Genomic DNA, 222,762 nt, shown 5'->3' with positions numbered 1-222,762 from the left:
TCCTTGGCCAGGGTGTCCTTGACCTGGGTGGCCACGCCCGAGCCGTAGGTCTGCTTGTCGTGCAGCACGGCGACCTTCTTGGGCTTGAGGGTGTTGGCGATGTAGCGCGCGGCGTACGGACCCTGCTGGTCGTCGCGGCCGATGGTGCGGAAGAAGAAGTGCGGCTTGATGGTGTCGGTGACCAGGGGCGAGGTGGCGCCCGGGGTGATGCCGACGATGCCTTCCTGTTCGTAGACGTTGACGGCGGCCACGGTCACGCCCGAGCACGCATGGGCCACGGCGAACTTGGCGCCGGAATTGACCACGCGGTTGGCGGCCGGCACGGCCTGCTTCGGTTCGCAACCGTCGTCGATGAGGATCGGTTCGAGCTTCTTGCCCTTCACGCCGCCCTTGGCGTTGATGGTCTCGATGGCAGTCAGCGCGCCAGCCTGGATCTGGTCGCCGTACTGGGTGTTGGGGCCCGTCATGGGCTGCGGGATGCCGATCTTGATCGTATCGGCGGCGTGCACGGAACCTGCCAGGGCAAGCGCCCCGAATGCCATAGCTACCGGGGTAAGGCGATGCAGAAACTTCATGCGGAGTTCTCCAGCGAGGTTTTGAGCGGCTCTGTTCGATCCGGTTTATCGGGTGGATACCCCTAAACCCGCATCGCCCGTCGCCGGCTTCTTGGGCAAAAACACGGTGTGGGCGGTATTCTGGAAGCAAGCAGACATACTGTCACTGCGTGTAATCCCCAATATTTCTGGAGAAACCTTTAATCGTGACGGATTAGTACGACAAGTGCGTGAAATCGCAGGGGAAATCCGCGCCGCGCCTTGGATTGCCCATGGCGCGGCGCGCGAATCGATGGCAGGTGATTTATATGAATAATCATTAATACGCCGTTTGACCGCGCATTTTCATACAGTACTTACGCGAGTCTTACGGATAATGATTATCCCGTTAATTAATACCGACTGATTTTCGACAATCACACGCTGGCCGGCTTGGCCAGGTTCCACATCAGCGCGCGGAACGGCGCCAGCATGCTGATATTGACCGCCAGCTTGATCGCCAGGTCGCCCATCATCCAGGTGACCCACGGCGCGCCGCTGGCGGCGAAGGCCACGCTGAAGAACACCGCGGTGTCGAGGATCGCGCCCAGCACGCCGGAAACCAGCGGCGCGCGCCACCAGCGCTGGTCGCGCAGGCGATCGAACACCTGGATGTCGACCAGTTGCGCGCAGATATAGGCCAGCCCCGAGGCCAGCGCGATGCGCGGCGACGCCACCCACACCGACACCGCCAATGCCGCGGCGAAACCGAACCACACCACGCGGCGCGCGGCCGCGGGGCCGAAACGGCGATTGAGCACGTCGGTCACCAGGAACGCCACCGGATACGACAGGCCGCCCCAGGTCAGCCAGTCGTTCAGCGGCACCTGCACCAGGATGTTCGATCCCACCACCACCACCAGCATGCACAGCACGGCGATGCCGAACTGCGCCCGGCTCATGGGGGCAAAGCGCGCAACGGCGTGGCTCACTTGCCGAACTCCTCGGCCAGCTCGCGCGAACGCCGCGCGGCCGCGGCCATGGCGTCCTCGACGATGCCAGCGAAGCCGGCGGCATTGAACGCGGCCAGCGCCGCGGCGGTGGTGCCGCCCTTGGAGGTGACGCGCTCGCGCAGCACCGAGGGCGGTTCGGAGGATTCCGCCGCCAGCCTGGTGGCGCCCGCGAAGGTGCCCAGCGCCAGCTGGCGCGCCTGCTCGGCCGTCAGGCCGACCTTCTGGCCGCCGGCGATCAAGGCTTCCAGGAACAGGAAGACATAGGCCGGGCCGCTGCCCGACAGCGCCGTCACGGCGTCGAGCGCCGCGTCATCGGCCACCCACACCACCTCGCCGACGCTGGCCAGCATGGTGGCGGCCAGGTCGCGGTCGGCCTGCCCCACGCCATCCAGCGCCGCCAGGCCGGTGATGCCGGCGCCCACCAGCGCCGGCGTGTTGGGCATGCAGCGCACCAGGCGGCGCCACGGCGCCTCGGGCGTGCCCAGCCAGCCCGCCAGGGTGTCGGCGCGTATCCCGGCCGCCACGCTTATCACCAAAGTGTCGTCGCGCAACCACTGACGCGTGGAAGCCACAACGTCTTTCATGTTCTGTGGCTTGACCGCGAACACCCATACGCGGCAGCGCGCCAGGGCCTCGTCCGGGGCGGTCGCGGTGGTCATGCCGCGAGCCTGCCAGGCAGCGTGCGAATCCTGGTTAATGTCAATGACATGAATGCTGCCGGCGGGGCATACTTTGCCCGCAAGACCCGAGGCCAGCGCGGCGGCCATATTGCCGCCGCCGATGAACGCAATCGAAAGTTCGTTTTTCATAGGATGCGATTGTAAACCGGGCCGTCCCGGCGGGAAAAAAAAGAAAATGTTCGTTCGCGCCTGAAACGCGCAATTTGACAGGCGTTTTAAGTGATGTGAAAGTCACGGTTTTGTCACAAACAATTCATAAGGTGACGTGTTTTCCGCGCCGGGACAACCCCGGTCGCGACACGACCAACTGGAGGAAACCTCTCATGCGATCCCACCGAATTGCCCTTACCTTCGCCGCCGTGATGGCGGCCTTTGCCGGCGCCTCCGCGCACGCGGCCACCGAAATCACGTTCTGGCACTCGATGGAAGGCGCGCTGGGCGACCGCGTCAACGGTCTGGTCGACGAGTTCAACAAGAAGAACCCCGACTACCAGGTCAAGGCCGTCTACAAGGGCAACTACGGCGAATCGATGAACGCCGGCATCGCCGCGTTCCGCGCCGGCAACGCCCCGGACATCCTCCAGGTGTTCGAAGTCGGCACCGCCACCATGATGTACGCCAAGGGCGCCATCAAGCCGGTGCAGCAGATGTCGGAAGAAGCCGGCAACCCGATCGACCCGAAGGAATTCATCGGCGCCGTGGCCGGCTACTACTCGTCGGCCGACGGCAAGCTGGTGTCGATGCCCTTCAACAGCTCGACCGTGGTGTTCTACTACAACAAGGACGCCTTCAAGAAGGCCGGCCTGGACGCCGACAAGCCGCCCAAGACCTGGGAAGAACTGGCCGCCGCCGGCCAGAAGCTGAAGGCCGCCGGCCAGGAATGCGGCTACACCACCTCGTGGCCGTCGTGGGTCCAGCTGGAAACGTTCTCGGCCTGGCACAACGTGCCGTACGCCACCAAGGATAACGGTTTCGGCGGCCTGGACGCCCGCATCGCCATCAACACCCCGCTGCACGTGCGCCACCTGGAAAACCTGGCCAAGCTGGGCAAGGAAGGCATCTTCATGTACGGCGGTCGCGGCGACGAGCCGAACTCGCTGTTCATCAGCGGCAAGTGCGCCATGATCACCGGTTCGTCGGGCCTGCGCGCCAACATCGCCAAGAACGCCAAGTTCGAGTTCGGCACCTCGACCCTGCCCTACTACGGCGACGTGCAGGGCGCGCCGCAGAACACCATCATCGGCGGCGCTTCGCTGTGGGTCTTCGCCAACAAGAAGCCGGAAACCTACAAGGGCGTGACCGCGTTCTTCAAGTTCCTGGCCAGCCCGGAAATCGCCGCCCGTTGGCACCAGCAGACCGGCTACGTGCCCGTCACCAAGGCCGCCTACGAGCTGACCAAGAAGGAAGGCTTCTACGACAAGAACCCGGGCACCGAAGTCGGCGTCAAGCAGCTGAACGTCGAAACCACCGCGCAATCGCGCGGCCTGCGCCTGGGCTTCCTGCCGCAGATCCGTGAAATCGAGGACGCTGAAATCGAACGTATCGTGTCGGGCAAGGTCTCGGCCAAGGACGGCGCCGAGAACATCGTCAAGCGCGGCAACGAACTGCTGGAAAAGTTCGAGAAGAGTGTAAAGTAACGCCCGTTCCGTGGCTTGCCGGCAAGTCCCGCGATGCACGATTCCCGTTGTGCAACAAGGACTTGCCCCTGGCGAACAAGGCTTAAAGCCCTGGTTTTTTTAGGGCTTTAAGCCTATCGTGTTTTATGAGTACCGGCGCATCCCCGCGCCGCAGGCCGGCCGGCCCACCCCGGCGGCTGTTTCACCAGGCGGCGGTTAATCCAACCGCCGCTTTTCGTACCTTGGGTTCCCCCTATGGAAAAACGTGTCGTCTTCGGGCATAAGACCCTGCCCTATCTGCTGCTCCTGCCGCAGATCGTCATTACCGTGGTCTTCTTCTTCCTTCCCGCCGGCCAGGCCATGTGGCAGTCGATGCGGCTGGAAGATGCGTTCGGCCTGTCCTCCGAGTTCGTCGGCCTCGACAACTTCATGGAACTGTTCTCGCAGCAGGCCTACCTCGATTCCTTCCGTGTCACGGCGGTGTTCTCGATCCTGGTCGCGGTGGTCGGCCTGGGCGTGTCGCTGCTGCTGGCCGTCATGGCCGACCGCGTGATCCGCGGCGCCGGGCTCTACAAGACCCTGCTGATCTGGCCCTACGCCGTCGCGCCCGCCGTGGTCGGCGTGCTGTGGCTGTTCCTGTTCTCGCCCTCGGTCGGCATCCTGGCCGTGGCCCTGCGCCAGGCAGGCGTCGACTGGAACCCGCGCCTGGACGGCAACCAGGCCATGATCCTGGTGCTGATTGCCGCCGTCTGGAAGCAGGTCTCGTACAACTTCCTGTTCTTCCTGGCCGGCCTGCAATCGATCCCGCGCTCGCTCATCGAAGCCGCCGCCATCGACGGCGCCAGCCCGTCGCGCCGCTTCTGGAGCATCGTGTTCCCGCTGCTCTCGCCCACCACCTTCTTCCTGCTGGTGGTCAACATCATCTATGCCTTCTTCGACACCTTCGCGGTGGTGGACACCACCACGCAGGGCGGTCCGGGCACGTCGACCTCGATCCTGGTCTACAAGGTGTACAGCGATGGCTTCCGCGGCCTGGACCTCGGCTCGTCCGCGGCCCAGTCGGTGGTGCTGATGTTCATTGTGATTGCCCTGACGGTCGTGCAGTTCCGCTACGTCGACCGCAAAGTGCAGTATTGATTCTCGAGGCAGATAACAATGGTTGAACGCCGTCCCTGGCTGGATATTCTGGCCCACGTCATCCTGCTGTGCGGGGTGGCCATGGTGGCCTTTCCGCTCTACGTCACTTTCGTCGCGTCGACCCAGACCGCGCAGGAAGTGGCTTCCGCGCCGATGTCGCTGATCCCCGGTCCGCACTTCGTCGACAACTACATGCAGGCGCTCTTTGGCGGCTCGTCCGGCGGCTCGTCCGGCGCGCCGGTGGGCCGCATGATGTACGTCAGCCTGATCATGGCGCTGGCGATTTCCATCGGCAAGATCGCGATCTCGCTGCTGTCGGCCTTCGCGGTGGTGTATTTCCGCTTCCCCGGCCGCATGTTCTTTTTCTGGATGATCTTCGTCACGCTGATGCTGCCGGTCGAAGTGCGTATCGCGCCCACCTACAAGGTGGTGGCCGACCTGGGCCTGCTCAACAGCTACGCCGGCCTGACGCTGCCGCTGATCGCCTCGGCCACGGCCACGTTCCTGTTCCGCCAGTTCTTCCTGACGGTGCCGGACGAGCTGATCGAGGCCGCCCGCATCGACGGCGCCGGCCCGGTGCGCTTCTTCCGCGACGTGCTGCTGCCGCTGTCCAAGACCAGCATCGCCGCGCTGTTCGTGATCCAGTTCATCTACGGCTGGAACCAATACCTGTGGCCGCTGCTGGTGACCACGCAGGAAGACATGTACCCCGTCGTCATCGGCATCAAGCGGATGATCAGCGGCGGCGACAGCGTGACCGAATGGAACATCACCATGGCCACCGCCATGCTGGCGATGATCCCGCCGGCGCTGGTCGTCATCCTGATGCAGAAATGGTTCGTCAAGGGGCTGGTCGACACTGAAAAATGAGGCCCCCACGCCGCGCCTTCGGCCTGCTGCCCCCACGACAACGACTCCGATACGAATAACTCATGGCTACTCTCAGCTTTCGCAACGTAAAGAAAACCTACGCCGGCAACGTGCCGGTCATCCATGGCATCGACATGGATGTGAAGGACGGTGAATTCATCGTCATCGTCGGCCCCTCGGGCTGCGGCAAGTCCACGCTGATGCGCATGGTCGCGGGCCTGGAAACCGTGACCAGCGGCGAGATCGTGATCGACGACAAGGTCGTCAACAACCTCGAGCCGGCCGAACGCGACATCGCGATGGTGTTCCAGAACTACGCGCTCTATCCGCACATGACCGTGTTCGAGAACATGGCGTACGGCCTGAAGATCCGCAAGTTCTCCAAGGACGAGATCAAGAAGCGCGTCGACGTCGCCGCGCAGATCCTGGAGCTGACCCACCTGCTGGACCGCCGCCCGCGCGCCCTGTCGGGCGGCCAGCGCCAGCGCGTGGCCATGGGCCGCGCCATCGTGCGCGAACCCAAGGTGTTCCTGTTCGACGAACCGCTGTCGAACCTGGATGCCAAGCTGCGCGTGGCGATGCGCCTGGAAATCATGAAGCTGCACCGCCGCCTGGGCACCACCAGCCTGTACGTGACGCACGACCAGGTCGAGGCCATGACGCTGGCGCACCGCATGATCGTCATGTACCAAGGCGTGCCCGAGCAGATCGGCACGCCGATGGAAGTGTTCGAAAAACCCGCCTCGACCTTCGTCGCCGGCTTCATCGGCTCGCCGCCGATGAACCTGATGGAAGTCAACGTCGCGGGCGACGGCACGGTGCAGACCGTCGACGGCCTGGCGCTGGAAATCTCGCCGCTGCAGGTGCCGTCGCAGGTGCGTGGCCGCAAGGTGATCATGGGCATGCGCCCCGAGCACATGCTGCTGAACACGCAGGGCGTGCCGGCCGAAGTCGAGATGGTCGAAACGCTGGGCTCCGAACAGTTGGTCCACTGCCGCTGCGGCAAGTCGACGCTGGTGGTGCGCTGCACGACGCGCCAGTTGTCCGAGTCCTCGGCCAAGGTCGGCGACCGCGTCAACGTCGGCCCCGACGGCCGCCATCCGCTGCATTGGTTCGAGGCCGACACCGGCCGCCGCGTGCAGGGCCTGTAAGTCTCCTCCATGCGCGGGGCCGGCGGCAATCCGCCCGGCCGGCCCCGCCGTCACCCCTACCCGTCCGGGAAGGGACAAGCTCAATACGTGTACGTCACCATGGTGCCGATCGAGTACTGGTTGCGCTCCTTGACGATGGGGCTGTCGGCCGCATCGCCATACAGGCGGCGCGCCTCGGCGGCCACGGTCCACGACCACTCCTTGCTCAGCGGCAGCACCCAGCTCGCGCCCAGGCCCACGCTTTCCAGCCCGCCCTTGGGGTTGTAGCGGCGATAGCCCGAATTGGCCGACTGCCTGTCACTCACGCCGTACCAGGTGCGCATGTAGTTGCCGTCGCCGAAGGTGCCGTTCAGCGACAGCGAGATCGCGCCCGCGGAACCCTCGTACACGGTGGTGCTGGCGCCCAGGTCGAACAGGGTGTAGCCACTGCCCACGTCGCTGTGTTCACTGCTTTTCTTGAAGGCGTGCGCCACCGTGGCCGACAGGGTCACCGGACCCAGCGTGGTCTCGGCGTCCATGCCGATCTGCGCGCGGCTCTTGATCTCGCCCATGCCGCGCAGCTTGTTGGAGCCTTCGAAGCCCTTCTTGCGGTCCTTGCGCGAGGCGCTGGCGCCCAGGTAGAAGCGGAAGGTGCTGTCCAGCGCCTGGGTCTCCCAGCCCAGCCCACGCTCGGTATTCAGGAAAAAGCCGCCCGGGCTGCGGATGCCCAGGCCGACGATGGGCAGCGCCGAGCTTTCGTCGCTGCCGCTGTAGCGTGGCGCGTAGCCGACGCCCAGCGTGCCGTAGAACTTCCATTCATCGGCCGGCTTTTCGGTTCCAGTCGACACCTCGATGCCGCGCGAACTGGCGCCGCGCGAACCATAGACCGAGTTGTCGGCGACCTGCTGGCCGCCCGCGGCGAACGACCACGCTGGCAGGCTCGCCAGCAGACACGCCGCGCCGGCGCGGCGCTGCATCAGGGACATAGAGGAATATCGCTTCATAAATACATCCGGGAAACGAGGTTGTGGGGAAATCGAACGCGCGCCGCGGCCATCGCGGCGCGGACCTACTCTTGCGCCACGCCCTTGGCCTGGCGCATCAGGTTCATCGCCAGGCTGGAGACCGAGGTCACCAGCGGCTCGGCGCTATCGGCGTTGCTCATCACCAGCACCGCCAGCTTTTCACGCGGCGCCAGCACCCAGCGCGCATGGAAGGCTTCGGTCGCGCCGCTGTGTTGGCGCAGGGCGTCGCCGGCGATGTAGTCGCGGTCGCACGGCGCCGCCAGCCACGACAGCGCCAGGCGGCATTCCAGTTCCATGCCGCTGGCCACGGTCTCCAGGTTCAGCAGGGCCAGCGCGGATTCGTCCTTGAGGATGCGGCGGCCCTGGTAGGTGCCGCCGGCGAACAGCATGCTGGAGAACCGCGCCATCTCGGCCGAGCTGGCCCACAGGCCTTCGGCAGCCTCGTTGGACTGCGGTTGCTCGGTCCACGGCATGCCGCGGCGGTAGCCGGCGGCGCGCAATTCGCGCACCTCGTCGCCTTCGACCGCAAGCCGGAAACCGGCGCGGGAGATGTTCAACGGCCGCAGCAGCGTGCGCCGCACGTAGGCGTCGAACGGCTCGTCGGCCACGTGCGCGACCATGTCGCCGAGCAAGGCGTAGCCCATGTCGGCGCGGGCCCGGCCCATGGTGTCTTCCAGCGTATCGGGCCGCAGCGCCAGCAGGCGGCGCGCGGTGAACGGATAGGTGCCCATCCAGTGCATGGCGACCCGCCGCGGCTCGGCTTCCCAGTGCGGCAGCGCCTGGGCCGCGGGCACGTCGAGCGACAGGCGGCCGTCGTCGGCGGCACGCAGCACGCCGGCGGCGGTGACGATCTTGGAAATGGCGCCTACGCGGTACAGCGTGTCGCCGGTGGCATTGCGGTGGCGCGCCGCATCGGCGTAGCCGAAGCCGCCGCTCCAGACCGTGCGCTGGTCATCGACGATCGCGATCGACAGGCCCGGCACCCGCTGCGCATCCATGTCGTAGGCGATGCGCTGCTTCAGGTACGCCACCACCGCCGGATAGTCGCCCTTGGCAATGGCGGGCGGCGCGGCCGGGGCGACGCCCTGGCAACCGCCCGCGACGATCAGGAGCATGGCAACGGCGGCCAGGCGGGTAAGCGTGAACATGACGAGCGGACGCCCCTCTTTGGAGAACTGCCGTCATGCTAGTCAGGGATGCCGCGCCGATCTTTCCCGCTTTGTATGGAGTTTGTGAAGAATGCCGGGGCAGATTGTGAAGTTTGTTAAAGGCGTGCCGGATGCCCCGCGGGGCCGCTCAGGCCGCCTTCCAGCTCACGATGAAACGGGCCCCGCCGAGCGGGCTATCGGCCGCCTCGGCGCTGCCGTTGTGCCAGCGCGCCACCCGGCTGACGATGGCCAGCCCCAGGCCGGTGCCGCCGGTGCCGCGGTCGCGGCTTTCGTCCAGGCGGATGAACGGTTCGAAGATCCGCTTGCGATCCGCGGCCGGAATGCCGGGGCCGTCGTCGTCGACCATCAGCACATACTCGCGCGGGGCCGGCGACACCAGGCTGACCTGCACCCGGCCGCTGGCATAGCGGATGGCGTTCTGCAGCAGGTTCAGCAACGCCCGTGTCATGTAGCGCTGATGCAGGTGCACCTCGCGCACCTGGCACAGCACCACTTCGCAACGCACGCCGGACTGCTCGGCCTGGAACGCGGCGTGCTGCACAACCGAATCGAGCCAGCTGCGGGCGTCCTGCGGCTGCAGGGTGACGCCGTCGCCCTTGTGCTCCAGGCGGGCGTACATCAGCAGTTCGGAAGCCATGCTGTCCAGTTCGGCGACGTCGCTTTTCATGTCGTCGATCAGGCGCTTGCGCTCGAGCGGCTCTTCCGCCCGGCCGATCATGTCCAGTTCGAACGACAGGCGCGCGATCGGCGTGCGCAGCTCGTGCGAGACCGCGTTGGTCAGTTCGCGCTGGTTGTTGATCAGCGCGCCGATGCGCTCGGACATCTGGTTGAAGGTGTCGCCCAGGTTGCCGATGCTGGAATGTCGCGACAGGCGGGCCCGGGCCTGCAGATCGCCCTGCCCCATGCGCAACGCCGCCGTCTTGAGGGCTTCCAGGTCGCGCCAGATCGGCAGCGCCCACACCAGCATGAAGGCGCACAGCAGCAGGCCCAGCGCCGAATACACCGCGGCCACCACCCACGGGCCGAATGACGGCTCGGGCGGCAGCTTGACCTCCAGCCATTGGTTGCCCGGCCCCGGAATGGCGGCCACGAAGGTCTGCATCTTGTCGCGGATGAAGAAGTCGCCCTTGGCGGCGATGCGGCGTTCCTTGTCGCTGGCGTTGTAGTCCGCGGCGTTGAACACCCGCAGCCCCAGGCCGTAGTACGGCGCCAGTTGTTGCTCGATGTGGGCCGCGCGGGCGCCCGGCTCGACCTTCGACAGTTCCTGCACCAGGCTGTGGATCTGCCCCCGCACCGATTCGCGGGTGTAAGCGTCGCTGACCGGCTCGAACAGGTAGTTGGCGGAGCGGTCCACGACTTCGTTGGAAATCACGAAACCGATCGCCAGCACCACGAAGAGCCGCAGGACGAATTTAATCATCGCCGTCCTCGTGCGCCTTGGGCGAGAACAGATAGCCCTTGCCCCACACGGTCTTGATGCGCGCCGGATCGCGCGGGTCGTCGTCCAGCTTGCGGCGCAGCTTGCTGACGCAGACGTCGACGCTGCGGTCCAGGCCGTTGAACTCGATGCCGCGCACCGCATTGAGCAGGTCATCGCGCGTGAGCACCTGGCCGGCCTGGCTGGCCAGGGCCCACAGCATTTCGAATTCCATGGTGGTCAGGTCGACCTCGACCCCGCCGTGCACCACCGCCCGGGTGCGCCGGTCGATGACCAGCGGCCCGAACTCCAGGCGCTCCGGCGGTTCCTCCAGCTGGCTGTGGCGCCGCAGCAGCGCGCGGATGCGGGCCAGCAGCACGCGCGGCTCGACCGGCTTGATGACGTAGTCGTCCGCGCCCGACTCCAGGCCCAGGATCTGGTCCAGGTCGTCCTCGCGCGCGGTCAGCATCAGGATCGGCGCCGACGAAAACGCGCGCAGGTCGCGGCAGACCTGCAGGCCGTCGCGGCCGGGCAGCATGAGGTCGAGGATGGTGATGGCCGGGTCATGGCGGCGGAAAGCCTCCACCGCGTGGTCGCCGCGGTAGGCCTGGGCGACATTGAACCCGTGTTGCTCCAGGAACTGCGCGATCAGGCGCGACAGCTTCGGATCGTCTTCGACTAGCAAGGCCTTGGTCATGGGGTGTCCGGACAGGAAAAGAGAGTTCGATTTGGCCGCATTCTACGCAAAACCGCGCAAGCGGCGTTCGACCGGGGGACCGGCCGATCGGTTCCCGAAGGCAGCCGCCCACGCAAAAGCCGGGCGGGAAGACGCTGCTTCCGGCCCGGCCGAAGGGTCTGGCGCCCGGCGCGCGTCCGGGGCGGCAAGGCCGCCCGGCGCACGCCAGGTGCTTACTTGTAGACGGACTTGGAGCCGTCCTTGTGCCACACGAACACGTCGAACTGGAAGTTCGTCAGGTCGCCCTGCTTGTTCCAGCTGACCTTGCCGATCGGCGTGTCGAACGAATTGGCGTGCAGGTACTTGGCGACCTTGGTCGGGTCTTCGCTGCCGGCGCCCTTGATGCCGTCGGCGATGACCTGGGTGGCGGTGTAGGCCGTCATCTGGAACGCGCCGGCCGCATTGCGCTTCTTGGCGGCGAAGGCCTTGACGATCTCCGCGTTGGCGGCGTTCTGGGTGAAGTCGGCCGGCAGCGTCAGCAGCATGCCTTCGACAGCGTCGCCGGCAATGGCGTTGATGTCCGGGTTGCCCGTGCCTTCCGGCCCCATCCACTTGGCCTTCACGCCCTGCTCGGCCGCCTGGCGCAGCAGCAGGCCCATTTCGGGGTGGTAGCCGCCGTAGTAGACGAAGTCCACGCCCTGGCTCTTGAGCTTGGTGATGACGGCCGAGTAGTCGCTGTCGCCGGCGTTGATGCCTTCGAAGATCGCGACCGGCACGCCGCCCTTTTCGAGGTCGTTCTTGACCGCGGTGGCGATGCCCTGGCCATACGACTGCTTGTCGTGCAGCACGGCGGCCTTCTTGGGCTTGAGCTTTTCCAGGATGAACTTGGCGGCGGCGGGGCCTTGCTGGTCGTCGCGGCCGATGGTGCGGAAGATGAACTCGTAGTTCTTGCCGTCGGTCAGGGCCGGCGACGTGGCCGAGGGCGTGACCATGACCACGCCTTCGTTGTTGTAGACGTCGGCGGCGGCGATGGTGGCGCCCGAGCAGACGTGGCCGACGACGAAGCCGATCTTGCTGTTGACCACGCGGTTGGCGGCGACCGGACCCTGCTTGGGTTCGCAGCCGTCGTCGATGACCACGGTTTCCAGCTTCTTGCCATTGATGCCGCCGGCGGCGTTGATGCGCTCGACCGCCGTGTCGACGCCTTCACGCACCATGTCGCCGTACTGGGTGACCGCGCCGGTGGTGGGGCCCACCACGCCGATCTTGATGGTCTGCGCCTGCGCGCCGGCGCTGAACGCCAACCCCGCGGCGACGCCCAGCGCCGCGATGACCGGGGTCAGACGAAATGCTTGCTTCATGAGTGGACTCCTTTAATGGCTTGTAATCGTTGGTTTTCGCACGGGCGGACAGCCGGAAATGTGTTGGTCACGCCCCGTTACGTTGCATTAGCACGGCAAGCATACACTGAAAAATACCGGCATTTGCAGGGGGTTCCGGCCCGACTTGGGCGAGGTTTCGATATTGCGGTGCCGCATCGGCGGCCCCGGCGCCGCCCCTCTCCCCGGCCGATTTCCTTTATGCCCGCCGCCGTATATGCAAAAGCGCATTTATTCGTTTGCGTTACTAAGACGGCGCGGCATCATGGCCGCCATGAGACTCCAACCGATCATCGTCCCCGGATGGAAAGACTCCGGACCCGAACACTGGCAATCGCGCTGGGCGGCCCTGCTGCCGCACGCGGTCAGGGTACGGCAACGCGACTGGGAAAACCCGGTCAGCGCGGAATGGATTTCCACGCTGGCGGCGCAGGTCGACCAGGCCCGCAGCCCGGTGCTGCTGATCGCCCATAGCCTGGGCTGCCTGATCAGCGCGGCGCTGCCGGTGCCGCTGCGCGCCAAGGTCGCCGGCGCGTTGCTGGTGGCGCCGGCCGACGTCGAGCGCGCCGACGCCCCGGAATGCCTGCGCGGCTTCGCGCCGATCCCGCGGCACTCGCTGCCGTTCCAGAGCGTGGTGGTGGCCAGCGACAACGATCCCTATTGCCGGCTGGAACGGGCCCGCGCCTTCGCCGAGCACTGGGGCAGCCGCGTGGTGGTGATCCCGGGCGCCGGCCACATCAACGCCGACAGCGGCCTGGAAGACTGGCCGCAAGGCCTCAAGCTGTTCGGCGCGCTGCGCCGCCGCGCTTCGTGGCGCGTATCGCCGCCGCCCGAGCGCATCGCGCCGATTCCCGAGCGTCCCCTGTCGCACCAGGCCTGAGGCCGCCGGCTCTCTTGCCCGCCACGCGCGCGTCGGCCGCGGCAGGCGGGAAACCCATCGCCGCCCGTCACCCTGCGCAGTTCGTCCCGACCCGTGTTGCGGGCAGCGGGGTATCGCCGCTGGTGTTCCCCGCGTGCTTGCGGATCCGCTCCGCCAGCTCCGCCGAGGGCTTCTCATACCCATAGCAATAGGGCGGCGTCGGCGCGGCTTCCGGGCGATAGTCCTGCAGCACCGGCTTGGCGTCCCCCAGGTAGAGGTTGTCTTTCAGGCGCAGGAATGCCTTGAAGTCGCGCGTATAGCCGTGCACGGCCTTCAATTGCTGGTAGGCGCCCTCGTCGGAGGCGCCGTTGTCCAGCGCGCTGCGCTTGGCGGCCATGGGAATGTAGCGGCAGTAATTCACCTTGACGCCTTCCACCGTGGGGAAGAATTCCGGTTCCACGCATTGGCGCTTCGAATCGTTGTTGAAGATATTGCCTTCGACCAGCGCCTTGGCCTCCAGACTGAAACTCATGCCATAGAAATCCCAGTTCTCCAGCAGATTGTTGAACAGGTGGAAGGTGCCGAACTGGCCCCTGGGATTGCGCTGCACCGTGTTGAAGAAGTAATTGTGGTGCAGCGTCACGCGCGCGATGGAATCACGTTCGTAGTTCGCGAACAGGTCCTTCGAGGTGATGTTGTTCAGCAGCATGACCTTGTTCGAGTTGTGGAACTTGGTCCAGGAAATCGTCACGTCGGTCGAGCCGTTCTTCACGTTGAGCAGCCGGTCGGACATGCGTGACAGGTCCATGTGGTCCACCCAGACGTCGCGGCTGTCGTTGGCGATGTTCACCGCCTGCGTCAGGCGGTTCAGGCGGCCATCGATGGTCAGGTGCGTCAGGATCACGTTCCTGCTGCCATACACGCCCAGCCCGTCGTCGATCAGGGCCACATGCCTGCCGCGGCCATCGATGGTCGTGTTCGACGGCACGCGCAGTTGCGATTTCAGCACGATGGTCATGTCGGAGGCGAAGCGGATCCAGGTGGGTCCCTTCTTGGCCTGCGCCAACGCGGCGCGCAGCGTGCCCGGTCCGGCGTCCTGGTCGGACGTGACCTCGATGAACCGGCCGCCCAGGCCGCCCGTGGCGCGGGCGCCGTAGCCCTCTCGCTGCTGCAGCAGCGCGGACACGAATGGACAACGCTCGTCCGGACTGGCGCAGGACTCGTTGGCGGCCGCCGCGCCGCCGTATAGCATGGCCAGCGCCGGCAGCCAGGCCAGCGCGCGCGGCAGCCGCTTGGACCAGCGCCTGGCCCATTGCGGCGCCCTGCTTCTCATACTCTCTCTCGAATTCGTTCGCGGATTCATCGAAACTCGCTCCCCAACACTGCGCCGGCGGGCCGCGCGGATCGATCCGCGGGCTGCACGTGGCGCCAGATGCCGCCGCTCAGGCGCAGGTTTTCCGGCGGACCGGCCACATGCGCCCTCAGGTGTTTGAAATACGCCTCTTGCCAGCGCTGCGCGTACGCATCGGCGTCCTCGCCGGGTTCCACCGCGGGCAGCATCTCCAGCGTATAGGCGACGCGGCCGTTCTCCCAGCGCGGGGTGTAGAACACCGATGGCACGCCCTGGCGGTGCGCCAGGTGGGCGGCGAAACTGGAATAGGTCACCGCCTGCCCTTCGAACTGGGTGCGGGGCGCCGCCGGGTTGGCCGCGCCGTCCACCGCCAGGCACAGCACATTGCCCGCCGCCAGCGCGCGCATGCAGGCCTTGGCGACCTGCGCCTCGGTCTGGTCGGCGGTGGAGATCAGGGCGGCGGCATAGCTGCTCTGGGCGATGCTGGGCGCGGTGGCCAGCCAGCGGGAAGGAATGCCCAGCAGTTCCAGCGCCATCAGCCCGGCATACATGGGGCCGACGTGCGCCGTGGCCACCACCACGCCCCGGCCGGCCGCCAGCAGCGGCGCGAAGAAACGTTCGCCGGTGTCCAGTTCGCCCAGCATTTGCATGGCTTCCTCGACGCTGTCTTCGCGGCATTCGAGCCAATCGAACAGCAGGTGATCCACCAGGTGGCCCCAGCGCGCCCGCCGCTCCCATTGCGCGCGATCAGCCCCGGCATCGCCACGCAGCGACCAGGCCCAGTCCAGTCGCGCCTGCGGTATGGGCGCGGTATCCAGCTTCTGCTCCAGTTGTTCCAGCGCCTGCTGGAACGTTGGCGGCAGCGCCTGGCCGCGTTGCCCGACATAGCGCTCGAACAAGGCTTCGGCTTCCTGCTTGCGTCCCGCTTGCGAGAGCGCGCCGATGGCGGCGCGCTGCCAGAGTTGTTTGTCGGGCGATTTTTCGACCAGGTGCAGCAGTTGATCGGCGGCCTCCCCGTACTGCAGCGTGTAGCGCAGCGCGCGCGCATACAGGGCGCGTGTCTGCTCCAGTTCGGGGGCCAGTTCCATGGCCTGGCGCAGCGGCGCCACGGCGTCCTTGTAGCGGCCCGCGCGCAGCAGGGTTTCTCCGTGCAGCGTCAACAGCCGCACGTCGGTCGGGGCCGCTTCCAGGCCCGCCTCGAAGTGCGCCAGCGCATGCACTTTGCGGTCGTCGTCCGTGGCGCGCCGCAGGTGCGCCAGCCCCAGCGATGCGCGCAACGCCGGGGCATCGTGCCCCGCGTCCAGCGCCGCATTGCCCAGCAGGATCGCCGCCTCGACCCGGTCGTCGTCGAGCAGCGCGCGCACCGCCACCGTCGCCACGCGCGCATTCGGCAGGTCATCGGCCTGCAAGGCCATGGCAATGCCGGCCGCCTCGACCGCGTCGCCGTTGCGCGAAAACGCCAGCATCCACCAATGCGCGTCGCCCGGCGCGGCCGCCGCCAGGGCGGCGGTCTGGCGCGCGACGTCGGCCGCCTGCGCGATATGCCCGGCCTGCACCCGCAGTTGAATCCGCGCGGCCTGCAGCGCCGAGGAATCCGGCGCGATGGCGGCGGCGGCGTCCGCCTGGGCGATGGCGCGTTCCCACTGCTCGGTGCGGCCCAGCAGGCTGGCGAGCAGGCGGCGGTCGTCGGTGCGCGCCGGATAGGCCTGGACCAGCCGTTCCAGCGCGGCGATCGCCGGTTCCAGTCGCCCCACCCGCACGAACGGCGACACCAGCAGGCGGCGCGCATCGCGCCAGCCCTCTTCCACCCGCGCCAGCGCCGGCCCGAGCTCGGCCATGGCCTGCAAGGGGTCGTCCGCCTCCAGGATCCGCTTGATGACCGCGCGCAGGCGGCTGGTGGCATCGCTGGCGGCGGTGTTTGCGACGGCGGCGGGCGCCGCCGATGCCGGTGCCGCGGCGGTGCCGGGGCGTTCTATCGTCGTATCAACCATGGCGCAATCCTCTAAGCAAGGCCATCGCCGCGCGCAGGACGAACATGAGCACGAAGCCCAGCGCCAGCGCCTGCAACAGCAGCACGCCGGTGCGCGGACTGCTGGGCCGGTCCGTGGAGACCGGCTGCGCGATGATGGACAGGTAACGCTGCAGGCGCAGGGCGTCGGTCACGGCCTGCTGGTACGACTGCTGCGCCAGCGTCAGGTTCGAATCCGCAAAGGCCTGGGTGTTGCGCAGCGCCTCGTAGGATTTCAGTTGTTTCGCTTCCGTGTTGCCTTCGCCGCTCAGGCGCTGGCGCACGCTGGCGAGCCGTTTCTTCAGGGCCACGACCTGCGTTTCCGCGGGCTTGAGCATGAAGTGGTCCTTGTTGCCCAGCGCGCGGATCTTGTCCAGGTTGATCTGGGCGCTGCTCAGTTCCGCTTCGAGCTGGCTGGACAGGTTCAGCAGCATGGCCACCGTGGCGGTCGGGTCGATATTGCCGTGCGTGGTTCGCCACGAGGTCAGGGCTTCGCGCGCGGCCAGCGCCTTCTGCTCGGCCTGCCGGACCGATTCCTCGCTGACCTTCAGCTTGTCCGCCACGCCCTTTTCGTTCATGGAGCTGACGAAGTCCTCCGCCAGGCCGATCAAGGCCTTCGATAGCATTTCGGCGTCTTCGGGCGAATACGCGCGCACCCGCAGCACGTCGATCTGCTCCAGCGCATTGAAGGAAACCTGGACCGAGGCCCGGTAGGCGCGATACAGATCGTCCTCGCTCGAATCCTCGGACAGGTGGTTGGCCGGGTCCAGGCCGGCGTTGCGCAGGTACTGCCGCAACCCGACCTTCTTGTCCAGCTGCCGCATGCTGTCGCGCGACCGCAGGAAATCGCTGACGGCCCAGCCGTCGACGAAACCGCCGAGCATGCCGCCCGAATTCCCCGTGGTGAGCAGGCTGGCCGCCATTGCGCCGCCGCCCTGCTGGCCCGAGCCCGATTGCACGAAGAAGCGCGATTCCGCTTCGTAGCGCGGCGTGGCCACGAACAGCACGTAGACCAGCGCCAGGGCGACCGGGGCGACGACGATGAAGGCATTGACCCAGCGGCGCCGGCGACGTTCGTCCAGCGCGGCCTGCCGCTCGCGGCGCCGGCGCTCGATCTCGGAACCGCTCTCAGAAGCCGAGCTGGCCCTCGTCGAAGCCGCCGAAGACGTCGTCGCCTGTTCCGGATTCGCTGCGTGATCGTCGCGGGGGGAACTTACTGATGCACTGGTCGAGGTCGTCTTCGATGCGGAGTGCGCTTCGTTCATAAATCAGGCCCTTCAGGCAATAGTCCGCCAATTGATTCTGGCGGTAACTGGAAAGAATGAGCGTCCTGCCGACCAGGCGTTCTTCGAACAGCGCCAGCCAGAGACGGGTGAAACGGCAGGGTTCGAAGGGAATCGCCCCTTCGATCACGTAGATGTCGAACGCCGGCGCCAGCGCCAGCGCGAACGAAAACTCCTGCCTCGCATACAGCGGCCAATGTTCCATCGGCCGGCTCAGGCTCCTGGGATCGCTGATCAGGTCGGCCACCAGTTCGTACGTCGCATCGGCATCGATCTCGTACATCTGGCTCACCAGCTCGATCATGCTCAGGCCGTTGGCCTTGCCACGGATGAAGCCCTGCCGGCCGATGGCCCAGGACACGTTGCCCTCGTGCCGCACGAAGCCCTGGCGCGGCGGACGCAGGCCGCACAACAGGTCGATGATCTGGCGATGCAGCTCCGGCGCGGGCGAAAGCAAGGCGTAGCGGCCGACGGGAATGTCGAGATGGGCCCCGGCCAGCAGCGCCTGCCGGCTGCCGAAGGCCAGGGGTTCATCCGTCACGCCATTGAGATGAATCATCGTCGTTCCTCACATGGGCTGGATATTGGGACGGGCCAGCCGCTCGGCCGCCAGGGCGACCACCATCAGGAAAACCAGGCTGGTCAGGAAATATCCCAGGCTCGCGTCCTGCGACGTGTAGGCGTCGAAATAGGCCGATCGCAACAGCTGCATGCCATGCGAGAACGGCAGCCACAGCATCCAGGGCCGCAATTGCTCCGGCAGCTGCTCCGAGACGAAAAAGACGCCGGAGAATATCTGCAGGAAGCGCTCGATCACCGGCGCCAGCCGCAGGAAGAAGTGCCAGAAGGTCGCGATCGCGCCGAACAGCAGGCCCATCGCGGCGGCGCAGCACGCCATCAGCACCACGTACAGCATGAAGCCCGGCCAGCTCTTGGGCAGCGTGATAAGGTCCAGCGCATGGCCGGCGCCGATCAGCACCACGAACACCACCAGGTACACCGACACGTACAGCAGCGCCTGCACCAGTGCGCACATCAAGGGCGAAACGCCCTGGAAATTCAACAGGCCGCGGGCCGACACGTACGCCGTGCTGCTCCTGAAGATGATCTGCCGGAACATGATCCAGGTGGTCGCGCCCAGCAGCGAGAAGGTCTGCACGTCCATCCCCAGGATGTAGTGCGTGCCCATCAGGATGTACAGCGACGAAATCAGCGTCAGCAGCACCACCGGGCCCACCAGCGCCCACAACAGGGCGATGCGGCTCTCGCCGTGCATCACGTGCAGCTGGTAGACGAACAGCGCCAGCAACGTGCGTCCGCCTGGCCAGCCGCGGCCGGCCAGGCGCGGATGATGCCCGGCATGCAGCCCGCGCAGCCGCTCCCGCAGGATATCCAGGTCGCCGGCCTCCCCCGGGGGCAGCTCCATTTCCAGCGCGACGTCGTTGCGCGACGCCTCGCGGCGCGCCTCCCGCGCCTCCTCCTGCCTGCGCCGCTCCTCGCGCCGCGCGTGCGCCTCGGCCAGGCGCCGGTCCTCGGCCACCAGCCGGGCCGGCATATAGCCCGGCGCGAACACGTCGACGCCCGCGCGGATGTCCTGCTCCAGCAGGCGCACGATGATGCGCAGGCGCCGCCGGGAGAAGTCCGCCAGCGTCTCGTCGACCTTGGCGCGCGCAATCTCCGCGTCCAGCTCCTCCTGCACCGCCTCGTACACCGCCCGCCGGGCGGCCACGGAGTCATGCGGCTCGCCCTGCAGGCGCGCCAGCAAAGGCCTGAACAGCACGGCCGGCTCGGCCTTCGCCTCGAACAGCGCGGCGGGATCCAGGCGCCACGCGGCGACGCCCGAACCCACCGCGTAGCTGCTGTCCTTTCTCCGCGCGCGCCAACCCTTGATCCGATCCTCGTTGCTCATCGACACGCTACTGGCTGACGCCGCTGGAGGAACTCGAGCCGGAGTCGGAGTCGATGGCGCGCGTCGCGCTGAAGCCGGCGCTCATGGTCACGCGGAACGCCGAAAGCACTTTCTGCACCTGCGTGAACGGCGCGTCGGAGATATAGATCGCCTGGCCCTCGTGCACGCTGAATTCGCGCGCCAGCGCCACCTGCTCGGCGCGCGTGAGATCGAACTGGTACACCACCGGCAGCAAGTCCGGCTTGCCGTCCACGCCGGCCTGCGCGGGCGTGAACAGGAAGACCGAGCGCGGGTCCGCCGTCTTGTCGTCCAGGCCCCTGGCATCGGCCAGCGCGTCCAGCACGCTGTAGTTGCGCTTGCTGATCGCCACGCGGCCCTGGTTGCCGGCGGCGCCCAGCACCGTCAGGAACTCACGCGATTCATACGCGGTGATGACATCGCCCGGGCGCAGCAGGATGTCGTTGTTCTGGTTGCGGTAGATGTCCGACAGGCGCACCGAGGCGACCTGATTGTCGCGTCGCAGGCTGACGACCAGTTGCTCCGGATTGGTTTGCACCGGCGCGGCCTGCGCCAGCGCGCTGCTCAGGCGCTGGGCGGTCTGCGTGATGGGATACATGCCCGGCTTGGTCAGGTTGCCCTGCACCGTCACCATCTGTCCGCGGGCGTCGGCCACGCGCGTCACGCTGACGTCGGCGCCGGCCACCAGCCGGCTCAGGCGCCCGACGATGGCGTCGTGCAGTTGCGCCAGCGTCATGCCGCCGGCCTGGAATTTGCCGAGAATGGGAAACGCGACATTGCCGTTGCGGTCCAGTTCCTGGTTGCCCAGGTCGCTCACGCCGGACGGGTCCGCCGTGAACACGCCCAGCCCGCCGCGCTCCCACACTTTCACGTTGACGCCGTCGCCCGGCACCAGGCGGTCGAAACCGGCCTGGGTCAGGTCGCGGTAGCGCACGGGAAAATCCGAGACCTCGGCAACCCGGCTCGCGCGCGCGAGCTCGCGCGAGGCCTGCATCACGACCACGTCCTTGGCGTCGTGGGCGCCTGTCACCTCACTGAGCATGGGGCCGGAACGCGGCAACTGGCAGCCGCTGAGCGTAAGCACGGTAATCAGCAGCAGGGCCGGCGCCGCGAGGCGGCGCGGGCCCGCGGCCGGGACGTTCATTTGCATAGTTTCCTTTGTCTTCGAAACCAGGGGACCTGGAGGGGACCTGGGTAAGGCGGGCCTTCAGGCCTGCATCAGGCGCATCGGCGGCATATCCATGCTCTCGTCGTTCTCCGACTCGGGCATGGCCGGCATGCACAGGCTCAGGAACTTGGCCAGCATGGCCTCCAGCGAGAACAGGGTCTGCGCCCGATGGCGGCTTTGCGCCCTCAGGCTCGCGTCGGCGCGCACCCGATCCACGATCGAGGCGACCTTGTCGCAGGCCTCGTGCAGGTCCGGATGTTCGACATCGCCCAGCAGGTGGCCGGTCTGGTCCTCCTCGAAACACTCGCCCGCCCCGCCGGCCGGCGTCGAGACCACCGGCACGCCGAGCAATTGGGCTTCGATCAGCACGTTGGGCAGGCCCTCGTAGCGCGACAGCAGCACCTTGGCATCCATCTGCGAATACCAGTAACCCACGTGGTTCGACAAGCCGACCAGCAGCAACCGGTCCATCACGCACAATTCCTGCGCCAGCGCCACGATGTTCTCGTGCAGGCGGCCGTCGCCGACGATGACGAAGCGCGCCTGCGGACGCTGCTTCAGGTAGAGCGCCGCGAGCTTTATCCATAGTTGCGGCCGCTTGTCCGGCTCCAGGCGGAACACGCCGCCGATGGTCTCCGTCGCGTCGGCGGTGCTTTCCTGGAAGGCGCGCCACTTTTCCTGGTCCGTCGCCGCGGCATCGGTGGCCAGGTCCGGCACGCCGTTGTACAGCACGTGGAAGCGCACGATGGGAATGCCGAGCCACTCCGCGTAGGCCTCGGCGGCCTTGCGGCTGTTGCTGACGAAATGCACGCCGGGCACCTGCGCCAGCGCCTGGTACAGCTCGGGATACTCCTCGCGGAAGCGGTCCTTGCGGATGTTCGGCGGCAGGCCGCGGAACACCAGGTGGATGGTCGGCGCGCCGGCCAGCAGCGCCGCCAGGGCGCCGAACAGGCACGTGCCGTCCTGCCACAGGCTGACCACGTCGAAGGTGTTGGCGCGCAACACCGGCGCCAATCGCGTCACGCCGTAGTGGACCGGCGGCGGCAATTGTTCCAGCAGCCGGCTCAGGCTGCCGTCCGGCACCGACTGGTGGGCCACCGAGATCGCCGGCAGCTTGTTGATTTCCGTGACCGGAATCCGCGCCTTGACCAGCACCGACAGGAAGAAGTCCAGCCCCTGCTTTTTGGTGGAACCGGCCGGCTCGGTGTGCTGCTTGACCAGCACCTCGACTTTTTCCGGCTTCATCGGCACGTCGGCGGGCCGCGGGGCGGGCGTATCCGCCATGCGGGCCAGTTCCCCGGCCAGCCGCGTCAGCTGCCGTTCGGCGCCGCCGGGCCCCAGGCTGCCGGTCACCAGCGCGACCGAGACGGGCTTGTCGGGCGAGTATTCCGGAATCTGCCGATTGCGGAAATGCAGGATCGCATGCTTCATCGAGACGATCCTGATGTCCTTGCCGGCCAGCGCGGCTTCGGGCTCCAGGCGCTGATAGAAGGCGTAGTCGCTGGCCAGGCCGTCGGCCAGTTCCGCCGCCTTGCTGCCCGGCGCAAGATGCTTGGCCACGGGCGCGATGACGTCGAAGGCGTCCGCCAGCAGGCCGCGCTTGCGCAGGCGCTTGGCGAACTCGACGCGGATGTTGCGGTCCGTATGCTGCAGGATCAGCCGGCGGAACAGCTCGTCGGACTGCTCATGCGCGCGGATATCGCTCAGCAGCTTGGCGCGGGCGAACAGCCGCGATGGATTGTCCGTGGACTCGGGCAGGTGCCGCTCGACCAGCGCCAGCGCGTCGTCGACGCGGCGCTCCTTGACCAGCCGGGTCGCGCAATAACGCACGATCTCCAGGTCGTCCGGGCACTCCCGCAGCAGCGTGGCCCATTGCTCGGCCATGCCCTCGTTCAGGCCGGCCGCTTCCTTCAGCCGGAGCAGCAGGAAGCGCACCTTGGAGTCGGCCATGTGGCCGCGCGCCAAGGCTTGCGCGTCGACCAGGTTCGCCTGCGCCACCTGGACCCGTCCCGACGCCGCCACGATTTCCTCCAGCCGCGTCTTGACCTCCTGCAGGTCGGACGCGGTGTTCTTGCGTTCGGTAGTCAGTGGCGGATTCATGCGGCCTTCCTGCGGTTGGCCTTGTCGATCCACACCAGGCAGCGCTGGATGTAGTGGTCGTACTGGGCCGGATTGTCGGAACGTTCCTGGAGCGCGCGCCAGTAGGGCAAGGCCTGTTCGAAGCGGTGCAGCCGCATGGCGCCGACCGCGGCCAGGCGCAGGCCGATGGGATCGTCCGGCACCAGCTGCAGGATGCGCTCACCCAGCGCCAGGCGCTCGGTGGTGCTGGACGAGTCCAGCGCGCGCGATTCGGCGTACAGCACGGCCAGGATTCGCCGCTTCTCGTGGTCGACTTCCGTCATCTGCGGCCACGACTGCGCCACGCGCTCGAGCAGGTTCCAGGCCGCCTTGGGATCGCCCGCCGACAGGATTTCGCGGGCGCCGCGGATGGCGCGCGGTCCCAGCCTTCCCAGCTGGCGTTCGGCTTCCTCCTTGGCGCTCTGGTCGGCCGAGCCATGGGCCAGCACCATCTTGTAGGCGTCGATGGCCTCGCCGAACCAGCCGCCGTTGAACGCGACCCGCGCGAAATGCAGCTGCGTGCTGAAAGGCGCGGATTCGTTGGCGGCGGCCTGCTCCAGGTGCCGCATGGCGGTCTGCTTGTCGCCCAGCGCGTCGGCCGCGCGGCCGCGCATCGCATGCAGTTCCGGGAACTCGACGCCGGTGTCCAGCGCGATGTCGGTCAGGTCGATCACTTCCTTGTGGTTGCCCGCCACCAGCGCGGCCCGCACGCCCAGGCGCATGGCGCGCTCGAAGGCGCGCTGCGCGCGCACGCCTGCCAGGGCGTCGGGGTTGAGCAGGCGGTGCGCGCAGATGCGCTCGGCGGCATCGCGCAGGCGGCCTTCTTCCAGCGCCTGCGCGCCCTCTTCCGCCCAGGCTGTGGATTGCGCGCGCAGCCAGGCCGAAATGTCCTCCTGCTCGCTGTCGGCCAGTTTGCAGGACACGGCCAGCGCGGCGGCGGCCATGATGCATCCGCGCCAGGTCGCTTCCTTGACCAGTTCCAGCGCCTCCACGTCCTTGAGCGTGGGCGACTCGGACGCCAGCGCTCGCAGCCCCGTACGGTCCCCGGCGATCAACCGGTCGCGCCACAGCATGGCGAAGCTGCGGCCATGCGACGGAATCGCGGCGCGCACCTCATGGACCCAGCGCAGGGTGGCGTCCATATCGCTGCCCGCCTGCAGCAGCGAGAGCACGGTGTCGGCCGCCTCCGTGGCGGTCGCGTCCTGCGGCGCGGAAATGCGGAACAGCTGCTTCCAGTTGCCCAGGGCTTCGTCCACGAATCCCAGGTGACCGGCCGAAATCGCCGCGATACGCACGATTTCCGGCGTCTCGATCTCGTCGCCCAGCAGGCCGGCGGCCAGCGAGTGCGCCAGGTCATAGCGACCCAGCTTGAAGTGGTTGCGCATCAGGATCTGCTCGGCCTTGCTGCCGGTGGCCAGCGTGCCGTCCGCGCCGCCCAGCAGCGCCAGCGACCCTTCGTAGTCGCCCAGCTCTTCCTGGATGCGCGCGAACAGCAGCGTGTGGTCGGGCAGGCCCGGATGGCGGCGCAGCACGTCGCGCAGGCGGCGCGAGGCTTCGCGCAGCTCGCCCGCGTCCCAGATCTTCTCGATGCGCTCCGCGCTTTCTTCGGCGCCCAGCTTGGGCACGCTCAACTGCGGGGTGGAGGCGCTCAGGCGCGGACGCACGAAGGTCTTGAACCACTCGGTATACAGGCGTTCGGCGAACAGCGGGGTGTAGTGCGTCAGGTCCAGCCCGCCATCTTCCATCGCGTCGGCCTGCCCGATCTTGTTCATCAGCGGCGTCGGATCGTAGCAAGGCACGCCGATGCGCTGGGCGCTGGCGGTCACCGCGGCGATCAGCTGGGCGCGTTGTTCGATCGGCACGTTGTCGGGCGTCATGGCGTTGACGTGCGTGACGAACACCACCTTGTCCCGGCCCAGCAGGTCGACCAGTTGCTGCATCTGCTGCTCGATCTCGTCGTCCGTCTGCTCACGCTTGACGATGCGGGCAAGCAGGTCCCGATTGTCCGCCGACAGGCTCTTGAAGACGGGATCCTGGTCCAGCCATGCGCGCCGCTCGGCGAGCCGTTCGTCGCTGGCCTGCGCCCAGAACGCGCGGGTGCGCGCCCGGTCGGCGAAGAACTCGCTGAAGTAGCGCCCCAGGTAGTTGGACTGGATCGGATAGCCGCCGACGGTCAGCAGCTTGCGCGAGGACAGCTCGACCATATACAGGTCGGCCGGCTTGTGCACGCCGCGCCGGGCCTGCTCGCCGTTCGACGGACGGAAGATCACGCGCTGCACGTCGGTGGGAATCTCGGCCTGGCCGAACATGAAGCGGGCCTGCTGCAGCGCCTCGGCGCTGGTGTGCACGAAACCGTAGTTGCGCCCGAGCTGTTGCTTGATCGGGTAGCGCGCCACGGCATCGCGCAGCGGGGTATGGATGCGGCAGGTGCCGATCGGAGCGATGGTAAAGGCTGTCATTCCGGGCCTCTCCTGTGTTTGATGGGTTGCGGCGGGCCTGGACTCAGAGCGTCCAGTACAACAGGTCGGACTGAAGCCGGCGGCTGTCCAGCACCGACTTCAGGTCGCACACCATGCCGCCGGCCTTGACCAGTTGCGGCAGGTCTTCCCAGATGGTGTCCATGGTTTCGCGGTGCGGCACGGCCAGGATCAGCACGTCCATGTCGCGGAACTGGTCGCGCTCCACCAGGCTGATGCCGTACTCATGGCGCATCTGTTCCACGTCGACCATCGGGTCGCAGGCCACCGGCGTGATGCCGTAGTCGCCCAGCGCGCGATACAGATCGACCACCTTCGAATTGCGGATGTCCGGCACGTTTTCCTTGAACGTCATGCCGAGGATGCCGACCCGGGTCGAGGCGTTCAGGCGACCATTGCGCGCCAGGGTCTGCACCACGCGCGAGGCCACGTGGCCCGCCATGCCGTCGTTGATGCGGCGGCCCGACAGGATGACCTCGGGGTGGTAGCCCAGCTCCTGCGCCTTGGACGTCAGGTAGTAGGGATCCACGCCGATGCAGTGGCCGCCGACCAGGCCGGGCGTGAACTTGAGGAAGTTCCACTTGGTGCCCGCCGCTGCCAGCACCTCGGCGGTGCGGATGCCGACCAGGTCGCAGATCTTCGACATCTCGTTCATCAGCGCGATGTTGATGTCGCGCTGCGTGTTTTCGAGCACCTTGGCGGCCTCGGCCACCTTGATGGAAGAGGCGCGATGCACGCCCGCGTCGATGATCTGCTCGTAGACGCCCGCGATAATCTCCAGCGATTCCTCGTCCTGGCCGGACACGATCTTGACGATCTTCTCCAGCGGATGCTCGCGATCGCCCGGATTGATCCGTTCGGGGCTATAGCCGAGCTTGAAATCGACGCCGCAGCGCAGGCCCGATGCCTTTTCCAGCTCCGGACCGCAGATTTCCTCGGTCGCGCCGGGGTGCACGGTGGATTCGAAAACCACGATGCAGCCGGGACGCAGCACCGGGCCGATCGACCGGCAGGCGCGCACCAGCAGGGAAAAATCAGGATTGTTTTTCTCGTCGACCGGCGTCGGCACGGCCACGACGAAGAAATCGCACCCTTCCAATTCGCTCACCTGGTCGGTGAACTGCATGGGGGAAGCCAGCAATGCATCACGCTCGATCTCGCCGGTCCAGTCCTCACCCTCTTTCAGGCTCGTGATCCGCCGCTTGTCCACATCAAAGCCGACGACATCAAAACGCCTGGAAAATGCCACGGCCACGGGCAGGCCGACATATCCTAGACCGCACACTGCGATTCTCTTTACCACGGGGGACCTCACTGTTTTCGTCGTGTCGAAGACACTAGAAACCGACACCCGGGCATTACTGAATCGATGCGGAATCGCATCGCATTTGCCTGCCCGGGGTGGACGCGTTGCTCAAAATTGATTACATCTCGATACCCCGTCATACGGTCGGGTAGCGAGCCAACGAATCGTAGGCCGGGCAGACAGCAAATTTTTTTCTAAAAGTTTTCGATGCTATGGAAATAAGTCGCCGAGGTCGTAATAAACGTGGGGAAATCCCTGAAATAATCTCTTTTCCAACACAATTTGAAATGAATGAGATCGTTTGTCTTGTTAGCAAATATATAAAGTCGTTTTCTTATCTTGGCTTAATAAAACTGCAAGGAATGAGCATTCGTTCGGGAGCAGCAGTAAGCGCCCTGGGATAAATGTCTTTATTGCAACTTCAAGTCACGGATAGCGTCCGAATTTCCAAAAAATATCGTGCTAGAAGGGAATCGAAAATACTCACGCCGATTGACCATTTTCAAAGGCCGTGGCATATGCGCCCGCGAGTGGCGTACCCGGAAATCTGTCCTGATATTGAAATGACTTCCACCGATGACAGGCCGGTGGATTACACATTCGAACAAGTGCGCCAAAAGGGTGGCCGCCGATCCGCGCATATACCCGCCCCGCCTTCCGGATAATGCGCCCGGCGTCCCGGCGGGAAACCGGAGCGCGGCCGCATGAAAAAGCCCCCGGGAACCGCAAGGTCCCCGGGGGCTTGGCATGCCGCTGGCGCCGGCCAGGCGCCGCCCGGCCTATTGCAGCAGGCTGCGCAGCATCCAGGCGTTCTTTTCGTGCACGTCCAGGCGCTGGGTCAGCAGGTCGGCGGTGGGCTGGTCATTGGCGGCATCGGCCTTCTCGAAGGCGGCGCGGGCGGTCTTGGCGACCGATTCGTTGGCGTTGACCAGCAGGCGCACCATCTCCAGGGCTTCCGGCACGGACTCGGGCTCGGCGATGGACGACAGCTTGGCGTATTCGCGATACGTGCCCGGGGCGTAGTGGCCCAGCGCGCGGATGCGTTCGGCGATGCTGTCCAGCGCGTTCCACGACTCGGTGTACTGGGTCATGAACATCAAGTGCAGCGTGTTGAACATGGGCCCCGTGACGTTCCAGTGGAAGTTGTGCGTCATCAGGTACAAGGTGTACGAGTCGGCCAGCAGCTTGGACAGTTCACCGGCGACGGCGGCGCGGTCCTTGTCCGAAATGCCGATGTTGATGCGCGGAACGCTGGGGGTCTTCTTGGAGGACTTTGCCATTGCTAGCTCCCTGTGGGGTTGGTAGACAAAACGAGGATAACACCGCGATTGCGACAATCCGGCCCAAACGCCGGCCGGCGCGAGGCGGCTTGATCGAGCGCAAACGCGCTCGCAATTTCAATCCTGCACGGCCGCGGCTTCGTCCGACAGCATCCGCACGCCCGGCAGCTCGCATTCGTACACCGCCTGGGCCAGCGCCTCGATCGCCGCCAGCCTCGGGAAGCTGCGGCGCCAGGCCAGCACCACGCGGCGCTCGGGCACGTGGCCCTCGAACGGCAGGTAGCGCAGCAGGCTGTTGGAAGGCGGCTGCTCCGGCACCGCCGTCACCGGCAGCACCGTCACGCCGATGCCCGCGGCCACCATGTGGCGGATCGTCTCCAGCGAAGAGCCCTCGAAGGTGCGCTGGATGCCGTCGCTGGCGGCCGAGAAGCGCGACAGTTCCGGACACACCTCCAGCACCTGGTCGCGGAAACAGTGGCCGCTGCCCAGCAGCAGCATGGTCTGCTGCTTCAGGTCCTGCGCGTCGATCGATTCGCGCTGCGCCAGCTCGTGGTCTTGCGGCACCGCCACCACGAATGGCTCGTCGTACAGCGGCTGCATCACCAGCCCCGCTTCCGGCAGCGGCAACGCCATGATGGCGCAATCGATCTCGCCCTGGCGCAGCAGCTCCACCAGCCGCACGGTGAAGTTCTCCTGCAGCAGCAGCGGCATCTGCGGAGTGCGGCCGATCTGCACCGGCACCAGGCGCGGCAACAGATACGGGCCGATGGTATGGATCACTCCGACCCGCAACGGGCCGGCCAGCGGGTCGTGCCCCTGGCGCGCGATCTCCTTGATGCTGGCGCTCTCTTCCAGCACCTTCTGGGCCTGGGCGACGATGCGCTGGCCGATGGGCGTGACGCCCACTTCGGCGCCGCCGCGCTCGAACAGCGTCACGCCCAGTTCGTCCTCGAGCTTGCGGATCGCCACCGACAGCGTGGGCTGGCTGACGAAACAGGCCTCGGCCGCCCGGCCGAAATGGCGCTCGCGCGCCACGGCCACGATGTATTTCAGTTCGGTGAGAGTCATGGTGGACTACGCCCCCGGGAGTTGAGCGCGCGCCCGGCGGGCGGCGCTGGAAAATGGGAAGGTCATGGTGGCATTCATCCGCTGGGGCCTAGGTGCGCAGGAAGTCTTCCCGGCCCCGCATCCAGCGGGCCAGGTGCGCCTCGACGGCGGCAGGATGTTCGGCGCGCAGCCAGACCGCGGCATCGCGCGCCTGTTCGGCGATCTCGGCGTCGGTTTCCAGATCGGCAAAGCGCAGCAGCGCCATGCCCGACTGGCGCGTGCCCAGGAATTCGCCGGGGCCGCGCTGCTCCAGGTCGCGGCGCGCAATCTCGAAACCGTCCGAGGTTTCGAACATGGCGCGCAGGCGTTCGCGCGCCACCTGCGACAGCGGCGTCTGGTAGAGCAGCACGCAGACCGATTCGGCGGTGCCCCGCCCCACCCGGCCGCGCAACTGGTGCAGTTGCGCCAGGCCGAAGCGTTCGGCGTGCTCGATGACCATCAGCGAGGCATTGGGCACGTCCACCCCGACCTCGATCACGGTGGTGGCCACCAGCAGGTCGATCTCGCCCTCGCGGAACGCCTGCATCACCGCCGCCTTCTCGGCCTGCGGCAGGCGCCCATGCACCAGGCCGATGCGCAGGTCCGGCAGGTCCACCCGCATGCCTTCGTAGGTATCGACGGCGGTCTGCAGTTCCAGCGCTTCGCTTTCCTCGACCAGCGGACAGACCCAATACGCCTGCTGTCCGCCGCGCGCGGCCTGCGCGATGTGGGCGATGACTTCCTCGCGGCGCGCGTCCGACACCAGCTTGGTCAGCACCGGCGTGCGCCCCGGCGGCAGTTCGTCGATCACCGACACGTCCAGGTCGGCAAAAAAGGTCATGGCCAGCGTGCGCGGGATCGGCGTGGCGCTCATGTTGAGCTGATGCGGCACGATGCGGCCGCGCACCGTCTCGCCCTTGCGCGTCAGCGCCAGTCGCTGGCCGACGCCAAAGCGGTGCTGCTCGTCGACGATCGACAGGCCAAGGCGCTGGAATTCGACATGGTCCTGGATCAGCGCCTGCGTGCCCACCACCAGTTGCACGCTGCCGTCGGCCGCGGCGGCGGCGGCCTCGCGACGCGCCTTGGCGGTCAGGCTGCCGCTGAGCCAGGCGACGTTCACGCCCAGCGGCTGCAGCCACGACACCAGCTTGCGGAAATGCTGTTCGGCCAGGATCTCGGTAGGCGCCATCAACGCCACCTGCGCGCCGCCGGCGATGGCCTGGGCCGCGGCGATGGCGGCGACCACGGTCTTGCCGCTGCCGACGTCGCCCTGCAGCAGGCGGTGCATCGGGTACGGCCGCGCCAGATCCGCCGAAATCTCGGCCACCACGCGCTGCTGGGCGCCGGTCAGCTTGAACGGCAGCGCCTGGTACAGCCGGTCCACCAGGCCGCCCGGCTCGTCGCGCACGGGCAGCACCTCGGCTTCCTTGACCCGGCGCGCGGCGCGCGCCGCCGCCAGCGACAGCTGCTGGGCCAGCAACTCATCGAATTTGATGCGACGCCAGGCCGGATGCACCCGGTCCAGCAGCGCCGCTTCGGATTCGCCCTGCGCCGGCGTGTGCAGCGCGCGGATAGCCGGCGCGAACGGCGGCAGGTCGTAGCGCGCCAGCGCTTGCGGCGGCAGGGTATCGGACAGGTCGGCGCGGTCGAGCGCCTGGGCGATGGCGCGCCGCAGCGTCAGCTGCGGCAGGCCCTCGGTACTGGGATAGACCGGCGTCAGGGCGGTGGGCAGCGGCGCGTCGGCATTGGTCAGGCGCGGATGCACCATCTCGCGTCCGAACAGGCCGCCGCGCACTTCGCCGCGCGCGCGCAGCCGCTTGCCGACCGTGACCTGCTTTTGCTGGCTGGGATAGAAATTCAACCAGCGCAATTGCAGTTCGCCGCTGTCGTCCGCCAAGGTGGCGGTGAGCTGGCGACGCGGCCGGTAGAGCACTTCGGATTTGGTGATCTCGCCTTCGACCTGGCCGGCGAAGCCGGGGCGCAACTGGCTGATCGGGATCACCCGGGTCTCGTCCTCGTAGCGCAGCGGCAGGTGCAGCACGAAGTCCTCGGGCAGCACCAGACCCAGGTTACGCAGCTTGCGCTCCGTATCCGTCATGGCTTTGCCGGCGCCTTTGGTATCGGCGCCGGATCGCTTGGTAGCCACGGCCGCGGCCGGCATATCGGGATGAAACCCCTGGGAAAACGCGTGGTGGCGTTACAGGACCAGGATGGCCTCGACCTCGAACTGGGCGCCCTTGGGCAGGCTGGCCACGCCCACCGTCGAACGGGCCGGGAACGGCTGCGGAATCAGCTCGGCCATGATGGCGTTGGCGGCGGTGAACTTGCCCAGGTCGGTCAGGAACAGCGTCAGCTTGACCACCTGGTCCAGCGTGCCGCCGGCGGCCTCGACCACCGCGGTCATGTTGGCGAACGCCTGGCGCACCTGCGCATCAAAGTTCTCGGAGACCAGGTCGCCGGTGCCGGGTTCGAGGCCGATCTGGCCCGACAGGTAGACGGTCTTGGTGCCGCTGACGGCAACCGCTTGCGAGTAAGGGCCGACGGCGGCGGGCGCGGCGTCGGTATGGATGATTTGCTTGCTCATGGGCGGAATCCTTCTGGTGACGGATAGCTACAACTATCGGATTTTAATCGGCAATAGGGTTTTGCGAAAGGCTCATGCGAGCCGACCCGAGCCTTCCATGTTACCCACACTTCACGGCGCGCAAGGGCAATCCGTCATCGGAACGCCGCGCCAATCTCCGCCCGGCTGGCCCACAGCAGGTCGTACAGCGCCTGGGCCGCCAGCGGCAGGCTGCGCCCCTGGCGCCACACCAGGTACAGCGGCCGCAGCAGCGCCTTGCCCGCCAGCGGCACGATGCGCAGGTCCGGCCCGCCGAAATGGAACAGCGTCATCGCCGGCACCACCGCCACCCCCAGGCCGGCCCGCACCAGTCCCGTGACGGTCGCCAGGTGCTCGACCTCGAACACCGGCGGCGGCGCATCGGCGCCGAAGGCCGCATCCAGATGCTTGCGCACGCTGCTGTTGCGCGCCAGCTGGATCACCGCATGGCGCGCCACGTCGCGCAGCCGCACCCGCGCCATCGCCGCCAGCGGATGGTCGGCGCGGCACACCAGGAAATAGCGGTCGGCGTGCAGGAACTCGCTGTCCAGGTCGCTCATGTCCGGCCGCCTCGACGCCACCGCGAAATCCACCTGGCCGTCGCGCACCATGTCCAGGCACGGATCGAGCAAGGCGTCGCGCAGGTCCACCGCGATACCCGGATGCTGCTCGCGGAACCGCGCCAGCAGCGGCGGCAGCCAGCCCGCCGCCAGCGACGGCAGCGCGGCCAGCGCCACCCGGCCGCGGCGACGGGCCGCGTGGTCGCGCAGGTCTTCCATTACCAGGTCCATGTCGGCCAGCAGGCGGCGCGCCGAGGCATCCAGCACGCGCCCTTCCGCCGTCAATTCCACGTTGCGGGTATTGCGATCGAACAGGCGCAGGCCAGCGCTGTCTTCCAACTGGCGGATCAACGCGCTGAAGGCCGGCTGCGTCAGGTGGCAGCGCTGCGCGGCGCGGGTGAAGTGCCTTTCGTCGGCCAGGGCCACGAAAGCGCGTAATTGCCGGGCGGATAGATTCATGGCTTTTCTGGATTAATTGATCCGATATTTCTATTTTACGGATGAGCGGGCGCTGCCTATAGTGGGCTCCGGCTTCCCCTACGCGACTTTTATGCCTTCCTCTCCCCTGCTCATCGGCTGCGCCTCCGGCTTCTCGGGCGACCGCAGCGACGGCGCCGCCGCCGTGGTGCATACGCTGGCCGCCCGGGGCGGCGGCACGCTGATCTTCGAAACGCTGGCCGAGCGCACCCTGGCGCTGGCGCAACTGGCGCGCAATGCCGACCCCCGCCGCGGCTTCGAGCCGTTGCTGGACGAGCTGGTGGCGCCAGTGCTGGCCGACTGCCTGCGCCACGGCATCGCCATCGTCAGCAACTTCGGCGCCGCCAACCCGGTCGGCGCCGCGCGCCGCATCGCCGAGCTGGCCGCGCAACAGGGCTTGCCGGCGCCGCGCATCGCCGTGATCCATGGCGACGCCCTCGACACGCCAGACCAGCGCGACCTGCTGCGCCAGCGCCTGGGCGCGGCGCTGGACGGGGTCGAGGTGGTCAGCGCCACGGCCTACCTGGGCGCCACCGAGATCGCGCAGGCGCTGGCCGCCGGCGCACAGATCGTCGTCGCCGGTCGCGTCGCCGACCCGTCGCTGACACTGGGTCCGGCGCTGGCCCACTTCGGGTGGCGCCACGATGACTGGCCGCGCCTGGGCCGCGCCACCATGGCCGGCCACATGCTCGAATGCGGCTTGCAGGTCACCGGCGGCTACTTCTGCGTGCCGGGCCTGAAGGAAGTGCCGGACGTGCATGCCGCGGGCTTTCCCATCGCCGAGATCCACGCCGACGGCGAGTTCGTCATCGGCAAGGCCGCCGATACCGGCGGCATGGTGGACGCCCGCACGGTCAAGGAACAACTGCTGTACGAGGTGCACGATCCCGCGCGCTACCTGACCCCCGACGTGACCGCCGACCTGAGCCAGGCGCGCGTCGAGGAACTGGGCCGCGACCGTGTCGCCGTGCGCGGCATCACCGGCCACGCGCGCCCGGCCGAACTCAAGGTCAACGTCTGCCACCACGGCGGCTGGCTGGCCGAGGCCGAAATTTCATACGCCGGCGTGCAGGCCGAAGCGCGCGCGCGGCTGGCCGCCGACATCGTGCACAAGCGTCTCGGATCGGCGCTGCGCCTGCGCGCCGACCTCATCGGCGCCATCAGCATCCTGGACAACGACGCGGGCGCCCTGCGCCACGACCATCCCGGCGGCCAGGCGCGCGACGTGCGCCTGCGCATCGCCGGCGAGCACGCCGAGCGCGCCATCGCCGAACGCGTGCTGCGCGAGGTCACGGCGCTCTATACCTGCGGCCCGGCCGGCGGCGGCGGCGTGCGCACCGCGCTGCGCCCGCGCCTGAACATGGTGTCCTGCACCATTCCCCGCGAGGCCGTAACCAGCGGCTGGCGCTTCCTGGACGAGATCCCGCAATGAACCCAGCCCTGACCTCCGTGCCCCTGTACCGCCTGGGCCACAGCCGCTCCGGCGACAAGGGCGACACCTCCAACCTCAGCCTCATCGCCTGGGATCCCGAATGCTATGAGGTGCTGGCCGAGCAGGTCACCGAAGCGCGCGTGGCCGCCTGGTTCGGCTATCGCCGACCGGCCCGCGTCACCCGCTACCTGTTGCCGACCCTGCACGCCATGAACTTCGTGCTCGAAGGCGTGCTGGACGGCGGCGTGAACGACGCGCTCAACCTGGACGCGCACGGCAAAAGCCTTTCCTTCCGCCTGCTGGACATGACGGTCCAGGTCAGCCCCGCGCTGGCCGCCCGCCTGCCCGACATCGCGGGCGACCACCCCGCCCCCGCCTGACCCCGCAGTCCCTCACCACCACAACAACACACAACACACGACAGGAGACACACCATGCGCTTTACCCTCAAGGGCCGGCTGGCCCTGCTGCTGGCGGCCCTGCCGCTGACGGCCCTGGCCCAGGGCACGGCGGCGACGGGCTTTCCCGCCAAGCCGATCACCTTCATCGTGCCGTTCGCGGCCGGCAGCGCCACCGACCAGATCGGCCGCGCCATCGGCCAGGGCGTCACCGAGCAGACCGGCCAGGCCGTGGTGATCGAGAACAAGCCCGGCGCCAGCGCCATGATCGGCGCCGCCACCGCGGCCCGCGCTGCGCCCGACGGCTACACGGTGCTGATCACCACCAACACCACCCACGCCGCCAACGAGCATCTGTACAAGACGCTGACCTACCACCCGGTCAAGGACTACGCGCCGATCTCGCTGCTCGGCAAGGGCGGCCAGATCATGGTGGTCAACCCCAACTCGGCCGCCAAGTCGGTGGGCGACTTCCTGGCGCAGGCGCGCCAGTCGCCCGGCAAGCTGAGCTTCGGCAGCGGCAGCTCCAGCAGCCGCATCGCCGGCGAACTGCTGCAGCAAATGGCCGGCGTGCAGTTGCTGCACGTGCCCTACAAGAGCAACCCGCTGGCCGTCACCGACCTGCTGGGCGGGCAGATCGACATGATGATCACCGACACCGCCACGGGCCTGCCGCAGGTCAAGTCCGGCAAGCTGCGGGCCCTGGGCGTGACCGGCCAGGCGCGCTCGCCGCTGGCGCCGGACGTGCCCACCATCGCCGAGTCCGGCGTGCCGGGCTACGAGATGGGCTATTGGTTCGCGGCCTACGCGCCGGCCGGCACCCCGCCGGACGTGGTCAAGCGCCTGAACGAGCTGCTGGTCAAGGCCACGCAGAGCGCTCCGGCCAAGCAGTTCTATGCCCAGACCGGCACCGACCCGGCCAGTTCCACGCCCGAGGAACTGGCGCGGTTCCAGCAGGCCGAGTCGAAGAAGTGGGGCGACATCATCAAGAAGGCCGGCATCCAGCCCGAATGACGTCCCCGGGGCGGCGCGCCCGCGCTGCCGCCTTTATCGCAACGCCGGAAACAAAAAGCCCCGTCGCATGTGCAACGGGGCTTTTTTGCCACGAAGGAAGGACCGCGCCTTATTTGTCCACGAAGGCGCGCTCGACCACGTAGTCGCCCGGCTGGCCGACGCCCGGGGACACCACGAAACCGCGCTTGTCCAGCATGGCGCTGATGTCGGCCAGCATATGCGGGCTGCCGCAGATCATGGCGCGATCGGTTTCGGGGTTGATCTGGGGAATGCCGATGTCTTCACACAGCTTGCCGTTTTCCATCAGCTCGGTGATGCGGCCCTGGTTGCGGAACGGCTCGCGCGTGACGGTCGGGTAATAGACCAGCTTTTCGCGCACCACGTCGCCGAAGAACTCGTTGTTGGGCAGTTCGTTCTCGATGAAGTCGGCGTAGGCCAGCTCGCTGACCCAGCGCACGCCATGCACCAGAATGACCTTGTCGAAGCGTTCGTAGACGTCCGGATCCTTGATGATGCTCATGAAGGGCGCCAGGCCCGTTCCCGTGCCGAACAGGAACAGGTGCTTGCCGGGCTTGAGGTCGTCGACCACCAGCGTGCCGACCGGCTTGCGGCTGACCAGGATGGTGTCGCCTTCCTTCAGATGCTGCAGGCGCGAGGTCAGCGGACCGTTCTGCACCTTGATGCTGAGGAATTCGAGGTTCTCTTCGTAATTGGCGCTGGCGATGCTGTACGCCCGCAGCAGCGGCTTGCCTTCGACTTCCAGGCCGATCATGACGAAGTGGCCGTTGTGGAACCGCAGGGCCGCGTCACGCGTGGTGGTGAAGGAGAACAGGGTGTCGTTCCAGTGGTGCACGCTCAGCACGCGCTCGGTATTGAAAGCAGCCATGTCGTATCTAGTAAGGGCGGAACCAGGGGTCGACGGGAAACCGCAACGGCCTCGGCTCGTTCCGCGAGGGGTTCGCCATGGCGCACAAAAGACGCGCCCGGCATTAGGGTTGTCCCTATTCTACAGGGACTTGATGATAATTGCTCTCATTATTCCGTAATACCCTTATGCCGTATTGATGGGGATCAAGGGTCTTATGCACAGTCTTACATTGAGTTGAATACGATAAAACTTCCTGTTATCGTCCCGCTCTGACTTGATAATCATTTTCGTTAGCAGACCGCTTTGCCGGAGTCCCTATGTCCAAGCGTCCCCAAATGACCACCCTGCTGCGCGCCCTGGCCCTGGCCGGCGCCGCCGCCTTCGCCGTCCCGGCCCACGCGGCCGAGGAAGTCAGCCTCTACACCACCCGGGAACCGAAGCAGATCCAGCCGCTGCTGGACGCCTTCACCAAGGAAAGCGGCATCAAGGTCAACACCGTCTTCGTCAAGGACGGCCTGCTCGAACGCGTCAAGGCCGAGGGCGCCAAGTCGCCCGCCGACGTCCTCATGACCGTCGACATCGGCAACCTGCTCGACCTGGTGGACGGCGGCGTGACGCAGTCGATCAAGTCGCAGACGCTGGAATCGGTCATCCCCGCCAACCTGCGCGGCGCCGATGGCAAATGGTACGCCCTGTCGCTGCGCGACCGCGTGCTGTACGTCGAAAAGGACCTGAAGCTGGAATCCTTCCGCTACGAGGACCTGGCCGACCCGAAATGGAAGGGCAAGGTCTGCATCCGCTCGGGCCAGCATCCCTACAACACCGCCATGGTCGCCTCCATGATCGCCCATGACGGCGCCGAGGCCACCGAGAAGTGGCTGCGCGGCGTCAAGGCCAACCTGGCCCGCAAGGCCGCCGGCGGCGACCGCGACGTGGCCCGCGACATCCTGGGCGGCATCTGCGACATCGGCCTGGCCAACGCCTATTATGTCGGCCACATGAAGAACGCCGAACCCGGCACCGACGCGCGCAAGTGGGGCGACGCCATCAAGGTAGTCCGCCCGACCTTCGCCAACGAGAAGAGCGGTGGCACCCACGTGAACGTCAGCGGCGCCGCCGTGGCGGCCCATGCGCCCAACAAGGCCAACGCCATCAAGCTGCTCGACTTCCTGGTGTCCGAGCCGGCGCAGGCGCTGTACGCGCAGGCCAACTACGAGTACCCGGTGCGCAAGGGCGTCAAGCTCGACCCGGTCATCGCCAGCTTCGGCGAACTGAAGGTCGATCCCCTGCCCCTGACCGAGATCGCCAAGTACCGCAAGCAAGCCAGCGAGCTGGTGGACAAGGTCGGTTTCGACAACTAAACCGCAGCCAGGCGGCGCCCACGGGCGCCGTCTCGCGGCACTCAGGCCTGCCCTCGCTCGCCCGGAAAACACCCGGACGGGCGACGGCAGGCCTTGACGCTACTATAGGCGCCGCCCGCGCGGCGTCTTCCCCGCAGTAAACCTTCTGAAGCATGCATACAGATTCCCTGCCCCGGCCACTGCGTTTGCGCTGGGCTGAACGCGGCGCCGGCTGGCTGGCCGGCGCCGCCCTGATCGGCCTGGCGGTGCTGGCGCCGGTGCTCACCCTGGTCTGGTGGGCGCTGGGCGGCGATCTGTCGCACTGGCGGCACCTGGCCACCTACGTGCTACCGCAGGCGCTGGCCAACACCGCCGTGCTGCTGGCCGGCGTCGGCGTGCTGGTGACATTGCTGGGCACCGGTTCGGCCTGGCTTGTGACGGCCTACGAATTCCCCTCGCGGCGCGCCTTGACCTGGGCGCTGCTGTTGCCGCTGGCGGTGCCGACCTACATCATCGCCTTCGCCTATCTCGACCTGCTGCATCCGATCGGCCCGATCCAGAGCGGCATCCGCGCGCTGCTGGGCTACGACAGCCCGCGCCAGTTCCGGCTGCCGGACCTGCGCTCGATCTACGGCGCCATCTTCGTGCTGGGCTTCGTGCTGTATCCCTATGTCTACCTGAGCACCCGCGTCATGTTCATGACGCAGGCGGCCAGCCTGCTGGAAGCGGCCCGCACGCTGGGCGCCGGCCGCTACGCCGTGTTCTTCCGGGTGGCGCTGCCGCTGGCCCGGCCGGCCATCGTGGTGGGCGTCAGCCTGGCGCTGCTGGAAACCCTGAACGACATCGGCGCCTCGGAATTCCTGGGCGTGCAGACGCTGACCGTATCGGTCTATACCACCTGGGTCACGCGTTCCGATCTGGCCGGCGCGGCGCAGATCGCGCTGACCATGCTGGCCATCGTCATCGGCCTGATCCTGCTTGAGCGCCATGGCCGCAAGCGCCAGCGCTACGCCAATACGCAACGCATGCGGCCGATGCAGCCGCGGCGGCTGCGCGGCGCGGCCGCCGTGCTGGCGGCGGTGCTGGGCTGGATTCCCGTGGTGGTCGGCTTCGCCGCGCCGGCGCTGTATCTGGTCGTCGAGACCTACAAGCGGCTGCACCTGGTGGGCGGCGTTTCCAGCCAGTTGCTCAACGGACTGGGCAACACGCTGATCGTGGCGTTCAGCGCCACCCTCGTCACGCTGGTCTGCGGTCTGGTCGTGGCCTGGGCCGGCCGCACGCTGCGCGAAAGCGCCGGCTTCAATCCGGGCCGCGCCTGCGCCCGCGTCGCCAGCCTGGGCTACGCCGTGCCGGGCACCGTGCTGGCCATCGGCCTGCTCACGCCCTTCGTCTGGATCGACACCGCGGTGGCCAAGGTCTTCGGCGGCAGCGGCCTGTTCCTGATGGGTTCGATGGCGGCGCTGGTGTGCGCCTATGCCATCCGCTTCCTGGCCATCTCCACCGGCGCGCTCGAAGCCGGCCTGGCGCGCATTCCGCCGTCGCTGGAACAGGCCTCTCGGCTGCTGGGCGAAAGCTCGGCGGGCACCTTGCGCCGCGTCCACCTGCCGCTGCTGCGCCCGGCGCTGGCGGCCAGCGCGCTGCTGGTGTTCGTGGACGCCATGAAGGAATTGCCGGCCACGCTGCTGCTGCGGCCCATGAATTTCGACACGCTCGCCACCTGGCTCTATGCCGAAGCGGCCCGCGGCACCTACGAGGAAGGCGCGGTCGCCGCGCTGGCGATCGTGCTGGCCGGCCTGCTGCCCGTCATCCTGCTGGCCCGCACCAATCTGAAAATGGGACATTGAACATCGTGCCCGAACTGCTTGAACTCGATCACATCTCCCTGGCCTACGACACCCCCAAGGGCCTGCGGCCCGTGGTGCAGGACCTGACGCTGGGCCTGCCCGCCGGCCACATCGGCTGCCTGCTGGGCGAATCCGGCTGCGGCAAGACCACCGTGCTGCGCGCCATCGCCGGCTTCGAACCGGTGCGCGCCGGCCGCATCCTGCTCGATGGCGCTGTCATTTCCTCGCCCGCCGAACAGGTCGCCCCCGAAAAACGCCGCGTCGGCATGATGTTCCAGGACTACGCGCTGTTCCCGCACCTGTCGGTGGCGCAAAACGTTGCCTTCGGCCTGCGCCGCCTGGAACGCGCCGAGCGAGCGCGCCGCGTCGAAGAGATGCTGGCCCTGGTGGGCCTGGCGCACGCCGCCAACAGTTATCCGCACGAGATCTCCGGCGGCCAGCAGCAGCGCGTGGCGCTGGCGCGGGCCCTGGCGCCCTCGCCCGACCTGCTGCTGCTGGACGAGCCGTTCTCGAATCTGGACGTCGACACCCGCGAACGCCTCGCCTTCGAGGTGCGGGAGATCCTGAAGACCACGGGCCACACCGCCATCCTGGTGACGCACAACCAGGCCGAGGCCTTCGCCATCGCCGACCGCATCGGCGTCATGGCGGCCGGACGCATCGCGCAATGGGACACGCCCTACAACCTGCACCACCACCCGGCCGACGACTTCGTGCGCGACTTCATCCGCCGTGAAGCGCTGGTGGAACAGCGCGAGCAGGTGTTCGCCCGCGGCCGCTGATCTTCCAGCCGGTTCGCCGCGCCTGCGGCAAGGGCGCGACACGCGGTGATCGCGCCCGCAGTCAGCGCTTGCGACCGGTTCGGCCAACCGCGCGGCACGCGCCGACGACGTGCCGATCAGTCGGCCGACAGCTTGACCTTCTGCGACAGCGCCTTGAACGACTCGTATTGGCTGCGCGTCAGGCGCTCCACTTCCGCCGGCGTCGAGCCATAGGGCATGAAGCCGGCTTGCTCAAGCTTGTCCTTGACGTCCGGCATCGCCAGCGCGGCCTGGAAGGCTTCGCTCAACGCGTTGGTGATTTCCGCCGGCATCCTGGCCGGGCCATAGACCGCGAACCACGGGTCCACCACCGCCCCGCCGTAGCCCAGTTCGGCCAGCGTCGGCACGTCCGGCAGCGCCGGCGCGCGCTTGCTGCCGGTGACGGCCAGCGCGCGGACCTTGCCCGACTTGATGTGCGGCAGCGAAGCCGGCAGATTGTCGAACATGATCGGCAGATGGCCGCCCAGCAGGTCGTTCAGCGCCTGCGCGCTGCCCTTGTAGGGTATGTGCTGCATGCCGGCGCCGGTGAGCTGGTCGAACATGACGCCGGCCAGGTGCATCGAGGTGCCGGTGCCAGGCGTGCCGAAGGCGGTGCCAGGATGCTGCCTGGCGTAGGCCACCAGGTCCTTGACGCTGTCGGCCTTGAGCGACGGGCCGGTTTCCAGCACCACCGAGGACGCGCCCAGCATGCTGATGCCGGTGAAGTCCTTGGTCGGGTCGAACGGCATCGACGGATAGACGAAGGGATTGAGCGCATTGGTGGAGATGGCGCCGAAGCCGATGGTGTAGCCGTCCGGCGCGGCCTTGGCCACCGCATCCATGCCGATGTTGCCGCCCGCGCCGGGACGGTTCTCGACGATGACGGGCTGGCCCAGTTTCTCGGCCACCTTGGCGCCGGCGGCGCGCGCCACCAGGTCGGTGGTGCCGCCGGCGGTGTACGGCACGATGAACACGATGGGCTTGGCCGGATAGCCGGCGGCCTGCGCCACGGCGGCGCCGTGGACCAGCGCCAGCGCGGCCAGGCCGCGCAGCGCGTTCAGGGTAAAACGTTGCATGATGTCTCCATCCCGATTGTTATCACGTTAGGGATGCGCATCATACTGCCGCGCCGTCGGGGATGGCGGTCCGCGTTCCAGCCCGTGGACAGCGGACAGGCCGCCGACGTCAGGCCCGCGGCGGCGGCAGCGGGATGAACTCGGTCTCGTCGCCCGGCACGGTCTGGCCGAAGCGGTTGCGCTGCCAGTCTTGCTTGGCCTGCTCGATGCGGTCCTTGCTGCTGGAGACGAAGTTCCACCAGATGAAGCGCGGGCCTTCCAGCGGCTCGCCGCCGAGCACCGCGAAGCGCGCGTCGGTACAGGCGCGGATCTGTACCGGGCGGCCCGGCGCGAACACGATCAGGCGGCCGCTTTCGAACACCTGCCCATCCACCTCGACCGAACCGACCGCCAGGTAGGCGGCGCGTTCTTCATGTTCGGCGGGCAGCACCGTGACGGCGCCGGCCCGCAACTGCATGTCGCCATAGAACAGCGGCGAATGGGTCTTGACGGCCGAGGTCTTGCCGAACAGCGAGCCGGCCACGACCTGGGCGCGCACGCCCTCGCCTTCGACCACGGGCTGGGCGTCCAGGCCGTAGTGGGTGAAGCCGGGATCGGTTTCCTCGTGCGCCTTGGGCAGGCCGACCCAGATCTGCAATCCGGTCAGGCGCTGCGCGGCCTGCCGGCTTTCGGGCGAGGAACGTTCGGAATGGACGATGCCGCGGCCGGCCGTCATCCAGTTCACTTCGCCCGGCAGGATGGTCTGCGTGTTGCCGGCGCCATCGCGGTGCACCATCGAGCCTTCGTACAGGTAGGTCACGGTGGACAGGCCGATGTGCGGATGCGGGCGCACGTCAATGCCCGAGCCCGCGGCGAATTCGACCGGGCCCATGTGGTCCAGGAACACGAACGGGCCGACGGTGCGGCGCTGCGCCGAGGGCAGCGCGCGGCGGACTTCGAAGCCGCCGAGATCGCTGCTGCGCGGCACCACCACGGTTTCGATCTGGCTATCGCCGGGTTGGGACAAGGTGGACATGGAAATGCTCCTGTAGGTTGGCCGTCTTGGGACCATGTTAAGGCCCCGGGGGCCTTTGCTGAACCGCCTGCCGCGCCATCGCCCGACGGCGGACCGGCCACGCATCGAAAACAGGCCGGGCGGACCATTGGTCCGCCCGGCCGCCGGCCGTCAGGCCAGGTCGAACACCAGCACCTCGGCGTTGTCGCCGCCGGACAGCACCACCCGCGTTTCATCGCTGATGGCGACCGCGTCGCCGGCCGCCAGGGCGACGCCATTGACCGTCAGGCTGCCGCGCGCCACGTGCACCCAGGCACGACGGCCGGGGGCCAGTTCCAGCGTGGCCGACTCGTCGCCGTTGAACAGGCCGGCGTAGAGCCGCGCGTCCTGGTGGATGATCATCGAACCATCGACGCCGTCGCCCGACACCAGGGCTTGCAGGCGGCCGCGCTTTTGCGCGTCGCTGAACGCCTTTTCCTCGTACTCCGGCGCGATGCCGGTGACGTTCGGCTCGATCCAGATCTGCAGCATGTGCGTTTCCTTGTCGGCGCGCGGGTTGAACTCGGAGTGCATCACGCCGCGGCCGGCGCTCATCCGCTGCACGTTGCCGGGCTGGATGGTGGAACCGCTGCCCATGCTGTCCTTGTGCGCGATGGCGCCGTCCAGCACGTAGGTGATGATCTCCATGTCGCGGTGCCCGTGGGTGCCGAAGCCGCGGCCGGCGGCGATGCGGTCATCGTTGATCACGCGCAGCGCGCCGAAACCCATATGGGCCGGATCGTAGTAGTTGGCGAACGAGAAGGTGTGGAACGAATCGAGCCACCCGTGGTTGGCGTGACCGCGTTCGGCGCTACGGCGAATGGTAAGCATAGTGGACTCCCTGTTTCAAATAAGTGAATGGTTTCGCGGTGGCTGGCTTCCCTGCTTTCTGGTCGGGAAGACAGCGCTGCGCAACCGGCATGAATGACATTGTGCGCGTACTTGGCAGCCGGTTTGACGCTATGATTTGAAGAAACCATTCAAATTATTTGAATGACATTTTCCGGAGCCCGTCCCCATGCAACAGCCGATCACCCCCGAATTGCTGGTCCTGGTGGACGCGATCGCGCGCCACGGCAGCTTCGCCAAGGCGGCGCGCGAGCTGGACAAGGTGCCCTCCGCCGTGACCTACGCGATCCGCAAGCTGGAGGATGGGCTGGACGTGCTGCTGTTCGACCGATCCGGCCACCGCGCCGTGCTGACGCCAGCCGGCGAGACCCTGCTCAAGGATGGCCGCCACGTATTGCAGTCGCTGGACGATCTGGCCTGCAGGGTCAAGCGCATCGCGACCGGCTGGGAGGTGGAACTGCGCATCGCGGTCAGCGCGGTGCTGCCGTGGCGGCCGCTGTACGACCTGGTTGAAGAGTTCCAGGCGCTGGGCAGCGCGACCACGCTGCGCTTTTCGACCGAAGTGCTGAGCGGCAACTGGGACGCGCTGACCTCGAACCGCGCCGACCTCGTGATCGGCGCGGGCGCGGCGGGCGAGCCCACCGGCCCCTACCGCTCACAGACCATGGGCCAGGCCCAGTTCGGCTTCTGCGTGGCCGCGCATCACCCGCTGGCGTCGGCGCCGCAGCCCTTGAGCCGCGCCGACATCACGCGCTATTGCGCGGTGGTGGTGGCCGACACCTCGCGCAACCTGCCGCCTCAATCCCGCGGCATCCTGGCCGAGCAACCGACGCTGGTGATGCCGACGATGCAGGCCAAGATCGAGGCACAGATCCGGGGATTGGGATGCGGCTACCTGCCGCTGACGCTGGCGGCGCCCTATCTGGCGCAGGGCGTGCTGGTGGTCTGCGATACCGACGAGGGCATGTCGCTGACCGAGCACGTGGCGTATGCGTGGCGGGCGGAGGCGCCGGGCGAGGCGTTGAAGTGGTGGCTGCAGAAGCTGAAGTCGCCGCGCCTGTGCGAAGGGCTGCTCGGCATGGCGTGAGCGCGTCGTTTCCGCGAGAGGAGGCCACGCGGGCGACGCAGCGCCGCCCGCGTGTTCCAGGCAAATGTGCCCTACTCGTCTTCGATGCCGAGTTCGCGCAGCTTGCGGGTGATGGTGTTGCGGCCAATGCCCAACCGCGAGGCGGCTTCGACGCGGCGGCCGCGGCTGGCGTCCAGGGCGCTTTGCAGCAGGATTTTCTCGAACTGGCGCGTCAGGGTCGCCATGACGGCGGGTTCGCCGCGTTCCAGGCGGTACTGGGCGTCGCGCAGCAGCGAGTCCTGCCAGTTGCGCGGCGCGTCGTCGCCCATGGCGGCGGCCGGCGCGTGCTGGACCACGGTGCCGATGGCGGCGACGCTGGCGCCGGCCGGTGGGCGCGGCGAGACCGTGCCGGCGGCCGGCGCGTGTTCCATGGCGCGGATCTCGGGCGGCAGGTCGGCGCGCTCGACCGTCTGGCCCGGGGCCATGACGGTGAGCCAGTGGCAGAAGTTCTCCAGCTGGCGCACGTTGCCGGGAAAATCGAACTTGGTCAGCACCGCCAGCGCCTCGGGCGTCAGCCGCTTGACCGGCACGCCCAGCGAGCGCGCGCTGGCCGTCAGGAAATGCTGGGCGAGCGCGGGAATGTCCTCGACCCGCTCGCGCAGCGGCGGCAGGCGCAGGCGGATCACGTTCAGGCGGTGGAACAGGTCTTCGCGGAACAGGCCCTGCTCGACCCGCTGTTCCAGCGGCTGGTGGGTGGCGGCGACGATGCGCACGTCGACCCGCACCGGCTGGGCGCCGCCGACGCGATAGAAGCTGCCCTCGGCCAGCACGCGCAGCAGGCGGGTCTGCAGCTCGATCGGCATGTCGCCGATTTCATCCAGGAACAGCGTGCCGCCGTGGGCTTCTTCGAAGCGGCCGCGGCGCAGCGTGTTGGCGCCGGTGAAGGCGCCACGCTCATGGCCGAACAGTTCGGCTTCCAGCAGGTCGCGCGGAATGGCGGCGGCGTTCAGCGCCACGAACGGGCCGCTGGCGCGCACGCCGTGGCCGTGCAGCGCGCGCGCCACCAGCTCCTTGCCGGTGCCGGACTCGCCGGTGATCAGCACGGTGACCTTGGACTGCGCCAGCCGGCCGATGGCGCGGAACACTTCCTGCATGGCGGTGGACGAGGACTGCGTCATCATCCAGCGCTCGTTGTTCTGGGCTTCGCCCTGCCCTTCGGGACTCTCGGGCTGGGCCGATTCCTGCATGGCGCGCTGGATCAGCGCGACCGCTTCGTTCACGTCGAAGGGCTTGGCCAGGTAGTCGAAGGCCCCGCCCTGGAAGGCCGACACGGTGCTGTCCAGGTCGGCGAAGGCGGTCATGACGATGACCGGCAGGCCCGGATGGCGTTCCTTGAGCTGGCGCAGCAGTTCGAGGCCGTTGCCGCCGGGCATGCGGATATCGGAAACCAGGGCGACGGGCGTCTCGTGCGACAGCGCTTCGAGCACGTCGGCGGCCTGGGAAAAACTACGGGTGGGGACACCGGCGCGGGCCAGGGCCTTTTCGAGGACCCAGCGGATGGCCTGGTCGTCGTCGACGATCCATACGGGTTTCATCAGAGTGCGGGCTCCATCGGTAGGACCAGGCGAAACTCGGTGCGCCCGGGTCGGGATTCAAATTCGATGATGCCTCCGTGCTGCTGCACGAAATCCTGGGCCAGGCTCAGGCCCAGCCCGGTCCCGCCGGCGCGAGCGGTGACCAGCGGGTGGAAGATGCGGTCGCGGATGTGGTCCGGCACGCCGGGGCCGTTGTCGATGATGGACAGTTCCAGCGCCAGGCGGTGCTGGCGGTGCGCCAGCATGACCTGCCGCGCGACGCGCGTGCGCAGCGTGACCACGCCCGGCTCCAGCCCGGGCGCCTGCGGCCGCGCCACCAGTTCCTGCGCGGCGTTGCGGGCCACGTTCAGCACCGCCTGCATCAGGCGGGCGGCGTCGCCCTTCAGGTCGGGCATGGAGGCGTCGTAGTCGCGCACCAGCGTGACGTCGTTGCGGAATTCGGCCTGGATCAGCGCGCAGACGCGCTCGCAGATCTCGTGGATGTTCACCGGCCGCGCGTTCAGCGGCACGCGCTGCGGCCCGCTCAGGCGGTCCACCAGCGCCTGCAGGCGGTCGGCTTCGGAAATGATGACCTGGGTGTATTCGGCCAGCGCCGCGCTCGGCAGCTCGGCTTCCAGCAGTTGCGCGGCGCCGCGCAAGCCGCCCAGGGGATTCTTGACTTCATGCGCGAGGTTGCGCAGCAGCTCACGATGCGCCTCGATCTCGTCGACCAGGCGGTGATTGCGGTCGGCCAGCACGCGCTGCTCGATCTCGCGGGTCTCGATCAATGCGGGCCAGGGCTGGCCGCTCAGTCCCACCGTGGTCACCGCCACTTCCACCGATTCAGCGGCGCGGCGCAGCGATGCCAGTTGCCGGACGTCGGCATACCTGCCAGCGGCGGCGCGGTCGATGGACGACTGGATGTTCTCAGGATTGTCGAACAGCGTGGCGGCGGAATGGCCGCGCAGCTGCTTGCGGGAACGGCCGAAAAGATCCTCGGCGGCCGCATTGGCGTATTCGATATGACCGCGTTCGTTGACCAGGAAAACGGACGTGGCAAGCAGATCGAGAGCTTCTACATTCATTTTTCAACGTACCCGAATGACTACATGGGGGAAATCGGCACGCCGGTCCGGCGGCGCCCGCGAGCGCGGCGCCCTGCCCGCCGGCGCGGGGCCGGACGGGCAAGCCTTTGGTCGGCGACCTGGCGGTGCGCGTGGTGTCGGCCCTGGTTTCTGCCTACATCATCGCGCTCCCCCAGCCACGGCCCCTGGGATCAGAGGCTGTAGTACATGTCGAATTCGACCGGATGCGTGGTCATGCGCAGACGGTTCACATCGGCCATCTTCAGGTCGATGTAGGCGTTGAGCATGTCGTTGCTGAACACGCCGCCGCGGGTCAGGAACTCGCGGTCGTTGTCCAGCGCTTCCAGGGCCTGTTCCAGCGAGGAGCAGACGGTCGGGATCTTCGCGTCTTCTTCCGGCGGCAGGTCGTACAGGTTCTTGTCGGCCGGATCGCCCGGGTGGATCTTGTTCTGCACGCCGTCCAGGCCGGCCATCATCAGGGCCGAGAAGGCCAGGTACGGGTTGGCCAGGGGGTCCGGGAAGCGCGCTTCGACGCGACGGCCCTTCGGGTTGCCCACGTACGGGATGCGGATCGAGGCCGAACGGTTGCGGGCCGAGTAGGCCAGCTTGACCGGGGCTTCGTAGTGCGGAACCAGGCGCTTGTACGAGTTGGTGCCGGGGTTGGTGATGGCGTTCAGCGCGCGGGCGTGCTTGATGATGCCGCCGATGTAGTACAGCGCGAATTCCGACAGGCCGGCGTAGCCGTTGCCCGCGAACAGGTTCTGGCCGTCCTTCCAGATCGACTGGTGCACGTGCATGCCGGAACCGTTGTCGCCGACGACGGGCTTCGGCATGAAGGTGGCGGTCTTGCCGTAGGCGTGGGCCACGTTGTGCACGATGTACTTGACGATCTGGGTCCAGTCGGCGCGTTGCACCAGGGTGCTGAACTTGGTGCCGATTTCCAGCTGGCCGGCGCCGGCCACTTCATGGTGGTGCACTTCGACCGGCACGCCCATCTGTTCCATCAGCAGGCACATTTCCGAACGCATGTCCTGGAACGAGTCAACCGGGGGAACCGGGAAGTAGCCGCCCTTGACCGCGGGACGATGGCCGGTGTTGCCGCCTTCGAATTCCAGGCCGGTGGACCAGGAGGCCTCTTCCGACTTGATCTTGACGAAGGTGCCCGACATGTCGGTGTTCCAGGTCACGCCGTCGAACACGAAGAATTCGGGTTCCGGACCGAAGTAGGCGGTGTCGCCCAGGCCCGAGGCCTTCAGATAGGCTTCGGCGCGCTTGGCCAGCGAACGCGGGTCGCGGTCGTAGCCCTTCAGGTCGGACGGCTCGACCACGTCGCACGACAGGATCAGGGTCGGCTCTTCGCGGAACGGATCCAGGTTGGCGGTGGCCAGGTCGGGGATGAGCAGCATGTCGGAGGCTTCGATGCCCTTCCAGCCCGGGATCGACGAACCGTCGAAAGCCTGCCCGCTTTCCAGCTTGTCTTCATCGATCGCGGTCGTGGGCACCGACACGTGGTGCTCGCGGCCGACCGTATCGGTAAAGCGGAAATCCACGAATTTGACTTCGTTGTCGGCGATCTGTTTCAGGACGTCTTTCGGGCTTGCCATGTCATCTCCATTAGATAAAAGGGTCGAGGGCTGTGCCGCTCGACTGGCATAAAAGAGGGAAGCAATAAGCGTGCCAGGTTTCACCCCCGGGATTGCCCGGGGAAGGCGGCAAGGCGATGGGAAAATGTAGCACCAATTTGGTGCAAAAGATGGGGCATGATTGCCCCATCCTGGTGCCTGATTGCTACAGGAACATTTCCTGCAGGTCGTTCAGGAAGCGCCAGCCCAGGGGCGTGGCCCGCAGCCGGGTGGGATCGGCGTCCAGCAGGCCCTTGGCGGACGCTGCCTCCAATTGGTGCGCAATGGCGGCCAGCGACAGGCCGGTGCGCTCGTTGAACAGGGTGGCGGCCACCCCGTCCTTGAGCCGCAAGGCATTGAGCATGAACTCGAACGGCAGTTCGTCCGGGCCGACCTGGCGGCTCTCGGCCAGGTGGCTGCCGTCGCGCGCGGCGGCGGCCCGCAACCAGGACTCCGGGCTGCGCAGGCGCGCCTCGCGCACGATGCGGTCGTGGAATGACAACTTGCCGTGCGCGCCCGGCCCCAGGCCGAGGTAGTCGCCGAATTCCCAGTAATTCAGGTTGTGGCGGCAGCGCGCGCCGGGCCGCGCGTACGCCGAGACCTCGTAGCGCGCCAGGCCGGCCGCGGCAAGTTCGGCCTCGACCGCGTCCTGCATCGCGGCGCTGGTGTCGTCGTCCGGCAGGTCTTCGGGGGGAAACTTGGCGAATACCGTGTTCGGCTCCATCGTCAGGTGATAGAGCGACAGGTGCTCGGTGCCGAAGCCGATGGCCTGGCGCAGATCGTCCACGCAGGCCGCCAGGGTCTGCCCGGGCAGCGCGAACATCATGTCCAGATTGACGCGCGGCGCGGCGCGCTGGGCCATCTCGATGGCGGCGCGGGCCTGGGCCGAATCGTGGATGCGGCCCAGCTTCTTCAATTGGGCGTCGTCGAAGCTCTGGATGCCCAGCGAAAAGCGCGTCACGCCGCTGGCGGCGTAGTCGCGGAACCGGCCGGCCTCGGCGGTGCCGGGATTGGCCTCCATGGTGATTTCCGCGTCGGGCCATACGTTCAGACAGGCGCGCAGCATCGCCAGCAGCTCGTCCAGGCCGGCGGCCGAGAGCAGGCTGGGCGTGCCGCCGCCGATGAATACCGAAACCACCTGGCGGCCCCAGATCGACGGCAGCGCCTGCTCCAGGTCGCTGCGCAATGCGTCCAGGTAGGCGCGTTCGGGAATCTCGCCGCCGGGCGCCGCATGCGAGTTGAAATCACAGTACGGACACTTGCGCACGCACCATGGCACGTGCACATAGACCGACAGCGGCGGCAGGCTGGTCAGCGTGGCGCCGGCCGGGGTGACCAGGCGCGTACGGGCCGCGCCCGATTCGGCGCGGATGGGGATGGTGATGGACATTCGGTGTTCCTGGGCGCCACGGCGCCCGTGTCAAGCCTGGTTCAGCTTGCTCAGCAATTCGCGCAGGGCCCGGGCGCGATGGCTGATGGCATTCTTTTCCTCGGGTTCGAGCGCGGCGGCCGTCAGGCCCTGATCGGGCAGATAGAAATGCGGATCGTAGCCGAAACCGTTCACGCCTTCGGGCTGGTCGATGATCTCGCCCTGCCACAGGCCTTCGCCGATCAGGGGACGCGGATCGTTCTCGCTGCGCACCAGGGCCAGCACCGCCACGTAACAGGCGCTGCGGTCGCTGGCCGCCGCCAGCTTCTCGACCAGCAGCGCGTTGTTGGCCTGGTCGGATTTCTCGCCGCCATGCATCTTGGCGTAGCGGGCCGAGTACACGCCCGGCGCGCCGCCCAGCGCGGCCACGCAAAGGCCCGAATCGTCGGCCAGCGCCGGCAGGCCGGTCAGGCGGCTGGCGTGGCGCGCCTTGGCCAGCGCGTTTTCGACGAAAGTGACGTGCGGCTCCTCGGCTTCGGGCACGCCGAGTTCGCCCTGCGGCACCAGCTCGATGCCGAGCGGCGCGAACAAGGCGGAGAACTCGCGCAGCTTGCCGGGGTTGTTGGACGCCAGCACGACGCGGCGCAGGGAATCGGGAATCTTGGGGGATGTCATGGGCCAAATTGTATAGGGCGCGGGGCCGATGCCCAGGCGTAACCGCCGCGATGGCGAAACAACGCCGACATATTTCGTTGTCAATATGATCAATCTTGTCACTGATCGTATCTGAACGTCCCGGCGATGAACCCACTTCACGCTTTGCCCCGGCCGGCCGCGGCCAGCGCGCCTCCCCTTTCCACCGGCGCCGCGACGCCCGCGCCGGTCAGCCTGGCGGGCATCCTGCGCGAACGGCTGTTGCGACCCCGTTTTCAACCGGTGATCGACCTGTCCCACAGCCGCATCTATGGCCACGAAAGCCTGATCCGCGGCCCGGTCGACACCACCCTGCACTTTCCGGACGCCCTGTTCGCCGAGGCCCGCCGCCAGGGCCTGCATCCACAACTGGAGCTGGCGAGCTTTCGCGCCGGCGCCCAGGGTTTCAACCAGAACCCGGCTGCCGGCAAGCTGTTCCTGAACCTGTCGGGTTCGGCGCTGATCCACTACTGGTCGCTATGGGGGGACGAAATGCCCTTGCGCCTGCTCAAGGACTGCACCCTGGCGCCGTCCGACATCATTGTCGAACTGACCGAGCAGGACCCGCTGTCCGAGCACATGTCGACGCTGGGCAGCGCCTTCGCCTGCCTGCGCGAATATGGCATGCGCATCGCGCTGGACGACTATGGCGTGGGCAATTCGAACCTGCAGCTATGGGCCGAAATGCAGCCCGACCTGGTCAAGATCGACCGCTACTTCTTCAATGGCATCGGCCACGACGACCGCAAGCAGAACATGGTGCGCGCCATCCTCAAGGTGGCGCAGTACCTGGGCACGGCCATCGTCGCCGAGGGCATCGAGACCGCCGAGGACCTGGCGGTGGTGCGCGACCTGGAGATCCGCTACGCCCAGGGCTGGCTGCTGGGCCGTCCCGACGAAACCCTCCTGACCGAACTGACCCCGCCGCTGCGCGACTCGCTGCGGGTGCGCGCGCCGGCTCCGCTGTCGCAACGATCGGCCGGCGGCACCGCCGCCAGCCTGCGGGTCGAGGCCCCGGCCGCCTTGCTGAACAAGCACACCAACGACGACGTGCATCGTCTCTTCGTCGAGCACAAGAGCCTGCACGCGGTGGCCGTGGTCGACGCCGACAACCGGCCGGTGGGCATCATCAACCGCCGCGATTTTTCCGAGCACTATGCGCAGCGCTACACCCGCGAGCTGTTCGGCCGCGACGCCTGCTCGACCTTCATGAACGCCGAGCCGGTGCTGGTCGACCTGGACGTGTCCATCGACCAGTTGAGCCACGTGCTGATCTCCGAAGACCAGCGCTACCTGATGGACGGGCTGATCATCACCCGCGACGGCCGCTACGACGGCCTTGCCACCGGCGAGACGCTGGTGCGGTCCGTGACCGAGATGCGCATCGAGGCCGCGCGCTATGCCAATCCGCTGACCTCGCTGCCGGGCAACATCCCCATCAGCCGGCACATCGCCACGCTGCTGGACGACGCCGCGGATTTCACCATCTGCTATGGCGACCTGAACAACTTCAAGCCGTTCAACGACGTCTACGGCTACTGGCGCGGCGACGACATGATCATGCTGACCGCCGACGTCATCAAGCGCCACTGCGACCCGCTGCGCGATTTCGTCGGCCACGTTGGCGGCGACGACTTCGTGGTGCTGCTGCGCAGCCCCGACTGGAGCGAACGCATCCAGCGCATCATCGCCGAATTCAATGAACGCGCCATCGACCTGTACGACGACGAAGGCCGCCGCAACGGCGGCATCGAGGCCGAGGACCGCTACGGCGTGCCGCGCTTCTTCCCGTTCGTGACACTGGGTGTCGGCGCCCTCACCGTCACCCCGTCCCTATGCGAGCGCATCCGCCCGGAGGACATCGCGTCGGCCGCCGCCCATGTCAAGCACAAGGTCAAGCATGGGAACCTGTCGCTGGTGGCCGAGCGCTACAGCGGCGCCAGCCTGCCGCAGGTCGCCGCCTGAAGCGTGGCCGGCGGCCTGCGCCTGGGCGATCTGGAATACCGACACCGCCCGGCGCAGATGCTGCGCCTGCAGCTCCAGCGCGGCCGCGGCCGCGGCCGTCTGTTCGACCATGGCGGCGTTCTCCTGGGTCGAACGCTCGATGTCCGCCACGGCGTCATTGACCGAAGCGATACCCGCGGCCTGCTCGGCCGTGGCGCTGGAGATCTCGGCCACGATCTGCGTCACGCGGTCGACCGACACCAGCATGTCGCGCATGGTGTCGCCGGCCAGATTGACCTGGCGCACGCCGGCCTCGACGCGCGAATTCGAATCCTCGATCAAGCCCTTGATTTCCTTGGCCGCCTGCGCGCTGCGCTGCGCCAGCGAGCGCACTTCACCCGCCACCACCGCGAAGCCCTTGCCCTGCTCGCCCGCGCGGGCCGCTTCCACCGCCGCGTTCAGCGCCAGGATGTTGGTCTGGAACGCGATACTGTCGACCACGCCGACGATCTCGCCGATGCGGCGCGCGCTGTCGGCGATGCCTTGCATGCTGGTCACGACTTCCTCCACCGCCTGCCCGCCGCGCTGCGCAAGCTGCGTGGCGCCGAGCGCCTGGCGGCTCGCCAAATCGGCGTTGCCCGCGGTCATCTGCACCGTGTGCGCCAGCTGCGTCATGTTGGCCGCCGCTTCCTGCAACGACCCGGCCTGGCGCGCGGTGCGGTCCGACATGTCGGCGCCGCCGGCGGCGATCTCGCCCGAGCCCGTATGGATTTCCTCGACGCCATGGCGCACCGACGCCACCGCCGCCGACAGGCCGGTCTGCATGCGGCGCATGGCCGAATACAGCACGCCGATCTCGTTGTCGCCATGGACGGCGATATTGCCGGTCAGGTCGCCGTCGGCGATGCGGTCGAAGTGCGCGCCGGCCTCGTTCAACGGGCGCAGGATGCGTCGGCGCACGGCCAGCCGGATCAGCACCGCCAGCACCAGCACGAAGCCGAGCACGGCCGCGGCCACCAGCGTCACCCGCTGCATGGTCTGGCTGGCGCCGGCCACCGCCGCCTGGCCCTGCTGGCGCGCGTAGGCCTGGTAGGCCTCGGCCTGCTTGACGTAGGCCGAGCCGGACACCGGCAGCACCTTGTCGACCAGCCGGTTGACTTCGATGCCGTTCCAGCCCTTGATCGCCTTGAACATCGGCGCCAGGGTCTGGTCGGCAAAGGCGGCATACGCCACCAGCGTCTGGTCGAACAGCGGCGCCCCCTGCGCGCTGGTGTCGGCATTGGCGCGCAGCCGCGCCTGGCTGGCCGCCGCCTGCTTGAGCAGCGCGTCGGCCTGGTTCAGCGACTGGTCGCGCGCCTCCTCCAGTCCGCCTTCCATGGCGGTTTTGGCGTCGGTCAGCGCGGCGCGCGCCTGGAACAGCCGGCTGGTCATGTCCGACAGGTCGCTGGCGCGCTCGATGCTGCCGCGGCCCAGCGCCTCGATGTCGGCGCGGTTTTCGCGCAGCACGAAGATGCCGGCCGCCGCGGCCAGCGCGAACAGCGCCACAAACACCGCCAGAATGGCGGAAACCGCCGTCGTCACCCTGAGATTTTTCCGCATATCCATCCGTCTGTTGCATCGCCACCTAGGCGTATCGGGGCGATTATGGGGATGCAGTTTGGCAATTTCTTGACACAACCCCGCTCCCCGCATGACGAACGGCGGTCACATAAATGCGCTTTTGCGAACAGGAACCCCGTATTAATGAATTGTGAATTGGCAGGCGCGGCGCCTTGCGGCACATTCGATCCTGTCCCGAATTCCCTTTCATTGTCGACATCGCAACCCACCCCATGCCTCAAGCCTCCCACGCCTACCAGGACATCCGCGAAGCCGTCCGCGACCTGTGCGCCCAGTTCCCCGCCGAATATTTCCGCAAGATCGATGAAGAACGCGGCTATCCCGACGCCTTCGTGCGTGCCCTGACCGAGGCCGGCTGGCTGGCGGCGCTGATCCCGCAGGAATACGGCGGCTCGGGCCTGGGCCTGACCGAAGCCTCGGTCATCATGGAGGAAATCAACCGCAGCGGCGGCAATTCCGGCGCCTGCCACGGCCAGATGTACAACATGGGCACCCTGCTGCGGCATGGTTCCGAGGCGCAGAAGCGCGAATACCTGCCGCGCATCGCCGCCGGCGAGCTGCGCCTGCAGTCCATGGGCGTGACCGAACCCACCACCGGCACCGACACCACCAAGATCAAGACCACCGCCGTGCGCCGCGGCGACCGCTATGTCATCAACGGCCAGAAGGTCTGGATCTCGCGGGTGCAGCATTCCGACCTGATGATCCTGCTGGCGCGCACCACGCCGCTGGACCAGGTCACGCGCAAGTCCGAGGGCATGTCGATCTTCCTGGTGGACCTGCACGAGGCGGTCAAGCACGGCATGTCGATCCGCCCGATCCCCAACATGGTCAACCACGAGACCAACGAACTGTTCTTCGACAACCTCGAAATCCCGGCCGACAACCTGATCGGCGAGGAAGGCAAGGGTTTCAAGTACATCCTGGACGGCCTGAACGCCGAGCGCACCCTGATCGCCGCCGAGTGCATCGGCGACGGCTACTGGTTCGTCGACAAGGTCACCGCCTACGCCAAGGAACGCATGGTGTTCGGCCGCCCCATCGGCCAGAACCAGGGCGTGCAGTTCCCCATCGCCCGCGCCCACATCAACGTCGAGGCCGCCAGCCTGATGCGCTACGAGGCCTGCCGCCTGTTCGACGCCCACGAACCCTGCGGCGCCCAGGCCAACATGGCCAAGCTGCTGGCCGCCGACGCCTCCTGGGAAGCTGCCAACGCCTGCCTGCAGTTCCACGGCGGCTTCGGCTTCGCCACCGAATACGACGTCGAGCGCAAGTTCCGCGAAACCCGCCTGTACCAGGTCGCGCCGATCTCGACCAACCTGATCCTGTCCTACGTCGCCGAACACATCCTGGGCCTGCCGCGCTCCTTCTGACCATGACCACCGACACATCCCCCCCCAGCGCCACCCTCGCCGCCTTCGCCGCCAACCTGCGTTTCGAGGACATCCCCGCCCCGGTGCTGCGGCGCGCCGAAGACCTGCTGCTGGATTGCCTGGCGTCGATCCTGGCGGGCGCCTCGGCGCGCCCGGTGCTGGCCATCGACCGCTACGCCGCCGCCATGGGGCCTGCGGACGGTCCCAGCGAGATCCTGATCAACCGGCGCCGCACCTCGCCGGTGTTCGCCGCCATGGTCAACGCCGCCGCCGCCCACGTGGTCGAGCAGGACGACGTACATAATGGTTCGGTGTTCCACCCCGCCGCCGTGGTGTTCCCGCCGGCGCTGGCGGTGGCCCAGGCGCTGGGCCGCAGCGGCCGCGACCTGCTGGTGGCGGCCGTGGCCGGCTACGAGGTCGGCATCCGCGTCGGCGAATTCCTCGGCCGCTCGCATTACAAGATCTTCCACACCACCGGCACCGCCGGCACGCTGGCCGCCGCCGCGGCCACCGGCCGCCTGCTGGGCCTGTCGCCCGCGGCCATGCTGGACGCCTTCGGCTCGGCCGGCACCCAGGCCGCCGGCCTGTGGGAATTCCTGCGCGATGCCGCCGATTCCAAGCAGCTGCACACCGCCCGCGCCGCCGCCAACGGCATCGCCGCGGCCTACCTGGCGCAGGAAGGCTTCACCGGCGCGCGCCACATCCTGGAAGGCCCGCAGGGCATGGCCGCCGGCATGTCGAGCGACGCCGACCCGGCCCGCCTGACCGACCGCCTTGGCACGCGCTGGGCGCTGGCCGAGACCTCGTTCAAGTTCCATGCATCGTGCCGCCACACCCATCCGGCGGCGGACGCCCTGCAACAGGTGCTGCGCGAACACAAGCTGGCCGAAAGCGACATCGCGCGCGTGGTGGCGCACGTGCACCAGGGCGCCATCGACGTGCTGGGGCCGGTGGTCGATCCGCGCACGGTGCACCAGTCCAAGTTCTCGATGGGCACGGTGCTGGGCCTGATCGCGCGCCAGGGGCGCGCCGGCCTGCCGGAATTCGATGCCGCGCTGGACGATCCGGCAGTGGCCGACTTCCGCGGCCGGGTCACGATGGAACTGGATCCGGAGGTCGACGGCGCCTATCCACAACGCTGGATCGGCAAGGTCACGGTGCATACCCGCGACGGCCGCGTGCTGCACGGCCGCGTCGACGAACCCAAGGGCGATCCCGGCAACACGCTGTCGCGCGACGAGATCGAGGCCAAGACGCTGAGCCTGGGCCGCTATGCCGACGCCGCCACCGAAACCGAGCTGCGCGGCCTGATCGACGCGATCTGGAGCCTGGAGCGGGCCGGCAAGGTGGGCGCCCTGCTGCCCTGAGGCCCGCGCCGGCCGCTTAGGCCAGCGCCGCGCGCTGCGCCCGCACCAGGCCGGCGATGCCGTTCTCGGCCAGGCCCAGCATCGCGTCCAGCTCGGCGCGCGTGAAGGTGGCGCCCTCGCCCGTGCCCTGCACTTCCACGAAGGCGCCGCCGCCCGTCATGATGACGTTGACGTCGGCGTCGCAGGCCGAGTCTTCCTCGTAGTCCAGGTCCAGCACCGGACGGCCCTGCACCAGCCCGACCGACACCGCCGCCACCGCGTCGCGGATTGGATTCACGGCCAGGTCGCCGCGCTGCATCAGCAGCGCCACCGCGTCGGACGCCGCCACCCAGGCGCCGGTGATGCTGGCGCAGCGCGTGCCGCCGTCGGCCTGCAGCACGTCGCAATCCAGGTGCAGCGTGCGCTCGCCCAGCGCCCGCATGTCGAACACGGCGCGCAGGCTGCGGCCGATCAGGCGCTGGATTTCCTGGGTGCGGCCGCTCTGCTTGCCGCGCGCGGCCTCGCGGTCGCCGCGGGTGTGGGTGGCGCGCGGCAGCATGCCGTATTCGGCCGTGACCCAGCCCTCGCCCTTGCCCTTGAGGAACGGCGGCACCTTTTCCAGCACGCTGGCGGTGCACAGCACGTGCGTATTGCCGGCCTTCACCAGCACCGACCCTTCGGCGTAGCGCGTGAAACCGCGCTCCAGGCTGAACGGGCGCAGTTCGTCGACGGCGCGGCCCGACGGGCGGGCAATGGCGTTGGCAGTGGTCATGGCAAGGCTCCAATCAGATTCGGTTGGCGGCATTGTACGGGTTGCCGGTCGCTGCCCCGCCCGGGTTTGGAGTATCCTGCCGCGATACACGGGTTGCATATACCCGCCCGCGTCCGCGCACGACGGACAGGCGGAACCGGCGCGGCCCGATCCAAAACAAGCAACAGGATATCGACACCATGATTCGCAGCATGACCGCCTTCGGCAACGCCCGGGCAGACCTGGAACAAGGCACGCTGGCGCTGGAACTGCGCAGCGTCAACAGCCGCTTCCTAGACCTCTATTTCCGCCTGCCCGACGAGCTGCGCCACGTCGAGACGCCGCTGCGCGAACTGCTGACGGCGCAACTGGCGCGCGGCAAGGTCGAGATCCGCGTGTCGTACACGCGCAATGCCAGCACCGACCTGTCCAAGCTGGAGCCGGCCTGGCTCGAAAGCCTGGCCGAACAACTGCAGGCCGCGCGCCGCATCCTGCCCGACATCGCCGCGCCGCGCCTGGTGGAACTGTTCAACTGGCCCGGCCAGCGCGCCAATGACGCGCTCGACCCGCAAGTGTGGGGCGCGGCCTGCATGCAGGCCGCCCAGGAAGCGCTCAAGCAGCTGCAGGAAGGCCGCGCGCGCGAAGGCGAACGCCTGGCCGGCATGATGCGCGATTGCGCCGACGGCGTGGCCGGCATCGTCGAACTGGTGCAGAACCACCTGCCCCAGTTGCTGGCCGACCACCGCGACAAACTCGCCGCCAAGCTGCGCGAAAGCGTGGAATCGGCCTTCCCCGGCGGCTTCACCCATATCTCGGGCGCCGAACTGTCCGAGCGCCTGTCGCAGGAAGCCAACCTGTTCGCGCTGCGCATCGACGTTGCCGAGGAACTGTCGCGCCTGCGTTCGCACGTGGAGGAACTGCGCCACCTGCTGACCGACGGCGGCGGCAAGGCCGCGGGCAAGAAGAACGCCGGCAGCGCCGGCAAGCGCCTGGACTTCCTGTTCCAGGAAATGAACCGCGAAGCCAATACGCTGGGTTCCAAGGCAGGCAGCATGGAAGTCACGCGCGCCGCCATGGACCTGAAGCTGCTGATCGAGCAGATGCGCGAACAGGCGCAGAACATCGAGTGAGGTGCAAACGCCGAGGCCGCCGCATTACCGAGCGGCCTTGGCCGGATGCAATAGGGCCGCGGAGTTCCGCGGCCTTTCTTTCATCGCCCGCCAGTGCCCGGCGCAGGCGCCGTCTCCGGCCCGACCGTGGCCGGCTCGCCGCGCAGCGCCGAGTCCAGGTAGGCGCTGCGCGCCCGGGCGTCCGGGAAGATCATGTCCTTGTAGCTCACGAAGCGCGAACCCTTGACCAGGCGGTAGCCCAGCCAGATCAGCAGGAACAGCGGGATGCCGATATAGGTGGCCGCCACCCCGCCCCAGTCGATCCGGTGCTCCAGGAAGGCCTGATAGTTCTGGCCCAGCGTGATGATCAGGCACAGCACGAAGGCGAAGATCGGGCCGAACGGGAAGAACGGCGACACGTAAGGCAGGTCGGCCAGGTTGCGGCCCTGCTTGACGTAGCCGCGGCGGAAGCGGTAGTGGCTGATCGCAATGCCCAGCCAGGCGATGAAACCGGTCATGCCCGACGTGTTCAGCAGCCAGATGTAGACCGCCTTGGGGCTGAAGATGAACGAGAAGAAACAGAGCGCCGCCACCACCGTGGTGGCCAGCAGCGCCCACAGCGGCACGCCGTTGCGCGCCACGCGGCCGAAGATGCGCGGCGCCTTGCCATCGCGCGCCAGGCTGTAGAGCATGCGGGTGGCGGCGTACATGCCGGAGTTGCCGGCCGACAGCACCGAGGTCAGCACCACCGCGTTCATGATCGAGGCCGCCGCCAGCAGGCCGGCGCGCTCGAAGATCAGCGCGAACGGACTGACGCTGACGTCGGTGACGTCGTTACGCAGCAGGTGCGGATCGGTATAGGGAATCAACAGGCCGATCACCAGGATCGCCATCACGTAGAACAGCAGGATGCGCCAGAACACCTGGCGCACGGCGCGCGGCAGGTTGCGCGCCGGATCCTTGGATTCGCCGGCGGCGATGCCGATGAGTTCGGTACCCTGGAACGAAAAGCCCACCACCATGGCCACGCCGATCAGCGCCGCGAAACCGCCGGCAAACGGCGCGTCGCCCACGGTCCAGTTGGCCACGCCGCCGTCCTCGCCGCCGCGGATGATGCCCAGCAGCATCATCACGCCCATGGCGACGAAAGCCAGCACCGCGATCACCTTGATCAGCGCGAACCAGAATTCGGCTTCGCCGAAGCCGCGCGCCGACAACGCGTTCAGGCCGAACGTGATGGCCAGGAACAAGGCGCTCCAGTACACGCCCGGCACGTCGGGAAACCAGTAGGCCATCACCAGCTGCGCGGCCACCAGGTCCACCGCCACCGTGACGGCCCAGTTGTACCAGTAGTTCCAGCCCAGCGCGAAGCCGAAGCCGTCCTCGACGTAACGGGCGCCGTAGGTCGAGAACGACCCGGACACCGGCATGGCGGCGGCCAGCTCGCCCAGGCTGGTCATCAGGAAATAGACCATCACGCCGATCAGCACATAGCCCAGCAGCGCCCCGCCCGGTCCGGCCTGCGCGATGGTGGCGCCGGAGGCCACGAACAGCCCCGTCCCGATGGAGCCGCCCACCGCGATCATCGTCAGGTGGCGCGCCGACAGGGCGCGGCGCAATTCGGACGGTTCTGCCGCCCCCTTCTTGCCGCCGGCGCGGTGCTGGTCGTGTTCCGTCAATGCCAAAGTCGTGTTCCTTCAGAGCAAAAAAGCCCCCGCGGATTGTGCCCCCGGGCGCCGTGGGATTTCCACGCAACGCGCGAGCATAGCGCAACTGCCCCCGGCCGTCGAAACCGCGGGGGAGCCGGCGGGGATCCGTCCCCGCCCGCGAAAGCCCGCTACGGGGCTATTGGAACGCCGTTTCCATGAAGGTGCGCAACTTGCGCGAGTGCAGCCGCTCCGGCGGCATGCCGCGCAGGCGCTCGAGCGCCCGGATGCCGATTTCCAAGTGCTGATTGACCTGGCGACGGTAGAACGCGCTGGCCATGCCCGGCAATTTCAGCTCGCCATGCAGAGGCTTGTCGGACACGCACAACAGCGTGCCGTACGGCACGCGGAAACGAAAACCGTTGGCCGCGATGGTGGCCGACTCCATGTCCAGCGCGATGGCGCGCGACTGCGCGAAGCGCTCGACCAGCTCGACATGGTCGCGCAATTCCCAGTTGCGGTTGTCGATGGTGGCCACCGTGCCCGTGCGCATGATGCGCTTGAGGTCCCAGCCGGACAGGCCGGCCACCTCTTCCACCGCCTGCTCCAGGGCCACCTGCACTTCGGCCAGCGCCGGCACCGGCACCCAGGTGGGCAGGTCGTCGTCCAGGACGTGGTCCTCGCGCACGTAGCCGTGGGCCAGCACGTAATCGCCCAGGCGCTGCGAATCGCGCAGGCCGGCGCAGTGGCCCAGCATCAGCCAGGCGTGCGGGCGCAGCACCGCGATGTGGTCGGTGATGGTCTTGGCGTTGGACGGCCCCACGCCGATGTTGACCAGCGTGATGCCAGAGTGATCGCCGCGCACCAGGTGATAGGCCGGCATCTGCGGCAGGCGCTGGCCCTGGCCTTCGTCGGCCGGGCCGGATTCGCCGCGCCGCGTGATGCGGTTGCCCGGTTCCACCAGCATCTCGTAGTCCTCGTTGCCGCTGGCCATCAGCGCGCGGGCGCGGGCGCAGAACTCGTCAACGTAGAACTGGTAATTGGTGAACAGCACGAAATTCTGGAAATGCGCCGGCGCCGTCGCGGTGTAGTGCTGCAGGCGATGCAACGAATAGTCCACCCGCTGCGCCGTGAACGGGGCCAGCGGCTTGGGTTCGCCCTCCTTGCCGCGCCAGGAGCCGTTGACGATGGCATCGTCCGTCACCGCCAGATCCGGCACGTCGAACAGGTCGCGCAGCGGGCGCTTGAGGGCCTCGAGGTGCTCGCCTTCGACGTAGGCGCCTTCCGGGAAGGCGAAATGCAGCGGGATCGGCGAATCGGATTCGCCCACTTCCACCGCCACGCGGTGGTTCTGCAGCAACTGGCCGACCTGCTCGATCAGGTAGTCGCGGAACAGGGTCGGCTGGGTGATGGTGGTCTGGTAGATGCCGGGCTCGGCCACGTGGCCATATGACAGGCGGGTATCGATCGGGTCGTAGGTCTCGACCAGGATGCGGATGGCAGGGTAATAGGCGCGGGCCCGCTCGCGGCCGCTGGTGGAGCCCTTCAGGACATCGCGAAACGCCGCGCGCAGGAAGGCCGTGTTGCGCGCATAGATTTCGGCCAGCCGGTCCACCGCCGCCACGGCGTCATGGTAGGGCTCGAAAGGAATCGCCTCGGGCCGGTTCATCGAGGACAAAGGGTGTACTGCGTTCATCATTGAGCTTGGCTCCGCTTTCTTATGGTCTTCTTTCAGCGGCCGCTCGCGGCGATCAAGCCGGGAGGGCCGATGCCAACGATTATGCCCGAGCCTAGGACTACATGAAGTGTCATATTCGGCCGCGTTGCGCGGCCGGATGCGCGGGCGCGCATCGCCACAATCAAAGAAACAATATATCATTCCGATTTTTCGCCTTTCCGCCTCGCCCATGCCGCCGGCTTCCCGCCTCCATCCCGCTGCGCGCCCTGCCCGATGGGCAGTGCTGGGTTGGCTGTGCGCCTGCCTGTTGCTGTCACCGCTGGGCGGCGTGCGGCACGCGCTGTCGCACCTGTCGGGGAGTCCCGCTTCCAGCCAGGACGACGCGCACACGCCCGACAAGCTGGGCCATTGCGACCTCTGTCATATCTGGGATCTGCTGGACGCCACGCTGCCGGCTTCCTTTCCCGCATTCGCCTGCGGCGCGCTGCGCATCGCGGCGTCCGCGCCGGTGCCAAGCGGCACCACCCTCATCGCCACGCCCTGGTTCCAATCGCGCGCCCCGCCCGCCGCGGCCTGACACCCGCCCGCCCGATTTCAACCGCCGCCGCCCGCCGGCCGGCAACCAGGATTGCCACCATGCCTTTTGCTGCTTCCCATGCGGGGACGCGTTCGTCCCTGCGCGCCTTTTCCCTGAGCCCGCTCGCCCTCGCCTGCCTGCTCGCCTTGCCGCCGGCCGCCCGCGCCCAGGCCGACGCGCCTGACGCGGCCACGCTGTCGCCCGTCATCATCACCGCCAACCCCCTGGGCAGCGAAGCGCTGGCCTCGCCGTCGACCGTGCTGCAAGGCGCCGGCCTGGACCTGCGACGCGCCTCGAACCTGGGCGAGACGCTCAACGGCCTGCCGGGCGTATCGACCACCACGTATGGCCCGATGGTGGGCCGCCCCATCATCCGCGGCATGGACGGCGACCGCATCCGCCTGCTGAACAACGGCGTCGGTTCGCTCGACGCCTCGTCGCTGTCGTTCGACCACGCCGTGCCGCTGGATCCGCTGTCCACCAACCGCGTCGAGATCCTGCGCGGGCCGGCCGCCCTGCTGTATGGCGGCAGCGCCATCGGCGGCGTGGTCAACACCATCGACAACCGCATCCCCACCGAGCCCATCGACGGTATCCACGGCGACGTCGCCGGCAGCTACGGCGGCGCCAACAACGACCGCAACGGCGCGATCCAGCTCGAAGGCGGCGACGGCACCTTCGCCATCCACGCCGACGCCTTCAGCCGCAAGACCGGCGACCTGCGCATTCCCGGCTACGCCCGCACCTCGCGGCAACGCGCGATCGACGGCCCCGACCGGGACCAGCCGCGAGGCACCCTGCCCAACAGCGACGGCCAGGCCAGCGGCGGCGCGCTCGGCATGTCCTGGACCGGCGACCGCGGCTATGCCGGCCTGTCCTACAGCGGCTACGACTCCGACTACGGTTCGGTGGCCGAGCCGGACGTGCGCATCAGGATGCGCCAGGAACGCTTCGGCTTCGCCAGCGAGCTGCGCGACCTGGAAGGCCTGTTCACGAGCGTCAAACTGAATTTCGCCTACACCGATTACCAGCACAAGGAGATCGAGGACGGCGAAACCGGCACCCTGTTCAAGAACCGCGGCTACGAGGCCCGCATCGAGGCGCGCCACGCCGACATCGGCCCGCTGCACGGCGTGGTCGGCCTGCAACTGGGCCAGACGCGCTTCTCGGCCCTGGGCGAGGAAGCGCTGGTGCCCACCACCGACACCGACGCCATCGCGCTGTTCGCGCTGGAGGAATGGAAGATCAATGATCGCCTGACGCTGAGCGCCGGCGCGCGCGCCGACCATACCCGCCTGACCCCGGGCGGCGGCGGCAACGAACGCTTCGACGGCTCCAACCGCCGCACCTTCACCGCCGGCAGCTTCTCGCTGGGCGGCATCTACAAGCTGGACAGCGCCTGGTCGGTGGCCGCCAACACCGCCTACACCGAGCGCGCGCCCACCTTCTATGAGCTGTACGCCAACGGCCCGCACGCCGCCACCGGCCAATACCTGGTGGGCGACCAGAACCTGGCCAAGGAACGCGCCTGGTCCGGCGACCTGTCGCTGCGCTACAAGAAGGACGCCGACAGCGCCAGCGTGGGCGTGTTCTACAGCCGCTTCTCCAACTACCTTGCCGAGATGAACACCGGCCGCTTCCGCGACGACGACGGCGATCTGGTGGCCGCCGGGGACGACGAGGCCCTGCCCGAGGCCCGCTACCAGGGCGTGTCCGCGCGCCTGTACGGCGTGGAGGCCGAAAGCAGCACGCGCGTGCTGCAATCGGGCGGCCACAAGCTGGACCTGGGCCTGTCGGGCGACTACACGGTGGCGCGCAACAGCGATACCGGCCGCTCGCTGCCGCGCATTCCGCCGCTGCGCCTGCGCGTGGCGCTGGACTACGGCTACGGCCCGTACAGCGCCGGCTTGAGCGTGTCCAAGGCCTTCGCCCAGCACAGCCGTCCGGACAACGACACCGCCACCGCCGGCTACTACAGCCTGGACGCCAACGCCGGCTACCGCTTCAAGGTCGCGGCGGTGCAGTGGCAGGCCTACGTGCGCGGCATCAACCTGACCAACCAGGACATCCGCTACGCCACCTCGGTGCTGCGCGACGTCGCGCCCGAGGGCGGCCGCGCCGTGATGGTCGGCCTGCGCGGCAGCTTCTGACCCTGGCGCCCGGCGCCCGTTACCTTTTCCCGACCGGATCAGGTAACGGGCAGCCCGGCAGGATGCTGCATTGCACTACAAATGTAATGAAACTTTATTCCATTACAATGCGATGGCAGTTCGTGAAGCTCAAGCCTCCCCTGCCCCCTTTCCGCCGGCTTGTCCCCCGTGGACAAAGCCATGCCGCCCACTCCGATTTTTGAAGTGACGTAATGACGCCGCCCACGCGAAAAGCCCGCCTTGCCTTTTTCCGCCTTCCCGCTTTGCTGTCAGCGCCCCTGCTGGCCCTGACGTTCTCCTGGTTACCCGGCGCCGCCCAGGCGTCGATCCCCTCCGAGCAGGCCCGCGCCTCCCTGTCCGGCCTGCGCCTGGCGCAGGACCCCACCGTGCCGACCCTGCGCGAACGCGTGGTGCAGGCCGGCCTGGCCGCCATCGGCACGCCCTACAGCTGGGGCGGCGACGATGCCGCCGAAGGTTTCGACTGCAGCGGCCTGGTGCTGTACGTCTACCGTGAGATCGCCGGCCTGGAACTGCCGCGCACCGCGCGCCAGCAACGCACCCAGGGCGACACGGTGAACAACAAGAAGCAGCTCAAGCCCGGCGACCTGGTGTTCTTCGCCACCCGCGGCCGCGGCATCACGTCGCACGTGGGCATCTACATCGGCCAGGACAAGTTCGTGCACGCCCCGCGCCGCGGCGCCAAGGTGCGCGTGGACGAGATGAAGAATCCGTACTGGTCCAAGCGCTACCTCGGCGCGCGCAGCTACATCGATACGGCCAAGGGCCAGATGCTGGCGCAGAAATAAAGCCCGAAGGACGGGCCCCCGCGCTGCGCGCCATGCGCTTGCTGCCCCCCACGGGGGCGGCCCGGCGGCGGGGCGGGATCTTGTCGACGAAATGGCTCGATAAAAAATAAAAAAGCGCCCGCGGGCGCTTTTTTCATTGGTGGCGCGGTTCAGCCGCGCCCGACGAACGGCATGTTGGTCGCCATGATCGTCATGAACTGGACATTGGCGTCCAGCGGCAGGCGGGCCATGGCCGCGACGGCCTGCGCGACGTGGGCCACGTCCATGCGCGGCTCGACCTTGATGCTGCCATCGGCCTGCAGGATGCCGGCGGCCATGCGTTCGGTCATGTCGGTGGCGGCATTGCCGATATCGATCTGGCCGCAGGCAATGTGGTACGGACGGCAATCCAGCGAAATCGACTTGGTCAGGCCCGTCACCGCGTGCTTGGTGGCGGTGTAGGCGATCGAGAACGGCCGCGGCGCGTGCGCCGAGATCGAGCCATTGTTGATGATGCGGCCGCCCTGCGGGGTCTGCGCCTTCATCACGCGGATCGCGGCCTGCGCGCACAGGAACATGCCGGTCAGGTTGGTGTCGACCACCTCTCGCCAGAGCGCCACCGGCAGTTCCTCGATCGGCATCGCCGGCGCGCCGCGGCCCGCGTTATTGAACAGCACGTCCAGGCGCCCGTATTCGCGCTGGGTGGTGTCGAACAGCTCACGCACCGCCTGCTCGTCGGACACGTCCGTGGGAACCACCAGGGCCCGCACACCATCTTCGCCCGCCGCCGTGCGCGTGGCTTCGAGCGGCTCGCGCCGACGACCGGCCAGCACCACGCGATAGCCTTGCGCCAGGAATTCCAGCGCCACCGCGCGGCCAATGCCGGTGCCGGCGCCGGTGACCAGCGCAACGCGGGGAGGGTCGATCTCGTTCGTGTGCATTGGATGCTCCTTGTTATCTGTCGGCGAAATGCTACCCGAATCATTCTGGCGATGGTGCAAGCGAACGTTCCATTCGCTACGCGCCGAGTGCGGCTGGGCAAGCACGGATCAGGAAACGAGCCGGCGAACGGATGCAGCGCCGTCGCGATTGCCGCCATCGCTGTTGCAAATTGAACGCGCGCAAAACCCCTGGCGGGCTTTGATCTGTCACAAATTTCCATATAATTTCTGGAAATTAACTTATTACCAAAATTCCAATAAATTTCGGAGTTTGATCATGGCATTACTGCCCTTTTCCACCGTCCGTTGGGCGGGCGCGCTGGCGCTGGGCGCCGGCGTGCTCGGTGCGCTGCCCGGTCCCGCGCAGGCCGCTCCCGATGGGCGCCAGATCAGCACACAGGGCGCCAACGGCGCGCCGGCCTGTATGACCTGTCACGGCGCCAACGGCGAAGGCAACCCCGCCGCCGGCTTTCCCCATCTGGCGGGCATGGGCGCCGCCTATCTCGCCGAACAGCTCGAAGCCATGGCCAACGGCTCGCGCGTGAGCCCGGTGATGGCCGCCACCGCCAAGGCGCTGGACCCCGCGCAGCGGCAAGCGGTGGCCGCCTATTACGCCGGCCTGCCGTCGCCGCTGAACATCGACCGATTGGCCGCCACGGCCCGGCAGCCGGTCAAGCCCGACGATACCGGCGCCTGGCTGGCCACGCGCGGCGCCTGGGACAAGAACGTGCCAGCCTGCAATCAATGCCACGGCCCGGGCGGCATCGGCGTGGGCGCCAACTTTCCCAGCCTGGCCGGCCAGCCCGCCGCCTACATCGCGGGCCAGCTGCGCGCTTGGCGCCAGGGCCAGCGTCCGCCCGGCCCGCTCGGCCTGATGCCGGCCGTGGCCACCCGCCTGACCGACGCCGAGATCGACGCCGTGTCCGCCTACTACGCCGGCCTGCCCAAGGCCGCCGACCTGCTTGCCGCGCAAGCCAACACCGCCGCGGGAGCCAAGCAATGACCCCGATCCGTCACCGACTCGCTCATCTTCTGTTCGCCGCCGCGGCAACCAGCGCGTTGCTGTCGACCGGAGCGGCCGTGGCCGCCGATGCGCGCCCCGACTTCACGCCGCCCAGCGCCGCGTCGCTACCCGACAGCGAATTCGGCAAGATCGTGCGCCAGGGCGAGCAGATCTTCCTGCACACGCCGCAGAACGCCAGCAAATTCGTCGGCAACGACCTGAACTGCGCCAGTTGCCACCTGGACGCGGGCCGCCGCCCCGATTCGGCGCCGATGTGGGCGGCCTACGTGCTGTATCCGGCGTACCGCGCCAAGAACGGCCACGTCAACACGCTGGCCGAGCGCCTGCAAGGCTGTTTCCGCTTCAGCATGAACGGCAAGCCGCCCGCGGCCGACGACCCGGTGCTGACCGCCTTGCAGACCTATATGTTCTGGCTGGCGAGCAAGGCGCCCACCGGCGTCGCGCTCAAGGGCCAGGGCTACCTCAAGCTGCCCAAGCCGGCCCAGAAGGCCGACTACGTGCGTGGCAGCGAGGTCTACGCCCAGTACTGTGCCGTCTGCCACGGCGCCGAGGGCAAGGGACAGAAGAACGGCGAGCACTGGGTATTCCCCGCGCTGTGGGGCCCGGATTCCTTCAACTGGGGCGCCGGCATGCACCAGATCGGCAACGCCGCCGGCTTCATCAAGGCCAACATGCCGCTGGGCCAGGCAGGCATGCTGAGCGACCAGGAAGCGTGGGACGTGGCCTACTTCATGAACGCCCACGAACGCCCCCAGGATCCGCGCTACACCGAATCGGTGGCTAAGACCCGCGCCAAGTACCACGACTCCGACGACTCGCTCTACGGCATCGAGGTGAACGGCCACCTGCTCGGCAGCGACGCGCCCGCGCCGGGCGGCAAGCTGACGCAGGCGGCGGCGCGCTGATCCGCTCCCGCGCGGCGGTCCCGCCACGGGCCGCCGTTCGGGGCCGCTTTCTTGCGGGGCCGCATCGCGCGCCCCCAACCCGCAGGTGGTTGGCATTGACGACGCGCGCAGGGTTTTCCCCCTGCCGCGCTGCGCGATTTGCTATTCTTCGGGTCTCGGCATCACACGCTCGTCACATTCATGCACGCCACTTCCGGCAATGTCTTCATGGTCGTCGCCCCCAGCGGGGCCGGCAAGTCCAGCCTGGTCAAGGCCTTGCTGCAGCAAGACCCGTCCATCCTCCTGTCCGTCTCCTGCACCACCCGCGCGCCGCGTCCCGGCGAGGAAGACGGCCGCGAGTACCGCTTCATCGGCATCGACGAATTCAAGCAGTTGCGCGACGAGCAGCGCCTGCTGGAGTGGGCCGAGGTCCATGGCAATTTCTACGGGACGCCGCGCGATCGCATCGACGAAGCCACCCGCGAGGGCCGCGACGTGCTGCTGGAAATCGATTGGCAAGGCGCGCGCCAGGTGCGCCAGCGCTTTCCCGGCGCGATCGGCATCTTCGTGCTGCCGCCTTCGATCGAGGAACTCGAAAGCCGGCTCAAGGCGCGCGGCCAGGATGCGCCGCAAGTGATCGCGCGCCGGCTGATGGCCGCGGGCGGCGAAATCGCGCACGCGCCTGAATGCGAATATGTTATTATTAATCAAGAATTTAGCGTGGCCTTGTCGGAACTGACTCAAATCGTCAGCGCCGCACGGCTGCGTTTTTCGTCTCAGGCCGTGCGCCACGCCGAATTGTTTGCGCAGCTCGGCATCCCGGCGGCGCACTGAAACGAAACCGCATTCTCCCTATCCACCATCAGCACCAGGTGTCCTAATGGCTCGCATTACCGTCGAAGACTGTCTGAACCAGATCCCCAACCGTTTCAAGCTCACGCTGGCCGCCACCTACCGCGCCCGCGAGCTGGCGCAAGGCCATGCCCCGCGCCTGGACAGCAAAGACAAGCCCACGGTCACTGCCCTGCGCGAAATCGCGGGCGGCCTCACCGGCGTGGAAATGCTGCGCAAAGTTCCCACCTGATCTTTTCCGGGGGGCGGCAAGCATGGCTTTTCCCGGGCTGAAGTACGCTTCATCAGGTCTGCTTGCCGCGCTACGTGCCGGCTCCCGTCTCGGGCGCCGCACGGGCAAGAAAGACAAGAATTCCCCCACGCCGCCCTCCGTCGCCGCGCAAGAAGCGGCGGATGCGACCGCCTCGCCGGTCGCCTCGCTGGCGCCGCTGACCGAAATCATCGGCAGCTATCTCGACAAGAAAGATGTAGAACGCGTGCGCGAAGCCTATCGCTTCGCCGACCAGGCGCACCTGGGCCAGTTCCGCGCCAGCGGTTCGCCCTACATCTCGCACCCCATCGCCGTCACGGAAATCTGCGCGGGCTGGAAGCTCGACGCGAATGCGTTGTCCGCCGCCCTGCTGCACGACGTGATGGAAGACCAGGGCATCGCCAAGCACGAGCTGGCCGAGAAGTTCGGTCCTGAAGTCGCCGAGCTGGTCGATGGCCTGTCCAAGCTGGACCGCCTGGACTTCGCCACCAAGGCCGAGCAGCAGGCTGAAAGTTTCCGCAAGATGCTGCTGGCGATGGCGCGCGACGTGCGCGTCATCCTCATCAAGCTGGCCGACCGCCTGCACAACATGCGCACGCTGGACGCGGTCAACCCCGAGAAGCGCCGCCGCATCGCCCGCGAAACGCTGGACATCTACGCGCCCATCGCCCACCGGCTGGGCCTGAACCTGCTGTTCCGCGAACTGCAGGACCTGTGCTTCGCGGCCATGTACCCGAACCGCTACCAGGTGTTGTACAAGGCCGTGCTGGCCGCGCGCGGCAACCGCCGCGAGGTGATCGGCAAGATCGCCGACTCGGTCCGTGCCGCGCTGCCCGCCGCCGGCATCGAGGCCGAAGTCACCGGCCGCGAGAAGACGCTGTTCGGCATCTACCGCAAGATGGTCGACCAGAAGAAGTCGTTCTCGGATGTGCTCGACATCTATGGTTTCCGCGTCATCGTCCACACGCTGCCCGAGTGCTACCTGGCACTGGGCACGCTGCACCAGCTGTACCGGCCGGTGCCCGGCAAGTTCAAGGACTACATCGCGATCCCCAAGGTCAACGGCTACCAGTCGCTGCACACGACGCTGGTGGGCCCCTACGGCACCCCGGTGGAATTCCAGTTCCGCACCCGCGACATGCATCACGTGGCCGAAGAAGGCGTGGCCTCGCACTGGCTGTACAAGGGCGCCGACCTGACGCTCAACGACCTGCAGAAGCGTACCCACCAGTGGCTGCAATCGCTGCTGGACATCCAGAGCCAGACCGGCGATTCGGGCGAGTTCCTCGAACACGTCAAGGTCGACCTGTTCCCGGACGCCGTCTACGTCTTCACCCCGCGCGGCAAGATCATCTCGCTGCCGCGCGGCGCGACGCCGGTGGATTTCGCCTACGCCATCCATACCGACATCGGCAACCAGGCGGTGGCGGCCAAGGTCAACGGCGAGTTCGTGCCACTGCGCACGGAACTGAACAGCGGCGACACGGTGGAGATCGTCACCTCCCCCGCTTCGCGCCCGAACGCGCAATGGCTCAATTACGTGCGCACCGGCCGCGCCCGTTCGGAAATCCGCCACTACCTGCGCACCGTCAAGTACGAGGAATCGGTGGCCTTCGGCGAGCGCCTGCTGGGCCAGGCCCTGCAGGAATTGCACATGCCGCTGCCGGCCACCGACGACCCGGCCTGGCAGAAGCTGGCGCGCAGCACCGGCGCCAGCTCACGCGAGGAAATCCTGGCCGACATCGGCCTGGGCAAGCGCCTAGCCGCCGTCGTGGCGCGCCGCTTCGCGCCCGAACACCAGCTGGTGGCCACCACCGCCGCGGCGGTGGACGAGCTGACCTCGGCGCGCAGCGCCCCGATCCTGATCCAGGGCAACGAAGGCCAGGCGGTGCAGTTGGCGCCGTGCTGCGGCCCGCTGCCCGGCGACCCGATCATCGCCGGCATGCGCATGGGCCATGGCCTGGTGGTGCACACCGCCGACTGCCCGGTGGCCATGCGCCAGCGCCTGCGCGAACCGGAACGCTGGATCAACGTCGCCTGGGACGCCCACACCGCCAAGCACCTGGCCACGCGCCTGGACATCGTCACGCGCAACGAGCGCGGCGTGCTGGGCCGGCTGGCCGCGGAAGTCACGGCGGCCGACGCCAACATCATGCATGTGACCATGCACGATGACGCGGTCTCGACGGTGTCGCTGCACCTGACCATCCAGGTGGACAGCCGCAAGCACCTGGCGCAGGTGATCCGCGCCATCCGCCACGTGCCGCAAGTGCAGAAGATCGTGCGCGTGAAGGGCTAGGGGGGAGCCCACCCCCGAAGCGCTGCGCGCTTCCCCCTCAAGGGGGCATGTCTACGGACCGGCGGAGCCGGATCCGTGACATCCCGCTTGGGGCGCGGTTCTGGGGCGATCCGCGCTCAGGCAACGTGTTGCAGGAAGTCCTTCAGGCGCTGGCTGGGCGGATTGTCCAGCAGTTCGGCTGGCGGACCGTCATGCGCGATCTTGCCGGCGTCGATGAAGATCAGGCGGCTGCCGACCTTGCGCGCGAATTCCATTTCGTGCGTGACCACCACCATGGTCATGCCCTCCTCGGCCAGGTCGCGCATCACCTTCAGCACCTCGTGGCGCAGTTCCGGATCGAGCGCCGAAGTCGGCTCGTCGAACAGCATCAGCTTGGGCTTGATCGCCAACGCGCGGGCGATCGCCACGCGCTGCTGCTGGCCGCCGGACAGTTCGGATGGGTAGTGGTTCATGCGCTCGGCCAGCCCGACCTTGCCCAGCAGTTGCTCGGCCAGTTCGCGCGCCTCGTCGCGGCTCTGTCCGCGCGTGTGCACCGGCCCGAACATGACATTCTGCAGCGCGGTCATCTGCGGGAACAGATTGAACTGCTGGAACACCATGCCGGCCTCGCGCCGGATCTCGCGCACCTGGGCGGCGCCGCCGTGCACGCTCAGGCCGTCGACCAGCAGGTCGCCGCCGTTGATCGTTTCGAGCACGTTGATGCAGCGCAGGAAGGTGGACTTGCCGGAGCCGGAGGGCCCCACCACCACGACCACCTCGCCCGCGTCGATATTGAGCGAAATGCCGTCCAGCACCGTGGACGCGCCGAACGTCTTGGTGACGTCATGAAATTCAACCATGCTCATAGTATGCGCATCCTCTTTTCCACCAGGTGCAGGATCAGCGCCATCGTGCCCGTCAGGATCAGGTAGACGATGGCAATGGCCGACCAGATCTCGACCGCGCGGAAGTTGCTGGCCATGATCTCCTGGCCCTGACGGGTCAGTTCCGCGACGCCGATCACGATGAACAGCGACGAATCCTTCAGGCTGATGATGCACTGGTTGCCCAGCGGCGGAATCATGCGGCGGAACGCCACCGGCCCGATGATGTGGAACAGGATCTTGTGAAACGGCAGGCCCATCGCCTGCCCGGCTTCCTTCAGCCCCTTGTGGACCGACAGCAGCGAACCGCGCACGATCTCGGAAATATAGGCGCCTGAATTGATGATGAGCGTGACGATGGCCGCCCACTCGGCGTCCACCCGGATGTTCGCCAAGAGCGGCAAGGCGAAATAAATGAACATCACCTGCACCACGATCGGCGTGCCGCGGATCACCGCGACATACACCTGGGCGATGCCCGACAGTATCGGATGCCCGTAGGCCCGCGTCACGCCGGAGAGCGCGCCCAGCAGAAAGCCGCCGAACAGGCCCCAAAAGGTGATCTTGATGGTCATCTGCGTGCCCACCCACAGGTTGGGCAACGCCTCCATCACTACATTCCAGTCAAAATCCACGAATTACCCCTCAATGGCGCGCCCGCGCGCCGCATCATGGCGGAAACGCCCGGCGCCGCAAGCGGCTCGGGGCCGCCCCGTCCCGGGCCCGGCGTCGCCGGAGCGAAGCGCCGGGGCCCCAGACTGCCGGGCGGCCCCGAAATGCAACATCAATCCGACGAAAAAGCTCAGGGCTTCTTGCCGAACCACTTCTCGTAGATGGCGTCGTACTGGCCGTTGGACTTGAGCGTGGCCAGGGCCTTGTTGACCTGCGGCACCAGTTCGCTGCCCTTGGGGAAGGCGATGCCGTAGAAGTCGCCGCTCTTGACCGAGCCGACCACCTTGACGCGGCCCTTGCCAGCCGTGTTGGCGTAGTACTGGACGTTGGGCGTGTCGTGCACGGCGGCATCGACCCGGCCGGTGGCCAGTTCCAGGTAGGCGTTGTCGATGTTGGGGAACAGCTTGAGCTTGGCGTCCGGCACCTGGGCCTTCAGGAAGTCCACGGTGGCCGTGCCGGTCTTGACCGCGACGGTCTTGCCGGCCAGCGACTTGGCGTCCTTGATGTCGGTGTTCTTTTCGCCGACCAGGATGGCCAGGCCGCTTTCGTAGTAGGGATCGGAGAAGTCGATCACCTTCTTGCGGTCATCGCGGATGGTGATGCCGGCCAGCGCCACGTCGATGTTCTTGGTCTGCAGGCCGGGGATGATGCCGTTGAAGTCCATCGGCTGCAGCTTGTACTTGACGTTCAGTTCCTTGGCGATGGCCGCCCACAGGTCCACGTCGAAGCCGGTGTAGGTGTTGCCCTGCTTGAACTCGAACGGCACGAACGCCGTGTCGGTGGCCACCACCAATTCCTTGCCTTGGGCGTAGGCGCCGGAGGCGGCGCCGAACATGGCCACGGACAGGCCGACCAAGGCGGCGGCGACTTTACGTTTAATCATGAAACTCTCCTCTTGGGGCCGATAGCACCCGGGGTTGTAGTTAGGACATGATGCGCGGGCCACACCGGGATCGCCGGAGCAACTTACGGGGAATCTTAACGCATCCGTCCCCACCGGACAGAGCTTAGAAAAATTACAATCCGCATGACACCCCGGAGAATCCCCATGCCCTACAAGTATGTACGCATCGCCGGCAACCGGCGCCAGGTCGGCGTGGCGCTAGGCAAGCTGGCCCGCCCGCTGATGGCGACCTACCTGGACCAGAGCGCCACCTGGAAGGCGCTGCGCCCCTGGCGCGGCCACCCCTACGTGGCGGAACTGGGCGAGCAGGCGCGCGCCGCGCTGCCGGCGGTCTGGGAGGAACTGGAGGGGCTGGCCGAAGGACTGGGCCTGCCGCTGGCCGACGTGCTGCTGTGGAATTGCCGCGGCGACCTGCTGCACAGCAGCGGCAGCGGCGACGGCTGCACGTCGGTGGCGCTGAAGGCGGCCGACGGCACCCGCTGGATCGGCCACAACGAGGACGGCGATCCGTTCCTGTACGGCCGCTGCCATCTGGTCGACGTGGCGCTGGACGACGCGCCCGGCTACCTGAGCTTCTATTACCCGGGATCCCTGCCCGGCCATACCTTCGGGGCCAATCGCGCCGGCCTGGTGCAGACCATCAACAACCTGCGCACGCGCCTGCGCCAGCGCGGCCTGCCGCGCATGCTGCTGGCGCGCGCCGTGCTCGACTGCGCCACGCTGGACGAGGCCGTGGCGCTGCTGCGCGACGCGCCGCGCGCGGGGGGCTTCCACCATACGCTGGGCTCGGCCGCCGATGCCCGCGTCTTCAGCGTCGAGGCGTCGCCCGGCGCCGCGTCGGTCCTGGAGATCGGCACCCGCTACGGCCATGCCAACCACATGGTGCACCAGGCCAGCCGCGGCCAGACGCAGATCATCACCGACTCGTCGCGCGAGCGCCAGCGCCGCATCGAGGGCATCGTCGACACCTGGTCGCCCGCCACCGTCGGCGCCGACCTGCTGACGGCGTTGCATGACACCGAGGGCGAACTGCCGATCCTGCGCACCGATCCCAAGGACCCGGACGGCGAAAACACGCTCGCCACCGCGATCTTCGAGATCGGCGATGGCGAGGTGACGCTGCGGGTCTACGACCGCAAGCCGAAGGCGGACATCGTGCTGGATGTGATGAACGATCCGGACGACGCGGCGCCCGATCCCGCCTGAACGGACTCGGACGCCGATGGTGGGCGGCGCTTACGCCGCGCCGTAGCCCCCGCCTCCAGGCGTTTCCACCACGAACACGTCGCCCGGATGCAACTGGGCGCTATCCTGCGGACCGAGTTCCTGCACCGAGCCATCCAGCCTTTCGATGTAGTTGCGGCCCATCGCGCCCGGTCCGCCGCCGGCCAGACCGAATGGCGCGTGCAGGCGGTTGTTGGACAGGATCGCGGCGGTCATGTCTTCCAGGAAGCGGATGCGGCGCACGCCGCCGTTGCCGCCCGGATAGCGCCCCGCCCCGCCCGAGCCGTGACGGATCTCGTACGACTCCAGCCGCACCGGGAAGCGGAACTCCAGCACTTCGGGGTCGGTGAGGCGCGAGTTGGTCATGTGCGCCTGCACCACCGAAGTGCCGGGGAAGCCTTCGTCGTGGGGACCGGCGGCATCGATGCGCACGGGACCGGCGCCGGTGCCGCCCGAGATGGTCTCGTAGTACTGGTGGCGCGCGTTGCCGAAGGTGAAGTTGTTCATGGTGCCCTGGCTGGCGGCCAGCACGCCGAGCGCGCCATACAGCGCGTTGACGATGCACATGGACGTTTCGACGTTGCCCGCCACCACCGAGGCCGGCGGGTTCGGGCGCAGCATCGAGCCTTCCGGCAGGATGATCGACAGCGGCACCAGGCAGCCGTCGTTCAGCGGGATGTCGTCGTTGACCAGGGTGCGGAACACGTACAGCACCGCGGCCACGGCGATGGCGCCCGGGGCGTTGAAGTTGTTGTCCAGCTGGTCCGACGTGCCGGTGAAGTCGACCACGGCGCTGCGCGCCTGGTTGTCCACCCGCACCGCGACGCGGATGACCGCGCCGTTGTCCAGCGGATACTCGTAGCTGCCGTCCTTGAGCACCGAGATCACGCGGCGCACCGCCTCTTCGGCGTTGTCCTGCACGTGGCCCATGTAGGCGCGCACCACGTCCAGGCCGAAGTGATCGCACATGCGCAGCAGTTCCTGCACGCCCTTTTCGTTGGCGGCGATCTGCGCGTGCATGTCGGCGATGTTCTGGTCCGGGTTGCGCGCCGGCCAGCGGCCGGAGCCGAGGATGTCGCGCGCGGCCTGTTCGCGGAACTCGCCGCCTTTGACCAGCTGGAAGTTGGTGAACAGCACGCCTTCGTCTTCGACCGTCTTCGAATCGGGCGGCATCGAGCCCGGGGTGGTGCCGCCGATATCCGCATGGTGGCCGCGCGAGCCGACGTAGAACAGGATCTCGTTGCCCTTGCGGTCGAACACCGGCGTGATCACCGTGACGTCCGGCAGGTGGGTGCCGCCGTGGTACGGGTCGTTGACCACGTAGGCGTCGCCCGGCTGCATGCGGCCGGCGTTGGCGTTCATGACGGTGCGCACCGATTCGCCCATGGAGCCCAGGTGCACCGGCATGTGCGGCGCGTTGGCGATCAGGCGCGCCTGGGCGTCGAAGATGGCGCAGGAGAAGTCCAGGCGTTCCTTGATGTTGACCGAGTACGCCGTGTTCTGCAGGCGGTAGCCCATCTGCTCGGCGATCGACATGAACAGGTTGTTGAACACCTCCAGCATCACGGGGTCGGCCTGGGTGCCGACGGCGCGCCGCTGCGGGCGGGCCTCGACGCGGCGGATCACGAAGTGGTCCTGTTGCGTCAGCTCGGCCTGCCAGCCGGGCTCGACCACGGTGGTCTGGTTCGGCTCGGAGATGATGGCGGGGCCCGCCACCAGGTCGCCGCCGGCCATGTCTTCACGCACGTACAACGGCGTGTCGCGCCAGGCGCCGCCACTGTACATGCGAACCGTGCGGCGCGGCGCCAGCGCGCCGTCGCGGCTGCGCGACGCGGGCGTCTCGGTGACGCGCTCGCCGCCGCCGGTGGCTTCCACCGAGATGGTTTCCACCACCAGTTCGCGGTTGGGCATGAGGAAGGAATAGCGCTGGCGGTAGGCGGCCTCGAAGTCCTTGCGGGCCTGGTCCAGGTCCGAATACGGCACTTCGAGCGCGGTGTCGGTGCCGCGGTACTTCAGGTGCAGGCGGCGTTGCACGCCGATGTCGCTATCGGCCACGTGCTGGCGGCGCAGTTCGCCCACGGCCTGCTCGGCCAGCGCGTCCAGTTCGCCTTGCAGTTCGGCCATCAGCGCGGCGTCGAGCGTTTTCTCGACGGTCTTCTGGCGCATGTCGGTCTGGTCGGCCAGGCCCATGCCGTAGGCCGACAGCACGCCGCCCAGCGGGTGCGCGAAGACCGTGGTCATGCCGAGCGCGTCGGCCACCAGGCAGGCGTGCTGGCCGCCGGCGCCGCCGAACACGGTCAGCGCGTATTCGGTGACGTCGTGGCCGCGTTGCACCGAGATGCGCTTGATGGCTTCGGCCATGTTGCCGACGGCGATTTCCAGGAAGCCCTCGGCCAGCTGTTCCGGCGTCATGTCGCGGCCGGTGGCGGCGCGGACCTCGTCGGCCATGGCCTCAAAGCGCTGCACGACGGCGTCGCGGTCCAGCGCTTCGTTGGCGTCGGGACCGAACACCTTGGGGAAGAAATCGGGCTGGATCTTGCCGAGCAGCACGTTGCAGTCGGTCACGGCCAGCGGCCCGCCGCGGCGGTAGCAGGCGGGGCCGGGGTTGGCGCCGGCCGAATCCGGGCCGACGCGCAGGCGCGCGCCGTCGAAATGCAGGATCGAACCGCCGCCGGCCGCGACCGTGTGGATGCTCATCATGGGCGCGCGCATGCGCACGCCGGCCACCAGGGTCTCGAACTCGCGCTCGAATTCGCCGGCGTAGTGCGACACGTCGGTGGAGGTGCCGCCCATGTCGAAGCCGATGATCTTGTCGAAACCGGCCTGCTCGCTGGTGCGCACCATGCCGACGATGCCGCCGGCCGGGCCGGACAGGATGGCGTCCTTGCCGCGGAAGCGGTGCGCGTCGGTCAGGCCGCCGCTCGATTGCATGAACATCAGGCGGATGCCGGGCAGTTCGCCGGCCACCTGGTCGACGTAGCGCTTGAGGATGGGCGACAGGTAGGCGTCGACCACGGTGGTGTCGCCGCGCGAGACGTACTTGATCAGCGGGCTGACCTCGTGCGAGGCCGACACCTGGGTGAAGCCGATCTCGCGCGCGATGCGGGCGGCGCGCTGCTCGTGGCCGGTGGCGTGCCAGGCGTGCATGAAGACGATGGCGACGGTGCGGATGCCGCTGTCGTAGGCCGCCTGCATGTCACGGCGCAGCGCGGCCTCGTCCAGGTCGCGGATCACTTCGCCGTCGGCGGCGACGCGCTCGTCGGCCTCGACCACGGCTTCGTAGAGCATTTCCGGCAGCAGCACGTTGCGGTCGAACAGGCGCGGACGGTTCTGGTAGGCAATGCGCAGGCCGTCGCGGAAACCGCGCGTGGTCACCAGCAGCGTGCGTTCGCCCTTGCGTTCGAGCAGCGCGTTGGTGGCGACCGTGGTGCCCATCTTGACGCATTCGACCTGCTCGGCCGGCACCGGCTGGCCGGGCGCGATGCCCAGCAGCTTGCGGATGCCCGCCACCGCCGCGTCGCGGTACTGCTCGGGATTTTCCGACAGCATCTTCGCGGTGGTGGTGGTGCCGTCGGGGCGACGCGCCACGATGTCGGTGAAGGTGCCCCCACGATCAATCCAGAATTGCCACTTCATAACTATCCTCGGGTACAAGAAGCCGCCACGGCGCTGCCGGCCGCGGCGTGCGGGTTGCGGTACGGGGCGCTGCCCCGCGTATCGGTTTACAGGGAGGTCGCGGCGCGCGCGGCCTGGTCGTACAGGCCGGACAGGGCGCGCAGCGTGTGCGCCAGCTGGCGGCTGAATTCCAGGCCGCCGCCCCCCGGCGCGTCGAGGCCGGCGGTCAGGCATTGCTCGCGGATTTCGCCGTAGCGCTTGATGATGGCCGCGCCTTCGGGCGTGACGCTGTAGAACACTTCCTTGCTGGCGCGCTCGCCCTTGACCACGCCCAGGCGGTCGAGCTTTTTCAGCGCGTAGTTGACGATGTGCGTGTCCTCGACATTCAGCGTGAAGCAGATGTCGGCCAGCTTCTTGGGGCGCTGGCGGTGGAACACGTGGTGGAACACCATGACGTCGGTGGGCGTCAGGTCGGGCAGGCCCGCCGCCGCCATGCAGCGCACGGTCCAGCGATCGAAGGCGTGGCTGGCGATCATCAGGCCGAATTCGACTTCGGACAGGTCCGGCGCGCTACCGCCGGCCAGGTGGGCCGACGAGGCGATCAACGTGGAGGTCATAAGGGCCGCGCAACAAGTTTATCTGCGCGAAATACTAATAATTTATCTATATTTCATCAATAAAAAACAAAACAGGGACGGAAAAAATCCCTCGATTCGAGGGAATACCCCTAGGATGAATGCCCGCCTAAGGCGCGCGCAGCACTCCCGCGCCTTGCTATGGCGCGTCCCAGCCAGCCGGCAAATGCGCGCGGATCAGCGAACCGGCAATGGAGATGCGCGCCGCGATCTCTGGCATCGGATCGCCCGGACCGAACCAGCGCGCGTCGGCGATCTCGTCTTCCTGCACGCGGATCTCGCCCGACACGTATTCGGCCGTGTAGGCCACCATCAGCGAATGCGGGAACGGCCAGGATTGGCTGCCGAAGTACTTCAGGTTGCCGACCTTCAGGCCGACCTCTTCCAGCACCTCGCGGTGCACCGTCTGCTCGATGCTTTCGCCCGGCTCGACAAAGCCGGCCAGGGCCGTGTAGCGCCCGGCGGCATTGGCGGTGTGGCGCGCCAGCAGGATGCTGTCGCCCTTGCGGATCAGCACCATCATGGCCGGCGAGATGCGCGGATAGGCCGAGAAGCCGCAGGCCGGGCAGCGCTGGCAGAACTCGCCGCTGACGCGCGTGGTGGCCGTGCCGCAGGCGCCGCAGAAGCGATGGGTGCGGGCCCATTCGGCGATCTGGTAGGCGCGCCCGGCAAGCGCCATGCGTTCCTCGTCCAGCACCCCGAACAAGGACCGCAGCTTCTTGAAGGCGTAGCCGCGCGGCGCTTCGATGCCCGGTTCGACATGCGCGGCGCGGGCCGGCGAATCCGGCGTGGCCCAGACCGGCTGCAGGGCGTCGGCCCCAAGCCCGGCGCGCCCACAGGCATCCAGGTCCGGCAACACGCTGGTGGCTTCCTCGACCAACAACTCGTCACGACGAAAAACGAAATTCACACGACCCTCTGCGACACGACTGCGATGACGAGATCTTAGAAGAAAAAGACGCCGCCGCAAGACAACGTCCGGCCCGTGGGCACACTATTTCAATCGTCAAGCATTTCGGACCGGCGGCCTAGGAATTACCCGTAAACACGCGCTTGCAGGCACTTTGTGACCAAGAGGCAACATAGAATGGCACGGCTTTTCAGCTATGCGTCATGCCGCGCCGCGCGCTTTTTCGCAATGCCTCCGGGCCCTGCCCGCACTCATCATTCGCAAAGAAGGACCATCATGTTCAAGAAGCTCTCGCTGTTGACCGGCTCCATCGTCCTGGCGTTCAGCGCCGGCGCCCAGGCCCAGACCAAGTGGGACCTGCCCAGCGCCTATCCCGCCAGCAACTTCCACGTCGAAAACCTGACGACCTTCATCAAGGACGTCGACACGCTGTCGGAAGGCAAGCTCAAGATCACGCTGCACAACAACGCCTCGCTCTACAAGGCGCCCGAGATCAAGCGCGCGGTGCAAGGCAACCAGGCCCAGATCGGCGAGATCCTGCTGACCAACTTCGCCAACGAGGACCCGATCTACGAACTGGACGGCCTGCCCTTCCTGGCCACCGGCTACGACGCCTCGTTCAAGCTGTACCAGGCGCAGAAGCCGTTCCTGGAAAAGAAGCTGAATTCGCAGGGCATGACACTGCTGTACGCGGTGGCCTGGCCGCCCCAGGGCATCTTCGCCAACAAGGACATCAAGCAGATCAGCGACATGAAGGGCCTGAAGTGGCGCGCCTACAGCCCGGTGACGGCCAAGATCGCCGAACTGGTCGGCGCCCAGCCGGTGACGGTGCAGCAGGCCGAACTGTCGCAGGCGCTGGCCACCGGCGTGATCGACTCGTACATGTCGTCGGCCTCCACCGGCTACGACACCAAGACCTACGAGTACATCAAGAAGTTCTACGACACCCAGGCCTGGCTGCCCAAGAACGCCGTGATCGTCAACAAGAAGGCGTTCGACGCGCTTGATCCGGCCACACAGGAAGCCTTGAAGAAGGCCGGCGCGCAGGCCGAGGAACGCGGCTGGAAGCTGTCGCAGGAAAAGAACAAGTGGTACCAGGAAGAACTGGCCAAGAACGGCATGGAAACCGTCAAGCCCACGGTCGAACTGAAGGAAGGCCTGTCGGTGATCGGCAAGCGCATGCTGGATGACTGGCTCAAGAAGGCCGGCGCCGACGGCCAGGCCATGATCGACGCCTACCGGAAGCAGTGATACGACCATGCGCCGCTTTCTGGATGGACTTTACGGCGCGGCCGGCCTGCTGGCCGGCCTGTGCACGATCGGTGTATTGGTTGCGGTGCTGGCCGCGATCGTCGCGCGCCAGCTTGGCCTGAACATTCCCGGCACGGACGCCTATGCCGGGTATTTCATGGCCGCCGCCGGGTTCCTGGCGCTGGCCAGCACCTTCAAGCATGGCGAACACATCCGCGTGACGCTGCTGCTGAACGCGCTGTCGCCGGCCGGCAGCCGCCGCCTGGATATCTTCGCGCTGGCGGCGGGCACCCTGATGGCCGCCGCCTTCGCCTTCTTCAGCGTCAAGCTCACCTACGACTCCTGGCAGTTCAACGACATCTCCACGTCCAACGACGCCACGCCGCTGTGGATTCCGCAGCTCAGCATGGCCGTGGGCACGGTCCTGTTCCTGGTCGCCCTGCTCGATGAGCTGGTACGTCGTTCACGCGGCCTGGCCGCCGCCACCTCGCAGCAAACCCATGAATGAACTTCTCGTCATTACCCTGCTGGTCGTCTCGATCTTCGCATTCCTGGGATGCGGCGTCTGGGTCGGCCTGACGCTGGCGGGCACCGCCTGGATCGGCATGGAGATGTTCTCCAGCCGCCCGGCCGGCGATGCCATGGCCGTCACCATCTGGGGCGCCTCGTCCAGCTGGACGCTGACCGCCCTGCCCCTGTTCCTGTGGATGGGTGAAATCCTGTTCCGCACCCGCCTGTCGGAAGACCTGTTCAAGGGCCTGGCCCCCTGGCTCAACCGCCTGCCGGGCCGGCTGCTGCACACCAACGTGATCGGCTGCGCCATCTTCGCGGCGGTGTCGGGCTCGTCCGCGGCCACCTGCGCCACGGTCGGCAAGATGACCATCCCCGAGCTGACGCGCCGCGGCTACCCCGAATCGAAGATCCTGGGCACGCTGTCGGGCGCGGGCACCCTGGGCCTGCTGATCCCGCCGTCGATCATCATGATCGTCTACGGGGTGGCGGCGGACGTGTCGATCGCCAAGCTGTTCATCGCCGGTATCGTGCCGGGCATCCTGCTGGCGCTGTTGTTCATGGGCTACATCGCCTGGTGGGCCATCCGCAATCCGGACGAAGTGCCCGCCGCCGATCCGGGCCTGACGTTCAAGGAAAAACTGTCGCGTTCGCGCCACCTGATTCCGGTGATGCTGCTGATCGGCGCGGTGCTGGGCTCGATCTACACCGGCCTGGCCACGGCCACCGAGGCCGCGGCGGTGGGCGTGGTCGGGGCGCTGATCCTGTCGGGCCTGCAAGGGTCGCTGTCGCGCGCCACCTTCATGCAATCGCTGCTGGGGGCCACCCGGTTGTATTGCATGATCGCCCTGATCCTGGCGGGCGCGCAGTTCCTGACGCTGGCGATGGGCTACATCGGCCTGCCGCGGGCGCTGGCCGAGTGGATTGGCGGACTGGGCCTGTCGCAGTTCTGGCTGATCATGGCGCTGATGGTGTTCTTCATCGTGCTGGGCTGCTTCCTGGACGGCATTTCCATCGTCGTGCTGACCATGGGCGTGCTGCTGCCGACGGTGCAGGCGGCCGGCATCGACCTGATCTGGTTCGGCATCTTCATCGTTTTCGTTGTGGAAATGGCACAGATCACGCCGCCGGTGGGCTTCAACCTGTTCGTGCTGTCGGGCATGAGCGGGCGCGAGCTGCCCTATATCGCCCGCGCCTCGCTGCCGATGTTCTTCCTGATGATCCTGGCGGTGCTGCTGCTGTACCTGGTGCCGGGCATCGCGACGTGGTTGCCGCTGCACATGACGCTCTGATCCGCACACCACCCGCCCAAAACCCCGTTCCTGCAACGGGGTTTTTTTGGAACAATGCCAGGATTGTTCCAGTCATCGCCTTTTTTGCATTTCTGTAAACCCAGGGAAAACGCGAAAAAGATAAACGCACTACACAAGCCGTAACTTTTCTAGAATCCTCGTGGCGTTCTGGATTGGCACCACTATGGCGCACGGAACGTACAGAGGGCCCATGCTCCGGACCCGCGCCAACCCCTGGCGTCGGTGCAACGGCCCAGCTCCAGGCGAACCGCCAGGCGCGTCCAGCCGAGCCAAAAGCCCGGCCCACGCTAAGAACAGAAACATTAGGAGAAGCCTCAGTGAAACGCATCACTCTTACGCTCGCCGCCGCCGGCCTCGGCCTGGCCGCAGGCGCCGCTTCCGCTGAAACCAGCGTCACCCTCTACGGTATCGCCGACGTCAGCATGCGCTACGTCAATACCGGCTCCGGCGCGTCCGGCGAGGACGGCAGCCGCCTTTCGATGGAAAACGGCGCCATCTCCAACAGCCGCTGGGGCCTGCGCGGCTCGGAAGACCTGGGCGACGGCAACCGCGCCTTCTTCCGCCTGGAGCAAGGCTTCAACGTGCAGAACGGCAACTCGTCCAGCTCGGGCAAGACCTTCAACCGCCTGGCCTACGTCGGCCTGGACGGCGGCAGCATCGGCGCGTTGACGCTGGGTCTGCAGAACACGGTGATCCAGGACCTGATGGCGGACTACTTCGATCCGCTGACCGTCGGTAACTACAACGAAAACTCGTGGCTGCCCGCCGCCATGGGCCGCGTGCGCAACAACAACACCTTCCGCTACTCGAACACGCTGGGCGACCTGAACGTGATCGCGTCGTGGGCCAACGGCGACAAGTGGTCGGACCGCAAGGCCGGCCAGCAGATGGGCGTGAGCCTGCGCTATACCGTTGGCCAGCTGGGCCTGGGCGGCGCCTTCATGCGCACCTACGAAGGCAACGACTCCGAACTGCGCCAGCAAGTGTGGAACTTCAGCGCTTCGTACCAGTTCGAAAGCGCCAAGGTCTTCGCCGGCTACTTCAACGGCCGCGACCAGACCGGCTGGGTCAACGCCGTCATGGGCGGCACCACCACCGCCCAGCTCGACCGCAAGGACAACGGCTACTTCGCCGGCGTGACCTGGCAGGCCACCCCGCGCTGGGCCATCACCGGCGCCGCCTACTACGACCAGAGCAAGAACGTGGTCGAAGACGGCGACAAGGGCAAGCGCTACGCCCTGGTGGCCGTGGCCGAATACGCGCTGTCCAAGCGCACCCAGGTATACGGCACCGTGGACTACAACAAGGTCCGCGACGCCGCCACCGGCGAAATCGCCGGCCGCACCAGCCAGCTGGGCGCCGGCGTGGGCATCCGCCACATTTTCTAAGTCCTTCGCGACTTACGGCCCGCCCCCGGCCGCATGTCAAAAAGCCCGTCGCTCGCGCGACGGGCTTTTTTTCGTCCAGCGCCTTGCCCGCGCTACATGCCGAGATACGCCTGCCGCACCTCGTCCGACGCCGCCAGTTCGGCCGCATTGCCGGACAGCGCGACGCGCCCGCTCTGCATCACATAGGCGCGCGCCGCGACTTCCAGCGCCTGCGCCATGTTCTGCTCGACCAGCAGCACCGACAGGCCGTCGTCGCGGTTCAGGGCGGCCAGCGCGTCGAACACCTGCTCGACCAGCAGCGGCGACAGGCCCAGGCTGGGTTCGTCGATCAGCAGCAGCCGTGGCCCGCTCATCAGGGCCCGGCCGATGGCCAGCATCTGTCGTTCGCCGCCGGACATGGTGCCCGCGAGTTGTTCGCGGCGCTCTTTGAGGCGCGGGAACAGCGCGTAGACCTTGTCAAGCCGTTCGCGATAGACGCGCTCGTCGCGCACCGTGTAGGCCCCCAGGCGCAGGTTTTGCTCGACCGGCTGGCGCGCGAACACCCGCGCGCCCTCCGGAATCATGGCAATGCCCTGCTTGACCAGCTGGTCCGGCGGCGTTCCCGTGATGTCGCGCCCTTCGAAGACGACCCGGCCTTCCTTGGGTTTGACCGAACCGATGATGGCCAGCAGGGTGCTGGACTTGCCGGCGCCGTTGGCACCCAGCAGCGCCGCGATTTCGCCCGGGCGCACTTGCAGCGACACGTCGCGCACGGCCTGCACGCCGCCATAGGCCACGCTCAGGTTGTCGACCTTCAACATCACGTCAGGCACGGTGCTTCCTCCCCAGATAGGCTTCGATCACGGCGGGATTGCGCACGATGTCCTGCGGCGCGCCTTCGGCGATCATCTGGCCGAAGTTCAGCACCAGCACCCGCTGCGCCAGCCGCATGACCACCTCCAGCACGTGCTCGACGATGATCAGCGTGACCCCGGCAGCGTGGATGCCGCGCAGGATCTCGGCCAGCGCGATGGCTTCGGCCGGATTCAGGCCGCCGGCCACTTCGTCCAGCAGCAGCATGCGCGGCTCGGTCGCCAGCGCGCGCGCCAGCTCCACCCGCTTCTGCCCCGCCACGTTCAGTTCCGCCGCCAGCGTGTCGGCGCGGTCGGCCAACCCCACCAGTTCCAGCACCCGCGCCGAGGCGCGGCGCGCGTCGGGCAGGCGCGGATGGCGCAGCAGCGCGCCGACCATGGCGTTTTCCAGCACCGTCATCTGGCCGAAGCTGCGCGGGATCTGGTAGGTGCGCACCAGCCCCATCGCCGCGACCTGCTCCGGCCGCCGGCCGATCATGGACTCGCCGGCGAACGCCACCGTGCCGGAGGTCGGCTCGTGATGGCCGACCAGGCCGTTGAACAGCGTGCTCTTGCCGGCGCCATTGGGACCGATGATGGCGACGATCTCGCCCGCCTCGACCGACAGCGAGATGTCCTTGTTGGCGACCAGGCCGCCGAAGCGCTTGGTCAGGTTCTTAACGTCGAGCAGAGCCACGGCGCCTCCTCAATGTCACCAGACCGCCTGGCAGGAACAGGGTGACGAGCAGGATCGCCAACCCGAAAATCAGCAGATCCAGGCCCAGGCCCGAACTGCCCCACAGCACCCGCGTGCCTTCCGACAGCGGCAACAGCACGGCCGCGCCCAGCCACGGGCCGACCAGCGTGCCGACGCCGCCCAGGATGGCCACCAGCACCACCTGCACCGACATCGTCAGGCTGAACATCGATTCGGGATCGATGAAGCCCACGTACATGGCGAAAAAGCCGCCCCACACCCCGGTCATGCCGGCGGACAGCACGAACGCCAGCATCTTGTAGCGGTCCGCCGGCACGCCCAGGCTGCGCGAGGCTGCTTCGTCGCCGTTGATGGCGCGCCAGTAGAAGCCGGTCTTGGAGTGCACCAGGAAGTACGTGGCGCAGAACGTCAGGAACGCCAGTCCCACCGCGATCCAGTAGTACGGCACCTTGCTGCGGAACAGCAGCATCCAGGCGGCGTCGCCGATCGGCGCTTCCAGCCCGACGGCGCCGCCGGCCCAGTCCCAGTTGATCATCAGCAGCAGCCCGATCTGCAGCAGCGCGATGGTGGCCATGGCGAAGTAATGACCGGACAGGCGCAGCGTCGGCCCGCCCACCAGCCAGGCCAGCGCCGCGCTGATCAGGCCGCCCAGCGGGATGCCCAGCAGCGGCGTCAGCTTCAGGTGATGCAGCAGCAGCAAGGTGGTGTAGCCGCCCACGCCCACGAACACGGCGTGGCCGAAGGAAATGCGCCCGAGAAAGCCGCCCACCAGGTTCCAGCACGCGCCCAGCGCGCCGAACATGATGGCCAGCAGCAGCACCTGCAAGGTGAACGAGTCGGTCACCACCAGCGGCACCAGCGCCAGCAGCACCGCCGCCGCCAGCGCCACGGCCACCGGCCATTTCGGCACGCCCGAGCCGGCGCCGTCCTTTTTCTGTGTCGTCGTCATGTCACCACCGCCCGAACAGGCCGCGCGGCCGATACCAGAGAACCAGGATGAAGAGGATGAAGACGCTGACCGTCTTCAGCGCGGGCGCCACGAAGTAGCCCGTCATGGCCTCGATGATGCCGATCAGGATGCCGGCGATGAAGGCGCCCGGCAGCGAGCCGAAGCCGCCCATGCAGACCGCCACGAAGGCCAGCAGGCCAAACACCGTGCCCACCGAGGGAAACACATAGAAGAACGTGGTCAGCAGCGCGCCGGCCAGGCCGACCGCGGCGCTGCCCAGCATCCAGACCTGGGCGTTGACGCGGTCCGGCGAAATACCGACCAGCGCGGCCACCTGGCGGTCTTCGGCCACCGCTTGCAGGGCGTGCCCCCAGCGCGTGCGGTACACCAGCACGAACAGCGCGGCCACCACCACCAATGCCACCAGCCCGGTCACCACTTGCGGGCGACCCAGCGAAACGCCGGCCAGCGTGACGCTGCCGGACACCAGAGTATCGGGCAGGCTGCGGTAGTCCGGGCTGAAGGCGATGAACGCCAGCTGGCGCAGCACCAGGCCCAGGCCGAAGGTGGCCAGGATCACCGCCATCGCGGGTCCCTTCTGCAGGCGCTTGATGATCAGCGCATAGGTGAGGAAACCGACGAAGGCCAGCACGATGGCGACCAAGGGCGCCGACAGCGTGGGGTCGATATGACCCAGGGTGTAGAGCCAATAGGCGGCATACATGCCGAGCATCAGGAATTCGCCATGGGCGAAATTGATGACGTCGGTGATGCCCCAGATCAGCGCCAGCCCCACCGCCACCGCGGCATAGATCAGGCCGTTGAACAGGCCTGCCGAGAGAGCTTCGAACATGGAGTGCTCCTGTGGCGGGCCCCCGCGGCCCGCCACGGCTGATGATTACTTCCAGGAGAACGGCAGCGTGGGCAGCGTCTTGTCGGTGCGGTACTTTTCCGGCCATACCGTCTGGTAGGACGAACCCTTCAGTTCCAGGATCAGGCCGGAACCCTTGGTGTTCTGGCCCTTGTCGTCGAACTTCACGCCGGCCCAGGGCATGGCCACTTGCGCCTCGCCCAGGTCGGTGGCCGCCAGCGCCTTGCGGATCGCTTCCGGATCGGTGGAGCCGGCGCGGTTGATGGCGTCGGCCAGCACCAGCACGCCCTGCATCGAACGGGCGTTATTGCCGTTCAGGTCCTTGCCGGTCTTGGCCTTGTACATGTCGTTGATCTTCTTCAGGCCGGCCTTGGCGGCGGCCACGTCGTTGCCCCAGACGTCGCGCGTCAGCACGCCCTGCACCTGCGGGCCCACTTCCTGCACGAAGCGCGAGTCGATGAAGCCGGCGTCATTGGCCAGCAGCACCGGCGGGGCGTACTTGCTTTCGCGCATGGTGCGCACGAACAGCATGGCGTCCGAGGTGTAGCTGGCGAAGATCGCCACGTCCGGCTTGGCGGCGGCCAGCTTCTGCACTTCGGCCGTCACCGAGGCCGAGCCGGCGCTGTAGGCGATGTTGGCCACCACCTGGCGCTTGTACTGCTTGGCGAACTTCTCGACCGCCTTGTAGGTGTTGACGCCAAAGTCGGTGTTCTCGTAGACCACCGCGATCTTGGCGGTCGGCGTGCCCTTCACGCCGTCCAGGAACTGCATCATGTTCTCGACGAAGGTGTCGTCGTTGGGCGAGGTGCGGAAGAACCACTTGTAGCCGCGCTCGGTCAGGTCCGGGCTGCTGGACTCGCCATTCAGGTAGGGAATGCCGCGCTGCTCGGCGATGCGGCTGGCGGTCTTGGTGACGGCCGATTGGTAGGCGCCGGTCAGGGCCACCACTTTCTCCTGGTCGATCAGGCGCTGCGCGTCGGCCAGGCCCACTTCGGGCTTGCCCTGCGAATCGCCGAACACCACTTCGATCTTGGCCCCGCCCAGCGCCGGCAGGCCGGCGCCCGCGGCCAGCGGGATCCCTTCGAGTTCGGGATGCGGGTTATTGACGATGTCCACGGCCAATTCCACCGCGGCCTTGATCTCGGCGCCGGTGGACGCCAGCGCGCCGGACAGGGGATAGATCGCGCCGATCTTCACGGTCTTGACCTGCGCCTGCGTCGGCGCGGCGGCCAACAGCGCCAGACTCGCGGCGACACCCGCAATGAGCTTCATCTTCATTACCTGACTCCTGGAAAAAATCCCACTGTGAAAGCAATGCAATCCACGGGGCGCGCGGCCCCGGGCCCGGCGGATCCGGGCCTGCGGCGGCCCCGTCCCGCCGGCATGCCGGCAGGCGCTGGGCCTGAAACTTCTGTCGCCTTTTCCCCTTGTCCTTTCATGGATCTTTCTGGAGGCAAAACCAAAGCTGCGGATACGCCATGACAGGCGCCATGAGGGTGCCATGAGGACACCGCGAGCGCGTCATGGGGACGTCACAAGGACGCCAGGTACGGCTGATTCCTGATCGATGCGATTCCTGTTTCTAGCGGTTTTCCGCTGACGGTTGACTGAGAATGGCCGGTGGCGACTACCGATGGCGACTACAGGATCGCCATGCGGCTGTTGACGAGATCCGTGACCAGCATGTGGCCGGGCGCGTGCGTGATGCAGAAGTCGGGGCGCACCGCAGCCACCACCGACTGCGGCGTGACGCCGCAGGCCCAGAACACCGGCATTTCGCCCGGACGGATCTCCACGGGATCACCATAATCCGGCCGGTTGATGTCGGCAATCCCGATCAATGCCGGGTCGCCCAGGTGCACCGGCGCGCCATGGACCGAGGGAAAACGCGAAGTCACCTGGATGGCGCGGATGGCGTCGGCGGCCTTCAGCGGCCGCATCGACACCACCAGCGGACCGCCGAACACGCCGGCGGCATGGGTCGGGATGCTGGTGCGGTACATCGGCACGTTGCAGCCCTGTTCGATGTGGCGCACCGGCAGGCCGTTGTCGAGCATTGCTTCCTCGAACGAGAACGAGCAGCCGATCAGGAACGACACCAGGTCGTCGCGCCACCAGTCACGCACGTCGGTGGGTTCGGCCACCAGCTCGCCGTTCTGCCAGACGCGATAACGCGGGATGTCGCTGCGGATGTCGATATCGTGGCCCAGCTCGGGCAACGCCGGATCGCCCGGCTCGGACATGGCCAGCAAGGGGCACGGCTTGGGATTGCGCTGGCAGAAATGCAGGAAATCGGCCGCCAGGGCGCGCGGCAGGATCGCCAGGTTGGCCTGCACATGGCCCGGGGCCAGGTTGGCGGTGGGGCCGGCCAGCTTGCCGCTGCGGGCATCGAGCCGCGCGCGGCGCGCCAGTTCCACGCTGCTGCGGACCGCCGAATCCAGTGCCATGTCAATTCCCCTTGCATCGATGTTGGTATGGGGACATTGCACAGGAACTCGGCCGCAGCGTCTAATCACATGTTGCGATAGACCCCGATCAGAATTCCTTATCAGGGTTTTGCCGGATGGCGCAGCGCTTCTTCGCGCGCAATCTGCTGCGCGGCCTCGGCCACGGTGCGCGGCACCTGGCTGTCCGGCCCCTGCATCCAGCAGGCGGTGTAGTGCAGCGGCGGCAGCGGCGGTGCCTTCACGTCGAGCAGCCGCAATTCGCCCTGCGCCAGCTCCTTATGCAGGATGACGGGCGCGATCACCGCCGTGCCTATGCCGTCCAGCGCCATCCGCACGATCACGCTCAGCGCCGAACTGCCGTACATGCGCGGCGCGTCGACGCCGGCCTGCTGCAGCACTTGCCGCACCGCGCGGTGCGGATCGGTGGTGGACGAATAGGTGATCACCGGCCATTGCCCCAGCCGCTTCAGGCTGATGGGCTGGCGCCCCACCTTGAGCTTGGGGCTGGCGACCCAGCTGAGCGGGTAATTGCACAGGTACAGGTTTTCGATGCGCGGCTCTTCCATCGGCCCCAGCAGGAACGCCAGGTCGATCTGGCGCGAGGCCAGCTGGGTCTTGAGCATGGTGGTGGTGTCGACCTGGATCTCGACCATCAGCGCCGGGTAGGCGTCGTGCAGGTACTCCATCAGCGTCGGCAGCCAGGTGTGGACGATGGTCTCGGACACGCCCAGCCGCAGGGTGCCGCTCATCACGCTCTTGGCGCGGGCCGCCTCCTGCATGTCGCGCCGCAGCTGCAGCATGCGCTCGGCATGCGACAGCAGCTCGCGGCCCTTGCCGGTCAGCTTGATGCCGCGCACGTCGCGGTCGAACAGGCGGATGCCCAGGTCGGACTCCAGCGACGCGATGCGCTGGGAAATCGCCGGCTGGGTAGCGTTGAGTTTTTCGGCCGCGGCGCGAAAGCCGCCCAGCGTGGCCACCCAGAAAAACGTCTCGATATTGCGCAGATCTATCATGGCGCCCGAATCCTGCCCCGTTGCGCGGCCTGTCCCGTCGCCATGTTAGCGTCGGGAGGACGATGCCGATATGGCGGAAAACACCGCCCTGCCCGCCCACGCCGTGGGACGGCGGGAAACCGCGGGCCGCGACGCAACGCGGCCCCGGCGCCGGTTCAAGCGGCGAGCAATTCCTCGACCGCCAGGCCGATCGCCAGCACGCGGCGGTCGGCGCCATTGCTGGCGGCGATCATCAGGCCGACCGGCGCGGTGCCCGCGGCATGGCACGGCAGCGACAGCGCGCAGCCATCCAGGAAATTGATCAGGGTGGGATTGCGCAGGATCAGGCCGTTGGCGGCGTAATAGGCTTCGTCCGAGGCTTGCAGATCCGCCACCGCCGGCGCCACGATGGGCGTCGTCGGCATGATCAGGGCGTCGTAGCCGGCGATGCGGCGGTCGACCGCGGCCACCCAGGCTTCGCGCGCATCCAGCAGGTCCAGGTAGTCGGCGGCGCTCATGTCCTTGCCGCGCAGGATGCGCGACACCACGCGCGGATCGTAGCGCTTGCCGGCGCGCGCGATCAGGTCGCGGTGCCAGGCCCAGGCCTCGGCGGCCGTGAAGCCGCCCTTGGCATTGATGTTGGCCAGTTCGGCGAATTCCGGAATGGCGATCTCGTCGACCAGGGCGCCGGCTTCCTTCAGGCGCGCCACGGCGCGGGCGAAGGTGTCGGACACGTGCTTGTCCATGCCGTCCAGCGCCAGCGTCCTGGGCACCGCCAGGCGCAGGCCGCGCAGCGGCAGCGCCTCGGGCACCGGGCCGCCCTCGCCCGACAGGATCGCGTCCAGTTCGGCGCAGCAGCGCACGCTGGCGGCGATCGGGCCGATGGAGTCCAGGTTGGCCGACAGCGGCAGCACGCCGTCCATCGAGACGCGCCAGGCACTGGGCTTGAAGCCGGTCAGGCCGCACAGCGCGGCGGGAATGCGCACCGAGCCGCCGGTGTCCGAGCCGATGCCGGCCACGGCCATGCCGTCGGCCACCGACACCGCCGCGCCGGAGGACGAGCCGCCGGGAATGCGGCCGGTGGCGCGATCCCAGGGATTCAGCGGCGTGCCGTAATGGGGATTGATGCCCAGGCCCGAATAGGCGAATTCGGTCATGTTGGTGCGGCCGATGATGACCGCGCCGGCGGCGATCAGGCGCTGCACCACTTCTGCGTTGGCGTCGGCGGCGGGTTCGCCCTCGCGCGCCACCGAGCCGGCCATGGTGGTCTCGCCCTCGACGTCGAACAGGTCCTTGATGCTGATCGGCAGGCCTTCGATGGCCGAGCGCACGATGCCGGCGGCGCGCAGCGTATCCGAGGCCCGCGCCTGCGCCAGGGCCGATTCAGCGTACAGCCGGGTGAAGGCGCGGGCGCCCTCGCCGTCCGGATCGCCGGCACGGGCCAGCGCGGCTTCGGTCAGTTCAACGGAGGTGCTGCGACCGTCGTTCAAGGCGGCGGTCAGGTCGTTCAAGGTCGGATACATACGATTCCAGGTGCCGCGTCACGGCATGAAAGTGTTGGACCGGCGCGCCCCAACGGGGCGCGTCATGACAAATCAGGACGCCAGCCGGGCCTCAGGCCACCACCGGCAGGATCTCGACATGATACCGGTGGCGCAGGCTGCGTTGGCGGCGCGGATCGTACAGCTCCATGGCGAATCCGGCCGACGGGCGGATACCGCCGATGGCGCCGACCGTGCCGCAGGTCATGCCCGCGCCTTCCGGCAGCGTCGCGGCCCCGCCGGTGTAGCCGGCGATCAGGTCCTGCGGCGTGCGCAGCGAGGCCAGCGGGCCTTCCTGGTACAGCACCTCGACGCCGTTCTCGACGATGTACGAACGGATCACCAGCTCGTCCCAGTAGTCGGCCACGTCGGCCAGGCGCCAGGCCGTGGTCGCCACCGGCTTGACGCAGACCTGCTTGGACATGGCCACGCTGACCGTCTCCAGCTTGCGGTCGGTGTGGTCGGACGCGATGCTGACGTACATTTCGCCGTCGGCCGCGAACACGAAGGTCTCGACCTCGCCGGACGAATCGCCGCCCACCGCCTGCACCCGTTCGGCCTGGGTCAGCTGGTTGTCGGCGATGCGGTAGTACAGCGGCACGCTGGTGGGACGCGGCACGCCGATGGCGGCCAGTTCCTCGATATGGTGCTCGATGGCGGCCATGTCGCGGCCGGCCCAGCCCGCCACGATGAGGGTGTTGAAATCCACCTCGACCTGGCGGGGGGAATCGGCTTCGATCTGGAATACGGCTTTCATGAAAAGTCCTGCGGAGGAAACGGGGAAAATGGGCGTGGCACCCGGAGGCCACGCCCGCAACGGTTATGGGCCCGGCGCGCTAGCCGAATACCCGCGGCAGCCACAAGGCCAGGTCGGGCCACCACGCCAGCAGCGCCAGCATCACGAACATCGCCAGCACGAACGGCAGGCTGCCGGTGATCACGGCGCTCATCGAGCCGCTCTTGCGCAGGCTCTGCACCACGAACAGGTTCAGTCCGACCGGCGGCGTGATGAGCGCGGCCTCGACCAGGATGATGATGATGATGCCCAGCCAGATCGGGTCGTAGCCCAGCGCGATCATGATGGGCGCGACGATCGGGATGGTCGTGATCATCATCGACAGGGTCTCCATGAAGCAGCCCAGCACCAGGTAGAACACGATCACGATCAGCAGCATCCAGCCCGGCGACAGGCCCAACCCGGTGATGGACTGGGTCAGCGCGTCGGTCAGGCCGGTGGCCGACATGACGAAGTTCAGGAAGCTGGCGGCCACCACGATCAGCATGATCATGGCGGTCGAGCGCATGGTGCCTTCCATGGCTTCGCGCAGCATGGTCCAGGTCAGGCGGCGGAACCAGGCGGCCAGGATCAGCGCGCCCAGCACGCCCAGCGCGGCGGCCTCGGTCGGCGTGGCCAGGCCGGCGTAGATCGAACCCACCACCAGCAGGAAGATGCCCATCGGCGGCGCCAGGTGCACCAGGCTGGCGAAACGCTGGCCCCAGGTGGCCTGGATCTTCTTGCCGCCCCAGGACGGCTTGGCCACGCAGGCGATCATCACCGTCAGCATGAACAACGCCGCCATGGCGAAGCCCGGAATGATGCCGGCCAGGTACAGCTTGGGCACGGACGAATTGGTCAGCACGCCGTAGATGACCAGGTTGATCGAGGGCGGGATCAGGATGCCGAGTGTGCCGCCGGCGGCCAGGCTGCCCAGGAACAGCGGCTCGTTGTAGCCGTACTTGCGGATCTGCGGGATGGCCACCGTACCAACCGTGGCGGCGGTGGCGACGCTGGAACCGGAGGTGGCCGAGAACAGCGTCGAGGCGCCGATGTTGGCGTGCATCAGGCCGCCCGGCAGCCACGACAGCCACAGGCTCATGGCGCCGTACATGCGCTCGGCGAAGCCGGCCCGCAGCAGCACCTCGCCCAGCATGATGAACAGCGGAATGGCGACCAGGAGGAACTCGTTATTGGTGCTCCAGGAGATCTCGCCGATCGCGCGCGACAGCGGCAGCATCGAGAACATCGGGTCCAGGATCAGGCCCAGCACCCCGAGGGCCGCGCCCACGGGGATCGACAGGCCGATCAGGACCAGCAGCAGGGTCAATGCGGTGGCGATCATGCGGCGGCTCCCTTGACCATGCGCTCGCCGGCGGCGGCTTCCTCGTCGGCCTCTTCCTGCGCGGAACGCACGCCGCAGATTTCCTTGACCAGTTCGATGTCGCCGGTCACCAGCGCGGCCGAGGCGCGCGCCAGCATCAAGGCCACCGTGACGCACATCCACGCCAGGCCGAGCAGCCACAGGCCCTGCGGAATCCACAACGGCGTGGCCAGCGGCGTGTTGGCGGCGGACTTCTGCGCCCACGACATCTGCACCACTTCATAGGCGTAATAGGTCAGGAACACCATGAAGACGGCCAGCGCCACCATGGAAACCCAGTCGAGCACGGCCGACAGGCGCACCGGCAGCTTCTGGTACAGCACGTCCACCCGCACGTTGGCGCGCTGCAGCGTGGCGAAAGCCAGCGCCCAGGAGGTGCTGATGGCGAAGGCGTAGCTGGACAGTTCGTCGGCGCCGCCGGTGGTAAAGCCGAGGAACTTGCGGGCCAGCACGTCGAAGGAAATGAGCAGCACGCTGGCGATGGTCAGCGCGCCGCCCGCCCATACCGCGACGCGCGAGAAGGTCTCGGCGCGCCGCAGCAACCCGCCCAGCAGGCGGAAATGTTCGGATCGGGTCATGGGGACAGCCTTACTTGCTGGCGGTCACGCCCAGCGTCTTGCCGACGGTGGCGTTGAAGTCCTTGACGCACTGCGCCGAGCAACGCGCGGCCCACTTGGGCAGCACGGCTTCCTGCGTCACCTTCTTGAGCAGTTCGCGGTCGGCGTCCGAAGGCTGCACCAGCACCATCTTGCCCTTGACCGGGAACGGGCACGCCGCCGCGCCGGTGTTGCAGTCATAGCCTTCCTGGGTCTGGCGCGCCGCGGCGTCCCAGATGTTGTCGACCAGCGTCTTGACGTTGGCCTGCAGGAAGGTGCGCACGTTGGGGTCGAGCTTGTCCCAGGCCTTCTGGTTGACGGCGTGGATCTGCTGGTTCCAGTTGATCGGCAGCGCCACCAGGTGGGTCGACACTTCGTACCACTTGGCCGAGTAGCCCGACAGCGAGCCGGTGATGGCGCAATCGACCACCTTGTTCTGCAGCGCCGGCACCACTTCGCCGAACGCCATGGTGACGCTGGAGCCACCCAGCGCTTCCACGAATTCGGCGGTGGTGCGGCTGCTGGTGCGGACCTTCTTGCCCTTGATGTCGGCCAGGCCCTTGATCTCGGCGTTGCAGAACAGCACCTGCGCCGGATAGGTGGAGATGCCCAGCAGCTTGACGTTGCTGCCCTCGCCGTACAGGCGCGCGTAGACCGGCTCGAAGGCGTTGGTCACCTCGCGCGCCGTCTTCACGTCCGGCGCCAGGCCGGCCAGGTCGATGGCTTCGTTGATCGGGTTGTCGCTGGCGAAGTACGACAGCGTGGCGGTGCCGAACTCGACCACGCCGGTCGACATCAGGCGCAGCAGTTCCGGGCCCTTCAGGCCCATTTCGTTGAAGCCCTTGATGTCCGCGGTGACCTGGCCCTTGGACGCTTCCGGAATGGTCTTGGTCCAGAACGGCTTTTCGTAATCGTTGTAGGCGGTCAGGTTGGACAGGCCGCCCACCACCTTGAGGTGGGTCTTGGGCAGGTCTTGCGCCTGGGCGGCGCCGGCCAACAGGCTGGCGGCGACGGCGGCGAGAGCGAGCGACTTCTTCATGGACGAAACTCCTGGCTGGCGGGATGGTCTGGCGCGCGCGGGTCCCCGTTACCCCTTGAGCGCGCGGGTAGAAATCGGAACGTCAGAGGAGCAAAGGTTTTCCCCCGGGCCTGTCTTTCCAGGCGATCTTCTTGATGTGCCGCCATTGCAGCGTCAGGGGCGCCGAGCGTCCAATCGTATGTTGCGATGTGGGGGTATAAATATTTCTTGGGTCTCGCCGGCCGGCCGCCCGGCGCCGGGCGCAGAGCCAGCAACCATGCGGCCTGGCGCGGGATCGCGGGGTCGGACGCAGGCGCGCCGCGAGCGCTTCGCATGACCGCCCGCGCGCCTGGCGCTCGGGAAAACACCTAGGCGCGCGCCCCCCCGCGGATCATGATGCGTGCCGTTGCCGCCGCGGCCCAGGGTCCGTGCGCGGCTTCCTTGCGCGCGGGCAGGCCTTAGGACGCCACGCCGTCGCCGGCCTGCGCCGCGACCTTCTGCGCCATCTGCGCGATCAGGCGCGCCGCATGGCTGTCCGGCCCCTGCACCCAGGTGGCCGTGAAACTCAATTCGGGCAGTGGATCGGCGTCGACTTGCAGGATGCGCAGTTCGCCGCGCGCCAGTTCCTTGCCCAGGAACACCGGCGCGATCACGCTAGTGCCGATGCAGTCCTGCGTCATCCGCACCACCATCGACATCGAGGCGCTGCCGTACATGCGCGGCGACGCCACGCCGGCGCGCGTCAGCATGTCGCGCACCACGCGGTATGGCGCGCTGTTGGACGGATAGGTGACGATCGGCAGGCGGCCGATGCGCTCCAGCGTCAAGGGCTCGGGGCCCAGTTCCAGCAGCGGGCTGGCGACCCAGGCCAGCGGATAGGTGCACAGCGGCAGGTTCTCGACCCGCGCTTCCAGCACCGGCCCCATCAGGAAGGCCAGGTCGATCTGGCGCGACATCAGGTGCGAGCGCAGCACATGGGTGGTGTCCACCTCGATCTCCAGCACCAGCGCCGGATACGCGGCGTGCACCAGCTCGATCAGCGTCGGCAGCCAGGTCTGCACGATGGTCTCGGCCACGCCGATGCGCACCGTGCCCGTCATCACGTTCTGCTCGCGCGCGGCCTCGAACATGTCGCGCCGCACCTGCAGCATGCGTTCGGCGTGCGACAGCAGTTCATGGCCCTTGGCGGTCAGCTTGACGCCGCGGGCGTCGCGCTCGAACAGTCGCACGCCCAGATCGGCCTCGAGCGAGGCGATGCGTTGCGAGACCGCCGGCTGCGTGGTGTTGAGCTTGTCGGACGCGGCGCGGAAGCTGCCCAGCGTGGCGACCCAAAAGAATGTTTCTATGTTGCGTAGTTCGATCATGAACCTTTCCCCCTGCCGCGATGAGCGTATCATGTCAGCCGCCCCGTGGCCCCCGCCCGGGATTGATCGCGCACAAGGAGTCCGTCCATGTCCCCGGCCGATACCGGTCGCCCGCGCCCCGGCGCGCCCGCCGCCAGCGGCCCGCTCGTCGGGATCCTGCTGCTGGTGCTGTCGATGTGGACGCTGTCGTGCCTGGACGCCAGTGGCAAGTGGGTCATGAACGCCGGGGTGCCGCTGCTGGTGCTGTCGTGGTTCCGCTACGCGGTGCACCTGGTGCTGGTGCTGGCGCTGGTGCTGCCCACGCGCGGAACCGGCATCCTGCGCAGCAAAAAGCCCCGCGAACAGATCCTGCGCGGCGGCTCGATGTTCCTGGCCACGCTGATGTTCTTCACCACGCTCAGCTACATTCCCCAGGCCGAGGCCACCGCCATCAATTTCCTGGCGCCCTTGCTGGTGCTGTCGCTGGCGCCGTGGATCCTGAAGGAGCCGGCGCGCATGTCCCGCTTCGTGGCCGCGGGCATCGCCTTCGTCGGCGTCATCATCGTCATCCGCCCGGGCGGCGGCCTGCATCCGGTCGGCACCATTTTCGGCCTGCTGACGGCCTGTTGCTTCGCGGCCCAGTTCATCGCCACGCGCCGCGTCGCGGGCGACGATCCGTTCACCTCGCTGATCTGGAGCGGCGCCGTGGGCACCGGCTGTCTGACGCTGGCCCTGCCCTTCATCCTGCCCCCGGCGCTGCCGGTGCTGCAGGCGCTGACGCCGCTGGACTGGACCCTGCTGATCTCCACCGGCGTCACGGGCGGCCTGGGCCACCTGTTCCAGATCGCGGCCTACCGCCGCGCGCCGGCCTCGACCCTGGCGCCCTTCATCTACCTGCAGATCATCAGCGCCACCACGGTCGGCTGGCTGGTATGGGACCACTTCCCGGATCCCCTGACCTGGCTCGGCATCGCCATCATCTGCGCCAGCGGCATCGGCATCGGGCTGGTGGAATGGCGGCGCGGCCGCGCGTTGGCCGCGGCCGCCGCCGACGCGCGCTGAGCGCGGCGATCCGGGCCCGGGCGCCCTCGCCCGGCGCGCCGCCCCGCTCCCGTACAATCCGGAGCGGTCCCGCCTCTGGCGCGGGACACCGTCCCGGCATTCCCAGAACGAGGTCTTCATGATCATCAAACCCCGCGTGCGCGGCTTCATCTGCGTGACCACCCATCCCGTCGGCTGCGAGGCCAACGTCAAGAACCAGATCGACTACGTCCGCGCCCAGGGCCCGATCAGCGGGGGCCCCAAGCGCGTGCTGGTGATCGGCGCCTCCACCGGCTACGGGCTGGCCGCCCGCATCAGCGCCGCCTTCGGCTGTGGCGCCCAGACCCTGGGCGTATTCTTCGAACGCCCTGGCGAAGCGTCCAAGGCCGGCACGCCGGGCTGGTACAACAGCGCCGCCTTCGACAAGTTCGCCAGCGCCGCGGGCCTGTACGCCAAGAGCATCAACGGCGACGCCTTCTCCGACGCCATCAAGGCGCAGACCATCGCCGCCATCAGGCAGGACCTGGGCCAGGTCGACCAGGTGATCTACAGCCTGGCCGCGCCACGCCGCACCCATCCGGTGAGCGGCACGGTGTTCAACTCGACCCTCAAGCCGGTCGGCCAGGCGGTGACGCTGCGCGGCCTGGACACCGACAAGGAAATCATCAAGGAATCGGTGCTGGAACCGGCCACCCAGGAGGAGATCGACGCGACCGTGGCGGTCATGGGCGGCGAGGACTGGCAGATGTGGATCGATGCCCTGCTAGAGGCCGGCGTGCTGGCCGAAGGCGCCACCACCACCGCCTTCACCTACCTGGGCGAGAAGATCACCCACGACATCTACTGGAACGGCTCGATCGGCGCGGCCAAGAAGGATCTGGACCAGAAGGTGCTCGACATCCGCGCCAAGCTGGCCGCGCGCGGCGGCGACGCCCGCGTCTCGGTGCTGAAGGCGGTCGTGACGCAGGCCAGTTCGGCCATTCCGATGATGCCGCTGTACCTGTCGCTGCTGTTCAAGGTCATGAAGCAACAGGGCACGCACGAGGGCTGTATCGAGCAGGTGTACGGGTTGTACCGCGACAGCCTGTGCGGCGCGGCGCCTATCCTGGACGCCGAAGGCCGCCTGCGCGCGGACGGCAAGGAGCTGGACCCAGCGGTGCAGGCGCAAGTGCAGGCGCTGTGGCACCAGGTGACCGAGTCCAATCTGTATGAACTGACCGATTTCGCCGGCTACAAGCGCGATTTCCTGCGCCTGTTCGGGTTCGAGATCGATGGGGTCGATTACAACGCCGATGTCGACCCGGATGTGAAGATCCCCGGACTGATCACCGCCTGAGGCGGGTTCGGGTCCACCGAGGGCCGCGTTCGCGCCGCCGGTGGCGGCCCGTCAGCGCCGCGCCTATGCCTTGCCGGCGCTGAACAGGCGCAGCAACTGGTCCAGCCCGCCCTGGTCGATCGCCACCTTGGCCTCGCGCCGCACCGCCGGCTTGGCGTGATACGCCACCGACAGCCCGGCGGTGCGCAGCATCGGCAGGTCGTTGGCGCCGTCGCCCACCGCGATGGCGCGCTCCGGTCCGACGCCGAGCGCCGCGCACACCTCCAGCAATTTGCGACGCTTTTCCTCGCCATCGCACAGGTCGCCCCACGCTTGCGGCAGCAGCCGTCCCGTCAACCGCCCATCGACGACCTCCAGCACGTTGGCGCGCACGTCGTCCAGCCCCAGGCGCAGCCGCAGCCGGTCGGTGAAGCAGGTGAAGCCGCCCGTCACCAGCAGACAAAACAGGCCGGCGGCCTTGCAGGCCGCGATCAGCGTTTCCACGCCCGGGTTGAGCGCCAGGCGGTGTTCATACACCTCGTCCAGCGCCGCCGCCGGCATGCCGGCCAGCAACGCCACGCGCTGCCGCAAGCTCTGCTTGTAGTCGACGATCTCGCCGCGCATGGCCGCTTCCGTCAGCGCGGCCACCTCCGCCTTTTTCCCCATCAGGTCGGCCATCTCGTCCAGCGTCTCGATGGCGATCAGCGTCGAATCCATGTCGAAGGCGATGACCTTGTAGTCCGACAGCGCCAGCGGCGGCTGGATGCCGCGCCAGTGCAGGCCGGCATCGCTCTGGAAATCTTGCATGGGCATTCCTTCTCTATTGGTCAGGTAGCGGATGGCCGGCCTCGCGGCCCAGCCAGTCGATGAAATGGCGCGCCGCGGCCGCCGCTGGCGCATCCGGGCGGAACAGCGCATGGACGCCGGCGTTGGGCAGGCGCGGCTGCAGGAACAACGGCCGCAGCCGGTCGGCGCGCAGGTCGTCCCGCAGCAGGCACCACGGCGCCAGGGCGATGCCCAGGTCATTCATGGCGGCCTGCATGCATAGGAATTGATGATCGAAGACCGGGCCGGGCAGCTGCGCCGGCACATCCACCCTGGCCAGCGCGAACCAGCGCGGCCAGTGGTCCATGCCGCCGGCCACCTTCAGCAAGGGGTGCCCCAGGCAATCCGCCGGCGCGGCCAGCCGGTTGCGCTCGATGAAGCGCGGCGACGCCACCGGCACGTGGAAGTCGTCCAGGCAGTGCACGCAGCTCATCTCCGCGTGCGCCACGAAACCGTGGCGGATGAACACGTCGCTGCCGCCCTCGTCGCCGCGGTCCAGGAAGGAACGCCCCTGTGTGGTGAGCTGCACATCGATACCGGGATGCAGCGCCTGGAACGCCGACAGGCGCGGAATCAGCCATTTCATCGTCAGCGACGGCGTGGCACTGACGCGCAGCACCCCGCCATGGCCCGGCGAGCGCAGCTTGACGGTGGCCGCGGCGATGCGCTCCAGGCTGGCCTGGACCTCGGGAAAATACGCCTGCGCGCACGGCAGCAGCGTGACGCCGCGCGCCTCGCGCGCGAACAGCGGCTGGCCGATGTAATCCTCCAGGACGCGGATCTGCTGGCTGACCGCGCTGTGCGTGATGCTCAGTTCGTCGGCCGCCGCGGTGAAACTGCGCAGGCGCGCCGCGGCCTCGAACACCCGCAAGGCTTTCAGCGGCGGCAGGCTCGGGCCCGCCATCTCAGGCGATGCCCGCCCGTGCGCCTGGCCGGCGCAAGGCTTTGCTGCGATTTCCCACGATTTCCCTTGTCATCTGTTTTATCCGATGCCGCTCGCGGCCGCACCGTTGCTATGAGCGGCATTCTAGGGGATTGCGGCGCCGCCGACCTCTTAGAAAAACTAACGCCAGCCCTTAAAAAACACCGCTGGTCGCCATGGCCCGGCATTCCTATGATGCGCTCAACCCCAGGCAGGAACCCTTCATGGCATCGATCACCGTAGACGGCATCATCAAGACATTCGGCGGCCAGCAGGTGCTGCGCGACCTGTCGCTGCACATCCCCGACGGCGCGTTCTACACGCTGCTGGGCCCCAGCGGCTGCGGCAAGACCACCCTGCTGCGCTGCATCGCCGGCTTCTACGCGCCCGACGGCGGCCGCCTGCTGTTCGACCAGGACGACGTCACGCACGTATCGGCGCACCGCCGCGACATCGGCATGGTGTTCCAGGACTACGCGCTGTTTCCCGACAAGACCGCCTTCGACAACGTCGCCTACGGCCTGCGCGCCCGGGGCGTGGCCCGCGCCGAAATCCAGCGCCGCGTCGACGAGGCGCTGGACAAGGTCGGGCTGGCGGCCCTGGCCGACCGCTACCCGGCGCAGATGAGCGGCGGCCAGCGCCAGCGCGTGGCCCTGGCCCGCGCCCTGGTGATCCGGCCACGCGTGCTGCTGATGGACGAGCCGCTGTCGAACCTGGACGCCAAGATGCGCCTGCAGATGCGCGACGTCATCCTGGACCTGGTGCGCGAGGCCGGCATCACCACCGTGTTCGTCACCCACGACCAGGAAGAAGCCCTGGCCATGTCCGACCGCATCGCCATCATGGACCACGGCAGCATCGCCCAGCTGGGCACGCCTGAAGACCTGTACGGCACCCCGGTCAACGCCTATGTGGCGGACTTCATCGGCTCGGCCAACGTGATCCCGGTGCCGGCCCGCGGCGGCCTGGCCGGCGCGCCCGCCGGCCACGTGCGCTACGAGCTGTGCGGGCTGGGCTTTGACGGCACCCTGGGCAGCGACACGCTGGCCGAGCGCGCGGTGCTGATCGCCCGCCCCGAGGAACTGGCGCTGATGGCGCCCTCGCCCTACGTGCCCAACACCCTGCCCGGCAAGGTGCTGCGGCGCCAATACCTGGGCTTCAAGACCGCCTACCGCATCGCGCTGCAGGACGGCTCGGAGATCCGCGTGGAGTTGCACGCGGGCAACATGGTGGCGCAGTTCCAGCCCGGCGAGGCGGTGCAGGTGCTGATTCCCGCCGACAGCCGCGTCGTCAACGCCTGAGGACCGCCACGCCATGAAAATCAAATGGTGGCCCTGGGGCATCCTGACGGCGATCAGCCTGGCGCTGCTGCTGTTCTTCGTGCTGTATCCGCTGGCGGTGCTGTTCAGCAACAGCGTCACCGGCCAGGACGGCGGCTTCTCGCTGGAAGGTTTCCGCGCGCTGCTGGCCGACTCGCAATACCTGGAGGCCTTCGGCAACACGCTGGCGCTGGGGCTGGTGGTGACCACCTGCACCATCCTGGTGGGCGTGCCGTTCGCCTACATGGTGGCGCGCTACGACTTCCCGCTCAAGAACCTGGTGGCGATCCTGCCGGTGCTGACCATCGTCATTCCCGAGATCATCGTCGGCCAGTCCTGGCTGCTGGTGCTGGGCAACAACGGCATCCTGACCAATCTGCTGGGCGACGCGGGCATCTCGCTGCCGTCTTTCTATGGCTGGACCGGCATGGTGTTCTCGATGACGCTGGTCTACTACACCTACATCTACCTGGGCGTGCTGGCCGCGCTGCGCGGCTTCGACGGGCAGCTCGAGGAAGCCGGCCTGAGCCTGGGCACGCCGCCACTCATGACGCAGCTGCGGGTGCTGGTGCCGGTACTGCTGCCGGCGGTGCTGGTGAACGCGCTGGTGGTGTTCACGCTGGTGGTGGGCAACTTCGCGCTGGCGATGCTGCTGGGCAGCCGCGTGCCGCTGCTGTCGGTGATGACCTACAACACCTTCGTCAGCGAAATGGGCGGCAGCCCGACGCTGCAGAGCGCCATGTCGGTGGTGTCGATCGCCATCGTCGCCATCGTGCTGTTCGTGCAGAAGCGCGTGGTCGAGCGCAAGGTGTACACCATGACCCAGGGCCGCGCGCCGGCGGCGCGCCGGGTGCGTTCGTGGCAGGCGATACTGTACACGGGCGGCGTCGGCCTGGTGATCCTGCTGTCGCTGCTGCCGCTGATCGTGGTGTTCATCGCCGCCTTCACCAAGACCAGCGGGCCGGTGATGCACTGGGGCTCGTGGTCGCTGGCCAGCATGCAGCGCGCGCTGCACGGCGCGCCTGAGCCGATCCTGAATTCGCTCAAGTTCGCCTCGCTTGCCACGGTGACGGGCGTGGCATTCGCGGTGCTGGTGAGCTACCTGACCATCAAGAAGCGCAGCGCCTTCACCCAGGTGCTGGACTACATCGTGGTGCTGCCGCTGACCATCTCCGGCACGGTGCTGGGCATCGCGCTGGTGCAGACCTTCAACACCGGCTGGCTGGTGCTGGCCGGCACCTCCGGCATCATGGTGCTGTGCTACGCGGTGCGGCGCCTGCCGTTCGCGGTGCGCAACGCCTCGTCGGTGCTGTTCAACATTCCCGACTCGATCGAGGAAGCCTCGATCAGCCTGGGCGTGTCCCCGCTGATGACCTTCTTCAAGGTCATCCTGCCGGCCATGAAGGCCTCGATCATCTCGGCCGCCATCCTGATGTGGCTGACCACGATTTCCGAGCTGTCAGCCTCGATCGTGGCCTACAGCGGCGGCCTCGAAACCATGCCGATCGCCATCTTCCGCCAGGTCGACGGCGGCCGCCTGGGCATGGCCTCGGCCTACGGCGCGGCGCTGGTCACCGTGATCGTGCTGCCCATCATCGTGTCGGTCAAGGCATTCCGCATCAAGCTGTTCTCCGGCAAATAACCCGCATCCACAAAGGCTAACCATGCACCTCAAACACCTCCTGCAAACCGGCCTGCTGGCCGCCACCCTGGCCGCGGGCGCCGCGCAGGCGCAGAACGTGGTCCTGTACTCGTCCAACAACACCGAGACCATCGAGACCGCGCTGGACGCCGTCAAGAAGCAGTCGCCCAAGCTGAACGTGCAGCCGGTCACCGGCGGCACCGGCACCATGATGAAGCGCATCGAAGCCGAGGCGCAGAACCCGCGCGGCGACCTGTTCTGGAGCGGCGGCTTCGGCACGCTGGGCGCCTACCGCCAGCACCTGCAGCCCTACCGCCCGGCCGACATCGACAAGATCCCGGCCGAGTTCCGCGGCCCGGACGATCTGTGGGTCGGCACCAACGTGCACATCATGGTGCTGATGGTCAACGAGCGGCAGTTGAAGGGCCTGGCGGCGCCGGCCACCTGGTCGGACCTGATGCAGCCGCAATGGAAGGGCAAGTTCGCCATCACCGATCCGTCCAAGAGCGGCACCGCCTACATGCTGGTCTACGGCCTGTACAAGCAGTTCGGCCAGGAAGGCCTGGACAAGATCGCCGCCAACGCCGTGGTCACGGCCTCGTCGGGCACCACCTACAAGGGCGTGGCGGCCGGCGAATACGCGGTCGGCATGACGCTGGAGTACGCCGCCCAGGAATACGTGGCCGGCGGCCAGAAGGAAATCAAGCTGGTCTACCCGACCGAAGGCAGCTACCTGGCGCCCGAAGGCATGTTCATCATCAAGGGCGCCAAGAACCTGGACGCCGCCAAGGCGCTGTACGACGGCCTGCTCAGCAAGGAGGCCCAGGAAGCGCAATTGGTGAAGAACTTCCGCCGCCCGACCCGCAGCGACATCGCGGTGGCCAGCCTGACCACCCTGCCCGACTTCAACAGCATCAAGATCTTCCCGGTCAGCCAGGACGCCGCCGCCAAGGAGTACGAAGCCGTCGTCGCCGCCTGGAACCAGGCCGTGGCCAAGGCCAAGTAAGGCTCGCGCCAAAGGCCAAGCAAAAACGCCACCTTCGGGTGGCGTTTTCGTTTCAGGCTGGTATCGCCGGCGCGGGCCGCAGGGGCCGGCCGCATCCCGCCTACGCGGCCATGCGTCCCGCCGCCAGCACCACCTGCCGGCCGCAACGCGCCGCCAGTTGGGGATCGTGCGTCACCAGCACCAGCGTGGTGCCGTGCTCGCGGTGCAGGTCGAACATCAGGTCGATGACGGTGACGCCGGTGGCGGCGTCCAGGCTGCCCGTGGGTTCATCGGCGAACAGCAGGTCGGGCCGCACCACGAACGCGCGCGCCAGCGATACACGCTGCTGCTCGCCGCCGGACAGGGTGCGCGGATAGTGATGCAGGCGCGCGCCCAGGCCGACGCGCTCGAGCATGGCCTGGGCCGCCTCGCGCGCCGGCTGGCCCGCCAGTTCCAGCGGCAGCATGACGTTTTCCAGCGCCGTCAGGTTCGGCAACAACTGGAACGACTGGAACACGAACCCCACGTGATTGGCCCGCAGGCGCGCGCGGCCGTCCTCGTCCAGGGCGAACAGGTCCTGCCCGGCCAGCCGCACGCTGCCGCTGCTGGGAACATCCAGCCCGGCCAGCAGTCCCAGCAAGGTGGACTTGCCCGACCCGGAGCTGCCGGTGATGGCCACGGCGCTGCCCGACGCCACCGTAAAATCGATGTCTTCCAGGATAGACAGCGTCCCGCCGGCATCGGCCACCCGCTTGCCCAGCCCTTTCACCTCGATCGAATTCTTGCTATCCATGCGCCTGATTCCCCTGATTCGCCGTTCACTACTGATATCCACGCTCGCCACGGCCACGCTGATGGCGCCCGCCCACGCTCAGACCGCCGCCGCGGCCCAGGGTTCCGCGCAGCGCACCGTGCTGGTGGTGGGCGACAGCCTGGCCGCCGAATACGGCATCAAGCGCGGCACCGGCTGGGTGCCGCTGCTGTCCGCGCGGCTTTCCGAACAATACCCGAAGTACAAGGTGGTCAACGCCAGCATCAGCGGCGACACCACCAGCGGCGGCGTCGCCCGCTTGCCGGCCCTGCTGCGCCAGCACGAGCCAGCGGTGGTGGTGCTGGAACTGGGTTCGAACGACGCCCTGCGCGGGCTGCCGCTGAACATGACCGAACAGAACCTGCGCACCATGGCGCAGGCGGCGCGCAAGGCCGAGGCCAAGGTGGTCATCGTCGGCATGCAGATCCCGCCCAACTATGGCCGTGACTACACCCAGCGCTTTTCGCAGGTATTCCCGACCGTCGCCAAAGACGAAAACGCCCGGCTCGTGCCCTTCCTGATGGAAGGTATCGCAACGGACCGGGCGATGTTCCAGGCCGATGGCATCCATCCCAACGAGGATGCCCAGGCCAGGTTGCTGGACAATGTGTGGCCGGTGCTGCGGCCCTTGCTGCAATGATGCAATGACGCGGGCCTGGGCGGCCCGCGCGCGACGCGGCAGGCCGGTCAGCCCGCCGCCTGCTGCGAGGCGTCGCCGCCGCGGATGGCCTCGGCGGCCGCCGGCAGCACCTGCACCTTGTATTCCTCGCGCAGCATGCGCACCAGCGCTTCGTTCTCGGCCTGGCCCCAGGCGCCCGCCAATTGCTGCGCCAGGCGTTCCTTGTCGGCGGCCTCGACCGTGCCGGCCTCGACCTTCTCCAGGCGCACCAGCGTGTAATCGGCGCCCGACTGCACGCCGGTGTAGGCCGGCAACTTGGCGGCCGGCAGGCGCATCACGGCGTCCAGCACCGAGCGCGGCAGGTTCTTCGGATCCTGGCGCGACACCACCAGCGGGCCGCCGAAGCCTTCCGGCGCGGCGGCCGGGTTGGCCTGGTCGGCCGCCAGCGCGGCCTCGCCGGCCTTCTTGGCGGCTTCGGCCGAACGCTCGTCCAGCAGCTTGGCGCGAATCGAATCGCTGACCTTGTCCAGCGGCGGCACATGGGCCGGCTGCACCGCGGCCACGCGCACCGCCAGCATGGTGTCGGGCGACAGCTCGATCACGCCGGAATTCTGCTTTTCACGCAGCACGTCGGGCGAGAACAGCACCTGGCGCACGCGCGGATTGTCCAGCAGCGCGGCGTCCGGGCTGTCCACGGCGGAACCGGGGCCGGCCTGGTCGGCGGGCAACAGGCCTTCGCGCGTCACCCCCGAAGCGGTGCGCAGCTTCAGGCCGACCGCGTCGGCGGCCGGTTGCAGGCTGTCGCGCTGGTCATAGACCTGCTTGTTCAGCTGGCTGGCCATCTCCGAAAAACGCACGGCGGCCAGTTGCTTGCGCACTTCGGCGGTGATCTGGTCCTTCACCTCGGCCAGCGGCTTGATCGCGGCCGGCTGGATCTCGGTGACCTTGACCACGTGGAAGCCCGACGGGCTTTCGACCACGCCGGACACCTGGTCCTTGGACTGGCTGAAGATCGCCTTTTCCAGCGGGCCGGACAGCATGCCCGGCGCCAGCCAGCCCAGGTCGCCGCCATTGGCGGCCGAACCGGCGTCCTGCGAATTCTTGCGGGCCAGCTCGGCGAACTGCGCCGGGTTGGCGGCGGCCTGCGTAGCCAGGGCCTCGGCCTTGGCGCGGGCGGCCTTGCGCGCATCTTCCGAAGCGCCGGCGGGCACTTCGATCATGATGTGGCTGGCGCGGCGGCGCTCGGGCTGGCCGAAGCGGTTCTTGTTCTGTTCGTAATACGACGCCAGGTCCTCGTCCTTGACCTGCACACCCTCGGTGGCGGCGGCCTCGTTCAGCACCAGGTACTGCACCTGGACCTGCTCGGGAACCTGCAATTGCTGCTTGTTGGCGTCGTACCAGGCCTGGATGTCGGCCGGGGTGACGGTGACTTGCGAGCGGAAATCGGCGGCGGCGAAGCGGCGCAGTTGCACCGTGCGCTGCTGCGTCAGGGCGGTTTCGAGCGACGCCACCACTTCGGCGGGCGCGCGGGCCGACTGCCCGACCGGTTCCAGCACGCGGGCCACGGCCAGGTCACGGCGCAGGCCGGCCTCGAACGAGGTGGGCGACATGCCCTGCGCCGCCAGCACCTGGCGATAGCGCTCGGGCGAGAAGCGGCCGTTGTCCTGCACTTCCGGAATCGCGGCAATGGTGTTGCGCAGCGTTTCATCGGACACCGAGAAGCGGTTGTCCACGGCCACGTTCGCCAGCAGGCGCTGGTTGATCAGCTGGTTCAGCAGCGCCTCGCGCAGCTGCGGCGTGTCGATCACGGCCGGGTCGAACTGCGCGCCCAGGCGCTGGCGATACTGTTCCAGCTGGTTGCGGTGCGCCTGGTCGAACTCCGCGCGGGAAATCGGCTGGCCGGCGACCGTCGCCAATTCCGGCTCCTTGCGCATGAAGCTCTCATAGCCCTGGATCCCGACGAGGAAGAAGGACGGCACAATCAGAAGCAGCAGGATGAACTGCATCCAGCGCCGGTGGCTGCGAATAAATTCGAACATGGAATCCCTGTTGCCGCACTCGGGAGGAGACTTCCGCCCGGGCCGCACGAAAACGCATAAAAAAAGGCGAATCTCATTCGCCCTATTCCCATACCGGTCAAACCGGGTCAGCGGGCGGATTTTAGCATTTCTCATTCGTCCCGCAGCGTCTGCTTACACCGGTGCGCCGAACGCCCCTCCCGCCCCCGCGGCACGGGGTTTCCACCCCCACGGAAGCCCGTCCCGGTCAACCCGGGAAACCCCGGTTTTCGCCTTCCGTCCCCACTCGTATCGTGAAACCCGGGCCGCCACGCCGTGGCCGGCGCCTTCCTTCCCCTTTTCATGCAGAGGTGACTTTCGATGCCGCTCCCGTCCTCACGCCCGCTCGTCCTTCGCACCCTCCTCGCCCTGGCCTGCCTGGGCGGCGCATCCGCCCTCCAGGCCGCCCCGCTGGCCGCCGTGCACGACGCCGCCAAAGCCCAGCAGCAGCCCATGCTGGACACCATGCGCGACCTGGTCGGCATCGAATCGGGCAGCAAGGACGTGGAGGGCGTGGAACGCATCGCCGCGCTCATCGGCGAACGCTTCAAGGCCCTGGGCGGCAAGGTCGAGATCATTCAACCCACCGACATCTTCCGCCTGGATGACACGCCGGAGCGCGTCGGCCCGATGGTGCACGCCGAATTCAAGGGCAGCGGCCAGAAGAAGATCATGCTGATCGCGCACATGGACACCGTCTACCGCAACGGCATGCTCAAGGACCAGCCCTTCCGCATCGATGGCGACCGCGCCTACGGCCTGGGCATCGCCGACGACAAGCACGGCGTGGCCACCATCCTGCACACCCTGGCCCTGCTGCAGAAACTGGGTTTCAAGGACTACGGCACCCTGACCGTGCTGATCAACGGCGACGAGGAAATCAGTTCCCCCGGCGCTCGCGCCACCATCACCCGCCTGGGCGCCGACCAGGACGCGGTGTTTTCCTTCGAAGGCGGCGGCGCCGAGGCCCGCCTGACCCTGGCCACCAGCGGCATCGGCGCCGCCTACCTGACCGTGCAGGGCAAGACCTCGCACGCCGGCGCCCGTCCCGAAGGCGGCGTCAACGCCCTCACCGAGCTGTCGCACCAGATCCTGCAACTGAAAGACCTCTCCAAGCCCGAGGAAGGCCTGAAACTGAACTGGACCGTGGCCCAGGCCGGCACCAACCGCAATGTCATCCCCGGCCAGGCCACCGCCCAGGCCGACGCCCGCGCCCTCAAGGTCGCCGACTTCGACGCCCTGGAACGCACCTTGCAGGAACGCATCCAGAAAAAGCTGCTGCCCGACGCCAAGGTCAGCCTCAAATTCGAAGTGCGCCGCCCGCCGCTGGAAGCCACCCCCGCCTCGCGCGCCCTCGCCAACCACGGCGTCGCCATCTACCAGGAACTCGGCCTGCCCATGAAAGTCATCGACCGCGCCAGCGGCGGCGGCACCGACGCCGCCTTCGCCGCCCTCAAGGCCCGCGGCCCCGTCATCGAAGGCATGGGCCTGAGCGGCTTCGGCGCCCACTCCAACGACGCCGAATACATCCAGATCCCCTCCATCGTCCCCCGCCTCTACCTGGCCGCCCGCATGATCATGGACGTCTCCCAGGACAAGGCCCCGATGAAATAAGCGCCAGGCGCCTCCGGCGGCGCAACCCTACGAAGGCCGCCCCTGCCCCCAAGGCGACAGGCTCCCCGCCCGCAAATCCCACCTCCCGCCCCAGGATGCGCCCGCGCGAGCAGCCACCACGTATGTCCGACAAGGCCGCGCAGGGCGGCCTTGTCGGACGGGCGCCAGCAAATCCTTCAAGCGCCGCAATCCTTCCCACGAAGCCCAAGCACACCCCCCGCCCCAGCGACGCCCCGAACTTTCACCACCGCGAGCGGCTGTGGGGCCGTGGCGCGGGGCCGGGGCGTGTAGAGGCGCGCGCGACGGAATCCGAAGGAGCCGCAGGCGACGAGGATGAGGATGCGCTGTCCGGCGCGCAGGCGCCGGACAAGCCTCGTAGCCCCGGCCCCGCGCCACGGCCCCGCAGCCGCGCCAAAAGAACCGAACCCGCCACACAGGCACGAAGCAAGCCCCCCGCACGACAGGAAAGGACCCCCCAGAACAGAGTATCCTTCCACCCTGTCCCAAAGAACCCCAAAGCATCAACAGAAATGACCGCATCCCTCCCCACCTGGCCCTATTCCCGCCACATCGCCCACCGCGGCGGCGGCCGCCTGGCCCCGGAGAACACCCTCGCCGCCATGCGCGTCGGCGCCGAACACGGCTTCACCATGTTCGAATACGACGTCAAGCTCAGCCGTGACAACGTCCTGGTCCTGATGCACGACGACGACGTCGACCGCACCTCCAACGGCCACGGTCCCGCCGCCGCCAAGACCTTCAGCGAACTGGCGCAACTGGACTTCGGCAGCTGGCACTCCGCCGCCTACGCCGGCGAGCCCCTGCCCACCTTCGCCGCCGTGGCCCGCTACACCGTCGCCAACGGCATCGCCAGCAACGTCGAGATCAAGCCCTGCCCCGGCCGCGAAGCCGAGACCGGCGCCGCCGTCGCCCTGGCAGCCCGTGAACTCTGGAAAGGCGCCGCCGTGGCTCCGCTGCTGTCCTCCTTCGCCGAGGAAGCCCTGCAGGCCGCCAAGGACGCCGCGCCCGAACTGCCGCGCGCCCTGCTGGTCGAGAAGGTGCCGGCCGACTGGCTCGACCGCCTGGTCAAGTACGACTGTGTCGCCCTGAACATCAACCAGAAGGACGCCACGCGCGAACTGATCGACGCCGTGCACGCCGCCGGCTACCGCATCGCCGCCTGGACCGTCAACGACCCCGAGCGCGCGCGCCTGCTGCTCGACTGGGGCATCGACGGCATCTTCACCGACGAACTGGCCGCCATCCGGCCGGCCGCCTGAGGCCCCCGCCCCGTGTTCAGCTATCGCCACGCCTTCCACGCCGGCAACCACGCCGACGTGCTCAAGCACGCCATCCTGGTCCACACCCTGGACTACTTCAACCGCAAGGACGCGCCCTACTGGGTCATCGACACCCACGCCGGCGCCGGCCTCTACAGCCTGGACAGCGACTGGGCCGCCAAGACCTCGGAATTCGCCGATGGCATCGGCCGCCTGTGGGAACGCGACGACCTGCCGCCGCTGCTGGCCGACTACGTCGCCCGCATCCGCGCCTTCAACACCAACGGCCGTCTCAAGCGCTACCCCGGCTCGCCCTGGCTGACGCTGGACGCGCTGCGCCCGTCCGACCGCCTGCGCCTGTTCGAAATGCACCCGACCGAGATCGACACGCTGGTCGGCAACCTCGAACACATGGACCGCACCGCGCAGCGCCAGACCACCATCTACGGCGACGACGGCTTCGAGGGCGTCAAGGCTCTGCTGCCGCCGCCGACGCGCCGCGGCATGGTGCTGATCGACCCGTCCTATGAAGACAAGAACGACTACCGCCGCACGCTGGTCACCGTCAAGGAATGCGTCAAACGCTTCGCCACCGGCACCATCGCCGTCTGGTATCCGCTGGTGCAGCGGCGCGAGGCCAGCGAAATGGCGCGTCACTTCGAGAACCTCAAGGTCAAGAGCTGGCTGCACGCCACCCTCACCGTCAAGAAGGCCACCATCGACGGCTACGGCCTGCACGGCAGCGGCATGTTCCTGATCAACCCGCCGTGGACGCTGCACGACGCCCTCAAGCAGACCATGCCCTACCTGGCGCGTGAGCTGGGCCAGGACGAACGCGCCGGCTTCACGCTGCAATTCCGCGAGAATCCGTTCCCCGCGCCCAAGAAGCAGTCCGACGACTGATTCCAGGCCGGAACGAAAAAAGGGCTGCCCACGGGGCAGCCCTTTTGCATGGAGACGGCGTTCAGGCCGCGGCGTCTTCCGCCTCCACCTGGCGCAGCGCTTCCTGCGCCCGCGCCAGCTTGGCGGCCGCGTCGCGCAGCGCGGTGCGCAGGCCTTCCTCGATGACCGGATGGTAGAACGGCATTTCCAGCATGCGCGCCACGGTCAGCTCCTGCTGCACCGCCCACGCCAGCAGGTGGCCGATGTGCTCGGCGCTGGGGCCGACCATCTCCGCGCCCAGGAAACGGCCGCTGGCGATATCGGCGTACACGTGCAGCAGGCCGCGGTTCTTCAGCATCACCCGCGAACGGCCCTGGTCGCCGAAATCGACCTCGCCCGTCACGAAAGTGCCCGGCGTCAGGCGGGCGTGGCCCTGCCCGGCCAGCGCGATCTGCGGGTCCGAGAACACCACCGCCAGCGGCGCGCGGCGCAACCCCTGGCGCACTTCGGGATAGCGCGCCGCGTTCTCGCCGGCGATACGGCCTTCGTCGGCGGCCTCGTGCAGCAGCGGCGCGTCGGCGTTGGCGTCGCCGGCGATGAAGATCGCCGAAGCGCCCGCCTGCATGGTCTCGCGGTCGAACAACGGCACCCCTTGCGCGTTCAGCTGCAGCGAGGTGTTCTCCAGGCCCAGGCCGTCCACATTGGGGCGGCGGCCGGTGGCCACCAGCGCGTAGTCGAAGCGCTCGGTGCGTTCGGTGTTGTCCAGCGCCACGTAGCGCACCTCGACCTCGTCGCCGACGCGCTGGGTTTCCAGTACGCGCGCATCCGGGTCCAGGTAGAACTCCTGCTGGAAGATCTTGCGGGCGCTGTGGCGCACCTGCGGATCGCTGATGCCGCCCAGGCTGCCGCTGACGCCGAACACGCGCACCTCGACGCCCAGCCGCGCCAGCGCCTGGCCCAGCTCCAGCCCGATCACGCCGGGGCCGAACACCGCCACGCGGCGCGGCAGGTCATCCCAAGCGAATACGTCGTCGTTCAGCACCAGGCGGTCGCCCAGCCCGCGGAACGGCGGCGGCACCGACGGCCGCGAGCCGGTCGCGATCACCACGCGGGACGCATGGATCTCGGTGTGGTCGTCGACCCGCAGCACCGTGTCCGATTCAAAGCGGGCATAGCCGCGGATCTTGTCTTCCGCCGGGATGTTCTCCACGCCCTCGAGCACGAAGCCGACGAAACGGTCGCGCTCGCGCTTGACGCGGTCCATCACCTCTTCGCCGTTGACCGTGACCTCGCCCTCGACGTGCACGCCGAACGGCGCGGTGTGCGCCGCCTGGTGCGCGGCCTCGGCGGCCGCGATCAGCAGTTTGGACGGCATGCAGCCGACCCGGGCGCAGGTGGTGCCGTAGGGGCCGCCTTCGATCAGCAGCGCGCGCTTGCCCGCGGCCTTGGCGGCGCGGTAGGCGGCCAGGCCGGCGGTGCCAGCGCCCAGGACGGCGATATCGGTGTGCAAAGTCTTCATGAGTGGATCCCCCGGTGTGGCGTGGAGCAAACGTTGTCAAAGGCGGATTCCGCCTTGTTGCGCACCCTCGGGACGAACGCCGTCCCGCGGCACCGCTCGGGGCCGCGCGAAGATGCGGAAAAAGGGAAACCGGCGCGCCGGACCGCTCCTTGCGGGAGCGGCCGCGGCAAGGGAAAGGGACTGCGTCCCCTTCCCGGCCAGCATCAGGCGAAGTGCGCCTTCAGGTCTTCCAGGCCGCCGATCAGCGAACCATTGATGAACACCTGCGGAGCGGTGCCCTTGCCGGACACGGCGCCGATCACGCGGCCGCGCACCTTGTTCTCCAGCGGGATCTCGATCGGGGCATAGCCCTTGTCTTCGAGCAGCGCCTTGGCTTCCACGCAGAACGGGCAGCCGGGCTTGGAGAACACCACGACCTGGTCGGGCTTCTTGGCCGACGGGGCGAAGTGGGCCAGCATGGTATCGGCATCCGACACTTCAAACGGGTCGCCTTCCTTTTCGGGCTCGATGAACATCTTCTGCACCACGCCGTCCTTGACCAGCATGGAATAGCGCCAGCTGCGCTTGCCGAAGCCCAGGTCGCTCTTGTCGACCAGCATGCCCATGCCTTCGGTGAATTCGCCGTTGCCGTCGGGCAGCAGCGTGATGTTGGCCGATTCCTGGTCCTTGGCCCATTCGTTCATGACGAAGGTGTCGTTGACGGACACGCAGACGATGCTGTCGACGCCGGCGGCGAAGAAGGCCGGAGCCAGTTCGTTGTAGCGCGGCAAGTGGGTCGACGAGCAGGTCGGCGTGAAAGCGCCGGGAAGCGAAAAGACCACGACCGTCTTGTTCTTGAACAGGTCGTCGGTCGTGACCTTCTTCCAGGTGTTGCCCTCGCGAACGGGGAACGTTACGTTGGGAACACGTTGGCCTTCACGGTTTTGCAGCATTCAATCTCTCCTTGGGGTAGCGGGGTCTGTTCAACCACCATGGAAAGAATGATAAATCCCAACTATCAATTAATCAAATTTAATTAGTTTAATTGATTGATAGTTTTTGACAATAACAAGTTCATCGCCGCCAGACGTTATCTATCATACGCCTGGCGGCGGCCCACCCTTACACCGGCTGCGGCTCGTAGCCGGCGTCGCGGATGGCGGCTTCGACCTTGTCGGCCTGGTCGCTGCCGGTGACCGTCACGCGGTGCGTGGACAGGTCCACCGCCACGCTGGCCCCCGGCACGGCTGCCGTCACCGCGCCGGTGATGGTCTTGACGCAATGGCCGCAGGTCATGTCGAGGACTTGGAATTGGATGCTCATGGTGTTCTCCGTGTGAATCAAGGATGGTCGCGCCGCCTTCGGTGCGAACTGGAATCCAGCTTAGACCTTCCCATTATAGGAAGGTCAAGCGTAGAATAATCCTTGACCTTCCCATCATTGGAAGGATGAAACTGAGGTCTTCCTACCTCAACCGAGACTGCCATGAGCGTTGCCAACCCTTCCGTCGAGCTTGAACTTGCCATCGAGGGCATGACCTGCGCGTCCTGCGTGAAGCGCGTGGAAAAGGCCCTGACCCGCGTCCCGGGCGTCGCCCAGGCCCAGGTCAACCTGGCCACCGAACGCGCCCTGGTGGCCTATGACCCGGCCGCGGCCCGGCCCGACGCCCTGGTCGAGGCCGTGGTCAAGATGGGCTACGAGGCGCGCCCGATCGCCGCCCAGGACGACCACGCCGAACGCCAGTCCGAGGCGCGCGACGCCGAGGCGCGGCGCCTGCAGCGCGCCTTCATCGCCGCGCTGGTGCTGACGCTGCCCGTGTTCGCCCTGGAAATGGGCTCGCACCTGATCCCCGCCATGCACCACTGGGTGCTGGCCAACATCGGCCAGCAGAACAGCTGGCTATTGCAGTTCGTGCTGACCACGGCCGTGCTGGCCTGGCCCGGCCGCCACTTCTTCAGCAAGGGCCTGGTGGCGCTGTGGCGCCGCGCCCCCGAGATGAATTCGCTGGTGGCGCTGGGCGCCGGCGCGGCCTGGGGCTACTCGGTGGTCGCCACCTTCGCGCCGGACTGGCTGCCGGAAAGCGCCCGCAACGTCTATTACGAAGCCGCCGCCGTCATCGTCACGCTGATCCTGCTTGGCCGCACGCTGGAAGCGCGCGCCAAGGGCAAGACCGGCGCCGCCATCAAGCGCCTGATCGGCCTGCAGCCGCGCACCGCGCGCGTGCTGCGCGACGGCCAGCCGCAGGACATCGCCATCGAACAGGTGCGCAAGGGCGATATCGTGGTGGTGCGTCCCGGCGAGAAGATCCCGCTGGACGGCGAGATCATCGAAGGCAGCTCGTACGTCGACGAGTCGATGCTGACCGGCGAACCGGTGCCGGTGGAAAAGCAGCCGGGCATGCAGGCCACCGGCGGCACGCTCAATACGTCGGGCAGCTTCACGCTGCGCGTCACCCACACCGGCGCCGACACCATGCTGGCGCGCATCATCCGCATGGTTGAAGCCGCCCAGGGCGCGCGCCTGCCGATCCAGGCGCTGGTCGACCAGGTCACCGCCTGGTTCGTGCCGGCCGTGATGGGCATGGCGCTCTTGACCTTCCTGGCCTGGCTCTTCCTGGGACCGGCGCCGGCGTTGTCGCATGCGCTGGTCAACGCGGTGGCGGTGCTGATCATCGCCTGCCCTTGCGCCATGGGCCTGGCCACGCCGACCTCGATCATGGTCGGGACCGGCCGCGCCGCCGAAATGGGCGTGCTGTTCCGCCAGGGCGACGCGTTGCAGACGCTGCGCGACGTGCAGGTGGTGGCCTTCGACAAGACCGGCACGCTGACGCTGGGCAAGCCGACCCTGACCGAACTGGAGCCGGCCGCAGGCTTCCGTGATGCGGACGTGCTGCGATGGGTCGCGTCGGTGCAGGCGCGCTCCGAGCACCCGATCGCGCTGGCCATCGTGGCGGCCGCCGCCGACCGCAAGATCGACCTGCTGCCGGCCGAAGGCTTCGCTGCCATCACCGGCGCCGGGGTCGAAGCCAGCGTGGCCGGCAAGCGCGTGCTGGCAGGCGCCGACCGGCTGATGGCCGAGCGCGGCGTGGACGTCAGCGCCTTCGGCCAGCGCGCCGAGCAGTGGGGCAACGAGGGCAAGACGCCGATCTACGTCGCCATCGATGGCAAGGCCGCCGCCATGATCGCCGTGACCGACCCGGTCAAGCCGTCCGCCGTGGACGCCATCGCGGCGCTGCACGCGCAGGGCCTGAAGACCGCCATGATCACCGGCGACAACCGCCACACGGCGCAGGCCGTGGCGCGCCAGCTGGGCATCGACGAAGTGCGCGCCGAAGTGCTGCCCGACGGCAAGGTCGAGGCCATCACCGCGCTGCGCGCCGGCGGCCGCAAGCTGGCCTTCGTCGGCGACGGCATCAACGACGCGCCGGCACTGGCCGCGGCCGATACCGGCATCGCCATCGGCACCGGCACCGACGTCGCCATCGAGGCCGCGTCCGTGGTGCTGATGGCCGACGACCTGCACGGCGTGCCCAACGCCATCGCGCTCAGCCGCGCCACGCTGGCCAATATCCGCCAGAACCTGTTCTGGGCCTTCGCCTACAACGCCGCGCTGATCCCGCTGGCGGCGGGCGCCCTGTATCCGGCCTATGGCCTGTCGCTGTCGCCGATCTTCGCGGCCGGCGCCATGGCGCTGTCCAGCGTGTTCGTGCTGGGCAACGCGCTGCGCCTGAAGACCTTCCGCCCGCGCGCCGCGCACTGACGCGCCAGCCAACCAGGAGACCTCACATGAACATCGGACAAGCCGCCCAGGAATCCGGCATCTCCGCCAAGATGATCCGCTACTACGAAAGCATCGGCCTGATCGGCCCGGCGTTGCGCAAGGATTCGGGCTACCGCGTCTACAGCGAGCATGACTTGCATACGCTGCGCTTCGTGCGGCGCGCGCGCGACCTGGGCTTCTCGGTGGAGCAGATGAACGAGCTGCTGGCGTTGTGGCGCGACCGCAGCCGCGCCAGCGCCGACGTCAAGCGCATCGCGCTCGAACACGTGGCCGAACTGGAACGCAAGGCCTGCGCCCTGCGCGACATGGCGGCCACGCTCAAGCACCTGGCGCACAACTGCCACGGGGATGATCGACCCGACTGCCCCATCCTGGAAGACCTGGGGCGCTCCCACTAAGAAAAAAGGGCAAGCCAACCGGCCTGCCCTTCTTGCATGCGGCCCGGTCCACGCCGGGTCGGGGTCTCACGCCTGGCTTTGCGCCGGCGCCTCGCCTTCGGCCGCGACGCGGGCGTGGTAGGCCTCGGTGGCCGCCTGCTTGGACGCGGCCTTCTCGGCAGCCGCTGCTTGCTTTTCCGCTTCGGCGGCCGCCGCCTCGGCGGCCTGCTGCAAGGCGCGCTGGCGGGCGCGCTCCTGCACTTCGCGCACGCCCTCGGCATCCAGCGATTCGAACACGGCAATGGACTCCACGTGCCCGGTGTGCGGGAACATGTTGATGACACCGGCGCTCTTGAGCAGGTAGCCGCCCTCGTGCACCATGATGGCGGCGTCGCGCGCCAGCGTGGCGGGATTACAGGACACGTAGACGATGCGGCGCGGGCGTTCCTCGGCCTTCAGTTGCGAGAGCGCCTGCGCCACGGCCTGCGCGCCTTCGCGCGGCGGATCGATCAGCATGCGGTCGAAGAAGCCCAGGCCGCGCAGCCATTCGGCGTCCACCTCGAACAGGTTGAGGGTGGCGAAACTGGTGCGCTCGCCCAGCCCGTGGCGCGCGGCGGCCTCATGGGCGCGGTCGGTCAGCGCCTTGCTGCCTTCCACGCCCACGGCCTCGCGGCCCTGGGTGGCCAGCGGCAGCGTGAAGTTGCCCAGGCCGCAGAACAGGTCGGCGACGCGGTCGGTCGGCTGCACTTCCAGCAATTGCAGCGCGCGCGACACCATCGCGCGGTTGATGGCGTGGTTGACCTGGGTGAAGTCGGTCGGCCGGTACGGCATGCGCAGGCCGAACTCGGGCATGGTGTAGGTCAGCGCGTCGCGATGCTCGGGCACCAGCGGATGCACCGTGTCCGGGCCCTTGGGCTGCAGCCACCATTGCACATCGTGCTTGTCGGCGAAGGCGCGCAGCACGGCGATGTCGTGGTCGGTCAGCGGCAGCAGGTGGCGCAGCACCAGCGCGGTCACGCCGTCGCCCAGCGACACTTCCACCTGCGGCAGGCGGTCGGGCGCGGACATCGACGCGATCATGGCGCGCAGCGGCATCAGCAGGTCGCTGACGTGGCGCGGCAGCACATGGCATTCGCGCATGTCGGCCACGTAGCTGCTCTTGCGCTCGTGAAAGCCCACCAGCACCCCGCCCTTCTTGGGCACCACGCGCACCGACAGGCGGGCACGGTAGCGGTAGCCCCAGGTCGGTCCATGCAGCGGCGCCAGGATGCGGGCCGGACGCAGCTTGCCGACGTGCCAGAAGGTGTCTTCGAGCGAACGCTGCTTGATCGCCACCTGCGTGGACGGTTCGAGATGCTGCATGGCACAGCCGCCACAGACGCCGAAATGCGGGCAGCGCGGCGCGACGCGCTGCGACGACGGGCGCATGACCTGGTCGACCCGCGCGATTTCATAGGACGGCTTGCGGCGCACGGTGGTCGCCGTGACCCGCTCGCCGGGCAAGGCGCCTTCCACGAACACGACCTTGCCATCGCGGCGGGCGATACCCCGGGCTTCCAGGTCCAGGGATTCGATACTCAAAACGTCAGACATCTCACGCAGTCCAGAAAATTCACGCAACCCGGCATTGTAAGAGGAATCAGGCGGCATGCCTCAGCGGGGTCCTGGCCGCCTGCCAGCGCAGCGCCGCCGCCGCGACCACGGCCGCCGCCGCCCCCGCCAGTGGCAGGCCGGCGAGGCCTCCCGCCGCGATCACCAAGCTGCCCAACGCGCCGCCCAAGGCCGTCCCCAGATTGAACGACGCGATGTTCAAGCCGGCCGCGGCGGCCGTGGACGCCGGCACATAGCGCCGCGCCAACGCCAGCAGCCGTAGCGTCAGCATCGTGACGATGGCAAAAAAGCACAGCCCCAGCCCTCCCGCCAACGCCGCCACCGCGACCGGCGAATGCCGCAGCAGGAACAGGCCGCAGAGGTTCAGGGCCAGCGCGGCCAACGCCCTCTGTGCATTGCGATCGGGCGCCGGCCCATCGGCCAGATAGCCTCCCAGCAGATTGCCGCCGACCGTGCACGCGCCGAACAGCAGCATCGCCAGGCTCAACCAGCGCGCATCGGCCGACGCCACCTGCAGCAGATAAGGCGAAATGAAGGTGAAAAAGGCGAACACCGCAACGCTGACCAGGGCGCCCACGCCGGCCGTCATGAGCATTTGCGGGTGCCGCAGGGCACGCAGCGCGGCAGCCGCGCCGGCGGCCTGGCCCGCAGGCGGACGCGGCGGCATCAGCAGCAGCAGGCCGCCCATGCCCAGCAGCCCGAGCGCCGCCATCGCCAGGAACACGGCACGCCACGACCAGACGCTGCCGAGATAGGTGCCCAGCGGCACCCCGACGGCCAATGCCAGTGTCAGCCCCAGCCACACCAGCGACAGCGCCCTGCCCGCGCGCGCCGGGCCGACCAGGCGCGTCGCGGCATCCGACGCCACCGCCATGAAGACGCCATGCGCCAGGCCCACCGCGAAGCGCAGGACCAGAACGCCGCTCAGCGTCGAGGCCAGGCCGATGGCGGCGCTGCCGATCGTCAGCGCCGCCATCGCCAGCGCCAGCTGGCGGCGGTCCTGCCATCCCGCCGCCAATGCGGTCAGGAACGGTGCGCCCACGGCAGCGCCGAGAGCATAGGCGGCGACCGCCCCGCCCACGGCCTGGACCGGCGCCAGCAGGTCATGGGCCATGGCCGACACCAGCCCGGCCACCACGAACTCGGACAGGCCAAAGGCAAACGTGCAAAGGGAAAACAGGTAGACGGCGGCAGGCATCGCGACCCCGGACTCGGAAAAGGAAGATGCCTCTGAGCTTAGGGATCGCGATGCGGTTCGTAAAATATATTGTTTATGGTCCAGTGAGACGTTTTTTGTCTTATTTCTCAGCCGACCATGGCCCGCCGGATCGCGTCGATGAAGCGATCCCTCACCGGCGAGACGCGGACATGGTTCCATGCCATCAGCAGCTCCAGTTGCAGCAGGCTATCCGGCGCGTCCGCCAGCAATGGCCGGAACACGATATCGGACCGGTCAGGCAGCGCCAACGACGCCGGCAGCATAGCGATGCCGAAGCCCGCCGCCACCAGCGCCACCAGCGTCTGCAACTGGCGGCCATGTTGCACGATCCGCGGCGCGAAGCCCGCGGTCCGGCACAACTGCACCAATTGGTCGTGAAAGCCCTGGCCCGACGCCCGCGGCGACGCCACGAACGCCTCGTCCGCCAGGGACGCCAGCGCAACCGCGTCCTGCCCCGCCCGCGAATGGCCCGCGGGCAGCGCCACGACGATCGGTTCGCGCAGGATGGGCTCCAGGCATAGATCCGGCGTCGTCGTGCCGGGCGTGCGCAGGAAGCCGACATCGGCCGCGCCGCTTTCCAGCGCAGCCACCTGCTCGCGCGTCGAAGCCTCGCGCAGCGTGAAGGCGACCGCCGGCGTATCGCGGCGATAGTCGCGCAAGGCACGCAGCAGTTCGGCATAGGGCGCGATATTGAGGAAGGTGAGCGTCAAGTGCCCCGCCATGCCCTGCGCCACCCGGCGCGTGTGCGCGACGCCCTCCTCCAGCGCGGCCAAGGTGCCGCGCGCCGTCTCGAGAAAGGCGGCACCCGCGGGCGTCAACGCCACGCTGCGGTTATTGCGCTCAAACAGGGCCGAGCCGATCTCCTGTTCGAGGCGGCGTATCGCCTGGCTCAAGGGCGGCTGGGCCATGTGCAAGCGCTCGGCGGCGCGGTTGAAGTGCAGCTCTTCGGCAACGGCGATGAATTGCCGCAACAGGCGGGTTTCGATCATTGGGGCATCTGGCGTCTGGCGATGAAGCGCCCAGTATATTTACCAGGCCGCGCCCGCCCCCGGAAAAAAGGGGGACTTGCCGGAGACGGCCCGCCGGGCAGTCTCCATCAAGCCCCCCAAAGCCGGCGCCGGTCAGGGCGCCGCCACGGATGGGAATCAGAACGAGCGCGACACCGAGAACACCGCGCCCAGGCGGCCCGACGGATGGCCGTACTTGGTCGGCAGCCAGTTGTCCTTGGTGGCGCCCACCGCCGCCAGGCCCAGCACCCAGCCCTTCAGGTCCTTGGTCACCCCGAGCTTGTAGTCGACGTAATGGCTGATGGAATCGCCGTCCATGTTGACCTGGTTCTTGAGCTTCTGGTAACCCAGGTGCCCCACCAGGCCCCAGCCGTCGCCCAGGTCGAAGTTGGCGGTGCCGTCCAGGTACCAGGTGCCCTTGCTGTCGGGCGTGCTGAAGAAGTCGCTGGGCGTGTAGGAGTACTTCAGCGTGTAGTTGCCGTAGGTCCCGGCCAGGTACAGGTCGGTGTTGTTGTAGTTGCCACCCTTGGGCGAGCTGGAACCTGGATAGTAGTAGTGCAGCACGCCGGCATCGAGCGTGAAGCCACCGCCCACGTCGCCCTTCCAGCCGCCGTAGAAGTCCATTTCAAGGTTGCCGTCGGTGAAGACGAAGCTGGACACGTTGGAGTTCCAGTTGCCCAGGTAGAAGCCGGAACTGTGGGTCAGGTCGAAGCCCAGTTGTGCGGCCGGCCGGAAGTCGGTCTGCGAATAGCCGCGGAAGCGGTAGTCGCTGGCGATCGTGGCATTGCCGCTGAGCGAGAAACCGCCGCCCAGGTCGGTGGGTTCGGCCTGGGCCGTTGCAACGAAACAAGCGGCAAGCGCAACGGGCAAGGCTAGCAACGTCTTCTTCATGGTGCGGTGTCCTGATCGGATTTGACGAGAGGAGGAAGGCCATGGGCGCATCCGTCAGGCCGGTCTTGCAACGGCAGGTAACCGGCTCACCTTTCCTCAAGCAATGTCCGTGCCAGGTTTCATCTGCGTGTCAGCACACTGGCGCCGCGCTGAATCCGCGCGGCGCTGCGCACCATCGCGGTGCGCCGCGCCACGTGCACAGGCGGGGCCGCCTCAAAATGGGGCCTGCGCGCCGCGGTCCGGGGCACGCAAAGAAAAACCCCGCCCCGCGGGCTGGCGGGACGGGGTTGGCGGGCGCGGCCTCACCTGGGGCGCCGGCAGGGGCGGAGCCGGAGGGCATGGCCGTCCGGCCGGATCCTCCTCAATTGGCGGCGGGCGCGGCCGGCGGCGGCGGCACGGCGCCCGGGGCATTGCCCGGACCCTTGCCATGGCGGCCTTCCATGCGGGCGTGGCGCTCCTGCATCTTGGCCTGGCGCTCCTGCATCTTGGCCTGGCGCTCCTTGAGCATCTGGGTCACCTGGGTGCGCTGGGCGTCGTTCAGGCTGTCCCACACGGCCAACCATTGGTCACGCACCTGCTTGGCCTGCGTGCCGAACTGGTCACGCGATTTATCGGACTGCTCGAGCAGCGCGCGCGGGTCCAGCTTGCCACTGTCCAGCTGCGCCTTGAGCAGATCGTGGCGCTGGCCGCCGGAAGCGCGCATCGCTTCGTGCAGGCTGCGCTGGCCGTCCTGCGCGGTCTTGAGCAGGGCCTGCTGCTTGTCGTCCAGCTTGAGCTGGTCGAATTGCGCCTTGGACACGGGGCCCAGGCCCGGGATCCACAGGCCGTCGCGCATGCCCTTGTGGAAGCCGCCGCCACGATGGCCTTCGTGCATGGCGGCGGGACCACCGTCGGCGGGCGCCGCCGCCATGACGGGAGCGGCCAGCAAGCCGCCGGCGGCGGCGACCATGGCAAGCGCGGCCAGGTTGGAGCGGAGTGCGAATCGGGACATGTAGGTCTCCTGAAAGTGAAGAAAGCGAGGCCATTGTGCGATCGGCCCGGTTTCATCCAGGTTTCGCCCCCGCAAGCTATGTTTCAGTCGATTGCGCCAGTGCTGGACGTGAAAACGGGGCCCAGCGGACCCCGTCTGTCGAGCCTGTCGCGCCAACCGCGCGCGCCACTCAGCTGGCGTCCCAGGCCGCCATGTATTCCTTCCAGTGCGGCGCCTCGCTGGCCGTCAGCGTGTCGCGCACCAGCGCGATCTCGGCGTCGTAGGCGGTGCGGTCGAGTTCACCGCGCAGGAAGCGGAAGCGGCAATACACCAGCCAGGTGTTGACCACGTCCGTTTCGCAATACGCGCGGACCTCGTCGGCGCGGCCCTGGCTCCAGGCCTCCCAGACCTTGCTGCCGTCCATGCCGAGCTTGCCCGGAAAGCCGCACAGCTTGGCCAGCTCGTCCAGCGGCGCGTTGGCGCGGCCGTTGTACTTGGCCAGCAGGTCCATCAGGTCGGTGTGGCGGGAGTGATAGCGCGAGATGTAGTTGTTGAACTTGAAATCGCGGTCTTCCTCGCCCATGTCCCAGTAGCGCGGCGCGGGCACGCCCTGGATCAGGCTGCGGTAGTGCAGCACCGGCAGGTCGAAGCCCGAGCCGTTCCAGCTGACCAGCTTGGGCGTGTAGCGCTCGATGGTCTTGAAGAAGCCGGCCAGCAAGGCGGCTTCCGGATCGTCCGCCTGGCCCAGCGTCTTGACGCGAAAGCCCTGGTCGTCGCGGAACACGCAGCCCACCACCGCGACCTTGTGCAGGTGCAGCGGCAGGAAGTCGTGCCCCACGGCCTCGCGGCGCGCGGTCAGCGCGCGCTCGACCACTTCGGCGTCGGGGACGTCCGCGCTCCAGCCGTTGAGCTTGCGCAGGCCATCCGCGTCGGGAATGGTCTCGAGGTCGAATACCAGGGTGGGCGTCATTTGGCGGGCAGGTACTGCATCGGATCCACGGGCGTGCCCTGGCGGCGGATCTCGAAATGCAGGCGCGGCGAAGTGGTGTCGCTCTGGCCGATCTCGGCGATCTTGGCGCCGCGCTTGACGTCCTGGCCGGTCTTCACGAGCAGCGTGCGGTTGTGCGCATACGCCGTGATGAAGCCGTTCTGGTGATTGACGATGATCAGGTTGCCCAGGCCGCGCACGCCGTTGCCGCTGTACATGACCTTGCCATCCGCCGCGGCGGTGACCGGATCGCCCAGGGCGCCGGCGATGTCGATGCCCTTGCTGTTGTTGTTGAAGCCCTGCATGATCTGCCCGCCGGCCGGCCAGGCCCAGTTGATCACGCCGGCGTCGGCCGCGCGCGTGGCCGGCTTGGTTTCAGCGGGCGTGGGAGCGGGCGCGGGCGGCGGCAGTGATGCCGTGGCGGTGCCCGAGGTATCGGCCGGCTGGTCCAGCGGGCGCGGCTGCGCCTTGTTGCTGGCAATGGGCGCCGGTTGCGCGACACCGCCCGACGAACCGGACATCTTCAGCACTTGCCCCACCGAAATCTGGTTGGGATCGCTGAGGTTGTTCCAGCGCTTGATGTTCTCGATATCGACGTTGTTGGCGCGCGCGATCTTGTAGAGCGTATCGCCCGGCTTGACGACATAACTGCCGCCCGGCTGGGCGGGTGCGGACGGCTGGCCGCCGGCCAGGTCGACGACCGGCGCGCGCGTGCCTTTGGATGCGCAGCCGGCCAGGATGGCCAGGCTGAGGACGCCGGCCACGAAAACCGGGCGGCGCAGGCGCGTCATGGACACGCCAAGGTTCATATCGGTCAGTTGCAACTGCCCGTTGAGCATACGTTTCTCCTGTTTGCTCAAGATTGTATTCCGGCACGCAGCGGCACAAAGCGCACGGCCTCTAATTCAGTACGTTTCCAGCTGGCCGCGCCGGTGCGTTCGATCAGCACCAGGCGTTGATTGGAGCCCCCTTCGGGAGCGATCAGGCGTCCGCCCGGCGCAAGCTGCGACAGCAGCGCCTGCGGGATGGTCAGGCCGGCGGCAGCCACAACGATAGCATCGAACGGCGCCACGCCGGGCAGGCCCAGCATGCCGTCGCCGTAGATCAAGCGGATCCGGGTGGTGAGCCGCAAGGCGCGCAGGTGTTCGCGCGCCAGCTCGTACAGGCCGCGGATGCGTTCGATCGAATGGACCTCGCGCACGAACTGGGCCAGCACCGCCGCCTGGTAGCCACAGCCGGCGCCCACTTCGAGCACGCGGGTGGGGGTGCGGTCTTCGCAGATGGCGGCGATCATGCGCGCCACCACCCAGGGTTGCGAAATGGTTTGCGAATGGCCGATCGGCAGGGCCGCGTCTTCATAGGCGCGGCTGGCCAGGGCCTCGTCGACGAACAGGTGGCGCGGCACCGCGGCCATGGCGTTGAGCACGCGTTCGTCGGTCACGCCCTGGACGCGCAGGCGCTGCACCATGGCCTGGCGCAGGCGATCCGAATTGAGCCCCAGGTTGCCGCCCGCCGCGGGCGTCGGCGCCTTCGCCTGGCTTTGCAGGGTCGCGGCCGAGACCCGGGTGTTGCTGTTGGCCGGCGTGACGCCGGGGCTGAGCCGGCCCGAGTCGTAGCGCACCGGGCTGGGCCGCCCGGGAACCGCCTGGGAGACGTCCGGCTGGCTTACGCGTCGACGCATAGCGGCTCCGCCCAGGTCCGGATTTCGTCGAGCTGGCTGTGCTGGGTCAGGTCCAGCCGCAGCGGCGTGACAGACACCATGCCCTGCGCGACCGCGTGGAAATCGGTGCCAGGCGTGGCGTCGGCCGCCTGCCCCACCGGCCCGATCCAGTAGACCGGATCGCCATAAGGGGTGGTGGTGCGCACCACCGGCTGCGACGGATGGCGCTTGCCCAGGCGCGTGACCTGAAAGCCGTGCATGTCCTCGAACCGGCGGCTGGGGATGTTGACGTTCAGCAGCACCGGCGCGGCCAAGGGCTGCGCCAGATGGCGTTCCACCACCATGCGCGCCGCGCGGGCGGCGGAATCGATGTGCTCCCAGCCTTTCTCGGCCAGCGAGAAGGCGATGGCCGGGATGCCGAACAGGTAGCCCTCGCTGGCGGCCGCCACGGTGCCCGAATAGAGCGTGTCGTCGCCCATGTTGGCGCCGTTGTTGATGCCGGACACCACCAGGTCGGGGCGCGCGTCCATCAGCCCGGTCAGGGCCACGTGGACGCAGTCGGACGGCGTGCCGTTGACGGCGATGAAGCCGTTGGAAGCGGTGCGCACCGACAGCGGCCGGTTCAACGTGAGGGAATTGGATGCGCCGCTGTGGTTGGTCTCGGGCGCGACGACGGTCAGGTCGCCCAGGCCTTGCAGCGCCTTGACCAGCGCTTCGAGCCCAGGGGCGGAATAACCATCATCGTTCGAAACCAGAATTCGCATTGTGCATCCGAAAGAAAATAAAACGCGGGTGACGCGCTGGATTGTACCGTCCAAGGAGGACCTCGGCATGTCCGTCGGCGAACCCGGTTCCGATCGGCCGCTCGCTTACCCGTACCCGGCCCGCCGGGCCGCCGGGGTAGAATCCGCAGCCATCGAGACAACGCACGACAACAACGGACCCCTTACCCATGGCGATCACCGAACCCTCCCTGGCGTTCTCCGCTGCGCTCATCCTGCTGGCCTACCTGATTGGCTCCGTGCCGTTCGCGGTGGTCGTCAGCAAACTGATGGGACTGCAGGACCCCCGCAGCTACGGCTCGAAGAACCCCGGCGCCACCAACGTGCTGCGCACCGGCAACAAGACCGCCGCCGCGCTGACCCTGCTGGGCGACGCCGCCAAGGGCTGGTTCGCCGTCTGGCTGGCGCAGCGCCTGGCGCCCGGCATCACCCCCGGGCCGCTGGCCGCGGTCGCCGTGGCCGCCTTCCTGGGCCATCTGTACCCGATTTTCCTGGGCTTCAAGGGCGGCAAGGGCGTGGCCACCGCGCTGGGCGTGCTGGTCGCCATCCAGCCCTGGCTGGCGGTCGCCACGGCGGCCACCTGGCTGATCATCGCGGTGTTCTTCCGCTATTCCTCGCTGGCCTCGCTGGTGGCGGCGTTCTTCGCGCCGGTCTATTACGTGTTCGGCTCCGGCCTGGCCTGGTATGCCCAGCCGGCCATGGGCATTGCCCTGGCCATCATCGGCGTGCTGCTGTTCTACCGCCACCGCGCCAACATCACGCGCCTGGTGCAAGGCACCGAAAGCCGCATCGGCGGCGGCAAGAAAAAGTGATCCGCGCGCCGGTACGGGCGTCGCGGCACAAATGAAAAGGGGGCCGCGGCCCCCTTTTCATTGCCCGGCTCAGCCGATCTCCGCCAGGTCCCAGCGCGGCCGCACGGTAAATCCGTGCGCATCGGGATCCAGGGTCACCAGCCCGGCCTTGACCCGTTCGGCCGCCGCGAAGGCGATCATGGCGCCGTTGTCGGTGCACAACGACAGCGGCGGGAAATAGGCCTGTGCCTTGAGCGGCTTGAGCGCGGCGGCCAGCCTGGCGCGCAGCAGCTGGTTGGCGCCCACCCCGCCGGCCACCACCAGGCGGCGCAGGCCGGTCTGCTTGAGGGCGCGGATCGACTTGGCGGCCAGCACCTCGACAATGGCGGCCTGGGTGGCCGCCGCCAGGTCGGCGCGGGTCTGCTCATCCAGTCCGCCGTCCTGCTCGGCCGCCTTGACCCGAGTCAGCACGGCCGTCTTCAGGCCGCTGAAGCTGAAATCCAGGTCGCCGCTGTGCAGCATGGGGCGCGGCAGGTCGAAGCGCGCGGCATCGCCCTGGTCCGCCAGGCGCGCCAGCGCCGGTCCGCCCGGATAGCCCAGGCCCATCAGCTTGGCCGACTTATCGAAGGCTTCGCCGGCGGCATCGTCCAGCGTTTCGCCCAGCAATTCGTAGCGCCCCACCCCGTCGACCCGCATCAACTGCGTATGGCCGCCGGACACCAGCAGCGCCACGAACGGGAAATCGGGCCGCGGGTCGGCCAGCATCGGCGACAACAGGTGGCCTTCCAGGTGATGGATGGCAATGGCCGGCAGGTGACGCGACCAGGCGAACGACTGCGCCACGCTGGCGCCCACCAGCAGCGCGCCGGCCAGACCGGGCCCGGCCGTATACGCCACCGCCCCGATGTCCGACATTTCCAGGCCCGCCTCCTGCAGCACCTGGTGCGTCAGCGGCACCACGCGGCGGATATGGTCGCGCGAGGCGAGTTCAGGCACCACGCCCCCGTATTCCTGGTGCATGGCGATCTGGGTGTGCAGCGCGTGCGCGAGCAGGCCGCGTTCCGTACAGACGGCTGCGACGCCCGTTTCGTCGCAGGAGCTTTCAAAGCCGAGAATAATCATGGCGGCAGAGTTTACAACTGATGCGAAAATACGCCCGTTTACAAAATGACCGAGGGCGGCCAAGCCCCCTTCCGACAAACCGAGCCTGCAAGCACCCTGGGGATAAGAATGCTGGAGAAGCTATTCAACCTGCGTGAACACGGCACGACCGCGAGAACCGAGATCGTGGCCGGCCTGACGACATTCCTGACGATGTCGTACATCATCTTCGTGAACCCGGACATCCTGTCGTCCACCGGCATGGACCGCAACGCCGTGTTCGTCGCCACCTGCCTGGCCGCCGCGCTGGGCTCGCTGGTGATGGCGCTGATCGCCAACTGGCCGATCGGCATGGCGCCGGGCATGGGGCTGAACGCCTTCTTCGCCTTCACCGTGGTCAAGACCATGGGCTACACCTGGGAGCAGGCGCTGGGCGCCGTGTTCATCTCGGGCGTGATCTTCCTGGTCCTGACCATCTCGGGCATCCGGGTCTGGCTGGTCAAGGGCATCCCGCATTCGCTGCGCAGCGCCATCGCCGCCGGTATCGGCCTGTTCCTGGCCATTATCGCGCTGTCCAGCGCCGGCATCGTGGTGGCGCATCCGGCCACCAAGGTGACGCTGGGCGACCTGACCACCCCGGGACCGCTGTTTGCCATCCTGGGCTTTTTCATCATCGCCTCGCTGGACGCGCTGCGCGTGCGCGGCGCCATCCTGATCGGCATCCTGGTGGTCACGGTGCTGTCGATGGCGCTGGGCTACAACGAATTCAAGGGCGTGTTCGCGGCGCCGCCGAGCCTGGCGCCGACGCTGTTCAAGATGGACATCCTGGGCGCGCTGCACACCGGCTTCGTGCACGTCATCCTGGTGTTCGTGCTGGTCGAGGTGTTCGACGCCACCGGCACGCTGGTGGGCGTGGCCAAACGCGCCGGCCTGATGCCGGAGGGTCGCCCCAACCGCCTGGGCCGCGCCCTGTTCGCCGACAGCACCGCCATCGTGGCCGGCTCGATGCTGGGCACCAGCAGCACCACCGCCTACGTTGAAAGCGCCTCGGGCGTGCAGGCCGGCGGCCGCACCGGCCTGACCGCGCTGGTGGTGGCCCTGCTGTTCCTGGCCGCGCTGTTCATCTCGCCGCTGGCCGGCGCCGTGCCCGCCTACGCCACCGCCCCCGCCCTGCTCTACGTGGCCGGCCTGATGATGCGCGAGCTGATCGACATCGACTGGAACGACGTCTGCGAAGCCACCCCGGCCGCGCTGACGGCACTGGTGATGCCGTTCACCTACTCCATCGCCAACGGCATCGCCTTCGGCTTCATCAGCTACGTGGTGCTCAAGACCGCTACCGGCCGCGTGCGCGACGTGCATCCGGCCACCTGGCTGGTGGCGATCCTGTTCGTCATCCGCTACGCGTTCTTCCCGGAATAACGTCCGCCAGACGCGCCCCATGCAAAACCGCCGCGCTTCCGGTCCGGAAGGCGGCGGTTTTTTCATGCCGGCGCGCACCCGCCGCTAGGCCACGGCGGTCCAGACCGCGAGTTCATAGCCATCGAGGTCGGCGAAGTGGAAGCGGCGGCCGCCGGGGAAATCGAAGGCCTCCCGGCTGATGCGGCCGCCCGCCGCCGTCACGCGGCGCTGCGCGTCGACCAGGTCGTCGGCGTACAGGATCACCAGCGGCCCGCCCGGGCGCACCGGCTCGCCGGTGGTGAAGCCGCCCTTGAGGCGGCCATCGGTGAATTCGGTGTAGGTCGGCCCGTAGTCGGTGAACGACCAGCCGAAGGCGTCGCCATAGAAGCGCTTGCTGCGCGCGATGTCGGCGACGTTGAATTCGATGTTGTCGATCTGGTGGTTATTGCCGGTGACGCTCATGCGTGTCTCCCGCGGATATAGAAGAAAACCGCATCATCGCCGATTCGAGTGGCCGCGTCTTGGACGAAACGGCCAGACGCTGCCGATCATGTTGGCAATCGCAGGCGCGGCGGCGCGATCGGGTGGCGGACCTGGAGCCGCGGGAACGATGCTTGCGGCGCCGAAGTGACCACTATACCGGTACGACTGCCCGGGTCGCGGGCCGCCCGGCAAATCGTCATCATTGAGTCCGGCTATCAACCCGCCGGCCCGTATGGTTGCTGGCGGGAGCGGTTGAATTCGCCGATACACTCCCCATGTATATAAGACCATGGAGCCGACCTTGTCTCGCCACACCCCGCATTCGTCCTGTCCCCGCCGCCCACGCGAGCGCCGCGCATGAGCACCCTGGCCCGCATCCCCTTCTCGGTGCTGGACCTGGCCCCGATCGTGCAGGGTCGCGACGCCGCCGACGCCTTCCGCAACAGCGTGGCGGTGGCCCAGCACGTCGAACGGCTCGGCTACAAGCGTTTCTGGCTGGCCGAACACCACAACATCAACGGCGTGGCCAGCAGCGCCACGGCGGTGCTGATCGGCCACATCGCCGGGCACACCTCGACGCTGCGCGTCGGCTCGGGCGGCGTGATGCTGCCCAACCATGCGCCGCTGATCATCGCCGAGCAGTTCGGCACGCTCGAAACCCTCTACCCTGGCCGCATCGACCTGGGCCTGGGCCGGGCGCCCGGCAGCGATGGCGCCACGCAGCACGCGCTACGCCGCGGCCCGCGCAGCGGCCTGGAATTCCCGGCGCTGGTCGAGGAGTTGCGCGGCTTTCTCGCGCCTTCGCGGCCGGGCCAGCCGGTGCGCGCCATCCCTGGCGAAGGCCTGGACATCCCCATCTGGCTGCTGGGTTCGAGCGATTTCAGCGCCCGGCTGGCGGCCGAACTGGGCCTGCCGTTCTCGTTCGCCGGCCACTTCTCGCCCGAGGGCATGGCGGCGATGCGCCTGTACCGCCACCTGTTCAAGCCGTCCGAGACGCTGGCCCGACCCTACGCCATGATCGGGGTGCCGGTGGTGGCCGCCCCCACCGATGAAGAGGCCCGGCGCCTGTCCACCACGCAGCAGCTCAAGTTCCTGTCGCTGGTGCGCGGCAACCGTCTGCAATTGCAGCCGCCGGTCGACAGCATGGACGGGCTCTGGAACGAATGGGAGCGCGAGGCGGTCAATCAAAGACTGGGCGCCGCCATCGTCGGCGGCCCCGAAACCGTCAAGCGCCGGCTGGAAGCCCTGGTCGCCGAGACGGAAGCCGACGAAGTCATGATCGTGTCCGATTTCTACGATATCGCCGATCGCCTGCGTTCCTTCGAGATCGTCGCCGCGCTCAAGCAGCGCGACGGCGTACCCACAACAACCGCGGCGTGAGGCCGGCGGCCCCGCCGCCGGCCCCACAAGCTCCGCAGACCGCGCTCGCCACAGCGCCAACCATTGCGACGCGACCGGTCCCCGCTCTACTATGGACCGGCAGGACCGGCAACCGCGTCGCCGCATCCGGTCCGGGGCAGGCGTCCCCGGGCCGCTGATACCGACACTTTGCGCCGCGCCAGCGGCAAGGATCCAAAATGAGTATTGTTGAACTCACCAAAGACAGCTTCCAGGAAGCCATCACGCCGGACGGCACCTTGATCGTGGACTTCTGGGCCCCCTGGTGCGGCCCGTGCCGTGGCTTCGCGCCGGTTTTCGAGCAGGCCGCCACCGAGCATCCCGACGTCACCTTCGCCAAGGTCAACACCGACGTGGAACAGGAACTGGCCGGCGCGCTGGGCATCCGCTCGATTCCCACGTTGATGGTGTTCCGCGAGAAAGTCCTGCTGTTCTCGCAGCCCGGCGCCTTGTCCGGCGGCCAGCTCAATGAGCTGCTCGCCAAGATCAAGGAAGTCGACATGGAAAAGGTCCACCAGGAAATCGCCGCGGCCCAGGACAGCCAGGACGCGTGATGCACAAGGGCCCCTCGGGGCCCTTGTCGCATGTCACGCCAATTGTTCCCACGCCGAGCGGCCGCGCGTGATGTTGGCCGCCGTCATCTCCAGGTCGGCCACGGCGCCGCGCGGCACCGTGAAGCGCAACGCCACCCCGTCCGCGCTGAAATCCTCCTGCACGATCACCGCGCCGGCCTGCGCCAGCCGCGACTTCAGCAGCGGCAGCTCGGCGAAGCCGCAGGCGCACGCCACCGTGGCCAGGTCCACGATCTCGGTGCGCGGGCCGTTGCGCAGGCAGTTGGCGGCGCAGCCGCCATAGGCCCGCACGAGTCCGCCCGCGCCCAGCTTGACGCCCCCGAACCAACGCACCACCAGCACCGCCACGCGGTCCATGCCCTGCCCCTCGATCGCCTGCAGGATCGGACGCCCTGCCGTGCCGCCGGGCTCGCCGTCGTCATTGAAGCGGTATTCCTGGCCGATGCGGTAGGCCCAGCAGTTGTGGGTGGCTTCGGGCTCGCTGTGCGCCGCGAAGAACGCCATGGCCTCGTCGACGGTGGCGACGGGCGCGGCATGGGCGATGAAGCGGCTTTTCTTGACGTCTTCCTCGTGCGAGCAGACGGCGGTCAAGGTGGTGGTCATAGCCCGCCATTGTAAGGGCCGCGCCCCACCGGCCTGCCCGGCCTTTGCGGACGGATCCGGGCCGCGTCGGGCTCAGCCGTGGCAGTCGGCGACTTCCTGGTCCAGATAGACGTCGAAAGCCACGTCTCGGGCCCATTTGGCGGTCAAGGCCTTCCAGGCGTCGGCCCGCGCCCATTCGCGCATGCGCGCATCGAGCCAGGACTGCGTGGCCGTATCGGCCGCCGGCAGCAGCCAGACCCGCTCAGAGCGGGCGCCATCGGGGCGCAGCGTGGCCGAGAATTTCTTCCATTCGGGAAAACGCATCAGCGGTTCCCAGACCGCGTCGTCGATCAGGCCGACGTCGCAGCTGCCCTCGCGCACCGCGACCAGCGCGTCGGACGGCACCCGATAAGTGCGCACCACCGCGCCCCAGCCCCGCGCCAGCGCCTGCGCGCCGACGGCGGCCTCGGCCATGCAGACGCTGCGGCCGCGGGCATCGCTGCCCTGGCGCATGCGGGTATCGCTGCGGATCACGGCCTTGGGACGCGCGGCGTAGCCGGTGGCCACCGCCGCCAGATCGCCGGGCAGCGCCTGGGCCGGCTGCGCCCGATCGGCCAGCACCACGTCGACCTCGCCCGCGGCCAGCAGCCGCGCCGCGTCGGCCGCCGCCACCTGCCGCAGGCTGAACGGCAGGCCCAGGTCCTGCGCCAGCTTCTCGGCCATGGCGATATCCAGGCCTTCCGGGGTGCGGATCTTGGCGCCGGCCACCGGCGCGGGCGCCAGGTACGGCACGCCCACCACCAGCTCGCCGCGCTGGCGCGCGGCCGCCAGCCCGTCGGCCGCCGCCACGCCGCCGGTGGCGGACAGCAAGGCCGCCAGGCAGGCCAGGAAACGCAGACCGCGCCGCATCATGGGCCTCACACGTACTGGTAGCGCAGCAGCCGGTGCTTGAGGTTCTCGAGCACGAACTGGTCGATCAGCGCGGCCAGCACCGCGATGACCAGGATGTTGGTCATGACGCCGGTCATGTCGGCGATCTCGCCCGAATAGGCCAGCGAACGGCCCAGGCCCTTGCCGAAGCCGATCAGCATTTCGGCCGAGATCAGCGCGCGCCAGGCATTGCCGAACGCCAGCTGGGCGCCGGTGATCAGCTCGGGCATGACGGCCGGCAGGTACACGCGCTTGACCAGGCCCCAGGGCGTGGCGCCCATCACGCGGGCGGCCGAAACATGCACGCGCTGCACCGATTCGGTGGCGTTCATCACGCTCAGCGCCGCCGGAAAGAACGCCGACAGCGCCACCACCACGATGATCGGCGTGCTGCCGAAACCCATCACGATCAGGAACAGCGGCACCCAGGCGATCGACGGGATCGATTGCAGGATGACGATGGCGCTGCGCAGCACTTCACGGAAGAAGAACAGCACGGCCGCCACCAGCCCGAAGCCGATGCCCGCCGCCAGCGCCAGGCCGTAGCCCGCGCCCAGGCGGCCCAGCGTGCCCATCAGGCTCTGGTGGAACGACTGCTTGCCCAGGTCCTCGAACAGGCGTTCGAGCACGGCGGGCACGCCCGGCATCAGGAAGTCGGGCAAGGCCAACGCCGCCGCCTGCCATAGCGCCAGGATGAACAGCACACCGAGCACGCCCGCCAGATGCTTGCGGGCGCCGGTCACACGGGTCGACGCGCTCAAAGCTTGCGCGCCTCTTGCCAGGACAGGTCGACGATGCTGGAGACGTCGTACGGCTTGCCGTCGCGCGTCTTGAGCGACCCCTGGGCCTGCAGGATGTCGGCGATCTCCTGCATGCGCTTGGTGTCCTTCTCGGTCAGCTTGGGCGTGAACACCTGCGTGCTGATGGCTTCGGCGATCACGGTCTCGCGCGGCAGCTCGCCGCGGTTCAGCGTCTTGAGCGTGGGCTCGGCGATGAAGTACGAGGCGATCAGCTTCGAGGCCTGGGCCGGTTCCTTCTGCAGCAGCGCGATGGCCTGGTTCTGCGCGTCCAGCGCCTTCCAGACGTCGTCCTTGCGCTTGGCCAGCGTCTCGCCCGAGGTGATCACCACCATGCACGGGAACGGCCAGGCCTGGCCCACTTCGTAGATCTGCTTGACCGGCGCCACCAGTTGCGCGATGCGGTCATAGGGTTCGAACAGGAAGGCCGCGTCCACGCGCTTGCCCACCAGCGACTGCACCGCCACCGCCGGGCTCACGCCCATCACGTTGACGTCGTCGGCGGCCAGGTTGCCCTGCTTGAGCACCACGCCCTTGAGCACCACGTCGGCGGTGCTGCCTTCGGCCTGCGAGGCCAGCGTCTTGCCCTTCAGGCCGGCGATGTCCTTGATGCCCGAGTCGTCGCGCACGATCAGCGAGTGGTAGCCCTGCTGCGCGCCGCCCACCACCTTCAGGTCCGCGCCCTTGGAGGCCCAGGCCACGGCGTTGGTGAAGCCCAGCACGCCGATGTCCAGCTGGCCGCCGACGATGGCCTTGATCAGGTCGGTGCCCGACTTGAACTCGATCAGCTCGGAATCCAGGCCGGCCTTCTTGTAGTAGCCGCCTTCCTGCGCCACGATGGCCTGCGCATCGTCCATCACGCGCAGATAGCCGACGCGGAATTTCTCGGCGGCCATGGCGGGCGCCGCGGCCAGGAGCGCCGCGGCCAGCGGCAGGGACAGCCATTGCTTGAATTTCATGGGAAAGCTCCAGGGGATCGAGGATGGCCGGCGCCAACTGACTGGCGCCGCCCGTGAACCGGAAAATCGAAAGGGTCAGGCGGCCAGCGCCAGGTCGGAATGCGCCGCCGCGCCGTCGACCGCGATGCCCAGCAGGCGCAGGATCTCGCGCTTCTCGGCGGCCAGGTCGGACAGGTCGTGGCTCTTGGCGCGATGGGCCAGGTTGAATTCGCGCAGCACCCGCGCCGGGCGCGGACTGAACACCACGATGCGGTCGGCCAGGAACAGCGCCTCGTCGACGTCGTGGGTCACCAGCAGCACCGTGGGTTTTTCCTGCGCGATCAGCTGGCGCAACACGTCCTGCAGCGCCAGGCGCGTCAGCGCATCGAGCGCGCCGAAAGGTTCATCCATCAGCATCGTCTGCGGCTGCGCGATGAAGGCGCGGGCCAGCGCGGCGCGCTGGCGCATGCCGCCGGACACCTGGTGCGGGTAATAGTGTTCGAAGCCGGCCAGGCTGACGCGCGCCAGCCATTGGCGCGCCGCCTCGCGGGCCCGCTTCTTGGGGGTCTTCTGGAATTCCAGCGCCAGCGCCACGTTGTCTTCCAGCGTCAGCCACGGATACAGCGCGTGCTCCTGGAACACCAGCGTGCGGCTGGGATGCGGACCGCTCACGGCCTTGCCGTCGGCCAGCACCTGCCCTTGCGTGGGTTTTTCCAGGCCGGCCGCCAGGTGCAGCAGGGTCGACTTGCCGCAGCCCGACGGCCCCACCAGCGCGACCAGCTCGCCGGTCTTGAATTCGCTGGTGAAACCGTCGACGACCGGCAGGTCGCCGAATTGCTTGTGGACGTGGTCGAAAGTCAGGTTCATGGAACGAATCGTGGGCGCGCGTGGGGAACGGGCCTAATCTAACAATTCGTTATATGAATCCAAACGATAAATATCGCATGTCCTTAATGCCTGGAGTTATAAAACAGCCGCTTCAAGCGGCCGCCCCCGACCGGCTGGCATGCCGTTGCAGGCCGACCGCGATCAGGAAGCCGAACAGCACCGCCACCGCGGCGGACAGGAAGATCGCCGGATAGCCGAAACCGCCGGAGATATAACCCGCCACCGGACCGGTCGCGCCCAGCGCCAGGTCGAGGAAGGCCGAATAGGCCCCCAGCGCCGCGCCGCGGCTGCCCGCCGGCACCCGCGCCACCGCCTCGACCCCGATGGCCGGGAACACCAGCGCGAAGCCACAGCCGGTCAGGGCCGCGCCCACCAGCGCGGCGCCGGAATTGGGCGCCAGCCACAGCAGCGCCAGGCCGGCCGCCTCCACCAGGAACGACACCTGCGCCACCCTGAAGCCGCCATAGCGCGTGATGGTGCCCGCGAACAGCAGGCGCACGCCGATGAAGGCGCAGCCGAAGGCGCTGAGCGCGTGCGCCGCGCCCTCCCACGAGAAGCTGGCGTAGTACAGCGCCACGAAGGCCGCCAGCGTGCCGAAGCCCACCGAGCCCAGTCCCAGCGCCATGCCATGCGGGAACACCCGCAGCACCACGCTCTTGAAGGCCATGCGGTGGCCGCCGACGATGGCCACCGCGGCCCGCGCCAGCGCCAGCCCCAGGCCGGCCAGGCCCAGCAGCAGCACGGCGCCGCCCAGCGCGCCCATGCTCCATTCGGTCTCCAGGTAGACCCCCAGCGGCGCGCCCAAGGCCAATCCGCCGTAGGTGCAGATGCCATTCCAGGAGATCACCCGCGCCGTGTGCAGCGGGCCGACCCGGGCGATGGCCCAGGTGGCCGAGCCAGTGCCGACCCAGCTTTCGCCGAAGCCCAGCGCCAGCCGGCTGACGATGATGGCGCCCAGGCTGAGCCAGGCGCTGCGCTCGAAGGCGTAGGCCAGCAGCAGGAACACGCCGCTGGCGGCACAGGCGGCCATGCCGATCACCACGGTCTGCTTGGGGCCCACGGTATCGGCGATGCGGCCCGCGTGCGACCGACTCAGCAGCGTGGCCACATACTGCACGCTGATGGCCAGCCCGGCCAGCACCGAGCCGTAGCCGAGCTGGTCGTGCACGTAGCCCGGCAGCACCGCCAGCGGCAGGCCGATGGCCAGATAACAGATGAAGGTGAAAAAGGCGATCGCGACGATGCGCGCGGTCAATGCGAACGTCCCGATGGGCGCGCCATCGGGCGTGGTATGAGGAGTGGGAGGCATGGCAGACTGGGTGGAACCTGGCGCAACGGGCCAGGGTTTACCCGGATGATAGCCCAGCAGGATTGCGGCAGGCTGAACGCCGTCCAGCCCGCCGCCCTGGCCCGGGCGTCAGGCCCGCCAGCAGGCCTGGACGTAGGCCCGGGCCATAGGCCCGCATATCAGGCCCGTGGCATCGGGCTCCGAGTATCAGGCTTCGATGCCGCGCGAGGACAGGTAGTCTTCGTAGCCGCCGCGGTAGTCGACGATCTCGCCCGAGGGCAGGATCTCGATCACGCGCGTGGCCAGGCCGGACACGAATTCGCGGTCGTGCGACACGAACACCAGCGTGCCTTCGTACTTTTCCAGCGCGAACTGCAGCGATTCGATCGATTCCATGTCCAGGTGGTTGGTCGGCTCGTCGAGCAGCATGACGTTGTGGCGGCCCAGCATCAGGCGGCCGAAGGTCATGCGGTTCTTTTCGCCGCCGGACAGCACCTTGGGCGCCTTGGGCAGGTCGTCCGCCGAGAACAGCAGGCGGCCCAGCACCGAACGGATCGACTGGTCGTCGTCGCCCGGCTGGCGATGGTCGCCCATCCAGTCGAGCAGGTTGATGTCGGTCTGCAGGAACTGGTCCGACACGTCCTGGGCCATGTAGCCCAGGTCGGCGTTTTCCGACCACTTGACGCTGCCGGCGTCCGGCGCCAGATCGGTGGCCAGCAGGCGCAGCAAGGTGGTCTTGCCGACGCCGTTGGCGCCGATGATGGCGATCTTCTCGCCGGCATCGACCATGGCCGAGAAGTTGCGGATCACGGGCGCGTCGTAGGACTTGGACAGGTTCTCGACGGTCACCGCCAGGCGGTGCATGACCTTGTTCTGCTCGAAGCGGATGTACGGGTTCTGGCGCGACGACGGCTTGACCACGACCTGCTCGGCCTTGATGCGGTCGATCTGCTTCAGACGCGAGGTGGCCTGGCGCGACTTGGACTTGTTGGCGGCGAAGCGGCGCACGAAGTCCTGCAGTTCGGCCACGCGTTCCTTGGCCTTGGCGTTGTTGGCCACCAGGCGCTCGCGCGCCTGCGTCGAGGCCAGCATGTAGTCGTCGTAGTTGCCCGGGTAGATGCGGATCTCGCCATAGTCCAGGTCGGCCATGTGGGTGCAGACCTGGTTCAGGAAGTGGCGGTCGTGGCTGATGATGATCATCGTGCTCTGGTAGCTGTTGAGCACGTTTTCCAGCCAGCGGATGGTGTTGATGTCCAGGTTGTTGGTCGGCTCGTCCAGCAGCAGCACGTCCGGGTTCGAGAACAGCGCCTGGGCCAGCAGCACCCGCAGCTTCCAGCCCGGCGCCACTTCGCGCATCGGCAGGTTGTGCTGGTCGACACCGATTTCCAGGCCCAGCAGCAGTTCGCCGGCGCGGGCTTCGGCGGTGTAGCCGTCATATTCGGCGAACTTGGCCTCCAGGTCGGCCGCGCGCATGTAGTCGTCTTCCGACGCTTCCGGGTTGGCGTAGATCGCATCGCGCTCGGACATCGCGGCCCACATCTCGGTGTGGCCCATCATCACCACGTCCAGCACGCGCAGGTCCTCGAAGGCGAACTGGTCCTGGCGCAGCTTGCCCAGGCGCACGCCCGGCTCCAGCGAGACGTTGCCGGCCGACGACTCCAGGTCGCCGCCGATGATCTTCATGAACGTCGACTTGCCGGACCCGTTGGCCCCGATCAGCCCGTAGCGGTTGCCTTCCCCGAACTTGACGCTGACGTTCTCGAAAAGGGGCTTGGGACCGAACTGGATGGTGAGATTGGCGGTGGATATCACAGTGTTTTAGCAGCGGGAAATGGATGTGGCGCCAGGATGGCGCGACAACGCCGGCATGCGGCGAAACCTGATAGTGTACCAAGCCCGGATGGCAAACCGCCCGGCGCGGGCCGGGCGGTCGGAAAAACCAGGCGGGCCGGGGCCTCAGTGATGGTGTTCGTCCAGCACCAGGTGGGCCAGGCCCTTTTCGGTGGCGATGCCGACTTTCTGGCCGATCGGCAGCGTCGCCTTGGTGGCCACGTGGCCGTACGGCAGGCCGGTCACCACCGGCACCTTGACCGTCTTGCGCAGCCAGGCCACCACTTCGTGCAGGTCGTAGCCCTTGTCGTGCGGCGCCAGCTTGTAGTCGGAGAAGCGGCCCAGCACGATGGCCTTCTGCTTGCCCAGGATGCCCGCCTGCCACAGCTGGATCAGCATGCGCTCGATGCGGTAGGGGTGCTCGGCCACGTCTTCCAGGAACAGGATGCCGCCACGCACCTTCGGCATGTAGGGGGTGCCGATCAGCGAGGCCAGCATGGCCAGATTGCCGCCCCACAGGATGCCGCGGCAATCGACCGGGTCGGCGTCCTGGGTCTCGAAGCTGAGGATTTCCAGCTCGCCGCGCATCACTTCGCCGAACAGCGCTTCGGTCAGGTCGTCGACCTTCTTGCCGCCGAAGTCGTAGATGGCGGTGGCGCCGGTGTAGCTGACCGCGCCGGTCTGCGCCAGCAACGCCAGGTTGAAGGCGGTGAAGTCGCTCATGCCGACGAAGCGCTTGCCGCTGTCGGCCATGGCCTTCCAGTCGATCGCGTGCAGCAGCCGGCCCATGCCGTAGCCGCCGCGCGTGACCATGACGATCGGCAGCTTCTGCCTGGCGGCGCGCGTCAGGCTGGCCAGGCGCTGCGCGTCGGTGCCGGCAAAGCGCTGGTGCTCGGCCAGCGCGGTGCGGTCCAGCGCGGTCTTGAAGCCCTGCGCGGCCAGGCGCTCGCGCGCCAGCTCCACCGTCCGCGGGTCGCGCACGGCGGACGACGGCGAGATCAGGTAAATGCCGCGCGCGTCCGGGAAGCCGTGGACGTGGCCCGGCTCGTGGTCGTGGCTGTGGTCGTGGCCGCAGGCCTCGCCGCATTCGTGGTCGTGATCGTGGCTGGCGTGGTCATGCGCCGGGGTGGCGGCCGCCTTGGCGGCGCGCGCCTTGGCGCCTCGGGTGTTGCTCATGCGATGGATTCCTTGGCGCGGCGTTCGCGGAAGAACCGGCGCAGCAGCTCGCCGCAGGGTTCCGCCAGCACGCCGCCGGTGACTGAAGTGTGATGATTGAGTCTGGGCACCGAGCCCACGTCCAGCACGCTGCCGCAGGCGCCGGTCTTGGGATCGTAGGCGCCGAACACCACCCGCGCCAGCCGCGCGTGCAGCATGGCGCCGATGCACATGACGCAGGGTTCCAGCGTGACGTACACGGTGATGCCCGGCAGGCGGTAGTTTTCCAGCGCGCGCGCGGCGCCGCGCAGCGCGACGATCTCGGCATGCGCGGTGGGGTCGTGGTCGATGATGGTGCGGTTGTAGCCGCGCCCCAGGATGTCGCCCTGGGCCGAGACCACCAGCGCGCCCACCGGCACCTCGCCGATGTCATAGGCCGCCCGCGCCTGGTCCAGCGCCAGCGTCATGAAATCGGCATCCTGCGCGGTCCAGGGCGGCGTGGCCGCCATGGCGAGCGGCTCAACCACGGTACACCCGCGACTTGAGCGCGATGCGCCCGGCCAGGCTGGTCACGGCCTCTTCCAGCCACTGGTAAAGCTCGGCGTTCTCGTCGTAGCGCGCCTGGTTCAGGTTCGATACCCGGCCTTCCTCGATGAAGCCCCAGGCGCGGCTGCGCTTGTCGCGGTGCTTCGGATCCCACACGCCGAAGGCGAAGCCGCCGGCGCGGCGGATCAGCGAGAAGCACGGGATGTCGGTGTAGCCGTCGCCGACGAACACCATCTGGTCGAACGGCACCCGCAGGCGGTCTTCGGGCACCTTGCGGTTGACCTCGAACGGCTTGTTGCGGAAATCGCGGCCGATGATGCCCTTCTGGATGTGGAACAGATAGCGCGTCTTGTCGGTGAAGCTGACGATGCGGCGCGGAAACTCGATGCCGCCGTCGGCGCCATAGGTGAATTCGGAGGCCCAGATCTCGGTGAACTCGTGGGCGATGGGCGTGGAGCGGACCACGTCGCCGATGCCGCTGGAGATCAGGTAGAACTCCAGCTGCACCTGCGGCTGCTCGGCCCGCACCGCGGCGCGCAGGCGCTGGAACAGCGTGGACACGCCGTCGTGCAGTTCGAGCCGCGCGCCCCAGTCCTGCAGGCGCTGCTGCGTGATGAGGCCATGCCTGCCCTCGCGCGAGAGCTGGATCATCTGGTAGAGGTAGGCCGGAACGGGATCCCAGTCCTGCCTGGACAGCAGCGGGTCGACCTGGTCTTTCCAGAAGGACGCCGTGTCCACCCCGATGCTTTCCAGGAAACCGGACGTGCTGTCCGAGGCCAGCGTGTCGTCGAAATCGAAAATCAGGGCGATGACGTCGGACATGGATATGCGTGAGTAAGGGCGACAGCCGCCATTTTGCCTGATTGTGGCGGCGGCCGGGCCCCAGGGGCGCGGGGAAAGGGCATGACGCCCTCCCCTGGCCCTTCAAGCGCCGTTACTGGCGCATCGGCGCCGGCGGCGGCGCCATGCCCGGGGCGGGCGCCATGCCGGGCGCCGCGGCCGGCGGCGCGGGCGGCACCGTGCCGGCGGTGCCGGCCGGCACCTGGATCACGGTTTCACGCAGCACGCCACCGCCCTGCACGCTGCCGCGCACCTGGGTCGGCGAAGTCATCTGCGTGATGCAGTCCTGGCGCGAGTCGGCCGGCAGGCGGTTGCAGCGTTCCACCATGTTCTGCTGGTGCTGGTCGGTGCTGCCATCGCTCAGGTGCTGGCGATTGGCTTCCTGGCGGGCGGCGCCCGCCTCGCGCATGCAGGCGGTGCGTTCCTGCCCGGTGCTGCCGTTCTTGCAAGCCGCCACATCCTGTTCGTATTGCGCCTGGATGCCGGCGCGGCCGATCGGATCGGCCGCCTGCGCCGCTCCCGCGGCCAGCATCAGGCCTGCCGCGCAAAGGGATGCCGCAAGGCGTTTGGTGTGCATGGGACGTACATTCATGGCCAGCTCCTTGGAGAAAGAGGATTGAACCCGGGACGACGCGGCTTCATGGGCCGGCGCCGTCTGCTTGATACAACTATCCCACGATGGGACGACGGGGACATGTCCAGCAACGTGCAATCGTAAGCCGAAGTTTCCGATGCTGCGACGCAATATCCATTGCGTCCGCGCAACCCGGCGCCGGATTTTTCCGTTCCGTCCCTTTGCGTGCCCTGCTCCGCCCCCGCCCGCCTAGCGCGCGTCCAGATCGGCGTCGGCCTTGGTCAAACGGTTACGGTATACCGCCGCGCGCATCAGCAGCATCGCCGTCACCGGCGACGAGACGATCAGCAGCAGTGTAATGATCACTTCATGAAACACCGGCCGCGACGACAGCGCCGAAAACACCAGGATCGACGCGGCCAGCACGCAGCCGCAGCCCATGGTGTTGCCCAGCGTCGGCGCATGGATGCGGGCGTAGAAAGTGCGAAAGCGCAGCAGGCCGGCCGAGCCGGTCAGCGCCAGCAGGCCGCCCAGCACCAGCAGGATGCTGGCCGGAATGCTGGCCCACAGGGGAAGGGTTTCGATCATGGCTCGATCACCTCGCCGCGCAACAGGAAGCGCGCCATGGCCGTGGACCCCACGAAGCCGAACAGCGCGATCAGCAGCGCGATGTCGAAGTAGACCGGCGTGCCCGAACGGATGCCGAACACCAGCATGGTCAGCATGCCGTTGATGTAGAGCGTGTCCAGCGCCAGCACGCGGTCCTGCGCGGTGGGGCCGCGCAACAGGCGGATGGTGGCGAACACCATGCCCAGCGCAAAGCACACCAGGGCAAAGGACGCCGCCCAATACAGTATGGCGTTCATTCGAATATCTCCATCAAGGGGCGCTCATAGCGGTCCTGCACCAGGCGCACCCAGTCTTCCTCGTTCTGCAGGTCGAGCACGTGCAGCTTGAGACGGTGGTCGTCGGTCAGTTCGACCCAGACGGTGCCGGGCGTGTAGGTGACGATGCAGGCCAGCATGGCCAGGCCGTGCGGGTCGCGCATGGTCAGGGGGATCTTGATGAACCCGGGCGAAAAATCGTTGGGCCGCGGGTTCAGGATGAGCTTGGCGACCGCGACGTTGGACTTGATGATGTCCGCGGTCACGTGCAGGAACAGCGGAATCGCCTTCCACAGTCGCCGCGGCTTGGCGTGCAGCGGACGCAGGCGCGACGCGGCCCAGGTGAACCACAGGGCCAGCGCCACGCCCAGCGCGATCTGGCCGGCCGAGAGGCTTTCGTTCAGCACCAGCCACAGGACGAACAGGAACACCGGCAGGAAAAGGAAATACAGACGGCGCATCAGCTGCCTCCTTGCGCGGCGCGCACCGTCTGCGCGGACATGACGGCATCGATGTAGCTCTTGGGCTGGTCCAGCGAACGCGCGGCGTCGTCCAGGTAGGCCGACACCGGGCCCGCGCCCGCCGCCAGGCCCACGCACAGCAGCAGCAGGACGGCCACCGGCCCGGCTTCGATCACCCGCAGGCGCGGCGTGCTGCGGTCGTCGCTGGCCCAGAACACGCGGATGCCGGTGCGGCCCAGGCCGATCAGGCCCGCCAGGCCGGACACCAGCACCGCCGCCACCAGGATCCACGCGTCCATCGGCGGCGCCGATTCATTGGCGGCGGAAACCGCCGCCGACAGCAGCGAGAACTTGGCCACGAAACCCGACAGCGGCGGCAGCCCGGTCACCAGCAAGGCGCAACAGATGAATGCCAGCCCCAGGAAAGCCATGGCTGCCGGGATGGCGACGCCGACCACGTCGTCGGAACGATTCACCGACGTCGGGTCGTCCAGGTCGAAGGCGTCCAGCGTCACCGCCAGCACGTTGGCGCCGAAGCTGCGGGTGCGCTCGATCAGCTCGGCCAGCAGGAAGAAAGCGCCCGTGGTCAGCACCGAGCTGATCAGGTAGAACAGCGCCGGGCCGGTCAGCGTCACCCCCGGCATGCCCAGCGCCGTCAGCAGCGTGCCGGCCGAGACGATGACGCAATACCCCACCATCTTCTCGAGCTGCTGCGTGGCCAGCAGGCCCAGGCCGCCGAACAGCAGCGTGGCCAGGCCGGCCGCGAACATCCAGTCCAGGCTGAACGCGGCCGGCGCGCCGCTGGGCAGCAGCAGCGAACCGATGCGCAGCAGCGCGTAGATGCCGACCTTGGTCATGATCGAGAACATGGCCGCGATCGGCGCGCCGGCCGAGCCGTAGCCCTTGACCAGCCAGAAGTTCAGCGGCCACGCCCCCGCCTTCACCAGGAAGGCCACGCCGAGGATGGCGGCGCCAGCCTCGAACAGCATGCGGTCCGAACCGGTCAGGTTGCCGGCGCGCAGCGCCAGGTCGGCCATGTTGAGCGTGCCGCTCACGCCATAGATCAGCGCGATGCTGATCAGCAGCAGGAACGAGGCCACCAGGTTGACGGCGATGTACTGCAGGCCGGCACTGACGCGCGCCACGCCCGAGCCGTGCAGCAGCAGCCCATAGGATGCGGCCAGCAGCACTTCGAAGAACACGAACAGGTTGAACAGGTCGCCCGTCAGGAAGGCGCCGTTCAGGCCCATCAGCAGGAACTGGAACAGCGAATGGAAGTGCACCCCGGCGCGGTCCCAGCGCGCCAGCGCGTAGGTCAGCGTGGCCAGGCCCAGCACCGCGGTCAGGGTCAGCATGACCGCGGCCAGGCGGTCCACCACCAGCACGATGCCGAACGGCGCGGGCCAGTCGCCCACCAGGTAGACGCCGACGCCGTCCGGCCAGACGCCCGGCACGACGCCGCCGGCGACCGCCAGCAACGCAATGGCGGCGGCCAGTTGCGCCAGCGTCGACACCATGGCGATGGCGCCGCGCGCGTAGCGGCTGGTGTCGGCCAGCAACAGCATCACGGCGCCGGCCAGCAGCGGCGTGATGATGGGCAGGATGGGAAGGTGTTGCAGCCAGAAACTCAAGATTGGGACTCCCGTCCATCGACGTGGTCGGTGCCCGTCAAGCCGCGCGAAGCCAGCAGCACCACCAGGAACAGCGCGGTGGTGGCAAAGCCGATCACGATGGCCGTCAGCACCAGCGCCTGGGGCAGCGGATCGGCATACCAGGAAGGATCATGGGCCATGGCCGGGTCCACCACCGGCGGACGGCCCGAGGTCAGGCGGCCCATGCCGAAGATGAACAGGTTGACCGCGTAGGAGACCAGCGACAGGCCCATGATGAACTGGAAGGTGCGCGGCCGCAGCAGCAGCCAGACCCCCGAGCCCGCCAGGACGCCGATCGCGACGGCGTAAATCAATTCCATCAGGCTTCCCCCGTTTGTGCGGCGGCCGCCTGGCTTTCGGCGGCTGCCTTGCGTTGCGCGCGCAGCGATTGGTGAGCCAGCGCCACCAGCACCAGCACGGTGGATCCGACCACCAGCATGTAGACGCCCAGGTCGAACAGCAACACGCTGGACAGGTGCACGTGGCCCACCAGCGGCAAGGCGATGTCCCAGGCCAGCGCGGCCAGGAACGGCTTGTAGGCCAGCCAGGCGGCCACCGCCGCCGTTCCGGCGAACAGCAGGCCGATGCCGATCCAGTTCTGCGGGTTCAGGCGGCTGCGCGACTCGACCCAGTAGACCCCGCCCACCATGTATTGCAGGATCACGGCGGTGGCGAAGATCAGGCCGCCGACGAAGCCGCCGCCCGGCTGGTTGTGGCCGCGCAGCAGGAAATACACCGAGATCAGCGCCGCGGTCGGCAGCAGCAGGCGCACCAGCACCGTGGGCACCATCATCGGGCCGGTCGGCACCACCGACTTGATGTCGGGCGCGGCCGGCACCGGGCCGTCCTGGTCGATCTGCTGGCGCGGCAGGTCGGCGCTCTCGGGCGCCGGGCGGAAGCGGCGCAGCAGCGCATAGACCGTCAGCGCCACGATGCCCAGCACGGTGATCTCGCCAAAGGTATCGAAGCCGCGGAAGTCCACCAGGATCACGTTGACCACGTTGGTGCCGCCGCCATCGGGCAGCGCGCGGTCGACGAAATACGAGGAGATGGTCTCGCCCTGCGGCCGCACCAGCACGGCATAGGCCAGCGCCGCCATGCCGGTGCCGGCGGCGGTGGCCAGCAGCAGGTCGCGCAGGCGGCGGCCACGAGCCCGCAGCGTCGCGCCCAGGCCTTCGTCCTCGTCCTGCGCGATGCGGCGCGGCAGCCAGCGCAGGCCCAGCAGCAACAGCACCACGGTCACCACTTCGACCGACAGTTGCGTCAGCGCCAGGTCGGGCGCCGAGAACCAGAGGAACGTGAGACAGGTCACCAGGCCCGCGCCGCCGGCCAGCGCCAGCGACGCCAGGCGGTGGTACTTGGCCTGGTAGGCGGCCGCCACGGCGCACACGCAGCCCACCAGCCACAACAGGGCGAACGCGGGGTCCACCGGGGCCGCGCGGCCGGTGCCGTCCAGCCAGCCGCCCGCGCGCAGCGGCAGCCAGGCCACGAACAGCGTGCCTAGCACGATCAGCACCATCTGCACCTGCAGGCGCGACGAAGCCAGCCAGCGCAGCAACCAGGCGGCCGCGACGCTGGAACCGTCCAGCAGCGCCTCGAACGAGCGGCGGCCATCCAGGCGGTAGATGAACGGCACCCGGCCCGGATTGGCGCGCTGGTGCGCGCGCAGCGCCAGGTACAGGATCACGCCCGCGGTCATGGCCACGAAGCTCATCACCAGCGGCAGGTTGACGCCGTGCCACACGGCCAGGCTGTATTCGGGCATGTCGGCGCCCAGGATGCTGCGCGCCGCCGTGGCCAGGAACGGGCCCAGGGTCACGCCCGGCAGGATGCCCACCACCAGGCACATCAGCACCAGCAGGCCGCTGGGCACCAGCATCCAGCCGGGCGGCTCGTGCGGGGCGCGCGGCAGGTCGGTGGCTGGCGGGCCGAAGAACACCTGCAGGATGAAGCGCAGCGAATAGGCCACGCTGAAAGCCCCCGCCACCGTGGCCGCCAGCGGCAGGCCGGTGCGCGTTATCCAGTCGCCGCTGACGAAGGTGGTCTCGGCGAAGAACATTTCCTTGGAGATGAAGCCGTTGAGCAGCGGCACGCCCGCCATCGAGGCGGCGGCCACCATGGCCAGCGTGGCCGTGATCGGCATGGCCTTGTACAGCCCCGACAGGCGGCTCAGGTCGCGCGTGCCGGTTTCGTGGTCGACGATGCCCGCCGCCATGAACAGCGAGGCCTTGAAGGTGGCGTGGTTGACCATGTGGAACACCGCCGCCACCAGCGCCAGCGAGCTGTTCAGCCCCAGCAGCAAGGTGATCAGGCCCAGGTGGCTGATGGTCGAGTACGCCAGCACGCCTTTCATGTCCTGCTGGAAGATGGCGGCATAGCCGCCCAGCACCAGGGTGATCAGGCCGGCGCCGCCGATGATCCAGAACCATTCGTCGGTGCCCGCCAGCACCGGCCAGAAGCGCGCCAGCAGGAACACGCCGGCCTTCACCATGGTGGCCGAGTGCAGGTAGGCCGACACCGGCGTGGGCGCGGCCATGGCATTGGGCAGCCAGAAGTGGAACGGAAACTGCGCGCTCTTGGTCAGCGCCCCCAGCGCCACCAGCACCAGCACGGCGGGATACCAGGGGTCGGCGCGCACCAGGTCGCCGGCGGCCAGCACCCGGTCCATGTCGTAGCTGCCGACGATGTGCCCCAGGATCAGCACCCCGGCCAGCAGGCACAGCCCGCCGGCGCCGGTCACCGTCAGCGCCATGCGCGCGCCGCGGCGGGCATCGAGGCGGTGATGCCAATAGGCGATCAGCATGAACGAGGCCAGGCTGGTCATTTCCCAGAACATGACCAGCTGGATCAGGTTGCCCGACAGCACCACGCCGAGCATGGCGGCCATGAAAGCCTGGAAGAACGAGAAAAAGCGCGGCACCGGGTCTTCCGGCGACATGTAATAGCGCGCGTACAGCACCACCAGCGCGCCCATGCCCGAGACGATCAGGGCGAACAGCCAGGCGTAGCCGTCCATGCGCAGGGTGAATTGCAGCCCCAGCGCGGGCGCCCAGGGCATGTCGGCGCGGATCACGCCGCCATCGGCCACCTGCGGATACAGGCTGGCGACCAGAACCACGCACACCAGCGCGATGATGCCCGCCAACCAGGCCTCGGCGTTGCGGGCGTTGGAAGGCAGCAGCGCGGCGCACAGGCTGCCGGCAAACGGCAGAGCGAGGATCAGTATCAGCGACATGGCGTTCCGAGAATGTCCGGGCCCCCTCCCGCCAGCGCGGCAGCGAGAGACGAAACGAACCGGGGATTGAAAAACGGACGGAACCCTGGCCCGGTGCGTCGCTGCACTACACGTTGCCCCGCGGGGACTTCGACCAACGCCCCATTGAACGGCGCAGACAGAAACAAACGCAATAGCTTTATTGCAAGACCGGCCAAGAATCTCATCCGAAAAATATCAGATTCTTGTAAGTTATGCAGAGATTTATGCACGTACCGAGGGGATGACGACATGTTCGATGCGCATTCATTACGCATCCATGATGCCCCCGTTTTCGTTCAAGTTATTGTCAGCATACGTTTTTTAGCCACAACTTCGCCGATCAGGGCCTTTTCTGCGCGGCATCAAATACCCCCATGCGATGCAGGGGGAATCCCGATTGACCGGGGTGGTGTAACTGTGTGGAATGGCGCCCACGAAGCGTCGGCCAGGCCCGCATCCGCGCCCGGCGCGCTTCACCGACGCCGGCCATCGAAGCCGGCCGGCTCGGATTCAATAATATGGAGAAGACTCTTGACCGTGCTGTCCCAAGCCAAGGCCGCCCTGGCCACCGCCCTCGCCGGCCTCTGTCTCAGCGGCGCCGCGCAAGCCGCTGACGCCTACCCGAACAAACCCATCCGCCTGATCGTGCCGTTCGCGGCCGGGGGCACCACCGACATCGTCGCCCGTGTGGTGGCCGAAGGCCTGGGCCGAGAACTCGGCCAGGCCGTGGTGGTGGAAAACCGCGGCGGCGGCGGCGGCTCGATCGGCGCCGACGCGCTGGCGCGCTCCACCCCGGACGGCTACACCCTGGGCGTGGCCACCGTCAGCACCATGGCCACCAACCCCGCCACCAATCCCAAGACCCCCTACAACCCGCTCAAGGACTTCGCGCCCATCACCAATATGGTGAATGTGCCCAACGTGCTGACCGTCAATCCCGCGGTGCCGGCCAAGTCGGTGGCGGAGTTCGTCGCCCTGCTCAAGGCCAACCCCGGCAAGTACAGCTACGCCTCGTCGGGCGCCGGCGGCATCGGCCACCTGGACGGCGAACTGTTCAAGTCGCTGACCCAGACCGACATGGTGCACGTACCCTATCGCGGTTCAGGCCCGGCCCTGAACGACGTGATCGCCGGCCAGGTCAACGCCCAGTTCGACAACCTGCCCTCGTCCATGCCTCACATCCAGGCCGGCAAGCTCCGCGCCCTGGCCATTGCCGCGCCCAAGCGCCTGCCCGCCCTGCCGGACGTGCCGACCTTCGCCGAAGGCGGCCTGCCGGAAATGGACAATATGGCCTGGTACGGCCTGGTCGCGCCCGCCGGCACGCCCCAGGCGGTGATCGACCGCATCCACGATGCCACCGTCAAGGCGCTGAAGGATCCCAAGATCGCGCAACGCCTGGCCGACGGCGGCTCGCTGGTCGACGGCAACACGCCGGCCGAATACGCCGCCCAGATCAAGCGTGAACTGGAGCTGCGCCAACGCATCGCCAAGGAACGCAACATCCAGTCGAACAACTGAGGCTTGCCGCAAGGCATTGCCGCGTAGCCGGCGGGCAGGCTCCCTGTCCGCCGCTCCCCCCGCGCCGCAGGCTGGCAGCGTGGGGGCCGGATCAGCGGATTCGGACCATTCGGACGAGGCGCCCGCGACACATCGGCGGATGGCGGGCGCGGGCTCTGCTACCATTTCGCCCGTGCGAACCGATTTTTCCCGCCTCTCCGACGCCGCCTGCGTCCTTTGCGCCCTGCGCTCGACCCTGTTGAGCTCGCAGGAAGTCGCCGCGCGTTCCGCCTACGCGCGCTCCAAGCCCGGCTAAGCGCCCGCTTCCCCTCCCTTCCGTCTCGTCCGTACCGGCCGCCGCCGGCCGCCAGCACGTCCGCACGTCCCCATGCCGTGCGCACCGCCAGGCTCCAGGCCGGCCGCCGCAACCGCCTCGCCGAATGGCCGGGCGGTTCTCGCCACATGTTTCGTCCGCGCGCCGGCTCCGTCCGGCGGGCGGCGCCACGCCTTGATCGCCACCGAGCCATGCAACTCACCAAGAAATTCGTCAAAGCCAAGAATCCCTGCGCGGGAGGCTACAAATGGTTCCTGCGGGACCACAACGGACAGGGGGACTACCAGGCCGTCCTCGATGCCCTGGTGGCCGACGGGCGCGTGGGCGACGCCTGCTGGCTGCTGGACCAGTTCGGGCCGACCGACGCAGTGCTGAAGCTGGACACGCTCGACGCGCAGGCCATCGTCTTTGCCGGCACGCTGGAGGTGCGCATGGGCATCAACGTCGACAGCGTGGTGCGCGCCGGCCGCAGCATCATCACCGGCGGCGGCATTCGCGCCGGGGAATCCATCGTTGCGGGCGAGAACATCACCGCCGGCGCCAACATCGCCAGCGCCGGCGACCTGCGCGCGGGCGGCGACGTTTCCGCCGAATGGGGCATCGAGGTCGCCACCCTGCTGGACTGCCGCGGCAACGTGCGCGCCAAATGGGACATCTGCGCCGGCCAGGACCTGGCCGTGACCGGCCACCTGCGGGCCGGGCAGGACGTGCAGGTGCAAGGCGCCCTCAAATGCGGCCAGGGAATCAAGGCCGGCGGCGGCGTCCAGGCCGCCAAGGACATCGATGCCGCCTGCGGCATCCAGGCGGGTGCCACCATTGCCTGCGGCGGCCACCTGGCCGCGGGCTGGGGCCTGATCGCAGGCGAAGACATCCGCGCCGACGGCTCGATCCGCGCCGGCGAAGGCGTGCATGCCGATGGCTGCATCCAAGCGGGCGACGGCCATGGCGTCTATGCCGGCCTGAATGTGCGCCTGGACGCCTGGGCGGTCTGCGCCCGGGTCCAGGCGCGCGAGCGCCCGGCGCAACTGGTCAGCGGCCACTGGGCCGGCCAGGAAGAAACCGCGCACGCGTAGCGCGGGGGATATTAGCTCCCAGGCTGCGCGGCCGGCGCCCGCAGCACCAGCATCAAACCCAGCAGGATTCCCGCCATGCCGCCCAGGCTCAGCAGCGACAGCCGGTTGCCGAGCACCAGGTAATCCAGCGCCGCGGTGCCCGCCGGCACCAGGTAGAACAGGCTGGTGACGTTGACCAGGTTGCCGGACTGGATCATGCGGTAGAACAACAGCGTCGCGCCGACCGAGATCACCAGGCCCATCCACAACAGCGGCAGGATGAAGCCCACGCTCCAATCCGCATGCAGCGGCTGGAACGGCGCGAACAGCAGGCACAGCGCCAGGCTCACCACGTACTGCAGCGGCATCACGTCCATCGGCGCCTGGCGCACGCGCTTTTGCAGGATGGCGCCGACCGTCATGCTGGCCAGCGCCGCGAACGCGAAGGCCATGCCGGCCACCGAGAAACGCGCCATGCCGATGCTCTGGAACATCACCATCGCCAACCCGCACAGGGCCAGCAGCAGGCCCGCCAGCCGCATGGGCGGAAAGCGGCGCTCCAGCAGGGCCAGGGTCAGGATGGGTTGCGCCCCCAGCAGCGTGGCCAGCACGCCCGGCGTGATGCCATGGTCCAGCGCCAGCAGATAGCAGATGGAATAGCTGCCGATGAGCAGCAGCCCGGTCAGCGCGACGATACCGCGCGTGCCCGGCGCGGGCAGCCAGCGCCGCCGCCCCGCGCAGATCAGCAGCAACACCGCCAGGGCCAGAATGAAGCGCAGCAGCAGGAAGCCGAAGGCCGAGGCATGCGCCAGGCCCCATTTGGCGAAGATCGCGCCGCCGCTCCACAGCAGCACGAACAAGGAGGTGGAGCCGTAGGCGGCCCACGCATTGCGATTTGAAGACATGAGAATTTCTACCTGTCGAATATGGAACAGGCTCCCGCGGCGTGCGCGCGTCTTGCGAAGCGCGGAACGAATCAGGCATGGACGCGCGGCGGGCGGACGCAAACGCGTCGGCGCATCAGCGCGGCGGATCCAGGCGATAAAGCGGGAGCGGGAGGTGTGCGGCGGTCAGCCGACGACGGCGGCCACGGGCGGATAGGCGCCCACGACGCCGGCGACGACATCGCACGGCGGCGGCGGAGCAGCCGGCGGCGATACGACCGTCGAGACGACAGGAGAAACCACGGGAGAGGACACGCCATGCCGCAGGCTTGCGCGCAGGCCGGCGCCGGCTGCGCGGGCAGCGAACGCGGATTCGGCGGAAGGCGTGAAGTCGGGCATGTGAAACGCGTCGGGTTCGGTGATGAACCCGCGTAGCCTACCGGCGCGGCGCCCAGGCGTCAAGCGCCGATGCGACGCTGCTCGACGCCCAGGTCGCGCCAGGCCTCGCCATGGCAGGTGAACATCAGGATCTGGTGGCGCGTGGCGGCATCGAACAGCGCGCGCTTCATCAGGTCGCGGCGGCCGTCGTCGGTGTGCACAAGGGCGTCGTCCAGCAACAGCAGCGTGGGACGCCCCGCCTCGCGCAGCAGGTCGGCGTAGGCAAAGCGCGCCAGGATGCCCAATTGCTCGCGCGTGCCGAAGCTGAGCGCGTCCAGCGGGTCCTCGCCGCCGGCACGCTGCAGGGCGGCAGGCAACAGCGCTTCGTCCAGGCGCAGCGCCGATTCGGGGAACAGCAGCGCCAGGTAGTGGCTCAGACGGCGGGCCAGCGGCGCCTGCAGGCGCTGGGTGGCGGCGTCGCGTTTGCCGGCCAGCAAGGTGGACAACAGCTCAAGCGCCTGCGCGCGGCGCTGGAACTCATCGCGGCGGCGCTGCAGGCGTTCGCAGGCGGCCTCGGCTTCGGACAATCGTTCGCCCAGGCCTTGCGCGCCGGCCTGCTCCAGCTTGCCCAGCAGTTGCTGGATCTCGCTGTGGCGCCTGTGCTGGGCGTCGCGTTCGATGGCGGCGGATTTCTCGTAGCGTTGCGCGTCCTGCTCCAGCAATTCGGGGCGCAGCGCTTCCAGCGCGGCCTGCGCCTGATGCAGGCGTTGTTCGAGCAGGTCGTGGCCGTTGCGGGCCTCGGCCAGGCGGCCGGCACGATCCTGGCGCTGCGCCGCGCGTTCGGGCGATTGCAGGTCGGCGCCGCGCGCGGCGGCCTGGGTTTCGAGCAGTTGGGCGCGGGCGCCGTCGGCATCCAGGGCGCGCTGGACCGCCGCCAGGGCCTGCTCGGCTTGCGCGGCGCTGGCTTCGGCATCGCGCAACGCCTGGCGCGCGGCCGGCGGATCGACGTCGTCGGCCTCTGCCGCCGGGGGCAGCAGTGCCAGCCGTTCGGCCAGTTGCGCGCGCCGCGCCTGCGCTTCGTTGCGCTGGCCGCGCAGCGCGTCCACGCCCTTGGGCGCGTGGATCGCCAGCGTCTTGCGCATGGCGTCCAGCTCGCGCTGCAAGGCGATGCCGCGCGCGTGGCGTTCCTCGGCCTCGGCCGCGTGGGCCACGCCCAGGCGCGACAACAAGGCGGCGCTGGCGGCCTGCATCTGCGCCAGTTCGCGCTTGAGCGCCGGCAGGTCCTGGCCGCCCGGTTCGATGCGCAAACGCCCCAGGCCGGGCAATTCCAGTTCGGCCGCGGCGGTCAGCAGCAACTCGCCGTTGCCGGCCAGCGCGGCGCCGTCCAGCCGGGCCTCGCGGCCCGCGTCGAACGCATAAGACAGGCGCGTGGCAATGGCCTGCTGGCGCAGTTGCAGATCGCCCAGCGCGCGCTCGCTCTTGCGCAGGGCCTGGATATCGGCGTCGGCGATTTCGATGCGCACCGCTTCGGCCTTCAACGTCGAGCCCTGCTCGATCAGGCGGGTGGCTTCTTCCAGCGCGCCGTCCAGGCGTTCGATATCGCGCGCCAACTGGTCGAGTTGCTGCTGCAGATCGCGCCGGTCGGCCACCGCCTGCACCGCCGCGACCCGCTGGCGCGCCTGCTCGGCGGCGGCAACGTGCGTATCCCGGAGCCGCCGGGCGCGGGCCAGCGGCTCCTGCGCCTCCTGGACGGCGGCGCGGGCGGCCTGCGCCTGCGCCACCAGGGCCTGCAGCTCGGTTTCGTCCTGCTGGTCGCGGCGCACCTGCTCCTGCAGCACCGCGAGGGTCTGCGCGGCCTGGCGCTGCTCGCGCTGCAGCCCTTCGAAGGCTTCGCGTTCCTTGGCCACGGCCGCGAGCCGGGCGCGCGCCTCGGCCGCGCGCGCCTCGAGATCCTTCCAGGGTTGGCCGGCCTCGGCGCGCGCATGCTCGGCGCGCAGCGCCGCCAGCCGGTCGACGTCGGCGTCGAGCTGGGCCTTGGCCTGGGCGCATTGGTCGCGCTCGGCCTGGGCGGCGGCGAGCGCGTCCTCGGCGTCCTTGTAGACGCCCTTGGGGCGGCCGTTGCGCGCATCCAGCAAGCTGGCGCGCTCGGCGGCCACGCGTTCATAGAGCCGGTCGCCGTCGCCGGAGGCCAGCTCGCCGGACAACTGCGTCAGGGCCTCGCGCAAATGGCCGCCGGCATGGCCGGCCGCGGTTTGCAGGTTCTGGCCGTCGCCCTGCTGGATCCACAGCAGGCCCGGCACGCCGGCCAGGTCGGGCTTGCTCTGGCCGCGCGCGGCCAGTTCGAAGCCCAGCAATGCGGCCAGCGTGTTCTCGGCTTCCTCGCCCTCCAGCCGTTGCGCGCCGTTGTCGATCAGCAGCTCGCAGCGGGCGCGCGACAGGAAATACTTCTTCAGTTGGTAATCATGGCCGCCATGGCTGAACGCCAGCTCGACGCCGGGACGGGCGCCGCTCTCGCCGCGCGGCGCCAGGTCGGACACGGTGCGGGTGCTGTAGCGTTCCAGGAACGCGGCGCGGATGGCCGCGGCCACGGTGCTCTTGCCGGCCTCGTTGGGACCCACGAACAGGTTCAGGCCATCCTGCAGGCCATCCAGCACCAGGGGCTGGCGGAACTTGCGGAATTCTTCCAGGGCGATGCGCGTGAGCTTCATTGCGCGCCTCCCGCGGCGGCGCCTTCGCGTTGGAAGCGCAGCAGCAGCCGCAAGGCCTCGCCGGCCACCGCCGCCTGCTCGGGATCGGCCTGCATGGCCTGCAATTGCGTCGCCACTTCGCCGACGTAGCCGCTGGCTCCCAGTTGCGCCAGGTCGGCGTCATCGGGTTCGAGCAGCAGGCCGGAAAAGTCCGGCAGCACCGCCCTCGCCTGCGCCGCGGCCTGGTCCACGGCGCGTTGCAGCGCCTCCCAGGTCGGCACGTTGACGTGGCCCTGCACCTCCAGCCGCAGCACGTCCTCGGCGCGCAGCGCCGCCAGGCGCTCGGCCAGCGCCTGGGCGTCGGTCGGCAGGCTCAGCGTTTCGGTCCAGGCCGACCAGCGGTACTTGCCGGTGGCCACGCGCTCGACCTGCGGCGTGGCGCCGGGCGCGGCGATGCGCACGTCCAGCACGTAGCCGGGTTCGTTGCCGCGAAAGCGGTCCTGTTCGGGCGTGCCGGCGTACCAGGTGCGTTCGTCGATGGACAGGCAGCCGTGCCAGTCGCCCAAGGCCAGGTAGTCCAGCCGCGCGCGGCTGGCGCGATCGGGAGCGATGGGATTGGTGGCGTCGATGGTGTCCGGCAGGCGCCCGGCCACGCTGCCATGGGCCAGGCCCACGCGGATGCGACCCGGTTCGGACTCCATGGCGTCGAAGGCCTGGGTGACGTCGTCGTAGGTATGGCGCTGGGTCAGCGGCGCGGCCAGCACCGCGAGGTTCTGCGCCGCCAGGTCGACCACGCCGGGGCGCGGCGGCACCCGCACATTGGGCGGAATGCAGCCCAGTTGCGCGGCGCGGCTCCAGACGCTGTCGGCCAGCGCCGCGTCGTGGTTGCCGGCGATCATGACCCAGGGGCCGGCATAGGCGGCCAGCGCCGCGAACAGGCGGCGGATGGTACGGTCGGACACCCCCTGCGTATCGAACACGTCGCCGGCCACCAGCACCGCGTCGACCTGGCGCTCGGCGGCCAACGCGGCGATGCGCGCCACGGCATCGAAGCGGGCCTCGGCCAGCAAGGCGGCGTCATCGGTTTCGAACTGGCCGTACTGGCGGCCGATCTGCCAATCGGCGGTGTGCAGGAAATGGGTCATGCGGGGATTGTAGAGGCCGGCGGCGGCCGCCAGGAACATCGGCAGGCCGCAAGCTGTCGCAAAAGCATCCGCCCGCGCCCGGAGCGAACAACGGCCCGGCCGGCATTGTGCGCCGGGCGGGCCGTCGAGACGCCGGCTTTTGGCCGGCGCCGAAGGAAACGCGTGCGGGGATCGGGCCGGACTCAGGCGCCCTTGCCGCCCAGCACCAGCGGCCGTTCGGCCGGGGCGTGGCGGTCGTAGCGCGACAGCGCCAGGCCGTCGGTGCGGATCTGCGGACGCTGGCCCAGGACCTGGTCGGCCACCAGCTTGCCGGAGCCGCAGGCCATGGTCCAACCCAGCGTCCCGTGGCCGGTGTTCAGGAACAGGTTGCCGTAGCGGGTCGGGCCGACCACGGGCGTGCTGTCCGGCGTCATCGGGCGCAGGCCGGTCCAGAACTCGGCGCGGGCCACGTCGCCACTGCCCGGGAACAGGTCATTGACCACCAGCTCCAGCGTCTTGCGGCGCGCGTCCTTCAGGCGCAGGTCGAAGCCCGACAGCTCGGCCATGCCGCCGACGCGGATGCGGTCGTCGAAGCGGGTGACGGCGATCTTGTAGGTTTCGTCCAGGATGGTCGAGACCGGCGCGGCGGCCTCGTCCTTCATGGGGATGGTGAGCGAATAGCCCTTGACCGGGTACACCGGCAGGTCCAGGCCGAGCGGCTCCAGGAAGCCGCGCGTATAGCTGCCGAACGCGGCGACGTAGCGGTCGGCCGTCAGGACCTCATTGCCGACGCGCACGCCGGTCACCTGGCCGCCGGCGGTGTTCAGGCCGGTGACGGACTGGTTGTAGCGGAACTCCACGCCCAGCGCCGCGGCCATTTCGGCCAGGCGGGTGGTGAACAGGCGGCAGTCGCCGGTTTCGTCGTTCGGCAGGCGCAGGCCGCCGGCCAGTTTGTGCAGGGAACGCGCCAGCGCCGGCTCGGCGGTGACCAGGCGGTTGCGGTCCAGCAGCTCGTAGGGCACGCCGACCTCTTCCAGCACCGCGATGTCGCGGCGCGCGGCTTCCATCTGCGCCTCGGTGCGGAACAGCTGCAGCGTGCCGCGGGCGCGCTCTTCATAATGGATGCCGGTGTCGGCGCGCAGCTCGCGCAGGCAATCGCGGCTGTACTCGGCCAGGCGCAGCATGCGTTCCTTGTTGACCGCGTAGCGCTCGGCCGAACAGTTGGCCAGCATCGCCGCCATCCACTTCAGCTGGTACAGGCTGCCGTCCAGGCGGATCGCCAGCGGCGCGTGCTTCTTGAACAGCCACTTGATGGCCTTGAGCGGGATGCCAGGCGCGGCCCAGGGCGTGGAATACCCCGGCGACACCTGGCCGGCGTTGGCATAGCTGGTCTCCTGGGCGGCGCCGGGCTGGCGGTCCAGCACCGTCACTTTGGCTCCCTGGCGGGCCAGATAATAGGCGGTGGTGGTGCCGATGACGCCGCTGCCGAGGACGATGACGTGCATGATTCTTTCCGAAGTTTGGATTTGGTCAGGAATTTCGGTAGTCTATGAGCCTCATGACAGTGAAAATCACTGAAGATTTTCATTAGGCAGTGCTTTTTCCCGGCCAACCCTGTTTTTTTACCCGTCCGAAGTGAAATGCGCGACCTTGATCGTATCGACCTGAAAATCCTGGATATCCTGCAGCGCGAAGGCCGTATTTCCGTCACCGAACTGGCCGAGCGTGTCAGCCTGTCGGCCACGCCCTGCTCCGACCGGATCAAGCGCATGGAACGCGAAGGCGTGATCTCCGGTTACCATGCGCGCGTCAATCCGGCGGCGCTCGGCAAGAACCTGCTGGTGTTCCTGGAGATCAAGCTCTCGGCCAAGTCGGGCGACGTGTTCGACAAGGTCAAGAAAGAACTGCTGTACGTGCCCGAGGTCATGGAATGCCACCTGGTGTCGGGCGATTTCGACTACCTGGTCAAGGCCCGCCTGACCGAAATGAATGAATACCGCCGCCTTCTTGGCGAAATCCTCAAGCGCCTGCCCGCGTCGGCCGAATCCCGCAGCTATGTGGTGATGGAGGAGATCAAGGAGACGCTGTTCCTGCCCGTCGACCGGTAGCAATTCCCGCGTCTTGTTACCGGCAGGCGCGCCACCTGCTGCTATGCTGCGGCCCTCCCTGTCCACGCCCGGCGCCCGCCCCGGTCCCGATGACCTGGCCCCGATTTCTTTGCCCCATGACTCTATGACCCGTCTCTACAAGTACTTCTTCCGCGGATTGATCACCGTCCTGCCGCTGGCGTTGACGATCTACCTGCTCTACATCTTCCTGGCCTGGACCGAGGCGGTGGCGCTGACCTTCCTGCGCCCGTTCATCGGCGGCTTCTACTTCCCCGGCCTGGGCCTGCTGCTGGGCATCCTCGGCATCCTGGCGATCGGCTACCTGGTGTCCAAGGAACGCGTCAAGCGCGTGATGGCGTTGCTGGAAATGCCTTTCACCAACCTGCCGGTGGTCAAGAGCATCTATTCGTCGCTCAAGAGCTTCGCCGACTACTTCTCGCCCAGTTCCAAGGCCACCGCCCAGCAGGTGGTGATCCTGCGCGTGCCGGGCCAGCAGTTGGAGCTGGTCGGCCTGGTGACGCGCCGCAACCTGGAAGGCCTGCCGGAAGGCTTCACCCAGGGGGACCGGGTGGCCGTGTACCTGCCGATGGGCTATATGATCGGGGGCTACACCGTGTTCGTGCCGCAGGAATGGGTGCAACCGATCCAGATGTCGGTCGAGGAAGCCATGCGCTCGTCGCTGATCGCCTGGATGGCGCGCGCCGAAACCCCCAGCGGCCGCCCCGTGGCGCCGGCCGACGTGCCGCCGATGCCGCCCGCCCCGCCGGCTCCGCCCGCTGGCGGCAATGTCCCCGGCGGCCAGGCCTGAACCGCCCGCTCCTCATTCAACGCCCGTCCGTTCCATGCCCATCATCGAATTCACGCTTGCCGAAGGCAGCCCCTTTATTGAAGTCAACCAACTGCTCAAGGCCACCGGGGTCTGCGACAGCGGCGGCGCCGGCAAGATGCTGGTGGCCGAAGGCCACGTAAGCGTGGGCGGGGTGGTCGAAAGCCGCAAGACGGCCAAGATCCGTCCCGGCCAGATCGTCACCTGCGGCGACGTCCGTATCGTGGTGCGCGCGCCATGAAGTTCAGGATGTCGCAGAACTCCATCTTCGCGGTGCTGCTGCGCTCGCCGTGGTGGATGAGCGCCGGCGTGGCGCTGCTGCTGTCGGTCGGCGGTTTTGCCGCGTTGCCGTTGGAGTATGCGGCGATGGGCGTGTTTGCCGCGGTGCCGTTCGCGGTGATCGCCATCATCGCGGCCTACAGGCAGTTGCGCGCGCCGTCGGGCGCGCGCGTCGAGGCCGTGGCGCAGGCCGCCGCGGCCATGTCGTGGCAGCAGTTCGCCGCCACCGTCGAGGCCGGTTTTCGGCGCGACGGCTGCGAGGTCGAACGGCTGCAAGGGCCAGGCGCCGATTTCGCCTTGACCAAGGATGGCCACGTCGCCATGGTCGGCGCCAAGCGCTGGAAGGCCGCGCGCGTCGGCGTCGAGCCGTTGCGCGAACTGCAGGCCGCGCGCGAAAAGCGCGGCGCGCGCGAAGCCATCTATATCGCCTTGGGCGAGGTGTCCGACAACGCGTTGCAGTACGCCCGCGCCCAGGGCGTGTCGCTGATGACGGCGCCGGAACTGGCCAAGCTGCTGCGCGACCTGAAACCCTGACCCGCGGCGCCGGGCCGCGCGCCCGGTCGCCGATCCCCGCCGCCGCGGCCGCAATGCCCGGCGGCGCGGATGCCAACCTCGGAGGACCTGCCGCATGATTCCTCGCCTGCTGGCCGACGCCGTCCTGATCGTGCACGGCCTGTTCGTCGCCTTCGTGGTGTTCGGCGGCCTGCTGGCGCTGTGGCGCTGGCGCGTGGCCTACCTGCACCTGCCGGCGCTGGCCTGGGGCGCGATGGTCATCGGCATGGGCTGGGTCTGCCCGCTCACCCCGCTGGAAGTCTCGCTGCGGCAGCAGGCCGGCCAGCAAGGCTATGCCGGCGGCTTCATCGAACACTACGTGCTGGCGCTGATCTACCCGGACGGCCTGACGCGCGGCATCCAGATCGCGCTGGCGCTGCTGCTGGTCGTTGGCAACCTCGTCATCTACACCCTCTGGGCGCGCCGCCGCCTGGCCCGCCGCGCCCGCGCGCTGGGCGCCTGAATCCTGGACACGACATCCCATGAGCTTCCTGAAGAAACTGCTCGGCAAGCAAGCCGCCCCCGCCGATGACGGCGCCGCGCCCGCGGCCGATGCGGCGTCGGTTCCCGAACCGATTTCCGAACCCGACTCCGCGCCCATTTCCGAACCCGACTCCGAGCCGGCCTCCGCGCCGGACAGCCAGGCCGACATGATCCGCGCCTACGACGCCTATGGCCGCGAAATCTTCGTGCCGCGCGACCAGTGGCGCGACAACGTGCTGGCCGGCGCCGTCGAGCGCCACTGGGACGACCCCGACTCGCTCGCCGGCCTGATCATCCAGTCGCTCGGCGACGGCTTCATCGATGAAATGGTCAGGCCCGCCGACCGACTGGTCGAACTGCAGCCGGGCGCCGAGCGCGGCGTGGTGCTGCAGGCCATCGTCTACATGAAGACCGGCCGGCTCGACGACGCCGAACGCGTGCTGCGGGATTTCATGGCCGCGCACGGCGAGACCGGCATCGTCCTGACCAACCTGGCCAAGATCCAGGACGAGCGCGGCGACGAGGCCGGCGCCCTGGCCACGCTGTGGCATGCGCTGAAGCTGGATCCCAACCAGGACAACGGCCTGGGCTGGTACGAGGCGATCCACCGCGAACACGGCGGCGATGCCGCCGGCGTGGCCGCCATGCGCAAGGTTGCCGCCCTGCCCGGCAGCTGGCGCGCGCAGTTGTGGCTGGCGCACGGCGAACTGGGCGCGCACAACCTGTCCGGCGCGATCGCGATGTATGAAGAGTCGTTGGCCCGCGCCGGCACGCCCGCGCCCGCCGACCTGCTGGCGCAGATGAGCGGCGACCTGGGCAACGCCGGCGCGATCGAGCCGATCGTGCAACTGGCCGGGCCGCGCTTCGAGGCCGCCCACCACGGCATCCAGGTCGGCAACAACCTGATCCGCGCCTACGTCGAACTGGGCCGCCACGACGAGGCCCGCGCCATCCTCGACCAGCTCTACGCGCAGCAGCGCCCCGACTGGAAGGACAACCTGGCCTATTGGGACACCGAACTGGCGCGCGCCGCGCTGGGTGACGGCGCCACCGAGCCGGCGCAGATGCGGCTGGCCATGCTGCTGGGCCGCGGCCCGGTCTGGCTGACGCCCGATTCGCCCGCGGCGGCGCTGTTCACGCCGGTGACGCCCGATCGTCCGCTGGTGTCGTTCCTGGGCGGCTCGGCCGAGATCGGCGCCGCGCCCGAGGGCGCCGAGCGGCAACTGGCCGACGCCACCGGCCGCCTGAGCCGCGCGCTGCCGCTGTACTTCAACGAACAACTGGCGCTGCGCTGCGGCCTGCGCACGCAGACGCTGGTGCCGTGGCTGACCGAGCCGCATCCCGGCTTCCTGCTGAGCGGCGCGGCCTGGGACGACACCGACGCCATCGGCTACGCGCAGCAATGCGAGGCGCAGAGCGATTACGTGGTGATCTCGCACCTGGTCACCGTGGCCGAGCCGTGGCGCGCCGAAGTGCGCTTGGTGCGCACCGAGGACGCCGAATGCATCGGCGCGTTGTCGGCCGAATTCCCGATGGCCGATCCGACCGCCGCGATCCAGCGCCTGACCGAGGAACTGGTGGCGCTGGTCGGCCGCGCCACCGCGCAGGCGCCGCTGGCGGCGCCTGCCAACTACACGGTGCCGGACGGCGCCGCCTTCCCGTACTACCTGCTGCGCCTGGAACAGTTGCTGGCCGTGCGCTGCAACGGCGCCAATCCGGAACAGCCGGGCCAGCTCAATGGCGAACGCGAAATCCTCGATGGCAACCTGCGCCAGTGCCTGGACTTCCCGCGCAGCGTCAATGCGCGCCTGCTGCTGGCGCAGACGGTGCGCGCCATGAAGAAGGTGCGGCCGGATGTGGCGGCCGAGTTCGAGGAAAGGATTGCGCGGCTGCAACGCGAGCAGCCACTGGAAGCGTCGGCGCAAGCCGCGGTGCAGGCCTTGCTGGACTGATCGCGCGCTTCTACAGGGCGCGCGCGATCACCAGCCGCTGGATGTCGCTGGTGCCTTCGTAGATCTGGCACACGCGCACGTCGCGGTAGATGCGTTCCACCGGAAAGTCCGCCAGGTAGCCGTAGCCACCAAGCGTCTGGATCGCGGCCGAGCAGACCTTCTCGGCCATCTCGGAGGCGAACAGCTTGGCCATCGAGGCCTCGGTCAACGCCGGCCTGCCGGCCTCGCGCAACGCCGCCGCGTGCAGCACCATCTGGCGCGCCGCGTGGATCTGCGTGGCCATGTCGGCCAGCCGGAACGACACCGCCTGGTGCTCCATGATGGGCTTGCCGAAGGCCTGGCGGTCACGGGCGTAATCGCGCGCGCATTCGAACGCCGCGCGCGCCATGCCGACCGACTGCGAGGCAATGCCGATGCGCCCGCCCTCCAGGTTCGACAGCGCGATCTTGTAGCCCTCGCCCTCCTCGCCCAGCCGCCACGCGGCGGGAATGCGCATGTCCTCGAAGGCGATCTGGCAGGTGTCCGACAGATGCTGGCCGAGCTTGTCCTCGACCCGCACCACCTGGTAGCCCGGCGTGTCGGTCGGCACGATGAAGGCCGAGATGCCGCGCTTGCCGGCCTGCGGATCGGTGACCGCGAACACGATCACCAGTTGGCCCGTGCGGCCCGAGGTGATGAACTGCTTGGCGCCGTTGAGCACGTAGTGGTCGCCATCGCGCACCGCGCGGGTGCGCAGGCTGCTGGCGTCGGAGCCGGCCTGTGGCTCGGTCAGCGCGAAACCGCCGATGGCGGCGCCCGTGGCCAGCGGCCGCAGGAACTGGTCTTTCTGCGCGTCGCTGCCGTACTTCAGGATCGGCATGCAGGCAACCGAATTATGCACGCTCATGATGGTCGAGCAGGCGCCGTTGCCAGCCGCGATCTCCTCGAGCGCCACGGCGTATGACAGGTAGCCGCTGGCGTTGCCGTCCCATTCCTCCGGCACCAGCATGCCGAAAAATCCCAGGTCGGCCATCTCGCGGATGGCGTCGGCCGGATAGTGGTGTTCGCGGTCCCAGCGCTCGGAATTGGGCGCCAGGCGTTCCTGCGCGAAACGGCGCGCCATGTCCTGGACGCTGAGCTGTTCTTCGGTCAATAGCATGTTCGATGTCTCCTGGTCGGGCAGTGCCGGACTGGCGCGGGTGGACGCCGTCCGTGTTCTCTTGCGCGGGCCGGCGGCCCGGGATGCGGGCGCGGCACGATTGCGAGAATACACCGGCGCCGTGCCCGCTAGCGCTCCGGGCAGTGCGGATGCAGCTTGAGCCGTTCCTGGAAGTCCCGCGCCAGCTGGTCCATGCGGATCGTGGCGAAGCGTTCCAGCAGCAGCCGGCGCGACTCGGCCATCGCGCCTTCGAGCCCGGCGTTGACGGCCTGCTCCACCAGGCACTTGGGTTCGCTCTGGTCCAGTCCGAGCGCGAAGATCGGCGGCTCGCCCAGCGCCTGGTACACGTCCAGCAAGGTCAGTTCGGACAACGGGCGCGTCAGCACCCAGCCGCCGCCGTGGCCCTTTTCCGATTGCACGTAGCCGCGTTCGCGCAGGCCGGACATCATGCGCCGCACCACCACGGGATTGGTGTTCAGCATCTTGCCGATGGTCTCGGAGGTCAGCGGCGCATCCTGCTCCGCCATGTGCAGCAGCACGTGCAGCATGCGGGACAGGCGGTTATCGCTGCGCATGGAAAGACTCCTGGTTCATGGTTTGAAACATTATAAGTTGCGTGACCACGCGCCCCGCCGTATCATGCAACTTTTAAAGTATCGAGAAACCCATGAAGCCTGAAAAACTGCCCCCTTGCTACGACGCCATCATCATCGGCGGCAGCTTCGCCGGCCTGTCGGCCGCCATGCAGCTGGCCCGCGCCCGCCGCCGCATCGCGCTGGTGGATGCCGGCCTGCCGCGCAACCGCTACGCGGCGCACTCGCACGGCTTCCTGGGCCAGGACGGCAAGACACCGGCCGAGATCGTGGCCGTGGGGCGCGCCCAACTGGCCGCCTACCGCAGCGTGGATTTCATCGACGGCGCCGCCGCCCACGCCAGCGGCGAGTCGGGCCGCTTCGCCGTCACCATGGAGGACGGCCGCGAACTGCGCGGCGCCCGCCTGATCCTGGCCATCGGCGTGCGCGACGAACTGCCCGACCTGCCCGGCCTGCGCGAACGCTGGGGCCGGACGGTGCTGCATTGCCCCTATTGCCATGGCTATGAAGTGGCCGACCAGCCGCTCGGCGTGTTGGCCGCCCACCCCATGTCCTCACACCAGGCGGCGCTGCTGCCCGATTGGGGGCCGACCACCTATTTCACCCAGGGCGAGTTCGAGCCGGACGCCGAGCAGGCCGCGCTGCTCGCCGCCCGCGGCGTGCGCATCGAGCGCACGCCGGTGGCGCTGCTGCTGGGTCCGGCACCCCGGATCGACGCGGTGCAACTGGCCGATGGCCGCCGCCTGCTGGTCAACGCGCTGTTCGTCGCCAGCCGCGTGCACATGGCCAGTCCGCTGGCGATGCAACTGGGCTGCGCCTTCGATGAGGGATTGCTGGGGCCTTACTTGCGGGTCGATGATTTCAAGCAGACCACGGTGCCCGGCGTCTATGCGGCGGGCGACGCCAGCCTGCAGATGGGCAACGCCACGCTGGCCAGCGCTTCGGGCGTCATGGCGGGCGTGGGCGTGCACCAGTCGCTGGTGCGCGAAGACCCCGTCAAATGCTGGCGCGCGCAGGCCAGCCGGCCGGTGTAGGCGCCTGCGCGGACCGTGTCGTGGGGCCGATGACAGAGCGCGGCGTCCGCCGTGTCGCGGGCATCCGTCATGCCGGATCCTTGCGGCCGGCGCTGGCGAATTTCTTCCAGTCCTCGTTCTCGACCAGCGTCGAACGGAACACGCGCAGTTTCTCGCAGCCCTTGATCGATTTCAGCACCTTCTTGACCTGGTCGCAGACCGTGGCCGGCAGCCACGGACTGAGCGTGACGCGCTTGATGGTCGCGGGCGAAACCGGGATGCGCAGCACCGGCGTGTCGCGCATCTTGCGGCAGACGAACAGGCGGAATTCCTTTTCATCGCGAAAGGCATGGCGCTTGAGGAACGGCAGGTCGGCCTCGGCCGGCGGCTGCTCGCGCAGCGATTTGATGGTGCGGTACTGCACCGCTTCGGCCCGCAGGTCGGGCACCGCCCTCACCTGCTCGATCAGCTTTTCCTTGTCGAATTCGATGCAGACGCCGCCGCTGCCATGCGAGAACACGCGCCAGTGGTGGTAGGTCTCGGAGGCCTCGGCCAGGCAAAGCGCATAGATGCCCAGCAGGCGCTTGGCGCGCGCGTATTCCTCGATGTAGAAGGAATCATTGCGGTCGTCCCACGCCTTCGGATTGAGCAGCGCCAGTTCGCCCGACTGCAGGTAGTCGATCAGGTAGGGAAGCTCGGTGTATCTGCGCAGCGAGGTGGCCAAGGCGGTGCTCCGGTGAAAACCCAGCCGCCAGTCTACCCGCATCGCCGCCGGCACGACGTTACACTGGCCCCTTGCCAAAAGGAGACCCCATGCAGCAGAACAATGGTGAAGGAAGGCAAGCTACCCGGCGCCACGCGCCTACCAGTCAGCGGTTCTGGTACATCGTCCTGGCGGGCACGCTGGTCACCCTCAGCTATGACCTCATGCCGCTGCTGCGCGGCCAGCTCTCGCCCCTGCTCAAGCTGATCGTGCCCGGACTGCTGCTGGCCGGGCTGTACCGTGGCAGCGAATGGGCGCGGTGGCTGCTGATGATATCGTTGCTGGGCTTCGGTGTGCTGGTCATGTACCTGACGACCTCGCTGATGCCCTATTCGATCGACATCTGGCTGCACCGCTTTGTGTGCAGTGCCGCCATGGTGGCGACAGGGCTGTACCTGGCGCTGGCCAGGAAGGACTTCGCGCGTTACTGCAATTACGTCGCGCTGCGCGACGGGCCGAAGGCGGCGGCCAGGAGGCGGGCCGCCGAACAGGCCAACCGCCAGAACTCGGCGCGCTAGCGGGCAGCGGCCTTCACGACAGCAGTGGTTGAAGGCCGGCTTGCCCAGCGCCGGTCAGCGCAACGCGTTCCTGAAGAACGCGACCACGGCCGCGTTGAAATCGCGATGCCACGCCGCCCGGTCGAAACCCGCCGCGTCGCGGCAGATCGCCGGCGCGGCCTCGGCCTGCGCGGTGGAGCACGGCGCCAGGAAGGCGAAATGCCCGGCGCCGGCGACCGGGTGGAACTCGGGCGCCGCCAGCCCCAGTCGTACCGCATCGACGCTGGCCGGCGTGACGCCGTCACCGCCCCGCGCCGAGGCCCACAGCTGCACCGGAATCGACACCGCCTTGAGCGCCTCGGCGCTGAAGGCGTTGAGCGGATCGGCGATGACCAGCGCCTTGATGCGCGCATCCTTCACATAGGGCTGCGCCGGCACCTTGCCGTCGCGGATGTCGCGGCACATCGGCAACGCCGGCTCGTCGGCGCAGAGGCCCAGGCCCAGCTTGAAATCGGGCGTCGCGCCCGCCAGCACCAGCCCCGTATAGCCGCCGCGCGAGAACCCGAAGAAGCCGATGGCGCCGTCCAGCCGCGCCCGTTGCGGCCACGCGCCGGTCAGGTAGTCGAGCAGCCGCCGGATCTCGCGCGGCCGGGTCGAGAAGATCGACAGATAGCCCTGTCGCGAGCGGTCCACCGCGTTGTCGCCGACGTGGTTGATCGCCGCCACCACGAAGCCCGCGTCCGCCAGCGCCGCGGCGGTGTCGTGATGCCCCAGGTACGAGCCGGCCGATCCGTGCGACATCACGATGAGCGGCTTGGACCCGTCGGTCATCGGGCAGTCCGGCGTCGCCGCCAGGGTGACGCGGCCGATGGCGACGTCCTGCGCGGGCGCGGCGCACGGATACCAGATGCCGCCCTGCAAGGCCGGGCCGTTCATGTCCATGGGCAGGTTGAGCCGCTGGAATCCGGCCGCGTGCGCGGCCCCGGTGGCGAGCAATGACAAGGCGAAACAGGCGCGCAGGAAAGGCTTGAACATGGAATCGAAGGCAGGCGGTGCGGGACGGGCCCCGGCAGGAAAAGATGACAGTATCGCGACGGCAACGCGATCGATATTGTCATTTTAATGTTCGCGAACTGTCGATCGACGCCGCGCAGACTTCGAATCGCCCTGCAATGGAAGGCATCCCCTTCGACCGCACGGCGCCATTCGAGTTTCCCAGCCTACGGAGTCATCCATGAAAAAACAATTCGCCGCCGCGGCCGCCATGGCGCTGTCCGGCGCGGCGTCCGCGCAGACGTCGGTCACGCTCTACGGCCTGATCGACACGGGCATCGGTTACGCCAACGTCGACGGCAGCTACACCGACCCGGCCACCGGCCGCCGCAGCAACATCGACAACAGCCGCATCGGCACGACCACCGGCACCACGGCCGGCTCGCGCTGGGGCCTGCGCGGCAAGGAAGACCTGGGCGATGGCCTGTACGCCGTGTTCCAGCTGGAGTCGGGTTTCGACAGCCGCAACGGCAATTCGCTGCAAAGCGGCCGCCTGTTCGGCCGCGAAGCCACCATCGGCCTGGGCAGCGCCGACTGGGGCGAGGTGCGCCTGGGCCGCCAGTACAACGTCGCCACGCGCTATTTCTCCGGCATGCTGGGCCCGTCGTTCGGCGGCGGCTTCAACCAGCTCAACACCGGCGCCGGCCTGGGCTTCAGCTCGGCCTACTTCCCGCGCTACGACAACCTGGTGGTGTACGAGACGCCGTCGCTGGGCGGCTTGCGCGCCGCCGTCGGCTACGCCTTCAACGCCGACGACCGCCGCACCGCGCAAACGGGCTTTGCCACCGCCGACAACACCCGCGCCATCACCGCCGGCGTGCGCTACGACAACGGCCCGCTGATGGGCTTTGCCACCTACGACCAGCTCAACGCCTCCAACAAGCTGGGCCAGGACCAGGTCGACGCCACGCCGCGTTCGTACATCGTGGGCGGTTCCTACGACTTCGAAGTCTTCAAGGTCGCGCTGGCCTACAACCGCCTCACCGACGGCTGGTTCGCCGGCAAGAGCCTGCCGGGCGGCGGCAGCATCGGCAGCTTCACCGGCACGCCGTCGTACGCCTTCTCCAAGGGCTTCCGGTCGAATTCGTACATGCTGGCGCTGGCCGCGCCCATCGGCAAGTCGAGCGGCGTGTTCGCCTCCTGGCAGCGCGCCGACGCCAACAGCAAGCAGCTCACCGGCGGCGACTCGGCCAGCAACACCTACAGCCTGGGCTACAACTACAACCTGTCCAAGCGCACGGACCTGTATGCCGCGGCCTCCTACACCACCAACTGGGCGTTCCTGGACAACGCCAAGGCGACCGAGGTCAACATGGGCATACGCCACCGCTTCTGATCGCCGCGGGATCGCTCCCGCCTTGCGCATGTTCCCGTTGATGACGCCCGCCTCCGCGAAGGGATGGGCGGTTTATCGCCGCGCGTTTCCGGGTCCGTCCGGGAACGCGCGTTTTTTTCGCCGGACAGCTCCAAGGCAAAAACACCCGATTGGGGAACAGCGACCCGCGCGGCAGCGATGCGCCTCAGGCGGCGGGCCCCTGGATCATCTTCCAGCCATTGCCCGCCGGATCGCGAAACCCCGCGTCGATGCTGCCATAGCGCTCGACCGGCTCCTGGGTGAACTCCACGCCCAGCGCCTTCAGCCGGGCATGGCTGGCGCGGCAATCGGCCACCGCCAGCACCAGCGGCGGCATCGCGCCCTTGGCGACCATGGCGCGCAGCGCCTGCGCGGTGGCCTCGTCATGGACCGGCGGGCCGGGCCGGAACAGGCCCAGCTGGAACGATGGCTGGTCCGGATGCTGCACGGTCAGCCAGCGATACGGGCCGTTGCCCACGTCCGTATGGACACGAAAGCCGAGCTTGTCGACATAGAACCGCAGCGCCTCGTCCTGGTCGTCCACGTAGACGCCGACGACATTGATTCCTGCACTCATGGTTGCTCCCCTGGACACGTTGATCGGGTGATGGGCGACCCGACGCGGGCCGATCACCGCACTTTATCCTTCGCCTGGCGGCGGCGCTTCTCCAAAACTGCGATGTTCAGATCGGGGCGCAGCGCGGCCTTGACCACGCAGGCTGGCACGAGGCCCAGCCCCTCCTGGCCGGCCCGGGCGCGCACGCGCATGGCGCCGGGGCTGGACCCCGTGATGTCGCGAAAGATGCGGCCAAAGGTGCCCAGGCTCTGCCAACCGGTGGCGTAGGCGATCTCGGTGATGGGCAGGTCGGTGTCGCGCAACAGGGCAATGGCCTGCTCGACGCGCCGCGTCAGCAGGTAGCGATGCGGCGGCAGGCCGAAGGCGCGCTTGAAGCAGCGGGCGAAATAGGCAACGGAAACGCCGCTGACCTCGGCCAGGCGCTCCACCGGCCAGGCCTCGTGCGAGGCGGCGTCAATGCGGTCCCTAGCGCGCAGCAGGCGGCGCAGCAGCATGGGATCCAGCAATGGTTCCTCGACGGCGGTGGCCGCACAAGACGCGCGCGCTCGCGGCATGCTAGACCTCCTCGATCACCGCCGTGGGCGCGAACGGCGTGCCCAGTCCCAGCGCGCGATAGATGCGTTCCAGGATGCGCTGGCGCCGCGTCGGCCGGCCCATGCGCCAGCGCGTGTCCAGGAACAGCAGCGGCAACGCGACGCACAGCCAGGACACCAACAGGAAAACGAACGTCACCGCGGCCAGTTCGGGCGCCGCCTCGCGGCCCGACGGCGAGTCGGAGGAAGACAGCACCGCTACCACCACCAGCCAGCACACCAGGAGCAGGATGGCCAGCAAAGACAGCATCGGCACGCGCTGCCTCAGGCCCACGCCCACGGGCGCGATGTCGGTGAAAGCGGCGCGGAAATAGTGATGGCAGACATAGACGCGGCCGTCCTCCAGATTGCGCAGGCCGTAAACCAGCTGGTCGGGCCCGGCGCCGGCGATCTGGCCGGCATAGGCGGCCACCTCCACCCGGTCGCCCTCGGCCAGGAACGGCAGCACGTCGCCGAAGTTCTCGGCAACGTACATGATGAAGCGGCGCGTGCCGACGTGGAAACGGTAGACGCCATAGCTTGGCGTCGTGCGGGCCGATGGCCTGGCCTCGTGCGTCAAGGATGCCAGCGCGCCGCGTATCAACAGGATCTCGGGCGCCGCGTCGGTGAGCAGCGTCTCGCCCTCGCCCGACGGCTGCGCGGCGCACGCTTGCGCCGGCGGCGCGGCGTCCGGCACGGGGGTGTCCCGCAGGTCGCGGTAGAGCGCTTCGCTGCGCAGGATCGCCGCCCGGTGCCGGCGGTTGTCCCACAGGCCGTACAGCGAGAAACCCGCCAGCAGCACGGCAACCAGCGCCACCGTCAGCGCCAGCACGAGCAGCAGCACCTGCGCGAACGACGACAAGTCCAGCAGGCTGGCGCCGGCCCCGGCCACTGCGGCCACGGCCAGGCTGATGCCGATGCCGCGCCATCCCCGGCGGCACTGGTCGACGTAATAGCGCGGCGGTATGCCCCGGCCCCTGCCGGCGCTCAGCCACGAAAAATGGCGCAAGCCGTGCGGACCGCCCTCTAGCACGCCGACGCGCACCGGCGTGGCTTGCGCTTGCAGCCCGCGCAGCGCGCGGATATCGGCCTGGTCTTCGAAGGTGGCGTTGACAGGCTCGCCGTTGACCCGGAAATGGACGTGGCCGCGTACGAGCGGCACCGCAAGCCGGATCCTGTCGATGCGGCCTTCGACCGTTGCGGCCACCGTGTTCGTGCGCTTGGACATGCGTGCTGGCGGGCCGCAACGCACGCGGCCGATGCTGGAAAAGCGTCAGCATACCGCAGCGCCTGTAGCGGGCGCGCGGCTGCGCGTTTGCGCGGTTGTGCGATTGTGCGATCATCGACACGCAGCCCGCCCGCGCGCGAATCACCATGACGCCACGCGGCCCCGGGCCACGCCACCGGGATCTCCATGAAAAATCACTTCGAAAGCCCCTTCAAGGGCAAGCTGCTCTCCGACGACGTCACCAACAGGAACATCAAGGTCGGCCGCTACAGCTACTACTCCGGCTACTACCACGGCCATTCGTTCGATGACTGCGCGCGCTACCTCATGCCGGACCGCGATGACGTCGACCAGCTGATCATCGGCAGCTTCTGTTCCATCGGCTCCGGCGCCGCCTTCATCATGGCGGGCAACCAGGGCCACCGGTACGACTGGGCGTCATCGTTCCCGTTCTTCTACATGAGCGAAGTGCCGGCGTTCGCGCAAGCGCGCGACGCCTTCCGGAAAGCCGGCGACACCGTCATCGGCAACGACGTCTGGATCGGCTCCGAAGCCATGGTCATGCCCGGCATCACCATCGGGCACGGCGCCGTGATCGGCAGCCGCGCACTCATCACCAAGGACGTGGAACCCTACACGATCGTCGGTGGCAACCCCGCCAAGCCGATCAAGAAACGCTTTGCCGACGACGACATCGCCCTGCTGCTTGAAATGCAGTGGTGGGACTGGCCCGAAGACAGGCTGGCCGGCGCCATGCCGTTGCTGTGCTCGGGCGACATCAAGGGCCTGTACGGCTATTGGCGCGACACCGTCAAAGCGGCGCGGCGGCCAGCATGAAACTGCCGCCGCGAATCACGTGCAACAACCGCGGGCGGCTGCCGCCATCCACCTTCTTGCGCAGGCGCCGCATGGCGATCGCGACCGCCTGGCACTTCACGTGCCGAGTCCCGGCGAGCGGCGCCTTGGATTTCCATACGGACTCGGCCAGCTGCCAGCTGGTGAACACCGCGCCCGGGCTGCCCATCAACAGGGCCAGCAGGCCGAACTCCTTCGGCGTCAACAGCAGCGGCTGGCCATCGCGGTAGGCGCGAAAGCGCAGCAAGTCCAGCTCCAGGTCCGCGAACTGCAGCCTGTCGCCGGACTCGGGAACGCACGTCAGCAGGACGTGAGCCATCGCGAGGACGCGGTTATCGGCGGCTCTCGTTCTGGCGCTGCACCTCGGCCTGGTAGTCAGGACCCGAGCGCAGGCGCACATATTCCGAGAACGCAGCCTTGTATTCCGGGCTGTAGATGTCCGGCGTGGCCTCGCCGCGCCAGAACCGGTCCACGCCGGCGCGCTTCCACAGCGCCAGGTCGGCCAGCACTTCGGCGCGCGTGAGCGGCGCGCCATAGGGGCTGGTCAGGGCCGTGGACGGCGCCTGCTGCGCCAGCGCCGTGCCCGAAACGCCGGCCGCCAGGACCAGGACCAGTGCGGTTTTACGAAGAATCTGCATGCTTCACTCCTATGAATCGTGGGGGGTACTGCTCGGGATTCATTCTAGGAAGGCGATGCGGACAGAAAGCGGATAAGGGGATTACGTTTTTGCAATGAAAAAGCGCCACGGAAACCGTGGCGCTTCGAGATGGCGAAGATATCGCGCGGTGCTTACCGCACCTTCCCTTCCTTCCAGGCTTCCAGCAGCTTCTCGTACGCCACCGTCTCGCCCTTGGGCTTTTCATTGGCCAGCTTCTTCCACGGCGCGTGCTGGTCCGACAGCCACTTGTTCGGATCGCCCTTGGCGTTCAGCTTGGGCGCGCATTGCGCCATGCCGGCCCGCTCCAGCCGCGCCATCACCTGGTCCATTTCGTTGGCCAGGTTGTCCATCGCGGCCTGCGGCGTCTTTTCGCCGGTGACGGCGGTGGCGACGTTCTTCCACCACAGCTGCGCCAGCTTGGGGTAATCAGGCACGTTGTTGCCGGTCGGCGTCCAGGCCACGCGCGCGGGGCTGCGGTAGAACTCGATCAGGCCGCCGTAGTTGGCCGCGTTCTTGCTGAAGTAGTCGCTGTGAATGTCGCTGTCGCGGATGAAGGTCAGGCCGGTGATCGACTTCTTCAGCGACACCGACTTCGCCGTGACGAACTGGGCGTAGAGCCAGGCGGCGGCCATCTTGTCGGGGTTGGTGGACTTGAAGAAGGTCCACGAGCCCACGTCCTGGTAGCCGTTCTGCATGCCGTCCTTCCAGTACGGACCGTACGGCGACGGCGCCATGCGCCACTTGGGCGTGCCGTCCTCGTTGACCACCGGCAGGCCCTTCTTGGTCATGTCGGCGGTGAAGGCCGTGTACCAGAAGATCTGCTGCGCGATCTGGCCCTGCGCCGGCACCGGGCCGGATTCCGAGAAGGTCATGCCCATGGCCTGCTGCGGCGCGTACTTCTTCATCCAGTCGACGTACTTGGTCAACGCATAGACCGCGGCCGGGCTGTTGGTGGCGCCGCCGCGCGCCACCGAGGCGCCCACCGGCGTGCACTTGTCGTCGGCCACGCGGATGCCCCACTCGTCCACCGGCATGCCGTTGGGCAGGCCCTTGTCGGCGGCGCCGGCCATCGACAGCCACGCGTCGGTGAAGCGCCAGCCCAGCGACGGGTCCTTCTTGCCGTAGTCCATGTGGCCATAGACCTTCTTGCCGTCGATCTCCTTGACGTCGTTGGAGAAGAAGTCGGCGATGTCCTCGTAGGCGGACCAGTTGGTCGGCACGCCCAGCTCGTAGCCGTACTTGGCCTTGAACTTGTCCTTCAGGTCCTGGCGCGCGAACCAGTCGGCGCGGAACCAGTAGACGTTGGCGAACTGCTGGTCGGGCAACTGGTAGAGCTTGCCGTCCGGCGCGGTGGTGAACTTGGTGCCGATGAAGTCCTTCAGGTCCAGGCCCGGATTGGTCCATTCCTTGCCGGCGCCGGCCATGTAGTCGGACAGTGGCAGGATGGCGCCATAGCGGTAGTGGGTGCCGATCAGGTCGGAGTCGGAGATCCAGCCGTCGTAGATCGACTTGCCCGACTGCATCGAGGTCTGCAGCTTCTCGACCACGTCGCCTTCCTGGATCAGGTCGTGGTTGACCTTGATGCCGGTGATCTCGGTGAAGGCCTTGGCCAGCACCTTGGACTCGTACTCGTGGGTGGTGATGGTTTCCGACACCACGTTGATTTCATTGACGCCCTTGGCCTTGAGCTTGGCGGCGGCCTCGATGAACCACTTCATCTCGGCCATCTGCTGGTCCTTGGACAGGGTCGACGGCTGGAATTCCGAATCGACCCACTTCTTCGCTTCCGGCTCGCCAGCCCAGGCTCCTGACGTCCCGATCAGGGCGATGGCGGCCGCCATGGCGTGCATGCGCAATTTCATGACCTGTCTCCTCGATAGGTCTTCCCCTGTGGTGCTGCGGACTTCTGGCCGGGGAAGACATTGGCCGATCGTCCTTCCAAACCGCTGATATCGCGCGGGGTCTGACGCCCCTTCAGCCTTTTCTCATGATGAAGGCCAGCAGCAGCATGGACAGCACGAAGCTGATCCACACCGATGGCGGCTCATCCAGCGAAAACCATTCCACCGCCTTCTGCCCGAACCCCAGGAACGCCAGGTTGAGCCAGGCCGCGGCCATCAGGCCGATGAAGAGGCGGTCGCCGCGGGTCGTGCGCAACGGCAGGAAGCCCTTGCGCTCGACCGTGGGCGATTTCAGTTCCCAGATCGTCATGCCGACCAGCATCAGCACGATGCAGGAGAAGAACACGGCGACGGGGGTGGTCCATACCATCCAGCTGAACATGTGGCGCCCTCCCCCTCAGACCCGGCCCATCGCGAAGCCCTTCGCGATGTAGTGCCGCACGAACCAGATGACGATGCCGCCGGGCACGATGGTCAGCACCCCGGCCGCCGCCAGCACGCCCCAGTCCATGCCCGAGGCCGAGACCGTGCGCGTCATGGTGGCGACGATGGGCTTGGCGTTGACCGAGGTCAGCGTGCGCGCCAACAGCAGCTCGACCCAGCTGAACATGAAGCAGAAGAACGCCGCCACGCCCACGCCCGACTTGATCAGCGGCAGGAAGATCGTCAGGAAGAAGCGCGGGAACGAATAGCCGTCCACGTAGGCCGTCTCGTCGATCTCGCGCGGCACGCCGGACATGAAGCCCTCCAGGATCCACACCGCCAGCGGCACGTTGAACACCAGGTGCGCCAGCGCCACCGCCAGGTGCGTGTCCATCAGCCCGAACGAGCTGTACAGCTGGAAGAACGGCAGCAGGAACACCGCCGGCGGCGTCATGCGGTTGGTCAGCAGCCAGAAGAACACGTGCTTGTCGCCGATGAAGCGGTAGCGCGAGAACGCGTAGGCCGCCGGCAGCGCCACGGCCAGCGAGATGACCGTGTTGATGACCACGTAGATCAGCGAGTTGATGTAGCCCGAATACCAGGCCGGATCGGTGAAGATGGTGCGGTAGTGCTCCAGCGTGAACTCGCGCGGCCACAGCGTCAGGGTGCTGACGATCTCGGTATTGGTCTTGAACGACATGTTCAGCATCCAGTACAGCGGCAGGATGGCGAACACCAGGTACAGCGCCAGGAAGGCGCCGCGCCACCAGGTCGATTGCTCACGCATTGGCGCGCTCCTCGTCGAAACCGCCGGTGGTGCCGGCGCGCTGCATCCAGTTGTACAGAATGAAGCAGAGCAGCAGGATGATCAGGAAGTAGATGATCGAGAACGCCGCCGCCGGGCCCAGGTCGAACTGGCCCACGGCCTTCTGCGTCAGGTACTGCGACAGGAAGGTGGTGGCGTTGCCGGGCCCGCCGCCGGTCAGCACGAACGGCTCGGTGTAGATCATGAAGCTGTCCATGAAGCGCAGCAGCACCGCGATCATCAGCACGCCGCGCATCTTGGGCAGCTGGATGTAGCGGAACACCGCCAGGCGCGAGGCGCCATCGATGCGCGCGGCCTGGTAATAAGCGTCGGGAATCGCGCGCAGGCCGGCATAGCACAGCAGCGCCACCAGCGGCGTCCAGTGCCAGACGTCCATCACCAGCACCGTGACCCAGGCGTCCAGGTCGTTGCCGGTGTAGTTGTAGTCCACCCCCAGCCACGACAGCGTCGCCCCCAGCAGGCCGATGTCAGTGCGCCCGAACACCTGCCAGATGGTGCCCACCACGTTCCACGGGATCAGCAGCGACAGCGCGATGATGACCAGCACCGCCGAGGCGCGCCAGCCGCTGGCCGGCATCGACAGCGCCAGCAGGATGCCCAGCGGGATCTCGATGGCCAGCACCGCCAGCGAGAAGCCGATCTGGCGCAGCAGCGCGCCGTGCAGTTCCTCGTCCTGCAGCACGGCGGCGAACCATTCGGTGCCGACGAACACGCGGCGCTCGGGCGAAATGATGTCCTGCACCGAGTAGTTGACGATGGTCATCAGCGGCAGGATGGCCGAGAACGCCACGCACAGCACCACGGGCAGCACCAGGAACCAGGCCCGGTGATCGATCGGTTTCATCGGATCAGCTCCTCGTCGCGGTAGAAGCAGGTGTGCGTATTGAGTACCGACAGCCACACCGTGGCGCCGGGCGCGATCGCGGCGGCGTCGGTGCCCAGGCGGGCGCGCAGCGGCGTGCCCTCGAAGTCGGCCAGCAGCAAGGTGTAGGTGCCCACGTCCTGCACCCGTTGGACCGTGGCCGGGATGGCGCCGGGCGCCCCGGCATCGGCCAGGCGCAGGTATTCCGGCCGCACGCCCAGCTTGACCGGGCCGGCGTCGGCCAGCCTGGCCGCCATCGCGTCCGGCACGCCGTCGACGCGGCGCTGCCCCACCATCAGGCCGCCGTCGCGCCATTGCGCCGGCAGGAAGTTCATGCCGGGCGAGCCGATGAAATGGCCGACGAAGGTGTGCGCCGGCCGCTCGAACAGGTCGTCGGCGCTGCCCACCTGCACCGCGCGGCCGCGCGCCATCACCATCACCTGGTCGGCGAAGGTCAGCGCCTCGGTCTGGTCGTGCGTGACGTAGATCAGCGTCAGCTTGAACTCGTGGTGGATTTCCTTGAGCTTGCGGCGCAATTCCCACTTCAGTTGCGGGTCGATCACGGTCAGCGGTTCGTCGAACAGCACCGCCGACACGTCGTTGCGCACCAGGCCGCGCCCCAGCGAGATCTTCTGCTTGGCGTCGGCCGTCAGGCCGCTGGCGCGGCGGTCCAGCACCTGCGACATCTCCAGCATCTCGGCGATGCGGCCGACGCGCTCGCGGATCTGCTTGGGCGGCACGCCGCGGTTGCGCAGCGGAAACGCCAGGTTCTCGGCCACGGTCATGGTGTCGTACACCACCGGGAACTGGAACACCTGGGCGATGTTGCGCGCCTGCGGCGTCTTTTTGGTGACGTCCCGGCCGTCGAACAGGATGCGCCCATGCGAAGGCCGCAACAGGCCCGAAACGCAATTGAGCAAGGTGGTCTTGCCGCAGCCCGAGGGCCCCAGCAAGGCGTAGGCGCCGCCGTCGCGGAAGGTGAACTGCAGCGGCAGCAGCGCGTAGTCCTCGTCGGCCTGCGGATGGGCGACGTAGGAATGCGACAGGTCCAGCTCGATCTGCGCCATCAGGCGATCCCCCCGCTGGCGTGAGGCCGCGCGGGCGCGGCCAGCAAGGCGCCGTCGCCGCCGAAGGCGTAGGTCTGGGCCGGATCGAAGTACAGCGTCAGGCGCTGCTCCAGCGTGTAGCGGTGCACGCCCGGCAATTGCGCGACCACGTCGCCGGCCGCCGTCTCGGCGTGCACGAAAGTGTCGGACCCGGAGATTTCGGCCAGCTTGACCACGCCGTCCAGGCCGATGTGGCCGGGGCGCGGCGCGATGTCCAGCGCCCCGGCGCGCAGGCCGGCGGTGAGCCCGGCGCCGTCGCCCGGGGGCAGTTGCCGCGAGACCGTGACGCCGCCCTGCAACGTGAAGCCGCTGGCCCCGCGCCGGGCGCTGAACAGGTTCATGGGCGGGTCGCTGAACGCGCGCGCCACGCGGATCGAATTGGGCCGGTGGAAGACCTCGGCGGTCGGGCCGTATTGCAGCAGTTCGCCGGCATCCAGCACCGCGGTGTGGCCGCCCAGCAGCAGCGCTTCGCCGGGTTCGGTGGTGGCGTAGACCACGGTCGAGCGGCCTTCGGCGAACAGCGCCGACAGCTCGTCGCGCAACTCCTCGCGCAGCTTGTAGTCCAGGTTGACCAGCGGCTCGTCCAGCAGGATCAGCGGCGCGTCCTTGACCAGCGCGCGCGCCAGGGCCACCCGCTGCTGCTGGCCGCCGGACAGTTCGGCGGGCAGGCGTTCCAGCAGGTGGTCGATGTGCAGGCGCGCGGCCATGGCGCGCACCTTGTCGGCGATGCCGCTGGCGCCGCGCAGCTTGAGCGGCGAGGCAATGTTGTCGAACACCGTCATGGACGGATAGTTGATGAATTGCTGGTACACCATGGCGACGTTGCGCTGGCGCACCGGCACGCCGGTCACGTCGGCGCCGTCCACCAGCACCCGGCCTTCGGTGGGCCGGTCGAGCCCGGCCATGATGCGCATCAGCGATGTCTTGCCTGCCAGGGTGACCCCCAGCAATACGGTCATGGCGCCCGGCACCGGGGCCAGGCTCATCGGATACAGGTGCGTCTGCGAGCCGGCTCGCAAACCTATCCTGTCCAGGGTCAGCTGCATCTGGTCTCCTCTACCTCTAATACGTCCCCGGTTTTCAGACCGGACTTCAGTACATCGGTACAGCGGCCCTCGCGGCGCGCGGGAACGCGCCGGCCAGGGGTCTTCTTTCAGATCGCTTTCGTTTTTTGTGCGTTTTACCGAAGAAGCGAACAAAAAACAATCTTGCAGTGCGTCATTATTTTTCGCTTTTGTTGTTTTATGATGCGAACGTGACACTCACTATGCGAACATGACACTCAATCCCCGACAAAGCGCCTTGATCGAAATGGTGCGGGCCCAGGGCTCGGCCACCATCGAGGAACTGGCCAAACGTTTCGACGTCACGCTGCAGACCGTGCGGCGCGACGTCAACATCCTGTCCGAAGCCGGCCTGCTGTCGCGCTTCCATGGCGGCGTGCGCATCGAGGCCTCGACCATCGAGAACATCGCCTACCGCAAGCGCCAGGGACTGCACGCGGCCGGCAAGCAACGCATCGCCGAGGCCGTGGCGCGCGCCGTGCCCGACGGCTGCTCGCTGATCCTGAACATCGGCACCACCACCGAGGCCATCGCCCGCGCCCTGCTGCGCCATCGCGGCCTGCGCGTCATCACCAACAACCTGCACGTGGCCGACATTCTTTCCGACAACCCGGATTGCGAGGTCATCGTCGCCGGCGGCGTGGTGCGCTCGCGCGACCGCGGCATCGTCGGCGAGGCCACCATGGATTTCATCCGCCAGTTCAAGGTCGACATCGGCCTGATCGGCATTTCCGGCATCGAGGCCGACGGCACCCTGCGCGACTACGACTTCCGCGAAGTGCGCGTGGCCCGCACCATCATCGAACAGTCGCGCGAAGTGTGGCTGGCCGCCGACAGCAGCAAATTCAAGCGCCAGGCCATGGTGGAACTGGCGCACATCTCGCAGATCGACCGCTTTTTCACCGACGCGCATCCGCAGGAACCGCTGGCGCAAGTGCTGCTGGACGCCGGCGTGCGCTGCGAGGTGGCCGCCGCGCCGAACGCGGCCAAGGTACCCCCCTGACCGGCTTGACCCGGCCCGGCGGCACGGCGCTGGCGCCGCGCCCGGCCGGCACCAACAGAAACGAACAACGCACCGAACCCTAGCGGCCCCGCCGCCCAAGCATATGAACCAACCGCTCGCCACCGTCACCCCGCCCGACCGCAACCGCCTGCTGGCGCAACTGGACAACACGCCTGCCTGGGACGTGATCGTCATCGGCGGCGGCGCGACCGGCCTGGGCACCGCCGTCGACGCCGCCAGCCGCGGCTACCGCACGCTGCTGATCGAGGCCGCCGACTTCGCCAAGGGCACCTCCAGCAAGGCCACCAAGCTGGTGCACGGCGGCGTGCGCTACCTGGCGCAAGGCAACATCAGCCTGGTGCGCGAGGCCCTGCACGAACGCGGCCTGCTCAACCGCAACGCGCCACACCTGGTGTGGCCGCTGGGCTTCGTGGTGCCGGCTTACAACCTGCTGGACCAGCCGTTCTACGGCGTGGGCCTGAAGATGTACGACATGCTGGCCGGCAAGCTCAACCTGTCGCCCAGCCGCTGGCTGTCGCGCCGCGAGACGCTGGCCAACGCGCCGACGCTGGCCGAAAACGTCAACGGCCGCGGCCTGAAGGGCGGCGTGCTGTACTACGACGGCCAGTTCGACGACGCGCGCCTGGCGCTGAGCCTGATGCGCACCCTGTTCGACCTGGGCGGCACGGCGGTCAACTACGTGCGCGCCACCGGCCTGACCACCACCGGCGGCAAGGTCGACGGCGTCACAGCCGAGGACGCGCTGGGCGGCGCCAGCTTCACCTTGCGCGCGCGCTGCGTCATCAACGCCACCGGCGTCTGGGTCGACAGCGTGCGCCGCATGGAAGACAAGAACGCGCCCACCATGGTGGCGCCCAGCCAGGGCGTGCACCTGACGCTGCCGCACGACTTCCTGCCCGGCAAGCGCGCCATCCTGATCCCCAAGACCGACGACGGCCGCGTGCTGTTCGTAGTGCCGTGGAACGGCCACACCATCGTCGGCACCACCGATTCGCCGCGCAACGACCTGCCGCTGGACCCGGAAGCCGGCGCCGAGGACGTCGACTTCATCCTGAACACCGCCGCGCGCTATCTCAGCCGCAAGCCGACCCGCGACGACGTCACCAGCGTCTGGGCGGGCCTGCGGCCGCTGGTCAAGGCCACCGGCGACGCCTCCACCAAATCGCTGTCGCGCGAGCACACCATCCTGGTGTCGCAGGCGGGGTTGGTGACGGTCACGGGCGGCAAGTGGACCACCTACCGCCGCATGGCGCAGGACGTGGTCGACACCGCCATCCAGCACCAGTTGCTGACGCAGGCCAGCTGCCGCACCGAGTCGCTGGCGCTGCATGGCGCCAACGGCCTGGCGCCGTCGCAGGAACACGCCGGCACGCCGGACAGCTACTACGGCAGCGACCTGGCCACGCTCAAGGCCCTGCCCGGCGCCGAGCGCATGCTGGTCAGGAGCAGCGGCCTGTCGGAAGCGCATGTGCGTTTCGCCGCGCGCTTCGAACTGGCGCGCAGCGCCGAGGACGTGCTGGCGCGCCGCAACCGCGCGCTGTTTCTGGACGCCGAGGCGGCCATGCTGGCCGCGCCCGAAGTGGCGCGCATCCTGGCCGAGGAACTGGGCCACGACGCCGCCTGGCAGCAGCGCACGCTGCAGGAGCTGGCCGGCGTGGCGGCGCACTATCGGCTGAAATGACACGGCTGAAATGACGCGCTGGCGCCGCGCGGCCCGCCCGGGCGCTGCTTGCATCCAGGTCCGCCAACCCGACAACGCCGCGCCGCAATGCGCGGCGTTGCCGCATTGCGCTACGGCACGCGCAGCGGGCTGTGCTGGATCATGTTTTCGAACACGCGCAGCAGGTCGGGATCGCACTTGGCTCCGGCCTCCAGGTTGAGGATGCGCATGATCTCGGCGTGGGTGCGCGCGGGATGGTAGGGCCGCGCGTCGCCGAGCGCATCGTAGGAGTCGGCCAGCGAAATGATGCGCGCGGACAGCGGGATGGCGTGCCCGGCCAGTCCGTCGGGATAGCCCGACCCATCGAAGTGTTCGTGGTGGTGGCGCACCGCCTGCGCGATCCGCTCGCGTTGCGGCATGTCGCTATGCAGGATGATGTCGGCCCCCACGGCCGCATGGGCCTTCATGATTTCCCAATCTTCCTTTTCGAGCCGCCGGGGCGAGAACAGCACGCGGTCCGGCGTGCCGATCTTGCCGACGTCGTGCAGCCGCGCGGCCACGGCCACCATGTCTTGTTCATCTTGGTTCAGGTCGCAGGCGCGGGCCAGCGCCACGCTCAGGGCGACGACGCGGTGGCAATGGCGGCCCGTGGCGGCGTCTCGGGCCTGCATCGCGGCAAACAGCGCGGCTTCGCAGGAGCCTGCGGCACGCGTGGCCGCCGCGCTGGGGGGTACATCTGGGGGCATCGGTCTTGGCGCGCGCGGTTGCAGCGAAACCGCGCGTCTGTGTCAGAAAGTATCGATTCTGACACAAGCACGTACCGTTCCGGCGCTGCGGGCCCTGCCCACGTATCGACCCGCGGATTCATCCGCGGATTCACCCCACCGTCGCCCCGCGCCTTGGGCTCAGGCCTTCAGGCGTTCCAGCAGCGCCTGCGCGACGCCGACCGACGAAGCCGGATTCTGCCCGGTGATGAGCAGCCCATCCGAGACGATGTGCGGCTGCCAATCCGCCCCCTTGCTGTACAGACCGCCCAACATCGCCAGTTCATCCTCGACCAGGAAAGGCACCACGGCGGTCAATTGCACCGCCGCCTCTTCCGTGTTGGAAAAACCCGTGACCTGGCGGCCCTGCACCAACGGCTTGCCATCGGCGGTCTTGGCATGGCGCAGCACGCCCGGCGCGTGGCACACCGCCGCCACCGGCTTGCCGGCCGCGAGCATGGTTTCGATCAGCGACACGGACCGGGCGTCTTCGGCCAGGTCCCACAGCGGACCGTGGCCGCCGGGATAGAACACGGCGTCGTAGTCGGCAGCCTGCACCTCGGCCAGGCGGCGCGTGTTCGCCAGGCGGCGCTGCGCCTCGGCGTCCTGGCGGAAGCGGCGCGTGTCGTCGGTCTGGGCGTCCGGGTCGTCGCTCTTGGGATCGAGCGGCGGCTGGCCGCCCTGCGGCGAGGCCAGCGTCAGCGTGGCCCCCGCGTCCAGGAAAGCGTAGTACGGGGCCGCGAATTCCTCCAGCCAGAAGCCGGTCTTGCGGCCGGTGTCGCCCAGCGTGTCGTGGGACGTCAGCACGATCAGGATATTCATGTTGCGCTCCTCATGTTGCGTTCCTATTCATCCGGGCCGACGCGCACGATGCGCTTGCCGGCATTCTCGCCCTTGAGCAGCCCCATCAGGCCACGCGGCGCGTTTTCCAGGCCATCGACCACGTCTTCGCGATACTTGATGCGCCCGTCGCGCAGCAGCTCCTGCATGGCCGCGCGGAATTCACCGAAGCGAGGCGCGTATTCGTTGAAGATGATGAAGCCCTGCATCTTGATGCGCTTGGTCAGGATGGTGCGCATCAACAGCGGCAGGCGATCGGGGCCCTCGGGCAGGCTGGTGGCGTTGTAGGCCGAGATCAGGCCGCAGACCGGCACCCGCGCGCGCGGATTGAGCAGCGGCAGCACCGCGTCGAACACCGCGCCGCCAACGTTCTCGAAATACACGTCGATGCCTTGCGGCACGGCCTTGGCCAGCAGATTGGCCATGGCCGGATCCTTGTGGTCGATGCAGGCGTCAAAGCCCAGTTCCTCGACCACGTAGCGGCACTTGTCGGGGCCGCCGGCGATGCCGACCGCCTTGCAGCCGTGGATCTTGGCCAACTGGCCCACCACCGCACCCACCGCGCCGCTGGCGGCGGCCACCACCACGGTCTCGCCGGCCTTGGGCTGGCCGATGTCCAGCAGGCCCATGTAGCCGGTGAAGCCCGGCATGCCCAGCACGCCCAGCGAATACGACGGGCGTTCGGGCGCCGGCCCCAGCTTGAGCAGGCCGCTGCCGTCGGACACGGCGTAGTCCTGCCAGCCGGACTGGGACAGCACCCACTCGCCCACCGGATAGTCGGCGTGGCGCGAGGCCGCCACCCGGGCCACGGTGCCGCCCACCATGGGCTGGCCGACCTGCACCGGCTCGGCGTACGAGGGCGCGTCGCTCATGCGTCCGCGCATATAGGGATCGAGGGAAAGATAGACCGTGCGCAGCAACAGCTGGCCCGGGCCGGGTTCGGGCACCGCGCCGGTTTCCAGGCGGAAATCGCTGTCGGCGGGTTCGCCGCGTGGCCGCGAGGCCAGGACGATGCGGCGGTTGAGGGAGGACGATTGCGGCATGGCGTGCTGACTCCTTCTGTTCCGATCTGGCCATTACACCACCCCTGTCCGGTCGCCTGCCCGCCGACCCTGCAACCCACTCCGCTTTTAATTAATTAAGTATTTAATTAGAATCCGACCATGCCTGCCAAGCCTTCCCCCGCGCGCCGTCCCGGCCGCCCCGCCCGCCCCGACAGCGCCGCCGTGCGCGACCAGCTGCTGGACATTGCCACCGACCTGTTCGCCAAGCAGGGCGTGGCCGCCACCCGCCTGGCCCACATCGCCGAACGCGCCGGGTTCACCTCGGCCATGCTGCACTACTACTTCAAGAGCCGCGACCAGTTGCTGGACGCCGTGGTGCTGGAACGCGTGGTGCCCGTCATCGGCTACGTCTGGAGCCCGGTGCCGCAGACGCCGCGGCGGCTGCAGGGGTCGGCCGAGGCGACGCGCGCCGTCATCGCCGAAATCGTCTCGCGCATCGTGCGCTGCGGCACTGACCGGCCCTGGCTGCCGTCCTTGTGGATGCACGAGGTCGTCAACGAAGGCGGCCAGTTGCGCGAGCGCGTGCTGCGCCACCTGCCGGCGCAACGCCTGCAGGTGTTCGCCGGCCTGATCGCCGACAGCCAGCGCGCCGGCGCCATCACCCCGGACGTGGAGCCGCGGCTGGTGTTCCTGTCGATTCTGGGCCTGACCCTGCTGCCGCTGGCCACGTCCAGCCTGTGGCGCCGCATCTGGCAGGACGATCCACAGGCCCGCGCCATCGGCCACGAGACCATCGCCGCGCACGCCACCGCCATGCTCACGGGCGGATTGTTTTCCCCGCCGGCCGCGCCGCCACCGGCGCCCGCAACGCCCGCCAAACGGACCCGGCGCGCTGGCGCGGCTCCGGACGCCGAACCGCCCGCCACAGGACGCTGACCATGCGCACCGCTTCCCTCCCCCGTTTCGCGCTGCCCGCCGCCGCGCTCGGCCTGTCGCTGCTGGCCGGCTGTGGCAAGAGTGGCGAGGCCGTCTACCAGGGCTATGTCGAGGGCGAGTACCTCTACATCGCCTCGTCCGAGGCCGGCCGGCTGGACACGCTGTCGGTGCGGCGCGGCCAGCAGGTTGCCGCCGCCGCGCCCTTATTCGCGCTGGAGGCCGAGCGCGAGACCGCGGCGCGCGACCAGGCCGGCGCGCAATTGGCCGCGGCCAGCGCGCAGCTGGAGGACATCGCCACCGGCAAGCGTCCGCCCGAGGTCGACGTCGCCCGCGCCCAGCTGGCCCAGGCCGAGGCCGCCAGCCGGCGCTCGGCGGCACAACTGGCGCGCGACACCGCGCAGTTCCGCGCCGGCGGCGTGGCGCGGGCGCAGCTGGACGACAGCCGCGAACAGGCCCAATCGGATGCCGCGCGCGTGCGCGAGCTGCGCGCCCAGCTGGAAGTGGCCAACCTGCCCGGTCGCCAGGACCAGCGCCGCGCCCAGGCCGCCCAGGTCGACGCGGCGCGCGCCACGCTGGCGCAGGCCGACTGGGCCCTGGCGCAGAAACGCCTGGCGGCGCCCGCCGCCGCCCTGGTGTTCGACACGCTGTACCGCGTGGGCGAATGGGTGCCGGCCGGCAGTCCGGTGGTCAGCCTGCTGCCGCCGGGCAACATCAAGGTGCGCTTCTTCGTGCCGGAGACCGTGGTCGGCACGCTCAAGCCCGGGCAGCAGGCCATGGTGCGTTGCGATGGCTGCGGCGACCCGGTGCCGGTGCGCATCGACTACATCTCGCCGCAGGCCGAGTACACGCCGCCGGTGATCTACAGCCGCGAAACGCGCGGCAAGCTGGTCTACATGGTCGAGGCCCGGCCCGCGCCGGACGCGGCCACGCGGCTGCATCCGGGCCAGCCGGTGGAGGCGGCGTTGCAATGAACGACGCCCCCGCCCGCTCGGCGACCGACGAGGCCGGCTACGTCATCGACGTGCACGGCCTGAACAAGCACTTCGGCAACAAGCACGTGGTCAACGACGTCTCGCTGCAGGTACGCGAAGGCGAGATCTTCGGCTTTCTCGGCCCCAACGGCAGCGGCAAGACCACCAGCATCCGGCTGATGTGCGGCCTGCTGACGCCGGATTCCGGCAGCGGCACCTGCCTGGGCTACGACATACTCAGGGACAGCGCCCAGATCAAGCGCCACGTCGGCTACATGACGCAGAAATTCTCCTACTGGGACGACCTGACCATCCGTGAGAACCTGGACTTCGTCGCCCGCATGTACGGCATGCCGAACCGCCGCGAGGCGGTCGACCGCGCGCTCGAGGACCTGGGCCTGCAGACCCGCGCCAACCAGCTCACCGGCGCCCTGTCGGGCGGCTGGAAGCAGCGGCTGGCGCTGGCCGCCTGTCTGCTGCATGAACCGCGCCTGCTGCTGCTGGACGAGCCCACCGCCGGCGTCGACCCGACCGCCCGGCGCGACTTCTGGGAACAGCTGCACGAGCTGGCCGCGCGCGGCATTTCGGTGCTGGTCAGCACCCACTACATGGACGAGGCCGAGCGCTGCCACAAGCTGGCCTACATCTCGTACGGCAAGCTGCTGATCCAGGGCACCGCCGACGAAGTCATCGCCCGGCAACGCCTGACCACCTGGGCCATCCATGGCCACGACCTGGTGCCGCTGGCGCAGCGGCTGCGCGGCGCGCCGGGGGTGGACCAGACCGTGGCCTTCGGCACCGCGCTGCACATCAGCGGCCGCGACGCCGCCGTGCTCGAACGCACCTTGCGAGACGTCGTGGCCGGCCAGGACCTGCGCCTGGAACGCATCGACACCAGCCTGGAGGACGTCTTCATCTATCTGATGAACCGCTCCGACGACAACTATGCGAGCCCGGCATGAGGCGCCACCTGGAGGGTTTCTCGTGGTCGCGCTGGTGGAGCATGGTGCTCAAGGAGTTCCTGCAATTGCGGCGCGACCGCATCACCTTCGGCATGATCGTCGGCATTCCGATCATGCAGCTGGCGCTGTTCGGCTACGCCATCAACACCAACCCCAAGCAGCTGCCGACCGCGGTCATCGTGGCCGACCAGAGCCCGTTCACGCGCAGCTTCGTGGCGGCGATGACGGCATCCGACTACTTCGACATCGTCGAGACCCTGCCCGACGAAGAGGCCGGCCGCGCCGCGCTGGCGCAGGGCCGGGTGCTGTTCGTGCTGACCATTCCGCCCGACTTCTCGCGCAAGCTGCTGCGCGGCGAGCGGCCGGCGCTGCTGATCGAGGCCGACGCCACCGATCCGATGGCGGTCGGGCTGGCGATCGGCTCGGCCACACAGTTGGCGCAGGCGGTGGCGCAGAAAGACCTGACCGGCCCGCTGGCGCACCTGGCCGGCGGCCAGCCGCCGTTCGACGTGCGCGTGCACCAGCTCTACAACGAAGAGCAGATCTCGCAATACAACACGGTGCCGGGGCTGATGGGCGTGATCCTGACCATGACACTGGTGATGATGACCGGCCTGGCCATGACGCGCGAACGCGAGCGCGGCACCATGGAAAACCTGCTGGCCATGCCGGTGCGGCCGCTGGAGGTGATGACGGGCAAGATCGTGCCCTACATCGCCATTGGCCTGATCCAGTCCACCATCATCCTGCTGGCGGCGTATTTCGTGTTCCACGTGCCGTTCCTGGGCAGCCTGGTGACGGTGTACCTGGGCGCGCTGATCTTCGTGGCGGCCAACCTGACCGTCGGCATCACGCTGTCGTCGCTGGCGCAGAACCAGCTGCAGGCGATGCAGCTGACGATGTTCTATTTCCTGCCCAACATGCTGTTGTCCGGCTTCATGTTCCCGTTCCTGGGCATGCCCAAGTGGGCCCAGTACCTGGGCAACCTGCTGCCGCTGACGCACTTCAACCGGCTGATCCGCGGCATCCTGCTCAAGGGCAACGGCTGGTGGGACCTGTGGCCCGCCATCTGGCCCATGCTGCTGTTCACCGTGGTCGTGATGACCGCCGCCGTGAAGTTCTACCGCCGCACCCTGGATTGAAGGCCGCCATGCCCCGCCCCCACCCGCCCTTCGCCCGCCGCGCCGCGCTCGTGGCCGCCTGCGTCCTGCTGCCCGGCTGCGCCGTCGGGCCGGACTTCGAGCGCCCCGCGCCGCCGCCGGTCGCCGCCTATACCCCGCCGGCCGACAATGCGCCCGCCAGCGGCGCGCAACCGCGGCTCACGGACGCCGACATCCCGGCCCAATGGTGGCGCCTGTTCCGTTCCGCTGCGCTGGATGCGCTGGTGCGCCAGGCGCTGGACGCCAGCCCGACGCTGGAACAGGCCCGCGCCCGGCTGCGCCAGGCCGGCGAGGACCTGAACGCGGAGACCGGCGGCCGCCTGCTGCCGGCGGTGGACGCCAACCTGTCGGCGACGCGGCAGAAGGTCGATCCCTCCGCCTACGGCGTGCCCGTCGCCGAGCAGCCGGCGCCGTTCACGCTCTACAACGCGTCGATCGACGTGTCCTACACGCTGGATGTGTTCGGCGGCAACCGCCGCGCGCTGGAGGGCCTGGCGGCCCAGGTGGACTACCAGTCGCATGAGCTGCAAGCCGCGCGCATGACGCTGGCCGCCAACGTGGTCACCACCGCCATCCGCCAGGCCGACCTGGCCGGGCGCCTGGCCGACACCCGCGAGCTGTTGCTGGCGCAACAACGCCAGCGCGACATCATGGCGCAGCGCCTGCGGGCCGGCGGCATCGCCGAGGCCGACCTGCGCAACCAGGAACTGCTGCTGGCGCAGACCGAGGCCAGCGTGCCGCCGCTGGAATACCAGCTGGCCCAGGCCCATCACCAGCTGGCCACCTACCTGGGCCAGCCGCCGGCGGCCTGGCAGGCGCCGCCGCTGCGCCTGGCCGACCTGACGCTGCCCGCCGAAATCCCGACCGGCGTGCCGTCGGCGCTGACGCGCCAGCGGCCCGACATCCTGGCAGCCGAAGCGTTGCTGCACCAGGCCTCGGCGCAGATCGGCGTGGCCACGGCCAACCAGTATCCGCGGTTCACGCTGACCGCCAGTTTCGGCTCGCAGCGCACCCGCGCCGGCGACGTCGGCGATGGCGTCAATGTCTGGAACCTGGGACTGGGGCTGGTGCAACCGCTGTTTCGCGGCGGTGAGCTGCGCGCCCGCACGCGCTCGGCCCAGGCCGCCTACGAAGCCGCCGCGGCGGCCTACCGCCAGACCGTGCTGGACGGCTTCAGGCAGGTGGCGGACGCCCTGCGCGCGCTGCAGAGCGATGCGCGGGCCTATGACGCGTATGACACGGCCTGGCGCCGCGCCGACGATGCCGCGCGCATCGCCCGCGACCGCTACCAGGCCGGCGGCATCAGCCACCTGGACGTGTTGGACAGCAAACGCCAGCTGCTGCAGACGCGCATCGCCCGCGGCGCGGCCGACGCGGCGCGCTACGCCGATACCGCCGCCCTGCTGCAGGCGCTGGGCGGCGGCTGGTGGAACGCGCCGCCGGCCGACCCGGTTGCCGCCACGCAATAGCCCGCAAAGCGCGCCAAACCATACATCCTGGGGCCATGTCCGAGAATTCGGGTCAGAAAATGGCGTTGTGCGGCGTTTAGGAATCCGTTGTATCCGATGCATCATGCATGCGCTCAAGCTGCACTGATCTCGACAACGATTCATGAATGACCTACTAGACCTGATCGTCTTCTCGCCCGATTCCCGCCAACGCGCGCACCGCTGCGACGCGCTGGCGGGCATGGGCTTCTCGCCGCGCGGTTGCGAGGACTCCAACGGCCTGTTCCGGCTGTTCCAGGCGCGGCGCACGCCGCTGCTGGTGATGGAAGCCGAGCTGACCGATCTCTGCATGGCCGTGGCCGGCCTGCGCGCCATGGACACCACCGCCGGCATCGTCGCGGTATCCACTTTCGATTCCCCGGAAAACCGCATCCTCGGCCTGCACTGCGGCGCCGACGCCTGCTTTCCGCCCGACGTCGCCAGCGCCGAGATCGCCGCCGCGCTGCAGGCGCTGGTGCGCCGCGTCCCCGTGAACGGCCGGCGGCCGGCCGATGCCGAACCCCGCCCAGCCGCCGCGCCGGCCGAGGCCAATGGCAAATGGCACTTCCAGGATGCCGCTTGGACCCTGGTCAGCCCGCGAGGCACCCGCCTGGCGCTGACCCAGGCCGAGCGCGACTTCCTGCTCAAGCTGACTACCAGTCCCGACAGGCGCATGCCGCGCGGCGACGTGCCGCCCAGCGACCCGCAGGCCGGCCGCGAATCGCTGCGGCGCACCGACGTGGTGGTCAGCCGGCTGCGCCGCAAGGCCCAGGAAACCAATATGGAGCTGCCGATCCGCACCGTCTGGGGCTGGGGCTACGCCTTCACCGGCGACATCTAGGGCCTGCGGCGCGCGCGGCCGGCGTATCATGCGGCATGGCCGGCCGGATCCCGGCGCCGGCCCGCCAACCCGCTGCGCCCCGCCATGGAAGTCTACGAACGCCTGCAGGCCCTGCTGACCGAGCATCAGGCCCGCTACCGCCTCATTTCCCATCCCGCCGCCGGCCGCTCGGTGGAAGTCGCCGCCGTGCGCGGCACCGCCGTCAGCCAGGGCGCCAAGGCGCTGGTCTGCCGCGTCAAGATTTCGTCCAACCAGCGTCGCAACGTGCTGGCGGTGTTCCCCGCCGACCGGCAGGCCGACCTGGAAGCCATCGCCCGCGCCGCCGGCGGCAAGAAGGCCTCGCTGGCCTCGCAGGACCTGGCGCGCGAACTCACCGGCTGCGAGATCGGCGCGATCCCGCCCTTCAGCTTCAATCCCGACCTGCACCTGCTGGTCGACCCCACCCTGCGCCAGCGGCACGATGAAATCGTGTTCAACGCCGGACGGCTGGACGCTTCCATCCTGATGGCGACCGCCGATTATTTCCGCCTGGCAGCGCCACAAGAAGCGCCGCTGATCAAAGGCTAGCCGTCGCCGAGGCCCCCTTGCCGGACACGCCTGCCGCGCCCCACGCCCGCACCTCCAACATGCGCTGGCTGATGAGCCTGGCGCACATGGAGCCGTCGCCGGTCAGCCGCTGGGTGGCGCTGCGCGCAGCGCTGGCCATCGGATTGCCGACCGCGGCCGGCCTGGCGCTGGACCAGAGCGCGGCGGCCGCGTTGGTGGCCCTCGGCGCCCTGCCCGCCATCACCGGCGACAACGGCGGCCCCTACCGCAACCGCGCGCTGTCGATCGGCAGCACCGTGTTCGGCGGCGCACTGGGCTACTTGCTGGGCTCGCTGCTGTCCGGCCACGGCCTGCTCAGCGCCGCCGCCATGACGCTGCTGGTCCTGGCGGCCAGCCTGGTCGGCACCTTCAACAACATCGCCGCCGTCGCCACGCTGCAATTCGCCACCTACGTCATCGTCGGCGCCAGCCTGACGTCGCCCCTGCCGCCCTGGCTACCGCCGGCGCTGGTGGGCGCGGGCGGCCTGTTCGGCCTGGCGCTGACCCTGCTGGGCTGGGTGGTCAACCCGATCGCGCCCGAACGGGCGGCGGTGGCCCTGGCCTATCGCAAGCTGGCGGCCATGTTCGCCGCCATCGGCACCTCGCGCATCATGACGGCGCGGCGCGACATGGAAGCCGCCATGGCCGGCGCCTACGACACGGTGCTGGCGGCCCGGCGCCGCGCCGCCGGCCCCTCGCCGCGGCTGGCCCGGCTGGCCGCGCAGTTGCAGGCATGCACGCCACTGTCGGACGCCGCGCTGGCGCTGGCGCGGGCCGGCCGGGTATTGCCACCCGAGTGTTCGCGAGCCATGAACCGGCTGGCCGACCACGTCGAGAACGCCACGCCGTCGGCGCCAGGCGACGACATCGCGGCCGTGCGCCAGGCCGGCGCAACGGCACTGGCCGACGCACTGGAACAGGCGCGGCCGTTGCTGGAAGGCAGCGGCCCGGCGCGTCCGGACGCCTTCCCGGCCTTGCCACCGGCGCGCCCGCGCACGCCGTGGCGGGTGCTGGCGCGCACTTACCGCCCCGGCCCGACCACGCTGCGCTACCTGGTGCGGCTGGGTCTGTGCCTGGTCGTCGCCGAAGCCGTGGCGCGCACCCTGGCCCTGCCGCGTTCCTACTGGGTGCCGCTGATCGTGGTGGTGGTGTTCAAGCCCAATTTCGGTTCGGTCTTCGCCCGGGCGCTGCAAAGCTGCGCCGGCAGCGTGGTGGGCGTGGCGATCAGCGCCACCGTGCTGGCGCTGGACCGCAGCGGCGTCGTCAGCCTGCTCGCCGTGACCGGCCTGGCGGCCTTGCTGCCGTGGTCGATCCGCCGCAACTACGGCCTGTTCTCGGCGATCCTGCTGCCCATCCTGATGCTGCTGATCGGCGCACTGCAACCCGGCAGTTGGCCGATCGCCCTGGCGCGGCTGGAAGACGTGGCGGTGGCCGCGGCCATCGTGCTGGCGGTGGGCTACCTGCCCTGGATGCGGCTCGAACGCCACAATCTGGACCAGGCCGTGGCCACCGCGATCGACACCCTGGCCGCCTATCTGAATGCCGTGTTCCAGGCCGATTCGACGGCTCGCCACGAGCTGCGCACCCAGGCCTATGCGCGCCTGTCCGACCTGCGCATCGCGTTGCAGCGCGGCCTGTCGGAACCGCGTTTGGTGAGCCGTCGCGCACTGGCCTGGTGGCCCGTCGAAGTGGCGCTGGAGCGCGTGGCCAACGCGGTGTCCGACAGCGCCTGGGCACTGCCGGCCGACCAGCCGCCGCCCGCGCCGGCCGCGGTGGCGCGGTTGGCCGACACCCTGCACGCCATGGCGCAGGCCGTGACGCGCGGCGTGGCGGTCGGCCCCGCCCAGGTGGCAACGGACGAGCCCGCCCTGCGCGAAGCCGCCGGCGCGATCGAAGCCCTGCGCGCGACGCTGGCCGGCCCGGGCTTTACCACCGAACCCGGCCGCCCGCGCCCGCCCTCCCCAAGAACCCAACCGGACTGAACCATGTGCCTTGCCGTTCTCGCCCTGCATACCGTACCGGGCATTCCCGTCCTGATCGCCGCCAACCGCGATGAATTCCATGCCCGGCCGACGCTGCCCGCCGCGCAGTGGGCCGACGCCGCCCACGTGTACGGCGGACGCGACGCGCTGGCCGGTGGCACCTGGATGGGCGCGACCACCGGCGGGCGCTATGCGCTCGTCACCAATTTCCGCGAACCCGGCCGGGTGGTCGCCGACGCCCCCTCGCGCGGCGCCCTGGTCGAGGATTTCCTGCGCGGCCATGCCGCGCCGGCCGACTACATTGCCGCCGCCCATGCCGCGGGCCCGGCCTACAACGGCTTCAACCTGATCGTCGGCGACGCCCGGGGCGCCTGGTACGCCAGCAACCGCGATGGCGCCCCCCGGCCCCTGGCGGCCGGCGTCTACGCCCTGTCGAACCACCTGCTGGACACGCCCTGGCCCAAGCTGGCGCGCACCAAGGCCGCCTTCGAACGGGTGCTGGCCCATGACCCGCAACCCGACCTGCCGGCGCTGTTCGAGGCGCTGGCCGATCGCAGTCCGGCCGACGATGCCGACCTGCCCGCCACCGGCCTGGCGCCGGATCGCGAAAAGCTATTGAGCAGCCCGTTCATCGTCAGTCCCAACTATGGCACTCGCAGTTCCACGGTGCTGGCCTTGCGCGATGACGGCACCGGCCTGCTGACCGAAAAACGCTTCGCCCCCGACGGCGGCGCCAATGGCGAAAGCGTCCTGGCATTCGCCTGGCGTGATCATCCCGCGAGCGCCACGCCGGGATAGCGCATGCCCGCGCAAACGCCCCGCCGTGGCGAACTCGCCGACGCCAGCGCGGTCGAACCTCTTGCGTGATCATCCCTTCAAGGAGAATTGCATGAACAAGCGCATCGAACGTTGCACCATGGCCGCCGCGATGGCCCTGGGCACCCTGGCCTTTGCCGGCGTCCTGTCCACCGCGCAGGCGGCATTGCCGCCCGTGCAGCAACAGGGCAGCGTGCAGTACGTCAGCGGCGGCATCGGCCTGGACGAATCCGAGGCCATGAAGGCCGCGGCCAAGGACTACCCCCTGGCGCTGACTTTCGCCGCCCAGCGCGACGGCAAGGCCGACTACGTCGCCAACGTCGCCGTCACCATCAAGGACGGCCAGGGCAAGCAGGTGCTGCACGCCGAATCCGGCGGCCCCTACATGCTGGTCAAGCTGCCCGCCGGCCATTACAAGGTCTCCGCCACCTACGAAGGCAAGGCGCAGGAACGCGATGTGAAGGTGGAGAACAGCGGCACCGCGCGCGCCGTGTTCGAGTGGAAGTGAAGCGGCAATGACGGCCAGGCATCCTGGCGAGGCGCGCGGGGCGCCTCGGACCGGGCGTTGGCCGCCGCGGCGTCCTACACGCCCGAGAACAGGATGGCGATGATGAAGCCCATGCTGATCGTCCAGACCAGCGAACGCAGCGCGCCCCAGCCCGCCAGGTACATCGCCAGATAGCCCAGGCGCACGCCCAGCCAGCATGCCATCAGCGTGGCCACGTGCGCAGCCGGCGCCTGCGTGTAGAGGGCGAACAGCACCGCCCCGAAAAAGAACGGCAAGGCCTCGAAGGTATTGGCCTGCGCCGCATTGGCGCGGGCGCGCCAGCCTTCCTGGCGGGCCAGCCAGGTACGCGGATCATTGTTGTCGAACTGCTTGCCGCCGGCCTTGGCCACGATCGTGCAGACGAACGGCAGGATCGCCGCCGCCAGCATCAACCAAGCGATCATTTTCATTGTTGCTCCTTGCGCGCGCGCCCCTTCCCGCCACCGGACGGGAGGCGCCGCCGCTGCGGCATGGTCGCCCGAAAGCGCGGAAATGAAAAGTGCCCGATGGCGCACCGCAAACGGAAAGCGGCCGCCGGCAAAGGCGAGCGCGCAAGGCGGCGCTTACACTTGCGGGTTTGGGCGCCGCCGCTTCGACCGCGGCCAGTGTGCCGGCCATGCGCCGCCCGTCGCCTCGCAGGAAGATACATGCCCTTTGCCTCACCTGGATCCCTGATGTTTCTGGCCGCCGCCATGTTGTGGCCGGCGACCACCCGCCGCTGGGCGCCGCTGGCGCTGGCGCTCGCCTATGCCTGGGCCTGGACGCAGGGCGGCATCGACCCCGTGGCGCTGGCCTGGCCGGCATTGCTGCTGCTGGCCGCGCTGCTGGTGCGCCCGGCCACGCCTGGGGCGGCCAGCGCCGCCGGTCATACGCTGTTCGTGATCCTGGCGGTGCTGCTGTTCCTGCATTGGCTGCCCGGTTTCCGCAATCCCCTGGTGATCCCGCGCGCCGCCCTGACGCCCGATGCCGTGCCCTTCAGCATGTACCTGAACCTGGACAAGCCGCTGGTGGCGTTCTGGGTGGTGCTGGCCGCCGCGCCCGCCATGGCCGGCGCCAGCACGCGCGCCACGCTGCTGGCGGCGCTGGCCGCCTGCGCGGCCGCGGCCGTGGCCTGCCTGGGGTTGGCCCTGGCGCTGGACGTGGTGGCATGGGCGCCCAAATGGCCCGACTCGGGCTGGCTCTGGCTCGCCAACAACGCCTTGCTGGTGACGCTGGCCGAGGAAGCGCTGTTCCGCGGCTATGTGCAGGAACGGCTGGCGCGCTGCTGGCGCGACCGTCCCTGGGGCGCCACGGCGGCGCTGTCGATCGCGGCGCTGCTGTTCGGACTGGCGCACTATGCCGGCGGCTGGCAATGGATGCTGCTGGCCGGCATTGCCGGCGTGGGCTACGGGCTGGCCTACCGCTACGGCGGCCTGGCGGCCGCCGTGCTGGCCCACCTGGGCCTGAACGCGGCGCACTACGGCTTGTTCACCTACCCGATGCGCGCCGCCCTGTATTGAGACGCGGACGCCGCCGTTGCCAGTCCTTTGCGACCGGCAACGGCGGCGGGGCTCAGGCCACCGCCAGGGCGGGGTAGTCGGTGTAGCCGGCCGCGCCCGAGGCGTAGAAGGTCGACGAGTCCGGGGCGTTCAACGGCGCGTTCAGCGCGAAGCGGCGCACCAGGTCGGGGTTGGCGATGTACTGCACGCCGAACGCCACCGCATCGGCGCGGCCCGCGGCGATCGCCGCCTCGGCCGATTCGCGCGTGAAGCCTTCGTTGGCGATGTACACGCCGCCGAACGACTCCTTGAGCTGCGGGCCCAGGCTGTCGGCGCCCTCGCGCTCCCGCGCGCACAGGAACGCCAGGCCACGACGGCGCGCCGCCCGCGCCACATAGTTGAAAGTCGTCGCCGGATCCGAATCGCCCATCGTATGCGCATCGCCACGCGGCGACAGGTGCAGGCCGACCCGGCCGCCGCCCCAGACGCTGACGCAGGCATCCACCACTTCCAGCATCAGGCGGGCGCGGGCCTCGAGCGAGCCGCCGTAGCCGTCGGTGCGCTGATTGGTGCTGTCCTGCAGGAACTGGTCCAGCAGATAGCCATTGGCACCATGCACTTCAACGCCGTCGAAACCGGCTTCCTGCGCCAGTTGCGCGCCGCGCCGATAGGCCTCGACGATGCCCGGGATCTCATCGGTCTCGAGCGCGCGCGGCACCACGTAACCGCGCTTGGGGCGTACCAGGCTGACATGGCCACCCGCCGCGATCGCGCTCGGCGCCACCGGCAGTTCGCCATTCAGGAAAACCGGATCGGAAATGCGGCCCACGTGCCACAACTGCGCGAAGATGCGGCCACCGGCCTCATGCACCGCCGTCGTCACCTTGCGCCAGCCCTTGACCTGCTCCTGCGACCACAGCCCCGGCGTGTCGGCATACCCCACGCCCTGCGGCGTCACCGAGGTGGCCTCGGTCAGGATCAGCCCGGCCTCGGCGCGCTGGACGTAGTATTCGACCATCAGGTCGTTCGGCACCCGGCCTTCGCTGGCGCGCTGGCGCGTCAACGGGGCCATGATGATGCGGTTGGGCAGGGTCAGTTCCCCCACTTGCAAGGGTTCGAACAGCTGGCTCATAACAATCCTCGTGCCCGGCGGGCGGGCTTGGGTAGCGGCGGCAGGCTACATGTCTTGGTTCAATTGCCGCAGGAACGCGGCAATCACGGGTTCATTGCGACGGAAGAACACCCACTGCCCCACCTTGGTGGCCGAGATCAGTCCCGCGCGCTGCAGCACCGCAAGGTGCGAAGACACGGTGGACTGCGACAGCCCGCAGCGCCCATCGATATGGCCCGCGCACACCCCGTGTTCGAAGGTATGGCCCGGACGTTCCTCGAAGTGCGCCTGCGGCGTCTTCAACCACCCCAGGATCTCGCGGCGCACGGGATTGGCCAACGCCTTGAGAATGGCGTCGACATCAATGTCCGTGGCGGCCTCGATGGCGGTGGAAGCAGTGGTCGTCATATTGAAATATCGCAATTTATCGAATCTTATATCGAGACATTCCGATATATCGTTATGCCCCTGCCGGCCAAGGGGCTTTCCCCCCGGCCACCCGCCATCATCGCCCGGCGCCTTCGCCAACCGGCTCTCACTCCCCCTGCACCCGGCCCCGCAGGCGCTTGACCTCGCCATGCTGCACCTTGCGCTGCACCCGCCGCCGCTGCGAGGCCCGCGTGGGCTTGGTCGCCCGCCGCGGTTTCTCCACTTTCGCCGCGGCCCGCACCATGTTCACCAGCCGCTCGATCGCCTCGGCCCGGTTCTTGTCCTGGCTGCGAAACGACTGCGACTTGATGACGATCACCCCCTCCTTGGAGATGCGATGGTCGTTCATCGCGCAGAGCGCCTCCTGGATCTCGGCGGGCAGCGACGACGCCCGCACGTCGAACCGCAGATGCACGGCGCTCGACACCTTGTTGACGTTCTGCCCGCCCGCGCCCTGCGCCCGGATCATGGAGAACTCGATCTCGCGCTCGTCGATATAGAGAGAATCTTGGACGTGAAACATAGCGCGAGAGTATATAGGCCCCGACGGCGCGGCAACATGCGCCGGCCGGCCTGCCCGTCCGGGGCAAAAGCTTGATGGTCATCTTCCGGATTTGCAATAATGGCCCACCTTGCGCCACTTGGCGCGGGAACGGGAACCATAGGCTCGGCGTGCGCTCAAACCGGCGCATCGCATCCTCTCAACCACCAAAAGAGAAATCCACAATGATCAAATCCGACGACACCGGCAAGCTGGTTTTGCGCCTGACCCTCGGCATTCTGATTCTGCTCCACGGCCTGTTCAAGATCACCGGCGGCGGCGTCGGCGGCATCGCCGGCATGCTGTCCTCGCACGGCCTGCCCGGCTTCCTGGCCTACGGCGTCTACATCGGCGAAATCATCGCGCCCGTGCTGCTGATCATCGGCGTCTACACCCGCCTGGGCGGCCTGATCATCGCCATCAACATGCTGGTCGCCATCCTGCTGGCGCACACCGGCCAGATCGGCAGCCTGACCAACAACGGCGGCTGGGCGCTGGAACTGCAAGGCATGTTCCTGTTCTCGGCACTGGCCATTGCCTTCATGGGCGCCGGGCGCTTCAGCCTGGCCGGCAACGGCGGCCGCTGGAACTGACCGTTCCACCCCCCGCGCCAATCCGGAAGGCTGCCGCAAGGCAGCCTTTTTTCATGGTCCGTAGGGCCGGGCCGGCGGCGCCGGCCACGGTCGCGCCGGAACAATTGCTACGAACGACATCAACGGTCACGCCCGCGCAAACATCCGTCACCTGAAAGCTGTTTCGGAACCATTACAGTCCCGAACTCGCACCCGCAGACCATGGCCTAATCCCTACGAGCCCACAAAGGGCGTGACACACGCCCCGTTGCTCGGCAGGAGATCCGACCATGAAGAAGACCATTTTGCTGATGCTGGCCGTGGCCAGCGCCCTTACCGGTTGCGTGGTGGTGCCGGCCCGTCCGGCCTATTACCGGCCGGCTCCGGCCTACTACTATTACCCGGCGCCGCATTATTACTATCACGGCGGCTATTACCACGGCTACTGATGCCGGCCCTGCCGCCGCGTAAAGGACATGCCATGAATGCCACTTCCCGGATTCTCCGACCGCGTCCGCTGGCCGCCGTTCTGCTGATGACAGCCTGTGCCGGCGCGGCGGCGCAGACCTACGCGCCACCGCCCGCCCCGGCCGCGCCCGCCTATGACAACGGCGATCCCGCCAACGCCAACCTCGCGCCGCTCGACCGCAGTCCGCAACCGCCGCCGCCCCTGCCCGTCTATACCCAGCCGCCCGCCCCCGGCGATGGCTATATGTGGGTGCCGGGATACTGGAGCCTGAACCGCTACGGCTATTTCTGGGTGCCGGGCGCGTGGGTGCTGGCGCCCTACACCGGCGCGCTGTGGACCCCGGGCTATTGGGGTTTCGTGGACGGCGTCTATCTCTGGCATGCCGGCTATTGGGGACCGCATATCGGCTTTTACGGCGGCATCAACTACGGCTTCGGCTACATCGGCATCGGCTACGTCGGTGGCTACTGGAATCGTGACCGCTTCTTCTACAACCGCGCCGTGACCAACGTGAACGTCACGCGCGTGACCAACGTGTACAACCACACCGTGGTGGTCAACAACGTCGACAATCGCCGTATCAGCTACAACGGCGGCCCCGCCGGCATCCAGCGGCGCGCCGACCCGCGCGAGGTCGCCGCGCGCAACGAACCCCACCATCCGCCCACCGACGTGCAACGCGGCTTTGCGCGCGAGGCGGGCGGCAACCGCGCGCAGTTCTTCGATCATAACCAGGGCCGTCCGCCGCAAGCCTTCATCGACCATGCGCCCGGCCGTGGCGGTTCTCCCGCGGCCGCGCGCCCCGGCGCCGGCCCGGGGAATAACCTGGGAAATGGCCCGGGAAAGACGCCTGGGAATGGGCCCGGGAGCGGTCCCGCCAATCGACCAGGCAACGGTCCGGACAAGGGGCCGGCCGGCGCCACGCCCGGCGGTGCGCGCCCCGAGTTCAATCGCGGCGGCCCGCCGGCCGCCCAGGCGCCCGCTCAATCGCAGTCGCGCCCGCCGCAATCGCAGTCGCCCGGCCAGCCACAGTCGCGGCCATCGCAGTCGCCCAATCAGCCACAGGCCCGACCGCAGCAGGCCCAGCCCCAGGCGCGCCCGCAGCAAGCTTCGCGCCCCGGTCCGGCGCCCGACAACCTGGCGCAGGGCGCGCCACGCGAACATCGCGCGGCGCCCGCCACTCGCCCGGAGGCCCGGCCCCAGGGCAACCCGCAACATGGCGGCGGCCGCGCGGCCGGCGGCCAGGAAGCGCAACGCGGCGGGGGTGATCGCGGCGGGGGTGATCGCGGCGGCCCATCACGTGAAAAGGGCCGAGATTGACCGCGACGATGCGCCGCGCCGCCCGCCGGACTGGATTCCGGCGCACGGCGCGGCTACAGTGGTAAGGCCCGGCCCCGTCGATGTCCACGCGGCCCGCGGCCACCCGATACCCGGAGATCCCATGAAGCGCCTTGCCCCCCTGTTCCTCGCCTGCGGCCTGCTGGCCGGCCCCGCCGCCCACGCCGCCCTCGACGTCGGCGCGCCCGCGCCCGACTTCAGCGCCCAGGCTTCGCTCGGCGGCAACGTGTTCACCTTCAAGCTGGCCGAGGCGCTCAAGCAAGGCCCCGTGGTGCTGTATTTCTACCCCGCCGCGTTCACGGCCGGCTGCACCATCGAGGCCCACGATTTCGCCGAGGCCACCGACGAATACAAGTCGCTGGGCGCCACCGTCATCGGCGTCTCGGCCGACGATATCGACACCCTGAACAAGTTCTCGGTCAGCGAATGCCGCAGCAAGTTCGCGGTGGCCGCCGATGGCGACGGCAAGATCATGAAGTCCTACGATGCCGTGCTCGACGCCCGCCCCGACCGCGCGCAGCGCGTGTCCTACGTGATCACGCCGGATGGCAGGATCCTGTACGAATACACCAACATGAATCCCGAAGCCCACGTCAGCAACACCATGCGCGCGCTGCGCGAATGGAAGGCCGGCCGCAAGTGATTGGCTGAACGCGGCCGCGCCGGGGAGCACGTTCGGCCGCCCGGCAAGTATCCGCTGACCCGCAGCGACGCCTGGCAGGGAACGGCCGCCGACCGCGCGCTAAACCCTGCTCCGACTCAGTTGAACGGCCACACGGTCGGATGCGTGCCCGGGGGACTCGAAGGCCGGGTCCAGCGCGCCGGCGTCTGGGAGAACTGCGCCGCATGGCGCAACGCCACCAGCTCGCCGAAGCCCGACGGCTCGGTTTCGAGCAGGCCGGCGAAGCCCGGCATCGGACAGGACAGGCCGCCGTCGACGCGGCCGAGCGTGCGCAGCCAGTGCGCGGTCTGGGCCAGCGACACCCGCACATGCCAGCTGCCGCCCTCGGTGGCCTGGCGCGCCAGCGCCACCTGCGCGCCGAAAGCCATCAGGTAGCCCGAGGCATGGTCCAGGATCTGCATCGGCAAAGGCTTGGGCGCCTCCTGGCCGGCGGCGGCCGCTTCGGCCTGGTTGAAGCCGGCGGCGGTCTGCACCAATGAATCGAAGCCGCGGCGGTTGGCCCAGGGGCCGACGGCGCCATAGGCGGACAACGATACGTACACGATGCCGGGGCGCAAACGCGCCGCGTCCTGGGGGCCAAAGCCGAGCGCCGCCATGCCTCCGGGGCGGTAGCCCTGCACGAACACGTGCGCGCTGCGCAGCAGGTTGGCCAGCGCGATGCGGCCATCGGCGGTATCCAGGTCGGCCTGCACCGACAGCTTGCCGCGGCTGGTGTCGATGAGGTTGGCGATGTTGGGCAGATGCGGCGAGTTCACCAGCATCACGTCGGCGCCATAGGCCGCCAGCGCCCGGCCGCACACCGGCCCGGCGATGATGCGGGTCAGGTCCAGCACGCGGATGTCCTTGAGCGGACGCGCATCGTGCCCGTACTTGGGCAGCGGCCGCGGGTCGGCCTCGCCGATGCGCTCGATCGTCAGCAACGGCTGCGCCGCGATGGCCTGGCCTTGCGGATGGCGGTCCCATTCATCGAAGCTGCGCATGGCGGCGACCACCATGCCGGCATCCGCGGCCACCTGTTCGAAATCCAGCGCGCGCCAGCGTGCCAACGCCTGCTCGACCGCCTCGCGGGTCGCGCCGTCGCCGGTGGGACAGCCCAGCAGCGCCAGGGCGCCATCGCGGTGATGCGGGAAATTGGCGTGGATGCGCACCCAGCCGCCATCGCCGCAGCGATAGGCCCCGGTGATGGGATCGCGCGGGTCGGGCGCGACGCCGTTGATGGTGAAATGGCTGCGGCATTCCTGCGCGGCATGCAGCATGTCGACACCGACCTGCTGGCGTTCGCCGCCGCGCAGATGCCAGATTTCCGCCGCCGCCAGCGCCGCCGCGGCCATGCTGGCCTGGGCCGCGGTGCCCACCGCGAACGAAGACGGCAACACCGGATCCGCGCCGGTCAACACCACGTGCTCGAGCGCTTCGTCGGGCAGGTCGAGCGAGCGCCACAATTGTTGCAGGACATCGCGCGACGTCCTGGCGGCGGGTGTGCGTCCTTTGAGGAAGGACGGGCGGAGATCCATCAAATGTCCCATATCGTCATTTTTTTGTTTGATCGTCAGATGAATTACATGGCGGCCGTGACGACGGCGTCAATACAGGGAAAGCGCCAGCGTGTTTCATGGTTTGACCGCCCGCCGCGCCCGATCCGGGGAGCTTTGGCTGTGGGGCGCCGTCTCCATCGGCCGGTCCACGGCGCCGCGGTTCGTCACATCTACTCGTAGTTTTTACAAGGTGTGCGGCGCGGCCCGGGACGGCCTGGGTCCGCGAGATAGAATGCCAGCCTCGCCGCGCGCCTCCCGCCCCCTCTTTCCGGACCCACCGCCCGCATGCATACCCTGATCTGGCTGCGCACCGACCTGCGCCTGCACGACAACCCCGCCCTGGCGGCCGCGGCCGCTGAAGGCACCGCCACCGCCCTGTTCATTGCCGCGCCGGGCCAGTGGCGCCTGCATGGCGACGCCCCGGCCAAGGTCGACTTCTGGCTGCGCAACCTGCGCACGCTGTCGCGCGACCTGGCCCGGCTCGGCATTCCCCTGAAGCTGCTGACCGTGGACACCTGGGACCAGGTGCCCGATGCGCTGCCGCGGTTCTGCCGCGAACACGGGATCACGGCGGTCCACGCCAACACCGAATGGGCCGTGAACGAACGGCGCCGCGACGACGCGGTGGCCTGCCGCCTGGCCGAGGCCGGCATCGACTGGACCCTGCACCATGGCGCATCGCTGCTGCGTCCCGGCACCGTGGTCACCGGCAAGGGCGATTGCTACCGCGTCTACACCCCCTATGCGCGCGCCTGCCGCGAACGCCTGCGCAGCGCGCCGCCGCGCGCGCTGCCGGCGCCCCGGCCGCAGGCGGCCCCGGCCTGGGCCGCCGACCCGCTGCCCGAGACCTTCGAAGGCTATGCGCCCGCCAGCGACGCCATCCGCGCGCTGTGGCCTGCCGGCGAGAGCGCGGCGGGCGCGCGCCTGGACGCCTTTGCCGACGGCGTCATCGACGCCTATCGCGACGAGCGCGACTTCCCCAGCCTGCCGGCCACCAGTTGCCTGTCGCCCTATCTGGCGGCCGGCGTGCTGTCGGCGGGCCAGGCGCTGCGCGCCGCGCTGGCCGCCAACCAGGGCGAACTCGAAAGCGGCAAGGCGGGCGCGGCCACCTGGATCAACGAACTGCTGTGGCGCGAGTTCTACCAGCACCTGCTGGCGGCGTGTCCAGCGCTGTCGATGCACCAGCCCATGAAGCCGGAAACCGCGGCCGTGCCGTGGCGCGACGCGCCCGACGACCTGCGCGCCTGGCAGCAGGGCCGCACCGGCCTGCCGATCGTCGACGCCGCCATGCGCCAGTTGCTGGCGCTGGGCTGGATGCACAATCGGCTGCGCATGGTGACGGCCATGTTCCTCACCAAGAACCTGTTGATCGACTGGCGCCTGGGCGAAGCGTGGTTCATGGCGCACCTGGTCGACGGCGACCTGGCGGCCAACAACGGCGGCTGGCAATGGAGCGCCTCGACCGGCGCCGATTCGGTGCCCTACTTCCGCGTCTTCAACCCGCTGTCGCAATCGCGCAAGTTCGACCCGCGCGGCGTATTCCTGCGCGAATGGCTGCCCGAGCTGGCGCACCTGGACGACAACGCCATCCACGATCCCAGCCCGATGGAGCGCGCGGCGGCCGGCTATCCCGCGCCGATCGTCGACCTGCCCCAAAGCCGGCTGCGCGCGCTGGAGGCCTTCGGCAACCTGCCCAAGGCCTGAGCGGCGGCCAAAATCGTCAATCACATCATGGCCGCCCCGGCGTGCGCTCATTTACGTTTCGTATAGTTTCAGAATGTTTTGATGTAGATCAACCCAGCGATATCGTCCGTCCCCGATGATCCGGCAGCAACACGCCCCGCCCATCACAGGACGAATGACGCATGCGCAATAACCAGCCGGTCTACGACAAGGAATACACGCTACACGACGAGCAGTACCTGATATCGCGCACCGACGCCCGCGGCCGCATCATCTACGCCAACCCGGCGTTCGTGGAAGTCAGCGGCTTCGCGCGCGAAGAACTGGTGGGCGCGGCCCACAACATCGTGCGCCATCCCGACATGCCCGAAGCGGCCTTCGAGGACCTGTGGCGCACCATCCAGCGCGGCGAATCCTGGACCGGCGTGGTCAAGAACCGCCGCAAGGACGGCGGCTACTACTGGGTGCTGGCCAACGTCACGCCCATCATCGAACGCGGCGAGACGGTCTGTTATGCCTCGGTGCGGGTCAAGCCGACCCGCGCGCAGATCGAGGCCGCCGACGCCGCCTACCGCAGCCTGCGCGGCGGCAGCGCGCGCGGCTTCCGCCTCAGCCGCGGCCAGGTCAAGCCGACCGGCCTGCGCGGCGTGCTGGCATGCCTGAAGCTGTGGCGCCTGACCGGCGTGCGCTCGCGCATGCTGGCCTGGGCCGTGCTGGCCAGCACACTGTTCCTGGGCGCGGCCGGCGTGGCGCTGTATGGCATGCTGGACCGCATGAGCACCGAGGAAATCGCCCTGGCGGCGGCCATGCTGGCGACCGGCGTGATCCTGATCTTCGCTTCGGGCTGGGGCTTTGCCCGCTCGATTTCCGGGCTGCTGGTCACCGCCACCGATTTCACGCGCCAGATCGCCGCCGGCAATCTCAGCACGCCCTTGCCGCCGGCCAGCATCCGCGACGAGATCGGCGCGCTGAAGTTCTCGCTGGAAGTAATGCGCAAGAGCCTGGTGAGCATCACGCGCGACGTGCACAACGGCATCGAGAGCGCGCTCACCTCGGCCGCCGAGATCGCCGACGGCAATGCGGACCTGTCGGCCCATACGCAACGCCAGGCGGCCTCGCTGGAGGAAGCCGCGGCCAGCATGGAGCAGTTGGCCTCGACCGTGAAGCAGACCGCCACCAACGCGCACGGGGCCGACCAGATGGCCAACCAGGCCTCGGACGTGGCCCGGCGCGGCGGCCAGGTGGTCGACGACGCGGTGCGGGCGATGCAGGGCATCGTGCAGAGCACCGCGCGCATCAGCGAGATCGTCGGCATCATCGACGGCATCGCCTTCCAGACCAACATCCTGGCGCTCAATGCCGCGGTCGAGGCGGCCCGCGCCGGCGAGGCCGGCAAGGGCTTCGCGGTGGTGGCCGCCGAGGTGCGCAGCCTGGCGCAGAAAAGCGCCACCGCCGCGCGCGAGATCAAGGAGCTGATCGAGGCCTCCAATCACAAGGTCGAGGACGGCGTGCGCCACGTCGAGCGCGCCGGCGAGGCCATGCTCGACATCGTCGGTTCGGTGCAGCAGGTGACCCAGATCGTCAACGAGATCGCGGCCACCTCCAACGAGCAGCACACCGGCATCGACAACGTCAGCCGCACCATCTCGGAAACCGACAGCGCCGCGCAGAGCAACGCGGCACGCGTGGAACAGGCCAGCCGGGCGGTGGACAACCTGCGCACGCGCGGCGCGCAGCTGCGCCACGCCATCGAGGTGTTCCGCATTGCCGGCGCGCAGACCGTGCTGCCCAAGCGCGCCGCGGCGCCGGCGGCGGCGGCGGCGTTGCTGCCCGCGTCGCGGCCGGCGCAGCCGTTGCTGGAACGGCGCGCCCAGTGACGCGCGGCGCGCGGCTTCAGGCCGCCGCGGCGGCGGCCTGGATCGCCGCAAGCTGGCCCGCCAGGCCCGCCTGCGCGGCGGCAAAGCGGCCGTCCAGCGCGGCCGTGCCGACCGTGAAACCGGCCGCTCCCGCGCGGCAGGCCGCCTGGATGCGGGCCGGCGTATCGAGCGAGCCCGCCACGATCACCGGCCGCGCCACGCCGCACACTTCCCGCATCAGCGCCGGCACGTCGACATCGGCACGGTAGGCCAGCAGATCCAGGCCGTGCACGCCGGGCTTGGCGGCCAGTTGCCGCGCGCTGTGCGCGATCTGCCCGCGTGTGCCGCCCAGGATGCTGGGATGGCCATGGACGCGTCCCGGAAACGGGTAATAGCGGATGCGCGAGCCGGCCAGCAGCGCCAGCGCGTCATCCACATGCGTGCCGCCCAACAGGCAGTCCACGTCGAGGTCCAGCGCGGCGCGCACCGACGCCAGTTCGCTCTCGCGGTCCTGCGAGACCACCTCCAGATAGCACCGCGCGCCCGCCGCGTGGATGGCGCGCCGCAGGCGTCCCAGCACGGCCAGCGGCTGGCCGATGTCCTTGAAGCCGAGGTGGCGCACGCCGCTGGCCAGCGCGATGTCCAGGCAGGCATCGGCCGCGTCGATGGTGCGGTCGTTGCGGGTCAGCATGAAGATGAAGTCGGCGGGCATGCGGGTCGCGCCAGGGGCAATGGGTTCGATCATAGGTCGGGGCGCTTACGCGCGGTGGCCGGACGCGGCGGCGTCCGGCGGGTTGGCGGCCAGCCGCAAGGCATGGTCGATGGCGGTCTGCAGGCTGGCGGGATCGGCGATGCCCTGGCCGGCGATGTCGAACGCCGTGCCGTGGTCGGGACTGGTGCGGACAAAGGGCAGGCCGAGCGTGATGTTCACGCCCTGTTCCAGGCCCAGGTACTTGACCGGGATCAGGCCCTGGTCGTGGTACTGCGCCACCACCACGTCGAAACGGCCCTGGCGCGCCTGCATGAAGACCGTGTCGCCCGGCCACGGGCCGCTGGCATCGATGCCTTCCCGGCGCGCGGCGGCAATGGCCGGGGCGATAATGCGTTGTTCCTCGTCGCCGAACAGGCCGCCTTCGCCGGCATGCGGGTTCAGCCCGGCCACCGCCACCCGCGGCGCGGCGGCGCCCAGCGCGCGGCCGCCCTGGTGCGCCAGCCGGATCGCCGACAGTTGCGCGTCGAAATCGGCGCGCTCGATGGCCTGGCGCAGCGAGCAATGGATGGTGACCAGCACCGTGGCGATGGCCCCATTGGCCAGCATCATCGCCACGCGCGCGGCGCCGCCGCGTTCGGCCAGGATCTCGGTGTGGCCGGGGTACGGCACGCCGGCCGCGGCCAGCGCTTCCTTGTGCACGGGCGCCGTGACCATGCCCGCCACCCGGCCCTGGCGCGCCAGGTCGATGGCCAGGCAGATGGCCTGGTATGCCGCCTGGCCGGCGGCCGCGTCGATCCGCCCGAATGGCGGCGGCGCCGGCATGCGCGACGATGGCAACAGGCGGATCTCGCCGGCCTCCCATCCGGCCCGGATCCCGGCCACGTCTTCCACCACCCGCAGGCGGGCGGCCGCGCCCAGCGGCGCCAGCGCGCGCGCCATCACGCCGGCATCGCCGACGACGACGCAGCATTGCGCGTAGCGTGCCCGCAGCAGGGTCCTGGCGACGATTTCCGGCCCGATGCCGGCGGGATCACCCATGGTGATGGCCAAGGGCAAGGCGGGCGCGGGCAGGCCGGCGCGCGCGGTCACAGGGTTCATCGGCACAGCAGTCTCCAGGCGGCATCGCGCAATGCGCCGGGCCCGCCAAAGCCGCCCGCCTTCATGGCGATCGACAACGGCTGGCCGGCGCACACGGCGGTCCCGGCGGGAAAGCCGGGCGCCAGTTCACAGGTCAAGGTAAGGGTGTCGATGGCCAGCGCCTCGAGCAGCGCGGCCAGCGTGTCGCCGCCGGTTGCGATCAGGCCATCAAAGCGATGCCGCGCCATGGCGCGCCCGGCCTGCGCCACCAGCGCCGCCAGGACCGCCGCCGGTTCGGCTTGCGGCGAACGCGGTGCGCGCAGGCAGGCCAGCGTGTCCTCGTCCGCGATCTCGTCGGCCCGGGTCGCCAGGCGCGCGCCGGCCGCCCGCAGGGCCTCGCACTGCGGGCGGCTGGCCGGGTTGGCGCTGCCGACCACGACCAGCACGCGCGTCGCGCGGCGGGCCGTGGCGGCGGCGGTGATGGGCGCCTCCGCGCTTTGCGCCGCCAATGCCCGCGCCAGGCCGGGCGATCCGGCCCAAAGGCATGAACACCCCTGCCCCCAAAGCTGTGCCACCCGCGCATCCAGCGCCTGTTGCGTAGCGGCGTCCAGCACCAGCACGCGCGCGGTGGCGATCGCCGCGCGCAGTTGCATCGCGCTGGCGTCCTCGGGGATGACGCAGGCAGGCCCGATGTCCGGGTCGATCAGGTCGAGCAGGCGCGCGCTGCGCGCCGGATGCACCGGATCGGCGCCGTAGGGGCTGGCATCCACCGGCACGCCATGCACGTACTGGATTCCCCCGCGCGTCACCCGCCCCGCCTCGGCAAAGGCCGGCGCCACCACCAGCAGCCGCCGGCCGCTGGCGCGCATGGCCGCCGCCAGTTCCGTCCGGACGTGGCCCCTGAGCGTCGAATCCATGGTCTTGTACAGGATGCCGCGCGCCGCCAGCGCCCGGGTGGCCTGCGCCACGAGGCGGCCGGCTTGCGCTTCGGGACAGGCGCGGCTGCCGGTGTCGATGGACAACACGGCGTGCGTCTGGTCGCCCGGCACGCCGCGATGCACCCGCACCGCGCCGAAACCGCGCAGGAATGGCGCGGCGCCATCGGCGGCGCTGGTGAGGTCATCCGCCAGGATGCCGATCGCCTGGCGAGGGTTTTCCGGTGAGTTCATATTGGTGATTAAAATGCATCTCACCCACCAGGAAAATCGAACATTTCTGACGATTATTCGTGATTAAAAATCACCAATGAAGCCGACCCGCCGCCCCTCCCTGAACGACCTGCGCGCCTTCGAGGCGGTCGCCCGCCTGGGCTCGGTGCGCGCGGCCGCCGACGAACTGGCGCTGACCCACGGCGCGATCAGCCGGCGCGTGGCCAAGCTGGCCGACGACCTCGGGCTGGCCCTGGTGGAACCCGCCGGCCGCGGCTTGCGCGTCACCGCGGGCGGCCAGTTGCTGGCCTCGACCATGCAGCGCGCGCTGGCGCTGATCCAGGACACCATCGACACCCTGCAGGCGCGCGATACGCGGCGGCCGCTGGTGCTGTCCTGCGAGCGCTCGGTGGCCATGCGCTGGCTGATCCCGCGGCTGTCGGCATTCCAGGACCGGCATCCGCAGATCGAACTGCACCTGTCGGTCGGCGGCGGCCCGCTGGACTTCGCCCGCGACCAGGCCACGCTGGCGCTGCGGCGCCTGGACTTCCCGGTGCATCCCGACTGGATCGTCACGCCGCTGATGGCGGAAAACATGGGTCCGGTCATGGCCCCGTCGCTGTTGCCCGCATTCCAGGCCGGCGACTACGTGGCGCTGTCCTCGCGCACCCGGCCGCGCGCCTGGGACGACTGGCTGGACCAGGCGCCAGGGCGGCCCGCCCCGCGCGCCACGCGCAGCCTGGATCATCATTTCCTGATGGTGGAAGCGGCCGCCGCCGGCCTCGGGGTGGCGCTCAGTCCGCGCATCCTGGCGCTGGACGACCTGCGCAGCGGCCGCCTGGTGGCGCCGCTGGATTTCACGCCCGACGGCTCCAGCTACGGGCTGATCGAATCGCGCGCCACGCCGGCGGGCGCGGCGCCGGCGCTGGCGGCCTTGAAGCAATGGCTGGTCGACGCCGCGGCCGACGCCTGAGCGGCGCCGGGCCGGGCCGGGCCGACCGGCGTGTCATGGGGCGACGGCCGCGTCCTTGTCCAGGCGCTTCATGAACACCAGCAGTTCCTTTTCCACCTGCTTGTCGCCGCGCGCCTGCGCGGCCTTCAGGCCGGCCTCCCAGGCCTCGCGCGCGCCGGCCTTGTCGCCCCGCCCCAGGCAGGCCTTGCCCAGCCACTTCCAGGCCACCGAATAGGCGGGATCGAAGGCGAGCGAGGCACGCAAGTGCGTTTCGGCATCGCCAAAGCACTCCTGTTCGGCGTAGGCCTTGCCCAGCGAGAATCGCAACAACATGTTGTCGGTGCCCTTGGCCAACATGGTTTCCAGACGATCGATCATTTCCCGCATGGCCGGCCTCCTTTGCGCCGCTTGCGCTGACTGCGATGGCACATGATAGGCCGCGGCCCACGCCGCGACGGCAATAGCCCCGCGCCGCGCGGGGATAGCATCGCAACACGGGCATACCCGTAACGCCGACAGGGATTTGCGGCGGCGCGCGCGCGGCTGCTCTAAAATTCGCGCTCCCTTCCCTGTCGCCGCGGCCCCGAACGCCCGGCCCTGTCGCCGGTTTTACATGCCCCTGCATCTCATCGCGCTGGCCGCCGCCGCCTTCGGCATCGGCACCAGCGAATTCGTCATCATGGGGCTGTTGCCCAACGTCGCCGCCGACCTCGACGTCAGCATCGACATCGCCGGCCTGCTGATCACCGGCTACGCCATGGGCGTCGTGATCGGCGCGCCCATCATGGCCATCATTACCGCTCGGCTGCCGCGCAAGGCCACGCTGATCGGCCTGGCCAGCACCTTCGTGCTGGGCAACCTGCTCTGTGCGCTGGCGCCGGGCTACGGCACGCTGATGGCCGCGCGCGTCTTCACCGCCTTCTGCCATGGCGCCTTCTTCGGCATCGGCGCGGTGGTGGCGGCCGACCTGGTGCCGCGCCACCAGCGCTCCAGCGCCATCGCGCTGATGTTCACCGGCCTGACGCTGGCCAACGTGCTGGGCGTGCCGCTGGGCACCGCGCTGGGCCAGGTGGCGGGCTGGCGCTCGACCTTCTGGGTAGTCAGCGCCATCGGCCTGGCCGCGGTGGCGGCGCTGGCGGCCTGGCTGCCCGGCCGCATCCCGATGCAACCCGGCAACATCCTGCGCGAATTCCGCGTGCTGCGCGACGTGCGCGTGCTGTGGCCGCTGCTGGCCAGCGTGCTGGCCTCGGCCGCGCTGTTCTGCGTGCTGACCTACATCGCGCCGATCCTGCGCGACATCACCGGCGTGTCCGAACGCGGCGTGACCGGCGTGCTGCTGCTGTTCGGCGTCGCGCTCACGGTGGGCAGCACGCTCGGCGGCAAGCTGGGCGACCGCAACCTGGAAGTGTCGCTGCGCCGCATCTTCCTGGGCCTGCTGCTGGTGTTCCTGGCGCTCAGCCAGGCCATCCACGCGCTGGCGCCGATGCTGGTGATGACCTTCATCTGGGGCACGCTCGGCTTTGCCGTGGTGCCGCTGCTGCAGACGCTGATCGTGGACCAGGCGGCCGAGGCCCCCAACCTGGCCTCGACGCTGAACCAGGGCGCCTTCAACCTGGGCAACGCCGGCGGCGCCTGGCTGGGCAGCCTGGCGCTGGGCCACGGCCTGCCGCTGACCGATCTGCCGTGGATGTCGGCGGCCATCACCGCGGCGGTGTTGCTGCTGACCCTGTGGGGCACGCGCTACTATGGGCGCCACGCCGGGATGACGCAGACGCCGCCGGCCGGCGCGCTGGCTTCGTCCCGTTCCGACGCCTGACCCCTGGGAGCCCGCATGAGCACGATCTACGATTTTTCGGCCCGCGACATCCACGGCGCCGACCAGCCGCTGGCCGCCTACCGCGGCCGGGTCCTGCTGGTGGTGAACGTGGCCTCGAAATGCGGCTTCACACCGCAGTATTCGGGCCTGGAAGAGCTGTACCGCGCCTTGCGCGATGACGGCCTGACGGTGCTGGGCTTCCCGTGCGACCAGTTCGGCCGCCAGGAACCCGGCAACGAGGCCGAGATCCTCGACTTCTGCACCACGCAGTACGACATCACCTTCCCGCTGTTCGCCAAGATCGACGTCAACGGCGCCAACGCCGACCCGCTGTACCGCTGGCTCAAGGGCGAGAAGCCCGGCGTCTTCGGCACCGAGGGCATCAAGTGGAACTTCACCAAGTTCCTGGTGGGCCGCGACGGCCAGGTGATCAAGCGCTACGCCCCCACCGACACGCCGGCCGGGCTGAAGGACGACATCGTTCGCGCCCTGGCGGTCCCCGCCGCCTGATTCACCCTGAGGCCGGCTGCCGTCCGCCCGGCCATCCCGGGTCCGGGGCCGGCCACTGAAGCGTCACGCCCGCCGCCCTGCTCCCCTAACCCGGCACGCATCCCGCCGCGCCGCTCAACGCAGCGGCGGCAGGCGGCCGCGCACCGTGTGCGCCTTGACGATGGCGGTGTTGGTTTCGGCGAATTCGGTCACGCGTTCCAGGATGCCGTCCAGGTGCGAGATCGAACGCAGCACCATGCGCGCGAAGAAGCAGTCATCGCCCGTGACCTTGTCGCACGCCACGAATTCCGGAATCTCCTGGATCAGTCCTTCGACCCGCCGCAACTGCCCGGGCAACGGCCGGATGCGCACGATCGCTTCGAGCGTATAGCCCAGCGCCACCGGATCCACGTCCAGCGTGTAGGCGCGGATCACGCCCGATTCCTCCAGCCGCCGCAGGCGGTCGGCCACGCTCGGCGCGGACATGCCGACCTGGCGCGCCAGGTCGGCGGTGGTGGTGCGCGCATTGGCCGTCAGCATCTCCACCAGGCGGCGGTCGATGCCATCGAGAACCGGGTTTTCAATTTTTAGGTCATTCTGCATAAATTCCACCCGAACGAAGGTTGAAAGGCAAAACTGCCGCAGCAACATCATATAACCAGCCCGATCGGCCTGGGATAATTTCTCCATCGAATCAAGGGCCGAACGGCCCGCAGGAGCCTTCCATGTCCCCCTCATCCGATCGCGTTGGCCTGGCCCAGATGGCCGCCGCCATGACCCTGTCCGGCACCCTGGGCGTGTTCGTCCTGGAATCCGGCCAGAGCGCCTGGAACGTGGTGTTCTTCCGCTGCGTCTTCGGCGCCCTGTCGCTGTTCCTGTACTGCTGGGCCCGTGGCCTGCTCAAGCCCGGCCTGTTCACGGCCCGCACCCTGGCGCTGGCGCTGGCCGCCGGCGCCGCGCTGGTGCTGAACTGGGTGCTGCTGTTCTCGGCCTACCGCCTGGCCTCGATCTCGCTGGCCACCGCGGTCTACAACGTGCAGCCCTTCTTCCTGATCGGCCTGGGCGCGCTGTTCCTGGGCGAACGCCCCACCCGCGGCAAGCTGGCGTGGTCGGTGATCGCCTTCGCCGGCCTGCTGCTGGTGCTCAAGCTCACCGACCACAGCGGCGGCGACGCCTACCTGTCGGGCCTGCTGCTGGGGCTGGGCGCGGCGGCGCTCTATGGCATCACCGCCGTCATCGTCAAGCGCCTGAAGGGCATCCCGCCGCAGGTGCTGGCGCTGGTGCAGGTGACACTGGGCGCGGTCATGCTGCTGCCGATGGCCGACTTCCAGGCGCTGCCCGCCGCGCCGCTGCAATGGGGCTACCTGGTGGCGCTGGGCCTGGTCCACACCTGCCTGATGTACATCCTGATGTACTCGGCGATCCAGAAGCTGCCCACCACCTCGACCGCCGCCCTGAGCTTCATCTACCCGGCCGTGGCGATCCTGCTGGACCTGGTGGTGTACGGCCACCGCATGGACGCCACCCAGGTGCTGGGCGTGGCCATGATCTTCCTGGCGGCCGCCGGCGTCAGCCTGAACTGGCAGTGGCGCCTGCGCGGCGGCGCGCGGCCCGGCGCGGCCTGACCCTGAAGCACGAGCCAAACCCGCACCGCGCCCCCGGGTATTCGGCCGCGCGCCCGGGGCGCCGCTATCATGGGCCTTCCGATCCGCCGGCAGTGGCCGGCGGCGCCAAGACGCTGAGGAATCCCCATGATCGATCTCTATTACTGGACCACCCCGAACGGCCACAAGATCACGATTTTCCTGGAAGAAGCCGGACTGCCGTACGAGATCCACCCGGTCAACATCAGCAAGGGCGACCAGTTCAAGCCCGAATTCCTGGCCATCGCGCCCAACAACCGCATTCCCGCCATCGTCGACCAGCAGCCGGCCGACGGCGGCGCGCCGCTGTCGCTGTTCGAGTCCGGCGCCATCCTGCAGTACCTGGCCGAAAAAACCGGCCGCTTCCTGCCCGCCGACGTGCGCGGCCGCGCCGAGGTCTCGCAATGGCTGTTCTGGCAGATGGGCGGCCTGGGCCCCATGGCCGGCCAGAACCACCACTTCTCGGGTTACGCGCCCGAGCGCATCCCCTATGCCATCGACCGCTACGTCAAGGAAACCAACCGCCTCTACGGCGTGCTGAACAAGCGCCTGGCCGACCGCGAATTCGTCGCCGGCGACTACTCCATCGCCGACATGGCGTCCTACCCCTGGATCGTGCCGCACGCCAAGCAGGGCCAGGACCTGAACGACTTCCCGCACCTGAAGCGCTGGTTCGACGCCATCGCCGCGCGCCCGGCCGTGCAGCGCGCCTATGCGCTGGCCGACAAGGTCAACACCGCGCCGTCGGTCAGCGACGAGGAATCGCGCCGCATCCTGTTCGGCCAGACCGCCCAGAACGTGCGCTGAGCGGAGGCCGCCATGACCGACTCCCCGCTGCGGTTCCGCCGCGCGCGCGTGGGCGACCTGCCCGAGATCGTGGCCATGCTGGCCGACGACGAACTCGGCGCCAAGCGCGAAGATCCCTCGATTCCGCTCAACCCCCGCTACACTGCGGCTTTTGCCGCCATCGAGCAGGACCCGAACCAGTACTTCGCGGTGGTCGAGCGCGACGCGCGCCTGATCGGCTGTTTGCAGTTATCGTTCATACCCGGCCTGTCGCGGCTGGGCCAGTGGCGCGGACAGATCGAAAGCGTGCGCATCGCCTCGTCGGCGCGCGGCCAGGGCCTGGGACGCGCCATGTTCGAGTGGGCCATCGAGCAGTGCCGCGCGCAGGGATGCGCCATGGTGCAGCTGACCACCGACCGCGCCCGGCCCGACGCCCGCCGCTTCTACGAAAGCCTGGGTTTCGTGGCCAGCCATGACGGCATGAAACTGAGCCTGTAGCGCCGCCCCCGGCGCCAGGCCTGATACACAAGGAGCGCCCATGCACGGCGAATACAAAGTCCCCGGCGGCAAGCTGGTGGTCGCGGACCTGGAAGTCCGCGACGGCCGCCTGGCCGACGTCCGCATCAGCGGTGATTTCTTCCTGGAACCGCCCGAGGCGCTGGAAGCCATCAACCGCGGCCTGAACGGCCTGCCGGCCGACGCCGGCGAACTGGAACTGGCGCTGGCGGTGCAGTCGGCGCTGCCGCCCGACACCGAAATGTTCGGTTTCTCGGCCGAGGCCGTGGCGGTGGTGCTGCGGAGGGCGCTGGCATGACGCGCACCGACTGGAACGACTACGACTGGCAACTGATCCACGAAGCCCCGCAGCGCCCCGCGCTGCACATGGCGCTGGACGCCGTCATCACCGATGAGGTCGGCGCCGGCACGCGCCCGCCCACCCTGCGCATCTGGGAATGGTCGGCGCCCGCGGTCGTGATCGGCCGCTTCCAATCGCTCAAGAACGAAGTCGATCCCGAAGGCGCCCGGCGCCACGGCATCGAGGTGGTGCGCCGCGTCAGCGGCGGCGGCGCCATGTTCATCGAACCGGGCAACAGCATCACCTATTCCCTCAGCGCGCCGCAGGCGCTGGTGCACGGCATGAGCTTCCAGGAAAGCTATGCCTTCCTGGACGCGTGGGTACTACAAGCGCTGCAGGGGCTGGGCATCAAAGCCTGGTACCAGCCGCTCAACGACATCGCCTCGGACATCGGCAAGATCGGCGGCGCGGCCCAGGCGCGCCGCGCAGGGGCAGTGCTGCACCACGTCACCATGTCCTACGACATCGACGCCGATAAAATGGTGGAAGTCTTGCGCATCGGGCGCGAGAAACTGTCGGACAAGGGCACCACCAGCGCCAAGAAGCGGGTCGACCCGCTGCGCACCCAGACCGGGCTGGCGCGCGAGGTCATCATCCAGCGCATGGTGGACACCTTCGCCAGCCTGCACCGGCTGACGCCGGGCCAATTGGGCGCGGCCACGCTGGCCCAGGCCGAGGCCCAGGCCGCCGAAAAGTTCTCCACGCCCGAATGGACCGCGGTCGTCCCCTGAGGCGCCGCGGGTTTGAGTCGGACGGTCGCGCCCGCGCGCGCGGCCGGGTTTTCTGGAGGTAGTTCAATGCGTCTTCCCCGCAAGCCGCGCGGCCTGTCCGCCGCGGGTCTGGGAGCCGTCCTGCTGGCCCTGGCCGGCTGCGGCAGTTCGCCCCCCGCCAACATCACCCTGGACTCGCCAACGGCCGGCACGGCCACGCCCGAGAAGATCGGCGACCTGGCCACCGAGCGCATCAAGTGGGCGTCCAACAAGCCCGACTGCAAGGGCGACTGCCCGCGCATCGAGATCGACAGCGTGGCCTTTCCCGGCATCCCGAAACTGAGCGCGCTGGTCGACCACGTGCTGGCCTACATGACGGGCACCGACGCCAATCGCCGCGGCCCGTACGAGACGCTGTCGGAATACACGCAGTATTTCTGGTCCACCGCGCGCCCGCGCGACGCCACCTACTTCAAGGCCAGTGTCAAGGACACCGTGGGCGACATCGTCTCGATCGAGCTGCACACCGAGCAGTTCCTGACCGGCGCCGCGCACGGCATTCCCGCCACCCAGTACCTGAATTGGGAGCGCAGCCGCGGCCGCGTCATGGCGCTGGACGAGGCCCTGATCCCCGGGCGCCGCGCCGAATACGTCGCCGCCTTGCGCCAGGCGCACGCCAAGTGGCTGGCCGGCAATGCGGACGCCAAGCGCGACCCGGCCGCCTACAACAAGATGTGGCCGTTCCAGGAAAGCGACAACTTCGCGCTCACGCGCGACGGCATCGTGGTCAAGTACGACGCCTACTCGATCGCCCCCTACTCGCATGGCGAACCGGAACTGAGCATTCCGTACTCGGACCTGCGCGGCATCCTCAAGCCGGAACTGCTGCCGAAGTCGTGAGGACCAGCGCGCTCCGGCCGGCGGCGCCGGTGGCCGCCATCCCGCCGTAAGCAACGCGTCCCGCCAACTCCGCGGCCCAAAATGGAAACCGCCCCTGTCTGAACTGACCCCCGAAAGTTGGACGCAATCCAACCTTCGGGGGTTTTTCGCATGGCGAAGTACGAAGAGCAATTCAAGATCAAGGTGGTGCAGGCATACCTGCAAGGCACAGGCGGCTTCAAATCGGTGGGGCGCCGACACGATGTGCCGTACTCCATGGTTCGGCGGTGGGTCGAGAGCTTTCGAGCGCATGGCGTTGATGGGTTGCGCAGGCAATCTGGCTCGTACAGTGCGGCCTTCAAACAATCGGTGCTGATCAAGATCCGGCGCGAAGGTCTATCGGACACGCAGGCGGCGGTGTTGCTGGGGATTCGTCATACAGGGCACATTACGAAATGGCGCGCCCAGTATGATGCTGGGGGTATAGAGGCGCTGGCGCGCAAGCGCCCAGGAGCAAGCATGCCGCATAAGTACCCCCCAGAGCCGGTGTCCAAGGACATGACCAAGGAAGAACTCGAGCAAGAACTGGCGTATCTGCGCGCGGAGAACGATTACCTAAAAAAAATGAAGGCCTTGATCGAAGCGGAGAAGACCCGGGCGCTGGTTGGAAAGCGCAAGTGGTCCAAGGATTAAGGCCCAAGCATCCGCTGGCGCTATTGCTACGCGCAGCCAAGCTGTCGCGCAGCACGTTTTATTACCACCTGAAGTCGTTCAGAGCCGTGGACCCGTACACCGAGCTCAAGCAGCGCATCAGCGCGGTCTACGCCCGTCACAAGGGCCGCTACGGCTACCGCCGGATTACGGCGGTCTTGCGCCAGGCCGGCGAGCTAGTGAACCACAAGACCGTGCAGAAGCTGATGCAGGCGCTAGGCTTGAAGTCGCTGGTGCGCGCCAAGAAGTACCGGTCCTACCGAGGCCAATCGCACCACGTGGCGGCCAACGTGTTGGCGCGCGACTTCGAGGCGGCGCGTCCGAACCAAAAGTGGGTCACCGATGTGACCGAGTTCAACGTACGTGGCGAGAAGCTGTACCTGTCGCCGGTGATGGACCTGTACAACGGCGAGATCGTGGCCTACGAGACCAGCCGCCGGCCGGTGTTCAAGCTCGTGGGCAGCATGCTGAAGAAGGCGCTGGCGCGGCTGCTGCCGACGGAGCGTCCAGTGCTGCACTCCGATCAGGGCTGGCAGTACCAGCAGCAGAACTACAGGCGGATGCTGGCAGATAGATCGGTGACGCAAAGCATGTCACGCAAGGGAAACTGCCTGGACAATGCCGCCATGGAAAGCTTCTTCGGCACGCTCAAGGCCGAGTTCTTCCACCTGAACCGCTTCGAAAGCATCGACCAGTTGCAGACCGGTATCCGGCAATACATTTGTTACTACAATCACGATCGCATCAAGCTCAAGCTAAAAGGCCTGAGCCCGGTGCAATACCGAGTCCAGGCCTTCGGGCTTTAGCCGACCGTCCAACTTCTGGGGGTCAGTTCAGTCGGGGCGGTTTTCCTGTCTTCCTCTGGCTCCTCCGCGCGCCGGGCCGGGCCCGGCGCCAGAAGGACTTACGGGTACAGTCCGCGCACCTGGCGGGCCTGCAGGATGCGCGTGCAAGCCACGATGAACGCGGCGGTGCGCAGCGTCACCTTGTGCTCCTTGGCCACCAGCGCGATCGAGGCATAGGCCTCGCGCATGATGCGTTCCAGGCGCTGGTTGATTTCGTCCTCGCTCCAGAAGAAGCTGGAGAAGTCCTGCACCCATTCGAAGTACGACACCGTCACGCCGCCGGCGTTGGCCAGCACGTCCGGCACCACGTACACGCCGTGCTCGAACAGGATGTCGTCCGCTTCCGGGGTGGTCGGGCCGTTGGCGCCTTCCACCACGATCTTGGCGCGCACCTTGGCGGCGTTGTCGGCGGTGATCTGGCTTTCCAGGGCCGCCGGGATCAGGAATTCGGTTTCGAGCGTCCAGAACTCGTTCTTGTCCATCGCCTGGCCGCCGGAGAAGCCGCCCACGCCGCCATGCTGCGACACGTGCGACAGCAGTTTGTGGACGTCCAGGCCGGCGGCGTTGTGCACCGT

At 68.3% G+C, this 222,762-nt stretch carries 209 protein-coding genes and 1 pseudogene (2 of these 210 cut by a window edge); 86 read left to right on the top strand and 124 right to left on the bottom strand.

What is annotated here, in order from left to right; genetic code table 11:
* A protein-coding gene (locus ACVN9Z_RS20590) for a branched-chain amino acid ABC transporter substrate-binding protein (RefSeq protein ID WP_006386450.1) crosses the window boundary here: on the bottom strand, positions 1–575 show its 5' portion. 541 nt of this gene lie to the left of the window's left edge; only the first 575 of its 1,116 coding nucleotides appear in the window; its start codon is at positions 573–575; the stop codon falls past the left edge of the window.
* Between the two features lie 52 nt (positions 576–627).
* Here ACVN9Z_RS20590 and ACVN9Z_RS20585 point away from each other — a divergent pair, with 52 nt between their 5' ends.
* Positions 628–870: a hypothetical protein gene (locus ACVN9Z_RS20585; RefSeq protein WP_127481436.1), complete on the top strand. Its 243-nt coding sequence runs from the start codon at positions 628–630 to the stop codon at positions 868–870.
* A gap of 100 nt (positions 871–970) precedes the next feature.
* Here ACVN9Z_RS20585 and ACVN9Z_RS20580 read toward each other — a convergent pair whose 3' ends face one another.
* On the bottom strand, positions 971–1,495 hold the full coding sequence (locus tag ACVN9Z_RS20580; RefSeq protein WP_045953140.1) for a queuosine precursor transporter: 525 nt from the start codon (positions 1,493–1,495) through the stop codon (positions 971–973).
* Positions 1,496–1,521: 26 nt separating this feature from the next.
* On the bottom strand, positions 1,522–2,355 hold the full coding sequence (proC, locus tag ACVN9Z_RS20575) for a pyrroline-5-carboxylate reductase (protein WP_006386448.1): 834 nt from the start codon (positions 2,353–2,355) through the stop codon (positions 1,522–1,524).
* 194 nt (positions 2,356–2,549) lie between these two features.
* Here proC and ugpB point away from each other — a divergent pair, with 194 nt between their 5' ends.
* The 4 genes from ugpB (at position 2,550) to ACVN9Z_RS20555 (ending at position 7,000) form a co-directional block, all read left to right on the top strand.
* Positions 2,550–3,863: a sn-glycerol-3-phosphate ABC transporter substrate-binding protein UgpB gene (gene ugpB, locus ACVN9Z_RS20570; protein ID WP_006386447.1), complete on the top strand. Its 1,314-nt coding sequence runs from the start codon at positions 2,550–2,552 to the stop codon at positions 3,861–3,863.
* Between the two features lie 234 nt (positions 3,864–4,097).
* Entirely contained in the window at positions 4,098–4,979 is an 882-nt protein-coding gene (ugpA, locus tag ACVN9Z_RS20565; RefSeq protein ID WP_006386446.1) for a sn-glycerol-3-phosphate ABC transporter permease UgpA, read from the top strand.
* Positions 4,980–4,997: 18 nt separating this feature from the next.
* The gene (ugpE, locus tag ACVN9Z_RS20560; protein ID WP_006386445.1) at positions 4,998–5,849 is read left to right on the top strand and encodes a sn-glycerol-3-phosphate ABC transporter permease UgpE; all 852 of its coding nucleotides are present in this window, start codon (positions 4,998–5,000) and stop codon (positions 5,847–5,849) included.
* Positions 5,850–5,911: 62 nt separating this feature from the next.
* The gene (locus ACVN9Z_RS20555) at positions 5,912–7,000 is read left to right on the top strand and encodes a sn-glycerol-3-phosphate import ATP-binding protein UgpC (RefSeq protein WP_020927546.1); all 1,089 of its coding nucleotides are present in this window, start codon (positions 5,912–5,914) and stop codon (positions 6,998–7,000) included.
* An 80-nt stretch (positions 7,001–7,080) separates the two neighbouring features.
* Here the strand turns inward: ACVN9Z_RS20555 and ACVN9Z_RS20550 are convergent, their stop codons facing one another.
* The 5 genes from ACVN9Z_RS20550 to ACVN9Z_RS20530 all read right to left on the bottom strand — a co-directional run bounded on the left by ACVN9Z_RS20550 (position 7,081) and on the right by ACVN9Z_RS20530 (position 12,627).
* The gene (locus tag ACVN9Z_RS20550; RefSeq protein WP_458212565.1) at positions 7,081–7,965 is read right to left on the bottom strand and encodes a MipA/OmpV family protein; all 885 of its coding nucleotides are present in this window, start codon (positions 7,963–7,965) and stop codon (positions 7,081–7,083) included.
* A gap of 83 nt (positions 7,966–8,048) precedes the next feature.
* On the bottom strand, positions 8,049–9,152 hold the full coding sequence (locus ACVN9Z_RS20545; RefSeq protein WP_053500216.1) for a serine hydrolase domain-containing protein: 1,104 nt from the start codon (positions 9,150–9,152) through the stop codon (positions 8,049–8,051).
* Positions 9,153–9,300: 148 nt separating this feature from the next.
* A complete protein-coding gene (locus ACVN9Z_RS20540; RefSeq protein ID WP_020927543.1) occupies positions 9,301–10,593 on the bottom strand; it encodes an ATP-binding protein in 1,293 nt (430 codons plus the stop codon).
* The gene (locus ACVN9Z_RS20535; RefSeq protein ID WP_006386440.1) at positions 10,586–11,287 is read right to left on the bottom strand and encodes a response regulator; all 702 of its coding nucleotides are present in this window, start codon (positions 11,285–11,287) and stop codon (positions 10,586–10,588) included. Before ACVN9Z_RS20535 ends, ACVN9Z_RS20540 begins: the two co-directional genes overlap by 8 nt.
* A gap of 212 nt (positions 11,288–11,499) precedes the next feature.
* Positions 11,500–12,627, bottom strand: coding sequence for a branched-chain amino acid ABC transporter substrate-binding protein (locus ACVN9Z_RS20530; protein ID WP_006386439.1), 1,128 nt, complete (start codon positions 12,625–12,627; stop codon positions 11,500–11,502).
* 292 nt (positions 12,628–12,919) lie between these two features.
* Between ACVN9Z_RS20530 and ACVN9Z_RS20525 the strand changes: the two genes are divergently transcribed.
* The gene (locus ACVN9Z_RS20525; protein ID WP_026383505.1) at positions 12,920–13,525 is read left to right on the top strand and encodes an RBBP9/YdeN family alpha/beta hydrolase; all 606 of its coding nucleotides are present in this window, start codon (positions 12,920–12,922) and stop codon (positions 13,523–13,525) included.
* Between the two features lie 67 nt (positions 13,526–13,592).
* On the opposite strand, the gene ACVN9Z_RS20520 is transcribed toward ACVN9Z_RS20525, so the two are convergent.
* The 14 genes from ACVN9Z_RS20520 to ACVN9Z_RS20455 all read right to left on the bottom strand — a co-directional run bounded on the left by ACVN9Z_RS20520 (position 13,593) and on the right by ACVN9Z_RS20455 (position 33,129).
* Positions 13,593–14,756, bottom strand: a complete 1,164-nt coding sequence (locus ACVN9Z_RS20520) for a pectate lyase family protein (protein WP_458213518.1) — start codon at positions 14,754–14,756, stop codon at positions 13,593–13,595.
* 107 nt (positions 14,757–14,863) lie between these two features.
* Positions 14,864–16,846: a Vi polysaccharide transport protein VexE gene (locus ACVN9Z_RS20515; RefSeq protein ID WP_458212564.1), complete on the bottom strand. Its 1,983-nt coding sequence runs from the start codon at positions 16,844–16,846 to the stop codon at positions 14,864–14,866.
* Entirely contained in the window at positions 16,839–17,870 is a 1,032-nt protein-coding gene (locus ACVN9Z_RS20510; RefSeq protein WP_006386435.1) for a sugar ABC transporter, read from the bottom strand. Before ACVN9Z_RS20510 ends, ACVN9Z_RS20515 begins: the two co-directional genes overlap by 8 nt.
* 121 nt (positions 17,871–17,991) lie before the next feature.
* Positions 17,992–18,705, bottom strand: a complete 714-nt coding sequence (locus ACVN9Z_RS20505) for a P-loop NTPase family protein (protein ID WP_006386434.1) — start codon at positions 18,703–18,705, stop codon at positions 17,992–17,994.
* 9 nt (positions 18,706–18,714) lie between these two features.
* On the bottom strand, positions 18,715–20,055 hold the full coding sequence (locus ACVN9Z_RS20500; RefSeq protein WP_045953139.1) for an ABC transporter permease: 1,341 nt from the start codon (positions 20,053–20,055) through the stop codon (positions 18,715–18,717).
* 7 nt (positions 20,056–20,062) lie between these two features.
* Positions 20,063–21,223, bottom strand: coding sequence for a polysaccharide biosynthesis/export family protein (locus ACVN9Z_RS20495; RefSeq protein ID WP_026383511.1), 1,161 nt, complete (start codon positions 21,221–21,223; stop codon positions 20,063–20,065).
* A 57-nt stretch (positions 21,224–21,280) separates the two neighbouring features.
* On the bottom strand, positions 21,281–23,341 hold the full coding sequence (locus ACVN9Z_RS20490) for a glycosyltransferase (RefSeq protein WP_006386431.1): 2,061 nt from the start codon (positions 23,339–23,341) through the stop codon (positions 21,281–21,283).
* On the bottom strand, positions 23,338–25,818 hold the full coding sequence (locus ACVN9Z_RS20485; RefSeq protein ID WP_020927536.1) for a capsular polysaccharide biosynthesis protein: 2,481 nt from the start codon (positions 25,816–25,818) through the stop codon (positions 23,338–23,340). Before ACVN9Z_RS20485 ends, ACVN9Z_RS20490 begins: the two co-directional genes overlap by 4 nt.
* A 43-nt stretch (positions 25,819–25,861) precedes the next feature.
* Positions 25,862–27,121, bottom strand: coding sequence for a nucleotide sugar dehydrogenase (locus ACVN9Z_RS20480; RefSeq protein WP_080981506.1), 1,260 nt, complete (start codon positions 27,119–27,121; stop codon positions 25,862–25,864).
* An 800-nt stretch (positions 27,122–27,921) separates the two neighbouring features.
* Positions 27,922–28,422 (bottom strand): Dps family protein, encoded by a 501-nt coding sequence (locus tag ACVN9Z_RS20475; protein ID WP_006386428.1) that lies wholly within the window; start codon positions 28,420–28,422, stop codon positions 27,922–27,924.
* A gap of 117 nt (positions 28,423–28,539) precedes the next feature.
* Entirely contained in the window at positions 28,540–29,490 is a 951-nt protein-coding gene (locus tag ACVN9Z_RS20470; RefSeq protein ID WP_006386427.1) for a LysR substrate-binding domain-containing protein, read from the bottom strand.
* 88 nt (positions 29,491–29,578) lie between these two features.
* Positions 29,579–31,669: an ATP-dependent DNA helicase RecG gene (recG, locus tag ACVN9Z_RS20465; protein ID WP_006386426.1), complete on the bottom strand. Its 2,091-nt coding sequence runs from the start codon at positions 31,667–31,669 to the stop codon at positions 29,579–29,581.
* 36 nt (positions 31,670–31,705) lie between these two features.
* A complete protein-coding gene (locus ACVN9Z_RS20460) occupies positions 31,706–32,092 on the bottom strand; it encodes a Rid family detoxifying hydrolase (RefSeq protein ID WP_006386425.1) in 387 nt (128 codons plus the stop codon).
* A 134-nt stretch (positions 32,093–32,226) separates the two neighbouring features.
* On the bottom strand, positions 32,227–33,129 hold the full coding sequence (locus tag ACVN9Z_RS20455) for a LysR family transcriptional regulator (protein WP_024068766.1): 903 nt from the start codon (positions 33,127–33,129) through the stop codon (positions 32,227–32,229).
* Positions 33,130–33,220: 91 nt separating this feature from the next.
* Between ACVN9Z_RS20455 and ACVN9Z_RS20450 the strand changes: the two genes are divergently transcribed.
* The 3 genes from ACVN9Z_RS20450 to ACVN9Z_RS20440 are packed head-to-tail and all read left to right on the top strand — an operon-like array spanning position 33,221 to position 35,991.
* The gene (locus ACVN9Z_RS20450; RefSeq protein WP_054513980.1) at positions 33,221–34,579 is read left to right on the top strand and encodes an acyclic terpene utilization AtuA family protein; all 1,359 of its coding nucleotides are present in this window, start codon (positions 33,221–33,223) and stop codon (positions 34,577–34,579) included.
* Positions 34,576–34,959, top strand: a complete 384-nt coding sequence (locus ACVN9Z_RS20445) for an AtuA-related protein (RefSeq protein ID WP_006388243.1) — start codon at positions 34,576–34,578, stop codon at positions 34,957–34,959. The genes ACVN9Z_RS20450 and ACVN9Z_RS20445 overlap by 4 nt, the downstream gene beginning before the upstream one ends.
* Before the next feature lie 54 nt (positions 34,960–35,013).
* Positions 35,014–35,991 (top strand): Bug family tripartite tricarboxylate transporter substrate binding protein, encoded by a 978-nt coding sequence (locus tag ACVN9Z_RS20440; RefSeq protein WP_054438456.1) that lies wholly within the window; start codon positions 35,014–35,016, stop codon positions 35,989–35,991.
* 109 nt (positions 35,992–36,100) lie between these two features.
* Here ACVN9Z_RS20440 and ACVN9Z_RS20435 read toward each other — a convergent pair whose 3' ends face one another.
* Positions 36,101–36,877 carry a ferredoxin--NADP reductase gene (locus tag ACVN9Z_RS20435; RefSeq protein WP_006388241.1) on the bottom strand — a complete coding sequence of 259 codons (777 nt, stop codon included), beginning with the start codon at positions 36,875–36,877 and terminating at the stop codon, positions 36,101–36,103.
* Positions 36,878–37,176: 299 nt separating this feature from the next.
* On the opposite strand from ACVN9Z_RS20435, the gene ACVN9Z_RS20430 reads away from it, so the two are divergent.
* The 3 genes from ACVN9Z_RS20430 to ACVN9Z_RS20420 all read left to right on the top strand — a co-directional run bounded on the left by ACVN9Z_RS20430 (position 37,177) and on the right by ACVN9Z_RS20420 (position 40,825).
* Complete coding sequence (locus ACVN9Z_RS20430) at positions 37,177–38,220, top strand: Fe(3+) ABC transporter substrate-binding protein (protein WP_458212563.1); 1,044 nt, start codon at positions 37,177–37,179, stop codon at positions 38,218–38,220.
* 152 nt (positions 38,221–38,372) lie between these two features.
* Positions 38,373–40,043: an ABC transporter permease gene (locus ACVN9Z_RS20425; RefSeq protein ID WP_458212562.1), complete on the top strand. Its 1,671-nt coding sequence runs from the start codon at positions 38,373–38,375 to the stop codon at positions 40,041–40,043.
* A 5-nt stretch (positions 40,044–40,048) separates the two neighbouring features.
* Positions 40,049–40,825 (top strand): ABC transporter ATP-binding protein, encoded by a 777-nt coding sequence (locus ACVN9Z_RS20420; protein WP_026383520.1) that lies wholly within the window; start codon positions 40,049–40,051, stop codon positions 40,823–40,825.
* Positions 40,826–40,941: 116 nt separating this feature from the next.
* Here ACVN9Z_RS20420 and ACVN9Z_RS20415 read toward each other — a convergent pair whose 3' ends face one another.
* From ACVN9Z_RS20415 to ACVN9Z_RS20405, 3 genes are all read right to left on the bottom strand, one after another.
* The gene (locus ACVN9Z_RS20415; RefSeq protein ID WP_458212561.1) at positions 40,942–41,919 is read right to left on the bottom strand and encodes a Bug family tripartite tricarboxylate transporter substrate binding protein; all 978 of its coding nucleotides are present in this window, start codon (positions 41,917–41,919) and stop codon (positions 40,942–40,944) included.
* Positions 41,920–42,028: 109 nt separating this feature from the next.
* A complete protein-coding gene (locus tag ACVN9Z_RS20410; RefSeq protein WP_006388236.1) occupies positions 42,029–42,934 on the bottom strand; it encodes a pirin family protein in 906 nt (301 codons plus the stop codon).
* Between the two features lie 150 nt (positions 42,935–43,084).
* Positions 43,085–43,783, bottom strand: a complete 699-nt coding sequence (locus ACVN9Z_RS20405) for a pirin family protein (protein ID WP_150100371.1) — start codon at positions 43,781–43,783, stop codon at positions 43,085–43,087.
* A 187-nt stretch (positions 43,784–43,970) separates the two neighbouring features.
* Here ACVN9Z_RS20405 and ACVN9Z_RS20400 point away from each other — a divergent pair, with 187 nt between their 5' ends.
* A complete protein-coding gene (locus ACVN9Z_RS20400; RefSeq protein ID WP_006388234.1) occupies positions 43,971–44,888 on the top strand; it encodes a LysR family transcriptional regulator in 918 nt (305 codons plus the stop codon).
* 71 nt (positions 44,889–44,959) lie between these two features.
* Here ACVN9Z_RS20400 and ntrC read toward each other — a convergent pair whose 3' ends face one another.
* From ntrC to rdgB, 5 genes are all read right to left on the bottom strand, one after another.
* Positions 44,960–46,462, bottom strand: coding sequence for a nitrogen regulation protein NR(I) (ntrC, locus tag ACVN9Z_RS20395; protein WP_026383525.1), 1,503 nt, complete (start codon positions 46,460–46,462; stop codon positions 44,960–44,962).
* Positions 46,462–47,526 (bottom strand): nitrogen regulation protein NR(II), encoded by a 1,065-nt coding sequence (gene glnL, locus ACVN9Z_RS20390; protein WP_006388232.1) that lies wholly within the window; start codon positions 47,524–47,526, stop codon positions 46,462–46,464. The genes ntrC and glnL overlap by 1 nt, the downstream gene beginning before the upstream one ends.
* Before the next feature lie 191 nt (positions 47,527–47,717).
* Positions 47,718–49,130, bottom strand: a complete 1,413-nt coding sequence (gene glnA / locus ACVN9Z_RS20385) for a type I glutamate--ammonia ligase (protein ID WP_024068759.1) — start codon at positions 49,128–49,130, stop codon at positions 47,718–47,720.
* 184 nt (positions 49,131–49,314) lie between these two features.
* Complete coding sequence (hemW, locus tag ACVN9Z_RS20380) at positions 49,315–50,538, bottom strand: radical SAM family heme chaperone HemW (protein ID WP_020927522.1); 1,224 nt, start codon at positions 50,536–50,538, stop codon at positions 49,315–49,317.
* Between the two features lie 30 nt (positions 50,539–50,568).
* Entirely contained in the window at positions 50,569–51,192 is a 624-nt protein-coding gene (gene rdgB / locus ACVN9Z_RS20375; RefSeq protein WP_107316569.1) for an RdgB/HAM1 family non-canonical purine NTP pyrophosphatase, read from the bottom strand.
* 126 nt (positions 51,193–51,318) lie between these two features.
* On the opposite strand from rdgB, the gene ACVN9Z_RS20370 reads away from it, so the two are divergent.
* Positions 51,319–53,175: an EAL domain-containing protein gene (locus ACVN9Z_RS20370; RefSeq protein ID WP_458212560.1), complete on the top strand. Its 1,857-nt coding sequence runs from the start codon at positions 51,319–51,321 to the stop codon at positions 53,173–53,175.
* A 144-nt stretch (positions 53,176–53,319) separates the two neighbouring features.
* Here the strand turns inward: ACVN9Z_RS20370 and ACVN9Z_RS20365 are convergent.
* Positions 53,320–54,753: pseudogene (locus ACVN9Z_RS20365) on the bottom strand (methyl-accepting chemotaxis protein); the annotation flags it as partial.
* A gap of 233 nt (positions 54,754–54,986) precedes the next feature.
* Between ACVN9Z_RS20365 and ACVN9Z_RS20360 the strand changes: the two are divergent.
* Both ACVN9Z_RS20360 and ACVN9Z_RS20355 read left to right on the top strand, forming a co-directional pair.
* Complete coding sequence (locus ACVN9Z_RS20360) at positions 54,987–56,147, top strand: acyl-CoA dehydrogenase family protein (RefSeq protein ID WP_006388226.1); 1,161 nt, start codon at positions 54,987–54,989, stop codon at positions 56,145–56,147.
* 2 nt (positions 56,148–56,149) lie between these two features.
* Positions 56,150–57,514, top strand: a complete 1,365-nt coding sequence (locus ACVN9Z_RS20355) for an MmgE/PrpD family protein (protein ID WP_006388225.1) — start codon at positions 56,150–56,152, stop codon at positions 57,512–57,514.
* A gap of 16 nt (positions 57,515–57,530) precedes the next feature.
* Here the strand turns inward: ACVN9Z_RS20355 and rph are convergent, their stop codons facing one another.
* Positions 57,531–58,265: a ribonuclease PH gene (gene rph / locus ACVN9Z_RS20350; protein ID WP_006388224.1), complete on the bottom strand. Its 735-nt coding sequence runs from the start codon at positions 58,263–58,265 to the stop codon at positions 57,531–57,533.
* 179 nt (positions 58,266–58,444) lie between these two features.
* Here rph and ACVN9Z_RS20345 point away from each other — a divergent pair, with 179 nt between their 5' ends.
* Positions 58,445–59,374, top strand: a complete 930-nt coding sequence (locus tag ACVN9Z_RS20345) for a YicC/YloC family endoribonuclease (protein ID WP_006388223.1) — start codon at positions 58,445–58,447, stop codon at positions 59,372–59,374.
* Between the two features lie 80 nt (positions 59,375–59,454).
* Here the strand turns inward: ACVN9Z_RS20345 and ACVN9Z_RS20340 are convergent, their stop codons facing one another.
* Both ACVN9Z_RS20340 and ACVN9Z_RS20335 read right to left on the bottom strand, forming a co-directional pair.
* Positions 59,455–61,038, bottom strand: a complete 1,584-nt coding sequence (locus tag ACVN9Z_RS20340; RefSeq protein WP_054497102.1) for an amino acid permease — start codon at positions 61,036–61,038, stop codon at positions 59,455–59,457.
* A gap of 160 nt (positions 61,039–61,198) precedes the next feature.
* The gene (locus tag ACVN9Z_RS20335; protein ID WP_006388221.1) at positions 61,199–62,698 is read right to left on the bottom strand and encodes an AMP nucleosidase; all 1,500 of its coding nucleotides are present in this window, start codon (positions 62,696–62,698) and stop codon (positions 61,199–61,201) included.
* Positions 62,699–62,957: 259 nt separating this feature from the next.
* Here ACVN9Z_RS20335 and ACVN9Z_RS20330 point away from each other — a divergent pair, with 259 nt between their 5' ends.
* The 3 genes from ACVN9Z_RS20330 to ACVN9Z_RS20320 all read left to right on the top strand — a co-directional run bounded on the left by ACVN9Z_RS20330 (position 62,958) and on the right by ACVN9Z_RS20320 (position 66,210).
* Positions 62,958–63,254 carry a hypothetical protein gene (locus ACVN9Z_RS20330; RefSeq protein ID WP_458212559.1) on the top strand — a complete coding sequence of 99 codons (297 nt, stop codon included), beginning with the start codon at positions 62,958–62,960 and terminating at the stop codon, positions 63,252–63,254.
* 59 nt (positions 63,255–63,313) lie between these two features.
* Positions 63,314–65,404, top strand: coding sequence for a TonB-dependent receptor (locus ACVN9Z_RS20325; protein WP_054447616.1), 2,091 nt, complete (start codon positions 63,314–63,316; stop codon positions 65,402–65,404).
* 212 nt (positions 65,405–65,616) lie between these two features.
* Positions 65,617–66,210: a C40 family peptidase gene (locus ACVN9Z_RS20320; protein WP_006388218.1), complete on the top strand. Its 594-nt coding sequence runs from the start codon at positions 65,617–65,619 to the stop codon at positions 66,208–66,210.
* 149 nt (positions 66,211–66,359) lie between these two features.
* On the opposite strand, the gene ACVN9Z_RS20315 is transcribed toward ACVN9Z_RS20320, so the two are convergent.
* Positions 66,360–67,130, bottom strand: coding sequence for an SDR family oxidoreductase (locus ACVN9Z_RS20315; RefSeq protein ID WP_458212558.1), 771 nt, complete (start codon positions 67,128–67,130; stop codon positions 66,360–66,362).
* Positions 67,131–67,407: 277 nt separating this feature from the next.
* Here ACVN9Z_RS20315 and ACVN9Z_RS20310 point away from each other — a divergent pair, with 277 nt between their 5' ends.
* The 5 genes from ACVN9Z_RS20310 to ACVN9Z_RS20290 all read left to right on the top strand — a co-directional run bounded on the left by ACVN9Z_RS20310 (position 67,408) and on the right by ACVN9Z_RS20290 (position 72,439).
* Entirely contained in the window at positions 67,408–68,133 is a 726-nt protein-coding gene (locus tag ACVN9Z_RS20310) for a c-type cytochrome (RefSeq protein ID WP_024068749.1), read from the top strand.
* A 5-nt stretch (positions 68,134–68,138) separates the two neighbouring features.
* Positions 68,139–69,059, top strand: a complete 921-nt coding sequence (locus tag ACVN9Z_RS20305) for a c-type cytochrome (protein WP_026383536.1) — start codon at positions 68,139–68,141, stop codon at positions 69,057–69,059.
* A gap of 180 nt (positions 69,060–69,239) precedes the next feature.
* A complete protein-coding gene (gene gmk / locus ACVN9Z_RS20300; RefSeq protein WP_020927510.1) occupies positions 69,240–69,872 on the top strand; it encodes a guanylate kinase in 633 nt (210 codons plus the stop codon).
* A gap of 46 nt (positions 69,873–69,918) precedes the next feature.
* Positions 69,919–70,122, top strand: coding sequence for a DNA-directed RNA polymerase subunit omega (gene rpoZ / locus ACVN9Z_RS20295; protein WP_006219679.1), 204 nt, complete (start codon positions 69,919–69,921; stop codon positions 70,120–70,122).
* Positions 70,123–70,144: 22 nt separating this feature from the next.
* Positions 70,145–72,439, top strand: coding sequence for a RelA/SpoT family protein (locus ACVN9Z_RS20290; protein WP_006388210.1), 2,295 nt, complete (start codon positions 70,145–70,147; stop codon positions 72,437–72,439).
* A gap of 116 nt (positions 72,440–72,555) precedes the next feature.
* Here the strand turns inward: ACVN9Z_RS20290 and glnQ are convergent, their stop codons facing one another.
* The 3 genes from glnQ to glnH all read right to left on the bottom strand — a co-directional run bounded on the left by glnQ (position 72,556) and on the right by glnH (position 74,857).
* The gene (gene glnQ / locus ACVN9Z_RS20285; RefSeq protein ID WP_020927509.1) at positions 72,556–73,284 is read right to left on the bottom strand and encodes a glutamine ABC transporter ATP-binding protein GlnQ; all 729 of its coding nucleotides are present in this window, start codon (positions 73,282–73,284) and stop codon (positions 72,556–72,558) included.
* Complete coding sequence (gene glnP / locus ACVN9Z_RS20280; RefSeq protein WP_006388206.1) at positions 73,281–73,937, bottom strand: glutamine ABC transporter permease GlnP; 657 nt, start codon at positions 73,935–73,937, stop codon at positions 73,281–73,283. The genes glnQ and glnP overlap by 4 nt, the downstream gene beginning before the upstream one ends.
* 167 nt (positions 73,938–74,104) lie before the next feature.
* On the bottom strand, positions 74,105–74,857 hold the full coding sequence (gene glnH / locus ACVN9Z_RS20275; RefSeq protein ID WP_020927507.1) for a glutamine ABC transporter substrate-binding protein GlnH: 753 nt from the start codon (positions 74,855–74,857) through the stop codon (positions 74,105–74,107).
* A 165-nt stretch (positions 74,858–75,022) separates the two neighbouring features.
* Between glnH and ACVN9Z_RS20270 the strand changes: the two genes are divergently transcribed.
* Positions 75,023–76,084, top strand: coding sequence for a C45 family autoproteolytic acyltransferase/hydolase (locus tag ACVN9Z_RS20270; protein WP_458212557.1), 1,062 nt, complete (start codon positions 75,023–75,025; stop codon positions 76,082–76,084).
* Between the two features lie 30 nt (positions 76,085–76,114).
* Here the strand turns inward: ACVN9Z_RS20270 and ACVN9Z_RS20265 are convergent, their stop codons facing one another.
* The 3 genes from ACVN9Z_RS20265 to nudC all read right to left on the bottom strand — a co-directional run bounded on the left by ACVN9Z_RS20265 (position 76,115) and on the right by nudC (position 81,262).
* Positions 76,115–79,738 carry a hydantoinase B/oxoprolinase family protein gene (locus ACVN9Z_RS20265; RefSeq protein WP_054438426.1) on the bottom strand — a complete coding sequence of 1,208 codons (3,624 nt, stop codon included), beginning with the start codon at positions 79,736–79,738 and terminating at the stop codon, positions 76,115–76,117.
* Between the two features lie 86 nt (positions 79,739–79,824).
* A complete protein-coding gene (locus ACVN9Z_RS20260) occupies positions 79,825–80,334 on the bottom strand; it encodes a winged helix DNA-binding protein (RefSeq protein WP_006388202.1) in 510 nt (169 codons plus the stop codon).
* A gap of 157 nt (positions 80,335–80,491) precedes the next feature.
* Positions 80,492–81,262: an NAD(+) diphosphatase gene (gene nudC / locus ACVN9Z_RS20255; RefSeq protein ID WP_458212556.1), complete on the bottom strand. Its 771-nt coding sequence runs from the start codon at positions 81,260–81,262 to the stop codon at positions 80,492–80,494.
* 276 nt (positions 81,263–81,538) lie between these two features.
* On the opposite strand from nudC, the gene dctP reads away from it, so the two are divergent.
* From dctP to ACVN9Z_RS20235, 4 genes are all read left to right on the top strand, one after another.
* A complete protein-coding gene (gene dctP / locus ACVN9Z_RS20250) occupies positions 81,539–82,513 on the top strand; it encodes a TRAP transporter substrate-binding protein DctP (protein ID WP_024068741.1) in 975 nt (324 codons plus the stop codon).
* Between the two features lie 7 nt (positions 82,514–82,520).
* Positions 82,521–83,021, top strand: coding sequence for a TRAP transporter small permease (locus ACVN9Z_RS20245; RefSeq protein WP_020927502.1), 501 nt, complete (start codon positions 82,521–82,523; stop codon positions 83,019–83,021).
* Complete coding sequence (locus tag ACVN9Z_RS20240; protein WP_006388198.1) at positions 83,014–84,315, top strand: TRAP transporter large permease; 1,302 nt, start codon at positions 83,014–83,016, stop codon at positions 84,313–84,315. The genes ACVN9Z_RS20245 and ACVN9Z_RS20240 overlap by 8 nt, the downstream gene beginning before the upstream one ends.
* Before the next feature lie 338 nt (positions 84,316–84,653).
* Positions 84,654–85,724, top strand: a complete 1,071-nt coding sequence (locus ACVN9Z_RS20235; RefSeq protein WP_024068739.1) for a porin — start codon at positions 84,654–84,656, stop codon at positions 85,722–85,724.
* A gap of 92 nt (positions 85,725–85,816) precedes the next feature.
* Here the strand turns inward: ACVN9Z_RS20235 and ACVN9Z_RS20230 are convergent, their stop codons facing one another.
* The 13 genes from ACVN9Z_RS20230 to ACVN9Z_RS20170 form a co-directional block, all read right to left on the bottom strand.
* Positions 85,817–86,524, bottom strand: a complete 708-nt coding sequence (locus tag ACVN9Z_RS20230; protein WP_053501252.1) for an ABC transporter ATP-binding protein — start codon at positions 86,522–86,524, stop codon at positions 85,817–85,819.
* 4 nt (positions 86,525–86,528) lie between these two features.
* Positions 86,529–87,251 (bottom strand): ABC transporter ATP-binding protein, encoded by a 723-nt coding sequence (locus ACVN9Z_RS20225; protein WP_020927499.1) that lies wholly within the window; start codon positions 87,249–87,251, stop codon positions 86,529–86,531.
* Positions 87,232–88,221 carry a branched-chain amino acid ABC transporter permease gene (locus ACVN9Z_RS20220; RefSeq protein ID WP_020927498.1) on the bottom strand — a complete coding sequence of 330 codons (990 nt, stop codon included), beginning with the start codon at positions 88,219–88,221 and terminating at the stop codon, positions 87,232–87,234. Before ACVN9Z_RS20220 ends, ACVN9Z_RS20225 begins: the two co-directional genes overlap by 20 nt.
* A 1-nt stretch (position 88,222) precedes the next feature.
* Positions 88,223–89,074, bottom strand: coding sequence for a branched-chain amino acid ABC transporter permease (locus ACVN9Z_RS20215; RefSeq protein WP_006388193.1), 852 nt, complete (start codon positions 89,072–89,074; stop codon positions 88,223–88,225).
* Positions 89,075–89,119: 45 nt separating this feature from the next.
* Positions 89,120–90,370 (bottom strand): ABC transporter substrate-binding protein, encoded by a 1,251-nt coding sequence (locus ACVN9Z_RS20210; RefSeq protein ID WP_006388192.1) that lies wholly within the window; start codon positions 90,368–90,370, stop codon positions 89,120–89,122.
* Positions 90,371–90,732: 362 nt separating this feature from the next.
* On the bottom strand, positions 90,733–91,539 hold the full coding sequence (locus tag ACVN9Z_RS20205; RefSeq protein WP_020927495.1) for a putative hydro-lyase: 807 nt from the start codon (positions 91,537–91,539) through the stop codon (positions 90,733–90,735).
* A gap of 101 nt (positions 91,540–91,640) precedes the next feature.
* The gene (locus tag ACVN9Z_RS20200) at positions 91,641–92,552 is read right to left on the bottom strand and encodes a LysR family transcriptional regulator (RefSeq protein WP_006388190.1); all 912 of its coding nucleotides are present in this window, start codon (positions 92,550–92,552) and stop codon (positions 91,641–91,643) included.
* Between the two features lie 155 nt (positions 92,553–92,707).
* Positions 92,708–94,054, bottom strand: coding sequence for an amidase (locus ACVN9Z_RS20195; protein ID WP_054447623.1), 1,347 nt, complete (start codon positions 94,052–94,054; stop codon positions 92,708–92,710).
* Between the two features lie 91 nt (positions 94,055–94,145).
* Positions 94,146–94,829: a DUF2848 domain-containing protein gene (locus tag ACVN9Z_RS20190; protein ID WP_458212555.1), complete on the bottom strand. Its 684-nt coding sequence runs from the start codon at positions 94,827–94,829 to the stop codon at positions 94,146–94,148.
* 79 nt (positions 94,830–94,908) lie between these two features.
* Positions 94,909–96,192, bottom strand: coding sequence for a TRAP transporter large permease (locus ACVN9Z_RS20185; protein WP_020927492.1), 1,284 nt, complete (start codon positions 96,190–96,192; stop codon positions 94,909–94,911).
* On the bottom strand, positions 96,189–96,809 hold the full coding sequence (locus tag ACVN9Z_RS20180; protein WP_020927491.1) for a TRAP transporter small permease subunit: 621 nt from the start codon (positions 96,807–96,809) through the stop codon (positions 96,189–96,191). Before ACVN9Z_RS20180 ends, ACVN9Z_RS20185 begins: the two co-directional genes overlap by 4 nt.
* A gap of 10 nt (positions 96,810–96,819) precedes the next feature.
* Positions 96,820–97,866 (bottom strand): TRAP transporter substrate-binding protein, encoded by a 1,047-nt coding sequence (locus ACVN9Z_RS20175; RefSeq protein WP_006388185.1) that lies wholly within the window; start codon positions 97,864–97,866, stop codon positions 96,820–96,822.
* 437 nt (positions 97,867–98,303) lie between these two features.
* On the bottom strand, positions 98,304–99,209 hold the full coding sequence (locus tag ACVN9Z_RS20170; protein WP_047992683.1) for a LysR family transcriptional regulator: 906 nt from the start codon (positions 99,207–99,209) through the stop codon (positions 98,304–98,306).
* A gap of 87 nt (positions 99,210–99,296) precedes the next feature.
* Here ACVN9Z_RS20170 and ACVN9Z_RS20165 point away from each other — a divergent pair, with 87 nt between their 5' ends.
* Positions 99,297–100,250 (top strand): DMT family transporter, encoded by a 954-nt coding sequence (locus tag ACVN9Z_RS20165; RefSeq protein WP_024068735.1) that lies wholly within the window; start codon positions 99,297–99,299, stop codon positions 100,248–100,250.
* Between the two features lie 118 nt (positions 100,251–100,368).
* Positions 100,369–101,565: an enoyl-ACP reductase FabV gene (gene fabV, locus ACVN9Z_RS20160; protein WP_241072467.1), complete on the top strand. Its 1,197-nt coding sequence runs from the start codon at positions 100,369–100,371 to the stop codon at positions 101,563–101,565.
* Positions 101,566–101,628: 63 nt separating this feature from the next.
* On the opposite strand, the gene serB is transcribed toward fabV, so the two are convergent.
* Complete coding sequence (gene serB, locus ACVN9Z_RS20155; RefSeq protein ID WP_006388181.1) at positions 101,629–102,351, bottom strand: phosphoserine phosphatase SerB; 723 nt, start codon at positions 102,349–102,351, stop codon at positions 101,629–101,631.
* Positions 102,352–102,364: 13 nt separating this feature from the next.
* On the bottom strand, positions 102,365–103,273 hold the full coding sequence (locus ACVN9Z_RS20150) for a LysR substrate-binding domain-containing protein (protein ID WP_458212554.1): 909 nt from the start codon (positions 103,271–103,273) through the stop codon (positions 102,365–102,367).
* A 242-nt stretch (positions 103,274–103,515) separates the two neighbouring features.
* Here ACVN9Z_RS20150 and ACVN9Z_RS20145 point away from each other — a divergent pair, with 242 nt between their 5' ends.
* From ACVN9Z_RS20145 to ACVN9Z_RS20135, 3 genes are read left to right on the top strand one after another with little or no spacing between them, the layout of a single operon-like run.
* Positions 103,516–104,592 (top strand): ABC transporter ATP-binding protein, encoded by a 1,077-nt coding sequence (locus tag ACVN9Z_RS20145; RefSeq protein ID WP_458212553.1) that lies wholly within the window; start codon positions 103,516–103,518, stop codon positions 104,590–104,592.
* 13 nt (positions 104,593–104,605) lie between these two features.
* Positions 104,606–106,252 carry an ABC transporter permease gene (locus tag ACVN9Z_RS20140; RefSeq protein WP_076469285.1) on the top strand — a complete coding sequence of 549 codons (1,647 nt, stop codon included), beginning with the start codon at positions 104,606–104,608 and terminating at the stop codon, positions 106,250–106,252.
* Between the two features lie 22 nt (positions 106,253–106,274).
* Positions 106,275–107,258, top strand: coding sequence for an ABC transporter substrate-binding protein (locus ACVN9Z_RS20135; RefSeq protein ID WP_241122123.1), 984 nt, complete (start codon positions 106,275–106,277; stop codon positions 107,256–107,258).
* 100 nt (positions 107,259–107,358) lie between these two features.
* On the opposite strand, the gene ACVN9Z_RS20130 is transcribed toward ACVN9Z_RS20135, so the two are convergent.
* Entirely contained in the window at positions 107,359–108,030 is a 672-nt protein-coding gene (locus tag ACVN9Z_RS20130; protein ID WP_006388175.1) for an ABC transporter ATP-binding protein, read from the bottom strand.
* Here ACVN9Z_RS20130 and ACVN9Z_RS20125 point away from each other — a divergent pair.
* Positions 108,029–108,688 carry an arylesterase gene (locus ACVN9Z_RS20125; protein ID WP_006388174.1) on the top strand — a complete coding sequence of 220 codons (660 nt, stop codon included), beginning with the start codon at positions 108,029–108,031 and terminating at the stop codon, positions 108,686–108,688. The two genes, ACVN9Z_RS20130 and ACVN9Z_RS20125, sit on opposite strands and share 2 nt — an antisense overlap.
* A 47-nt stretch (positions 108,689–108,735) precedes the next feature.
* Here ACVN9Z_RS20125 and ACVN9Z_RS20120 read toward each other — a convergent pair whose 3' ends face one another.
* Positions 108,736–110,706, bottom strand: a complete 1,971-nt coding sequence (locus tag ACVN9Z_RS20120) for a SurA N-terminal domain-containing protein (RefSeq protein ID WP_020927483.1) — start codon at positions 110,704–110,706, stop codon at positions 108,736–108,738.
* 339 nt (positions 110,707–111,045) lie between these two features.
* Here ACVN9Z_RS20120 and ACVN9Z_RS20115 point away from each other — a divergent pair, with 339 nt between their 5' ends.
* The 3 genes from ACVN9Z_RS20115 (at position 111,046) to ACVN9Z_RS20105 (ending at position 114,521) form a co-directional block, all read left to right on the top strand.
* Positions 111,046–112,338 (top strand): M20/M25/M40 family metallo-hydrolase, encoded by a 1,293-nt coding sequence (locus ACVN9Z_RS20115; RefSeq protein WP_409137746.1) that lies wholly within the window; start codon positions 111,046–111,048, stop codon positions 112,336–112,338.
* Positions 112,339–112,868: 530 nt separating this feature from the next.
* The gene (ugpQ, locus tag ACVN9Z_RS20110) at positions 112,869–113,618 is read left to right on the top strand and encodes a glycerophosphodiester phosphodiesterase (protein ID WP_006388171.1); all 750 of its coding nucleotides are present in this window, start codon (positions 112,869–112,871) and stop codon (positions 113,616–113,618) included.
* 12 nt (positions 113,619–113,630) lie between these two features.
* Positions 113,631–114,521 carry a 23S rRNA (adenine(2030)-N(6))-methyltransferase RlmJ gene (locus ACVN9Z_RS20105; RefSeq protein ID WP_020927481.1) on the top strand — a complete coding sequence of 297 codons (891 nt, stop codon included), beginning with the start codon at positions 113,631–113,633 and terminating at the stop codon, positions 114,519–114,521.
* A 61-nt stretch (positions 114,522–114,582) separates the two neighbouring features.
* Here ACVN9Z_RS20105 and ACVN9Z_RS20100 read toward each other — a convergent pair whose 3' ends face one another.
* From ACVN9Z_RS20100 to ACVN9Z_RS20090, 3 genes are all read right to left on the bottom strand, one after another.
* Complete coding sequence (locus ACVN9Z_RS20100) at positions 114,583–116,019, bottom strand: dihydrolipoyl dehydrogenase (protein ID WP_054472174.1); 1,437 nt, start codon at positions 116,017–116,019, stop codon at positions 114,583–114,585.
* 203 nt (positions 116,020–116,222) lie between these two features.
* Entirely contained in the window at positions 116,223–116,951 is a 729-nt protein-coding gene (locus ACVN9Z_RS20095; protein ID WP_006388168.1) for a glutathione peroxidase, read from the bottom strand.
* Between the two features lie 169 nt (positions 116,952–117,120).
* Positions 117,121–117,321 carry a heavy-metal-associated domain-containing protein gene (locus tag ACVN9Z_RS20090; RefSeq protein WP_006388167.1) on the bottom strand — a complete coding sequence of 67 codons (201 nt, stop codon included), beginning with the start codon at positions 117,319–117,321 and terminating at the stop codon, positions 117,121–117,123.
* A gap of 162 nt (positions 117,322–117,483) precedes the next feature.
* On the opposite strand from ACVN9Z_RS20090, the gene ACVN9Z_RS20085 reads away from it, so the two are divergent.
* Positions 117,484–119,757, top strand: coding sequence for a heavy metal translocating P-type ATPase (locus tag ACVN9Z_RS20085; protein WP_458212552.1), 2,274 nt, complete (start codon positions 117,484–117,486; stop codon positions 119,755–119,757).
* Positions 119,758–119,783: 26 nt separating this feature from the next.
* Positions 119,784–120,176 (top strand): Cu(I)-responsive transcriptional regulator, encoded by a 393-nt coding sequence (gene cueR, locus ACVN9Z_RS20080; protein WP_006388165.1) that lies wholly within the window; start codon positions 119,784–119,786, stop codon positions 120,174–120,176.
* A gap of 66 nt (positions 120,177–120,242) precedes the next feature.
* On the opposite strand, the gene rlmD is transcribed toward cueR, so the two are convergent.
* The 9 genes from rlmD to surE form a co-directional block, all read right to left on the bottom strand.
* On the bottom strand, positions 120,243–121,748 hold the full coding sequence (gene rlmD / locus ACVN9Z_RS20075; protein WP_458212551.1) for a 23S rRNA (uracil(1939)-C(5))-methyltransferase RlmD: 1,506 nt from the start codon (positions 121,746–121,748) through the stop codon (positions 120,243–120,245).
* Between the two features lie 46 nt (positions 121,749–121,794).
* Positions 121,795–122,964 carry an MFS transporter gene (locus tag ACVN9Z_RS20070; RefSeq protein WP_054438389.1) on the bottom strand — a complete coding sequence of 390 codons (1,170 nt, stop codon included), beginning with the start codon at positions 122,962–122,964 and terminating at the stop codon, positions 121,795–121,797.
* A 107-nt stretch (positions 122,965–123,071) separates the two neighbouring features.
* Positions 123,072–123,974: a LysR substrate-binding domain-containing protein gene (locus ACVN9Z_RS20065; RefSeq protein ID WP_024068725.1), complete on the bottom strand. Its 903-nt coding sequence runs from the start codon at positions 123,972–123,974 to the stop codon at positions 123,072–123,074.
* Between the two features lie 156 nt (positions 123,975–124,130).
* The gene (locus ACVN9Z_RS20060) at positions 124,131–124,883 is read right to left on the bottom strand and encodes a TorF family putative porin (protein WP_006388161.1); all 753 of its coding nucleotides are present in this window, start codon (positions 124,881–124,883) and stop codon (positions 124,131–124,133) included.
* A 361-nt stretch (positions 124,884–125,244) separates the two neighbouring features.
* Positions 125,245–125,874 (bottom strand): hypothetical protein, encoded by a 630-nt coding sequence (locus ACVN9Z_RS20055; RefSeq protein ID WP_458212550.1) that lies wholly within the window; start codon positions 125,872–125,874, stop codon positions 125,245–125,247.
* Positions 125,875–126,043: 169 nt separating this feature from the next.
* Positions 126,044–126,823, bottom strand: a complete 780-nt coding sequence (locus ACVN9Z_RS20050; protein WP_024068723.1) for a 3'-5' exonuclease — start codon at positions 126,821–126,823, stop codon at positions 126,044–126,046.
* The gene (locus ACVN9Z_RS20045) at positions 126,820–127,680 is read right to left on the bottom strand and encodes a peptidoglycan DD-metalloendopeptidase family protein (RefSeq protein WP_054438384.1); all 861 of its coding nucleotides are present in this window, start codon (positions 127,678–127,680) and stop codon (positions 126,820–126,822) included. The genes ACVN9Z_RS20050 and ACVN9Z_RS20045 overlap by 4 nt, the downstream gene beginning before the upstream one ends.
* Positions 127,681–127,697: 17 nt before the next feature.
* Positions 127,698–128,522 (bottom strand): protein-L-isoaspartate(D-aspartate) O-methyltransferase, encoded by an 825-nt coding sequence (locus ACVN9Z_RS20040; protein WP_050807754.1) that lies wholly within the window; start codon positions 128,520–128,522, stop codon positions 127,698–127,700.
* Complete coding sequence (gene surE, locus ACVN9Z_RS20035) at positions 128,507–129,265, bottom strand: 5'/3'-nucleotidase SurE (protein ID WP_020927471.1); 759 nt, start codon at positions 129,263–129,265, stop codon at positions 128,507–128,509. The genes ACVN9Z_RS20040 and surE overlap by 16 nt, the downstream gene beginning before the upstream one ends.
* A gap of 188 nt (positions 129,266–129,453) precedes the next feature.
* Between surE and plsY the strand changes: the two genes are divergently transcribed.
* The gene (gene plsY / locus ACVN9Z_RS20030) at positions 129,454–130,095 is read left to right on the top strand and encodes a glycerol-3-phosphate 1-O-acyltransferase PlsY (protein ID WP_006388155.1); all 642 of its coding nucleotides are present in this window, start codon (positions 129,454–129,456) and stop codon (positions 130,093–130,095) included.
* Between the two features lie 69 nt (positions 130,096–130,164).
* Here the strand turns inward: plsY and tsaD are convergent, their stop codons facing one another.
* Positions 130,165–131,196, bottom strand: coding sequence for a tRNA (adenosine(37)-N6)-threonylcarbamoyltransferase complex transferase subunit TsaD (gene tsaD / locus ACVN9Z_RS20025; protein WP_006388154.1), 1,032 nt, complete (start codon positions 131,194–131,196; stop codon positions 130,165–130,167).
* Positions 131,197–131,304: 108 nt separating this feature from the next.
* Here tsaD and ACVN9Z_RS20020 point away from each other — a divergent pair, with 108 nt between their 5' ends.
* Positions 131,305–132,597: an NCS2 family permease gene (locus tag ACVN9Z_RS20020; RefSeq protein ID WP_006388153.1), complete on the top strand. Its 1,293-nt coding sequence runs from the start codon at positions 131,305–131,307 to the stop codon at positions 132,595–132,597.
* 84 nt (positions 132,598–132,681) lie between these two features.
* Here ACVN9Z_RS20020 and ACVN9Z_RS20015 read toward each other — a convergent pair whose 3' ends face one another.
* Positions 132,682–133,038, bottom strand: coding sequence for a VOC family protein (locus tag ACVN9Z_RS20015; RefSeq protein ID WP_054438380.1), 357 nt, complete (start codon positions 133,036–133,038; stop codon positions 132,682–132,684).
* A 378-nt stretch (positions 133,039–133,416) separates the two neighbouring features.
* Between ACVN9Z_RS20015 and ACVN9Z_RS20010 the strand changes: the two genes are divergently transcribed.
* Together ACVN9Z_RS20010 and ACVN9Z_RS20005 are read left to right on the top strand one after the other, a co-directional pair.
* A complete protein-coding gene (locus ACVN9Z_RS20010) occupies positions 133,417–134,439 on the top strand; it encodes an LLM class flavin-dependent oxidoreductase (protein ID WP_006388151.1) in 1,023 nt (340 codons plus the stop codon).
* A gap of 197 nt (positions 134,440–134,636) precedes the next feature.
* Positions 134,637–135,011 carry a thioredoxin family protein gene (locus ACVN9Z_RS20005; RefSeq protein ID WP_006388150.1) on the top strand — a complete coding sequence of 125 codons (375 nt, stop codon included), beginning with the start codon at positions 134,637–134,639 and terminating at the stop codon, positions 135,009–135,011.
* Between the two features lie 33 nt (positions 135,012–135,044).
* Here the strand turns inward: ACVN9Z_RS20005 and ACVN9Z_RS20000 are convergent, their stop codons facing one another.
* The 17 genes from ACVN9Z_RS20000 to ACVN9Z_RS19920 all read right to left on the bottom strand — a co-directional run bounded on the left by ACVN9Z_RS20000 (position 135,045) and on the right by ACVN9Z_RS19920 (position 151,629).
* Positions 135,045–135,632, bottom strand: coding sequence for an IMPACT family protein (locus ACVN9Z_RS20000; RefSeq protein ID WP_006388149.1), 588 nt, complete (start codon positions 135,630–135,632; stop codon positions 135,045–135,047).
* A gap of 72 nt (positions 135,633–135,704) precedes the next feature.
* Entirely contained in the window at positions 135,705–136,523 is an 819-nt protein-coding gene (locus ACVN9Z_RS19995; RefSeq protein WP_104414269.1) for a transporter substrate-binding domain-containing protein, read from the bottom strand.
* Positions 136,524–136,528: 5 nt separating this feature from the next.
* Entirely contained in the window at positions 136,529–137,302 is a 774-nt protein-coding gene (locus tag ACVN9Z_RS19990) for an ABC transporter permease (protein WP_026383568.1), read from the bottom strand.
* Entirely contained in the window at positions 137,299–138,297 is a 999-nt protein-coding gene (locus ACVN9Z_RS19985; protein ID WP_006388146.1) for an ABC transporter substrate-binding protein, read from the bottom strand. Before ACVN9Z_RS19985 ends, ACVN9Z_RS19990 begins: the two co-directional genes overlap by 4 nt.
* Positions 138,298–138,372: 75 nt before the next feature.
* Complete coding sequence (locus ACVN9Z_RS19980) at positions 138,373–139,143, bottom strand: ABC transporter ATP-binding protein (RefSeq protein ID WP_006388145.1); 771 nt, start codon at positions 139,141–139,143, stop codon at positions 138,373–138,375.
* 112 nt (positions 139,144–139,255) lie between these two features.
* On the bottom strand, positions 139,256–140,473 hold the full coding sequence (locus tag ACVN9Z_RS19975; protein WP_173001262.1) for an MFS transporter: 1,218 nt from the start codon (positions 140,471–140,473) through the stop codon (positions 139,256–139,258).
* 186 nt (positions 140,474–140,659) lie between these two features.
* Positions 140,660–142,264 carry an ABC-F family ATPase gene (locus tag ACVN9Z_RS19970; protein ID WP_054507583.1) on the bottom strand — a complete coding sequence of 535 codons (1,605 nt, stop codon included), beginning with the start codon at positions 142,262–142,264 and terminating at the stop codon, positions 140,660–140,662.
* Positions 142,265–142,408: 144 nt separating this feature from the next.
* Positions 142,409–143,458: an LD-carboxypeptidase gene (locus ACVN9Z_RS19965; protein WP_070781689.1), complete on the bottom strand. Its 1,050-nt coding sequence runs from the start codon at positions 143,456–143,458 to the stop codon at positions 142,409–142,411.
* Complete coding sequence (gene tadA, locus ACVN9Z_RS19960) at positions 143,455–143,946, bottom strand: tRNA adenosine(34) deaminase TadA (RefSeq protein ID WP_020927463.1); 492 nt, start codon at positions 143,944–143,946, stop codon at positions 143,455–143,457. Before tadA ends, ACVN9Z_RS19965 begins: the two co-directional genes overlap by 4 nt.
* Before the next feature lie 10 nt (positions 143,947–143,956).
* A complete protein-coding gene (locus ACVN9Z_RS19955; RefSeq protein WP_024068715.1) occupies positions 143,957–144,805 on the bottom strand; it encodes an HAD family hydrolase in 849 nt (282 codons plus the stop codon).
* A 112-nt stretch (positions 144,806–144,917) separates the two neighbouring features.
* Positions 144,918–145,415, bottom strand: a complete 498-nt coding sequence (locus ACVN9Z_RS19950) for a hypothetical protein (RefSeq protein ID WP_024068714.1) — start codon at positions 145,413–145,415, stop codon at positions 144,918–144,920.
* A 231-nt stretch (positions 145,416–145,646) separates the two neighbouring features.
* On the bottom strand, positions 145,647–145,985 hold the full coding sequence (gene mnhG, locus ACVN9Z_RS19945) for a monovalent cation/H(+) antiporter subunit G (RefSeq protein ID WP_006388137.1): 339 nt from the start codon (positions 145,983–145,985) through the stop codon (positions 145,647–145,649).
* On the bottom strand, positions 145,982–146,263 hold the full coding sequence (locus tag ACVN9Z_RS19940; protein ID WP_006388136.1) for a K+/H+ antiporter subunit F: 282 nt from the start codon (positions 146,261–146,263) through the stop codon (positions 145,982–145,984). Before ACVN9Z_RS19940 ends, mnhG begins: the two co-directional genes overlap by 4 nt.
* Positions 146,260–146,742, bottom strand: coding sequence for a Na+/H+ antiporter subunit E (locus ACVN9Z_RS19935; protein ID WP_006388135.1), 483 nt, complete (start codon positions 146,740–146,742; stop codon positions 146,260–146,262). Before ACVN9Z_RS19935 ends, ACVN9Z_RS19940 begins: the two co-directional genes overlap by 4 nt.
* On the bottom strand, positions 146,742–148,373 hold the full coding sequence (locus tag ACVN9Z_RS19930) for a monovalent cation/H+ antiporter subunit D (protein ID WP_006388134.1): 1,632 nt from the start codon (positions 148,371–148,373) through the stop codon (positions 146,742–146,744). The genes ACVN9Z_RS19935 and ACVN9Z_RS19930 overlap by 1 nt, the downstream gene beginning before the upstream one ends.
* On the bottom strand, positions 148,370–148,714 hold the full coding sequence (locus ACVN9Z_RS19925; RefSeq protein ID WP_006227452.1) for a Na+/H+ antiporter subunit C: 345 nt from the start codon (positions 148,712–148,714) through the stop codon (positions 148,370–148,372). Before ACVN9Z_RS19925 ends, ACVN9Z_RS19930 begins: the two co-directional genes overlap by 4 nt.
* Complete coding sequence (locus ACVN9Z_RS19920) at positions 148,714–151,629, bottom strand: monovalent cation/H+ antiporter subunit A (protein WP_458212549.1); 2,916 nt, start codon at positions 151,627–151,629, stop codon at positions 148,714–148,716. Before ACVN9Z_RS19920 ends, ACVN9Z_RS19925 begins: the two co-directional genes overlap by 1 nt.
* A gap of 552 nt (positions 151,630–152,181) precedes the next feature.
* Here ACVN9Z_RS19920 and ACVN9Z_RS19915 point away from each other — a divergent pair.
* Positions 152,182–153,168 carry a Bug family tripartite tricarboxylate transporter substrate binding protein gene (locus ACVN9Z_RS19915; RefSeq protein WP_054482262.1) on the top strand — a complete coding sequence of 329 codons (987 nt, stop codon included), beginning with the start codon at positions 152,182–152,184 and terminating at the stop codon, positions 153,166–153,168.
* A 504-nt stretch (positions 153,169–153,672) separates the two neighbouring features.
* The gene (locus ACVN9Z_RS19910) at positions 153,673–154,554 is read left to right on the top strand and encodes a hypothetical protein (protein WP_026383573.1); all 882 of its coding nucleotides are present in this window, start codon (positions 153,673–153,675) and stop codon (positions 154,552–154,554) included.
* 11 nt (positions 154,555–154,565) lie between these two features.
* On the opposite strand, the gene ACVN9Z_RS19905 is transcribed toward ACVN9Z_RS19910, so the two are convergent.
* From ACVN9Z_RS19905 to ACVN9Z_RS19885, 5 genes are all read right to left on the bottom strand, one after another.
* Positions 154,566–155,438 (bottom strand): DMT family transporter, encoded by an 873-nt coding sequence (locus ACVN9Z_RS19905; RefSeq protein ID WP_006388129.1) that lies wholly within the window; start codon positions 155,436–155,438, stop codon positions 154,566–154,568.
* A gap of 165 nt (positions 155,439–155,603) precedes the next feature.
* Positions 155,604–155,816, bottom strand: coding sequence for a hypothetical protein (locus ACVN9Z_RS19900; RefSeq protein ID WP_024068709.1), 213 nt, complete (start codon positions 155,814–155,816; stop codon positions 155,604–155,606).
* Positions 155,817–155,875: 59 nt separating this feature from the next.
* Positions 155,876–158,503 carry an AAA family ATPase gene (locus tag ACVN9Z_RS19895; RefSeq protein WP_053498486.1) on the bottom strand — a complete coding sequence of 876 codons (2,628 nt, stop codon included), beginning with the start codon at positions 158,501–158,503 and terminating at the stop codon, positions 155,876–155,878.
* The gene (locus tag ACVN9Z_RS19890; RefSeq protein WP_238919624.1) at positions 158,500–159,627 is read right to left on the bottom strand and encodes a metallophosphoesterase family protein; all 1,128 of its coding nucleotides are present in this window, start codon (positions 159,625–159,627) and stop codon (positions 158,500–158,502) included. The genes ACVN9Z_RS19895 and ACVN9Z_RS19890 overlap by 4 nt, the downstream gene beginning before the upstream one ends.
* Before the next feature lie 182 nt (positions 159,628–159,809).
* Positions 159,810–161,111: a D-amino acid dehydrogenase gene (locus ACVN9Z_RS19885; protein ID WP_006385299.1), complete on the bottom strand. Its 1,302-nt coding sequence runs from the start codon at positions 161,109–161,111 to the stop codon at positions 159,810–159,812.
* A 135-nt stretch (positions 161,112–161,246) separates the two neighbouring features.
* Between ACVN9Z_RS19885 and ACVN9Z_RS19880 the strand changes: the two genes are divergently transcribed.
* From ACVN9Z_RS19880 to ACVN9Z_RS19855, 6 genes are all read left to right on the top strand, one after another.
* Positions 161,247–161,714, top strand: coding sequence for a winged helix-turn-helix transcriptional regulator (locus tag ACVN9Z_RS19880; protein ID WP_006385298.1), 468 nt, complete (start codon positions 161,247–161,249; stop codon positions 161,712–161,714).
* Positions 161,715–161,838: 124 nt separating this feature from the next.
* Complete coding sequence (locus tag ACVN9Z_RS19875; protein ID WP_173010966.1) at positions 161,839–162,522, top strand: DUF502 domain-containing protein; 684 nt, start codon at positions 161,839–161,841, stop codon at positions 162,520–162,522.
* A gap of 34 nt (positions 162,523–162,556) precedes the next feature.
* Positions 162,557–162,781 (top strand): RNA-binding S4 domain-containing protein, encoded by a 225-nt coding sequence (locus tag ACVN9Z_RS19870; RefSeq protein WP_024068705.1) that lies wholly within the window; start codon positions 162,557–162,559, stop codon positions 162,779–162,781.
* Positions 162,778–163,353: a restriction endonuclease gene (locus tag ACVN9Z_RS19865; protein ID WP_045953133.1), complete on the top strand. Its 576-nt coding sequence runs from the start codon at positions 162,778–162,780 to the stop codon at positions 163,351–163,353. Before ACVN9Z_RS19870 ends, ACVN9Z_RS19865 begins: the two co-directional genes overlap by 4 nt.
* Positions 163,354–163,447: 94 nt before the next feature.
* Positions 163,448–163,834, top strand: coding sequence for a DUF2784 domain-containing protein (locus ACVN9Z_RS19860; RefSeq protein ID WP_006384555.1), 387 nt, complete (start codon positions 163,448–163,450; stop codon positions 163,832–163,834).
* A gap of 19 nt (positions 163,835–163,853) precedes the next feature.
* Positions 163,854–165,806: a tetratricopeptide repeat protein gene (locus ACVN9Z_RS19855; protein ID WP_458212548.1), complete on the top strand. Its 1,953-nt coding sequence runs from the start codon at positions 163,854–163,856 to the stop codon at positions 165,804–165,806.
* Positions 165,807–165,816: 10 nt separating this feature from the next.
* On the opposite strand, the gene ACVN9Z_RS19850 is transcribed toward ACVN9Z_RS19855, so the two are convergent.
* Together ACVN9Z_RS19850 and ACVN9Z_RS19845 are read right to left on the bottom strand one after the other, a co-directional pair.
* A complete protein-coding gene (locus tag ACVN9Z_RS19850; protein WP_006385295.1) occupies positions 165,817–166,944 on the bottom strand; it encodes an acyl-CoA dehydrogenase family protein in 1,128 nt (375 codons plus the stop codon).
* A gap of 128 nt (positions 166,945–167,072) precedes the next feature.
* Positions 167,073–167,519: an Rrf2 family transcriptional regulator gene (locus tag ACVN9Z_RS19845; protein WP_020927444.1), complete on the bottom strand. Its 447-nt coding sequence runs from the start codon at positions 167,517–167,519 to the stop codon at positions 167,073–167,075.
* A 92-nt stretch (positions 167,520–167,611) separates the two neighbouring features.
* Here ACVN9Z_RS19845 and ACVN9Z_RS19840 point away from each other — a divergent pair, with 92 nt between their 5' ends.
* The gene (locus ACVN9Z_RS19840) at positions 167,612–168,571 is read left to right on the top strand and encodes an NAD(P)/FAD-dependent oxidoreductase (protein WP_054443459.1); all 960 of its coding nucleotides are present in this window, start codon (positions 167,612–167,614) and stop codon (positions 168,569–168,571) included.
* 67 nt (positions 168,572–168,638) lie between these two features.
* Here ACVN9Z_RS19840 and ACVN9Z_RS19835 read toward each other — a convergent pair whose 3' ends face one another.
* Entirely contained in the window at positions 168,639–169,274 is a 636-nt protein-coding gene (locus ACVN9Z_RS19835) for a DUF2971 domain-containing protein (protein ID WP_020927442.1), read from the bottom strand.
* Between the two features lie 89 nt (positions 169,275–169,363).
* Here ACVN9Z_RS19835 and ACVN9Z_RS19830 point away from each other — a divergent pair, with 89 nt between their 5' ends.
* Positions 169,364–169,831 (top strand): hypothetical protein, encoded by a 468-nt coding sequence (locus tag ACVN9Z_RS19830; protein WP_006385291.1) that lies wholly within the window; start codon positions 169,364–169,366, stop codon positions 169,829–169,831.
* A gap of 54 nt (positions 169,832–169,885) precedes the next feature.
* Here ACVN9Z_RS19830 and ACVN9Z_RS19825 read toward each other — a convergent pair whose 3' ends face one another.
* Complete coding sequence (locus ACVN9Z_RS19825) at positions 169,886–170,845, bottom strand: alpha/beta hydrolase family protein (protein ID WP_020927441.1); 960 nt, start codon at positions 170,843–170,845, stop codon at positions 169,886–169,888.
* A 199-nt stretch (positions 170,846–171,044) separates the two neighbouring features.
* On the opposite strand from ACVN9Z_RS19825, the gene ACVN9Z_RS19820 reads away from it, so the two are divergent.
* Positions 171,045–172,199, top strand: a complete 1,155-nt coding sequence (locus tag ACVN9Z_RS19820) for a porin (RefSeq protein WP_458212547.1) — start codon at positions 171,045–171,047, stop codon at positions 172,197–172,199.
* Between the two features lie 184 nt (positions 172,200–172,383).
* On the opposite strand, the gene ACVN9Z_RS19815 is transcribed toward ACVN9Z_RS19820, so the two are convergent.
* The 3 genes from ACVN9Z_RS19815 to ACVN9Z_RS19805 are packed head-to-tail and all read right to left on the bottom strand — an operon-like array spanning position 172,384 to position 174,594.
* The gene (locus ACVN9Z_RS19815; RefSeq protein WP_035181830.1) at positions 172,384–172,794 is read right to left on the bottom strand and encodes a VOC family protein; all 411 of its coding nucleotides are present in this window, start codon (positions 172,792–172,794) and stop codon (positions 172,384–172,386) included.
* Positions 172,795–172,847: 53 nt separating this feature from the next.
* Positions 172,848–173,348, bottom strand: coding sequence for a helix-turn-helix transcriptional regulator (locus ACVN9Z_RS19810; protein WP_458212546.1), 501 nt, complete (start codon positions 173,346–173,348; stop codon positions 172,848–172,850).
* A 1-nt stretch (position 173,349) separates the two neighbouring features.
* Positions 173,350–174,594, bottom strand: a complete 1,245-nt coding sequence (locus ACVN9Z_RS19805; protein WP_458212545.1) for a hypothetical protein — start codon at positions 174,592–174,594, stop codon at positions 173,350–173,352.
* A 186-nt stretch (positions 174,595–174,780) separates the two neighbouring features.
* On the opposite strand from ACVN9Z_RS19805, the gene catB reads away from it, so the two are divergent.
* Positions 174,781–175,431: a type B chloramphenicol O-acetyltransferase gene (gene catB / locus ACVN9Z_RS19800; protein WP_241130561.1), complete on the top strand. Its 651-nt coding sequence runs from the start codon at positions 174,781–174,783 to the stop codon at positions 175,429–175,431.
* Here the strand turns inward: catB and ACVN9Z_RS19795 are convergent.
* From ACVN9Z_RS19795 to ACVN9Z_RS19760, 8 genes are all read right to left on the bottom strand, one after another.
* Positions 175,406–175,768: a winged helix-turn-helix domain-containing protein gene (locus ACVN9Z_RS19795; RefSeq protein WP_241130562.1), complete on the bottom strand. Its 363-nt coding sequence runs from the start codon at positions 175,766–175,768 to the stop codon at positions 175,406–175,408. The genes catB and ACVN9Z_RS19795 overlap by 26 nt on opposite strands.
* A 13-nt stretch (positions 175,769–175,781) precedes the next feature.
* Entirely contained in the window at positions 175,782–176,087 is a 306-nt protein-coding gene (locus ACVN9Z_RS19790; protein WP_024068695.1) for a DUF4148 domain-containing protein, read from the bottom strand.
* Positions 176,088–176,239: 152 nt separating this feature from the next.
* Positions 176,240–177,970: an ABC transporter substrate-binding protein gene (locus ACVN9Z_RS19785; RefSeq protein ID WP_006385281.1), complete on the bottom strand. Its 1,731-nt coding sequence runs from the start codon at positions 177,968–177,970 to the stop codon at positions 176,240–176,242.
* Between the two features lie 112 nt (positions 177,971–178,082).
* Positions 178,083–178,391, bottom strand: coding sequence for a DUF2160 domain-containing protein (locus ACVN9Z_RS19780; RefSeq protein WP_054444951.1), 309 nt, complete (start codon positions 178,389–178,391; stop codon positions 178,083–178,085).
* 15 nt (positions 178,392–178,406) lie between these two features.
* Positions 178,407–179,219, bottom strand: a complete 813-nt coding sequence (locus ACVN9Z_RS19775; RefSeq protein ID WP_020927431.1) for a carbohydrate ABC transporter permease — start codon at positions 179,217–179,219, stop codon at positions 178,407–178,409.
* Complete coding sequence (locus ACVN9Z_RS19770) at positions 179,212–180,102, bottom strand: carbohydrate ABC transporter permease (protein WP_006385278.1); 891 nt, start codon at positions 180,100–180,102, stop codon at positions 179,212–179,214. Before ACVN9Z_RS19770 ends, ACVN9Z_RS19775 begins: the two co-directional genes overlap by 8 nt.
* A complete protein-coding gene (locus ACVN9Z_RS19765) occupies positions 180,099–181,187 on the bottom strand; it encodes an ABC transporter ATP-binding protein (RefSeq protein ID WP_006385277.1) in 1,089 nt (362 codons plus the stop codon). The genes ACVN9Z_RS19770 and ACVN9Z_RS19765 overlap by 4 nt, the downstream gene beginning before the upstream one ends.
* Entirely contained in the window at positions 181,187–182,272 is a 1,086-nt protein-coding gene (locus ACVN9Z_RS19760) for an ABC transporter ATP-binding protein (protein ID WP_020927430.1), read from the bottom strand. The genes ACVN9Z_RS19765 and ACVN9Z_RS19760 overlap by 1 nt, the downstream gene beginning before the upstream one ends.
* Positions 182,273–182,501: 229 nt before the next feature.
* On the opposite strand from ACVN9Z_RS19760, the gene ACVN9Z_RS19755 reads away from it, so the two are divergent.
* Together ACVN9Z_RS19755 and ACVN9Z_RS19750 are read left to right on the top strand one after the other, a co-directional pair.
* A complete protein-coding gene (locus tag ACVN9Z_RS19755) occupies positions 182,502–183,293 on the top strand; it encodes a DeoR/GlpR family DNA-binding transcription regulator (protein WP_458212544.1) in 792 nt (263 codons plus the stop codon).
* A gap of 103 nt (positions 183,294–183,396) precedes the next feature.
* Positions 183,397–184,995 (top strand): glycerol-3-phosphate dehydrogenase/oxidase, encoded by a 1,599-nt coding sequence (locus ACVN9Z_RS19750; RefSeq protein WP_006385274.1) that lies wholly within the window; start codon positions 183,397–183,399, stop codon positions 184,993–184,995.
* Between the two features lie 110 nt (positions 184,996–185,105).
* Here ACVN9Z_RS19750 and ACVN9Z_RS19745 read toward each other — a convergent pair whose 3' ends face one another.
* The 3 genes from ACVN9Z_RS19745 to ACVN9Z_RS19735 form a co-directional block, all read right to left on the bottom strand.
* Positions 185,106–185,720 carry an HD-GYP domain-containing protein gene (locus tag ACVN9Z_RS19745; RefSeq protein WP_006385273.1) on the bottom strand — a complete coding sequence of 205 codons (615 nt, stop codon included), beginning with the start codon at positions 185,718–185,720 and terminating at the stop codon, positions 185,106–185,108.
* A gap of 159 nt (positions 185,721–185,879) precedes the next feature.
* Positions 185,880–186,560 carry a type 1 glutamine amidotransferase domain-containing protein gene (locus ACVN9Z_RS19740; RefSeq protein WP_006385272.1) on the bottom strand — a complete coding sequence of 227 codons (681 nt, stop codon included), beginning with the start codon at positions 186,558–186,560 and terminating at the stop codon, positions 185,880–185,882.
* A 23-nt stretch (positions 186,561–186,583) separates the two neighbouring features.
* Entirely contained in the window at positions 186,584–187,621 is a 1,038-nt protein-coding gene (locus ACVN9Z_RS19735; protein WP_053499633.1) for an NADP-dependent oxidoreductase, read from the bottom strand.
* Positions 187,622–187,741: 120 nt separating this feature from the next.
* Between ACVN9Z_RS19735 and ACVN9Z_RS19730 the strand changes: the two genes are divergently transcribed.
* The 10 genes from ACVN9Z_RS19730 to ACVN9Z_RS19685 all read left to right on the top strand — a co-directional run bounded on the left by ACVN9Z_RS19730 (position 187,742) and on the right by ACVN9Z_RS19685 (position 197,830).
* A complete protein-coding gene (locus tag ACVN9Z_RS19730; protein WP_020927426.1) occupies positions 187,742–188,518 on the top strand; it encodes a TetR/AcrR family transcriptional regulator in 777 nt (258 codons plus the stop codon).
* Positions 188,519–188,520: 2 nt separating this feature from the next.
* The gene (locus ACVN9Z_RS19725; protein ID WP_020927425.1) at positions 188,521–189,489 is read left to right on the top strand and encodes an HlyD family secretion protein; all 969 of its coding nucleotides are present in this window, start codon (positions 188,521–188,523) and stop codon (positions 189,487–189,489) included.
* The gene (locus tag ACVN9Z_RS19720) at positions 189,486–190,451 is read left to right on the top strand and encodes an ABC transporter ATP-binding protein (protein ID WP_006385268.1); all 966 of its coding nucleotides are present in this window, start codon (positions 189,486–189,488) and stop codon (positions 190,449–190,451) included. The genes ACVN9Z_RS19725 and ACVN9Z_RS19720 overlap by 4 nt, the downstream gene beginning before the upstream one ends.
* The gene (locus ACVN9Z_RS19715) at positions 190,448–191,593 is read left to right on the top strand and encodes an ABC transporter permease (RefSeq protein WP_006385267.1); all 1,146 of its coding nucleotides are present in this window, start codon (positions 190,448–190,450) and stop codon (positions 191,591–191,593) included. The genes ACVN9Z_RS19720 and ACVN9Z_RS19715 overlap by 4 nt, the downstream gene beginning before the upstream one ends.
* 8 nt (positions 191,594–191,601) lie before the next feature.
* Positions 191,602–193,080 carry an efflux transporter outer membrane subunit gene (locus ACVN9Z_RS19710; protein ID WP_458212543.1) on the top strand — a complete coding sequence of 493 codons (1,479 nt, stop codon included), beginning with the start codon at positions 191,602–191,604 and terminating at the stop codon, positions 193,078–193,080.
* 142 nt (positions 193,081–193,222) lie between these two features.
* Positions 193,223–193,939, top strand: coding sequence for a response regulator transcription factor (locus ACVN9Z_RS19705; RefSeq protein ID WP_006385266.1), 717 nt, complete (start codon positions 193,223–193,225; stop codon positions 193,937–193,939).
* An 84-nt stretch (positions 193,940–194,023) separates the two neighbouring features.
* A complete protein-coding gene (locus tag ACVN9Z_RS19700) occupies positions 194,024–194,506 on the top strand; it encodes a YbaK/prolyl-tRNA synthetase associated domain-containing protein (protein ID WP_026385088.1) in 483 nt (160 codons plus the stop codon).
* A gap of 17 nt (positions 194,507–194,523) precedes the next feature.
* Positions 194,524–196,506: an FUSC family protein gene (locus tag ACVN9Z_RS19695; RefSeq protein ID WP_458212542.1), complete on the top strand. Its 1,983-nt coding sequence runs from the start codon at positions 194,524–194,526 to the stop codon at positions 196,504–196,506.
* Positions 196,507–196,509: 3 nt separating this feature from the next.
* The gene (locus ACVN9Z_RS19690) at positions 196,510–197,304 is read left to right on the top strand and encodes an NRDE family protein (protein ID WP_024068683.1); all 795 of its coding nucleotides are present in this window, start codon (positions 196,510–196,512) and stop codon (positions 197,302–197,304) included.
* Between the two features lie 91 nt (positions 197,305–197,395).
* On the top strand, positions 197,396–197,830 hold the full coding sequence (locus ACVN9Z_RS19685) for a carboxypeptidase-like regulatory domain-containing protein (protein ID WP_026385086.1): 435 nt from the start codon (positions 197,396–197,398) through the stop codon (positions 197,828–197,830).
* Positions 197,831–197,904: 74 nt separating this feature from the next.
* On the opposite strand, the gene ACVN9Z_RS19680 is transcribed toward ACVN9Z_RS19685, so the two are convergent.
* Positions 197,905–198,279 carry an MAPEG family protein gene (locus ACVN9Z_RS19680; protein ID WP_006385051.1) on the bottom strand — a complete coding sequence of 125 codons (375 nt, stop codon included), beginning with the start codon at positions 198,277–198,279 and terminating at the stop codon, positions 197,905–197,907.
* A gap of 237 nt (positions 198,280–198,516) precedes the next feature.
* Here ACVN9Z_RS19680 and ACVN9Z_RS19675 point away from each other — a divergent pair, with 237 nt between their 5' ends.
* Complete coding sequence (locus tag ACVN9Z_RS19675) at positions 198,517–199,368, top strand: CPBP family intramembrane glutamic endopeptidase (RefSeq protein ID WP_458212541.1); 852 nt, start codon at positions 198,517–198,519, stop codon at positions 199,366–199,368.
* A gap of 52 nt (positions 199,369–199,420) precedes the next feature.
* On the opposite strand, the gene ACVN9Z_RS19670 is transcribed toward ACVN9Z_RS19675, so the two are convergent.
* The 3 genes from ACVN9Z_RS19670 to arfB all read right to left on the bottom strand — a co-directional run bounded on the left by ACVN9Z_RS19670 (position 199,421) and on the right by arfB (position 201,410).
* Positions 199,421–200,479, bottom strand: coding sequence for an alkene reductase (locus ACVN9Z_RS19670; protein ID WP_006385049.1), 1,059 nt, complete (start codon positions 200,477–200,479; stop codon positions 199,421–199,423).
* 45 nt (positions 200,480–200,524) lie between these two features.
* On the bottom strand, positions 200,525–200,866 hold the full coding sequence (locus ACVN9Z_RS19665) for an ArsR/SmtB family transcription factor (RefSeq protein WP_006385048.1): 342 nt from the start codon (positions 200,864–200,866) through the stop codon (positions 200,525–200,527).
* A gap of 127 nt (positions 200,867–200,993) precedes the next feature.
* On the bottom strand, positions 200,994–201,410 hold the full coding sequence (gene arfB / locus ACVN9Z_RS19660) for an alternative ribosome rescue aminoacyl-tRNA hydrolase ArfB (RefSeq protein WP_026385083.1): 417 nt from the start codon (positions 201,408–201,410) through the stop codon (positions 200,994–200,996).
* A 203-nt stretch (positions 201,411–201,613) separates the two neighbouring features.
* On the opposite strand from arfB, the gene ACVN9Z_RS19655 reads away from it, so the two are divergent.
* The 4 genes from ACVN9Z_RS19655 to ACVN9Z_RS19640 all read left to right on the top strand — a co-directional run bounded on the left by ACVN9Z_RS19655 (position 201,614) and on the right by ACVN9Z_RS19640 (position 204,450).
* Positions 201,614–202,021: a DoxX family protein gene (locus ACVN9Z_RS19655; protein ID WP_006385046.1), complete on the top strand. Its 408-nt coding sequence runs from the start codon at positions 201,614–201,616 to the stop codon at positions 202,019–202,021.
* A 269-nt stretch (positions 202,022–202,290) separates the two neighbouring features.
* On the top strand, positions 202,291–202,449 hold the full coding sequence (locus ACVN9Z_RS19650; protein WP_165596479.1) for a hypothetical protein: 159 nt from the start codon (positions 202,291–202,293) through the stop codon (positions 202,447–202,449).
* Between the two features lie 32 nt (positions 202,450–202,481).
* Positions 202,482–203,789: an adenylate cyclase gene (locus ACVN9Z_RS19645; RefSeq protein WP_458212540.1), complete on the top strand. Its 1,308-nt coding sequence runs from the start codon at positions 202,482–202,484 to the stop codon at positions 203,787–203,789.
* 121 nt (positions 203,790–203,910) lie between these two features.
* Positions 203,911–204,450, top strand: a complete 540-nt coding sequence (locus tag ACVN9Z_RS19640; RefSeq protein ID WP_020927416.1) for a peroxiredoxin — start codon at positions 203,911–203,913, stop codon at positions 204,448–204,450.
* A 116-nt stretch (positions 204,451–204,566) separates the two neighbouring features.
* Here ACVN9Z_RS19640 and ACVN9Z_RS19635 read toward each other — a convergent pair whose 3' ends face one another.
* Positions 204,567–206,015, bottom strand: a complete 1,449-nt coding sequence (locus tag ACVN9Z_RS19635; RefSeq protein WP_026385082.1) for a CoA transferase — start codon at positions 206,013–206,015, stop codon at positions 204,567–204,569.
* Positions 206,016–206,309: 294 nt separating this feature from the next.
* Here ACVN9Z_RS19635 and phrB point away from each other — a divergent pair, with 294 nt between their 5' ends.
* Positions 206,310–207,728, top strand: coding sequence for a deoxyribodipyrimidine photo-lyase (gene phrB, locus ACVN9Z_RS19630; protein WP_458212539.1), 1,419 nt, complete (start codon positions 206,310–206,312; stop codon positions 207,726–207,728).
* Between the two features lie 161 nt (positions 207,729–207,889).
* Entirely contained in the window at positions 207,890–209,584 is a 1,695-nt protein-coding gene (locus ACVN9Z_RS19625; protein WP_458212538.1) for a methyl-accepting chemotaxis protein, read from the top strand.
* Between the two features lie 16 nt (positions 209,585–209,600).
* Here the strand turns inward: ACVN9Z_RS19625 and ACVN9Z_RS19620 are convergent, their stop codons facing one another.
* The 3 genes from ACVN9Z_RS19620 to ACVN9Z_RS19610 are packed head-to-tail and all read right to left on the bottom strand — an operon-like array spanning position 209,601 to position 212,521.
* Positions 209,601–210,308: a 4-hydroxythreonine-4-phosphate dehydrogenase gene (locus tag ACVN9Z_RS19620; RefSeq protein WP_197745545.1), complete on the bottom strand. Its 708-nt coding sequence runs from the start codon at positions 210,306–210,308 to the stop codon at positions 209,601–209,603.
* Between the two features lie 12 nt (positions 210,309–210,320).
* Entirely contained in the window at positions 210,321–211,373 is a 1,053-nt protein-coding gene (gene pdxA / locus ACVN9Z_RS19615) for a 4-hydroxythreonine-4-phosphate dehydrogenase PdxA (protein ID WP_108913945.1), read from the bottom strand.
* Positions 211,370–212,521: a four-carbon acid sugar kinase family protein gene (locus tag ACVN9Z_RS19610; protein ID WP_458212537.1), complete on the bottom strand. Its 1,152-nt coding sequence runs from the start codon at positions 212,519–212,521 to the stop codon at positions 211,370–211,372. The genes pdxA and ACVN9Z_RS19610 overlap by 4 nt, the downstream gene beginning before the upstream one ends.
* 76 nt (positions 212,522–212,597) lie before the next feature.
* On the opposite strand from ACVN9Z_RS19610, the gene ACVN9Z_RS19605 reads away from it, so the two are divergent.
* Entirely contained in the window at positions 212,598–213,473 is an 876-nt protein-coding gene (locus tag ACVN9Z_RS19605) for a LysR substrate-binding domain-containing protein (RefSeq protein WP_241072223.1), read from the top strand.
* A 33-nt stretch (positions 213,474–213,506) separates the two neighbouring features.
* Here ACVN9Z_RS19605 and ACVN9Z_RS19600 read toward each other — a convergent pair whose 3' ends face one another.
* Positions 213,507–213,839 (bottom strand): hypothetical protein, encoded by a 333-nt coding sequence (locus ACVN9Z_RS19600; RefSeq protein ID WP_020927408.1) that lies wholly within the window; start codon positions 213,837–213,839, stop codon positions 213,507–213,509.
* 226 nt (positions 213,840–214,065) lie between these two features.
* Between ACVN9Z_RS19600 and ACVN9Z_RS19595 the strand changes: the two genes are divergently transcribed.
* Both ACVN9Z_RS19595 and ACVN9Z_RS19590 read left to right on the top strand, forming a co-directional pair.
* Positions 214,066–215,268, top strand: a complete 1,203-nt coding sequence (locus ACVN9Z_RS19595) for an MFS transporter (protein ID WP_006385321.1) — start codon at positions 214,066–214,068, stop codon at positions 215,266–215,268.
* Between the two features lie 15 nt (positions 215,269–215,283).
* Positions 215,284–215,778, top strand: coding sequence for a glutathione peroxidase (locus ACVN9Z_RS19590; RefSeq protein ID WP_006385320.1), 495 nt, complete (start codon positions 215,284–215,286; stop codon positions 215,776–215,778).
* A gap of 114 nt (positions 215,779–215,892) precedes the next feature.
* Here ACVN9Z_RS19590 and ACVN9Z_RS19585 read toward each other — a convergent pair whose 3' ends face one another.
* The gene (locus tag ACVN9Z_RS19585; RefSeq protein ID WP_006385319.1) at positions 215,893–216,360 is read right to left on the bottom strand and encodes an Lrp/AsnC family transcriptional regulator; all 468 of its coding nucleotides are present in this window, start codon (positions 216,358–216,360) and stop codon (positions 215,893–215,895) included.
* Positions 216,361–216,482: 122 nt separating this feature from the next.
* On the opposite strand from ACVN9Z_RS19585, the gene ACVN9Z_RS19580 reads away from it, so the two are divergent.
* From ACVN9Z_RS19580 to ACVN9Z_RS19550, 7 genes are all read left to right on the top strand, one after another.
* Positions 216,483–217,382: a DMT family transporter gene (locus tag ACVN9Z_RS19580; protein WP_054497143.1), complete on the top strand. Its 900-nt coding sequence runs from the start codon at positions 216,483–216,485 to the stop codon at positions 217,380–217,382.
* 126 nt (positions 217,383–217,508) lie between these two features.
* On the top strand, positions 217,509–218,207 hold the full coding sequence (locus tag ACVN9Z_RS19575) for a glutathione S-transferase N-terminal domain-containing protein (RefSeq protein WP_076469329.1): 699 nt from the start codon (positions 217,509–217,511) through the stop codon (positions 218,205–218,207).
* Positions 218,208–218,219: 12 nt separating this feature from the next.
* Entirely contained in the window at positions 218,220–218,684 is a 465-nt protein-coding gene (locus ACVN9Z_RS19570) for a GNAT family N-acetyltransferase (RefSeq protein WP_006385316.1), read from the top strand.
* 40 nt (positions 218,685–218,724) lie between these two features.
* On the top strand, positions 218,725–219,000 hold the full coding sequence (locus ACVN9Z_RS19565) for a lipoate protein ligase C-terminal domain-containing protein (protein WP_006385315.1): 276 nt from the start codon (positions 218,725–218,727) through the stop codon (positions 218,998–219,000).
* Entirely contained in the window at positions 218,997–219,773 is a 777-nt protein-coding gene (locus ACVN9Z_RS19560) for a lipoate--protein ligase family protein (RefSeq protein ID WP_006385314.1), read from the top strand. The genes ACVN9Z_RS19565 and ACVN9Z_RS19560 overlap by 4 nt, the downstream gene beginning before the upstream one ends.
* A 66-nt stretch (positions 219,774–219,839) precedes the next feature.
* A complete protein-coding gene (locus ACVN9Z_RS19555) occupies positions 219,840–220,652 on the top strand; it encodes an RsiV family protein (protein ID WP_024068669.1) in 813 nt (270 codons plus the stop codon).
* A 150-nt stretch (positions 220,653–220,802) separates the two neighbouring features.
* Positions 220,803–222,148 (top strand): IS3 family transposase gene (locus ACVN9Z_RS19550; RefSeq protein ID WP_458212536.1). Its coding sequence is split into 2 segments (ribosomal slippage): positions 220,803–221,267 and positions 221,270–222,148, totalling 1,344 coding nucleotides; the frame shifts between segments, so codons are not numbered across the junction.
* A gap of 98 nt (positions 222,149–222,246) precedes the next feature.
* Here ACVN9Z_RS19550 and ACVN9Z_RS19545 read toward each other — a convergent pair.
* Positions 222,247–222,762, bottom strand: partial view of a Glu/Leu/Phe/Val family dehydrogenase gene (locus ACVN9Z_RS19545; RefSeq protein ID WP_006385312.1) — the 3' end only. 774 nt of this gene lie beyond the right edge of the window; 516 of the gene's 1,290 nt are visible here — the last part of the coding sequence; its start codon lies beyond the right edge, outside the window; its stop codon occupies positions 222,247–222,249.

The sequence above is a fragment of the Achromobacter sp. KK8 genome (genome assembly GCF_054188005.1).
Note: the sequence above shows the minus strand (reverse complement) of the source record. Positions and strands in the feature narration are given on the sequence as shown.

What these genes read in the sequence shown, in the direction of transcription:
- ACVN9Z_RS20580 (WP_045953140.1), bottom strand. Translation starts at nt 1,495, where the DNA reads ATGAGCCGGGCGCAGTTCGGCATCGCCGTGCTGTGCATGCTGGTGGTG.
- proC (WP_006386448.1), bottom strand. Translation starts at nt 2,355, where the DNA reads ATGAAAAACGAACTTTCGATTGCGTTCATCGGCGGCGGCAATATGGCC.
- ugpB (WP_006386447.1), top strand. Translation starts at nt 2,550, where the DNA reads ATGCGATCCCACCGAATTGCCCTTACCTTCGCCGCCGTGATGGCGGCC.
- ugpA (WP_006386446.1), top strand. Translation starts at nt 4,098, where the DNA reads ATGGAAAAACGTGTCGTCTTCGGGCATAAGACCCTGCCCTATCTGCTG.
- ugpE (WP_006386445.1), top strand. Translation starts at nt 4,998, where the DNA reads ATGGTTGAACGCCGTCCCTGGCTGGATATTCTGGCCCACGTCATCCTG.
- ACVN9Z_RS20555 (WP_020927546.1), top strand. Translation starts at nt 5,912, where the DNA reads ATGGCTACTCTCAGCTTTCGCAACGTAAAGAAAACCTACGCCGGCAAC.
- ACVN9Z_RS20550 (WP_458212565.1), bottom strand. Translation starts at nt 7,965, where the DNA reads ATGTCCCTGATGCAGCGCCGCGCCGGCGCGGCGTGTCTGCTGGCGAGC.
- ACVN9Z_RS20545 (WP_053500216.1), bottom strand. Translation starts at nt 9,152, where the DNA reads ATGTTCACGCTTACCCGCCTGGCCGCCGTTGCCATGCTCCTGATCGTC.
- ACVN9Z_RS20540 (WP_020927543.1), bottom strand. Translation starts at nt 10,593, where the DNA reads ATGATTAAATTCGTCCTGCGGCTCTTCGTGGTGCTGGCGATCGGTTTC.
- ACVN9Z_RS20535 (WP_006386440.1), bottom strand. Translation starts at nt 11,287, where the DNA reads ATGACCAAGGCCTTGCTAGTCGAAGACGATCCGAAGCTGTCGCGCCTG.
- ACVN9Z_RS20530 (WP_006386439.1), bottom strand. Translation starts at nt 12,627, where the DNA reads ATGAAGCAAGCATTTCGTCTGACCCCGGTCATCGCGGCGCTGGGCGTC.
- ACVN9Z_RS20525 (WP_026383505.1), top strand. Translation starts at nt 12,920, where the DNA reads ATGAGACTCCAACCGATCATCGTCCCCGGATGGAAAGACTCCGGACCC.
- ACVN9Z_RS20520 (WP_458213518.1), bottom strand. Translation starts at nt 14,756, where the DNA reads ATGCTATACGGCGGCGCGGCGGCCGCCAACGAGTCCTGCGCCAGTCCG.
- ACVN9Z_RS20515 (WP_458212564.1), bottom strand. Translation starts at nt 16,846, where the DNA reads ATGGTTGATACGACGATAGAACGCCCCGGCACCGCCGCGGCACCGGCA.
- ACVN9Z_RS20505 (WP_006386434.1), bottom strand. Translation starts at nt 18,705, where the DNA reads ATGATTCATCTCAATGGCGTGACGGATGAACCCCTGGCCTTCGGCAGC.
- ACVN9Z_RS20500 (WP_045953139.1), bottom strand. Translation starts at nt 20,055, where the DNA reads ATGAGCAACGAGGATCGGATCAAGGGTTGGCGCGCGCGGAGAAAGGAC.
- ACVN9Z_RS20495 (WP_026383511.1), bottom strand. Translation starts at nt 21,223, where the DNA reads ATGCAAATGAACGTCCCGGCCGCGGGCCCGCGCCGCCTCGCGGCGCCG.
- ACVN9Z_RS20490 (WP_006386431.1), bottom strand. Translation starts at nt 23,341, where the DNA reads ATGAATCCGCCACTGACTACCGAACGCAAGAACACCGCGTCCGACCTG.
- ACVN9Z_RS20485 (WP_020927536.1), bottom strand. Translation starts at nt 25,818, where the DNA reads ATGACAGCCTTTACCATCGCTCCGATCGGCACCTGCCGCATCCATACC.
- ACVN9Z_RS20475 (WP_006386428.1), bottom strand. Translation starts at nt 28,422, where the DNA reads ATGGCAAAGTCCTCCAAGAAGACCCCCAGCGTTCCGCGCATCAACATC.
- ACVN9Z_RS20470 (WP_006386427.1), bottom strand. Translation starts at nt 29,490, where the DNA reads ATGACTCTCACCGAACTGAAATACATCGTGGCCGTGGCGCGCGAGCGC.
- recG (WP_006386426.1), bottom strand. Translation starts at nt 31,669, where the DNA reads ATGCCGGCCGCGGCCGTGGCTACCAAGCGATCCGGCGCCGATACCAAA.
- ACVN9Z_RS20460 (WP_006386425.1), bottom strand. Translation starts at nt 32,092, where the DNA reads ATGAGCAAGCAAATCATCCATACCGACGCCGCGCCCGCCGCCGTCGGC.
- ACVN9Z_RS20455 (WP_024068766.1), bottom strand. Translation starts at nt 33,129, where the DNA reads ATGAATCTATCCGCCCGGCAATTACGCGCTTTCGTGGCCCTGGCCGAC.
- ACVN9Z_RS20450 (WP_054513980.1), top strand. Translation starts at nt 33,221, where the DNA reads ATGCCTTCCTCTCCCCTGCTCATCGGCTGCGCCTCCGGCTTCTCGGGC.
- ACVN9Z_RS20445 (WP_006388243.1), top strand. Translation starts at nt 34,576, where the DNA reads ATGAACCCAGCCCTGACCTCCGTGCCCCTGTACCGCCTGGGCCACAGC.
- ACVN9Z_RS20440 (WP_054438456.1), top strand. Translation starts at nt 35,014, where the DNA reads ATGCGCTTTACCCTCAAGGGCCGGCTGGCCCTGCTGCTGGCGGCCCTG.
- ACVN9Z_RS20435 (WP_006388241.1), bottom strand. Translation starts at nt 36,877, where the DNA reads ATGGCTGCTTTCAATACCGAGCGCGTGCTGAGCGTGCACCACTGGAAC.
- ACVN9Z_RS20430 (WP_458212563.1), top strand. Translation starts at nt 37,177, where the DNA reads ATGTCCAAGCGTCCCCAAATGACCACCCTGCTGCGCGCCCTGGCCCTG.
- ACVN9Z_RS20425 (WP_458212562.1), top strand. Translation starts at nt 38,373, where the DNA reads ATGCATACAGATTCCCTGCCCCGGCCACTGCGTTTGCGCTGGGCTGAA.
- ACVN9Z_RS20415 (WP_458212561.1), bottom strand. Translation starts at nt 41,919, where the DNA reads ATGCAACGTTTTACCCTGAACGCGCTGCGCGGCCTGGCCGCGCTGGCG.
- ACVN9Z_RS20410 (WP_006388236.1), bottom strand. Translation starts at nt 42,934, where the DNA reads ATGTCCACCTTGTCCCAACCCGGCGATAGCCAGATCGAAACCGTGGTG.
- ACVN9Z_RS20405 (WP_150100371.1), bottom strand. Translation starts at nt 43,783, where the DNA reads ATGCTTACCATTCGCCGTAGCGCCGAACGCGGTCACGCCAACCACGGG.
- ACVN9Z_RS20400 (WP_006388234.1), top strand. Translation starts at nt 43,971, where the DNA reads ATGCAACAGCCGATCACCCCCGAATTGCTGGTCCTGGTGGACGCGATC.
- ntrC (WP_026383525.1), bottom strand. Translation starts at nt 46,462, where the DNA reads ATGAAACCCGTATGGATCGTCGACGACGACCAGGCCATCCGCTGGGTC.
- glnL (WP_006388232.1), bottom strand. Translation starts at nt 47,526, where the DNA reads ATGAATGTAGAAGCTCTCGATCTGCTTGCCACGTCCGTTTTCCTGGTC.
- glnA (WP_024068759.1), bottom strand. Translation starts at nt 49,130, where the DNA reads ATGGCAAGCCCGAAAGACGTCCTGAAACAGATCGCCGACAACGAAGTC.
- hemW (WP_020927522.1), bottom strand. Translation starts at nt 50,538, where the DNA reads ATGTCCATCACCATCCCCATCCGCGCCGAATCGGGCGCGGCCCGTACG.
- rdgB (WP_107316569.1), bottom strand. Translation starts at nt 51,192, where the DNA reads ATGACATCCCCCAAGATTCCCGATTCCCTGCGCCGCGTCGTGCTGGCG.
- ACVN9Z_RS20370 (WP_458212560.1), top strand. Translation starts at nt 51,319, where the DNA reads ATGAACCCACTTCACGCTTTGCCCCGGCCGGCCGCGGCCAGCGCGCCT.
- ACVN9Z_RS20360 (WP_006388226.1), top strand. Translation starts at nt 54,987, where the DNA reads ATGCCTCAAGCCTCCCACGCCTACCAGGACATCCGCGAAGCCGTCCGC.
- ACVN9Z_RS20355 (WP_006388225.1), top strand. Translation starts at nt 56,150, where the DNA reads ATGACCACCGACACATCCCCCCCCAGCGCCACCCTCGCCGCCTTCGCC.
- rph (WP_006388224.1), bottom strand. Translation starts at nt 58,265, where the DNA reads ATGACCACTGCCAACGCCATTGCCCGCCCGTCGGGCCGCGCCGTCGAC.
- ACVN9Z_RS20345 (WP_006388223.1), top strand. Translation starts at nt 58,445, where the DNA reads ATGATTCGCAGCATGACCGCCTTCGGCAACGCCCGGGCAGACCTGGAA.
- ACVN9Z_RS20335 (WP_006388221.1), bottom strand. Translation starts at nt 62,698, where the DNA reads ATGATGAACGCAGTACACCCTTTGTCCTCGATGAACCGGCCCGAGGCG.
- ACVN9Z_RS20325 (WP_054447616.1), top strand. Translation starts at nt 63,314, where the DNA reads ATGCCTTTTGCTGCTTCCCATGCGGGGACGCGTTCGTCCCTGCGCGCC.
- ACVN9Z_RS20320 (WP_006388218.1), top strand. Translation starts at nt 65,617, where the DNA reads ATGACGCCGCCCACGCGAAAAGCCCGCCTTGCCTTTTTCCGCCTTCCC.
- ACVN9Z_RS20315 (WP_458212558.1), bottom strand. Translation starts at nt 67,130, where the DNA reads ATGCACACGAACGAGATCGACCCTCCCCGCGTTGCGCTGGTCACCGGC.
- ACVN9Z_RS20310 (WP_024068749.1), top strand. Translation starts at nt 67,408, where the DNA reads ATGGCATTACTGCCCTTTTCCACCGTCCGTTGGGCGGGCGCGCTGGCG.
- gmk (WP_020927510.1), top strand. Translation starts at nt 69,240, where the DNA reads ATGCACGCCACTTCCGGCAATGTCTTCATGGTCGTCGCCCCCAGCGGG.
- rpoZ (WP_006219679.1), top strand. Translation starts at nt 69,919, where the DNA reads ATGGCTCGCATTACCGTCGAAGACTGTCTGAACCAGATCCCCAACCGT.
- ACVN9Z_RS20290 (WP_006388210.1), top strand. Translation starts at nt 70,145, where the DNA reads ATGGCTTTTCCCGGGCTGAAGTACGCTTCATCAGGTCTGCTTGCCGCG.
- glnQ (WP_020927509.1), bottom strand. Translation starts at nt 73,284, where the DNA reads ATGAGCATGGTTGAATTTCATGACGTCACCAAGACGTTCGGCGCGTCC.
- glnH (WP_020927507.1), bottom strand. Translation starts at nt 74,857, where the DNA reads ATGATTAAACGTAAAGTCGCCGCCGCCTTGGTCGGCCTGTCCGTGGCC.
- ACVN9Z_RS20270 (WP_458212557.1), top strand. Translation starts at nt 75,023, where the DNA reads ATGCCCTACAAGTATGTACGCATCGCCGGCAACCGGCGCCAGGTCGGC.
- ACVN9Z_RS20265 (WP_054438426.1), bottom strand. Translation starts at nt 79,738, where the DNA reads ATGAAGTGGCAATTCTGGATTGATCGTGGGGGCACCTTCACCGACATC.
- ACVN9Z_RS20260 (WP_006388202.1), bottom strand. Translation starts at nt 80,334, where the DNA reads ATGACCTCCACGTTGATCGCCTCGTCGGCCCACCTGGCCGGCGGTAGC.
- dctP (WP_024068741.1), top strand. Translation starts at nt 81,539, where the DNA reads ATGTTCAAGAAGCTCTCGCTGTTGACCGGCTCCATCGTCCTGGCGTTC.
- ACVN9Z_RS20245 (WP_020927502.1), top strand. Translation starts at nt 82,521, where the DNA reads ATGCGCCGCTTTCTGGATGGACTTTACGGCGCGGCCGGCCTGCTGGCC.
- ACVN9Z_RS20240 (WP_006388198.1), top strand. Translation starts at nt 83,014, where the DNA reads ATGAATGAACTTCTCGTCATTACCCTGCTGGTCGTCTCGATCTTCGCA.
- ACVN9Z_RS20230 (WP_053501252.1), bottom strand. Translation starts at nt 86,524, where the DNA reads ATGTTGAAGGTCGACAACCTGAGCGTGGCCTATGGCGGCGTGCAGGCC.
- ACVN9Z_RS20220 (WP_020927498.1), bottom strand. Translation starts at nt 88,221, where the DNA reads ATGACGACGACACAGAAAAAGGACGGCGCCGGCTCGGGCGTGCCGAAA.
- ACVN9Z_RS20215 (WP_006388193.1), bottom strand. Translation starts at nt 89,074, where the DNA reads ATGTTCGAAGCTCTCTCGGCAGGCCTGTTCAACGGCCTGATCTATGCC.
- ACVN9Z_RS20210 (WP_006388192.1), bottom strand. Translation starts at nt 90,370, where the DNA reads ATGAAGATGAAGCTCATTGCGGGTGTCGCCGCGAGTCTGGCGCTGTTG.
- ACVN9Z_RS20205 (WP_020927495.1), bottom strand. Translation starts at nt 91,539, where the DNA reads ATGGCACTGGATTCGGCGGTCCGCAGCAGCGTGGAACTGGCGCGCCGC.
- ACVN9Z_RS20200 (WP_006388190.1), bottom strand. Translation starts at nt 92,552, where the DNA reads ATGATAGATCTGCGCAATATCGAGACGTTTTTCTGGGTGGCCACGCTG.
- ACVN9Z_RS20195 (WP_054447623.1), bottom strand. Translation starts at nt 94,054, where the DNA reads ATGTATCCGACCTTGAACGACCTGACCGCCGCCTTGAACGACGGTCGC.
- ACVN9Z_RS20190 (WP_458212555.1), bottom strand. Translation starts at nt 94,829, where the DNA reads ATGAAAGCCGTATTCCAGATCGAAGCCGATTCCCCCCGCCAGGTCGAG.
- ACVN9Z_RS20185 (WP_020927492.1), bottom strand. Translation starts at nt 96,192, where the DNA reads ATGATCGCCACCGCATTGACCCTGCTGCTGGTCCTGATCGGCCTGTCG.
- ACVN9Z_RS20180 (WP_020927491.1), bottom strand. Translation starts at nt 96,809, where the DNA reads ATGACCCGATCCGAACATTTCCGCCTGCTGGGCGGGTTGCTGCGGCGC.
- ACVN9Z_RS20175 (WP_006388185.1), bottom strand. Translation starts at nt 97,866, where the DNA reads ATGAAGAAGTCGCTCGCTCTCGCCGCCGTCGCCGCCAGCCTGTTGGCC.
- ACVN9Z_RS20170 (WP_047992683.1), bottom strand. Translation starts at nt 99,209, where the DNA reads ATGATCGAACTACGCAACATAGAAACATTCTTTTGGGTCGCCACGCTG.
- ACVN9Z_RS20165 (WP_024068735.1), top strand. Translation starts at nt 99,297, where the DNA reads ATGTCCCCGGCCGATACCGGTCGCCCGCGCCCCGGCGCGCCCGCCGCC.
- fabV (WP_241072467.1), top strand. Translation starts at nt 100,369, where the DNA reads ATGATCATCAAACCCCGCGTGCGCGGCTTCATCTGCGTGACCACCCAT.
- serB (WP_006388181.1), bottom strand. Translation starts at nt 102,351, where the DNA reads ATGCAAGATTTCCAGAGCGATGCCGGCCTGCACTGGCGCGGCATCCAG.
- ACVN9Z_RS20150 (WP_458212554.1), bottom strand. Translation starts at nt 103,273, where the DNA reads ATGGCGGGCCCGAGCCTGCCGCCGCTGAAAGCCTTGCGGGTGTTCGAG.
- ACVN9Z_RS20145 (WP_458212553.1), top strand. Translation starts at nt 103,516, where the DNA reads ATGGCATCGATCACCGTAGACGGCATCATCAAGACATTCGGCGGCCAG.
- ACVN9Z_RS20140 (WP_076469285.1), top strand. Translation starts at nt 104,606, where the DNA reads ATGAAAATCAAATGGTGGCCCTGGGGCATCCTGACGGCGATCAGCCTG.
- ACVN9Z_RS20135 (WP_241122123.1), top strand. Translation starts at nt 106,275, where the DNA reads ATGCACCTCAAACACCTCCTGCAAACCGGCCTGCTGGCCGCCACCCTG.
- ACVN9Z_RS20125 (WP_006388174.1), top strand. Translation starts at nt 108,029, where the DNA reads ATGCGCCTGATTCCCCTGATTCGCCGTTCACTACTGATATCCACGCTC.
- ACVN9Z_RS20130 (WP_006388175.1), bottom strand. Translation starts at nt 108,030, where the DNA reads ATGGATAGCAAGAATTCGATCGAGGTGAAAGGGCTGGGCAAGCGGGTG.
- ACVN9Z_RS20120 (WP_020927483.1), bottom strand. Translation starts at nt 110,706, where the DNA reads ATGTTCGAATTTATTCGCAGCCACCGGCGCTGGATGCAGTTCATCCTG.
- ACVN9Z_RS20115 (WP_409137746.1), top strand. Translation starts at nt 111,046, where the DNA reads ATGCCGCTCCCGTCCTCACGCCCGCTCGTCCTTCGCACCCTCCTCGCC.
- ugpQ (WP_006388171.1), top strand. Translation starts at nt 112,869, where the DNA reads ATGACCGCATCCCTCCCCACCTGGCCCTATTCCCGCCACATCGCCCAC.
- ACVN9Z_RS20100 (WP_054472174.1), bottom strand. Translation starts at nt 116,019, where the DNA reads ATGAAGACTTTGCACACCGATATCGCCGTCCTGGGCGCTGGCACCGCC.
- ACVN9Z_RS20095 (WP_006388168.1), bottom strand. Translation starts at nt 116,951, where the DNA reads ATGCTGCAAAACCGTGAAGGCCAACGTGTTCCCAACGTAACGTTCCCC.
- ACVN9Z_RS20090 (WP_006388167.1), bottom strand. Translation starts at nt 117,321, where the DNA reads ATGAGCATCCAATTCCAAGTCCTCGACATGACCTGCGGCCATTGCGTC.
- ACVN9Z_RS20085 (WP_458212552.1), top strand. Translation starts at nt 117,484, where the DNA reads ATGAGCGTTGCCAACCCTTCCGTCGAGCTTGAACTTGCCATCGAGGGC.
- cueR (WP_006388165.1), top strand. Translation starts at nt 119,784, where the DNA reads ATGAACATCGGACAAGCCGCCCAGGAATCCGGCATCTCCGCCAAGATG.
- rlmD (WP_458212551.1), bottom strand. Translation starts at nt 121,748, where the DNA reads ATGTCTGACGTTTTGAGTATCGAATCCCTGGACCTGGAAGCCCGGGGT.
- ACVN9Z_RS20070 (WP_054438389.1), bottom strand. Translation starts at nt 122,964, where the DNA reads ATGCCTGCCGCCGTCTACCTGTTTTCCCTTTGCACGTTTGCCTTTGGC.
- ACVN9Z_RS20065 (WP_024068725.1), bottom strand. Translation starts at nt 123,974, where the DNA reads ATGATCGAAACCCGCCTGTTGCGGCAATTCATCGCCGTTGCCGAAGAG.
- ACVN9Z_RS20060 (WP_006388161.1), bottom strand. Translation starts at nt 124,883, where the DNA reads ATGAAGAAGACGTTGCTAGCCTTGCCCGTTGCGCTTGCCGCTTGTTTC.
- ACVN9Z_RS20055 (WP_458212550.1), bottom strand. Translation starts at nt 125,874, where the DNA reads ATGTCCCGATTCGCACTCCGCTCCAACCTGGCCGCGCTTGCCATGGTC.
- ACVN9Z_RS20050 (WP_024068723.1), bottom strand. Translation starts at nt 126,823, where the DNA reads ATGACGCCCACCCTGGTATTCGACCTCGAGACCATTCCCGACGCGGAT.
- ACVN9Z_RS20045 (WP_054438384.1), bottom strand. Translation starts at nt 127,680, where the DNA reads ATGCTCAACGGGCAGTTGCAACTGACCGATATGAACCTTGGCGTGTCC.
- ACVN9Z_RS20040 (WP_050807754.1), bottom strand. Translation starts at nt 128,522, where the DNA reads ATGCGTCGACGCGTAAGCCAGCCGGACGTCTCCCAGGCGGTTCCCGGG.
- surE (WP_020927471.1), bottom strand. Translation starts at nt 129,265, where the DNA reads ATGCGAATTCTGGTTTCGAACGATGATGGTTATTCCGCCCCTGGGCTC.
- plsY (WP_006388155.1), top strand. Translation starts at nt 129,454, where the DNA reads ATGGCGATCACCGAACCCTCCCTGGCGTTCTCCGCTGCGCTCATCCTG.
- tsaD (WP_006388154.1), bottom strand. Translation starts at nt 131,196, where the DNA reads ATGATTATTCTCGGCTTTGAAAGCTCCTGCGACGAAACGGGCGTCGCA.
- ACVN9Z_RS20020 (WP_006388153.1), top strand. Translation starts at nt 131,305, where the DNA reads ATGCTGGAGAAGCTATTCAACCTGCGTGAACACGGCACGACCGCGAGA.
- ACVN9Z_RS20015 (WP_054438380.1), bottom strand. Translation starts at nt 133,038, where the DNA reads ATGAGCGTCACCGGCAATAACCACCAGATCGACAACATCGAATTCAAC.
- ACVN9Z_RS20010 (WP_006388151.1), top strand. Translation starts at nt 133,417, where the DNA reads ATGAGCACCCTGGCCCGCATCCCCTTCTCGGTGCTGGACCTGGCCCCG.
- ACVN9Z_RS20005 (WP_006388150.1), top strand. Translation starts at nt 134,637, where the DNA reads ATGAGTATTGTTGAACTCACCAAAGACAGCTTCCAGGAAGCCATCACG.
- ACVN9Z_RS20000 (WP_006388149.1), bottom strand. Translation starts at nt 135,632, where the DNA reads ATGACCACCACCTTGACCGCCGTCTGCTCGCACGAGGAAGACGTCAAG.
- ACVN9Z_RS19995 (WP_104414269.1), bottom strand. Translation starts at nt 136,523, where the DNA reads ATGATGCGGCGCGGTCTGCGTTTCCTGGCCTGCCTGGCGGCCTTGCTG.
- ACVN9Z_RS19985 (WP_006388146.1), bottom strand. Translation starts at nt 138,297, where the DNA reads ATGAAATTCAAGCAATGGCTGTCCCTGCCGCTGGCCGCGGCGCTCCTG.
- ACVN9Z_RS19980 (WP_006388145.1), bottom strand. Translation starts at nt 139,143, where the DNA reads ATGAACCTGACTTTCGACCACGTCCACAAGCAATTCGGCGACCTGCCG.
- ACVN9Z_RS19975 (WP_173001262.1), bottom strand. Translation starts at nt 140,473, where the DNA reads ATGCCTCCCACTCCTCATACCACGCCCGATGGCGCGCCCATCGGGACG.
- ACVN9Z_RS19965 (WP_070781689.1), bottom strand. Translation starts at nt 143,458, where the DNA reads ATGAGCAACACCCGAGGCGCCAAGGCGCGCGCCGCCAAGGCGGCCGCC.
- tadA (WP_020927463.1), bottom strand. Translation starts at nt 143,946, where the DNA reads ATGGCGGCCACGCCGCCCTGGACCGCGCAGGATGCCGATTTCATGACG.
- ACVN9Z_RS19955 (WP_024068715.1), bottom strand. Translation starts at nt 144,805, where the DNA reads ATGTCCGACGTCATCGCCCTGATTTTCGATTTCGACGACACGCTGGCC.
- ACVN9Z_RS19950 (WP_024068714.1), bottom strand. Translation starts at nt 145,415, where the DNA reads ATGAATGTACGTCCCATGCACACCAAACGCCTTGCGGCATCCCTTTGC.
- mnhG (WP_006388137.1), bottom strand. Translation starts at nt 145,985, where the DNA reads ATGATCGAAACCCTTCCCCTGTGGGCCAGCATTCCGGCCAGCATCCTG.
- ACVN9Z_RS19940 (WP_006388136.1), bottom strand. Translation starts at nt 146,263, where the DNA reads ATGAACGCCATACTGTATTGGGCGGCGTCCTTTGCCCTGGTGTGCTTT.
- ACVN9Z_RS19935 (WP_006388135.1), bottom strand. Translation starts at nt 146,742, where the DNA reads ATGCGCCGTCTGTATTTCCTTTTCCTGCCGGTGTTCCTGTTCGTCCTG.
- ACVN9Z_RS19925 (WP_006227452.1), bottom strand. Translation starts at nt 148,714, where the DNA reads ATGGAATTGATTTACGCCGTCGCGATCGGCGTCCTGGCGGGCTCGGGG.
- ACVN9Z_RS19920 (WP_458212549.1), bottom strand. Translation starts at nt 151,629, where the DNA reads ATGTCGCTGATACTGATCCTCGCTCTGCCGTTTGCCGGCAGCCTGTGC.
- ACVN9Z_RS19910 (WP_026383573.1), top strand. Translation starts at nt 153,673, where the DNA reads ATGCAACTCACCAAGAAATTCGTCAAAGCCAAGAATCCCTGCGCGGGA.
- ACVN9Z_RS19905 (WP_006388129.1), bottom strand. Translation starts at nt 155,438, where the DNA reads ATGTCTTCAAATCGCAATGCGTGGGCCGCCTACGGCTCCACCTCCTTG.
- ACVN9Z_RS19900 (WP_024068709.1), bottom strand. Translation starts at nt 155,816, where the DNA reads ATGCCCGACTTCACGCCTTCCGCCGAATCCGCGTTCGCTGCCCGCGCA.
- ACVN9Z_RS19895 (WP_053498486.1), bottom strand. Translation starts at nt 158,503, where the DNA reads ATGAAGCTCACGCGCATCGCCCTGGAAGAATTCCGCAAGTTCCGCCAG.
- ACVN9Z_RS19890 (WP_238919624.1), bottom strand. Translation starts at nt 159,627, where the DNA reads ATGACCCATTTCCTGCACACCGCCGATTGGCAGATCGGCCGCCAGTAC.
- ACVN9Z_RS19885 (WP_006385299.1), bottom strand. Translation starts at nt 161,111, where the DNA reads ATGCACGTCATCGTCCTCGGCAGCGGCGTCATCGGCACCACCACCGCC.
- ACVN9Z_RS19880 (WP_006385298.1), top strand. Translation starts at nt 161,247, where the DNA reads ATGCGCGACCTTGATCGTATCGACCTGAAAATCCTGGATATCCTGCAG.
- ACVN9Z_RS19875 (WP_173010966.1), top strand. Translation starts at nt 161,839, where the DNA reads ATGACCCGTCTCTACAAGTACTTCTTCCGCGGATTGATCACCGTCCTG.
- ACVN9Z_RS19870 (WP_024068705.1), top strand. Translation starts at nt 162,557, where the DNA reads ATGCCCATCATCGAATTCACGCTTGCCGAAGGCAGCCCCTTTATTGAA.
- ACVN9Z_RS19865 (WP_045953133.1), top strand. Translation starts at nt 162,778, where the DNA reads ATGAAGTTCAGGATGTCGCAGAACTCCATCTTCGCGGTGCTGCTGCGC.
- ACVN9Z_RS19860 (WP_006384555.1), top strand. Translation starts at nt 163,448, where the DNA reads ATGATTCCTCGCCTGCTGGCCGACGCCGTCCTGATCGTGCACGGCCTG.
- ACVN9Z_RS19855 (WP_458212548.1), top strand. Translation starts at nt 163,854, where the DNA reads ATGAGCTTCCTGAAGAAACTGCTCGGCAAGCAAGCCGCCCCCGCCGAT.
- ACVN9Z_RS19850 (WP_006385295.1), bottom strand. Translation starts at nt 166,944, where the DNA reads ATGCTATTGACCGAAGAACAGCTCAGCGTCCAGGACATGGCGCGCCGT.
- ACVN9Z_RS19845 (WP_020927444.1), bottom strand. Translation starts at nt 167,519, where the DNA reads ATGCGCAGCGATAACCGCCTGTCCCGCATGCTGCACGTGCTGCTGCAC.
- ACVN9Z_RS19840 (WP_054443459.1), top strand. Translation starts at nt 167,612, where the DNA reads ATGAAGCCTGAAAAACTGCCCCCTTGCTACGACGCCATCATCATCGGC.
- ACVN9Z_RS19830 (WP_006385291.1), top strand. Translation starts at nt 169,364, where the DNA reads ATGCAGCAGAACAATGGTGAAGGAAGGCAAGCTACCCGGCGCCACGCG.
- ACVN9Z_RS19825 (WP_020927441.1), bottom strand. Translation starts at nt 170,845, where the DNA reads ATGTTCAAGCCTTTCCTGCGCGCCTGTTTCGCCTTGTCATTGCTCGCC.
- ACVN9Z_RS19820 (WP_458212547.1), top strand. Translation starts at nt 171,045, where the DNA reads ATGAAAAAACAATTCGCCGCCGCGGCCGCCATGGCGCTGTCCGGCGCG.
- ACVN9Z_RS19815 (WP_035181830.1), bottom strand. Translation starts at nt 172,794, where the DNA reads ATGAGTGCAGGAATCAATGTCGTCGGCGTCTACGTGGACGACCAGGAC.
- ACVN9Z_RS19810 (WP_458212546.1), bottom strand. Translation starts at nt 173,348, where the DNA reads ATGCCGCGAGCGCGCGCGTCTTGTGCGGCCACCGCCGTCGAGGAACCA.
- ACVN9Z_RS19805 (WP_458212545.1), bottom strand. Translation starts at nt 174,594, where the DNA reads ATGTCCAAGCGCACGAACACGGTGGCCGCAACGGTCGAAGGCCGCATC.
- catB (WP_241130561.1), top strand. Translation starts at nt 174,781, where the DNA reads ATGAAAAATCACTTCGAAAGCCCCTTCAAGGGCAAGCTGCTCTCCGAC.
- ACVN9Z_RS19795 (WP_241130562.1), bottom strand. Translation starts at nt 175,768, where the DNA reads ATGGCTCACGTCCTGCTGACGTGCGTTCCCGAGTCCGGCGACAGGCTG.
- ACVN9Z_RS19790 (WP_024068695.1), bottom strand. Translation starts at nt 176,087, where the DNA reads ATGCAGATTCTTCGTAAAACCGCACTGGTCCTGGTCCTGGCGGCCGGC.
- ACVN9Z_RS19785 (WP_006385281.1), bottom strand. Translation starts at nt 177,970, where the DNA reads ATGAAATTGCGCATGCACGCCATGGCGGCCGCCATCGCCCTGATCGGG.
- ACVN9Z_RS19780 (WP_054444951.1), bottom strand. Translation starts at nt 178,391, where the DNA reads ATGTTCAGCTGGATGGTATGGACCACCCCCGTCGCCGTGTTCTTCTCC.
- ACVN9Z_RS19775 (WP_020927431.1), bottom strand. Translation starts at nt 179,219, where the DNA reads ATGCGTGAGCAATCGACCTGGTGGCGCGGCGCCTTCCTGGCGCTGTAC.
- ACVN9Z_RS19770 (WP_006385278.1), bottom strand. Translation starts at nt 180,102, where the DNA reads ATGAAACCGATCGATCACCGGGCCTGGTTCCTGGTGCTGCCCGTGGTG.
- ACVN9Z_RS19765 (WP_006385277.1), bottom strand. Translation starts at nt 181,187, where the DNA reads ATGGCGCAGATCGAGCTGGACCTGTCGCATTCCTACGTCGCCCATCCG.
- ACVN9Z_RS19760 (WP_020927430.1), bottom strand. Translation starts at nt 182,272, where the DNA reads ATGCAGCTGACCCTGGACAGGATAGGTTTGCGAGCCGGCTCGCAGACG.
- ACVN9Z_RS19755 (WP_458212544.1), top strand. Translation starts at nt 182,502, where the DNA reads ATGACACTCAATCCCCGACAAAGCGCCTTGATCGAAATGGTGCGGGCC.
- ACVN9Z_RS19750 (WP_006385274.1), top strand. Translation starts at nt 183,397, where the DNA reads ATGAACCAACCGCTCGCCACCGTCACCCCGCCCGACCGCAACCGCCTG.
- ACVN9Z_RS19745 (WP_006385273.1), bottom strand. Translation starts at nt 185,720, where the DNA reads ATGCCCCCAGATGTACCCCCCAGCGCGGCGGCCACGCGTGCCGCAGGC.
- ACVN9Z_RS19740 (WP_006385272.1), bottom strand. Translation starts at nt 186,560, where the DNA reads ATGAATATCCTGATCGTGCTGACGTCCCACGACACGCTGGGCGACACC.
- ACVN9Z_RS19735 (WP_053499633.1), bottom strand. Translation starts at nt 187,621, where the DNA reads ATGCCGCAATCGTCCTCCCTCAACCGCCGCATCGTCCTGGCCTCGCGG.
- ACVN9Z_RS19730 (WP_020927426.1), top strand. Translation starts at nt 187,742, where the DNA reads ATGCCTGCCAAGCCTTCCCCCGCGCGCCGTCCCGGCCGCCCCGCCCGC.
- ACVN9Z_RS19725 (WP_020927425.1), top strand. Translation starts at nt 188,521, where the DNA reads ATGCGCACCGCTTCCCTCCCCCGTTTCGCGCTGCCCGCCGCCGCGCTC.
- ACVN9Z_RS19720 (WP_006385268.1), top strand. Translation starts at nt 189,486, where the DNA reads ATGAACGACGCCCCCGCCCGCTCGGCGACCGACGAGGCCGGCTACGTC.
- ACVN9Z_RS19715 (WP_006385267.1), top strand. Translation starts at nt 190,448, where the DNA reads ATGAGGCGCCACCTGGAGGGTTTCTCGTGGTCGCGCTGGTGGAGCATG.
- ACVN9Z_RS19710 (WP_458212543.1), top strand. Translation starts at nt 191,602, where the DNA reads ATGCCCCGCCCCCACCCGCCCTTCGCCCGCCGCGCCGCGCTCGTGGCC.
- ACVN9Z_RS19705 (WP_006385266.1), top strand. Translation starts at nt 193,223, where the DNA reads ATGAATGACCTACTAGACCTGATCGTCTTCTCGCCCGATTCCCGCCAA.
- ACVN9Z_RS19700 (WP_026385088.1), top strand. Translation starts at nt 194,024, where the DNA reads ATGGAAGTCTACGAACGCCTGCAGGCCCTGCTGACCGAGCATCAGGCC.
- ACVN9Z_RS19690 (WP_024068683.1), top strand. Translation starts at nt 196,510, where the DNA reads ATGTGCCTTGCCGTTCTCGCCCTGCATACCGTACCGGGCATTCCCGTC.
- ACVN9Z_RS19685 (WP_026385086.1), top strand. Translation starts at nt 197,396, where the DNA reads ATGAACAAGCGCATCGAACGTTGCACCATGGCCGCCGCGATGGCCCTG.
- ACVN9Z_RS19680 (WP_006385051.1), bottom strand. Translation starts at nt 198,279, where the DNA reads ATGAAAATGATCGCTTGGTTGATGCTGGCGGCGGCGATCCTGCCGTTC.
- ACVN9Z_RS19675 (WP_458212541.1), top strand. Translation starts at nt 198,517, where the DNA reads ATGCCCTTTGCCTCACCTGGATCCCTGATGTTTCTGGCCGCCGCCATG.
- ACVN9Z_RS19670 (WP_006385049.1), bottom strand. Translation starts at nt 200,479, where the DNA reads ATGAGCCAGCTGTTCGAACCCTTGCAAGTGGGGGAACTGACCCTGCCC.
- ACVN9Z_RS19665 (WP_006385048.1), bottom strand. Translation starts at nt 200,866, where the DNA reads ATGACGACCACTGCTTCCACCGCCATCGAGGCCGCCACGGACATTGAT.
- arfB (WP_026385083.1), bottom strand. Translation starts at nt 201,410, where the DNA reads ATGTTTCACGTCCAAGATTCTCTCTATATCGACGAGCGCGAGATCGAG.
- ACVN9Z_RS19655 (WP_006385046.1), top strand. Translation starts at nt 201,614, where the DNA reads ATGATCAAATCCGACGACACCGGCAAGCTGGTTTTGCGCCTGACCCTC.
- ACVN9Z_RS19650 (WP_165596479.1), top strand. Translation starts at nt 202,291, where the DNA reads ATGAAGAAGACCATTTTGCTGATGCTGGCCGTGGCCAGCGCCCTTACC.
- ACVN9Z_RS19645 (WP_458212540.1), top strand. Translation starts at nt 202,482, where the DNA reads ATGAATGCCACTTCCCGGATTCTCCGACCGCGTCCGCTGGCCGCCGTT.
- ACVN9Z_RS19640 (WP_020927416.1), top strand. Translation starts at nt 203,911, where the DNA reads ATGAAGCGCCTTGCCCCCCTGTTCCTCGCCTGCGGCCTGCTGGCCGGC.
- ACVN9Z_RS19635 (WP_026385082.1), bottom strand. Translation starts at nt 206,015, where the DNA reads ATGGGACATTTGATGGATCTCCGCCCGTCCTTCCTCAAAGGACGCACA.
- phrB (WP_458212539.1), top strand. Translation starts at nt 206,310, where the DNA reads ATGCATACCCTGATCTGGCTGCGCACCGACCTGCGCCTGCACGACAAC.
- ACVN9Z_RS19625 (WP_458212538.1), top strand. Translation starts at nt 207,890, where the DNA reads ATGCGCAATAACCAGCCGGTCTACGACAAGGAATACACGCTACACGAC.
- ACVN9Z_RS19620 (WP_197745545.1), bottom strand. Translation starts at nt 210,308, where the DNA reads ATGATCGAACCCATTGCCCCTGGCGCGACCCGCATGCCCGCCGACTTC.
- pdxA (WP_108913945.1), bottom strand. Translation starts at nt 211,373, where the DNA reads ATGAACCCTGTGACCGCGCGCGCCGGCCTGCCCGCGCCCGCCTTGCCC.
- ACVN9Z_RS19610 (WP_458212537.1), bottom strand. Translation starts at nt 212,521, where the DNA reads ATGAACTCACCGGAAAACCCTCGCCAGGCGATCGGCATCCTGGCGGAT.
- ACVN9Z_RS19605 (WP_241072223.1), top strand. Translation starts at nt 212,598, where the DNA reads ATGAAGCCGACCCGCCGCCCCTCCCTGAACGACCTGCGCGCCTTCGAG.
- ACVN9Z_RS19600 (WP_020927408.1), bottom strand. Translation starts at nt 213,839, where the DNA reads ATGCGGGAAATGATCGATCGTCTGGAAACCATGTTGGCCAAGGGCACC.
- ACVN9Z_RS19595 (WP_006385321.1), top strand. Translation starts at nt 214,066, where the DNA reads ATGCCCCTGCATCTCATCGCGCTGGCCGCCGCCGCCTTCGGCATCGGC.
- ACVN9Z_RS19590 (WP_006385320.1), top strand. Translation starts at nt 215,284, where the DNA reads ATGAGCACGATCTACGATTTTTCGGCCCGCGACATCCACGGCGCCGAC.
- ACVN9Z_RS19585 (WP_006385319.1), bottom strand. Translation starts at nt 216,360, where the DNA reads ATGCAGAATGACCTAAAAATTGAAAACCCGGTTCTCGATGGCATCGAC.
- ACVN9Z_RS19580 (WP_054497143.1), top strand. Translation starts at nt 216,483, where the DNA reads ATGTCCCCCTCATCCGATCGCGTTGGCCTGGCCCAGATGGCCGCCGCC.
- ACVN9Z_RS19575 (WP_076469329.1), top strand. Translation starts at nt 217,509, where the DNA reads ATGATCGATCTCTATTACTGGACCACCCCGAACGGCCACAAGATCACG.
- ACVN9Z_RS19570 (WP_006385316.1), top strand. Translation starts at nt 218,220, where the DNA reads ATGACCGACTCCCCGCTGCGGTTCCGCCGCGCGCGCGTGGGCGACCTG.
- ACVN9Z_RS19565 (WP_006385315.1), top strand. Translation starts at nt 218,725, where the DNA reads ATGCACGGCGAATACAAAGTCCCCGGCGGCAAGCTGGTGGTCGCGGAC.
- ACVN9Z_RS19560 (WP_006385314.1), top strand. Translation starts at nt 218,997, where the DNA reads ATGACGCGCACCGACTGGAACGACTACGACTGGCAACTGATCCACGAA.
- ACVN9Z_RS19555 (WP_024068669.1), top strand. Translation starts at nt 219,840, where the DNA reads ATGCGTCTTCCCCGCAAGCCGCGCGGCCTGTCCGCCGCGGGTCTGGGA.